The following is a 230686-nucleotide window of genomic DNA, read 5'->3' as shown; positions in this document are numbered from 1 at the left end:
GCGCTCGGCAAGGCGCTGTCCGATCCGGCGCTGAAGGGCTCGACCTTCGTGGTCGCCGGCCACACCGACGCGGTCGGTGGTGAAGAGTACAATCAAGGCCTCTCCGAGCGCCGCGCCGACACCATCAAGAAGTATCTGGTGCAGAACTACGGCCTCAACGGCACCGATCTCGTCACCGTCGGCTACGGCAAGACCAAGCTGAAGGATGCCGCCCACGGCGCCGACCCGGTCAACCGCCGCGTCCAGGTCGTGAACATGGACACCAAGACCGCGTCGAAATGATCTCGATTTGATCGCGACAGAAGGCTCGCCGCCTGCCGCCCCGGCAGGCGGCGATGTCATATCCAGCTCTGGAACAGCATCAGCCGGCTAAAGCTCCGCATCGACGTGCCGATGAAGGCCGCAGAGATCGGCAGCATGACCGCAAAGCCGATCGCGGCGACACCGACATAGGCCCACAGCAGCCAGCGCGGCAGGCCGTCCCGGCGCAGCACATAGACCAGCGCGAGCGACGCCGCGGTGGCGGCCGGCAGATAGTAGTAGATGAACCCGAGCGTGCGCGGCAGCAATGCCCAGGCGAGCCAGGGACCGAAATAGAACGCCGCGATCAGGAACGCATCCCAGCGGCGCAGCACGATGAAATCGCGCAGCACGAGCGCGAGTGCGAGCAGAGCCGGCCACAACACCAGCGGATTGCCGAGGAAGACGATTGCGGAGACGTTGTCCTCCGCGCTCTTGTCGAACAGGAACCACACCGGGCGCGCGAGCAGCGGCCAGGATGGCCACGCGCTCATATAAGTGTGTCCGGCGATCGCGGTCGTGGTGTTGTCGGCGAAGATCCGGCGCTGCGCCTCGATCAGATCCGGCAACGACACGCCGTAGAGCGGAACGAAAGCCGCAAGATACGTCATCGCCGGGAGGATGGCGAAGCAGAGCGCGACATGATGCAGCCTCAGGCCGGGCCACAGGTCCGGCCGGTACCAGTCGTCCGGCTTCGCGTCGGCGAACAGCGTGCGCCAGCCCTGCATCAGGCGGATCACCGCGACGATGACGATGCAGACGCCGAGTGGAAACAGGCCACTCCATTTGCAGGAAGCGGCCAGGCCGAACAGGCTGCCGGCGAGCGCGAACAGCGCCTGCGGCCGCTCCCGTCGAAAACCATGCATGAAGGCGGCGGTCGCGAGCAGACCGAAGCCGAGCGCAAAGATGTCGAGCATGGCGATGCGCGCCTGCACGTAGAGCATCTGGTTCAAGGCGGCGATCAGCGCCGCGGCGATCGCCGGCCCTTGCGCGGAGAACAGCGCGAGCCCGCACAGATAGATCGCGACGATCGCCAATGCGCCGAACAATGTTGCGGGATAACGCCAGCCGAACGCGTTGTCGCCGAAGGCCGCGATCGAGGCCGCGATCAGCTCCTTGGCGAGCGGCGGATGCATCGGATTGAGCATCGGCTGCGACATCGCCGGTGCCAACATCTGCCGCGCCGCCGGCACGTAGTGCACCTCGTCAAAGACGAACTTCTCCGGCGTCGCGAGGCCGATCAGCAGCGCGAGATGGGCAGCTAGGAAAATAGCGACAGCTACCACTGCGCTTCGCGACAATCTCGGAACTGCGGACCGTTCAAGCAGCTGCTGTGGGGATGTTTTGCGTGGCAAATTTGCGTCACCGCGGACAAAAATAGAGATCGCTGCTTTCATTGAACGCATTCCGCCGCGGCTGTCACTAAGCATAACGCACGTACCGCTCCGCTTGTGATAATTTCGCCACATCAGAAGCGCGCGCGATCCGGTACGATCAGGGACACATCGATCGGTTGCGAAATGAATTTCCGTTTCTGGCTTTTCCCCATCCTGTCGTCGGCCGCATTGTGCGCGGCGCCTGCTGCGCAGGCGCAGACGCGCGTCGGCGAAGCGGTCGTGATCCAGAACGAAGTGGTGCGCGTGGCCGCGGCCACCACGCCGATCAGTGTCGGCGACAGCATGCTGCGCGACGAGACCGTGCGCACCGGCTCCGACAGTGCCGCGCGCTTCGTGATGGCCGACAGCACCAATTTGTCGCTCGGCCCCAGCGCCACGCTCAAGCTCGACCGCACCGTCTTCAACGACGAGCACAGCTATCGCGACGTCGCGATCCGCATGACTACCGGCGCATTCCGTTTCGTCACCGGCCATTCCGAGAAGACCGCCTACAAGATCACGACGCCGCTTGCGACCATCGGTGTGCGCGGCACCACGCTCGACATCCTCTCGCAGCGCGGTCGCTCCGTCGTGGTGCTTCAGGACGGCGCGGCCAGCGTCTGCACGACGAGCTCACAATGCGTGCAGCTCACCCAGCCGGGCGACACCGCCATCATCACATCGACCGGCGGCAAGGTCTCGATCACCAAGACCAACACGCCGCCCTGGACCTTCGCCGCCAACTGCGCCGCAAGTGCCGGCCTGTGCGCGGTGAACCAATATGCCGGCGCCTCGCCGACCATCACGCCGGCCGTCCAGGACGACGGCATGCTGTGCGGACGCTGACGATGGCGAAATTCAACTTTCGGCTCTTCGCCCTCACCGGCCTGCTGACCGCGGCCGCTGCGCTGGCGTTTGTCGCGCTCGACATTCGTCCCGCCGCAGCTCAAGCGACCTGCGAAATCGGATGCGGCGAGCCGACGCCCTACCCGACCTATTCACCGTCTCCGACGCCGACATATTCTCCGTCGCCCTCACCCTCCCCTTCGCCGAGCCCCTATCCTTCCCCGTCGCCGAGTCCATATCCGTCGCCGAGCCCGACACCGACCGGGGCCGATTCCAGCGGCAATTCGATCGGCGGCCTCGCGGGCCAGCGCTTCAACCAGATGATCACCAACCGGGTGCTCGGCACGGTCCTGCTCGGCGTCAACGAGCAGGTCAATTGCAGCGACTGCATCAGCGCGTTCGGCTCGGCCGGCTCGTTCTCGGCCGGCATCCACGGCCGCAAGGAGCTCACCAACAATCTGTCGCTGCTCGCCGGCATCGCCTACACGCACTACAACGAGGGCGGCTACAAGATCACCGGCGCGCCGATCGGCGCCTTTGCCCTCCGCTACGACTTCACCGACTGGGGATCGTCACGTCTGTTCTTCGACGTCGGAACGATCCTGACGCCGTGGGAGAAGGCGCGCTACACCCGCAGCTACAATACCAGCCTCGGTCCTGTGAGCGTGACGAACTCGACGAACGCTTCGAACTACGCGGTCTACGGCCGCGCCGGCTGGATGAGCCGCGTCTCGCCGCGCGACGAGGTCGCAGCTTCGATCGAAGTCTGGCAGCTCTGGCAGCGCGTGTCCGGCTACAGCGACAATGCCGTGGCCTTCAACCCGTTCGACGCCACCATCGCGACCGGCACCGACCGTACCAGCCTGGTCAAGATCGGCGGCCAGTGGACGCATCTGTTCGGCAGCAACGTCGAGACCAACATCAATGGCGGCTGGGTGCAGTCGTTTGCGAGCCACAGCGGCATCGTCGCCACCGTGACCGGCGATGGCGTGGTGGTGCCGACCATGGGCAACCAGGGCTGGTTCGAATATGGCGGGCGGCTCGGCTTCCGCGTGCAGAAGGGCTGGGTCGTGGATCTCTTCGCCAACGGCACGCTGGGCCCGCAGCCCGTCGGCAACACCATCCACGGCGGCGTGGGCTTACGGATAAATTACTGAGGCAGCTTCGTAGGGTGGGCAAAGCGAACGCGTGCCCACCACTTCTCTCCACCGGAGTCGGATCGTGGGCACGGCGCAAGAGCACCTTTGCCCCCTACGGCACCCGTGTCGTCGTCACGCCGCCGACTTGCCCTCGAACGCGCGGCGCAGCACGTCGACATCCAGCTTCACCATCTTCATCATCGCCTGCATCGCGCGCGCGGCCGCTGCCCTGTCCGGGCTCGACAGGAATTCGAACATCACCTTCGGCACCACCTGCCAGGCCGCGCCCCAGCGATCCCGGAGCCAGCCGCATTGCTCTTCCTTGCCGCCATGGGCGAGGAACGCATTCCAGACGCTGTCGACCTGGGCCTGATCATCACAATGGATCATCAGCGAAATGGCATGGGTATATTCCATCTTCATCCCGCCGTTGAGCGCGACCAGCGGCTGACCGGCGACCGTGAACTCGACGACGAGCACGGAGCCTTCCTTGCCGGAGGGGCCGTCCGAAACATTGCGCTGAACGTGCGTGATCGCCGAGTTCGGCACGAGCGAGACATAGAACTTCGCGGCTTCCTCGGCATCGCCGTTGAACCACATGCAGGGTACGACCTTGGACATCGTGAATGCTCCTCGTTGGTTTAGCGTTCGACGGACTGGGATCAGGCATTCGCCATAGCGGGCTGCGGAGGGACAGCCGCCATGTCCAGCCAGTTCACACCCCACATGTGGCCATCCGGATCCTCGAAGCTGCGGCCGTACATGAAGCTGTATTCGTCCTTCGGGCTGGGATCGGCCACCCCGCCTGCCGCCTCTGCCTTGCCGACAATCGCGTCGACCTCGTTGCGGGTGTCGGCGGACAGGCAGAACAGCGCCTGATTCGAGGTCCTGGCATCTGCGATCGGCTTCGGCGTGAACTGGCGGAATTTGTCGTGGGTCGCCAGCATCACGTAGATGGCCTCGGAAAAGACCATGCAGCTCGCCGTGTCGTCGCTGAATTGCGGGTTCCGGGTCGCGCCGACCGCCTCATAGAAGGCGGTCGCACGTTTGAGGTCGGTCACGGGAAGATTGAGGAAAATCATCCTGGGCATCGGAAGCTCCTTGGGCGGGTTCTGCCCAAGGACGGATCGCCAGGGGGCCACCCGACACGGTTTCCGAATATTTTTTCACCCCCGGAGACGATCGCGCCTCCCACCGCGGGGCGGTCTTACTTCTTCTCGTTCGGATCCCGGTGGATGGGGTCGACCCACAGCACTGTCTCGGGCTTCTCGACCGGCTCGATGTCGAGGTTGATCGCCACTGCCTCGCCGTCGCTGCGCACCAGCACGCATTCCAGCACCTCGTCGGGACTGGCGTTGATCTCCTGGTGCGGCACGTAAGGCGGGACGAAGATGAAATCGCCGGGGCCGGCCTCCGCGGTGAATTGCAGGCTCTCGCCCCAGCGCATCCGCGCCTTGCCCTTCACCACGTAGATGACGCTTTCGAGATGGCCGTGATGGTGTGCGCCGGTCTTGGCATCCGGCTTGATGCTGACGGTGCCGGCCCACAATTTCTGGGCGCCGACGCGCGCGAAATTGATCGCGGCCGCGCGGTCCATGCCCGCCGTCGACGGCACGTTGGTATCGAGCTGGTTGCCGGGAATGACGCGCACGCCGTCATGTTTCCAGCGATCGTCGTGATCGTGGTCATGGTGGGAATGCGAATGGTCATGGCCGGTCATGGACTTGCTTTCTGTTGGTTCCGTGCGCGGCAAACTAACCCGAAGCCGCACCCGCGAGCCATACCAAAATCGGAACCCTCGTAGCTGCGGGACGTTGCCTTTGCGAGCAAAATGGAAGGAGAGTCTCATGGGTAGCACGACCGACAAGATCAAGGGTAACGCCAACGAGGCGATCGGCAAGGCCAAGCAGGGCATCGGTGAAGCCACCGGTTCCGAACGCATGAAGGGCGAAGGCGTGGTCCAGGAAGTGAAGGGCAAGGGCCAGCAGGCCATGGGCGATGCCAAGGACGCCGCAAAGGACGCGATCGATCGCGCAGCGGCAGGAGCAAAGCGCGCGACGGAATGACGCGCGGCATCTAAAAGCGAAAAGACCGGCCGAAAGGCCGGTCTTTTTTGTGTCTTGCTCTGTATCTCCGCGATGGCCGGGTCTCGTCCCGGCGATCCATCTTCGCCACGCGGAACGAAGAACGTGGATGCTCCGGGACGAGCCCGGGCATGACGTGGAGACGTCAGTTATTTCACCGCGAGCAATTCCACGTCGAACATCAGCGTCGCGTTCGGCGGGATCACGCCGCCGGCGCCGCGGGCACCGTAGCCGAGCTGCGGCGGGATGATCAGCGTGCGCTTGCCGCCGACCTTCATCGAGGCGACGCCCTCGTCCCAGCCGCCGATGACACGGCCCTTGCCGATCGGGAATTCGAACGGCTCCTTGCGATCGACGGAGCTATCGAATTTCTTGCCCTTCTGGCCGTTCTCATAGAGCCAGCCGGTATAGTGCATCACGCAGATCTGGCCGGGCTGCGGCGAGGCACCGGTGCCGACGGTGGAGTCGATGATCTGCAAGCCTGAAGCTGTGGTCATGGTCTTTCCTGCGGTCTGGGCCGAGGCCGTGGTGGAAACGAAATGCGACACGCCTGCGATCACCGTGATCGCGAGTGCCGACATCAGGGTGAGGAGCGCGCGCTGGAAACGCTGCATAAGGCACCTTCGGTTTGAGGCGGAAGGTGTCTAGCGCAACGCGGGTGCGGTTTCCACCCCTCACACCTCGATATTTTCCAGCCGGACCGGGAGCTTGCGGATGCGCTGACCGGTGGCGTGGCGGATCGCGTTGCAGATCGCGGCATTGGTGCCGACATTGGCGAGCTCGCCGAGGCCCTTCACGCCGACGGGATTGATGCGGTCATCCTGCTCGGAGAGCAAGATGACCTCGACTCCGGCGACGTCCGCATTCACGGGCACGAGGTAGTCGGCAAGATTGTCGTTGACGTAGCGCGCATTGCGCTCGTCGATTTCGGTGGCCTCCAGCAGTGCCGACGACATGCCCCAGATCAGTCCGCCCATCAGCTGGCTGCGCGCCGTGCGCGGATTCATGATCCTGCCCGCCGCAAACGCACCGACGAGGCGAGGACAGCGGATTTCGTGGGTGAAGCGATTGACACGGACCTCGACGAACTCGGCGCCGAATGCGTAGGCGATCTGGTCTTTCATGGCATGACCGCCGACGAGCCGCACCTGCCCGTTGTGCATGGCGCGGAAGGAATCCAGCGGCGCGCCTTCCGGCTTCCACTCGCCATATTCCTCGACGACGCCGACACCGAGCGCATCGAAGGCCTTCTCGATGTCGAGTGGACGATCGCCCTTCGCCGCCTGCGTGGCCGGTGTCTGGCCGAGACCAACGGTCTCCTTGGCCCGGTCGGTCAGGCTTTGAGCCGGCATCGCGGCCTTGAACAGGCGCTGGCGAATCTGGTCGCACACCATCATCACCGCCGAGCAGGTGCTCGCGGTCGAGTTCGAGCCGCCGGCAACCGGCGCCGGTGGCAGATCGCTGTCACCCATGAAGACCGCAACTTTCTCGAGGGGCACGCCGAGGCGCTCGGCCGCGGTCTGGGCGATGACCGTATAGGCACCGGTGCCGATCTCGTGGCCGGCGATCTCGACCCGGGTCCGGCCGTCGCGCTGCAGGCGCACGCGCGCGGCCGACGGCCCCATCTGCGTCGGATAGCAGGTCGCGGCACAGCCATAGCCGATCAGCCAGTCGCCGTCCGACATCGATTTCGGCTGCGGCGAGCGCTGCGCCCAGCCGAAGGCCTTGGCGGCCTCGTCGAAGCACGCCATCAGCGAGCGCGAGGTGTAGGGCTTGCCACCGATCGGCTCGTTGGTGGTGTCGTTGATGCGCCGAAGCTCGACCGGATCCATGTTCAGCTTAACCGCGAGCTCGTCCATCGCGCTCTCCAGCGCAAACAGATACGGCACCTCCGGCGGCGAGCGCATGAAGCCCGGCGTGTTGCGGTCGGCACGCACGATCGACACCAAGCTGTCGACGTTCGGGCAGGCATAGAGCCGCGTCGTCGTCTTGGTGCCGCCGACGCAATAGGCATCGGCGCGCGAGGAGACCTCGGCGCCCTCATGCCTCAAAGCCAGCAGCTTGCCGTCCCGGTTTGCGCCAAGCTTGATCTCCTGGCGCGTCTCGGCACGGTGGGTCGTAATGGTGAAACCCTGATCGCGGGTCGGGACCAGCTTGATCGGGCGGCCCAGGCGCTTGGCAATGCCGGCGATGATGGCGGTCCGCGGCGTCATCGAACCGCGCGAACCAAAGCCGCCGCCGACATAGGGATTGACCACGCGCACCTTGTCGGCGTCGATGCCGAGCTGCTCGGCGACGCCGTGCTTCAAGCCATAGACGAATTGACTGCCTTCGTAGATGACGAGATTGTCGCCCATCCAGGCGCAGCTCGTCGAAAACAGCTCCATCGGATTGTGATGCTGCGTCGGCGTGTCGTAGGCGGCGGTGAGCTTGACCTCGGCCGCATCGAATGCCTTGGCGAAATCGCCGACCGCGGGGTCTTCCTTGAACTGCGCGTTCTGGCCCTTTGCGGCAGCCGTGGTTGTTCCCGGCGAATCGAAGCTCGCGCTGGGCGCGGTGGCGGTGTAGCTGACCTTGACACGATTGGCGGCCTCGCGCGCGGCCTCGTAACTCTCCGCGACAACGACAGCGATAATCTGGCCGTCATGGGCGATCTCGGCCGACTTCAGCGGCTGGATCGTGGTTCCGGCATAGCCGCCATTGCTGAATAGCTTCGACTCCCTCAGCTTCGGGGCGTTCTCGTGGGTGACGATCTCGATTACGCCGCGGACACCCTTGGCCTCATCGAGATCGAAACGGTCGATGCGGCCCTTGGCAATCGCACTGGTGACCAGGAATGCATAGGCCGGATTATCCAGCGGCATGTCGGAGGCGTAGGTCGCCCGCCCCGTGACCTTTGCAGCCGCATCATAGCGCGGCACGGGCTGGCCCATATTCGCCTTGGGCGAGGGAGCTGCAGCGGTCATGATCAGATCTCCATCGTTACGGCCTGCTGGAGCGCGCGCGCCACCACGCGCTTGCCGAGCGCGATCTTGAAGCTGTTGTGCCGGCGGCCGCGGGCGTCTGCAAAAGCAGCATCAGCGACGCGTTGCGCCAGAGCTTCGTCGAACTTTTGTCCCTTCAGCAGCGCCTCCGCCTCGCGCGCCCGCCAGGGCATGGTGGCGACGCCGCCGAGCCCGACGCGCGCATCCCGGATCGTGCCCTCTTGCACGTCGAGCGCGATCGCAGCCGAGGACAGTGCGAACTCGTAGGATTGCCGGTCGCGCGCCTTGAGATACACCGAGCGAGGCCAGCGGCCCCGGATCGAAAAGGCCGAAATCAGCTCGCCGGGCTGAAGCGTTGTCTCGATGTCGGGGGAGTTCCCCGGCGCCTTGTGCAGCTCTGCGAACGGCATCGTGCGCGTGCCGGCCCTGCCCGTGATCTCGACCACGGCATCGAGGGCGATCAACGCCTGCGCGAAATCGCCGGGATAGGTCGCAATGCACTGATCTGACGTGCCGAGCACGGCATGCATGCGGTTGACGCCGTCCATGGCGGCGCAGCCTGAGCCGGGATTGCGCTTGTTGCAATTCTCGTAGGAGACGTCGCGGAAATAACTGCAGCGCGTCCGCTGCATCACGTTGCCGCCGAGCGTCGCCATGTTGCGCAACTGGGCGCTGGCGGCGAGCTTCAGGGAATTGGCGATCACCGGATAATTGCGCTGGATCTCGGCATGGGCGGCCACATCGGACATCTTTGCGAGTGCGCCGAGCCGCAAGCTGTCGCTGCCGGGCTCGATCGCCGACCAGGCGTGCGCGAGCGGATTGATATCGACGATCGCGGCGGGCCGCATCACGTCGAGCTTCATCAGATCGATCAGCGTGGTGCCGCCCGCAAGCGGCTGGGCTGTCGCCTGCGTCAACGGATTGCTGGCTGCCGCCGCGGCAGCGCTCAGCGCCTGCACGGCCATGTCGGGGTCTGTTGCCCGCTGATACGAAAAAGGTCGCATGCGCCTAGCCTTTCATGATCTCGGGCGCGGCCTGCTTCACGGCCGCGACGATGTTGGGATAGGCCGCGCAACGGCAGATGTTGCCGCTCATGTATTCGCGGATGTCGGCTTCGCTCCCGGCATGTCCCTCCTTGACGCAAGCCACGGCGGACATGATCTGGCCAGGCGTGCAATAGCCGCATTGGAACGCATCGTTGTCGACGAAAGCCTGCTGCATCGGGTGCAGGCGATCGTCGGTCGCCAGCCCCTCGATCGTCGTGATCTCCTGCCCTTCCGCCGCGAGCGCGAGCGTCAGGCACGACACCACCCGCCGATCGTCGATCAGCACCGTGCAGGCGCCGCACTGGCCGTGGTCGCAGCCTTTCTTGCTGCCGGTGAGCTTGAGGTGGTCGCGCAGCGCATCGAGCACCGTGGTGCGCGCGTCGATGCGCAGGCGCTTGTCCTTGCCGTTGACCCGCAGCGTGACGTCGACGGGAAGTGAGGGGTCCTGTGCAGCTGGGGCTTTGGCTTCCTCTGTGGCCGCGCGCGCGGTGATCGGGACGAGCGCACTGCCAGCTGCGCCGGCCATGAAGGCGCGCCGATCGAATGCTGATTGTTTGGAACTTGATGTGTCGGACATCGACGCCTCCGCCGCTTATCTGCAAAGCAGCGCACGCCTGCACCGCCCATCGCCCCTTAACCGGAAGCAATGAACTCTGTTCCGAACGAGAAAGGGCGACGCAGCAAATGCCGCGCCGCCCTTCGTCAACTTTTCCTGATCTTGCGCGCGGAACCGCGCGCGGCAGCACTCAATAGCCGAGCGCGCAGCCGTCCTTGCGCGGATCGGAGCCGCCGGTGAGCGTGCCCTTCTCCCAGTCGATCCAGATCGCCTGCGCACCACCGAGCGGGCCGACCACGCTGGTGGTCTTGTGGCCGAGCTTCTTCAGGCCCTCGACGATGTCAGCCGGCACGCTGTCCTCGAGCTGATACTGGCCCTCGTAATGCAGGCCGCGCGGCATGTCGATCGCCTCCTGCACATCGCAGCCATAGTCGAGGATGTTGGTCACGACGCGGGTCTGGCCGACCGGCTGGTACTGCCCGCCCATCACCGCGAACGGCATCACGGAGCGGCCGCCCTTGGTGAGCAGGCTCGGCATGATCGTGTGCAGCGGCCGCTTGCCGCCGGCGATGCAGTTGGGATGGCCGGGCTGGATGCGGAAGCCGCCGGCGCGGTTCTGGAACAGGACTCCGGTCTTGTTCGAGACGATCGCCGAGCCGAAGGAATGCGCGATCGAATTGATGAACGAGCAGACGTTGCGGTCCTTGTCCACGACGGTGATGTAGATCGTCGACGGATTCATCGGCGGTGCGACGTTCGGCAGGTCGAGCATGCCGTCCATGCGGATCTTGGCGATGTGCTCGTCGCAGAATTCCTTGGCGAGGATCCTGGCGACCTCGACCTGCATGTGGTCGGGATCGGCGACGTGCAGCTCGCGGTGCATGTACGCGATGCGCGCGGCCTCAGCTTCGAGATGGAAACGCTCGATGCTGAGCGGCGCGTATTTCGTCAGGTCGAACCGCGACAGGATATTCAGCATCAGCAGCATGGTGAGGCCGGGTCCGTTCGGCGGGCACTGCCAGACGTCGTAGCCCTTGTACACGGTGCCGATCGGCGTCGTCGTCTCGGTGGTGTGCGCGGCGAAATCGTCGAGCGTGTGCAGGCCGCCGATGCCCCTGAGGGTCTCGACCATGTCTTCGGCAATCGGGCCCTTGTAGAAGGCGTCGCGGCCGTCCTTGGCGATCGCGCGCAGGGTCTTGCCGAGCTCGGCCTGGCGGATGACGTCGCCGGCCACCGGCGGCTTGCCGCCCGGCAACAGGTAACGCACGGTGTTGGTACCGCCCTTCAGCTTCTCGAACTGGTTCTTCCAGTCGAAGGCGATGCGGGGGGCGACGACGTAGCCTTCCTCGGCTGCCTTGATCGCGGGCTGGAGCAGCCGGTCGAAGCCGAACTTGCCATGGTCGCGCAAGACGGTCGCGAAGGCATCGACCACGCCGGGGATCGAGACCGCATGCGCCGAGGTCAGCGGCACCGAGTTGATCTTGCGCTCCAGGTACCAGTCGGCGTTCGCCGCCTTCGGGGCACGGCCGGAGCCATTATAGGCGATGATCTTGCCCTCGCCGCGCGGCTGGATCAGCGCAAAGCAGTCGCCGCCGATGCCGGTCGATTGCGGCTCGATCACGCCAAGCAGGGCCGAACCCGCTACCGCCGCGTCCACCGCGGTGCCCCCTTCGCGCAACACCTCGATCGCGGCGAGCGAGGCCTGCGGATGCGAGGTCGCCACCATCGCGTTGGTGGCGTGGACCGTGGACCTGCCTGGGAAATGAAAGTTTCTCATCGAATTCTTGCTCTCTTGGGCCCGTGGCGCGGATGGCGCGCCATCTCGGAAAAAACCGGGGTTACATGACACATTCCGGCCCGCCGGGGCAATGCTGGCATACCAGGGAAATGGCAGCCATCCGCTGAGCGAATAGACCTTTCGAGGCCGGCGGCCATGCGGGTTTTCCGGACGGCGGCCGCCTGCTAAACGAGCCGCCATGTCTAATCCGGATTCGATCAAGGTCGCCGCCTTCTACCAATTCGCCGCACTCCCGGATTACCGCGAGCTGCGCGAACCCCTGCGCGCGTTCTGCGCCGGCCTTAAGCTGAAGGGCAGCGTGCTGCTGGCGCATGAGGGCATCAACGGCACGCTCGCCGGTGCGCCGGAGGCAATCGACGCCCTCGCCTGCGAGCTCACGCACGGCGACATGTTCGGCGGCAGGCTGAACAATCTCGAATTGAAATTCTCGGCCGCCGAAGCGATGCCGTTCAGGCGGCTCAAGGTGCGGCTGAAGAAGGAGATTGTCACGCTTGGCGATGAGGCTGCCGATCCGACCCGCCAGGTCGGCACCTATGTCGATGCGAGCGAATGGAACGCCCTGATCTCGGCGCCCGACATGCTGCTGCTCGACACCCGCAACGCCTTCGAGGTGGCGATGGGAACGTTCGAAGGCGCCGTCGATCCCGGCATCAGGAGCTTTGGCCAGTTCAAGGATTTTGCCGCCGTCGGGCTTGATCCAGCTAAGCACCGCAGGATCGCGATGTTCTGCACCGGCGGCATCCGCTGCGAAAAGGCGAGCGCGCATCTGCTCGCGCGCGGCTTTGCCGAGGTCTATCACCTCAAGGGCGGCATTCTCAAATATCTGGAAGAGGTGCCGGAGGCGCAGAGCCGCTGGCGCGGCGAATGCTTCGTGTTCGATGAGCGCGTCGCGCTCGGCCATGGCCTGCAAGAATCCGGCCTGCAAGAATCCGGTTTGCGCGAACGAAACAAGGATGCGACGCGTGACGAATGAGATCAAGACGCTGAGCGAGCGCATCGACACACTGGAAACGCGCCTCGCCTACCAGGACGACACGATCGAGACGTTGAACCAGACCATCACCGCGCAGTGGAAGCAGATCGATCTGCTGACGCGGAAGATCGCAGAACTCGGCGAGCGGCTGCAGGAAGCCGAGGCCAATGCGCCTGGACCAGCCAACGAACCTCCGCCGCATTATTGAGCCGTCTTACTGGCCGGAGGCCTTGGGCATCAAATTCATGAGCTCGCCGGACATCACCAGGCGGTCGCGGCCTGCATCCTTGGCGGCGTAGAGCGCCCGGTCGGCAGCCTCAACCAGCGAGGCCACGCCCGCCGTGCGTTCCAGCGCCGGCCGACAGGTCGCACCGCCGACCGAGGCGGTGACGCATCCGGATTCCATATTGGTGGCATGAACGAGGCCGGCCTTGTGGATGGCGCTGCGGATCCGTTCGCCGAAAAGAGCGCAGCCGGCGGCATCGGTGTTCGGCAGCAGCATGGCGAATTCCTCGCCGCCATAGCGCGCCGCCAGATCGCCGGCGCGCTGCGTCTCGGCCGCAATGATCTTTGCGACCAGACGCAGGCAGGCATCGCCCGCGGGATGGCCGTATTCGTCGTTATAGGCCTTGAAGTGATCCACATCGATCATCAGCAAAGCAAGGCTCGAGCGGTCGCGATAGGCGCGCGCCCATTCCTCTTTCAGCCGCTCGTCGAAGCGGCGGCGATTGGCAAGGCCGGTGAGGCTGTCCTCGATCGCGAGCGTCTCGAGCCTGGTTTCCAGCTTCTTGTGCTCGGTGATGTCGCGGGAGATCGCGACCACGCCGTCGACGCGGCCATTGTCCTTGCGCGTCACCCGCATGGTCGATTCCAGCCAGACTTCGCCGTTCTGCCGGTGCGAGTTGCGATAAGTGAGGCGCGCCTCCTCCCGCTCGCCACGCTTCATGGCGTCGACGATCGCCTGGACCTCCGGCAGATCCTCCGGATTGATGCCCGCGAGCGCCGGCGTGCCGATCAATTGATTGGCGCGCCAGCCGACGACCCGCGCGGACGAGGGCGAGACATAGCGCAGCCGCTCGTCGAGCCCGATGCGCGTCACCATGTCGCTGGAGCCTTCGGCGAGCAGGCGGAAATGCGCCTCTTTCTCGACCAGGGCCGCGGCCATGCGCTGGCCGCGCTGCAACTGTCGCACCAGCACGGCGCCGATGACCGCAATCAGCATCACCAGCGCGACGACGTAGAGCATGCGGGAGATTGCCGCGGCGCGCCAGGGCGCGAGCAACTCGTCCTTGTCGACTGTGGCAAGCAAAAGGAGCGGGAAACGGCTGCTGCGCTTGAAGAAGCTGACGCGCTCGGCGCCGTCCAGGGGGGACTTGAAATAGTAGGCCCCACTCGGCCGTTGCAGGCTCGCGTCGCGGAATAACGGCTTGTCGGAAACGCTGCGTCCGACGAATGTCTCGTTGCTGGGGTTGCGCGCGATGATCAGGCCATCGCCATGCGTGAGCGAAACCGAGCTGTTGCGGCCGATCTCGAACTGCTCGTAGAAATGCGAAAGATATTTTGAGCTGATGGTCGCGAGCACGACCCCGCCGAAGCTGCCGTCGGGCTTGTTGAAGCGGCGCGACAGGGTGACGACCCATTGGCCGTCGAGGAGGCTCTTTACGGGACGGCCGACATAGGGCTCTCGTTTCGGGGAGAGCTGATGATAGCGGAAAAACGCGTCGTCGCTGAGCGTTGAGCCGATCGTCCCGGGCGAGGTCAGCCAGTTGCCCTGGTCGTCGATGATGGCGAGGCTGTGAACGCGCTCGATGGCCTTCTTGCGTACTTCCAGCAGGGTGCGCAGTTTGGCGATCGTGGCCGGTGCAGTGCCGTCCATCTCGAGCCGGCTGACGACGCCGACGACGCCGGAATCCAGCAGATCGAGGCTGTCCTCGGCATGCTGGGTCAGCGAGCGGGCAACGTTCGCCATCTCGGTCTCGGCGCCCCTGAGCACCGCGTCGCGCGCAGCCCATTCCCGCCAGCCGCTGACGCCGAGGATGGTCGCGCAGGTCAGCACAACGAACGCCGCCGCGCGCAGCGGCAGACGGCTCCATCCAGCTCGTTGGGTCGCAAGGCTCATGCGGCAGAATTCTCCGATCGTCGGAAACTCTGCCGCTTCTATTATTGAACTCTGAAATCACTACTGGAATACGTAGCCATCTACACGGTTTCCAGTAGTCCTACGGACGCCGCGATAAGCACATCGCTAACAAGGTATTAGCAAGCCGATCGGAATCCCGGCGTCGCCTTCCCCTAGCTGAAGATCGCCTTCACCTTGTCCCAGAGCGAGGGACTGTCGGCTTCCGCATCGGCCTTCGAGGGCGTCGGCTGGGTGGCGCTTACGGGATCAGATGCTGGGAAGCTGTCCCTGAGCCCGGCGTCGAGCTTGGATTGCCGGTCGGCGACGAGCGCCTCACGCAGATCGTCGGCGTGCTTGTCATGCGGCGCGGGATTGAATGTCTCAGCCATGATGTCCTCCATCGGCTGGTCAACGCGGCCCGATTGCGCTGGTTCCCCTGTTCCGCTGAGGGCCGGAGCGGTGTATCAGAGGCCATAACCTTTCTCAGGACCATTCGTGCCCCAATCTGCGACGAAACCTTTCATCGACGTGCTCTCCGGCCAGCGCCAGAGCATCCCGCCCATGTGGATGATGCGGCAGGCCGGCCGCTATCTGCCGGAATATCGCGAGGTCCGCGCCAAGGCCGGCGGCTTCCTCGATCTGTGCTTCAACCCGGAGCTTGCGGCCGAGGTGACGCTGCAACCGATCCGCAGATTCGGCTTCGATGCGGCGATCATCTTCTCCGACATCCTGGTGATCCCCTATGCGCTCGGGCGCTCGGTGCGGTTCGAGGTCGGCGAGGGCCCGCGGCTGGATCCGCTGGATGATCCGGCGAAGGTCGCAACGCTCGCCGCGCGCGCCGACTTCGGCATGCTCGAGGCGGTGTTCGAGGCGCTCAAGCTCGTCCGCGGCGCGCTCGATCCAAAGACCGCGCTGATCGGCTTCTGCGGCGCGCCGTGGACGGTTGCGACCTACATGGTCGCCGGCCAGGGCACGCCGGATCAGGCGCCGGCGCGGATGATGGCCTACCGGCATCCGGAGGCGTTCTCGAAAATCATCGACGTGCTGGTCGAGAACTCGATTCAATATCTGCTGTTGCAGCTCGCCGCCGGCGCCAATGCCTTGCAGATCTTCGACACCTGGGCGGGCGTGCTGCCGCCGGCCGAGTTCGCGCGCTGGTCGGTCGAGCCGACCCGCCGCATCGTCGAGGGCGTGCGGGCCAAGGTGCCGGATGCGAAGATCATCGGCTTCCCCCGCGGTGCCGGTGCGCAATTGCCTGGCTATGTCGAGGCGACCGGCGTCAATGCGGTCAGCATCGACTGGACCGCGGAGCCGGGCTTCATTCGCGAACGCGTGCAAAGCAAGGTCGCCGTGCAGGGCAATCTCGATCCGCTGGTGTTGATCACGGGCGGCGCGGCGCTCGACCGCGCGGTCGACAACGTGCTGGCCAATTTTGCCCAAGGGCGGCTGATCTTCAATCTCGGCCACGGCATCCAGCCGGAAACGCCGATCGCCCATGTCGAGCAGATGATCAAACGCGTGCGGGGCTAATTCGCCCGCTCCTAACGGGCGCGGAAACAAAACGCGAAAACAACCTCATGCACAGTAGACAAGTCATTGAAAACTCTGGGCCGGCACGCGCGGCTCAGAGGCGCGTTTGACACGTCGGGCAAATCAGGCGCGGAATCATAAGATGGCCGGTTGCGCTTTCGCGGGAAGGCTTAGCGCGGCCGGCTGCGCTCGATGATCTCGGCGGCGCCCTTTGTCAGCAGATCCAGACCCACGGCACGGCCGAGCTCACGCGGCCGATTGGCGGGGCCTTCGCGCGAGGCTTCGATGATGGTGTTGCCGGAGAGGTCGAGCACGGAGGCCGTCAGCGACATCTGATCGCCGGCAATGGTCGAGAAACCCGCCACCGGCGAATTGCAGTGGCCGTTAAGCACCCACAAGACCTCGCGCTCGGCGTCCGCGCTGGCATGCGCGGCGGGATCGTCGATTGACGACAGGATCTGCCGCGTCTGCCAGTCCTGCGCCGCGCATTCGACTGCAACGATGCCCTGCCCCGCCGCGGGCAGCATCTCGGCTGCGGTGAATTCGTACGCGATGCGGCCGGCAAGGCCGACGCGGTCGAGGCCCGAACGCGCCATGATCAGCGCATCGGCCGGCCCCACCGTGCCGCCGTCCGGCAGGCGCTGCTTCTCGCCATTGTCGAGCTTTCGGACGCGCGTGTCGGCGGCACCGCGGAAGTGGATCACCTCGACATCCGGCAACAGGCGTCGCGCGTACGCGGCCCGGCGGACCGCATTGGTGCCGATCTTAAAACCCTTGCCGCGGGACTGGCGCAGCGCCTCCAGCGTCACGCCGTCGCGCAGCACCAGCGCGTCGTTCGGCGGATCGCGCGACAAGGTGGCGCCGATGACGAGGCCGGGCGTGTCCTCATTGCCCGGCATGTCCTTCAGCGAGTGCATCGCCGCCTGCAATTCGCCCGACAGCACCGCGGCGCGGATCTGCGCCACGAAGGCGCCGCCCTTGCCGCCATGCGGCAGCAGCTTGCTGGTCTGGTCGAGATCGCCCGTGGTGTCGAACTTGACGATCTCGACGTCGAGACCGGGCACGGCGGCGGTCAGGCGGCGCGCGATCTCTTCCGTCTGTGCCAGCGCCATCGCGCTCTTGCGTGTGCCGATCTTGAATCGCGTAGCCAAGTCCAAACCCTCTCAAGCAGCGAAATTACCGCGCATCCTCCAATATCATGTCGGAGGCCTTTTCGGCGATCATGATGATCGGGGCGTTGGTGTTCCCCGACACGAGGTCCGGCATGACCGAGCCGTCGACGACGCGAAGGCCTTCGAGCCCCCTCACCTTCAGCCGCTGGTCGACCACCGCGAGCGCGTCATTGCCCATACGACAGGTCGAGGTCGGATGGTAGATGGTGCTGCCGCGCTCGCGGCAATAATCGAGCAACTCGGCGTCCGTGGATACCTTCGCACCGGGATCGTACTCACCAGCCACGAACGGCTTCAGCGCCGGCGCATTCAAGATCTTGCGCAGGATCTTCAGACCTTCGACGTTGGTCGTGCGGTCGGTCTCGGTCGACATGTAGTTGATGCGGATCTCCGGCGGCACCGTCGGATCGGCGCTCTTGATGCGCAGGGAGCCGCGGCTCTCAGGACGGAGCTGGCACACAGAGGCGGTAAAGCCGGAGAAATCATGCAGCTTCTCGCCCATCTTGTCGGTCGAGAACGGCAGGAAGTGAACCTGGATGTCGGGCGAGGCCAGCCGCGGGCTGGTCTTGAAGAACGCGCCCGCCGTGCCCGCCGCAATCGTCAGCCACCCCTTGCGGAACAGCGCATAGCGCGCGCCGGCCATGGTGCGGCGGAGCGGATGATTGACGGTGTCGTTCAGCGTGATCTTCTGCGAGCAGCGCATCACGATGCGGACCTGCATGTGGTCCTGGAGGTCGTGACCGACGCCCGGCGCATCCAGCACGACATCGATGCCATGCTTGCGCAGGAGGTCGCCGGGCCCGACGCCGGAGAGCTGCAGCAGCTGCGGCGAGTTGTAGGCGCCGCTCGACAGCACGATCTCCTTGCGCGCGCGGGCACGTCGGATTTGCGAGCCTTGCCGATATTCGACGCCGACGGCGCGGCGGCCCTCGAACAGCACGCGCTGGCCGAGCGCGGAGGTTTCGACCTTGAGATTGCCGCGGGCCTTCGCCGGCCCGAGATAGGCCACCGAGGTCGAGGCGCGCCGACCGTTGCGCGTCGTGGTCTGGAACAGGCCGACGCCTTCCTGCGTGGCGCCGTTGAAATCGGGGTTGTAGGGCAGACCGGTCTCGACCGCGGCGTCGATGAAGGCCTTTGACAGCGGATCGGTCACGACCATGTTGGAAACCGGCAGCGGGCCGCCGCTGCCGTGATACTGGTCGGCCCCGCGCGACTGGTTCTCGGCCTTCTTGAAGTAGGGCAGCACGTCGTCATAGCCCCAGCCGGTGTTGCCGAGCTGACGCCAGCGGTCGTAGTCCTCGTGCTGGCCGCGGACATAGAGCAGACCGTTGATCGAGCTCGATCCGCCCAGCGTCTTGCCGCGCGGCTGGAACACCTGACGTCCCTTCAGCTCAGGCTCCGGCTCGGTCTGGTACATCCAGTTGACCGTCTTCTCCTTGAACAGTTTGCCGTAGCCGAGCGGCACGTGGATCCAGATGTTGGAATCCTTTGGCCCGGCCTCGAGCAGCAGCACGCTGTGCTTGCCGCTTGCCGATAGACGGTTGGCGAGCACGCAGCCGGCGGAGCCGGCGCCGACGATGATGTAGTCGAATTCGGGATCGGTGGATGCGAGAGAGGAATTTGCGTTCATGCGCTAGTCTTCTTGTTGTGTGGGCGTTTCTGGTTCGTCACTAGCACAATCATGCGCGATGGCGCAGCGCCTCGACCAGCGACTTGAACGCACGGGCATATTCCGCACCCGCCCTTGCGATATCGGCGCGCCCGGCGCAGGCGACCGCAGCCTCCGTCACCGCGCCGAGCAGCAGCCGCGCCAGCGGCTCGACCGGCTGCTTTGCGATGAGGCCGGTCTCCATCGCCACCGAGAGCGCACGTGGCAGCTTGCCGCCGAAATGCCGTGCGTCGATCTCGCGCCACCTCTCCCAGCCGAGCACGGCCGGCCCGTCCCGCAGGATGATCTGGCCGGTCGGGCCCTTGGCGGTCGCCGCGAAATAATGCTGCGTGCCGGCGACCATCGCCGCGAGCACATCCTTCTCGGCGCGGGCGGCGCTGTCGATCTCGACGACGAGATCCCGCGAGACCCGGTCGAACACGGCTTCGAACACTGCCTCCTTGGTCTTGAAGTGATGATAGACCGCTCCCTTGGCGACAGAGGCCGCCTCCGCGATCTCGTCCATGGTGGTGGCGGCAAAGCCTTGCGTCCCGAACAGGCGGCGCGCCGCCGTCAGGATCGCCTCCGATGTCGCCGCCCGCCGCTCCGCCTGTTTTGCCATGGGTCTCGTCTAATCGAATTCGGCAGAAGCAGCCAGTTGACTTTTCGACCACCGGTCGGTATTTACCGACTATCAGTCGGTTTTAATTGCGGGGTTTGATATGCCGAGCCGTGACGTCGTCGAAGCTTTTGCGCAGCGGCTGGAGGCCGGGGATTTCATCGGTGCGATCGAGCAGTTCTGCACGCCCGACGCCGCGACCTATGAGAACAACGGCGCTCCGACGATCGGCCGTGACAAGCTAGTCGCCAAGGAGCGTGCCGTGCTGGCGGCCTCGAAAGAGGTCAGGGCCGTCCGCATCGGACCGAGCCTGATCGACGGCGACCATGTCGCGACGCGCTGGACGTTCAGCTTCACCAACGCAGAGGGTGTCGCACGAACGCTGGACGAGATCGCGTGGCAAACCTGGCGCGGCGACAAGCTGATCGAGGAGCGGTTCTATTACGACCCCAAGCAGCTCGGGCGGTGACAAGCCGCCCTTTCGCAATCGATTTCAAGCTGACTCGCCCGGTGCCATCATGGCGTCGGCGAGCTTGCGCATCAGGCGCACCAGATCCTCCACATCCTGATCGTCCCAGGTCGCAAACATCCCCCCGACAATCCGTTCGCGTGCCCTGTCCACCGCGTCCGTCATGGCCTTGCCGCTGGGCGTGATGGTGGCTTCACTGACGCGGCGATCCGCTTCGCTGGCGTGGCGCTTGATCAAGCCGAGATTTTCCAGTTTCGCGACCTGCCGGCTGACCGTGGTGTAGTCCCGCCCCATGCGATCCGCGAGGTCGACGACTCCGATCGGGCCGCGCCGCTCGATGCCGACGAGCAGCGGAAACAGCGCGCGATCCAGCGAGATGCCCGCCTCGCGGATCATCATGTCGTCGCCCTGCCGGCGGTTCATGACACTGACGATGTCGATCAACGCTTCGTGAAGCGAGCGCACCTGCTTTTTAATATGTGTATTTTGCACCCTTCTTGACATCCCGATGACCCTCTGCCTAATGTGTGCATATTACACATATTGAGGATGCCATGACAAAGCAATTCACGGCGGACGTTCTGATCTGCGGAGCAGGTGCGGCCGGCCTTACGCTCGCCATCGACCTCGCGCGGCGAGGCGTGTCCTTTCGGCTGATCGAGAAGCAAGCCGGCCCGTTCCATGGGTCTCGCGGCAAGGGAATCCAGCCTCGAACCCTTGAGATCTTCGAGGATCTCGGCATCATCGACCGCATCGTTGCCGCCGGAGGTCTCTACCCGCCGCAGCGCAAATACCGCGATGACGGCAGCTTCATCGAGTCAGGGATCGCAGAGCTCGCCGTCCCCACCCCCGCCGAGCCCTACAACATGGCGCTGATGATCCCGCAATTCCTGACCGAGGGCGTGATGCGCGAACGGCTGCTCGAACTCGGCGGGCGGGTGGAATTTGGCTGCGAATTGGTCGGCCTGGAACAGGATGAGGACGGTGTTACTGCGCGCCTTTCAGGCCGGGACGGCGAAGAGACGGTGCGCGTGCGTTACCTCGTCGGTGCCGACGGCGGCCGCAGCTTCGTGCGTCACGCACTCGGCATTGGTTTTCAAGGCAAGACGCTCGGCTTACGAGCCGTGGTGGCCGATGTCGTGCTGACGGGCCTGGACCGCCTGGCGTGGCACCGCTTCCACGATGGCGCGATGGACCGCCAGATTTCGCTGTGCCCACTGGCCGGAACGGAGCTGTTTCAGTTGCAGGCACCCGTTCCGCTCGATGGCGAGATCGATCTGTCCGCCGAAGGACTTTCGGCCATGGTCGCCGGGCGCACGGGACGCAACGATATCCGCATCCAGTCCGTGCTTTGGGCGTCGGCCTATCAGATGAATGCGAGACTCGCCGATCGCTACCGGGATAGCCGTGCATTTCTGATCGGCGATGCGGCTCACATCCATCCTCCGACGGGTGGACAAGGTCTCAATACCAGCGTGCAGGATGCCTACAATCTCGGCTGGAAGCTGGCGGCCGTTATCGGCGGCGCGTCCGCAACTCTGCTCGACAGTTACGAGGCAGAACGACGCCCCGTCGCTGCAAATGTGCTCGGCCTTTCCACCGACTTGCTGGAAGCGGCCAAGCGCGGCGACATGAGGCGCGGCCGCGAGGTGCAGCAACTCGACATCGGCTATCCGGGATCACCCTTGGCACTGGAAAAACCAGGGCGCATGGCAGGCCCGTCCGCGGGAGCCCGCGCGCCGGATGCGCCGCTACGCGGAGCCGCCGGACAACCCATACGCTTGTTCGCGTTGCTCAAGGGGACTCATTGGACGCTGCTTGGCTATCAGGTGAAACGCGAGACCGTATCGGCGTGCACTGGACTGCACATCCACCGTATCGGCCCGGAGCCGAGCTCGTCGACGACAGCGAGCACTTTCGCGACGCATACGCCGTGTCGCCCGGGGATTGGGTGCTGGTGCGTCCTGACGGTTACATAGGCGCATTCGTGGGCTCGCGGCAGATCGATGGGCTCACGCATTTCCTGGCCGAACAGGGCCTCCAGCCGGCTCCGTAAGTGTCGAAGTCCGCATTTGTATCGATTTGTTATCGATATCGCGTCACGAACACGCAGAAGTGGTCGCGGCGAAGGCCGCAGTCAGGGATAATTCATAGTTCGTCAAAGGTTTGCGGCGAATTCTCCCTGAAGGAGCCGACCAACGGCCCGTCCTGCTAGGCTCTGAAATGCGGACTCAAACGACCAGCTATGTCGCGCGGCTGTTCGCGGGCGATTTGTCGGCCTTTGGCGGTCCCGCAACCGACGAGGCCGTGGCCGGCCATATCCGCGCCGAACAGATGTCGCTGGTGCTCGGCTATTCGGTCGGCATCATGCTCGCCAATGCCTGCAACGCCATCGTGCTCGCCATCGCACTGTGGCAATCGCCGGACAGGATTCTTGCGTTGATCTGGGCCGCCGCCGTCGCCAGCGCCGCGATCGCATTCGGTCTGCAATCCCGCGCCGCGCGCCGCATCACCAAGCCGCAATTCGTCTCGCGCCGCGCCATGCACCGGCTGGTGCAAAATGCCTTCGTCCTCGGCACCGCCTGGGGCATCGTCCCCGTCGCCTTCTTCAATAGTGCTTCGACCGGCGGCCAGCTCGTCATCACCTGCCTGTGCTCGGGCATGCTGGCCGGCGGCGCGCTCGCCTTCGCCACGATCCCGATCGCAGCGATCGCCTTCACGGCCCCGATCTTCGTCGGTATCGCGATCTGCCTCGGCAGCAATGGCGATCTGGCCTTTCTGCTGATCGCCTTCCTCGTCGTGGTCTACGGCAGCGTGCTGCTGCGCGGCGTGTTCGTCAATTCGTTCTCGTTCGCGCGGCGCGTGATGCGGCAGATCGAGGCGGAGCGCACCGTGCGGCTCGATCCTCTGACCCACCTGCCCAACCGCGTCGCCTTCAACGAGACGCTCGAGGCCGCGCTCAAGCGACTGGCATTGTCCGGCGAGGAGTTTGCGGTGCTCCTGCTCGATCTCGATCGCTTCAAGGAGGTCAACGACAAGTTCGGCCATCCCGCCGGCGACGAATTCCTGGTCCAGGTCGCAAGCCGCCTGCGACGCTGCACGCGCGCCGCCGAGCATGTCGCGCGCATCGGCGGCGACGAGTTCGCGCTGGTGATGGCCAATCTGGCGCGTCCCGAGGATGCACTCGAGATCGCCGAACGCTTCGTCGCGGCCTTCACTGAACCGTTCCGCATCGAGGGCCGCCAGATCGTGGGCGCGACCAGCGTCGGCATCGTGCTGGCGCCGCGCGACGGCACCACGGCGCTCGACGTCATGAAGAATGCCGATGCCGCGCTCTACCGCGCCAAGAAGGCGGGCCCCGGCACGATCCGCTTCTTCGAGACCAGCGACGACAGGGTGTCACGCGATCGCAAGGCGCTGCAATCCGACCTCGAGGGCGCGATCGCGCGAAACGAGCTGTTCCTCGTGTTCCAGCCGTTCCTCGATCTCGACCAAAGCCGGATCACTGGTTTCGAAGCGCTGCTGCGCTGGCAACATCCTGAGCGCGGACTGGTACCGCCGAGCGAATTCATTCCGATCGCGGAAGAGACCGGGATGATCCACGAGATCGGCGAATGGGTCGTCCGCCGCGCCTGCGCGACGGTTGCCGAGTGGCCGGACGACATCAGGGTCGCCGTGAACTTCTCGGCCGCGCAGTTTCACAACGCCGGCATCCTCCAGATCATCGTACAGGCGCTCGCGGAGGCGAAGATCGCCCCGCACCGGCTCGAGATCGAGATCACGGAATCGATGCTGCTGTCGAAATACGGCTCGGCCGAGCCGGTTCTGAACGCGCTGCTGCAGCTCGGCGTCACCGTGGCGCTGGACGATTTCGGGACCGGCTTCTCCTCCCTCACCTATTTGCGCAAGCTGCCGTTCAGCCGCATCAAGATCGACCAGTCCTTCATCCGCGACATGCTGGTGCAGCCCGACTGTGCCGCCATCGTCAAATCGGTGATCTCGCTCGCGCGCGACCTGCGCATCGCCGTCGTCGCCGAGGGCGTCGAGACCGCCGACCAGCTCGACTATCTCAGGCAGATCAGTTGCGACGAGGTGCAGGGCTATCTGATCAGCCGGCCGGTGTCGGTGGACGGCGTGCTGGCGCTGCTGGATACGAAGAAGCTTCGGGCGACGTTTGCGGCGTAGGTGGAACTTAGATTTGAGCTAGTGACGACCACGACGGCGGTAAGCCCCCTCGCCCGCTTGCGGGAGAGGTTGAGGAGAGGGTGTCTCCGCAACGGGACACTCCCTCAGAGGAGAGAGCCCTCACCCGGCGCTTCGGCGCGACCTCTCCCGCAAGCGGGAGAGGTGGAGCCCGCGGCGCCGTCCATTCCTTCTTAATGGAGTCCAGCTCAAGGCTCGCTCAAACCGCGTCCGCGCGCAGCAGCGTGTCCACGGTGATGGTGCCACGGGCCCGCGAGACGCAGGCGCAGATCTTCTGGTTGCTTTGCTTCTGATGGTCACTGAAGAAGACGTCGCGGTGGTCGATCTCGCCGTCGACCTCGACCACGTCGATGGCGCAGAGGCCGCATTCGCCGCGCTTGCAATCGTACATCACGTCGTGACCGCTGGCGTTGAGCACGTCCAGCATGGAGCGCTCGCGCGGGATTTCGAGCTCGACATCAGAGCCCTTCAGGCGCACGCGAAACGTCTCGGTCGGCAGCGTGCCGCTGGAGCCGAAGGTCTCGTAGCGGAGATCGGGCAACGGATGGCCCGCGCCGATCCAGGCGTGGCGCGCGGCATCCAGCATCCGCATCGGGCCGCAGAACAGCGACAGCGCGCCTTGCGGCAATGACGCGAACACCGCATCGAGGTCGAGTTGTCTGCCTTCATCGCTGGCATGAACGACCAGGCGATCGCCGAGCATCGCGGCGAGATCGTCGAGATAGGCGGCCTCGGCGCGCGAGCGCACCGCATAGTGCAGCGTGACATCCACGCCGCGCCGCGCCAGCGCCTGCGCGGCACCGAGGATCGGCGTGATGCCGATGCCGCCGGCGATCAGACAATAGCTTTCGCGAGCCCAGTCGACCGCGAGCAGCGAAGCGGGCTGGGTGATGTCGAGCCGCGCGCCCGGCGCGAGCTGCCACATGTAGCGGGAGCCGCCGCGGGAATCCTCGGCACGGCGCACCGCGATCTTGAAGCCGGCCGAGGTGGCTTCGCCGACCAGCGAATAGGACCGCGTCTCCGGCAGGCCGTCGATGGTCACGCTGATATTGATGTGGCTGCCGACCGGATAGGCGGCGGCGTCGAACCGATCAGGCCGGATCAGGAATTCACGGATGCCGGGAGCGAGATCGCGCGTCGAGACGAGCGTTGCCGGAATCCAGGTTTCGATGAAGCGCATGGCACTGCCCTCAATCGGCTGCGGTCTTGATCAGCGCCAGCGCCGGCAAGAGGTCGAGATGGGTCCGGTTGCGCAGCGCGAGCCTCAAGTTTCGTACCGCGAGCCGCGCATGCTCGCGCATGATGGCTTCGGCGCGCGCGCCTTCGCGGTTCTCGATGGCGTCGATCACGACACGGTGGTGCTCCTGCCCGATGATCAGGATCTGCTGCGCTTCCGGCAGCGCCGACTGCGCCATCACGAAGCCGCTCGGGGATGCGAACGGCAGCGCCGAGGCGCGGTCGATCTGGCGGACCAAGGGTGGGCTGCGCGACAATTCCGTGAGCAGGGCGTGGAAGCGCGCGTTCAGCGTGACATAGGACGAGAACGCTTCGATCGAGATCGGCACCTGGCGCAGCAATTCGTCGATCGCGGCAAGGCACTCCTTGAGCGGCTCGAGCTCGCGCGCGGAGACACCGCGCTCGGCGGCGAAGCGCGCGGCGAGCCCTTCCAGCGTGCCGCGCAGCTCGATGGAATCGGAGATGTCGCGTTCCGAAAACGCCTTCACCATGAAGCCGCCGGACGGGATCGCCTCCAGCAGGCCCTCCTCCTCCAGCCGCACCAGTGCCATGCGCACCGGGGTGCGCGAGGCGCCGGTGGTCTCCACCGCCTGGAGCTCGGAGATGCGCTCGCCCGGCCGCAGAGAGCCGGACAGGATCTGGTCGCGCAGCGCAAGCTGCGCCTTCACGGTCTGCGAGACGGAGCGGTCGACCTCACGTTCGGGGGCTGCTGCTTTCACCTGGCCTACTCCGCCGCCTGAAGGTGCTGCGGCCCGTTTTCCTTCGCTACCATCCGGTCGATCAGCTTGCGCGTCCACATCGCGCCGGCGTCGATGTTGAGGTTGTAGAAGATGCGATCGGGGTTTTCGTCCATCGCGCGCTGCTGCGCTTCCAGGATCAGCTCGTCCTCGTGGAAGATGCCGGAGACGCCCTCGCGGATCTCGGTGGTGATGCGCTGCTCGCCGAGCTGGTAGTTGCGCACGAAGGCCCAGAAATAATGGCAGGTCTTCTCGGTCTCGGGCGTGATGGTGTTGAGCACGAAGCCGTTGACGCCCTGCGAGCGATCACCTTCCGGCGCACCGGTGCCTGTCGGCGCCACGCCGACGTCGATGGCGATGGTGCATGGCGCCTCAAAGCGGATGATCTGCCAGCGATCGACCAGGCCGGTCTTGCCGAGCTGTTTCGCCCAGAACGGCGGTGGCTCGATGTTCCGCATCCAGCGCGTTACCGTGACAGTCTTCTCGCCATGAGTGACGTCGAACGGCGCCTCCGCCACCGCGTCGTTGCCGATGGAGGAGCCGTGCACGAAGGTCTCATGGGTGAGGTCCATGAGATTGTCGAGCACGAGGCGGTAGTCGCAATTGACGTGGATGGTCTTGCCGTCGCCGGCCCAGGCCGGATCGTGATTCCAGTGCATGTCCGGCACGAGCGCGGGATCGGCCAGCGCGGGATCGCCCATCCAGAGCCAGATGTAGCGATGGCGCTCGACCACGGGATAGGCGCGGACGCAGGCCGACGGGTTGATGGTCTCCTGCGAGGGCATGAAGGTGCAGCGCCCCTGCGCGTTGTATTTCAGGCCGTGATAGCCGCAGACGACGGTGTCGCCTTCGAGCCGGCCCTTGGACAGCGGCACCAGACGGTGCCAGCAGGCATCCTCCAGCGCGGCGACCGCACCGTCGGCCTTCCGGTACATCACGACATGCTTGCCGCAGATGGTTCGCGGCAGCAGCGCAGCTTTCACGTCCGCGTCCCAGGCCGCGGCGTACCAGGCATTCATGGGGAAGGGCTTTGTCATTGGGTCTCACTCCCACGGCTTATGTATGCGTTATGTATACAATAGCTGAGGGCTGGAATTATTCAAGGCCGAAATTGACGTACTCAGATACCTATAGCTTCATGAATGTATACATATCAGCAGAAGCGATTCGGAGGCGGGGAATCCAGGACTCCGCAGGGACATCGGTTCAGACAATTTCTGCCCGGATCGCCCGCCCCTGTGCGCAATTGCGCACCAGGCGGGCGATGACACCGTGTGATGCGGCGAGGCCTACCCTTGGTCGAAGAAGGCGATACGGCGATTTGGTCCGGCGCTTTACGCCCCGAACACCTTCGCCAGTCCTGCCTTGGCCTCCTCCTGAATCCGCGTCAGGTGCTCGGTGCTGCGGAAGCTCTCGGCGTAGATCTTGTAGACGTCCTCGGTCCCTGACGGCCGCGCGGCGAACCAGCCGAAATCGGTCTCGACCTTGATGCCGCCGAACGGCTGGCCGTTACCGGGCGCCTTGCTGAGCGTTGCGCGGACGGGGTCGCCGGCGAGATCCTTCAGACCGAGCTGCTCAGGCGTGACGGATTTGAGGATGTTCTTTTGCGGTCCGGTCGCGGCGACGTCGATGCGCGCGTAATGCGGCACGCCGAACTCGGCGGTCAGATCATTGAACAGCTGGCTGGGGTCGCGGCCGGTCTTGGCCATGATCTCGGCGGCGAGCAGGCCAAGGATGACGCCGTCCTTGTCGGTCGTCCACACCCCGCCGTCACGGCGCAGGAACGAGGCGCCCGCACTCTCCTCGCCGCCGAATCCGAAGCCGCCCGTGAGGAGACCGTCGACGAACCATTTGAAGCCGACCGGCGTCTCGACCAGCTTGCGCCCGAGCTTCTTGGCGACGCGGTCGATGATCGAGCTCGACACCACGGTCTTGCCGATCGCGGCGTCCCTGCCCCAGTTCGGACGATGCGCGAACAGATAGGAGATCGCGGTCGCCAGATAATGGTTCGGATTCATCAGGCCGCCGGAGCGCGTGACGATGCCGTGGCGATCGGCATCGGTGTCGTTGGCAAAGGCGACGTCGAAGCGGTCGCGCATCGCGATCAGGCTCGCCATCGCGTAGGGCGAGGAGCAGTCCATGCGGATCTTGCCGTCCCAGTCCACCGTCATGAAGCGGAAGGTTGGGTCGATCGCCTCGTTCACCACGGTGGCCTTCAGGCCGTAGCGCTCGATGATCGGATGCCAGTAGTGTACGGCGGCGCCGCCGAGCGGATCGATGCCGATCTTGATGCCGGCGGATTTGACGAGGTCGAGATCGACGACATTGCCGAGATCGGCGACGTAAGGCGTGACGAAGTCGGTGGCATGGACGTTCGAAGACTTCAGCGCCTTGGCATAGTCGATGCGCTTCACGCCCTTGAGGCCGTCGGCGAGATAGGCGTTGGCGCGCTTCTCGACGACGCCCGTAACGTCCGTGTCGGCCGGGCCGCCATGCGGCGGATTATATTTGTAGCCGCCATCCTCCGGCGGATTGTGCGAGGGCGTGATGACGACGCCGTCAGCGAGACCCGATGTGCGGCCCTTGTTGTAGGTGAGGATCGCGTGCGAGATCACCGGCGTCGGCGTGTAGCCGCCGTCCTTGTCGATCATGATGTCGACGCCGTTGGCGGCGAACACCTCGACGGCGCTGACCAGTGCCGGCTCGGCCAGCGCGTGAGTGTCGATGCCGATGAACAGCGGTCCGGTCAGCCCCTTTTCCCGTCTGTGGTCGCAAATGGCCTGCGTCGTCGCGAGGATATGGCCTTCGTTGAAAGTGTTCTTGAACGAGGTGCCGCGATGGCCGGAGGTGCCGAACGCCACGCGCTGCGCGGGATCCGCGACGTCGGGCTTGCCGGCGAAATAGGCCGTCACCAGCCGCGGAATATTGGTGAGCGCGTCCGGCGAAGCCTGCTTGCCCGCCCCGGGATGAACATCAGCCACTGAAATATCCTCGTCCTGTCGTACTGAGATAGCGCGACACCATAGCATCGGCCGGGTCCCCGCCAAGGGGCACAACACCCGCGGTGGGGAAGGCGTTCCCTGGGTAGGTGGCTGCAGCGAAAGTCCGCGCCCCCCAGAGAACCGTCATACCCGCGCAACCGCGAAGCGGAGGCTCGCCTTGCGACGGTCATGAATCTGAGCCTGCATCATCGATGTTGAGATCTTCAATGAGGACATGCCTTCGCAGCCTCGCGGCTTGATTCGCCCGAGCTTTGGTTCGTCGCTCCACCCTCTAATCCAAGAGGGCGCAGGGAAGGCCGGGTGCTGGCTCGCACCCGCGGTCCGCTGCGCGAAATGCACACGCAGAAAGAACCGCACAGCAGCATACAGGTGGCGCCGATCACTCGGCCTTCCCTGCGCAGTGGTTGGACGGCTTATGCCGTGATCTCCCGGGAGCCGACCATTCCTTCTGGCCTCCCTCGCCCCGCGAATTGATGATGCAGTCTGCCCGGTTGGGCTCGCTCGCATCTCCGCGAAAGGCTTGACCGTAGCAACGACGGCCAGGACCACACGGTTTTGCCGTACGCACGGCCCGCCATTTCGCCGCAGTTTTTCCTGGCCCTGTCGACGAAGCCGGAAACTTACAGACGAGACGAAGCCTAGCAGCGCCGCTCGTCCGCACGAAGCCTCGGGCTCACAGGGACTACCCGCCCTGCCCGCGCCTCTCGTGCCGACGCTGCCGCGTCCACCGCAAACCCGGCTCGCGATGCGTGACGACACATGATCGCCCCTCTTGGTGAGCTGGGATGGACGACACATACGCCGAAACCGAATTTCGGTAAAGTGGAATATTTTTGTGGAGATGGGTTGACAGAGGGCGACACAGGCCGGCGCCCGTCCCGTCATCCTGAGGACGACGGCGATAGCTGCGAGGTCACGGTTCAAGTAAGGAGATCATGCTATGCTTCCGGCCATCGAGGCCCTCCGAATCGCCCAATGGCTCTTTCACGCAAGCTGCTTCTGCTGATCGCCGGCCTCGTCGTGGCCGGTGCGCCGGCGCGTGCTGCGGAGTTCTACACCGAGGATCTCCGTATCCCCATGGCGGAGGCCGGGCCACAGGGGCTGGAGGCCTTCCTGGTGCGCCCGGCCGGGACGAAGCGCTATCCGCTGGCGCTGCTCAGCCACGGCTCGCCGCGCAGCTTCGACGACCGCGCGACGATGTCCGCGCATAAATATTACGGCATTGCGCTCGAATACGCCCGGCGCGGCTTTGCCGCGCTGATCGTGATGCGGCGCGGCTACGGCACCTCGCCTGGCGGTCGCGTCGACAGCGTCGGCGGCTGCGCGAAAGCCGCTTACCTGCCTGCAGCCGCGGTCGCGGTTGCCGACTTGCGCGCCGCGATCGATGCGATGGCGCGCCGGACCGACATCACAACAACAGGCATGATCGCGGCCGGTCATTCCGCCGGCGGGCTCGCCACCGTCGCACTGACCGCGCAGGCACCGGCCGGTCTCGTCGCCGCGATCAACTTCGCGGGCGGCCGCGGCTCGCGCGACGACGACGACGTCTGCAATCCCGATGGGCTGGCGCAGGCCTTCGCCACCTTCGGCAAGACCTCGCGCGCGCCGATGCTGTGGGTCTATGCGACCAACGATTCATATTTCGGCCCCGACCTCGCGCGCCGCCTCCATGACGGATTTCGCACCAGTGGTGGCAACGCAAAATTCATCGCGGCGCCGCCGTTCGGTGACGACGGCCACTACCTCTATGCGGTGGCGAGCGGTGCGCAATGGACGCCCTATGTCGACGCCTTCCTGCGCGAGCGCGGCCTCCTCAGTCGCGATATCCTGAGCCCGCCCGACCCGCTGCCGCCGCCGCGCCAGCTCAACGAGGCCGCGCGGGCCGAGTTCGCGCGCTATCTCGCCAGCATGCTGCCGCACAAGGCTTTCGCGGTGTCGCCGAACGGCGGCTACGGCTGGCGTTCGGGACACATCACGGCCGACGACGCCCGGCGCGATTCGCTAGCGGCCTGCATGAAATGGTCGCCCACCTGCACGCTCTATGCGATCGACGACCGGCTGGCTGAACCTGCGCAAGCGACGTCCACCGATCAGAGCGCCCGCGCGCGCTAGTCGCCGCAGCGGAGGCCGGTTTGTTAACTCCGGGGCTCTATGACGGACCGATGCTGTGGGATCGGGCATACTCCAATCTCGGCGCGACGTGGAGACACGTGGCGGTCGTCCTGCTGTTGTCGGCCCCGATCTGCGCACAGGCTGGAGACGGCGATCTGGGCCGGCCGGACACGACGTCGGCGATCTCCAGGACGGAGCTCGGTGCCGGCGAAACGCCGTCATCCCGGTCCATGATCCGGAAGATCATCGAGCGAGAAACCGCAAACACCAATTTGCCGGCCGATATCGCCGAAGCGGTCGTCTTCGTCGAAAGCGGCTACAATTCGGCCGTCATCGGCAGCGTCGGTGAGATCGGCCTGATGCAGGTGCGGCCCGAGACGGCCGCGATGCTGGGCTTCAAGGGCAGCGAGGCGGAACTCGCCGAACCCGACATCAACATCCATTATGGGGTGCTTTATCTCAGCCAGGCGTGGCGGCTGGCTGGCGGGGACATGTGCCGCGCGCTCATGAAGTATCGAGCAGGCCATGGCGAGGAAGCGATGACCGCGCGGTCGCAGGTCTATTGCAACCGCGCCCGTAACCGTCTTTCCGCCATGAATTCGAAGGCTCTTGAGACCGACGTTGCGGCCGCTCCGGATCCGGCGCCCCGGCCGCCCACTTCCGCAGCACCTGCAGCAGCTCCGGCAAAACCCGCGGGCCGCCCGAAGATGGCGGCGCAGCCCAAAGCCGTCTATGCCCGCTATCGCCAAGGCACCGCAGCCGCCAGCCGCGCCTATTGGGCCGCGCACGAGGCCAGGGTCAGCCAGATCAAGGCTCGCATCGCAGCGCGATGGAAGCGCGTCGCATCGCGCTGACGACAAGTGCCTATAGCCGCTCGCTAAGCGCGAGCTTGTAGCCGACGCCGGTGACGGTCGCGATCACGGGCGTACCGCTGCCGACGAGCTTGCGGCGCAGTCGTGCTACCAGCGCGTCGACCGTGCGGATGTCGACCTCGGCCTGGCGGTTGCTGACGACCTCGATCAGATAGTCGCGGCTGAGCGGCCGTCCGTCGGCGCCGACGAGCGCCGCGAGCAGGTCGAATTCGGCGCGCGTCAGCGCCACAGGCTTGCCGTCGCTGCCGAGCAATTCACGCCGGGTGAGGTCGATGATCCAGTCGCCGAAGGCGATCGAATTGTGGTTGCGCGCCGCCTTGCGGTCGAGCGAGCGTCGCCGCAGCACGCTGCGTGCGCGCGCCAGCAGGTCGCGCAGATTGATCGGCTTGGTGACGTAGTGGTCACCGGCGATCTCGAGGCCGAGGATGCGATCGACGTCGGTGTCGCGGCGCGTCACGAAGATGATGCCCGCGTTGCTGGTCGCCTGGATCTCCTTGGCGAGCTCGAAGCCGTCGCCATCGGGCAGTTGCACGTCCAGGAAGATGAGATCGGTTCGGGCGCGCAACGCCTGGCGGCACTCAGCGCAGGAACTGGCGCCGACCACGTCGAAATTGTTCTCGCTGAAATAGCCGACCAGCATGGTCCGCGTCACCGGATCGTCCTCGACGACGATCAGCCGCTCGCGGCCGGCGGGACGCAACTCCTTAAGTGCGGAATCAACCACGGTCTTGGGTGTCCTGTGTGCCTGGGACCCGACCTGGAAATTCAAGTCACCGCGCAATGCGCTGTCATGTGAACGGACATTCACGACTTGTTCGAGCCCCCGAAATTGCCTGCCGGAATATTAGGCGCGTTGCGACGCGCAAACAATATTGCTCATGGTCTCCAGGGATTAAGTATGAATTGGCCCACAATTCTCATTCCGCGCATCATAGCGCAGGGCGGCCCCCCGCAGGGGCCTTGCGCCGGCCCGTGCCCGCCGATCCCTCACATTCGGCTTCGGACTCAACCGCCGGTTAACGTAAAAATGGCCTTCGGCTTCGGAAGGCCCACCTGCGCCTCTATTGTCCCGCCCGCACAATGTGAAACCACGGAGCAGACGTGATGCAGGGGCAGGCCCGGTTGGCTGCCGGTCGAACCGAGCAAGGCACGGCGCCGTTCGGCCGTTCGCACACGCTCGATGTCCTGCGCGGCCTCGCCATCGCCGGCGTGATGGCCATCCACGTCTCGCAGTCGTTTCCATCAAATATCCACGCCGTCGACTACGCCTTCATGTGCGGCTGGACCGGCGTCAACGTGTTCTACTTCGTCAGCGCCATGACGATGTGCCTGATGTGGACGCAGCGCGTCGAAACCAGTCCGACGCGGAAGTTCTATATCCGCCGCTTCCTGCGCATCGCGCCACTGTTCTGGCTCGCGATCCCGATCTACCTCGTCATCAACGGCACCGGGCCGAGCGACAACGCGCCTGGCGGCATCGGGCCAGCTCAAGTGATCCTCACCGCGACGTTCCTGCACGGCTTCTGGCCGGACAGCGTCAACAGCGTCGTGCCCGGCGACTGGTCGATCGCGGCCGAGATGACCTTCTATCTTGTCTTCCCGCTTCTGATCACCGCGTTCGGCTCGCGCCGCCATCTCTATCTCGCGCTGGCGATCGTGCTGCATCTCGTCAATGTCTGCCTGTTCAAGCCGTGGGCCTTCGCGCTGTTCTCCGCCTATTACGGTCCCGGTCACGAAGCGTTCGTCTGGACCACGCTGCACATCAGCTTCCTGAACCAGCTTCCGGTCTTCCTGGTCGGATGCGCGCTGTTCTTCGCGCTACGCGACGGGTTTGCCCGGTCGGACGCAGCGATCTACGCGGTCTTCATCGCGCTGTCCTTCGTCGCCAACCGCATAACCGGCTCGCACGAATTCAACTATCTCATGATCAACCTCGTGCTCGGCGCACTGGTTGCCGGCTGCATCAAGCTTGCGATCCGCTTCCAGCCGCTCGAGGCGGTCGGCCGCAATTCCTATTCGATGTACCTGTCGCACTTCGCGGTGATCTACGGCCTGCATCAGCTCTGGCCATTCGCCGATGGACTGGTCTCGCTGCTCATCGCCTATGTCGTCACCGCCGCGCTGAGCTATCTCGTCGCGCGCGCGACCTGGCATCTGGTCGAACGGCGCGCGCAGGATTTGGCGCACCGTCTGACATCGGCGGGATCGGACCGATCAATCCTCCCGCCGACCATCGCCGCCACTGCGGCCGGCACGCGCTGAACGCCCCCGCTCCGTCCCTGCCGGCCCGATGCGGCTTGCTTCATTGCCGCCTTAAACTCTACTGTGGAGACACTTCACGCTGGAGTAGGCACCATGCAGGTCATACTGCTCGGCACCGGCGGCCCGCGGCCGGACCCGCGCCGCATGGCGACGACCACCCTGATCAGGCTCGGCGACGAGAATATCCTGTTCGACGCAGGCCGCGGCGTTGTGGTGCAGCTCAGCAAGGCCGGCGTTCCGCTCGGCGCGATCAACACGGTTTTTCTCACGCATCATCACTTCGACCACATCGGCGACCTCTACGATGTGATGCTGAATTCATGGATGCACGGACGCAAGGACGAGCTGCGCGTCTATGGACCGCCGGATACCGAGCGGCTCGTCGACACGCTGATCACGCAGGTCTACGACAAGGACATCACCTGGCGCGATAAGGGCGAGCCGGCCTTCGGCGGCTGGAAACCCGTGGTCGCGACGGACATCATACCAGGGCCCGTTCTCGACACCGGGCGCTGGAAGATCAGCGCCGACCTGGTGTCGCATGGCGACGGCCTCGACATGCCGCCGGCCTTTCTCGCGCGATGGATGTGTCTCGGCTACCGCTTCGAAGCGGAGGGCAAGGTCATTGCAATTTCGGGCGACACGGTCCCCTGCCCCGGGCTCGAGCGGCTGGCTGAGGGAGCCGATTTGCTCGTCCAGTGCTGTTTTCTCGCAACGCCGGAGATCAACAACGAGCACCTCCGCCGCCTTGCGAAATTCACGATCGCCTGCGGCGACACCGTCGGCAAGGTTGCGGCCAAGGCCGGCGTCAAGAAGCTCGCGCTGACCCATCACCGGCCGCGCGCCGACGATGTCATGCTGAACGCGCTGCTTGCGGATGTCCGGCGGGATTATGTGGGGCCGGTCGTGCTCGGCGAGGATCTCACGCGCATCGAGGTCTGAGGGCCGACGATCGGTTCGCCCTTCGGCCTCAAGACGATCCGACCTCGATCCGGAACGACAAGCGCTCTTCCGCACCCGGCGCGATATGCATCAGGCCCGGCTTGTCCGTGAATTCGCCGTCAAAGCCGGCGGGACTGGCATAGCCGCGCCAGGGCTCGATACAGAGGAACGGCGCGCCCGACGGTTTCGACCAGACGCCGAGCTCGCGAAAGCCGCGCCAGGACATTTTCAGCCAGGGGCTGGAGGACGCAGCATAGCGGACCGCGTTGCTGTCGATCCGGTCGAAGATGATGGCGTCATCGACGAACAGGGATTCGGACAAGGCGAGCTGATTACCCTTGACGGGACCAGGCTCCTCGGCCGCGCGCAGCAGCCCGCCATCAAGACGGCGGATGGGAGACGATTCCACCTTCGCAAAGGTCAGCGCGTAGTCCTCTTTCGCGCTCTCGGGCCGGAGGGGCCAATTGAAGGCGGGATGGCCGCCGATCGAAGCCGGCAATGTCTCCTTGCCGGTGTTGGCGATCGAAAGTGTCAGATCGAGGCCGGCGGCGTCGAGCGCATAGATTGCGGTCAGACGGAACGCGAACGGATAGAGCGCGCGGGTCGTCTCGCTGTCTTCGAGCACCAGCGTGCAGCGGCTTTCGCCGCACTCCGCCCATGCAAAGCGGCTGTCGCGCGCAAAGCCGTGCTGGGTCATCCGGTATGTCTTGCCCCGGTGCCGCAATTCGTCCCCGGCAAGGCGCCCCACGATCGGAAACAGCAGCGGCGCATGGCGCGGCCATTCCGGCCTGGCCTGCCAGACGAACTCGGTGACATCGTCCTTCAACGAGCACAACTCGGCGCCGTGCGCCTTGACGGTCGCGGTCAACCCTCCGCTGCGGAGGGAGTGGGTATCGTCACTCATGGCGGACATCTACACCGCGACCTCGCACGCAGCAAGGCAGCGCCAGCCATGCAGGCAGAGCGCCTCCACTGTGCGAGGCTGCGTCATATTTCTGTACCTAACGGTTGCTCCTTTGCGGCTCGTCCTCCGCCTTGCTTCGCCGCAAGGTCGGCCCGGACTCCGATCAACCAATGTGGTAGCCAATTGAAATTCTTCATCAACGGCCGCTTTCTGTCGCAAAAGCTCACCGGCGTTCAGCGCTATGCCGCCGAGATCGTCAAGGCGATCGACGTGCTTCTGGCGTCGGAGCAAACTCCCGCCGCGCTGCGGAACGCAGACTGGCAGTTGCTGACGCCCGTGGATGCAAGCGAGCAGCTCCAGCTGGAGCGAATCAAGATTCGCGCCGTCGGCCGGTTGCGCGGGCACGCCTGGGACCAAATCGACCTGGCGCGCGCCGCTGCGGGAGGCCGCTTGATCAGTCTCGCCAATTCCGGCCCCGTGTTCCATCGCGACCACATTGTGGTGATCCACGACGCACAGGTCTTTCGCCGGCCCGACTTCTTCAACTGGCGCTATCTTGCAGTTCACCGAACCATGGGCCGGCTGCTCGCCCGGCACGCAAGCATCGCAACCGTATCGGCCTTTTCGCGCAAAGAGCTTGCCGAGGTGCTGAATCTGTCAGCAACGGCGATCCCGGTTTTCCCCAATAGCGCCGAACACTTCGCCAGGACGAACCCTGATCCCGACATCATTGCCCGGCTCGGCGTTCGGCCGCAGAAGTTCTTTCTTTATGTGGGCTCCAGAACCAAGAACAAGAATCTTTCGGTCGCGATCCGTGCCATCCAGCTGCTCGACCGGACTGACGTTCCTCTGGTCATCGTCGGCGGCGACAACAGCAAGGTCTTTCAGGACAATTCGGGCGAGGGCGCTGCCGGCCTGCTGCTCGCCGGGCGTCTGACGGACAGCGAGATCGCAGCGCTCTACGCGCATGCATCGGCATTTGTGTTTCCCTCGCTGTACGAGGGCTTCGGCGTGCCGCCGCTCGAAGCGATGATCTTCGGTTGCCCGGTCATCGCCTCGACGGCCGATGCCGTCGTGGAGACGTGTGCCGACGCCGCTGCGTATTTTGACGCCAATGATGCCGAATCGTTGAAGCAACTGATGCTCGAAAGATTGGCAATCGGCGCCATCTCCGATCAGGAGCGCCGGCGGCAGCAGGAACGCGTTGCGTTCTTTTCGTGGCAAAAGTCGGCGAAGTCGTTGCTCGATCATCTCACACCATCGGCAAACGTTGCCAGCGCTGCTTGAAGTTCGATGCACTTCGCTTATCGCGCGCATCGGTTTTCGCACAAACAATTTGCAACTGGCTGCAACTCGCGCACGTGCGCATGGTTCCACGAGAAGTTTTCGTTCTTCCCATGACAATCATGCGCACAAAGAGCTTGGCGCAACATCACCACATCGCTGCCCCAATATCGCTACGTATTCGAGGAACTGTCTCTCGCACTAGCGAACTCAGAACAGGGATACAGGATGTCCGGCTCTCCAACGCGGCCCTACGGAAGGCAAACGATGAAAGTGCTGCACATCGCCGAGACGATCCGGGGCGGGATTGCCAGCTACCTGAACGAGTTGCACCCACAGCAACAGGCGAGCTTCGGCGCCGGGAACGTGCACTACGTCGTGCCGTCGGATCATCGCCGCGATCTTCCGGCGATCGATGACAACCAGATTACGACGTTCGAACGATCCGGCCGCGGCATCGCCGGGCTATTCCAGATGTTGCGCGCAAGCATGCAAGCGCTGGATGCCTTTCGTCCTGATGTCGTCCACCTGCATTCCTCGTTTGCGGGCCTCGTGCTGCGCCCGGCGCTGGCGGCCCGCTCCGACGGTCCGCGCGTCGTCTATTGCCCGCACGGCTGGGCGTTTTCACGCGAGACCGGCCGCCTCAGTCATCTCGTGACGAAAGCGGCGGAGAACCTCCTTGCACGCACCTCGGACCGAATCATCTGCATCTCCAGCGACGAGTTCAACGAAGCCGTCCGCGCCGGAATTCCCGCCGAGCGCCTCACCCTCGTCCATAACGGCATCTCGAAGAGCCGCACGCCGCAGCCCGTCGCGGCCGACTGGACGTCCAAGAAGGTCAAGGTGCTGTTCATCGGACGGCTGGACCGCCAGAAGGGCTTTGATCTCCTGATCGAGGCGGCACGCTCGCTCGAGGATGTGCTGGAAATCCGCATGATCGGCGCCTCCGTCGTCAATAAGTACGAAGGCCCTAGCGTCCCGTCCAACGTGTCCCTGCTGGGCTGGCTCGATCGCCCGACCATCGAGACCCAGCTCGAGGCCGCCGACCTCGTCGTGATCCCGTCACGATGGGAAGCCTTCGGCCTCGTTGCCCTGGAAGCGATGCGCGCGGCCAAACCCATCCTGGCGTTCCGTAGCGGAGCATTGCCCGAGATCGTCGTCGATGGCGTGACCGGCGTGCTTTGCGAGCCCGTCGCGGTCCAGCCGCTCGTCGACGGTTTCCGGCGAGCACTCGATCTCGACCTCAAGGTGCTGGGACAACGCGGCTACGACCGGTTCAAGCAGTTTTATGACGTTCAGAAGACGCATGGGCAATTGCAGCAGGTCTATGCCGAGCTGCTCCACGACGACGACCGGACACCGATCGACGCGAAGGCGGGGCTGCGGTCGGACCTCTCCAAGAATTTCTGATGGCTCGACGTTCACACTTGCCGTCGCAGATACAGGAGATCGCGATGGCGATGTCATGGACCGGACTGGGTGTCAGCGCGAACGCAGCACGCGCGAGCATGAACTAGCCGATGATATTCTCACGCACCTTGGCTCGCGGCAGCTTCCGCCTCGCGGGCCTCATGGCATCGATTTTTCTGCCGGTCTCCGTCTGCGCACAGCAGGCGCAACCGCTCGATGCTCGATTCCTGCTGGGCGTCGGCACGCATCAGGGGCTGGGTGGCCCGGTGAGCGCGCGCGGATACGTTCCTTCGGAAAACGTCGCGCAGATCAAGCAACTCGGCCTCAACGCCTTCCGCGATGATTTTCCCTGGTCCGATTTCGAGGTGGGGGGCCGCCGGATGGGCTTCACGCCCAGGCTCGGCAGGCTCGAAGCGCAGGTCAGGTCCGGGGTCGCGCGCCCTCTCCTGATCCTCGCCTTCGGCCATCATCTGGTTCCGAATTCCTCGCCGCCGACCACCGATGAGGCCCGGCAGCGGTTCGCCGATTATGCTGCAGCGGCGGCCCAATCGGTCGTGGCGCAGCATCCGGTCTTCGAGCTCTGGAACGAATGGAATCTGGCGGCGAAGAAGGATCCGGCGTTCTCGCCGGAGAACTATCTGGCGCTCGCGCAAGTCGCGCGGCCGGCAGTGAAGCGCGTAGCACCGCATGCGCCTTTCCTGGTCGGAGCGCTCGGCGACGATCCGGGCTGGACATGGACGGAGAAGATGCTGCGGACCGGCATTCTTCAGCATGCGGACGGTGCTTCGATCCATCTCTACAATTTCTGCATGGGCCCGAGCAAACGCACGTCGGCCGAGATCATCGACCGGCTCACGGCGTTTCACCGTATGGTCGGCCAGGCCAGCGGAAATCCTGACTTCCCGATCTATGTCACCGAGACGGGCTGGACCACGGCCACCAACAAATGCGGCGTCAGCGAGCAGGCCCAGGCCGACAATACCGCGCAGCTGATCCTGTGGGCGTCGACCGCGACACGCTGGCTCAAGGGCATGTGGCTCTACGAACTCAAGGACAGTGGAAAGAACCCGTCGGAGCTGGAGGATAATTTCGGACTCTATCGTTTCGATAATTCGCCAAAGCCGGTTGCCTGCGCGGCCCAGGGGGCCTGGGCCTTCATTCGCCCCAGCCTGAGTGCCGAGCGCCGCGAGCTCGCCAGCGGCGTCGTGTCGATCAATGCATCGACGACTTCCGGCGGCAGAGTTGCGGTCTGGTCCGAGGCCCCGGACCGACGTTACGAGATCCGGCTCAAGGGCGATCAACAGGGCGCGAGCTTTGCGATGCCGTGCGACCAGGCGGCAAGGCCTGCGTCCGGGGTCTGGATCCCCGTTTCGAGCACACCGGTTCTGATTGCAGCCAATGACAGTGCCGTTCCCGCCCTGGAGATCAGGCCGGCGCGGTAGACACGATTTTGCAGACATGAGGTTGACGCGATGAAAGTTCTTTTGACGTCCACGCTTTATCCAACGCCTCAGGCCCCAAAGATCGTCGGCGGCGCGGAGATCTTCGCCCGGCGCTTCGCCGAAGGCCTGGTGCAACGCGGTGACGAGGTGGAAGTGATCCGGGCCGCATCTACGCCTCATCAGGCTCCGGAAACCTGCGACGGCATTAACGTCTATTCCGCGCCGGTGCGAAACGTGTATCTGCCCTTCACGGAGCAGAAGAACGTCGCGCTGCGTAGCATCTGGCACGCGGTCGACGACTGGCAGATGCAGGCCCCCCTGATTGCGGAACGCATCCGGGCCTTCAAGCCGGACGTGCTGCACTCCAACAATCTGTCGGGGCTCACCACCGCGGTCTGGCGCGTTGCCGCCCAGCTCGGGGTCCCCGTGCTCCATACGCTTCATGACTATTATCTGACCTGCCCGCGCTGCTCCCGCTTCGAGAACGGACGGTCCTGCGAGCACACCTGCACGAGCTGCGGAATTCTGAGCTTTCATCGCAAGCGCGCCACGCATTGGCTCAGCGCCGTGGTCGGCGTGAGCGAGCGCGTCCTGTCCATTCATACCGACATGGGCATGTTCTCGGAGACGCCCATCCGCACAGTGATCCGCAACGCCTCGACCGAGCCGCCGCGCGAGCCCTACCCTCGGCCGGTCTGCACCACGGAAGTGACGTTCGGGTTTATCGGCCGCCTCACCGAGGAAAAGGGCATCGACAATTTGATGCAGGCCCTTGCTCAGCTGCCCCGCGATCGCATCCGCATGATGATCGCCGGACGGGTCAGCGAGGAGGAGCAACGGCGCCTCAGGGCGCTCGCGCCTGATGCGCGGATCGAGTTCATGGGCTTCGTGGCGCCGGACGATTTCTACAAGCAGGTCGACGTGGTGGTCGCGCCCTCCATCTGGCACGACCCCGGTCCGCTGGTCGTCGCAGATGCCAAGGCGGCGGGGAGGCCGCTGCTCGGAACGCGCTTCGGCGGCATGCCCGAGGTCATCGAGCACGGGGTGACCGGCTGGCTGACCGAAGCCGATCCACAATCCCTGGCCAGGAGCATGCTCGCGGTCGCAGCCGATCCGCACAAGATCGACGAGATCAGCCGGCGCCTGATCGCGGATACCAACAAATGGATATTCTCCGACGTGCTGTCTTCATACAAGAACCTGTATGAACAATTGCGCGAGCAGCGGATGTCGCACGTGCGCGCAGCAACGGCCGAAGCGTCGCAGGGGCCGTCGATCGTCGGCAAGGAGCGCCTCATTCCGCGATGACACGCCTCCTCGCGATGGCGGGCTATGTCTACCAGAGCGCCGCGGCGATCATCCTGATCTTCGCGATCAGCCATCTGTTGCCCGCCGCCGACTACACCAACTTTTCCCTCGCGCTGGCCTCGAGCCAATTGCTCTGCGTCCTGATGTTCGAGTGGCTGCAGCTGGCCGGGTTGCGGTTTCTGGCGGCAGCCAAAGAAAACGAGGCGGCGCGGCTGAGGTGGTCGCTGTTTGCAGCAGGCCTGTCGAGCGCAGCCGCGCTCGTCGTGGTCGGGAGTTGCGCGTCTCTGGCCAGCGTGCTCCCGACGCGGATCGTCGCCTTGGGTCTCGGCATATCCGTGCTACAGGGCTTGACGGATCTCTACTTCCTGTCGGTCCGCCTGTCCGACCGGCTGGGCATCGCATCCTTTCTGCTTGCGTTGCGTGCCACCGCCCTCCTGATCGGAGCCGCCGCGGGGGCAATGATCTCGGGAACGGCGGAAGCGGCGCTGCTCGGTATTGCCTCGGGTCACGCCCTCGGCCTGCTCGCCGGCCTTGTCGCCTATCGCACGCCGATGGAGCCCGTCCCGCTGCAGACGATGCTGGCCGACTGGAAGGATTTCTCCCGCTACGGCATGCTTGCGGCAGGCGCGTCGGTCATCCATCTGTCGGTGCCGGTGCTGCTCCGTGTCATCGTCGTCGGCCAGCTGGGTGCGACCGGAGCCGGGGCGGGCTTTTCGATTGCGCTTGACCTCCTGCAGCGTCCCTTCTGGGTCCTCAATGCAGCGATCCACACCGTGAGCTATCCGGAAGTGGTCAACGACTTCGAACACGGAGGCAGCGCAAAATCGGTGCAGTCGGCGCGGCGGATGTTCGAATTCATGATCTGCACGACCCTCGTGCTGCTCGGTGGTCTGATTGGATTTATTCCAGATGCAGCCCGTATCCTGGTGCCGCAGGCCAGCCTGGATGGCTTTCTGGAGACGGCCCCAACGGTCGCCGCCTTTTATTTCCTGCACACCCATCTGCAGGCGACGATCGCGGTCGTTCCCCACCTCGAGAAGCTGGCGACCAGGCTCGTCGTCGTCGCGGCCGGCCAGCTCGCCCTCGTCGTGTCGTTCGCCGCGGTCGCGGTATCGGCCGGCCTGTCGCCGCGAGCGGCAGTCAGCTGTGCTTCGCTCGCCACGCTCGCGACCATACTGGTCGCACTCGGCCCCACGCTGCGGTTTGAGGCGCTCCCGCGCTGGCCGTTGGTCATGCAGGCGGGGGTGGCCGCAATCCTGATCGGATCGCTCGGTTCGATACCGACGGAGCCCGCGGCATGGCTGGCCGGCAAGATCGCGATCGCCGCGATTGCAACGGCGGTCATCGGATGGCGCGGAGATTTTCTAATGCTGGCCCGCCGCGGCTGATTGGCCGCACCAGCGTTATGCGAAGCGGATCTGGTTCCGATACGGAACCGGGTCTTCATCAGCAGTTTCCGCGGCGAACGCTGCACTATCCCTGAGCAACCACAACCCTTGCGAGCAAATTGATTGGTTTAACCGCCCATGGAAGCGGCATCTGCGAACTTCCCGTGCAGGAAAGCGCGAGCTGCGAAGGAATGAGACGAAGATACTTCGATTGACGGCCAGCGAGAAAATGTCTTGCTGCGCGCCGCGAGCGCGCCGACCGCTCGCTCAGATCTGTCATATAAAATCCAATTCGCGCGGCCTGCGCATACATTCAGCAGCGCAAATCGCGAAAATCTTGAAAGCGCCTTCCTCACGCCATGCTGCCCGGGCATCGCATCAATATTCTGCTGCAACACAGAGCAAGTCTGTTCCTGCACAAGGAACCTCGTTTCGCTCGCGATTTGTAGCTTCCATTTTTATCTGAAATTCACACTCGACAGAGAAGCTTGAACGCAATCCCTGCGAGCAATTTCGTTCGCGCTGAAACTCGAGTGTGCAATGTCCGATCAAACCATCCTGTCCGCCAGCGGCTTCATCGACTCCATCGGCGTCAACACGCACGCCGGCTTCGGCTGGACCGGCTACAACAATCTCGCGCTCATGGTCGATGACCTCGAGTATCTCGGCGTCACCCATCTCCGCGACGCGATGGGGACCAGCCCGGCCGCGCAACCCGTTGTCGAGGGTCTGGCCGCTGCCGGCTACAAGTTCGACTTCCTGGTGTCATCGGCGCTGCCCCAGACGGGCACAACCGGGCTGCAGAACTACATCGCCTCGCTCCAGAAGTTCGCGGCAAGCCACCCGGGCAGCATCAGCGCGATCGAAGGGCTCAACGAGGCCAATCACCAGCCCTTCAGCTACAACGGCAGTTCGAGCCTTACCGCCGCAGCTCAGTTCCAGAGCGCGCTCTATCAGGCCGTCAACGCCAACGCCGCGCTCGGCAGCATCCCGGTCTACAATCTGTCACTGGCCTACAACGATCCGCAAGGCTACAGCCAGCTCGGCGACATGTCGGGCTCGGTCGACTACGCCAACGCCCACGCCTATGTCAGCACCAGCCTGACGACCGGCAGCTCGATTTCGGCAACGCTGAGCGCAGTGATGGCCGCGGCCCCGGGAAAGCCGGTCGTCATCACCGAGACCGGCTACACCACGCAAGCCAACACCCAATATCTCGGTGTCAACGAGACGGTGCAGGCCAAATCGATCCTGAACACCCTGGTCGATGCCTACAAGGCCGGCGTCAGCGAGACTTATCTCTACGAGCTGTTCGACCGCGACTCCTCCGCCGGCAATACCAATCCCGAAGCCAATTTCGGACTGTTCAATTCCGACGGGACGCCGAAGCTCGCCGCCACCGCCATTCACAACCTGACCACCATTCTGGCCGACGACGGCAAGGGCGGCCTGCAGCCGACTGATCCGTTGAACTACACCCTGAGCAACATGCCAGCCACAGGCAACAGCATGGTGCTCGGCAAGAGCAACGGCGCCTACGAGCTCGTCGTGTGGGCGGAGCCGAAGCTCTGGAAGGATGCCAACGACACCGAGATTTCCAATCCGACCGAGACCGTCACGGTGAATCTCGGCGGCGTGCATCATTCGGTGAAGGTGTACGACACGCTGACGGGGACCACGGCGATCGCCAGCTACACCGACGTCAGCACGATCACCATCCCGGTCAGCGATCACCCGCTGATCATCGAGATCGACGCGCCTCCAACGACCACGACTCCGCCGGATACAAGGACCACTGTCAGCGGCACGGCCGCCGAGATCGTGCCGCAACTGTCCGACCTCAGCGACTCCACGGCCCTGCAGACCATCACACTGACCGACTCGCACGTCCTGCCGGTCGCCTCGAAGGCGACCATGGACTACATGATCGCCCATTACGGCAGCGCCCTCTCCAAGATCCAGGGCGGCTACTCGTTCTCGGTGACGAACTCGGCTGCGACCTGGAGCAGCACGAAGACCTATAATTCCAGCGGATCGCTTGTGTCGAAGTCGGACACCGGCCTGAACTCAAGCGGACAGCCGACCTCGACCACCGTCGCCTACACCGATGGTTCCAAGGACCTGATCAGCTACACCGGCGGCGTGAAGACGAAATTCGTTCATGTCGACACCGACGCAACCAGGACCACCGACACCTACAACACGGCCGGAACCCTTCTGAGCGAAGTCGTCCAGAAGTCCGACGGCTATTACTCCACCACGCTCTACACGAGCGGTGTGAAGACGGCCGCCTACGTCAAGAATGCCGATGGCTCGCAAGACAATTACACCTACGGCATCACGGGCAAGAGCTTCACCACCCAGGTGCAGCATCTCGATGCATCCGGAAAGGTCACCTCGGTGACCCGCAGCCATGCCGACGGCTCGCTGGACTCGACGCAGGTCTACAACGCCGACGGCAGCAGCGTGATCACCACCTATAGCGCCACCGGCGTCAAGCTGGTCGAGACCGCCTATCATGCCGACCACAGCAAGGATGTCTGGACCTACAACATCACGGGCCAGAACTACACGACCGAGCACGATGTCTACAATTCGACCGGCTTTCTCACCAGCCTGACGCGGCTGCACACCGACGGCAGCCTCGCCTTCAAGCTCACTCAGACGACCGACGGCACCAAGACGACCGATTGGTACAATGCCGCCGGCAGCCTCACCAGCGAGGTGATCCAGAAGGCCGACGGCTTCTCCTCGACCACGCTCTACAGCAACGGGGTCAAGACCAACGCCTACGTGAAGAATGCCGACGGCAGCCAGGACAATTATGCCTACGGCATCACCGGCCAGAGCTACACCACGCTGATCCAGCACGTCGATCCCACGAGCAAGGTCACCGCCGTCACCCGAAAGCATGCCGACGGCACGCTCGACTATACCCAGGTGATCAACGGCGACGGCAGCAGCGTCGTCACCAATTATGATGCCGCGGGAACGCGGACCAAGGAAACCGACTATCACGCCGACGGCAGCAAGGACGTTTTCCTCTTCAACATCACCGGCCAGACCTACACGACTGAACACGACATCTACGATGCGACCGGCTTCCTCACCACGCTGATTCGCAAGCACGCCGACGGCAGCATGGCGTTCAAGCTGGTGCAGAGCGCCGATGGGGCCAAGACCACGGACTGGTACGATGCCAGCGGCGTGCTGACCAGCGAGGTGGTCCAGAAGTCGAGCGGTTACAGCTCGACCACGGTGTACACCAATGGCGTGAAGACCGCGGCATACATCACCAACGCGGACATGAGTCACGACAATTACAGCTACAACATCACCGGGCAGAGCTATACCACGCAGTACCAGCACCTCGATCCATCCGGCCAGACCACCGAGGTGACCCGCTGGCATGCCGACAACTCGCTCGACTATACCCAGGTCGTCAACAGCGACGGCAGCAGCGTGGTGACCAACTACGATGCATCAGGGGTCAAGAAGACGGAAACCGACTACCACGCCGACGGGTCGAAGGACGTCTTCCAGTTCAACGTCGTCGGCCAGAACTACACGAACGAGCACGACAGTTACGATTCCACCGGCTTCCTCACCGATATTGTTCGCACCCACGCGGACAACAGCCTGGCCTTCACGCTGGAGCAGAGCGCCGACGGCACCAAGACCTCCGACTGGTACGATGCCAACGGCGTCATCACCAGTGAGGTAACGACCAAGAGCGACGGTTACAGCTCCACGACCGTCTATGCCGGCGGCGTGAAGAGCGCTGCCTACATCAAGAACGCCGACGGCACATCCGACAACTGGAACTACAACATCACCGGGCAGTCCTATACGACCCAGCATCAGCACCTCGATGCCTCGGGCAAGATGGTCGAGCTCACCCGGACGCACGCCGACGGCACCCTGGACTATACCCAGGTCATCCATGACGACGGCAGCAAGCTGACCGACATCTACAACAGCGCCGGCACCAAGACCCAGGAGATCGCCAACAACACCGACGGCTCGAAGGACGTCTTCCTGTTCAACTTCAACGGACAGACCGGGACGACGCAGCACGAGAATTACAACTCCGCCAGCGCGCTGCAATTCTTCGACCAGACCAAGGCCGACGGCACCCACAATGTCACAGCCGTCGCCGGCGGCGTGACGATCCAGGGCGGGGCGGGCAATGACGTGTTCTCGGCCGCGCCAAACTCGACAACCGTTGCCTACGATCACGGCCAGGACCAGATCCTCAACTTCCAGGCCGGTGACGGCACAACCCACGACGTGGTCCAGATCTCGAAGCTCCTGGCCGCTGACTACAGTCACCTGCAGATGACGCAGTCCGGCACGAATGCGCTGATCACGTTCTCGGCCAATGATTCGATCCTGCTGAAGAACGTCTATGTCAGCAGCCTGACGAGCCACGATTTCTTGTTCGTCTGAGCACGGCGCACTGACGACAGGACGCATAAATGTTGACACGGGCCGGGACCAGCCAAGGTCCCGGCTCGCTCATTAGGCGCCTGCCTCATCAAGAGGCAGAATTGGGACGATGAAGTCGTTCCCTTCCCGGACAAGATGGTCTCGAGGAACTCGAGGCCGACCGATCCGCGATCACGCCACCTTCCCCGCTCCATCCAGCGAACTTGCGTCACAATTCGTCTCTAGAAGCGAGACGAACCGCGCAAGGACTCCGAGGCCCGATGGAAGCAAGTGAAGCAAGACGTTTTGTCGTTCTCGACTTCTACCGCTTCGTCGCTGCGCTCGGGGTCTTCATCTTCCACCTGAAGCTGATCGACACGGGCATTTCGCCGGCCTGGAACGGGTCCTACGGCCTGTTCGTGGACATGTTCTTCATCCTGTCCGGCTTCGTGATCTCCTATTCCTACCCGTCCGATGCACGTGGCGTGGCGGCCTATTCCCGCTTCATGATCCGGCGTATTGCACGGATCTATCCGCTGCATCTGCTGAGCTTGCTCATCTTCGTGGTGCTCATCGGCGTCGGCCTGGAGCGCACGGCCCGCTCGACCCCGCTGGACTTCCTGTACAACCTTCTGCTGCTCCAGGCGTGGGGCGTCACCGACCATCTCAGCTTCAACTCGCCGTCCTGGTCGATCAGCGCGGAGTTCTTCTGCTATCTGATCTTTCCACTGCTGATGCTGCTTGCACGCAAGATGCAACCGATCGTGCTCGGCGCGATCGTGGCCGCGCTCTATCTGGTCCTTGCCCACGGCCATTTGCCGATCTGGCAGGAACGGTCGCAAATGTATGGCGCCAATTTCGATTACGGGATGCTCCGCGCACTGCCGAGCTTTCTGAACGGTATCCTGCTCGCCATTCTATTCCGGATGTCGCATCCCTACCGGCACAAGCGGATGATCTTCGCCGGCATCGGCACGTTCGGCCTCTCCGTGCTCGTCCTCAACGTCTTCGCCAAGCCGGACCTCGCCATCCTGCTGTTCTCCTGCGCCATCCTGCTCACTGCGGTCGGCGAAAGCGCCTTCAAGGAGTTTCCGGGCGCCCGCCTGCTCGGAAGGCTCGGCAACACCTCATATGCGATCTACATGCTGCACGATGCCATCCTCATTGCCGTGTTCAAGCCGTTGTGGATCTGGCTCGGACTGCGTCCCGATCAGTTCGGCCTCTTCGCCCTGGCGTGCTGTGCGGTCCTGACCATCGCCGCGGACCGCACCTACGCCTATTTCGAGAATCCGGCGCGGCGCTTCATCAACCGCTGGGCCGACATTGGTGCCACGTCCTCGCGCAAGCCGGCCGCAGCCGACACCCCCGTGCGCTTTGAAAACACCGAGCGGGCGGTCAACTGACGTCTGCCGGCGACATAAGGGCGTTCAGGCGACCTTGCCGCCGGCCTCCTGCACCGTCCGCATCGCGCTCTCGCCCAGTAGCGGTGCGATGTTGGCGCGGGACAGCTCCATGACATCCGGCAGCATCTGACGTACCTTCTCACCGACGGCTTCGTGCGCGCCAAGGAACTGCAGCACAAACTTCTCAAAACTGTCGTCGACCAGGAATTGGGCCGGCGACAGCAACAGCGATTCGCTGACGCCAAAGTGCGCAAACAGGCCCTGGAACTTGTCCTGATAGGTAATCGCTGCGACGGGCGTTCCCTGCCCCAGCGCCGCGATCGCCAGATGCATGCGGCCGGTGATCACGCCGTCGACCAGACCGACAACGGCCTTGATCTCGCCCGCCGACAGCGCCTGATCGACATGATGCACGTGATCGCCGAGCGTGGGCTTCAGGCGGTCCGCCAGCGGCCGTAGGCAATTGTCGTCGGCGATCTCGGGGCGGTAGTCGTGAGCGAGCAACAACCAGCTTGCATTGTGCTCGCGAGACAGCCGCTCCATGGCGCCCGCGGCGAGCTCTATCATTTGCCGCAGCTTGGCCGGCTCCGGCTTCCTGAACAACATCGGATGAATGTTGAAGACGAAGACCTTGCGACCCTGCTCGCGCTGTCGCGCGATCGTCGCCGCGATCTGCTTCACCGCGGCCGTATCCGCCCGCGGCGTCAGCATGAACGCCGCATCGGCGACCAGATGGGCGCGTTTCCGGGCAAAATCGTCGAAACGCTGGAGAGATATTGTATCGCGCAGATTCAGGACCACGCCCGGGTCCAGCAGCCGGAACACCTCGCGCAGCGCCTTCGCGGGCCGGGAGTTGAAACTGAAGCCGAGCACGCTGACCTTGGCGCCGAACGCAGCCATCAAGTCTGCAACGAGCAGCATGCGCGCGGCATCCACCGGCGAATAGTAGCCGTCGAGCACGTCGGCCCCCAGAACCAATCCGAAATCCGGCCTGGTGAGCGACAGCTCCTGCGCCACGGTCTCGTATGAGAACGGCTGTCGCCAGAGTTCGAGCGGCTTGAAACCCATCGCGCGCACGTCCGCACTGGCCGTTGGCGTCGCGGTGACGATGTAGATCTCGAGGTTCGGATAGGTCCGCTTCACCTCCCCGGTGGCCGCTTCGATCATCGCCTCATCGCCCCGCGACTGACGAACGCTCCAGGGATCGGAAGGCAGCACGACGAGCCGGCGCGGATCGTTGCGCGGCGCGACGTTGACGCCGACGTCTCTCCGGGCGATCTGCCACCTGCGCAGTTCGAGCAGATCGAGTGCCAACGGCGTATTCTTCGCGCTGTTGAGCCAGCCTCGGAGCTGCCTGCGTACGGGCACCGGGATCAATTGCTTCACGACGTCCTCCTCGTCTTCATCAGGCGGTCGCACCGCGCTTCACGACGAAATCAATCAGGGAAAGGAGCTGCTTCCGCCAGAACAGCAGAATGCCCGTCAAATAGGTCGCGCCAAAACAGGACGCCAGCAGTCCAATCCGCAAATAGGGATTCATGCCCGGCGTCGCCTCCCGGCACAGCACGACCGCGCCGTAAGCCAGAACGATGGCGCAAAGGCATCCCGCAATGGGGCGCAGAAACTGGCTCCAGCTCAAGCCCAGCAGCCGGAGCGCCAGCGCAAACGTGACGGGGGTCACCACGAGCTGCGAGAATGCGAAGATCGTGGCCAGTTGACCAATGTCGCGTGAGGGCAGCAGGAACATTGCCGGCACGACCGTACAGAATTTGAGAATGTTGAGCAGAAAGACGTAGTTCGGTTTGCCCAGAGCGCCAAAATAGGCGCTGTTGACGAACTGCACCGTCTGGACCGCGCCAATCAGCATCAGCGGCCGCATCACCGCTTCGCTGCCACCCCACTTCGCACCGAACAGCAGCAGGGAGAACTCCGGCGCGATCGCCGCGAGGAGCACGAAGACCGGAGATCCGATCAGTGCGCCGAGACTGACGCTGCGCAAATAGGCGCCCGCGATGCGGTCCCGCTCGTGCGCGATTTTGGACAAGGCGCTCAGCGCCACGTCCATGACCGCCTGGGTGAGCAACTGCATCAGGATGATGTAGACCCTCGCGCCGACCGTGTAGATGCCGAGGGCGGCGACGCCATAGAGCGACAGGATGATCATGTCGATCGTCCGAACGATGGCGAAGTCCAGCAGCCTGTTCAGCATGACGTGGATGCTGTAGCCGGAGAGCTCGCGAAAGCTCTTCAGATCGTAGCCGCGCATCGGCAACCATCGCGGCTGGCTCCAGAGCCACAAGCCGCTGATCGCGCTCTGAACGACCACCTGGATCACGAGGCTGAGGGCGCCAAACCCTGCATAGGCACAGGCGATTCCCACGACGCCGGAGATGGCTGTCGCCACCATGGTCCTGACTGCGAGCACCCGAAAATCCATCTGGCGCTTGTAGAGCGCCTCCTGGAACAGGGTCGCGGTGCCGATCGGAAGCGAGAGACTGGCGGCCGTCAGCAGCGGCGCGAGCCCCTTCACGTCGAACCAATGCTCGATATGCGTCGCGAGCAATGCGATCAGAACGGCCAGGAGCACTGAGGCTGCAAACGAGCAGAAGAACGGCAGCGTCACATCGGCGGGCTCGAGCGTCCGCCGCTGGATCAATGCATCACCGAAGCCGAATTCCGCGATGGAGCTCAAAAGCAGCAGGATGAAGGCGACCAGCGCCGCAAGTCCGAAATCCGCGGGATCGAGCAGCCGCGCCAATACCAGGAACAGCACGAACGACAATGCGCGGCCGCCCCAATTCTGCGCGAGCGACCAAAACAGCGCCACCACGACCTGATGTTGCCTGCCTCGAGTGACGTTCATCAACAATTCGACCCAATTCCGATCCAGACGACGCGGCAATGATGATGACACGCCACCGCTTGTCGCCGCTCACAACGGCGACTGATTGCTCGCTACAATACGACGGAGTGATGGCAATCAGATGAGCGCCATCACGATTCCGATTTAGAGTGGAAGTGAGTTCAAATCGTGGACTACACTCCAATCGCTCTCTGCGATGTGATGCAAAATGGATGCCTTGATGAATTCGCCGGCCCCGCGTTCTCTCCGTAGCTCCAAACGCTTGCGCGTGGCGATTTACGCCCCGCATTTTGCGGAATATTCCTATCGGCTCGCTTCGGGATTGGCTCACCATTGCGACGTCAGGCTCGTGCTCAACCGCAAGGACGCCAACCAGCAATGGGAACTGGCCGACATCGCCGTGGCGGCTCCCTTCGAGACCCGGGTTCGCGATTTGAGCCTGCGCCGCGGTGGCGTGATTGGCATCCCGGCTTCTTTCCTCGACATAATTTCGTTTCGTCCGGACGTCGTTCATTGTCACGAAGTTCCGGAGATCTATACGTCCAAGCTGATTCAGTTCCTTCGACCCCTCGGCATTCCCCTGGTGCTGACAGTTCACGATGCTATCCCGCATTCGGAAGGCGGCTCCGGCACCTCGCCGCGTGAAGACGCCTGGCGCGGGCACATGCGTGCCGCCGCGTCGATCGTCACGACGCATGGCGAGAGCTGTATTGCGGATTTTCGTCGCGCCTCGCCCGACTTCAAGGGCGGAACGGTCTCAAGCATGCACGGCGTGCTCATGGTTCCACCGGCCCGAGATGCGGTCACCGCGCCCGAAGCCGCTCGCATCCTGTTTTTTGGACGAATGTGGGCCTACAAGGGCCTCGACGTCTTCATCGACGCGATAGACATGTTGGCCCGGCGCGGTGTGGCGCATGAGGCGATCGTCGCCGGGCGCGGCCCCGAGATGACACGGCTCGGCGCGCGGATGGAAGCGATGCCGACGGTCAAGACCATCAACGCCTACATTTCACCCGCGGACACCGGACAGCTGTTTCAATCCGCCACCGTGGTCGCCTTGCCCTACAAGGATGCAACACAGAGCGGTGTGCTTGCCTCCGCTTACGGCAATTCTCGTCCCGTCGTTGCCAGCGCCACCGGCGGCATTCCCGACGTCGTCACCGACGGAGTCAACGGGCTGCTGGTTCCTCCAGGGGATGCCGCTGCATTGGCCGATGCACTCGAACGCGTGCTGACCTCCAAGCCGCTTGCCGCGACATTGACGGATGGCGCACGGCAAACCGCGGCCGGCATCCTGAACTGGGACCACATCGCCGAACAGCTGCTGGGGTCCTATCACAAGCTCGCAGGCCGTACCGTGAGCTGACCGCGACGGGCACGCGGTCGCTCAAACCGATTGCCCGACCTTCAGCGGTCGAAAGAACATGCCGCGGATCGCGCCGTCCAGCAGGCGCCTCAACCTGACCTCGATCAGCTCATAACTGATCGCGCTTGCAACCAATGACATCACCAGCCCAAGCACGATGAAGGCTGCCCACAGCAGCCAGCGATCGACGCCGGCGGCGACCAGCTTCAGGCCGATCACCTGCAGGGGAAAGAGCACGAAGGGATGCACGAGATAGAGGCTGTAGCTGATCTTGCCGACATATTGCAGTGCCGGGGCACTCAGAGCCCTGCCCAGGCCCGACTCCGGAGCAAGCACCATGCCGAACAGCAGGAATCCGGGAAGGAGTCCCACGAACGGGTGAAACAGCACCAAGCTCGCATACAGGGCGGCTGCGCAGGCGAGGCCCGCGAGCAGGCCGACCCGTCCGGGAATGGAGATGCGAAACCCGGTGGCGCTGAACAGCATGCCGATGCAGAAGAACGCCGTGATCGGCCAGTGCATCAGGCAAGCCAGACCCAGCAGGATCAGGGGCGCCGCCAGCAGCTTCCCCCCGCCGCGCCACATCGAGAATGTCAGCGCAAACCAGATGTAGAACGCCCACTCGTAGGTCAGTGTCCAGGCATTCTGCTGGGCAATGGGCAAGCCAAGCGCGTCCTGCACGAAGAAAAGATTGGCCGTGAAAATCCCGAGATAGCTGGTCAGATCGATGCCACGGAAGAACTTGTAGCCGACGATCGGACCTATCGCGAACAGCGCAAGATGCAGGACCACGAACACCGGCATGATGCGCAGGACGCGATCGAAGAAGAACCGCGGCAGCGAGCCGTGCCGCACCAGGCTCGCCGGGATCAGGAAGCCGCTGATCATGAAGAACAGCTCGACGCCATGCCCGCCGACATTGATGACCGATTGCAGCCAGAGCCAGAGCGGCGGCAGGAAGCCGGGATCCGGGATGTCGTACATGCCTCCCTTCGGCATGTCGTAGAAATGATCCATCAGCACGCTCAGCGCGGCAATCCCCCGAAGCCCCTGGACCGAGGGAACGAACGATCCGTCGTAGGCGGCGCCCGGCTGGTGCAGCGCGCTACTCACTCTGCAGCACCCTGGGTACTGAGGACGGGCTCAAGAACGACCTTTTTTCGCCGTGCTGATCGGAACCTTTGTCCGAAGGCGATGCTGGGCTTCTCGACGAATGTAAACGTCATCCAGCTGACGAGGATCGACAACGCCAGGATCAGGGTCATGAAGATCGACCATCCGAGCGGCCCGTCGCCGAACCAGACGAGGCGATGGATGAAGACGAGCACGAACGGCGACATCAGGTAGACCGAATAGCTGATCACGCCGACGAATGCCATCGGCCGCCACGCCATTCTCTCACCGAACACGGCAAAGCCGATGAAGACGAGCGCCGCGCAGACATAGGCCGATGCGATCGAATAGCTGTAGAAGAAGTTCTCGTGGTACACGCCTCCGAACCGCCGGTCGGCCAGCGTGATGGCGAAGATCGCATACAGGAGCGTGCAGACCGCCACGTGGGACCATCGCAGCTTTCCGCCGATGACGGTGTCGCGGATGATCTTGCCCAGGAACATCGCCGACAGATTTAGCCCGACCTCCATCACCGAGGAAACCGCCCTGTTCTCCACCAGGAGCGCAGCGGTGGTTCCGACCAGCGCGGCCGCAACGACGATCGTCACCGCCGTGAAGCGCCGGTTCAGCAGCCCCATCGCAAACAGAATGGTGCATCCGACATAGAACAGCAGCTCGATCGCCAGCGTCCAATAGAACACCCAGAGGTTCGGGACGTTCACGAAGGTCTGCAACATCGTCACGTTCGCGGCGATCTGCCCGAGCGGATAGATCTTCGAATCCATCAGCTGCATCGTCACGAGCCCGACCACGAGCGAGGTCCAGTAGGCCGGGTAGAGCCGGAAGAAGCGGCTGATCGAAAAATCCCGCACGGGTGTGGCGCTGTCCGGGAAGCTGAACGGAATGACGAAGCCGCTGACGAAGAAGAACAACACCACGCCGAACCGGCCAAAGTTCATGTAGTAGCCGAACAAATCGTGGATGGGCCAGTAATAGGCGCCCGTCGGGTGCTTCTCGACGATCACCTCGAACACATGCTGGACCAGGACCGACAACACGGCAATGCCGCGCAGCGTGTCGATAAATGCGAGCCGTTTATGCATCGTTCGTTCTCACCTGCTTCCGCTCGCCGCCGGTATGTCCGGGCGGAAGCCTTCCAAAGACGGCATCGGCGGCCGCATGACGATCGGCACGGCGTCGCCCGCCCGTGCGGAGGCCGCGCGGCGCGAAAACACGTCGCTGAAGCTCAATGCGATGATCAGGAGGCCGGACGCCGGGCCGTAGTTCAACACCGTGATCGTGAACAGGTTGACGACGAAGATCAGCGTCAGCTTGTACACGTCGGTCGCGCCGAATGTCGCCCTGAACACCATCACCATGAACGCGACGAACGGCAGACCGAACATCAGGTAGGTCCCGATGTAGAAATTGTCGACGGGCACCCAGAAATGCGCGAGCGGCGAGAACAGCTTCTGCGGATAGTTGAAGCAGCCCGCGCCGCAGCCCGTCACCAGACCGATCGGCATGAGCTGGTTCATGTAGACGAACGGCAACTGCCAGCTGTTGTTGATGCGATCGACGATGCTGAACAGGGTCGAGTGCGGGACGGCGGCGGTGCCGGAAGCGATCACGATCATGAAGAACGGAACGAAGATCGCGGCAAAGGACCATTGCGCGATGCCCCTGATTGCGGGAAAGCGCGACTTCTCCGGCAGCATACGCACGAACACGAGCAGGATCAGATAGAGCACGAGGACGATCATCGTCGTCTTGCTCGTGGTCAGCTTGATGACATAGACCGCGAGCGAGCCGAACAGAAGGCACCACGTCGTGCTCTTGCGAATCGAGGTGATCGCGAACGACACGAGAATGAAGAAGGCGGCCATGGTGTTGTCGGCCGCAAAACCCATGAGCCGCTGGTCGTCGCCGCCATAGGCCCACCACAGCCGGCCCGCCTCCCGAACCGCGCCAAAGGACTCATATTTATACCCGACCCAGGGCATGAGGTAGAACTTCGTCAGCAACACCCCGATGACCGAGAGGTAGAAGGTCACGGCGATGACCGACAGCAGCTTCTTGTACGAGCCGAGACTCGCATCACAGAAGCAGAAGCCGACGAACACCGGCAGCATCATCTTGAAGGACGAGATCGCTGCGTTTGCCGTTCCCATCATGAAATAGCCAAGCACGAGCGACAGCATGATCTGGACCAACACCAACAGGGCCAGGGTGCTGCGATTGCGCAGGATGCAATGCACGATGAACTGGATCAGACACGCAAGCGCGACCGCATCGGGCAGATACCAGAGCGCATCCATGTGATAGATGCTGGTGTAATAGCGGATCACGCCACCAAAGGCGTCGCGGACCAGATAGACCCCGAGCGCGATCGCCTCGATGCTGAGGCTGATCAGGATCAGTCGCGGCCGTTGCAGTGCGAGGATGCTCATGACCGACTCAGTTCGTCAGCCGCGCCGACGGCGCGGGGGATCGCGCGAAATCCCGACGGCTTCCGAGCACATTTCGCATGAACCTGCCGCCGGGAATTTCGATGTAGAGATAGGTGAAGTGCGAGACCGCTAGCACAGCAGCCAGTGAGACGACGAGATTCAGCGTGGCCGGCAGGCCTGCCCAGACCGAATCCAGCGCGGCGATCCGCCCCGCCCCCACTGCCCGCACGAAATATTCAGCGAGCAGCACCACGAGCGCGTGCACCATATAGATGGAGTAGGAACGTTTCCCGAGCCAGACCAGCGGCCCGGCCACCAGCATCCGCGGCACCAGCAGCGCATCCGGAAAGGCCAGCAAGCTGCCGAGGAAGATCGCGAACGTCACCGGCGCGAGGAAGGTCGCCGCAGGATTGGTCTCCGCCAGGGACACCAGAGCGATGCTGGCGATCATGGCGGCGAACTGCAGCACGCCCTGCACGGCAGGGCCCGGCTTGACCGGCAGGCGATCGACGATCCTCACCGTCAGCACGCCCAGGAAGAAGCTCACGAAGCAGCGCAGGATGCCGAAGTCGGTCTGAAGCCCGAGGCTCCTCTTGTCCAGCACGAAGATGATGAAGACCAGACTGCTAATCGCAAGGGCTCCACAGAGGACGTAGAACCAGAGCAGGGAACGCATGCGCTGGGCCAGCAGCACGATCAGGCCAAACACCAGATATGTGTAGAACTCGACGCTGATGCTCCAGCTCGGCGCATTCCAGCTGAGATAATCGATGAACCCCATCGAATGCAGCAGCAGGACGTTGAGACCGAAGGAATAGGCATTGTTCACTTCGAACGCCGCCGGCGCGGCCACCACGACACCGGCCATGACCAGACCGATCCGCAGGAGGCGAAACAGAAGATTTGCCATCAGCATGACGATATGCAGCGGATAGACCCGCGCCAGGCGCCGCGCCATGAACTCACGCAGCGAGAAGCGCCCGAAGTCGCTCTCGACGTAGCTGAGCGACATGACGATCCCGCTGAGAACAAAGAACAAGTCGACCAGCAGCCAGGAGCTTCTGAAGAACGAGCAATTGATCCACGCATTGTGCGGGAACGCCGCGAGGAAAGTCGGCATCAGCAGGAGATGGTGAATCACCACCGACGTCGCGGCGATCCCCCGAATGCTATCGAGCGGCAGGACATGCGCCTTCTCACGATGAACCATCTCCGTCACATCAACATTCCGTAGCTATTGCACCGCAGCAGTGTGTATCAGGTCTTGCGCGTGTTCAATCTCTGCGATCGCGGACTCGCATTCGACGCATGAGGGTCGACGATAATTTCAACGCTCGCAGATCATTCGGACATGCGAGCGCCAAGTTCACGCCACTTTTTGCTTGAGATCGACATGCGTCGGCGCGCAAATCAATTCGGTCGTGATGATTGCGAGTATTTGCGTGCAAAGTGTGCGCGAAATTCGGCGCTGTTGCGATCAAGCCGACCGCGAAGACGTTGATCTCTCCGCAAGCACGATGCCCACATATCGCACTGATAATTTTTCGCAAGCGGGGAACAATGAGTCGCGTGACGACTTGTGTCGGTTTTGCGACGCATGCTCGCGACCCTTCGACTTTCAACGCCTCTTATGTTTTCAGTTTGCAACATTCCTAGGCGCCAGCGTGCCGATCTCGCAGGCATTGCAGATCTTCATTTTTGCAACCGACCGAAACAGGCAATGCACGCGTTGTCTCACCGAGCACGCGCACGCTGCTTTTGCGTCGCACAAAAATTGACACAGTTGCCTGCCAAGTTTCACGTGTTCTCCTATTGCAACAGGGAGCAAGGGACACAGATGGGTTGCGGACTAACACGTCGTCTTGCGAGATCGCGATGGCTACCGATCATCTTGGCAGCTTCTGCCTTGATGGTGGCGAGCATCGATGCTTGCCGCGCCCAGTGTGTCGAATTTACGGATCGTGCCTCGCAGCTCCAACTCGACACGTTCGTAAAATCGCCCTCCTCGCTTCTGGAACAGCTGCGCAATGACAAGGAGAAGCTGAGATATCGGCTCGCCACCTTTATCGCCACGAACCCGTCGGTGTTGCCGTCCGTGCAGGCCCTCATCTCGGCGTCGAGTTCAACCGACCGTTCAGCCATTGGCGCCGCGTTGAGGATCGCCGAAGGGCGGTGCACGTCGACGAAGCCGGACGCTGCGCGCAAGATCAGGGATTTCACGCAGCGGATCGGCGATCTCAACGTGCAAGCAGGCTATGCCGCCGCCGGCGAGGACGCCTCCGGCGCCCAGGCCCAATCCCAAGACAAGGGCCGTGCGCAACCGCCCCGAGGCGGGGCGCTGCTCGACGGCGAGTGGAAGACCAAGCTGGCCAACCCGTTCAAGCCCGTCCCCCTTCCGAATTGATCAGCGATCGTCAAAAGGCAGCGAATTAACAAATGTATCAGCCTAGAGAACATTTTCCGTCGGGTCACAGATTCGGCATCGAATTCGGCGGAGCAGTCCTCAGCTTCGAACGCGTGGCCGATGTCCTGCGCCGGCAATGGCCGATCATCGCGGTGTGCACCGGCGCTTCGCTGGCGCTGGTGATCGTCTATCTGATCATGGCGCAACCCATGTACACGGCGAATGCCCGCATCATGATGGATACCCGTCAGGCGCAGGTGCTGGACAAGGACAGCAACGCCAACAGCGCCCTCATCGATACCGGATACGTCGACAGCCAGGTCGAGGTCATCAACTCGGACGACCTGATCCTCTCGGTGGTCCGTCGCCTGAAACTGACGGACGATCCGGAGTTCAATGGCTCCAATCCGGGTTTACTTTCCATCGTCCTCGGCAAGTTCATGTCGTTGTTCGGCACCGGAGAACCGGCGTCGCAGGAGCGACTCGAGCATGCCGTGGTCGAGCAGGTTCAGAAGAACCTGAGGACGGAACGTGTCCTGACGACCTATGTCTTGTCGCTGAACTATCGCTCGCGAAGCCCTGACAAGGCCGCCAAGATCGTCAACGCCGTCGCCAGCGCCTACCTTGTCGGCGCCCTGGAAGCCAAATATCAGTCGACCAAGCGGGCGACCGAATGGCTTCAGCAGCGCAGCATCGAGCTGAGCGAGCAGGCAACCGCCAGCGACCGTGCCGTGCAGACCTTCAAGGCCGAAAACAACATCGTCGGAACCAGCCGCGGCCTGATGTCCGAACAGCAATTGTCGGACCTCAACACCCAGCTGGTTCAAGCGCGGGCGTCGACGGCCGAAGCCAAGGCCCGGCTCGACCGGATCACCGCGATTTCGGACCAGGACGTCGCACAATCGACGGTGACCGATGCTCTCAACAACTCGGTCATCACCCGCCTGCGCGCGCAATATCTGGACCTCCAGGCCCAGTATGCCGACTGGTCCCGGCGCTATGGCAAGCAACATCTTGCTGCGGTCAATCTGGCCAACAAGATGGAGGAGCTGCGCAAGAACATCGCCGACGAGCTGCATCGGATCGGCGACGCCTATCGCAGCGACTATGAGATCGCAAAGAGCCGGGAAGCCTCGCTCGAGAAGAACGTAAAGGAACTCGTCGCCCAGGCCGGCGATACCGGCCAGGCCGCAGTCAAGCTGCGCGATCTCGAAAGCGCCGCGGACACCTACCGCAACCTCTACAACAACTTCCTCGAGAAGCTGCAGAGCGCCACGCAGAACCAGAGCTTTCCGCTCAGCGAGGCGCGCCTCATCAGCACCGCCGCCAAGCCGGATCGCAAGAGCTCGCCGCGCACGGTGCTGGCGCTGGTGGGAGGCCTGGTGGGTGGCCTCTGCCTCGGCTTCGGCGCCGCCTTTGCCCGTGAACTGCTCAGCGACGTGTTGCGGACCCCCGGCGAGGTCGAGGACGAGCTCGGCGTGAAGTGCCTCGGGGTCCTGCCGGACATTCGTCCGCCGACGAAGACCGGCGCGTTGCTATCCACGTCCGGGAAGACCGGTCCACCCGATCTGTCCCGCTACGTCGTCGACCATCCATTCTCGCGATTTGCCGAGACGTTGCGCAATATCAAGGTGTCGATCGACGTTGCGCGCCTGACCCGCGAGATCAAGGTGATTGGCATCGTCTCGTCCCTTCCCAAGGAAGGAAAGACGACGGTGGCGGCCAACTTCGCCCAGTTGATCGCCCTCACCGGGCATCGCACGGTCCTGATCGACGGCGATCTGCACACGCGCTCGCTCACGCGGGAGCTCGCGCCGAACGCCAAGAGCGGACTGGTAGAGGCGCTCAGCGATCCGGCCAGCCTCGGCTACCATGTGCAGCGAAGCAAGGAAACAGGCCTGGATTTCCTGCCGTCCGTCGTGGCCTCCCGCATGGTCAATTCGGCCGACGTCATTGGATCGAAGGCGATGGCCGATCTGCTCAAGGTGCTGAAGGAGCACTATGAGTACATCGTGATCGATCTTGCCCCGGTGATGCCGGTGGCGGATTCAAAGGCCGTCAGCTTCCTGATCGATGCCATGGTTTATGTGATCGAGTGGGGGCAAACGACACGAAGCGCCCTTCAGGAGTCGGTTTCCGGGTCGGAAGTCCTGCAGAAGAAATTGCTCGGCGCCGTGCTCAACCGCGCCAACCCGAAGATGCTCAAGCGCATCGAGGCGTACAAGGGCAAGCACCACAACAGCTACTACGTCGAGCATGCCTAGGCGGAGGCGCGGCAGGCCGCGCCCAGCCGATTTCTAAAGACGACGGGCCCGCTGCCATTTGGCAGCGGGCCAATTTTTTGCGTTCTTCGAAACTAGCGCCTGAAGAGCAGCGAGTGCGCCTTCGCACACACGAACGGAGGATTGCGCCGAGCCCACCTCGGACTGCCGAGGCCTCCGTATTCGCCCGGAATCCACAACTTGCAGTTATTGCTCTAGCCAAAAGCAAGGATTGACGAAGGCTGCGATGGCTAGGACAGTGCGCCAATTGGCAACCATTCATCGGCAAGACGAGACAATCCGGTCCTCGACGCTTCAAAATGCTGAAACTTTGGGCATCTTTCTTTCTGGGTTCCCTGAGGCTAACCTCGGCTGATATTTGTCGTTCATTTCCGGCGGGCTCGGAATGCTGATCGTCCTGACGATTTTGACTATTTGGGTTCTGCTCAACATCCTGTTCGTGTTGATCGTGGTTCCCCCACGCAAGCCGCGTCCGCAGCCAATGGCGACGACGCTCTCACCCGCGCCCATCGACCCGAGTCAAAGGGAAATCGAGCAGGACGAACCCTTCTCGATCCGCCATGTCATCGTTTCCGTTGCGATGGGGGCTTTCTTCGTGCTGGTGCCGCCGTTGCTTGCCTTGCGCGACGCGATCATGCGGCTCTTCAGCAGGTCGTCGAGAGACGGAACCTGATCCCTTAAGCTGGCAGGTTCCGGACAGTGAAGAAATCAAACGACTAGTAAGCTTCCTGGAACATCACTGCGGACGCCGTCCGGGCCATAATCTTCAGGTCGAGCCAGATACTCCAGTTGCTAACGTACCAGACGTCATATTCGACCCGCTTCTCCATCAGATCGATCGTCGGCGTTTCCCCCCTGAAGCCGTTCACCTGGGCCCAGCCGGTCAGGCCCGGCTTCATGTGATGGCGGTAGACATACTTGCTGATGATCTCGTCATAGTAATTGTCATGGGCCAGCGCGTGCGGACGCGGTCCAACCAGCGACATGTCCCCGCGCAGCACGTTCCAGAGCTGCGGCAGTTCGTCGATGCTCGTCATACGAAGGAAGCGCCCGATCTTGGTGACCCGAGCATCCCGCTTGGTCGCCTGGGCAATCGTTTCGCCGTTCTCGCAGACGGTCATGCTCCGGAACTTCCAGATCTCGAACGGCCTGCCATTGAAGCCGCGGCGCGACTGGCGGAATATGACGGCTCCCGGGGAATCCAGCTTGATCAGCACGGCAACGGTGAGCAGCAGCGGCGTCAAGATTACGAGCGCGAACAGGGCCACGCCGACGTCGAGACAGCGCTTTTGCAGCCGTTCGAGAATGGTGAGAGGCGGCCGCTGGATTTCGACCGCTACGGTTCCGCTGACCGGCAGGAAGGGACGAGCCACCAGATCGGCGACCGGATCGTCCGGCAGCAGGCGTATCGGCTGGGGGACGGCGCGCAGATATGGCCCGAGCTTGCGGAGCATCGGCAATTCGTTCCAGTCGATCGCAAGCAGGTATTCATCGACGTCGGCCGAGCGCGACTGACGGATCACGTCGCGAATCTGCCGCTCCCAATGGCCATCATCCCGGTCGTCGCCGAGCACGAAATGGCGCGTGACGTCGAAGCCATTCCGCCGCAGGTCCTTGAAGCGGCTGGAGGTGAAGTCGAGCGGCTTGAGGCTGAGCAGGATCACCTTGCGATCGACCAACCGGCTTCGCGCAAAGCTCGTGCCGAACACCGCCTGCCAGACGAAGCGCAGGCTGACCAAACCAAGTCCGCCGATCACGGCGAACACGATGACGGTGCCGCGGGACAGATTGTCGGTCGATTTCAGCAGGAACGCCGCAACAGCAAGGATCGTCAGCGACGTCAGCCAGATTAACACGGCCTTTCGAAGCTGCCAGACGATGTTGAGCAGCCGGTGCGTGGCATAGACGTCCCGGAAATAGGCGACTGCGACGAACACCACGCCGACAAACAACCCCGCTCCCACCGAAGCGCCGTCGGTGGGCGAAGCGACGGCGGCGCCGTACAGCGAAGCCCCGGCGGCATAGCTCAACAAGATCAGCAGAAAGTCAGCCGCCATGACGACGATCTGAAATGGCCTCTGAAGAGCGCCACCTCGCGTCGACGACAGCGCGTGAGCGTTTTCAGAACCATAAGTTGCAACAGCCATTCGAACCTCTGCCTATCGAGAGTGTGCCTGACGCTCATCGTGATGCTGAAGACTCGTCACTGCCCCGCACGGAAAGTGTTGAGTGATCGCAGCGACATTGTGGCGTTGCACGCAAAACTTTTGCGGCGCACGGATCATGCGTCGTGTTGAAATGCGCAGCGAAATTCGACGCGCTGAAAATGTCGTCACAGTGATGACATACGAGCGAACGCGTTGCCCTATTTTGAATCAAGTTCCACGTCCATCGCGATGCTTGGCCATCGCGCGAGCGCCTCTTCGCTCATCTTTCAGGCGATGCGATCCTTCGACGAAGCACAATGAGTCATTTGCGAGAATTTCGATGATTTTCTATCTGGGCGTGCGACGCGAAATTGCGCCCAGGCATGCATCTTTGCTGCACGCTCGCCTTCAGCGATGCAATTCCCGCGGGCCGCGCCATTCGCGCTGCCGATTGCCGAACAAGGTCGGCAAAAAATGCCGCCCTTCTTTTGGCGTGATCGAGCCGGAGAACAAGGACGCTCCTTCACCGAATTCACGTCGTTCGTGTTAGATGGAAGCTCTCCGGTGCCGGCGACTTGGGGAAATTTTTCAACCACCCGATCGATTGAGCGCCATGATATCTCTCGCCCGACCACGCCCGCCTATTCCCAAACCGCAATTGCCGGAGGGAGTCCGCATCTATGCGATCTCGGACATTCACGGCTGTGCACATTTGCTCCAGCCGATGTTGCGGGTGATCGACGCCGACGTCGCCTGCAGCCGGCCGCGCTACGCGGTCGAGGTCTTCATGGGCGATTACATCGATCGCGGCCCGGATACGCGCTCCACCCTCGACGTCCTGATCGAACGGAGCCGCCGGGGCAACGCAGTCTTCCTCAAAGGGAATCACGAGGCATTTCTGGTGAGGGTGTTCGAAGATCCCTCATTATTCGAGGATTGGATTGCCGTCGGCGGGACCCAGACACTGATGTCCTACGGGCTTGCGCCGCCGGACCTGAAGCGCGACGAGCCGGCATCGATCATGCGCGATCTGATTCGGGCGATGCCCACCGAGCATCTGGAATTCCTCGACAATCTGCGGCTGAGCTTCAGTTGCGGGGACTTCTTCTTCGTTCACGCCGGCGTTCGCCCGGGCGTTCCGCTGGCCGAGCAGACGGAGCGCGATCTGCTCTGGATTCGCGAAGAGTTCCTGCGCAGCGAGGAGCAATTCGGCAAGTATATCGTGCATGGCCATACGCCGGTCCGTAGTGCCGAATTCATGGCGAACCGCGTCAACATCGACACCGGTGCCTATGCGACCGGTAACCTCACCCTGATGAGCATCCAGGGCAGCCGCATGCTCGCGGTATGACGTGCAGCCTTGGTTCGCGACGGCTCGCCTATCGGACCATGGGCATCGACCTCGAGCGGATCTAGTTGAGCAAGCGGGGCTTTTCCAGCCGCGCACGTGTTTCAGCCATCCAATCGTTCCAGGCTCGCTCGTGCTTGACGTAAAGCTCCAGCCAGCGCTCCCCATGTCTGTCCTGGCGGACACGGCGCGCCTCGACAAGCAAATCGGCGCCGGGGCGGGAGTTCGGATTATCCAGCGCTTCGAATTCGACCGTCTCCGAGATCGTCAGCCCGACAAGCACGCGTTGTCCGGCGCCATCGACGATGTAACGCCGCGGCGCATCCTTCTTGGGTTCGCTCATCTCGTCATGCCCCATTCGTACCAGTGAGATCCCGCCAGCGAATCGGACGTTGCCTAAAAGGCTCGTCGGGCGTGGCCGAACGTCGAGGTGGGAGTCGGTCCGGTCATTCGGCGCGAGGCGCCGCGGGATGAGCTCGCAGGGCTTCGTTGCACGCGCCAAGCGCGTAGCGCGTATCCCAAGGTGAGGCCAGCGCCGAAAATGAAAGCGGAGAGGAATGCAGAAGTCATAGGAGTCGCCCTAGATAGTCCGGGACTCATCAAGAGCGAGCAGTGTGTCGACATCATGGTTCTTGCCGACTTCGGGCGCCGAAAGATTGTTCATGCCTGACCTCTTACGTGCATGCGGCATAACCTCCCGTGCATCAAACTCTGCGATCAAGATCGCTCTATTAGAGTCACTCTATATAGAGAGATGCCTTCGCGATCCCGACCTGTCCAAAGGCTGCTGCCGTCGAACGGACCTGGCACGCCTTCCCACGAACAGGAAATTTCGGGCCAACCGGCCAATCCATGCCCTTGCAACCATTCGGGACCCGTCGCATTATTTCGCATCTCATATTACGAGGGATTCAATCCAATGACCGTCCGCGCTCTTATTCCATCCATTGCCCTGTCCGCTCTCGGCCTCGTTTTGACAGCATCCGTAGCGCCGGCCGCCGAGCTCGCGCTTGCGCCGGCACATCAGCGGGCGGCCTACGCCCAAACCGGGGTCGTGCTGTGGGATGACGTCTATCCGCCCGCGATCTACGGCCCGCAGCTTCGCTCCGTCGAGGAAGTCGCCGCCATGAAGGCGCAGGCGCGTCCAGTGTCCCAACGCTGGTGGGGCTATTGGTACGTTCGGTGAGCGCGGGAACGCTTGGCTAAGAGCCTCCTGAGAGGCCAGCCACCTTCGACCCAGCGACCTTCGACTATAGACCGCCGATCCACCGGATAGCCGGTGGCGGCGGTTTTTGCTTGGGGTCGCGCGGCGATTGCCAGGACGGTGGCTCCCGGAGACAGGCCGGCAGGCGGCCAACGCCTTTTCCGAAGCCGGTTCTCTCTCAGGCCAACAGGAAGTTGCCGTTGTGCAGCGTGCCCGTGACATTTTGCAGGCTCACGTCCATATCGCTCGTTCCGTCGCCGTCGATATCGATCTGAAGATAGTCGTTACCCGGCCCGGAATTCTGCAGGTGAGCCGAAGCCTGGTTGGCACCGAGCAGCGCCGCATTCTCCACGTACTCGATGTGACCGCCAGCGACGCTAATGCCCGAGAACGTAAAGCTGTCATTATCGGCGTCGAAATTGTGAATGGTATCGGCAGCGCCGGCGGCGGAATCCGCGGTGCTGGCGAAGCGGAAGTTGTCATGGCCCGCGCTGGCGAAGATCTCATCCGCACCCGCGCCGGCAGTGATCGTCGTGTTACCTGACGCGTTGCCGATCGTGATCCTGTCGAAGTTCGCGGCGGCATTGACGGTTTCGACGTTGGTCACCGTGATGTCGTAGACATTCGCGCTGAAGTTCAGAGTGTCGTTGCCGCCGCCGAGATCGATCACGTTCGCCGGGCTGCCCTGCAACGTCAGAATGTCGTCCGACGAGCTGCCGTTGAGCAGATTCACGTTCCACAGATTGTCGAACGAATTGCTGCCTGCGGCGAGATTCAGGACGTTGGTCCCTTCGCCGAGATTGACCGACACCCCGGACACGGTATTCAGAAGCGTGACCGTATCGTCCGACGGGTTGAGATTGCCGGTGAAATCACTGCCGTTGAGGTTTTCGACGCCACTGATGCTGACCGAATTCACTCCATTGGCGAGCGACACCAGATCGTTTCCACCGCCCATGTCGATGACGATGCCATCGACATTGTTCGTCAAGCTGAGCGAATTGTCGCCCGAATTGCCGTTGATGTGCTCGACGCCGGTCGCGGCGAATGCAGCGAAGTTTCCGTTGAGGGCGATCGTATCCTCGCCGCCGCCAAGGTCGATCGCGACGCCGTTGACCGCTGCGATCGCACCGGTGACAGTCAAGGTGTCGTCGTTCGCGGTTCCGTTCACGTGATTGACGTCGTAGATGTTCACGAACGAGTTCGCGCCGGCAGCGAGGTTCATCGTATTGTCGCCGTTGCCGAGGCTGATGTTCAGGCCCGTCACCGTCGTCGACAAGGTGAGTACGTCGTTGACGCCGGGCGTCGCACCGAAATCGGATCCGCCGACCCCCTCGACGCCGATCAGGCTAAGCGTGTTGGCGCCGCCCGCGAGATTGAGCTGATCATTGCCACCCCCGAGGTCGACGACCAGTCCGTTGGCGGTCGTCGTGAGGTTGACGAACTCGTCGTTGCCGCTGCCGACCAGGTTTTCGACACCCGAGAGATTGAGCGTGTAGCCGTTACCAAAGGTGCCGTTGAGCAGGACGGTATCCCCCGTCCCGGCTCCCAGATTGATCCCGTGTCCGAAGATATTGGCTCCGACGCGAAGATAATCATCGCCAGCCGTTCCGCTCACGGGTGCCGTGTTAGAGAACTGTTGCGTCGAGAGATCGATCGGACTCGCCAACGAGCCCGATGACAGCAACACGATGGCGTCGCTGAACTGCAGCACTTCGACATTGGTCAGACCGTCGGTGCCGTCACGGTTCACGACATTGTCCTGAACCTGGATCGTTCCAGCCGTCGTGACGGTGTATTGCGATTGCGTACCCGAGAAGATCACCATGTCGGTGCCGGCGTCGCCGTCGATCGTATCGTTGCCGCCCTGGCCGGTGATGCCGTCGTTCCCGCCACCTGCGTTGATCGTGTCGCCACTGCCGCCGCCGAAGAAGAATTCGTTATTCGAGCTGCCGAACAGCGTGTCGGCCTGGTTCGAACCCTGGACGCTGTTGACGCCTCCCGTGATGAAGTCGGCGCCGGCCGCACCGCTCACAAGTCCCGTCGAAAGGTCGACGGAAACTCCGCCCCCGCTCGCCTGGGAATACGAGACCCGCGTATTGCCGTTACCGGTGATGGTATCGTTGCCGAGCAGGCCTTCGAACAGGTTGAAGGTACCGAACGATCCTGCCGAGGTGACGCCGGTGAAGCCCGTGGCATTGTAGGTGTCGTTCAGGTTGCTGCCGGTCGCACTGTTGACGCCTACATAGGTGTCAGTGCCGATCGAGCCGCCACCGGTCGCAGTCCCCGCCTGCAGGTTGATGGTCACGGCATCGGTGGCGCTGGAATAGATGATCCGGGTGTTACCGTTGCCGGTGATCGTGTCGTTGCCGGCCAGGCCTTCGAACTGGTTGAAGTTGCCGTTGTTGCCGACGTTGTTGGTTGCACCGTTCTGGAAACCGACGGCGCCGAAATTCGTGGCCGTGAAGACGTCGTTGAAAGTGGTGCCCTGGGCGCCCTCGATCCCGCGAAACGTATCATTGCCGATCGAGCCGTCACCGGTCGCGGTGCCCGCCGTGAAGTTGATCGTCACCGCGCCGGTGGAGAAGTAGATGTTGTTGTAGCTGATGATGTCGAAGCCGCCGCGGCCGTCGATGAAGTCGTCGCCGGCAAGGCCGGTGAACGTTTCCGTCGCCGTGGTGGTGTTGCTACCGCTGATGGTGTCGTTGAACATCGAGGCCATCACGGCGTTGACGCCGCTGAACGTATCGTTGCCCGTGGACAAGTCACCGCTTGCGGTACCTGCCAGCAGATCGACCGTCACCGCGCCGGTGGCGTTGGTGAATGCAACGCGCGTGTTGCCGTTACCGGTGATGCTGTCGTTGCCGCCCATGCCGATGAATTCATTGAACGTCCCGTTGGAACCGGCATTCTGGCTGCTTCCGGTGAAACCAGCGGCGTTGAAGACGTCCGCAGCGTTCGAGCCGCGCACGGACTCGACCGATCGCAGCGTGTCGGTGCCGACCGTCGCGGCGTCACCCGTCACGGTTCCCAAGGCCAGTTGAACGTCGATCCCGCCCACCGCGGCCGGATCGAGCGCGTAGTCCGCCCGGTCGAAACCAGCCCGGCCGTCGATGAAGTCATCGCCGGCGCGGCCTTCGAACGTTTCCACGGTTCCTGGGCCATTGGCACTGCCGAGCAGTTGGTCGCCAGATCCGGAGCCGACAACACCCGCAAAGCCCGAACCCACCAAGGTATCGGTACCGACCGAGGCATCTCCCGCCGCCGAGTGGGCCGTCAGATCGACGGTCACGCTGCCCGTTGCATTGGCATACGAGATGCGCGTCAGGAGCGCACCCAGGCTGTTCATCGCTCCCGTGATGCTGTCGTCCCCGCCGCGGCCTTCGAACTCGTTGAAGCCCACATTGGTGCCGGCAATGCCGGTATCGCCCGCAAAGCCGGTCGCGTTGAACGTGTCGGCATAGTCGCTGCCCACGATCCCCTCGACGTTCGCCAGCGTGTCCGTGCCGACCCCTGGACCTGTCACGGAGCCTGCCGCGAGATTTGCGGTAATGCCGCCCGTTGCCGCGACATAGTCGGCGCGGTCGAAGCCGAGGCCGCCGTCGAGCAGATCATTGCCGTCGAGGCCCTTGAGGCGATCGTTGCCCGCAAGGCCACTCAGATTGTCGGCGTAGGCGGTGCCGATAAGCGTATTTGCACCGGCGTCGCCGGTGAGGTGCACGCCCTGCCCCAGGATGAAGTCGGCAGCCGTGAGGTTCGACAGCGTCACGTTCAGCAGCGTGAGGGTGTCGCCATTGCCAAAGTTGATGACCGTGTTCGGCCCCTGTTGGGTGGCAAGCGCCTGAACGTCGGCAAGGGTCGAGACACCAGGGATTCCCGTGAGGTCGATCTTGTCGGCGTCCGCCTGCAGGAAGTCGCCGATGGTGTCCGCGCCGCCGCCGGCAGCGTAGACAAAGGTGTCTGCACCGATGCCGCCGTTCAGGCCGTCGTTGCCGGCACCACCGCTGAGCAGATCGTTGCCGCCGTTGCCGAACAGCTGGTCGTTGGCGTTGGAGCCGGTGATCGTGTCGTTGAAGTTCGAGCCCGCAACGTTGGTCACCCCTCCCAAAATGGTGTCATGACCTACCGAACTATCGCCGTCCACAGTACCGTTTGCGAGGTTAACGGTCACGCCGCCGGCCGCGTTGGCGAACAGCAGCTGCGTGCTGCCGTTGCCGGTGATGAGGTCGTTGCCGGCAAGACCCTGGAAGGAATTGAAACCGATGAAGCCTGACGCGTCGTACGTGTCGGCGAAATTGCTGCCATAGACGCTGTTGACGCCCGTGAAGGTGTCGTGCCCGACCGATACGTCACCCGTGACCGAGCCGGCGTTCAGGTTGACGGTGACGCCGCCGGTGGCATTCGTGTAGAGCAGCCGTGTGTTGCCGTTCCCGGTGATGGCATCATCGCCGCCGAGGCCCTCGAACTGGTTGAAGGTGCCGTTGTTGCCGATATTGAGCGCAGCGGGCTGGCCATAGCCCGTCGCCACATAGGTGTCGGCGTAGCCCGTGCCCTGAATGCCCTCGATCGAACGCAGCGTATCGGTCCCGATCGACGCATCACCGGTCGCCGTGCCTGCCGCCATGTCGATCGCGACGCCGCCCGTGACCGTGCTGAGGCTGTTGTAGATGGCCACGTCGAAGCCGGCGCGGCCGTCGATGTAGTCGTCGCCGCCAAGACCGGTGAAGTTGTTGTTGAAGCTGCTTCCGAGCAGCGTGTCGGCGAAGGTCGAGCCCTGCACCGCGTTGACGCCGGTGAAGCTGTCGGTGCCCTCGGTCGCACCTGTGGCGCTGCCGGCAACCGTGACGGCATTCGTGGTCCCGACGACGCTGGTCTCGAGGTCGACGCTGACGCTCGACGCGGCGATCTGGTAGTTCAGGCGGGTGGAGCCGTTGCCGATGATGGTGTCGTTGCCGCCGGCGCCGGCGAAGTCGTTGAAGGTCCCGGAGGAACCGACATTGGTCGCCCCGACCTGGCCGAATCCGGTCGCGTCGAACGTGTCGTCGAAATTGGTACCACGCGCGGCCTCGACGTTGCGTATGGTGTCGGTGCCGACCGTGGCGTCGCCATTCACGGTGCCCGCGGCAAGGTGAACATAGATGCCCGACGTGGTCGTCGTGTCCGAATTGTAGGTGACCTGATCGTAGCCGCCGCGGCCGTCGATATAGTCGTCGCCGCCGCGACCTTCATAGGTCTCGTAGGTGAAGGCCGCATTGTCGCTGCCGTAGAACGTGTCGTTGGAGGCCGAGCCCCAGATCGTCGAGACGTTGGAAAAGGTGTCGTGGCCCACCGAAGCGTCGCCATCCGCGATCCCGGCCCCGATGTCGACGATGACCGCGCTGCTCGCGCTCAGATAGGACACTCGCGTCACTGCCTGTCCCAGGGCGTTGAGATCGCCGACGACGCTATCGTCGCCGCCGCGCCCTTCAAACTCGCTCTGGCCGGCGGCTACGCCGGGCAGACCGGTCGATCCGGTGAACCCGGCCGCATTGAACGTGTCGGCATAATTGCTGCCGAGGATCCCCTCGACATTCGCCAGCGTATCTGTGCCGACGCCCGGGCCGGTCACGGAGCCGGCCGCAAGATTGGCGGTGATGGCTCCCGTTGCATCGCCGTAATCGGCGCGGTCGAAGCCCTGGCCGCCATCGAGCTGGTCGTTGCCGCCGAGGCCTTGCAGGACGTCGTTGCCGCCGAGGCCGCTCAAATTGTCGGCATAGACTGTGCCGACCAGCGTGTTCGGATTGGCGTCGCCGATCAGGTGAACGCCCGGCGCGAAGATGAAATCCGCAGCAGTCAGGTTCGATAGAGTCACGTTCTGCAGCGTCAGGCTATCGCCATTGCCGAAATTGATGAACGTGTTCGGTCCCTGCTGCGAGGCGATCGCCTGCACATCAGCGAGGTTGTAGATACCTGCGCCCGAAAGGTCGATCTTGTCGGCTTGCGCATGCGAGAAGTCGCCGATGAAATCGGCACCACCGCCGCTCACATACACGAAGGTGTCGGCGCCGCCGTTGCCGAGCAGATTGTCGGCGCCGCTGCCCCCCTTCAGCGTATCGTTGAAGCCCGATCCCGACACGCCGTTGACGCCACCGGTGATGGTGTCATGCCCGACCGAGGCATCCCCATTGACGGTGCCGCTGGCGAGATCGACAACAACGCCGCCGGTCGCGTTGGCGAACAGCAGCTGCGTGCTGCCGTTGCCGGTGATGAGGTCGTTGCCGGCAAGACCCTGGAAGGAATTGAAACCGATGAAGCCTGACGCGTCGTAAGTGTCGGCGAAATTGCCGCCATAAACGCTGTTGACGCCCGTGAAGGTGTCGTGCCCGACCGATACGTCACCCGTGACCGAGCCGGCGTTCAGGTTGACGGTGACGCCGCCGGTGGCATTCGTGTAGAGCAGCCGTGTGTTGCCGTTGCCGGTGATGGCATCATCGCCGCCGAGGCCCTCGAACTGGTTGAAGGTGCCGTTATTGCCGATATTGAGCGCACCGGGCTGGCCATAGCCCGTCGCCACATAGGTGTCGGCGTAGCCCGTGCCCTGAATGCCCTCGATCGAACGCAGCGTATCGGTCCCGATCGACCCGTCACCGGTCGCCGTGCCTGCCGCCATGTCGATCGCGACGCCGCCCGTGACCGTGCTGAGGCTGTTGTAGATGGCAACGTCGAAGCCGCCGCGGCCGTCGATGTAGTCGTCGCCGCCAAGACCGGTGAAGTTGTTGTTGAAGCTGCTTCCCAGCAGCGTGTCGGCGAAGGTCGAGCCCTGCACCGCGTTGACGCCGGTGAAGGTGTCGGTGCCCTCGGTCGCACCTGTCGCGCTGCCGGCAACCGTGACGGCATTCGTGGTCCCGACGACGCTGGTCTCGAGGTCGACGCTGACGCTCGAGGCCGCGATCTGGTAGTTCAGGCGGGTGGAGCCGTTGCCGATGATGGTGTCGTTGCCGCCGGCGCCGGCGAAGTCGTTGAAGGTCCCGGAGGAACCGACATTGGTCGCCCCGACCTGGCCGAAGCCGGTCGCGTCGAACGTGTCGTCGAAATTGGTACCACGCGCGGCCTCGACGCTGCGTATGGTGTCGGTGCCGACCGTGGCGTCGCCATTCACGATGCCCGCGGCAAGGTGAACGTAGATGCCCGACGTGGTCGTCGTGTCCGAATTGTAGGTGACCTGGTCGTAGCCGCCGCGGCCGTCGATATAGTCGTCGCCGCCGCGACCTTCATAGGTCTCGTAGGTGAAGGACGCATTGTCGCTGCCGTAGAACGTGTCGTTGGAGGCCGAGCCCCAGATCGTCGAGACGTTGGAGAAGGTGTCGTGGCCCACCGAAGCGTCGCCATCCGCGGTCCCGGCCCCGATGTCGACGGTGACCGCGCTGCTCGCGCTCAGATAGGACAGTCGCGTCACTGCCTGCCCCAGGGCGTTGAGATCGCCGATCACGCTATCGTTGCCGCCGCGCCCTTCAAACTCGCTCTGGCCGGCGGCTACGCCGGGCAGACCGGTCGATCCGGTAAACCCGGCCGCATTGAACGTATCGGCATAATCGCTGCCGACCACACCCTCGATGCCGATCAGCGTGTCTGTCCCGACGCCAGCTCCCGAGGCCGTCCCGGCCGCGAGGTTGACGGCGATGCCGCCGGTCGCGTCGGTATAGATGGCGCGATCGAAGCCCGCACCGCCATCCAGAAGGTCGCTGCCGCCGAGGCCCTGAAGGCGGTCGTTGCCACCGAGACCGCTGATGGATTCGGCATTGGCGGTGCCGACGAGGTCGTTCGCGTTTCCGTCGCCGACGATCGGCGCGCCGAACAGGAAATCGCTCGCCGTGAGGCTGCTCAGATTGACGTTCTGAAGCGTGAGGCCGTCACCCGAGCTGAAGGTAATGACCGTGTTGGGGCCGCTCTGCACCGCATGTGCTTGCAGGTCAGAGAGGCTGAAGATGCCGTAGACCCCGGTCAGATCGAGCTTGTCCTGGCCATGGACGAAGTCCTGGATGAAGTCGAAGCCGCCGCCGCTCGCATAGACAAAGGTGTCCACGCCGGCGCCGCCACTGAGGAAGTCGTTGCCGGCACGACCATCCAGGATGTCGTTGCCGACGTTGCCGGAGAGACTGTCGTTGCTGGCGCTGCCGATGATGGTGTCGTTGAAATTGGACCCCAGGACATTGAACACGCCGCCCGTGATGGTGTCGTGGCCGACCGAGCCGTCGCCGTCGGCGGTGCCCGCAGTGAGGTTGACGGTCACGCCGGCAGTGGCGTTGTTGTACTGAATCTGCGTCGCGCCGTTGCCGGTGATCTGGTCGTTGCCGCCCTGCCCCTGGAACGAGGTCCCGCTCGGACCAGAGAATCCCGTTGCGTCGAAGATGTCGGCAAAGTTGCTGCCCAGGGCGCTGTTGACGCCGGTGAACGTGTCGTGACCGGTCGAGCCGTCGCCGGTGGCGGTGCCGCCCGCGAGATTGATGGTCACCCCGCCGGTCGCGTTGGCGAAGATCAGGCGCGTGTTGCCGTTACCGGTGATGACGTCGTCACCGCTCAGCCCTTCGAACTGGTTGAAGGTCCCGTTGTTGCCGACATTCGCGCCGGCCACCCCGTAACCGGTCGCATCGTAGGTATCGTCGAAGTTGGTGCCCTGAATGCCCTCGATCGAACGAAGCGTATCCGTGCCGTTCGAGGCGTCTCCGGTGACGATGCCGGCCGCCATATTGACGGTGATGCTTCCCGTGATGAAGAAGATGTTGTTGTAGGACGAGACGTCGAAGCCGCCGCGGCCGTCGATATAGTCGTTGCCGGCGAGGCCGGTGAAGGTGTCGTTGGTCGCCCCGCCCAGCAGCGTGTCGTCGAACATCGAGGCCTGGACGGCGTTGACGCCGGTGAAATGATCGGTGCCGACGGATGAATCGCCGGTGGCGGTGCCGGTGACGAAGTCAACCTGGACTCCGGCCGTCGCGTTGTTGAAACCGAGCCGCGTGAAGCCGTTGCCGGTGATGGTGTCGTCACCGCCATTGCCGGTGAACTCGTTGAACGTCCCGTTCGAGCCGGCGTTGACGCTGCCCGAGCCGAAACCGGTGGCATTGTAGGTATCGGCGAAGTTGGTGCCGCGGATCGCCTCGATCCCGCGCAACGTATCCGTGCCGACGGTCGAATCGCCGGTGACGGATCCGGCGGCGAGATTGACCGTAATTCCCGTCGTGGTGTTCGGATCGACGTTGTAGTCCACACGGTCGTAGCCACCGCGGCCGTCGATGTAGTCGTTGCCCGCAAAGCCCGAATACACCTCTGCGGTGAACATCGGATTGTTGCTGCCCAGAATCGTGTCGTTATGCGCGGAGCCCCAGACGCCGTTGAAGCCGGACCCGACGAGGGTGTCGTGGCCCACCGATGCATCACCTTGGGCATAGCCGGCGGCGAGATCCACCGTCACCGCGCCGGTGGCGCTGACATAGGAGACGCGCGTCAGCTCCGCACCCTGACTGTTGGTGTTGCTGATGATGGTGTCGTCGCCGCCTCTGCCTTCGAACTCGTTGTAGCCGACAGGGCTACCCGGGACATGGGCGTCGCCGGTGAAGCCAGCCGCGTTGAATGTATCGGCAAAGTCGCTGCCGACGGCAGCTTCGATGTTGACGAGGGTGTCCGTCCCCACGCCGGCGCCGGACGCCGTTCCGGCCGCCAGATCGATCGTGACGCCGCCGGTTGCGTCGGTATAGACGGCGCGGTCGAAGCCCGGGCCACCGTCGAGAATATCGTCGCCGGAGCCGCCGCCGAGATAGTCCTTGCCAGCTCCCCCGAAGAGGATGTCGTTTCCATCGCCACCGCTGATGCGATCGTTGCCGTCCTGGCCGTCGATCAAATCGTTGCCACCTCCGCCCGAAAGCACGTCATCGCCGAGCGAGCCGAACAAGGCGTTCCCGACCGGGGTCAGCACGGCATTCGAAACCTCCGTGTCCAGATTTTCGACAAAGCGGTCTGTGAGCTGATCAATCGATTGTTGATCCGAAAAATTCGTCGCAGCCAGCTGGTCGGCGGCCGCACCTTGAGCGACCTGACCGGCCTGCGCCAGCTCGGTGACGTTCGTGGCCCCCTGAATGCTGTCGTTCGCGGCAGCAACGACCTCGATAACCGTCGCGGCGGCCGCCGCGTCGACGCCGGAGGACGTGACGACGCTCTGAACCGTTTCCGAAGACGCCAGATCGAAGACGGGCGCGCCGGGGCCGCTCAGAGACGCCGTAATAGCGCTTGCAATGGCTGTAATGACCGCGCCCGTCTCCACGCCGACGGCCGACACCTGAGCGACGGTGCTTTGGACCTGGATGGCTGCCGCGAGCACCGCGGTCGCGGTGGCATCGTTGTTTACCGCATCGGGCACCGGGTCGAACGACCTCAGGTCGACACCTCCGGTGAGATCGAGGTTGAAAGCCGCCGCCACGGCGCTCATGGCCTGGTCCGCCGTCAGTGGGTGCTCATCGTTTGCCGTGCTGTCGACCAGTGCGGCGATCAGCGTCGTCAGCGGAGTGATGACGGTGGAGCCCTCCGGCGCCCTCAGCACGCCGGCGACCTGCAATCCCGTCGAGATATCGACGCCGCCGATACTCACGAGCGGACCGGAGCCGCCCGCCAACGTAAAACTGCCGTCAGCCCGTGTCGTCGTGTGCGCCTCGCCTGCGTCGAGTATTCCGTTGTTGTTGGCGTCAGCAAATACGGTTGCGCCGCCGATATAGCCGTCGATATCCAGCGCGTTGATCTCGTTGGCACCGGACGTCACGATCAGCGAGAGCTCGGCCGAGCTCACCGCCTGATGAACGCCGTCGTCGGAGATGGCGGTGACTTGCAGGGTGAACGGATCCGCGCTGCCGACGGCATGGTTCGGGATCAGAACGACGTTCTGAATGGAGTCGCCCGTCACGAGCCAGGCGCCGTCCCCGATCGCTGCGCCGTTCTGTACCGTAAAGCTCGACGGCACCCCCTCGATCTTCACCGACAAGGTGCTGCCCAGATCGACCTTGTCGGCCGCTATGTGAAGCGTGATGTTTCCGTCGGCGGCGCCCGACGAGTCCTGTACGCTCAGATTCGGTGCGTCTTGCGTGCCATGGATATCGAAGCTGATATTCTTGGTCGTGCCGTCGACGGACGTGACCGTGAAGGTCTCCGTCTTGGTGTCGTTGGCGCCGAGATACTGAATAGCGGCGTTGTCGACCGAATAGGTGTAGTGGCCGTCGGCCAGCAGCGTCACCGTGCCGAGGTTGCCTTGTGCCGTGATCGTGCCGGCCTGGAACGCGGCCTGGTTCTGGTCGGCATCGACGATGGACAGCTGCCCGGACGCCGCCAGTTCGCCGTCCTCGGCGACATCGTGATCCCCGACATTGCCAATGGTCGCGCCGTCATTCTCGCCGTGGATCGTGAACGTGACGTCCTTGGAGGTGCCATCCTGAGAGGTGACCCGGAACGTATCGATCTTGGTTTCGCCGGCTCCGAGATATTGCACGGCGTTGTTGGCGACAGCGTAGGTGTAGCCGCCGTTGGCCGAGAGGTTCAGCGTGCCGAGATTGCCCGGCCCTGTGAGCACGCCGGCCTGGAATGACGACTGGCCCGCATCCGGATCGCTGACCGAGATGCTGCCCACCGCGGTCAGATTCCCGGCGTTGTTCGCCGCAAGGTCTTCCGTCACGTCGGCAATGGTGGGATCGCCGATCGTCGCCGCGTGATTGCCGCCGGCCGGGCCATGAACGGTGAAGCTGACCTGCTTGGTGGTGCCATCGACAGCGGTCACGGTGAAGGTGTCGACCTTGACGGCGCCGGCCGCCAGATTGTGCGCAGCACTTTCGGCCACGACGTAGACATAGCTGCCGTCGCCCGACAGCAGCAGGAAGCCCAGATTGCCGGCAGCGGAGCCAACGGCCGGCTTGAACGCCGCCTCGCCCTGATCAACATCCGTGATGCCGATGCTGCCGGACGCGGTGAGCACGAGCGCCGACGGATTGTCGTAGACGTCGTGAACCGTGGGTGTGCCGATCACCGCTGCGTCATTGACGCCCTTGATGACGAAAGAGACCTGCTTGGCCGTGCCGTCGAACGACTTGACGGTGAAGGTTTCGACCTTGGTGTCGCCCGCACCGAGATATTGCACGGAGCTGTTGGCGACCGAATAGCTGTAGGTGCCGTTGGCATTCAGCGTCAGTGCGCCCAGATTGCCCTGCCCCGTGATCACGCCGGCCTGGAACGTGGACTGGTTCTGGTCGGCATCCGAGATCGAGATCGTGCCTGACACCGACAGCGTCGGCGCGCTGGCGTCTTCGGTGACGGTGGTGAAGGCGGGCGCACCGATCACGGCGGCGTCGTTGGTGCCGTGAACCGTGAAGGAGACCTGCTTGGCCGTGCCGTCCAGCGCGCTGACCGTAAACGTCTCGACCCTGGTCTCGCCAGCGCCGAGATATTGAACGGCACTGTTGGCGATCGAATAGGTGTAGCTGCCGTCGGCCTTCAGGGACAGGGTGCCGAAATTGCCCAAGGCGGATACCACGGTGGTCTTGAACGCCGATTCGCCCTGATCGACATCGGAGATCGCGATCGTCCCAGTGAGCTTCAGGGTCGGATTGCGGGAATCCTCGGTGACATCGGCAGCCGAGGGTGTGCCGATGATTGCGGCATCGTTGGCGCCCTGGATCGTGACGGTCGCCGTCGCCGTCGATGTCAGGCCGGCGCTGTTGGTTACGGTATAGGTGAAAGTCTCGGTCGCGGACTGGCCGGCGCGCAGCGACTGGAACGCAGAACCCGGGGTATAGGCGATGTTGTGGCCGTCGGCGGCGATGCTGACCGTCCCCAAAATTCCCTGTGTATTGACGGAGGTGACGCGCAGCGTCCCGCCCGCGGGGTTGGTGTCATTGGCGAGCACGTTGATCGCGGTGGCGCCGGCATCCTCGCCGATCGTGACCGCATCGGCACTGGCGACCGGTTTTTGCACGAGCGAAACCTGGAAGACGGCGTCGTTGTAGTCGGCGTCGCCCGGCGCGGTGTAGCTGCCGTTGGACCTGCGCGTCGCGGCGGTATCCTCCCAGGCGATGGTGCCGGTCGCGCCGTCGGCAGTGTCGCCGGCGAGCTTGGCTGCCGTCTGCTGGCTGCCCGTGACCGACGAGGCATAATCGACGCCGCCCGCGTTCTTGGAGGTCTCGGTAAACAACGCATTGGCGCCGGCGCCCGTGAGCAGATCGGGCTTGCCGGCAACGTAGATGACGTTGCCGTTGGCATCGACATCGGCGACCGCCCAGGTGCCGTCCGAAAGCTTGATGACCTTGATGGCGCCGGTGAGATCGTCGGCATCGTTGCGGCCCTGCGCCGCACCATCCGGAATGAGGAAGAACTGGATCTTGCCGAGATCGGCGGTGTTCACCGCGAAGTCGACATGGGAGACACCGGGGGTGAGGGCGCCAGCCCCTTGCGAATCCGCATTTGCAAACAGGATTCCGCCGAGCCCCGTTGAGCTGTTGTACCAACCAAAGGTGTTGCGAAAGGCCGCGGACTCCGAGACAAAACTGGCGCGCAAAATCGTCTGGTCGCTCATGGCGAGCCCCCCCTTTAACATTCTGATGCTCAAAGTTCGCCGTCAGCCCAACGGCGCGAGTTGGAAATGAAATGGTCTTGTTATGGTTGTATTGGGTATCGATTCGACGAGGCGTCGTTGCCTGACGGCGAACGGCGAAGTCCTGTCACGGAGCGACGAAGGACTTCTGATAATTGCAAATTGTTTCCATTGTTGCGTGACTGCGTCAAGGCAGCACAGCTGCTAACCTTAAGCGCGGCGTGAATTGAACAGCGCAGCCGGGAGAGCGTGTGTCCCGGCTTTGCGATTGCGCCCGAATTGGGCAGACCATGGGATCGAAGCTTTGCCGAACTGCAGCACAATACGGGATGGAATGAAGCGATCGCCTTGCCTCCCCGGCTGGCCTTGACCAGATCGCTTAAGCTGCCGAGAAAATGGATTGCGACCGTTGATAGCGCGGCTGAACAATTCGCGCCGCGCCTGGCGACACGAACTGCGACATTCTGACGCGCCCAGATATCCCTGCTGCAGTTCGATATCGGGAGCCGAAAGCCGACGCCGAAATCCGACTGACTCAAGCAAAGCAATGTCATCTCAATTCCTGGTGCAGCAAATATTCCTCGTCCATGGAATAGCGCCGGCACATCTGGACGCATGACCCGAATGGGTCATTCCGGTCCGGGCGCCGCCGCCTTCCGCAGCCATCCGCTAGACTTTCGTCAAGTGCGATTTTTCAGGAAAAGCAGGCAAGGGGGGGCTTGCTTCGAGCCGCCTCCTCACGAAGCATCGCCGGTCGGGGAAACGCGTTGGAGGGCCTCAGATGTCGGGGACTTTCTGCCCGGCATGCAGCAAGAATGCATGCCGGGCTGCAACGAAATGCGCGGGGCTGGGCGAAGGGGACCGCGCTTGAAAGCCGACAAAATCGACGGTGCAGGACTGTCGAGGGTCCTCAATCGACTTGGCGAGGCCGCCGTGAATCCGGAAGCATGGCGCGACATCATGGATGACATCTGCAGGGCGGTGGGCGCGTCGGCGGCCATACTCCTTCAAAGTGACGTCAGGACTCCCGACGTTCCACGCACGGCATCGATCGCCGAGGCCACCGATCTCTACTTCAGGAACAACTGGCACTTAAGAGACCCGCGCGCCAAGGCTTTTCCGCGCATGATGGCGGGCGAGGTCGTGACCGACCTCGATATGATGACCCCGGAGCAGATTCGCGCCGATCCCATGTACAACGAGGTGCTGTTCCCGTTCGGATACCGGTGGTTCGCCGGCATCGGCTTCTGGGCCGACAGCGCAGCGTGGGCATTGACGATCCAGCGAACCGGCCACGAAGGCGCATTCGAGGCACCCGACAAGCAACTGCTTGCCCAATTGGCGCCACGCCTGACCGAGACCGCCACGCTCGCGACGGTGATGGGAAGGGTCGCGCTCACCTCGATGACCGATGTGCTCGACAGGGTCCAACAGCCCGCATTGATCCTCAATCGGGAAGGAATGGTCCTGCGCACCAACACGGCAGCCGAAACTGGATTCGACAACGAGATCCGCATCAGGGAGCGGCGCCTCGTTGTTCACGACAAGCAGGCGATGACAAGGCTCGATCAGCTGATCAGCATGATCCGATCGACGCCGGATGCCGCGGCCATGCCCGCCTCTCCGATCCTTGTCCGCCGGACGGCAAAGCCACCGGTCGTGTTGCGGATCCTGCCGGTGGACGGCGCGGCGCGCTCCGTCTTCCTCGGCGCTCGCGCCATGCTGATCCTGTCCAACCTCATCCCGCGCGCGGCGCCGGACCCGGCGCTGATCGGCCAGGCCTTCGACCTCACGCCGGCGGAATCGCGACTGGCCGCGCTGCTTGCAACCGGCACATCGCTCGCCAGCGCGTCCGAGCACCTGCGCATCTCGCGCGAAACCGCCCGCAACCACCTCAAGTCGATCTTCTCGAAGACGGGCGCGCACCGCCAGTCGGAGCTGGTCAGTCTGGTTTCGCAGTTGGGGTGAGCGACTTATCGCTGGGCAGCCGCGGCTCCGATAACAGGGAAGTCGCCCGACGCTCTCATAGACGAAGATGGCGGCTTCCATGTCTCCAGGGCGGTGGATACTGCCGAGAGTCGACGAGGGCAGGCTGCGCATGACGGTCTTCGTCCGGCTGGGATCGAGCACGCGCACTGCTCCACGATTGGGCATGAACTGCCTCACAATTGTCATAGCGCTTCCACTGCGTCGCAATATAATTCGACTAGCAATCAGGAATGATCAGGCGAACTTCAATGATCAGACATGCGATGCGCATGCTGGCCATCATGTATTGCGTTTGCGGCCAGCCCGCCTTTTCAAACTACGAATCTCAAGCGGTGACACCACCGCTATCATTCTCTCAATTCTGCATTCAGTATCCTGAGGATTGCCAGCGCCATGATGATCGCAGGATCCGAGACTTCCGCTCCTCAATTCAGCGTTGGCGAGAACTCGCCCGGATCAACTCGACGGTGAACTTTGGCATAGCGCCAAAGGACCCGACCGCAAGCCGACGTGACGCGGAATGGCAGATATTCCCTGACGAAGGCAATTGCGGCGACTATGCCGTCACCAAGCGCCATCTGCTGTTGCGATCCGGCTGGCCCAGCTCGGGCCTCCTCCTCGCAGAGGTCGTTATCCGAGCAACCGGCGAGCACCATCTTGTATTGCTGGTGCGCGAGGGAAAAGCGGTCCTCGTACTCGACAATCTGAGTCCAGTGGTCACGCCGCTGGTCGACGCTTTGGATCGGTACGTCATCATGCGCGCGGAGTCTGGCACCGAGCCACGAGAGTGGACACGACACGTCACCACCTTCTAGCTGGTCTCGCTAGTCCGGCTACTGCCAAACACGGTACGGACGCACTGAAGGTCATTCCACCTCGTGTGCGCGTCTGGTCGGAGGATCCTAGGCGCACTCGCTGGAGCCAGACCCTGTTAATCTAAGCTTGATTTTCGTTGGGTTTCACCCTCCCTAACGAATTCAATTTCGTGTAAGCACAAATTTCAATTTTGGGACTGATATGACAAAGAAACGAGCACTTATTACCGGGGTCACCGGCCAGGACGGCGCCTATTTGGCCGAATTGCTGCTGCAGAAGGGATACGAGGTTCACGGCATCAAGCGCCGGACCTCGCTGTTCAACACCGATCGCATTGATCATCTCTATCTCGATCCGCACGAGCCCGATCCGCCCTTCCGGCTCCACTATGGCGATCTGACGGATTCCTCGAGCCTGATCCGGATCGTCGGCCAAGTGCAACCGGACGAGATCTACAATCTCGCGGCGCAGAGTCACGTTGCCGTCTCGTTCGAGGAGCCGGAATATACTGCGAATTCCGACGCCCTTGGCGCGTTGCGCATCCTTGAAGCTATGCGCATTACAGGCCTGGAGAAGAAGGCCCGCTTCTATCAGGCCTCGACCTCTGAGCTCTACGGCTTGGTCCAGGAGATCCCCCAAAAGGAAACCACGCCGTTCTATCCCCGCTCGCCGTACGCCGTCGCCAAGCTCTACGCCTACTGGATCACGGTCAATTACCGTGAAGCCTACGACATGTACGCCTGCAACGGCATTCTCTTTAACCACGAGTCTCCGGTGCGGGGCGAAACCTTCGTCACTCGAAAGATCACCCGGGCCTTAGCGCGCATTCATCTCGGCTTGCAGGATCGCCTTTATCTCGGCAATCTGGACGCCCTGCGCGATTGGGGGCACGCGCGCGACTATGTCGAAATGCAATGGCTGATGCTGCAGCAGGACAAGCCAGAGGATTTCGTGATCGCTACCGGCGTGCAGCACTCTGTCCGAGATTTCGTGAATGTCGCTGCAAACGAAGTGGGCATGACCGTTCGCTGGGAAGGAAGCGGCGTCGAAGAAAAGGGATATGACGCCAAGACCGGAAAGTGTGTCGTCTCGGTCGATCCGCGCTATTTCCGCCCTACCGAAGTCGCGACGCTTCTTGGGGATCCGTCAAAGGCAAAGCAAAAACTCGGCTGGGAGCCCAAGACGTCGTTCGAAAGCCTGGTCCGAGAGATGATGAAGGAAGATCTCGAATCCGCAAAGCGCGACGAACTCATCAAGCAGCACGGCTTCAGATATTATCCGCGACACGAGTAGTCCCTGTCGATCGGCCAACAAGGCGAGCGAGCCAAGAAAATGAGCGCCGATTGCGGCGCTCATTTTTTTGGATGCACTAGGCTACCCAATGGAGATTGCGCGCCTCAAGACGACCGAACGGCGTCCTCCACCGGAAGCGCAAACTCGCCAGCAGCGCCTTCGATGTGCGGATCCTTTTGCGCTGTCGCATTGCCCTGCCCTGCCATGGCCTCCGACCACCGGTGCACAATAGCGCCTCGGTCCCAACGATCCAGGGCGCGCCTTCTTCCTTCTTCCCCGTAGTGTTCACGGAGAGCCGGCGCCTCGCTGAGTTGGCAGATAGCAAGTGCAAGAGCGACCGCATCTCCGGGCGGGATCACAAGGCCCGCATCCGTGACTTCCGCCGCGAGACCAGTGCCTTCTTCAGCCATCGCGATGACCGGCCGAGCGGACGCGAAGATTGCGCCGAGTTTCGAGGGCAATACCAGGTCGGCGGCTTCAGCCTTCTGCGGAATCAAATGAAAATCGGCGGTAGCCATCAATTGATTGAAGCTATCGACGGGCTGAAGTCCAAGAAAATGGATGTTGCGATGCCCGCTGGCGAGTTGCTCTAGCTTGGCTTTATGCGGCCCTTCGCCCGCAAGGATGAAGTGGATATGCGGATGGCTCGCCTCTAGCGCGATCGCGGCCTCGATCACGAACTCGAGGCCTTGCTTGTTGGACATCGTCCCAGAGTAGAGTGCAACGATATCCATCTGGTCGAGCATCAGATCGCGACGGTATTTGGTCATTCGCGAACCCGGGCAGATCGTGTTGGTGTCGATCCAGTTTCTCACCTCGATTGTTCTATCAGGATCCAACCCCTTGATTCGCAGCCGCTCCACCATCGCTCGAGAGATGGTCGAAACGCGATCGAACGATTTGAGGATTCCCGTTTCGGCCCGAAGCATCCACTTTCGCAGAGAAGGATTGCGCAGCAGACCAAGGTCGAACGCCGCGTCCACCTCGAAATCCTGCACGTGAAGCCATGATTTGGCGCCGACGCGGCGAGCGACAAACGAGACAAATGCAGCCGACATCAGCGACGGCGCGACAGCAATCATGACGTCAGGTCGCCAGGACAGTGCGTCAAGGAGGACTGACGGAGCGCTCGTGAGCGCGAATGAAGCGTGATGGACTAGCCGCTTGGCGCCCGTGGGATGACCGGGGACATAAATCGGCGTCCGTGTTACCCGAACCCCCTCAATAGCTACAGACCTGAAGTACGACGATTTGAACGCGGGGGGGATCTTCCAGGCCGGATAATAGGGAGGCGCCGTAATCACTCTGACTTCATGACCTTCGGCTACCAGACTTTCGCAAAGCTCGGCATTGTATTTCGCCACACCGATCAGATCGGGGGCATAATTGATGCCGACCAAGAGAATGCGCATAAAGCCCCGCCCCAATTCAAACTTCAGAATAAAAAAGGTCTTGCAATCTAAGTAGTCTACTCAGCGCGTCGCGCCGACTTCCAGATGACGTCCGTGGCCTTGGAGATAATCTGCGTAGGCCGCTGCGAGGCCGGCCCGCAGAGCAACTTTCGGCTGCCAACCAAGCCCTCGGATTCTCGAGCTATCCAGCAACTTGCGTGGTGTTCCGTCAGGCTTGGATGTATCGAATGCGAGCTTGCCTCCGTAGCCCACGACCTCCGCGACTGCTGTCGCGAACTCGGCAATAGACAATTCGTCGCCACTGCCAACATTGATCGGCAGGTCACTCGAATAGTTCTTCAGAAGGAAAACGCAGGCATCTGCAAAATCCTCGACGTTGAGAAATTCGCGGAGCGGCGTGCCCGTGCCCCACACAGTGACTGTCGAGGCCTTGGCAAGCTTGGCTTCGTGGAAGCGCCGGATCAGCGCCGCCGGAACGTGGCTATGATCGGGATGATAATTGTCGCCGCGGCCGTAGAGATTGGTGGGCATGACCGAGATGAAATCATCGCCATATTGCCGACGAAAGGCCTGGCACATCTTGAGGCCGGCGATCTTCGCGATTGCGTACCACTCGTTGGTCGGCTCCAGCGGACCGGTCAGCAATTCGCTTTCGGCCATCGGCTGCTTGGCGTGCTTGGGATAGATGCAGGACGAGCCGAGGAACAACAGGCGTTGCACGCCGATCGCGTGGCTCGCGCGAATGACGTTCAGCTCCACTGCAAGGTTGTCGCAGAGAAAGTCGACCGGAAAATTATTGTTGGCTGCGATACCGCCGACCTTTGCCGCCGCGTGAACCACGACCTCAGGACGATTGGCCTCGAGCCATTTCAGCGTCGGCTCTTCCTTGGTGAGATCAAGCTCACGCCGATCGGCAACCAGCACGGTGCAATTCTCTGACGCAAGCCTTCGGACGACAGCCGATCCGACCATGCCGCGGTGACCCGCGACAAAGACACGTTTGCCCGTGAGATCGTAGGTTGAAACCCCTGTCATCGTATCCTCTACCGGCGTTAGATTTGCCGGATCGTCACTTCCGTGAGATCCGGCTACCGCCGCATTACGCAATCACGCTGCCGATGCAGCCCCGCCAAACTGGTAACACAATCTTCACCATGCAACAGCCTATCCCGGCCCGACAAAGATATTCATGGTGAACCCGTGCTGCGCGCACAAAAGAGCAGCACACGGCGAAACAAAAATGAGCAAGGCAGCCGCATGAGCTGTGCGGCTGCCTTATGAATCTCTTCTAAAAAGCGGCGCTCGCCGCTCAGGTCAGCCGAAGCTCAATATGCCCGACGCAGGACAGGGCCGACGGGCGCGCAGACGCGGTCCATATACCAGCCATAGGGCGTCTCGACCCGCACCAAGGGGCAATGGCGCGACGGCACATACCTATATGGGTAGGGCTGCGCCCAGAACGTGACAGGCGTCGCCTGGCTTGCACCCGTCAGGAGGGCCGCCGGCGCCGGCATTTGCATCGCCGCGCTTGCTCCGCTCGCTGCGCAGAAGGAAACGGTGGCGGCCAAAAGGCCTGCTCGCATCATGGTCTTAAACATCCCAAAAAAGCTCCTCGCCCCTGCGGATTTGGTCCATTCCCCGCGCCCCACCAGGCCGCAACCCGAGGACCATCGCGAACCAGCCTAAATAGTAAAGCCTAGATTACCAAGGCTAGGGCCAAAAAGGCAACCGACGGCGCAGCTTGAGGAGGGCCTTTATAGCGATATGGCGGGCAACTGTGGCTTCTTGGTCCTATTTTTCCTCGCTCCAGGCGCCCGGGGCAGCAAGGTCGGGTGAACGTCGGTACACATCTCGGAGGAACTGGTAGTTGACGGTCTGGGCCAGCGGCACGTCCTCTTCGCCAAGCTTGGCGAAGAGGAGAATGTCCCGAAGCGTCCGCCAACGGCTTTCGTCGTAATCGCCGATGCGCCCCCCTGTCGGCAACACCAGCGGACGTTGCTGCTGCAGTTCGAATTTCAGCCGCTCGGGATTCAAACTGGCCGGTCCGGTCCCAGCCAGAACGGGCACGCTCCGTGCATAGTCCGCGTAGGTGAATTGCCATCCTCTGATGAGGCCCTGAAGGACATCGGCAATCATGGATGGCTGTTCATGGACGAGAGCGTTACTCGCGAAGTAGACCAAGCCAGGAACATGGATGCCGTAGTCTTGCGGTTTGATGACATTCAGCTTCGTGAACGTCGAACTGGATGGATCCGGTTGCTCGTCGATTGCGGCGATGATGGCATCCACCTGCCCGCCCCGCAGAGCTTCGAAGCTGTCGCGGTCTGGGACCTTGGTAATCTGGCTGCGGGGAAGCCCGAGCTGCGCCATCATGGCGTCGAAAACGACGTCGCCCTCACTTGCCCTGCGGTATCCGACCCGCTTTCCGATCAGGTCGGCCGGACGCCGCAATCCCGAGCTTTCGAGCGTGAAAATCGCGACGGAGGTATCGAGGAAGCTCGCGGCGAAGGCGGTCACGGGCGCGCCGCGCCAGCTCGCCAGCAGGAACTTCTGGCCGGTCGTCACGCCGATGGCATGTTGGCGTGCAATCGTCTGGACGAACTCAGGGTCTTCGGGCTGGGCCGCCATTTCAATGCGGGAGGAGAAGTACCCCTGCCTCGATGCAGAGAGTTCGCCGGCAAACCGCGCGCCATACGGCCCGTCGAGGAGGAGCTTGACCGCGACGGCCGCGGACGCCGTCGGAGTTCGTACGGGGGCCGCATCGGGGCGAAGAAGCAGAAGCGCGGTCCCCACCAAGGCCGCCGCAGCGAGGCCAATGGCAAGGTAACGCCTCCCTTTCGGCCGGGTCCGCCGCCGGGACTGGGTTCGGGGCAACGAGAACTTCCTAACGGGTTGTGAAATTTAGCATATCAGTCGAGGCGAGATGGGCTACAATGAAGCTTCTGGGGTAAGGTTAATTTTCCCTTCGCCTTGTTTTAAAAGCGATTTTGACCGATAGCACGGCGCGTTCGGATAATGAATTTTGCGTCAATGGGCTTGGCAAGATGACAATTCTTTCCACTCGACCAGTGCCCGTCCCTGATTCTGCGACGGAAATTGGTACGGTCGAGCAATCTCCGGCAACAGCGACAGGCTATGCGCCGAGCTGGCTGCGTCCCGTGGTTGTCGAGCGGTTGATGGCCGTGGTCGATGCGGCGCTGATCGTGGTCAGCGGGATCGGGTGCGCGGTCGGCTATCACATCGCGACCGCGGGCACGCTCGGCAAGGCGGACGTCTATGCGGCGGCGAGCGTCCTGGTCGCAATCAATTTCATCCTCCTGACCATCGTGCAGCACGGCTATCGCCTGAAAGCCATCACCGACTTGGCCCGCACGTTCCGGATGACGCTGACGACGTGGACCGGCCTGTTCGGCGCGCTGCTGGCGATCGCCTTCACGATGAAGGTCAGCGACGAGTTCTCCCGCGGCACCACCATCTCGTTCTATCTGGTCGGCCTCGCCGTTCTGCTCGCCTGGAAGACCGCGGCCGCGCGCTGGACCGCGCATGGCCTGCGCACCGGCGCTTTCGCCAACGGCCGCGCCATCATGATCGCCGAGTTCGGCCTTGCCACCTCGTCCAACGCGGTCGATGACCTCGGCCAGCACGGCTACCGCCTGATGCGGGTCATGGAAATCCCCGCCAAGGAGCTCGCCTCGCCGCTGCTGCTCTCCTCGCAGGCGCCGCGCTTCGAGGAGCTGATCACTTATGCGCGCGAGAACCGGATCGAACACGTCTTCCTGCTGATGAACTGGAGCCGGCAGCACGCGATCGACAGCATCCTGGACGCGCTGAAGATCCTCCCCGTCCCGGTGCATCTGGTGCCGGACGCCAACACGGCGCGCTTCCTGCGCTATCCGCTTGAAGGCACCGGCAACACCTTCACCGCCGAGCTGCGCCGCGCTCCGCTGACCTTTCGCGAACGTGCGCTGAAGCGGGCGCTGGATCTCGTCGGGGCGAGCTTTGCGCTGCTGGTGTTCGCACCCGTGATGCTGGTGACCGCGATCCTGATCAAGCTGACCTCGAAGGGCCCGGTGTTCTTCCGTCAGACCCGCCACGGCTTTGGCGGGCGCGCGTTCAAGATCTTCAAATTCCGCACCATGCGCGTGCTGGAGGACGGCCCGACCATCATCCAGGCGCAGAAGAACGACCCGCGCGTCACGCCAATCGGCAAATGGCTGCGCAAGACCTCGATCGACGAGCTGCCGCAGCTTCTCAACGTGCTCAAGGGCGACATGTCGCTGGTCGGCCCCCGCCCGCACGCGGCCGCCCACAACACCGAATATGAGCAGATCATCGGCAACTACGCCTTCCGCCACCACGTCAAGCCCGGCATCACCGGCTGGGCCCAGGTTAATGGTTACCGCGGAGAAACCCGCACGCTAGAGCTGATGCAGAAGCGCGTGGAGTATGATTTGTGGTACATCAATAATTGGAGCTTGTGGTTGGACGTGAGGATTCTGCTTCGAACTGCCGTCGCAGTCATTCCCCAAAAATCGACTTGGTAACGTGTGATGAGTGCGGTATCTCGCCCCATCCACGGGTTATTCTTTGCGATGTTAGGGCCGCTCGCGCGCCGCATGAGGTTCGGATCTGACCACGCTGGCAAAAGGCTGAAAAAGCTATCCTTCACCGCCGCCTCATCTGTAATAGCGAGATTCGTGTCGGTTGGTGGCAACCTCCTCCTAACGCCAATTCTCTTGCATTACCTAGGCGTCGAGCAGTTCGGACTTTGGACGACAATTACCTCACTGGTCATATTTTTGTCGTTTGCCGATCTCGGTATCGGAAACGGGATCGTCGGGCAGATCGCCTCCGCCAATGGCAGGGAAGACATACTGGGTATTCGAGCAGCAATTACGAATGGCTACCTGATCCTTATCGGAACAGCTATACTGTTTCTGCTAGCAGGGGCGTTAGCGTTAGCGCTCGATGCTCCCAGTTCGGCAATACCCGCGAGCGATCCAAACGTACAGTTGCATGTTCAGCGGTCTATCATTGCTTTTGCAGTGCTTTTCATCCTTAACATCCCCGCCTCGCTCATTCAAAAAGTCCAGACGGGACTGCAAGAGGGACTTTCGACGAACCTTTGGCAGGTTGCCTCAAATCTACTCACCCTGGGCACTCTTCTTTATTGCGTGGCAGCGAAAGCACCACTAGAAGGCCTAGTTTTTGTTTTCATGGCAGCTCCACTCTGCGTGAATATTGCAAACTCCGTCGCCTTTTTCAGGGGCCCTGGTGCAACGATCAGGCCTCACCTCAAGCTGGCGGATCTGCGGCTGTCCGGCGATCTCCTAAAAGTTGGCGCAATGTTTTTCCTCATGCAGACAATGTTTGCATTCGTTTACAATTCCGATGCGATTCTGATTTCGCACATATTAGGGGCCTCATCTGTTCCGACTTACGTGTTGCCTGAACGGATTATGAGCTTACCCGTGATGGTACTCTCAATGGGTCTCATCCCGTTGTGGCCAGCAATTGGCGAAGCGATTGCACGCAGAGACTTCGGTTGGGCAAAGTCGGCTCTTACGAAGGGCCTGTTGGTAAGCATCGGAGCGGCTGCCTCGACGGGACTCGCGTTAACTCTCTTGATGCCTACCGTTCTCAACTTGTGGGTGGGAGATGAGATATCCGCGCCTAGCGCGCTGATCATCGGACTTGCTTTTTGGAAGGTCATTGAAGCTTCGTCATATGCTTGCAATGCATATTTGAATGGGGCACGATTCTACGCTTTTCAAACGACTATCGCGATCGTGTTTACGTTTCTCGCATTTCCGGCAAAGGTCGCTTCATATTCGTATTTTGGGATAACTGGCGGCGTATGGGCTCAGATAGGATGCTATGTCATCTGCATGGCTATTCCCATGTTTCTCAAACTTCGAAGTGCACTTGCAGCGCAAGATCGATCATGACCATTGATAACAAGCCGTACATTGCTGTCCTCATGACATGCCACAACCGCAAAGACCTGACGCTGGCGAGTATGCGATCAGTCACCCACGCGGTCGGCTCAACCGCTCGTTATCGATTCTATCTTGTTGATGATGGATCCACTGACGGCACCGCAGACGCAGTAATCCGCGAGTTTCCTGATGCCCAGGTTATTCAGGGAGATGGAAATCTTTACTGGAATCGTGGCATGAGGCTCAGCTGGCAAGCGGCTCAGGCGTCCGGACCGGATTTCTTTCTCTGGTTAAACGACGACACCCTCTTGCGGCGAAGCGCGCTTACAGATCTTCTCTCGCTATACTTGCAGACTGAAAACCCAAAAACGATTGTAGTTGGCTGTACAGCTGATCCGCAGACTGGTGAAATCACCTACGGCGGATATCGACGCGCTCGCAAGCTTTCGCGCTTGAGCCTGAGGCGACTTCGGGTCGATGAGACCGAGTGCGACACGATGAATGGCAACTGCGTTCTCTTTCCTGCTCGCGTTGTCGCTGACATAGGCATCAACTCCCGGCATTACACTCATGCGTTCGGCGATAACGACTACGGCCACAGAGCGAGAAAGGCCGGATATCGCATCGTGGAGTTGAAAGAACCCGTCGCGCTTCAGAGCCGCAACCGCAAGTACGAAGAGGCGAGCAGCAGATTGACCTTTCAAAATTGGCGCTTCATCTTGCGTCATCCGAAAGGCGTTCCGGTCGCAGAGTGGTGGGCATTCTGCCGCGAACACGGCGGCCTATTGTGGCCCATCAACTTCCTGATGCGATATTTGAAGATACTACAGCTTCGCCGATCCTGAGCGCATCAATGCGCCCAGATACTTGCAATCATTCTTTTCTCCGGCATGCGGCTTCGAACCAGAATCTGTCCTCGCTCCCCTTTAACAAAATGCAGTAAATCTGTACCGCCGAGCAATGCACTTTGGCCAGCGCGTGCAGGATTTCGATCAAACGAAACGAGATAGATCGCCGCCTCCGATCCCTGTCGCACTGATGCAAAGATGACTGCCGCCGCCCTTGGGCCGGCTATTCGACCAAGCTTCTCCTCCAGTTCTACGGAGGAATTCGGCTCGAGTTCGAATGATACTAGGGTCAGCCCGTAAGACCCAGCAGGCTCGCTCCAAGTGCTTAAGGAGTTTGCGATGAGGTTATCCTTGATCGAATGAAAGTTGTTGGGAAAAGCAACATCGGAGGCGTAAGTGAAGCGACCCGTGAATTCATTCCCTATCGCCAACTTATCGCAGACCACTTGTTGCGCATCGATTTGGCAATTCGCCCCCTTGACGAAGGCAGGAATGCGGACTTTTGGTCCGAGGAATGGATCTACAAAGGAGACGCCGATCGGGCCAGTTCTCCTGACGTTGTCTTGGTACCCACATCTTTCCAGATAAATTACTTCCGCCGTACATGCTATCGCCGCTTCAATCCATAGAGCAGCACGATGAGCGTACGCATGGCTTATTAGCCGAAATGTGTTCGCATTGTTCGGCCGTCCGTACCGGGACATCAGATACACGGCGCGCCCGCAAAGACCGAGGTAGCGAAAGCTCCGCACAATCGAGCGCCCCCGCGCCGGAGGCCCGAGCCTCATTGTTTCATTCTGAGTCTTGTAGAATACGCGATCAAAATACTGATCGATAGCGGCCTCGGCTTCCCCCATGACGCGCTGATAAATGTTATGAATCACTCCGAAGTAAGTCTTGTCCGAGAAACCTCCCCCTTCGTTATATTCATCCGATCGCGAACACCATTGCCCTCCAATGGCTACTACGCACCCGGTACCCTGCGCCGACAGAGCATCCAGATAGCATCGCTCAAATCCGCGCGAATAAATGCCAATTGCACAGTCCTCAAACCGGAGAGACGTGAACTTCGCAAACAGGAGATTTGTAGCTGGGGCGGCGAACGCGAAGAAATAGTTTCGAAACGTAATTTGTTCGATACCAATATCCTGCACGACTGGCGACGCATGAGTCGCTAAGCACGCAATTTCATCCGCACTCGCAGCTCCGAAAGTATAAGAGCCCTGAAATACAGTTCCAAACTCGCCAACGAGACGGACCTTGTCTCTCAGACAAATGGCAAACGCTTGACGATCAATTGGCTCAGGGGCGAGCCGACGCGCTTCATCGTGCCCCAGTACACCATCATCATGCGCGCCAATATCCGTGTAGCCACTCCGAGCAGCGATGTTGTATCGTCCAGCGGCAACGCGGACCGTCCCCCCTTCAGGAGACTGAGCCACGTAGTCTATTGCAAGTTGCAACGCAATTGTATCGTCCGCATTCCCCAATACGCCAAACCATCCGGCCCAAACTTCATTCGAAGCTGGAGCCAAATTCCACCAGTTTCCCGAGGCATCGCGTACAGCGAGAGGCCCGTCCTTATTTCCTCGGACGTATAGAGCGCCGGCCCCACGATCGCCGGGCGATGAAAATCCTGACAGGATCAAACTAGTAAGTGTCTCCAGGCCGATGGAGTCTTTGAGGTTAGCCCGGGTAACTCCGGAGAGTTGATCTCCGATCGAAGAACCGGCCGCCCCCTGTAGAAATTCGCGACGCGTGACCACGACCTTCTCCTGCGATACCGGCTGCATCCTGTCTCACTGCTGCCAATCCTGCGGCAAATGCAAGCATCAGGAAGTATTGCTCGAACATATTTTGCGTGACAAGTCCCAAAGCTAAAACGAGCAGGATGATCGTGGCTTGTCGGCAGATCAGCGGCCTGAGCAGGAAGAATAAGCCCATCCAGAAAACAAACGAACCAAATAGTCCGAACTGGAAAAACGTCGTGAGGATCGTGTTATCAATCAGAATATTCCATTTCACTGAGGTCGCATTGATATGCAGCGCATCCGCTAGACCCTGAGCGGTATTTGTCCCTACACCAATTCCTCGACCAAATAAGATGTCAACCGAGTCACCCCGTCCGATTTCATCAATCACAACCTGAAGGTTAGATATCCGCCCCCCTTCGGAGAGTTGTTGCTCTAGGATGTCGCCTCGACCGGTGAAGCCAATCAATGCAATTGCCGCGACAATTAGCAAAGGAGCGACCACGCCTAGACCAAGATATGTACGAAAGGTTGGACGCAGCAACGATTTCTCAGCCCCGAGATAGAGCGCCGCCATCAGAGCCAAATTTGCAATAATAGCAAACCGCGTTCCAGATGCGGCACCGATTGCTAAGCTCAACATCATCAACATCGTCCGTGGTGCAATGCCCGACTTTTTCGCTGAATACGCGACCACGGATGTAGCAATTGCGAAATACCCTGCGGTGCCTGCATTGCTAAACATACCAGGCAAGCGAAGGACAGTTACATTGGCAAGTCCGGCCCCTAGAAGCTGCGAAGCTAAGGGAATCAAGTCTAGCAAGCACACGGAGATCAGAAGGAGCAAAGCGAGTCGCTGGCTTGCAGCCGACGACCGCAGCACAAAAACCATTAGGCCGACTCCCACGCTGGCGTGGAGGAGCAGCAACCATCTAAGGCCCGCTGTGAGGAATGGCAGGAAGCCGTCCCCAAAGACATACGATATCGTGCCCAAAAACAGCACGAGCATCAACCAAAGCGTGTATAACTGAAAGAAGCTGCGTAGATTGCGCCCTTCCCTCCCGATGGAAAGGCGGACGGGCCAATAAATACCGAAGGTCAGAAGGGCGGCATCCTTGACGTAGCGCAGCATTCCCGAGTCATCGAGCGCGCGGCTCTCGAACCGCCAATAGGCAACGCCAGCTCCGGCTTCGGAAAACGCGACGGAGGCATATTGGAGCGCACCTGCTAAGAACAAGAGCCCAAGGCAGATGAATGCTGATCGAGAGTGCCGATTGCGGGCGAGTAGAAGCTGCCGAACTCGCGTCGTATTGGCAAGACCCTGACGGTCAGATAACATGGGCTCCTCGCGTTTACTAAATTGATACGATGCAATGGCGTCGTACAGAGATTTAGCCTATTTGATGAAGCTTATTTTCATGTAGCAGTTGTTTTTCAATCGTGCTATTCGGTCGATCGAAAAAAGAGAGTTTAGAACAGCCGTCTGGGGCTGCTCAGAAGCGCGTCTTGAGAATTCTTCACATTATTGCTACGGCCGATCCACGAAGCGGCGGCCCCATCGAGGGCATCATTCGCTCGTCGAAGGCGCTTGAGAAATTCGGTCATTTTCGCGAGGTTGCTACTCTTGATCATCCCGATGATCCATGGGTGAGGGATTTCCCGCTTCGTATTTTCCCGCTTGGATCTGTCCCGATGGAGGAGAGACGGCGTCGAGACCGACTGCCGTGGATCCACTATGGGTTTGCCCCGAAGCTGGTGCCATGGCTCAGGCGCTACGCGCCAGACTATGATATCGTCATCGTCAATGGACTCTGGAATTACTCCTCAACTGGCGCGAGCAGAGTGTTGCCCGGCCTAAGCGTTCCCTATTTCGTCTTTACACATGGCATGCTCGATCCATGGTTTCGGAAGGAATATCCGATAAAGACCGCATTTAAGCAGCTCTCCTGGTGGTTTAATGAAGGGCCATTACTTCGCAACGCCAATGGAGTGCTCTTTACCTGTGAAGAAGAGCGATTACTTGCTCGTAATGCGTTTTGGCCCTACCGCGTTCGAGAATTTGTGGTTGGCTATGGCACGAGTGATGTAGCCGGCTCCCCCCACATTCAGGTTGCCGCCTTTCGCGACGGCCTCCCTGCCCTAGGGAGTCGCAAATTCTTACTGTTTCTGAGTCGTATTCATCCGAAGAAGGGTTGTGATTTGCTCATCGACGCTTTCGCAAAGATTGCGTCCTCTGCGCCTGATCTCGACTTGGTCATAGCTGGCCCGGGTCATTCCGACTGGGTAAATCGACTGAAGCAGCAAGCCGATTCCGCTGGCGTTGCGGATCGGATTCACTGGCCTGGCATGCTTGAGGGTGATCAGAAGTGGGGCGGGTTTCACGGGTGCGAGGCATTCGTTCTCCCCTCACACCAAGAGAATTTCGGTATCGTGGTGGCCGAGGCACTCGCCTGCGCAAAGCCAGTCCTCATCACGGACAAGGTGAACATCTGGAGAGAGATCAAGGAAGATGGCGCGGGACTTATCGCAGCGGATGATCAGGCCGGGGTTCTTTCCCTATTGCAAGGCTATCTGAGCTTGAGCTTGGAAGAGCGGCAGAGCATGGCTGGAAACGCACGAGAGACGTTTCTCAGGCGGTTTAATGTCGAGCAAAGCGTCGTGACCTTGCTTGATGTGTTTCACAAGGGAATTTCGGATGGACGTCCTTGACGCCAGTAGCGTGAGACCAACGGAAGGCGGTCCCAGCTTCACGTTCGAAAACCGCCTACTACGTTTTGTTTGGAATGCTGTGTGGCGGCTGCTGGCTTCATGGACTCCCCCTTTCCTTAATCCGTGGCGACGCTTCTTGCTGCGTTGCTTTGGCGCCAAGGTTGCTGCAACAGCGGTGGTATACGGCAGTGCGAGGGTCTGGTATCCTCCTCACTTGGAAATCGGGCATCACGCCTGTATCGGACCTCGAGTCAACGTCTATTGTATGGCGAGGATCAGATTCGGAGATTATTCATTAGCTTCCCAAGGAAGCCATCTCTGTGCAGGCACCCACGATATTGATGATATCAACTTTCAGCTGAAGACAAAACCGATCGAGATCGGTGCGCGGGCTTGGATTGCTGCCGAAGCTTTTGTGGGACCAGGCGTCAACATTGGAGACGGAGCTGTTCTCGGAGCTCGCGCCTGTACCTTCCGGGACCTACAACCTTGGGTCGTATATTCAGGCAACCCGGCGCAACCACTTCGGCAGCGCAAGCGTCTTTTGGACGATCCACAAGCACACCTTAGGTGACCCCGAGATTTTCCAATGGCCGATCTAGCCGTAGTCATACTAACCCACAATGAATCGATCCACCTTGCGCGAGCGATAAGGCACATCAAGGATGTTGCTAACGAAATATTTGTGGTCGATTCCTTTTCGACTGACGACACCGTGGAGATTGCTAAAGCGCATGGCGCCACGGTCCTTCAGAACCGATTTGTGAACTACGCAAAGCAATTCCAGTGGGCACTGCAGAATGCGCCGATCACATCAAACTGGATTATGCGACTCGACGCTGACGAGATCATAGAACCGGATCTTGCAAATGAAATTGCAAGCAAATTGCCGTCATTACCCTCCGACGTCACTGGGATAAATTTGCGCCGCAAACTTGTTTTCATGAACCGCACCATCAACTACGGCGGCCGTGGAATTCTCGTGCTTTTGCGAATTTGGCGACGCGGCCTCGCTGAAATAGAAGACAGGTGGATGGACGAGCACATGATCGTTCGTGAGGGAAGAACCGTGACCTTCGTGGGAGGTTTTTCCGATCACAATCTGAATAATTTGACGTTCTTCACTGACAAGCACAACAAATATGCCACGCGTGAGGCTGTCGACGCTCTGAATCAGCGACTCCACTTCATGCCCACACCGGAAAGCATGTCGGTCGAAAAAAGCTCACTTCAGGCCGCTGCAAAGCGCTACGTAAAGGAACAAGTCTACAACAAAATCCCATTCCAAATCAGCACGCTCGCCTATTTTCTCTATCGATATTTTGCCAGAGTTGGCTTTCTCGACGGAAGAGAGGGGCTAATTTATCACGTGTTACAGGGATTTTGGTACCGCTTCCTCGTCGGCGCAAAAATCACCGAGCTTCAGGTTGCGACTTCTCATCTGACCAGGCCTGAAGATATCAAAGCAGAACTTCAGCGGATTACCGGGCTTGATCTTGAAACAGCGCCACCGTCGAATCCGGGGATTGTTATTTCTGGCTGAGTGAGTATCGAAACGTCGTTATTTTTGTCATCGTCCCGAGTATCGTATCCACTCGTTTGAATCCCTGAACATCGAACGAGTTGCATCTGTCCGAGTTCAAATAACAGACTTTCACCTTGATGGTTTTTGCACAATCATTCTTAACGCTTACGACGTGATCGAGAACATCACGGTTGACGGCGTGGGCTCTTGCAGCTGCCTCTACATCCAAGCACTGACGTCCTAGCGCATCCCGTATAACTGCTGTACCCGATCGTTCCGCAGCACCTTGCATTGTAAGTCTAGGAACGTTCGGAGCGCTCGATTGTCCGTACGCAGGCTGCAGAGCCGGCCAGATAGCGAGCGTAAACCCTGCTCGGATCAAGCTCTTGATCATCAACGCCATAGTCTCTCATTCATTTCGATACCTGGCACACTAACCTTGAGGCCCTCTCGCGACAATCTCTTCGCAAGGGCTTCTCGCGGAGCCATATCAGTGTTCGCAAGACTCGCAAGAAGGCGATGTCTCTGCTCCCAGCCAACCTCCACTAGGTTGATTGCGGCAGCTTCCACAAAGCCGCTGTCTACGAGCGTCGCAAATTCCGCTAACACCTTCGCACGCAGAGCCTCGTCCAAACTCGAAAATGCCGCGAGGGCTGGCCTATTACGGTGTAGCGCAATCCAGCCCTCTAGCGGACCAGCAGCGTAGGACTGATTGAGAAAATCAACCGTCCTGGCGTCGAAGCCATTGCGTCTAATTTCTAGGAAATAGAGCATCAGCCATAGAAAGGAATCGGCCGGATCGAGGGCCAAGGCAAACTTTAGCCGATCAGCCGCTGCGGCTGCTTCGCGGTCAGCCTCACCCAGCGCCATTCGTCCCACCGCTTCTTCGGCGATCCGAAGCCGCATTAGCGCTTCCGCGCGCCGCACGTCACCGCGCTGGATGACCGGCTCGGAAGCGGCCTGCATTGATGCCAGCACGTCGCTAATGGCTCCCGATTTGAAGCGGTCTCCGACCTGGATGCGCGCCGCCACGTCTTTCGCTGGCACCGCTGCCCAGAATATCGGCAGAGTATTTGCAGTCCAGATCACGCCCGAAAGGCCGAGAAATAGCAGTAACCCTCGAAGCCATACTTCGAGACGCTTGCTTGCCAAGCTCCTCAGCATAACGGAACCTGACTGCTATTCCACGTAGCCATAACGGGCGTAATATTTCTGGTAGTAGTATCGTCCGTGATAGGACTCGTAGCGCGATAACAGCTTTGTGTCGGCCTTGTTCAGCACCACGCCCAAAAGTTTGTCGTGGATCTCTGGTGCGCCGCGCAGATTGTGGCGAACGACGTCGATCTTGGTCTTGCCCCACTCCACCACGAACACGAAGGAGTCGACGAAGGGCGAGGTCACGCGCACGTCCACCACCGGCGCCATCGGCGGCATGTCGAGCACCACATAATCATATTTCGCACGCAGCAGCGCCACGAGGTCGCGCATCGGCTTGGACGCCAGCACCTCGTTGGTGTGCAGCAGCTTCGACGTGGTGCCGGCTGGCAGGATCGCGAGCTTGGTCTGCGGATCGATGCTGACGACATCATCGAGTTGCGCCTTGTGCGCGACGACATCGACAAGGCCGGCTTTCGCATCGGGCAGCAAGGCACGGGACAGCGAGGGATTGCGCAAATCGGCGTCCACCAGGATCACTCGCGCACCGCCATGGGCGATGAGCTGCGCAAGGTTGGTCGAGAGCGTGCTCTTGCCCTCGTTGGGCAGGGTCGAGGTCACCGCCAGCACGCGGTTCTCGCGCACGATGGAGTTGAGGTCGATCGCCACCTTCAACGAGCGCACCGCCTCCGAGAAGCGCGAGAGCGGATTGTCGACGACGTACCGGAGCAGATCCGGCTCAGGGTTATTCTTCTTGCGGCCGAGCTTGCCGGGAAACGCTGTGGCGGACGCGGGTACGCCGAGGGCCGGCAGGATGGCGACGCAATTGCTGCCGAGTTGCTCTTCGACCTGGCCGGTGGTGCGGAACACCTTGTCGGAGAACTCGCGCGCCAAGGCAGCACCGAGGCCCAGCATCAGGCCGCCGAGCAGCGCACCGGCCAAGATGACCAGCGTCTTCGGAGCGCTCTTGACCAGCGGCGCGGTCGCGGCGCTGATCACGCGCGCCTCGGTGATCGGGAACGATTGCTGCTGGACGCTTTCCATGTAGCGCTGGAGGAAATTGTCGTACATCGCCTGATAGGACTGCGCGGTGCTCTCGAGCTCGCGGAGCTGGATCTGCGCCTGGTTGGTGAGCTGCGATTCCGAGACGACGTTGGCAAGGCTCGACTTGATCGCCTCTTCGCGGGTCTGCGCGATGTCGTAGTCGCTCTTGTAGGATTCCTGGATGCGCCTGAGCTCGTCCTGGATGTTCTTCTTGATCTCCGCCATCTGAGTGCGCAGATTCACCGCGGCAAGATGATCGCGGCCGTATTTGGCTGACCAGATCGATTCCTTGGAGGCCATGTCGACATATTGCCCGCGCAGCTTGACGATGGTGTCATTCTTCAGCGCGTCGGTGACGTTGGCGTCCGGAACGTCCTGCTTGAGGATATCGTTGATGCGATCCATCCGCGCCTTGGCTTCAGCAGTGGATGCATGCGCCATCACCAGCTGGCTGTTGACCTCGGCGAGCTGCTGCTCGTTCATCAACCTGCCGCCGCTGTCGACGATGTTGTTGGCGATCTTGAAGTCCACCACAGCCTTCTGTGCGGCGGAAGCCTGGGTGCGCAGCTCCTTGATGCGGTCCTGCAGCCACACGCTGGCACGACGGGTGGCCTGGTACTTCGCCTCGAGCTGGTCGACGATGTAGGCGTCCGCGATGGCGTTGGCGATGCGCGCGGCCTTCTGGGGGTCACGCGATGTGAAGCCGATCTCCATCACATAGGTGAGGCCGAGACGCTTGATGGTACGGCTCTTCTCGAACACGCCCAGGGCCTTGCGCGTCAGCTCGAACTCCGACGGCGCGCGGCCGGAGGAGAACAGGCCGGAGACCGAGCCCATGATCGCGCCGAGGAGGCCAGTGCCGCTGCCGGTGAACTCCGGGTCCTCCGTGAGATGCAGATCGCGGATTACCGCGAGGCTGATGTTCTCGGATTTCAGGATCTCCACCTGGGTTTCCACCGTCGCAGAATCGACCGCGATATCGCCGAGCACGGATTGCTGCTGGAATAGCTGCACCTTGCGGGTGTCGATCACCATCGACGCCGTGGAGGTGAACAGCGGCGCGGCGGTGAAGAGATAGAGCAGCGCCAGGATCACGCAGGCCGAGACGATCGCGACCATGGTCGGGAACTGGCGCCTGATGATGTCGAGATAGGAGGTCAGCGTCTGCGACGGGGAGCCGTCGGCCTCGGCGAAATCACGGTTGATCTCCGAGGTCGGCTTGTTCACCTGCAACATCTAGCAATTCCTGAAAATGGATCGATGTGTGTTCTTGGGATTAATGTTCGCCAACAGCCCAGCTGCGTCCGGGGCAAATCTGATGCCAAAGCCCGCGCTGGGCGAACCACTAGCACAATCCTGCCTGCAATTGAACGCGGTCGATGCAGTGCACAGCGCGTCTTACGCGACATTTTGCAGGAAGCTTAACGGCGCAAAAGCAAAGCGGCGCCCGCGGGCGCCGCTGCCGTGAAATGTCATGGGTCGGCCGAGAGGGCCGGTTCCGGTCAGCGTGGGCTGACGGGGCCGTTGGTGGTACCGCCGACGCCGCCACCGGGGTTGTTAGGCGGATTGTTGGAGTGGCTGTTGTTGCCGAACGGGGCGCCACCGCCGCCGCCATTGCCGCCGCCGGGGAAGGCGTTGCCGGTCGGCCCACCTGCGCCGGAGCCACCGCCGCCCGCGCCGCCGCCGGTCGCGGCGATCGCGACGTCGCCGGTCGCGGCCTGGTAGGCGGCGATCACGTCGGCGTTGCCGGTGTTGGCGATCGCGGCCTGGATCTCATTGGCGAAGGCCTGGTCGGACTGTGCGGCCATGCGGGCGATTTGGGCGAGGCCGCCGACGATCGCGCGCATCTGGTCCTTGGTGGTCGCGGGATCCTTCAACAGCGCGATCAGGCCGGGAAGCGTGGTCGGATCGGAGGCGCCGAGGTCGCGCACGCGCGAGATCAGCTGCGGGCCGCCTGTCGGATATTGCTGCAGCAGGCTGTTGGGGGAAGCCTTGAAGTCGGAAATGACGGTGGCCGGCAGCTGGCGCTGCGGCGGGTAGACGGCGGCGCTGGCGGCCGACGAGATCGTCGCGGCGAGGGCCGCGGCGGCAGCCATGCGAAGCGCAATCCTGATAACGCTCATAAATCAACCTCCAAAAAATCAGCTGCCCCGATGTGCTTCCTCGGCCCGGGCAAATGGCTGTGCAGTGCGGAACCTAACCGAAGAGAAAACAGCTGTCCACTTATTCTAAAGACTTCGTAAACGACGCAACTGCTTCAAATCTAGACACTTTTATGAAGCTGAGGCACCGGGCTCGGGGCTGCGTCAGCGGTTGTCGGACGGCCGTCGCCTCGCCGCCTGGTGGCGCCCGCCTCCGCCATCGCCCGGCCCTCCTTGGTGCGGAAGGATTGCGCCAGGCCGGCGCCGAAAAGCGCAAAGAATGGAATGCTGTAGCCGGGCACCTGCAGCGTGAAGTCGAGGCACGAATGCAGCAGCGACAGCGTCGCGGTCGCCACCGCCGCCAGCGGGATGATGGCATCGCGCCGGCGTCCGAACACGCCCCTGGCCAGGACGAGCAGCATGATGGCCCAGCCGAGCGCCACCAGCAGCGCCATCGGAATGCCCACCTCGGAGGCAAGCTCCAGCGGCGTCGAATGCGCGGCGTCCCAGACGCCGCGAATCGAGATGTTGGGGCTTCGATACGGCGGAAAGGCCCATTGGAAGGTGCCCATGCCTGTGCCGAACCACGGGTTGTCGCCGATGATCCGCAGCGTCGATTTCCAGGCCTCGATGCGGCCTTCGTCGACCAGGCCCTGGCTGTCGAAGCGGCTGGAGACGCGTCCGCCGAGCAGCTGCAAGAGGCCGAGCGCGACGGCGAGGCCCGAGCCCAGCGAGATCCAGATGCCGGTGCGCGGCGGCAGGTCTTTTCGGAGGAAGAGCGTGAACGAGACGATCATCGCGAGCAGCGACAGGCCGACGCCGGCACGCGAGGTCGTCATGAACATCGCCATCAGGCAGATCAGCAGGCAGCCAAGCTGCGGCAGGATCTCTTTTGGCGGGATCGTCCGCACATCGAGCGACAGGCGTTTCCACTCGATGTGCCGCTCAGGAAGCCGGCGGCGCACATCCTCCAGGATCAGCAGCATCCAGATCACTGCGCAGGAGCCGAAATAGGCCGCCGCCGTGTTGCGGTTGATGAAGGTGCCGGTGACGCTGCCGAGATAGGCCGTCTTGTCCCGCCACAGGATCATGGTGGGCTCGATCAGGAACGAGAGCACGCCGTAGAGGGCGTAGAGTGCGCCTGAGATCGCGATCACCCAGAGCAGGCGGCGTGCGCGGTCGCGATCGGCCCCGACGGTGATGCCAAGCATGATGGCGAGGATGTTGGCGAGCGGCGCGCCGAGCGCGAAGAACGCCTCGTTCTTGACGATGGAAGCAGACGGGGCGATCGGCACGCCCAGCAGCTCCGCGGCCTGCTTCCAGATCGGCTGGAATGTCGCAATCCAGGGATGGTCGGAGAGCTGCTCGTGCAGCACGAAGGCGTAAGCCGCAACGATCACGCCGATGCCGGCGAGTAGCCACAGATGCGGTGCCCGCAGATCGCGCGTCGGCGCGACGATCACCGCTACCCCGAGGCACAGGCACCAGAATGCGATCGACAGATCATTGGTCGAGCCGAACGGAAACGGCGCGCCGGCCACCACAAAGAACAGGATGAAGGTCGCGGGCAGGCTCCATGACCAACGAATCCTGAACCAGCTGATATTGGGAGGCCAAAGGCGCATCGTGCTTTCTTGAGGCGAGCCTTGCTCTTGGGCTTAGAGGAAGCAATCGATCGGATAGATCTTCAGATCCACATTGAGGCGGCTGTTCCGGGTCTGCGCCCGGAATGCCAAGAATACTCCAAAGCTATCACTGCCCGGATCGAGTTTTATTCCAGGGGTCAATTCGTCGGGCGGGACCAGGACGCCGATATGCCGGTTGATGGCCGAAATCTCGATCCGCCCCTCCCCCTCGCCGAAATGCCCGCCGAGCTGCGTCACCGTGACTTTAGGCAGGCCGCGGCGCTGATGGCAGACCTCCTCCTCCCATAGCTTGGTCTGCTGGACCAGCGGCTTTCCCGCACCATCGGGGACAACGATATCCGGGAAGGACGGGCGCAGCATTCCGAAGAACTTGCTCTCCTTGGAGTTCGCCGACAGCCGGACCGTGAACGACAGCTCGCCCTTGGCTCCCTTGAGGCGCGACAAGACAGGAGCGTCAGGCTCCGCGGAGACCATCACGTCGATGCGGTGGCGGACGCCCAGCTCTGCAGCAGCGCCGAGAGCCTGCCCGAGCGGTGCAAGCCCGAAGCCGACGGGGACGAGAGCCAAAAGACGGCAAAGTGTCCAAAAGCGCATGAAGCCCCTTGCAACAGTGCGGGGTGCCCGATGACCGGCGCCCTGCCCAGTGGCGCCTTGATCTTTCCCGAACTCGTAGCCGCAGCAGAACCGCTTCGATCTAAACGAAAATGGCACCGGGACAAAGCCCCGGTGCCATCGGTTTCGCTGGATCAAGTCGGCGTCTTACGGCGCCAGCTTGACGTTGTTGCGGAAGATCAGGGCGTCGTTGGAGAGATTCACCGCATCCGAGCCGGTGGCCATGATCACGCGCAGGAACTGCAGGAATTTCGTAACTTCGACGTTGCGGGAGTTCGAGACGTAGATCACGTCGCCGTTCTTCATCATGACCTTGGTGGTAAGGAAGAAGCCGCCGGGATCGCGGAGGTTCACGTTGAAGATGACCGGAACGGTCTCGGAAGTGTACTTGCTCACGTCGATACCGAGCTGGGCCGCAACCTCGCGCGGCTCGCGGCGATACATGTACACGGCGGCCGGATCGGCTTGGCCATCGAGAAGACCGCCAGCCTTGCCCATGGCTTCGCCGAGGTTGATGCGCCAGGCATCGAAGTTGAACTCGCCACTCTGGCCGCTGGCGCCGAACGCCAGGAACTTCTGCTGCTCGCGATAGACGTAGATGCTGTCGTCGGGGCGAACATAGACGTTGTTCTCGGGCGCCATCACGAGATTTTCGAACGGCACGGTGGCCCGCCGTCCGCCACGCTCCAGCATGACCCAGGTCTCGAAGCCCTGGCCCTTGATACCGCCGGCGCGGGTGATCGCATCGAGCACCTTGTCCTTTGCGCCCGCCGCGCTCGCGGGATAACGCGCCGGCGAATTGACTTCGCCGAGCACGCTGATGAGCTGGGTGCGCTGCGAGGACATCGCGACGACCGCCTGCGGCTCGATGGCGCGGTTGCCGATCTTGTCGATGATCGCGCGCTGGATTTGCACCGCCGTAAGCCCCGCGGCCTTGATCTGGCCGGCATAGGGCACCGTGATGAAGCCGTCATTGTCGACCGACTGATCCGGGATCGTCACATAGTTGCCCGGGCGGACGCCGGCTTCCGCCGGAATGAACAGACCGCCTGCCGCGGCTTCGAAGATGGTGACGCTGACGACGTCGCCGATGCCGAATACGATGCTGGCCGGCGGCCGCTTGTCCGTGAACGCCCCCGCGAGCCCCTTGGGCTCATGGGTGTGCAGGATCTTCACCGTGGCCGGATTGAGCGGCACCAGCTCGTAAGCGGGAGCGTTTTCAGTCTGAATCTTGTTGTTGACGTCGTCCGTCAGCGGACCCGAGCCGGGATTGGTCGAGCACGCTCCGAGCGCCAAAGCGGCCATCAGGAGCGCTGGCTTGAATAAATAAGACTTGGCAAAGGAATGCATGAATCGCGCGCCCCAAGAGACCCCAATTAGCCCTGATTGGTACGGCCTAGGGGGTGGTGCGACAAGGGTTCCCGGTGGTTAATGGAGCGATCGGTCGGCTACTGTTGCGTGCGGGCCACTCTTTGGGGCTTGGTTTAACCCTTTGTGACCATTTGTTGTATTTCGTGTGCCCGGTCGGCGAGCAAACCGCCCAACTCAAGGGCTCCGTGTGTCGAGCGCGAGGCTTCTTGACCTCTCGCCGCTCTGCTAAGTCCGGGCCGTTAAGGATAGGAACTCCCATTGTCTGGCCTCCTTCTTGTCCCGCTGTTGGCAGGCTCCCTCCTTGGCGCGGCTGATCGCCCCTGGGGCTCTGCTACCTCCTGCGCTGGCAGCGCGCGGTCGTCGTGCCAGGGCGCACCCATTGTCGAGGTGGCCGCCCCCGCCCCCTCCTCCGTCTGGAAGTTCAGCCGCACGCAAGGGGGCAAGGATGGCGAAAGCTTCGCGGCCATCACGAAGACCGCGGATACCACCCAATCCGACGCGGACTTTGCCGGCCTCATCGTCCGCTGTGCGCCAAAGGGCAAGATCGACGTGCTGGTGGCCCTGATCCGGCCCTTCCCGCCGCGGAGCCACCCCAAGGTCACCATCGCCGCGAGCGGCGGCGGTACCCTGACCTTTAACGCCAGCATGGCGGCCGCAGGCGCCGCGGTGCTGCTGCCCGACGAGGTTTCGGCCTTTGCCGCCGGCAAGTGGCAGACGACGGCCTCGCTGTCGGTGGTGGTCAGGGAAAGCGACAGCGAGATCAAGGGCGTGGTGGCCCTGAACGGCTTGCGGGAGGCCTATCATTCGCTGCTGGCAAATTGCAGCCAATAGGCCAAATTTAGCCATACAGCTTAAGGGTCTTTTTAGGGTGGGGAACCTAGGGTCCGAAGCACGGAGAGTGTTTCGGATGACCGCGCTTTTGATTTTCAGCTTTCTCGTAGGTGCCGTACTGGGCCAACGCTTTCGCGTCTTGGTCCTGCTGCCGTTGACCTTCGTCATGGTGCTCACCGCCGTCCCGGTCGGCTTGATGCTCGATCTCACGTTGCTCGAGAGCCTCAAAGGCGTGGCACTCGCGGCCATCGCCCTTCAGGGCGGCTATCTCTTCGGCTCGGCGGCGCGCTTTGGCCTTGCCGCCGCACGTGCCGCCCGCGTCTTCGGCCGTCCGATCAAGGCCACCCGCTGATCTCGCCGATCAACGCCGCGACGAGCCCGCGCGCAAATGGCCCAAGGTTCACGGTTTAAGGTTTAAGCGTTGGACCGAGGCAGGCCTCTGTTTGAAAACCACCCGCTCGCTTGTATGGTGACCTGACCGTTTCAGGATTCCCTTCGAGCGCGCCGTTTGTCCCTCGCTTATTTTGCCCTCATCGTTTCCATCGTCTCCGCTTCCGCTCTCGAAATCGCCGGCGCCAAGTTCGGTGCGCAGCTCGGGACGATGGCCGCCGCGCTAAGCTTGTTGGCGGCCACCGCGAGCGCGCGAAAAGCTGATTACGACCACTATGTCCGCGCGACCTCCTGGGGCCGCTGGATCCCGATCGCCATTCCGCTGTTCATCGCGGCCCAACTCACCCCTCTTCCACTGAGCTTTGCCCATCCGATCTGGGCCAGCACGCACGATGCCCTAGGTGGCCTGCCGTTCGGACCGATCACGGCCGATATCGGCCTGACCGTCAGCGCGCTGCTGCTGGCGCTTGCGGCGATCTCGTTGCTCGGCGTCACCATCCTGGTGGTCCGCAACCGCAGCCGTGCGGAGCTGGTTCTCTTTGTGCTGAGCGGCGTAACTGCGGTCTCCGCCTTGATGTTGGACCTGCATCGGCTGTCGCCGGCGCTTGCGGGGGCCGCGCCCTCGGATTTCACGACGACTTTGGCCGGCCTCGGTCTCATGCTCAATCTGGCGGTGATGCAGCTTGCGGCCGAACGGGCCGAGACGCATCACTCGGTCCTTCGCTCGGTGGCGATCGGCCTTTGCGGTCTTGTGGGCGCGCTGACAAGCGCGCTTGCGGTGTTCGGCCTGTCGGGCACGAACAGCGCGATCGCAGCAAGCTTTGGCATTGTGCTGATCCTGCTGATCCTCGTCATTCGCAGGCTCGATCTATCGCCATTGGCCGCGGGCGCCTTGTCGGCCGCCGCCTTGATCGGCGGGGCGATCGTGCTGTCGTTCCTGTTCGAAAAGGGCTCCGGACCGGTCCTGCTGCGGCTCGTCCAGGATATGGGGGCCGAAACGCGGGCCGCATTGGAGCGCATGTTGACCGACACGCGCTGGTTCGGCGCGGGCGCCGGGACCTTTGCTGCGGTGGGCCGTATCTATCAGAGCGACGTCGGAGCCGCTTTGACGGCGCCGTCGACAGCCACGGCGGTCTTTGCCGGCATGGGATGGATTGGCCAGGCTGCCGCGCTGGCGGTGAGTCTGATCGCGCTGGTGCGCCTGTTCTTCGGCGCCTTGCAGCGCGGACGCGACTCGTTCTTCCCTGCGGCCGCCGCGGCCTGTGTTTTGTTTGCGCTGGTTCAGAGCTTGGCCGGTCCCGGGCTGCTGCGCCCGGCGGCCATCCTGTGCCTTGCAGTGATCGTGGGACTGGGGCTGTCGCAGAGCGTCAGCCAATCCGGATCACGATAGAGCGCGGGTGATCAGACCGCGCGATCGCCGAGTGAGGCCCAATAGTTCGGGTTCTTGGGCGACTGAATGCGGACCCAGCGATAGGGCTTCTTCGACCACGGCAGAATGTGGCCGGAGAGATTGTCCAGCACGAGATCGCCGGCGAAGGTGCGAACCACGACCACGAGATGATGCTCGCCCCAGGTGGTCACGACCTCGCTGAGCAGCACCGAGCGCGCCGGAAAGCCCTTGGCGATCAGTTCGTGGCGTTTTGTCACAGCGTAATCGTTGCAGTCGCCGCTGGTCGGATGCAGCAGCCATTTCTCGCCGCGCAGCCCTTCCAGATTGGCCTCGGGACGGATGGCGGTATTGACCTTCTGGTTGACCTCTTGCATCTGCGCCAGCCGCTCCGCCGTAAGCTTCAGGCGCCCACCCCTGAACACGATGTGCTGCGGCCGCGGCTTGCACTCGTCCTTGTACTTCAGGCAAAACAGCGTGAACGCCATCGGCGCCAGCGTCGGCTGGTCGAACTTGATGTACTGGATGGCCCCGCGCAGCGCCAAAGGCGCACCGACGAATGCGGCTTGAGCGCGCTGCTGCACCCCCGCAGCAACGACGATGGCGGCCACGGCCGCCAGGAACTTTACAACTTTGCGCATGTCGCGCTCCCCGTTCTTGTTGGGGAGACGCTACGCGGGACGTCTTGAAATACGGCTCAAAAGCCGCGCGATCCTTTAATCAAAATGCGGGCGCCTTGGTCGGAAACAATTAAGAATACCGATGTGTGACTTGTTCTGCTAAGAGCCATCGCGACGTTCCGCTCGTGACGCTGGAAGCGATTCGACCGACCTGATGGGCCTTTCCTCACGCTTTCGAAAGAAGACCAAGCCTCGGCTTCCCGACGGCGTGCGCGTCTATGCCATCGGCGACGTGCACGGCCGCGCCGATTTGCTTCAATCGCTGTTAACCGTCATCGACGTCGATCTGGCCCGCTCGGCCCCCGAACGGGCCATCCAGGTCTTTCTCGGCGACTACGTCGACCGCGGCCCGGACTCGCGCGCCGTTCTTGATCTGTTGATCGAACGCTCGAAAACACACGAGACGGTTTGCCTCAAGGGCAACCACGAAATCTTCCTGCTCGAGGTCCTCAAGGATCCGGCCCGCCTGCAGGAGTGGCGCCACTATGGCGGCCTGCTGACGCTGGTCTCCTACGGCATCACGCCGACCATGAATCCGTCCGCGGAGCAGCAGGTCGAACTGATCGAAGGACTGAGGCGCGCACTACCGCCCGAGCACCTGGCGTTCCTGCAGCAATTGCCCTCGTCCTTCACCTGCGGCGACTTCTTCTTCGTCCATGCCGGCGTCAAGCCTGGCGTCCCGCTCGAGCGCCAGAAGGATGAGGACCTGCTCTGGATCCGCGAGGAATTCCTGGCGTCCGAGGAGCGCTTCGGCAAATATATCGTCCACGGTCACACGCCGGTCAGCGTGCCCGATATTCGCCCGAACCGCATCAACATCGACACCGGCGCCTATGCGACCGGAAACTTGACGCTGCTGACGATCCAAGGTGATAGTCTGCTCGCAATTTAAGAGCCCTGCTCTCGTTTCAATCCCGTGCTCGCTTCGCCCTCACAGGCCTCATCGATTTCACCATGAACCGCATGTTCCTGCTTCGCGTCATCGGCATCTGCACCGCGATCGTGCTGGCGCTTCATGCCGGCATGGAATTCTACGGCGATCTCGTCCGACCGAACTTTCGCGCGAGTGATTTGTTCTCGGGCGAGATTCCGCCCGAGAAGGCCAAGCTGGCCGCCGGCGGTGTCTTGGCATCGGTTTCGCTGGATGGGGACCTGCTCGCGAACTACGCGGCGGCACTGGCCGCTGACGTTCTTCACCGTCCTTCAACCGATGCGGCCGGGCGGGCCAGCGAGAACAAGGCCGCCCAAAGCGCCGTCGTCGCTGCCTTGAAAGTATCACCAATCAGGCCCGCGCTCTGGCTCACGCTCGGCACGCTGCAGGCGCAAGCTGGCGAAGCGGCGACGCCGGCTGTGAAGATGTCCTACTTGACCGGATCGGTGCCGATCGACGTCGCCTTCGCTCGCGTCCGGACCGTGACCTCGGGCGCGGCTGCAACGGACGAGGAGATCAAGCTGCTGGCGCAATCCGACATCCGCGCAGCGCTTGCCAATCGCTCGCGTTACGAGCCGCTGCTGATCGCGGCCTATGTGCAGGCAACTCCGCAAGGCAAGGCGCTGCTGCTCGACACCACGAAAGTGACCGATCCCAAATTCAACGAGATCTTGCGGCGGTACTGAATTTCAGCGCACCGATTTCGGGTTGACCGGCACGAAGTCCTGATCGCGGCGCGGTTGGTCGGATCGCCCCTGATAGACGAACATGCCCTTCTTGGTCGTGACGATATCGCCTCGCTGCAGGCTATCGTCGCGGAGAAGGCGTTCGGTCGCGACAAGGTCCGGATCTTCCGGAATCGGCTTGTAGAGCTCGGGATGCTCCCGCCGCTCGCGCGAAGCTTCCTTGGCTCGGCGCCGTGCGTCCTCGATCCGCTGCCGCCATTCGTCGCGCGTCACTTCCGGCTCGCTTGGTGGAAGATAGTCGTTGATGGATGGCTCCGGCTCAGTCTGAGCACGACATGAGAGCGGGTAGGCAGAGAGGGCGAATCCGACAGCGGCAGCCACGGCCGCCTGAACCGGCGCGCGCCCGGATATCCAGCGATCCGATGTGGACTTGCGGCGAATGTATCGCACTCCGATGACTCCCAAGCGGGCCGAGCAGCATCCAGCGGCCCCCTCAACTTCAGCTCATGCGGCTGCCAATTGCAAGATTTTAGGAACGCTGCGCCGTCCCATCAAAAGTCGAAAACAACCCCATGCACAGTAGCCGGCGCCAACCATTTCAATCAGTTACGCCTTTCCCGAAATCCGATTTGATCCGTCGGGCAAAACAGAGGTAGGATGGCAGGATCTGGAGAGAGCCGACCGGATGATCGCGCTTTCCGAGATCCACGTGTGATGAGCGACTCAAAGGCAAACAGCTGCGTTCCAAGACCACGTTAAATCGTCGCCGTTAGATTTCGGCATAAGCTGGTGGAGTTGCCGAGAATGCGTACAAGGCCGGTATTGCTGTCAGGTGTTGTCCTCGCGGCGTCCGCCATGTCTGGCCTCGCGGCGCAGGCGAGCCCCATCTGCATCAAGGAACGGACGCCGTTCGCGTTGTCGCACGATACGGTGAAATGGACGATGTCGATCGCGCCTGGCGCGGAGTGCATCCAGGGCCTGCGCTGGTCGTACATGCAGATCTTCAAGGTATCGGTCGTGAGCGGGCCATCACGGGGACAATTGGCGGTGGTTGGGTCCGGCTTCCGCTATTCGGCAGAAGCCGGGGCGCCCGGCAGCGACAAGTTCACGCTGCTGATCTCGGGCAAGAACCGTCAGGTTGCGGGGACATCGACACTGGAGGTCGAGGTCAATCCGCAATAGCCGGCCCTGCGTCTTGGCGGTGTTCAGCGCGACTAACGGCGGCTCGAGCCACTGCCCCGGGTTCTATTCCCGTGATAGGGTCGGGCGTATCCGCCGCCCCTCGTCACGGGGGGCTCGATCCGGCTCGGGATGTTACGCGTCGCGTTGGGCGGCGCGGGCTGCGACGGATTGACAATGGTCACGTTGCGGTTGGGCGTCGAAGGGTCGTTGACGCCCTGGGCCCAGGCAGCGGCGGGCACAAGCAACGCAATGGCGATCAGAACTGGTCGTTTCATACGATATCTCCCGAGCATGAACGTCAGGGAGGCGATCACCGTTCCTTCACGGTTCGTTGGGTGAACCTTAGCGGGGGACGGCAACCAGCTGGCCGGCTCGCCAGACACCCTGGGCCGACTTTCCAGCAGGCAGCCTGCCTGAAAGGTTCCGAACGGCGGTCGGCCGCGAGGCAGCCTGATTGGTCTGCGCCTTTTTCGTGGGGGTCGTGATGATGCTCGAGCTCGTGGTGTTGGCCTGATCCTTGGTCCCTTGCGCAACGGCAGGCGAAACCACGAAGGTCAAAACCGTGAGGACTGCTAGAACGCCGCGCATGGTCGAACACCAAAAAGGAGAGGAGCTTGGCGAAATGTCACAGGTTCTCGCCCAAAAGCAAGCACCTTCGAACAACGCGCGAGGCCTTTGCGGACCCGCCAATCGAAGCCAAACCGGCTCAACTCGAGACGTTTGAAGCGGAAAGACCTAGCGAAATAGCCCTATCCGGGCTACTTGATCGGCCTTGATGACCGACTCCGGTGAAACTGCAGCCAACGCTCCCTCGGCGCAACAGATCACAGCCGGGTTTATCCGTCTCCTGTCGAGCCGCATCCGCGCCGTATCCGACGATCCCCGGCAGATGCGGGAGATTGTCTATGAGCTGGCGCGCGTCAAGCTTCTGGAGCAATTTACGCATGCCGACGCGCGGGAATCGCGCGAGTTTCAGCAAGTCCTCGAACGTGCCATCAAGGAGGTCGAGCGTTCCTTCGAGCGTAGCGCCGCGTCTGAGCCGCAAAAAATTGCGGCAACCGCAGCTCCGGTTCCCCCGTCCGTCCAGACCCCCGCTCCCCCGCCTATTCCGATATCGTTACCCGTTTCCGCTTCGCCGCCTGCTGCGAAGGACGCGGAAGCCGCGCGCCGTCCCGTGGCTTCGCCGCGATCGCCGGATCGGCCCAAGCGGAGCGGCGCCTTCACTTTCCTGGTTCGACTGGCCGGCATTCTCCTGCTCATGGCCAGCGCCAGCAGCGCGGTGATCTATTGGCCGCGTTTGAGGACGCACGTGGCCGCACTGTCACAATTGGTGCTGCCATCCGAGCGCGCGCCGGGCAACCCCGAGCCCCGGCCGGCCACCGCCCCGCCCCCGTCGGAGAGCGCGAGTGTCGAACGATCGCCCGACAGCGCAAAGGAGCCGGCGCCACCTGCACACCCCTCCATGCCTTTGCCGACGACCTTCGGCGTCTACGCGCTGAACGAGGGGCAACTCCAGGAACTGAAGCCGGTCCCCGGGAAGATTCCAGACCGCCGCGTTGCGATCTCGGCGGCCATCAACACGCCGAGTGCAACGACCCTGACAAGCGGAGATGTCAACTTCATCGTGTTCAGGCCGGACGGAAGCATTGAGGCAAGCGTGACCGAGGTTCGAGTCGTCGCGAAGGTGTCCCGGTCAATGGGCGTCGATGCCTCCGGCAAGGCCGCCATAGTCAGCGCGGGCGATTCCTGGGTCATTCGCAGCATGTCCTACCCCTACAAAGTGGGGCCGGTCGAGGATCAGCAGGGGATGCTGTTGCTGCAACCGGAGCAGGACGGCTTCACGCTTTCGCCGGGCCGCTACATCGTCGTCGTCAAAGGCATCGGCTACGATTTCACCGTGGCCGGGACGATCACCGATCCCAACCAATGCGTCGAACGCATCAACGCGGCGAACGGCGCGTTCTATTCTCCCTGCCCGCCGCCGCGTTAGATCGACGGCCGCTACTTACTAGGCTTGCCGTCCTTGGCCGCCTCCGCCGGCGCGTCGTCGACCTTACCGTTGTTCGCGACGCATTTTTGGAAGTATGCGCGCTGATCCTTGGCCGTTCCCTTGGCACTCCCGGCCGCCGGGTTGCCGATTTGCCTGGGCGGAAAGGCCTTGGCCACCGCCGCTTCGCATGCGCGCGCCACTTCGGCAGTGATGGCCGACGCCGTCGCCGGCGCAGCCAACGTCAACACGCATGCCAATCCAACCAACCTTCGCATATTCCTGACCGGCACCTTGCTGCTCCCTCGAAGCGTGAATGCTTGCCGGGACCATAGCAAAAAGGATCGACGCGCCAAACGGCAAAGCGGCGCCGAATTGTCACGCGGTCTGCCCTGGGCGTCTCGAAGGATGGCCGAGCGCGCGCAGCAAGAGCTCCAATACTAGCTGTTGAGCTGCGGCGGCTTGAAATTCGGAAAACGCGTGAGCATTGCGGTCTTGACGAACTTCAAGTGAGCAATGGTGCTTGCCAGCTCCTTGAGCCGCCGCTGGCCATTGGAGATGTCCGCCGCGAAGAGATCCTGGTGATGATTGTCGAGCGCCTCCCGCTCGAGGTACTCGTCGGTGCCGTTTCCAAAGGTGACGGATGCTCGCGCCAGCGCGTCATCGACACGTCGACTAAGGCCGACCTGCTCCCTCTCCGCATCTCGTAGCGCGGTGTCGATGGCGACCATAACGGCGTCGACCCTCGCGCGGTCTGTCTCCGCATCACGCTCGGCGGAGCGGGCTTTGAAGCCCTTGTCCTCACGGCGGGAGCCGAGGAGGCTGTGCGCGCGTGCTCTCAGGAACAGCTGAAACATGTGGGCCATCCCCATTTTCGAGATCTAAGCTGCTACCATCGGTCAGGCATAGTTAACAAAGCCTAAATCCTGCGTCCGCCCCGCCTGGCTTTGTGCGATCCAGGCCCGCCAGGCTCCTTCGTGCTTGGAATAGAGCTCGAGCCACCGAACGTCGTCAACCGCGGCCGCTCCCGTGCCTGCGCGGGCTTCGGCCACGATTTGCACCGTTTCCTTCGGTGCAAGATCCAGCGCCTCGAATTCCGCCGTCTCCTCCAGCGACAGGCCTATCAGAACACGATGCCCTTGCGCGTCAACAAAATATCTGCGCGGCGCGTTCTGCCGTTGATCAATCATTTGAATGACCCTCGCTCATGATCCAAGGACCTGGAAGATCTCTCAGATGCCGGCCATAGCTACAAACAAACGCAATCAAAATAAGAGCGCAAGTCGTCGCGCCCAGCAACGCAATCAGCCACGTCATCTACGCCTGCCCGCGCGCCCTCCGGAAATAGAGGACTCGAATTCGCAATGAACTGATCCGTCTTAGGTTGCCTTTCCTGGGCCCTCAAGGACGGCGACAGATTAACCTAACCGCACATGGTTATTTCTACTTCGCCACGACCATGGGGCAATACGCGCGCAGTCCCGCGGTTACGATGGCCGCTGGGTACGACCGGCTTCCATCGAGGCGGGGGTATAGGGTGCGTAAAGACGATATCGTGCCGATCGCTTCCGCGAACGCCACGCCCGTGCCCCATAGCCGCAACCAAAGCCCGCGGCGAAAATCGAAATCAAAACCAAGGCAGCTAACATTGGAATGTTCCCACGTTTGCCGGAACGTTCCTCCCGCGCTCATTTTCATCTTTTCGTTGTGTCGACTTCAAGATCGTCACCGCTGAAACTTTTGTCAGACGAAGATGAAGTTTGTGCAACGTGATGCTTGAAGATTGGTCGGCACGCGAGGGCACAGAGCGCGGAGAAGGGGCTCAGTTCTTTTTACCAGAACTCGACAGGCCGACACCATGAACCCTCGTTCATTTGGCGCTTCAAACGTTGGACCGGCGCGGCTGAAAGCGACCGTCGGAAGGCGCGCATCGGATTCGCCAGCGAAACACCGTGGTTATACGGAGCGTCGCGCGTCGATTTCATCGCGGTAAGGTTGAGCAGTTAGCTTAATCCGCGTTGTTTGTTGCGAAGTCTCACCGATCGCATATCCATCTTCGCACCGGGCTCCCCCAAGCCCGGCCCCACCCAAGCAAAGCCGTCGAGCGAACATGGGTCGCTTGGCGGCTTTGTCGTTGTGTCGACAAGAGGATGATTTCGGTTATGGCGCGCAAGCCCTGGTCGTTCAAAGAAGACCGCCGGCTCATGGAGCTGGCCAAGTCTTCGGCTTCGCTGGAAGAGGCGGCGAAGGTTCTCGGACGCTCGCCTGATGCGATCAAGCGCATGGCATTGCGGCTTGGTCTTTCGCTGAAGCCGAAGACCGGGAAGAAGGGCTAGTCTTGGAAACAGTTCGTCGAGGATCCGTCCAGCTTTTCACAGTGCAGGACGGAACCAACGCAATCACTGGGTGTTATCCAGACTTCGCAGTGAGGTCTGGCAGTGGTCCATTTTGCCATTTCCGCAATGTTGATTTGGCTGGCGATTAACATCGCTTTTGTGGTGCTTCGGCTGCGGGTCGCCAGTGATCCCGCCGCGCCCCACACCGACAGGTCAGGCAGAGCTTATCCAGAGGCCGTCTCCGCCCGCCCCCGATGAGCGCGACCAACCGTCCTGCCTTCAGTCCGCCCGGCCTATTCAGACCTAGTTGCGCGTCTTCTTCTGGGAACCCATCCCGGGGCTGGTGCCGTAGTTGGGTGTCCCCGTCCCCTTGAAAGCACCACCCATGCTGTCCGAACCGGAATTCGTCGCCGTGCCGCTGCGGGTAGTGGGCTGATTGCCCGATGGCTGGTCTTTGGTTCCCTGCGCCCAAGCCACGGTGATTCCGACGACCAACGACAGGAGGAGGAGGCTTAACGTCCTGATCATACTGCTCAACTTTCAATGCTCGGGCCGCGCGACCATCAGTCAGGCAACCACTCGGTAGCCCTTCCGGACCGGTCCGCCCGTTAAACCCTATCTTAGCCCCCGCTGGCTAGAATCAATTCCCAAAATCAATTCCCAAGATCAGTCACGAAGCCTCTCCTGATTTCCGCCTGGACCGGATGAGATTACAGCGGCCGAACCTCTCGTTTGCGGCGCTCGTTATTGCGAGCACGATGGCGTTCGGGCTGGCGGGCCATTTTGCGGCGGACGGCGTCATTCGCCACCAGCAGGCGCACCAGTTGAGCGAGCTGACCGAGGTCGTTCTGCGCCGCTCCGAATTTGCGGTCGATTTCGCCGCGGCCAGCCTTGACGAACTCGCCAAGCGTGATCTTGCCAGCTGCGCACCGGCAGCGCTGCAAGCCATCCGGCTCCACGTCTATCAGCGCTCGGCGATCAAGGACGTCCGTCTCGTCAACCCGGACGGATCGGTGATCTGCTCGGCCTATTCCGAGACGCTGGAGTTCGACAAGGGATGGGCGGATCGCCGCGACATGCTGCCCTCGCACGACAAGACGCTCTCGCTATTCCGCGTGGAGCAGTTCGGCGGCGACGCATTGGGCGTGCTCAGGGACGTCAATCGCAGCTCCGCGCTGGTCGCCATCGTCGGCATCAACGCCGGCCTGTTCGATCTCATGCCCGCCGAGCTGCGCGCACACAGCGAGGTGATCCTCGCCTTGAGCAATGGCGAGAAGCTCGGCGAATTCCGGCTCGACGCCGACAGGCCCCTGTCAGAGCCGATCAGCTTCGACAGGCATTCCACGCGCTTCCCGCTTCACGCCACGATCCGGCTCGAGCACGCCGTGCTTTCGAGCTGGAACAGCGAGGCCTATTGGCCGGCGCTCGCGGTGGCCCTTGGGCTTGGCGCACTGTTCGGCATCCTGCTGGCGCGCAGCCGCCGGATGGAAGGACCGGTCGCCGATCTCGATCGCGGCCTCGCGGCCGGCGAATTCAAGCCTTACTACCAACCCATCTTCGACCTCAGGACCGGCCGGATCACGGGCTGCGAGATTCTGGCGCGCTGGGTTCGTCGGGACGGCTCGGTGGTGCCGCCGATGAACTTCATTCCGCTGGCCGAATCCAGCGGGCGCATCCAGGTGATGACCTGGCAGATCCTGAAATCGGCACTCGCCGAACTGCAGGGCGTGCTGAAGGCGGACAAGACCTTCAAGATGTCCGTGAATGCCGTGCCCAAGCACCTGTTGAGTGCCGGCTTCGTCGAGACGCTGCGTCGCACGGTCCTGGCGGCGAGAATCTCCGCACGCCAGATCGTGGTTGAAGTCACCGAACGCGACGAGCTCGACGATCTCGCGCACGCCGCGACCGTCGTGGCCGAATTGCGCGACCACGGCTTCCGCGTCGCAATCGACGACGTCGGCGTGGGTCACAGCGGTCTGTCGCGGCTGAAGGGGCTCGGCGCCAACACGATCAAGATCGACAAGTTCTTCGTCGACACCATCACCGTGGATGCATCGACCACGACGATCGTCGAGATGTTGGTCGCGCTGGCCAAGGACTTCCGCATGACGGTCGTAGCAGAAGGAATCGAGACCGAGGAGCAGCGCCGCGCCCTGATCGCCTCCGGCGTCGAGGAAGGACAGGGCTATCTCGTCGCCGCACCGCTGCCCTATGCGAAATTCAGCGAGTTGGTCGATTCACGCCGCCACTCCGCATCCGCAGCGCCGGCCGGCGGCGTCCTGGTGGCCTGACCATCTTCGCTGCACGGCCTCCCGGCCGGCGATGGCGGCCAGCTTTTGGGCAGTCCTTGCCCCGGAAGAACGACGAGGCGCTTTAACGATATTCTCGTCTTTCGAAGCGGAATGGCCCTCGAGCCGCTATGGTGGGCCATGCGTCGAAATCACCTCATCGCAGCCGCGGGAATCTGCCTTGCCCTCATCGCCTATGCCACCTTGGCAAGGCTGGCGGGGCGGCCGGCGCTGATGGGGCATCACGAGGCCTACTGGATCGTCGTCATCGAGCGCTTCAGCGCCTATGGCCTGTTGGGCTTCCTGCTGGCCTTCCTGTTGCCCGGCCGGCTCGCTTTGGCCTGCTCGCTCGTCATCGCAGTCGCAATGGGACTGGAAGTCCTGCAAACGCTCACCCCCGATCGTGATCCGGGTTTCCTGGACGTGCTGCAGAAGGCGGCAGGAGGCACCGTCGGCGTCATCCTCGCCCAGACGATCCTGGCCTTCTTACCTCGGCCGCCAGCCTGAGGCCCACGGCGCTGACAAATTCGTCAGCGCCAAAGCATGATCCGGAAAAGTGCGCAGCGGTTTTCCGAAAGATCATGCTTAAGCAACAACCTAAAGCGTGATGACGATCCATCCTAATCGCATCGCGCTTTAGGGCGACATCCCCCTACTTCATCATCTGCCCGCGCAATTCGCCGCCTGGGTTCGCGGCCGTATGAATGTTCGCGTACCATTTGCCGGCCAACAGGTCCGCCGCCTGTGCATCCGTGAGCGTGGCGCTGCCCTGGATAGGACTTTGGACCGTCTTGAAGGGCAAAGCGATGCCGGCGTTCTTGCCCGCATCACTGGGGCCATGAAAATGGGCGCCCATCGCCGGACCAGTCAGATTGGCAAACGTAATCGTATAGGTCAGAACTTTGGTCTGGGTGTCGAACGCGGCCTCGGCCTTGCCCGAACCGGACGAGCCGTTCGGAGGCACTTCATTGCTGCCCTTGAGGTCGGCCTGCAGCTTGACGACCTCCGCACGTGACGGCGCGGTTGTGACGATCAGCAACCCACCGAGCATCACCGTTCCCAACAGCGTCACGCCGACCCGATACTTGGCTTTCCTCATGGCATTCTCCTACAGGCTCTACGGCCCGATGCGGTTGAAACCCCGGCCCCGGCTTGAAATTCCGGAGACGAGTCTATGCCTGATTCGCCAAAGGCTATCGGAGATACCACCGGGGTCGCTGTCGCCGCCGGTCCGAGGATATCGCGCGAAGCGGGCTACGCTGCCCCGCGCTCGCGGAACCCGGTCGGGGCCAGGAGTTCGGCCATCTGCCTGTGCGTGCTCTGGAGCGCGGCGATGGCGCCGTCCAGATCGAAATCCGCCTCGCGAACGGACGCGAAGAACCTGGCCGTCAGCGCGAGGTCAAGCTTGACGCGCGTTGCGCCGTCGCGGCTCTTGCGACGGTCGAGCGACAGATGGATGGCCCGCATTCTGGCTTCTGCCGGCGTACAGCCGCTGAGTGTCGCCAGTTCGTCGTATGTCATCCAGATCTGAGGCATGGTCTCGTCCGTCCCTGATTGCCGCCTCATCCTAGATCTCTGCGCCTAAATGCACCGTTGCCGCGCCGCGGTCGCAGCCCGCTTCGCTGCGATAGCGTCAACGCAAGACTAAGATGCGGGAGGCCTGGAAGGCGCGGGAAATTGGCGCGGCCGCGAACGGCTGTCGAGGCCCTTGGGCAATTTGTCATTGAGCTTCACGACGGCGCCTCGAGCCTCCGTCACCGGCGCATCTTCCTGGCTGTAGATCAGCGTCACCTCGAACATCACGTCGGGCGCTTCCCTGGCCGTTCCGGAGCAGGTCGCCATCGCACCGGTGCACACGCCGGCGAGGCGGACCTCGACCTCGTCCAGACCGAACACGGTCGGCGGCCCCTCGGCATAGCGCCGCGTGGTCAGGACGGCCGTGAAGCGCTGGTCGTCACCGAACTGATAGGAGCCGCCATAGGTGAAGAAGCTGTCGCTGCCGGAGATCCGTCCGTCCGCCAGATGCACGATGCCCGTGCCCTGGCCGCGCGGGGTCCTGAACCAGGCCGCATATTTTCCGTCTCGCATCATCGAAATGTCCGCCGTAGAATTCACTGGTATTTGCAACCAACTCTGGGGCGCGACAATGACCGACGCGGCGAGTATTCCGCGACGGTTAACGCCCTGCAAAGCCAACCCGTCAAATTGACGCCGCAGCACGCGGCGACGCCGTCAGAACAATTCTATGCCGTCATCCGCGGTCTCGACCGCCTCGACGCGGCGCGTCGCGGCGATCGACTTAAGTCCTACCGCTTGCAGGAATTCACGATGAACGTCCCGCTCACGCTCCATCGTGTAGCGCGCGAAGAGATCGTCGAGGATCGCCTGATCCTGCAGCTCTGGCTGTAGCCGCTGCGCGCCTGCGCTCGCAGTCTCGAGCCGCGTGGCGACCGCAGGCAAGGCTGCGGAGCTTTCGCCGAGTCTCGTCATCAGACCCTGAGCCGAATTCATCAGCCTCTCGAACTCCGCGCCTTCGTCGACGAGCCGGCTCATCAGCTTGCCGAGCCGTTCATTGCCGGCCTCGACCTCGCGCAGCGCCTGAAGGATTTGCGGCTCGAGCTTGGCAAGCTGGGTGGGATCACCCTGCACGCGGAGCTCCTTCAGCTCATTGGCCGAGCGCTCGATACCATCGAGCACGGGCCTCAGGCGCCCCGCCCCCGCGGAGACCTGGTCGGCGGTCGCCTTGAGCTCGTTGGCGATGACGACGAAGGCGCTGCCGCGGCTGCCGAGATGGCTCGCCTTGAGGCCGGCATTCATTCCGATCAGCGTGATGTCGACGGTCGCTTCGGCAAGCCCGGCGATCGCCTGGCGAAATTTCGTCAGCGTGTCCTCGACGATCGCGAGCGCCTCGTCGACCGAGCGGCCGGCACTCTCGCAGGTGGCGATCAGGGTCGATGCGTGTGCCAGCGTCTGCTTGATGCGCGTCAGGAACGACGACGAGCCGCCCTCCTCGCCGCCGAACAGCGTGCGGCCGTGGCCGACGACGCCAGCATCGTGCAGGATCGCCGTCAGTGCGCCGACGATCTGACCGACGTCACCGCCGAACTCGCGCTGGGCATCCCTGAGCTGGGCCGCCTGCAACCGGCAAATCGCACCCACGCCGTCATCGCTCGGTACCGTTTCAGGAACGAGGCTCGAGGCGGATTCCGACGCAAGGCCGAGGCCATGGGACACGTGCTCGAGACGCTGACGCGTGCTGTCGCCCGCCTGCAGCGAGATGATCGCGCTGCCGACCGCCTCGGCGATCTTCCTGGTGCTGGCACTGGCGCGGTCGGCCAAATGGCTGCTCTTGCTGCGCTGGTCGCGTAACCCCGAATAGGCCGCGCCGAGCTTGGCGCTTTCCGACACCAATTGGGCCCGATACCGGCTCTCGAACTCCTTCTGCCGGCCGGAGGCGGTGGCAACCGCTTCGGACAGGCGCTGCTGGTCCCGCGCGCAGCCTTCGATCGAGCGCTGCACGGCCCTGCCGAGATCGTAGGCTTCCTGGGTGAAGGCGAGAAAGCCCTCGCGGTCGCCGTCGAGCGAGGCCGCCTCGATCCGCGCGCTGCGCGCGATGATGGTGATCATCCCGATGTGCTTGAACAGCGGCTTGAGCAGCGAGGACGCCTCTGCCGTGCTCTTGCCGATCGTCTCCAGCAGCGCGCTCTCCGCCGGCAGCGCCTGCGCCAACTCGCTCAGCCGCGCCGCGATCTCCTGCAGCGCCGTTCCGGCGCCCTCGATCTCGGCGCCGGAAAGCTCACCCGAGAGCGTAGCTAAGCCCTGGTTCAGCTCCTTGAAGATGAGGTGGCCGCGTCCGAGTTCCTGACCGACGCGCGCAAAGACGTCCTCGATGCGCGAGGAGACGTCCTCGATCGCGGTGGTTGCCTCGGTGAGTGTGTTGGCCGGAACGGGCGACATGGCCATCAACCTGCCACCGCGGCGTGCCCGGCCTGATACCAGAGCATGATCTCCCGCGGGATGTGATGCAGCGAAACGACCTTTTCGACGCCGCCATGGGCGATGGCTTCCTTGGGCATGCCGAACACCACGCAGCTCTCTTCGTCCTGCGCCCGCGTTGAGGCGCCGAGCTTGCGCATCTCCAGCATCCCGCGCGCGCCGTCGTCGCCCATCCCGGTCATGATGACGCCGAGCGCGTTGGCGCCGGCATGCTGGGCCGCCGAGCGGAACAACACGTCGACTGAGGGGCGATGCCGCGACACCGGCGGGCCGTCCTTGATCGCGATCTGGTAGCGCAGACCGATGCGCTGGAGCAGCATGTGGCGGGCGCCGGGCGCGATATAGGCGCAGCCCGGCAACACCGGCTCACCGTCCTCGGCTTCCTTGACCTTGATCTGGCAGACGCCGTCGAGACGCTTGGCAAAGGCCGCGGTGAAGCCTGCCGGCATGTGCTGGACGATGAGAAGCGGCGGACAGTGCGCCGGCAGCATCTCGAGGACGTCGTTGAGCGCCTCGGTCCCGCCGGTCGACGCACCGATACAGACGATGCGCTCCGTCGTCGGCCGGACCCTGCCCTGCACCGGCGGCGGGATGATCGCGTCGGCGGTCAGCTTCTTCTCGATGGACCGGCGTTCCGCACGCGGGCGCACCCGCGCGCGCGCAGCCGACTTCACCGCCTCGCGCAGCCGTGTCGAGCATTCGAGCAGCGCCTGCCGCGTATCGATCTTCGGCTTCGGCACGATGTCGACCGCGCCCGCCTCGAACGCCTCGAACATCACGTTCGAGCCCTCTTCGGTCAGCGAGGAGCAGATGATCACCGGGATCGGGCGCTGCGCCATGATCTTGCGCAGGAACGTCATGCCGTCCATGCGCGGCATTTCCAGGTCGAGGATCATCACGTCGGGGATCTCGTTCTGGAGGCGCTTCGCCGCCACGAAAGGATCGGAGGCCGCTCCCATCACCTCGATATCGGGATCGTCGTTGAGAATCGTCTGCAGGATTTGGCGCACCGACGCCGAATCGTCCACGATCAGTACGCGAACCTTCTCCCTCGGCATCTTGGTTGCGCTCCGGCTAGACCTGAAAAATGGTTGGCTGAACCTGCTTCAGCCCGGGCACGGCACTGTGAATCATCGATTCCGAATGTCCGACCAGCAAATAGCCGCCCGGACGCAAATGGCTGCACAATTGCTCGACCACCTTGCGCTGGGTCTCGCGCTCGAAATAGATCAGGACGTTGCGGCAGAAGATGATGTCGACATCGCGATCGACCGGATAGGACTTGTCCATGAGGTTCATCCTCATGAAATGTGTCGCGCGCCGCAGCTCGGGTACGACCCGCACCTCACCGCGCGACTTGTCCCGCGACGTCGAAAAATATCGTTTCACGAATTGCTCCGGCACCGGGCCGAGCACGTCGCGCGTGTAGATCGCCGTCTTGGCGAGGCGCAGCACCGCGGTCGAGATGTCGGTCCCGAGAATGCGGTACTGGAAGCGCGATCCGTTCCGCGTCATGTCGTCCAGCACCATCGCGGTGGTGTAGGCCTCCATGCCGGTGGAGCTCGCCGAGCTCCAGATCTTCAGGTTCGCGTTCTTGCGTCCATGCGACTTGAGCAGGCCGGGAATCGCGACGTCGCGCATGAAGGTGAAGTGCTGCGGCTCGCGGAAGAAGTCGGTCTTGTTGGTCGTCACCACATCGATGAGATGGGTGAGCTCGGTATCGAAATGATCGGCCTCAAACAGGTTCTCGACATATTCGTTGAGACCGGTGAAGTTGAGCGCGCGCACGCGCTTGTGCAGCCGCCCCTCCAGCATCAGCCGCTTGCCCTGCGGCAGCTTGATGCCGACCTGGCCCTCGATCAGTTCGGCGATGGTGCGGAAGTGGCGGTCCGATAGATGCACGGCCGTATCCTGTACGGCGGGCATCATGGCCGCCGGTCCCGGTCCGCGACGGCCACCTGCACTGAATGTCGGGCCGTACGGGCCATCTCGAATCCTACGCGTTTAAACAACCGCTGAAAGAAGACCGGTCCACCGTCCCGGGGCAGACCGGCCCGCAAAAGTCCTAGCGCTGGAAATCGGCGTCCCGATCGTCCTCGCCGTCATGCATGTCGAAGGCAAAACCGCCGCCACCGGCAACCTTCACGGCGCGGGCCGGCCTGGCCTGCACGACCTTTTTCGCCGGACGCTCGGCAGCCGCCATGGTGGCCGCCTTGGCGCGCAGCTGGCTCACAGCCCGGTCGATCGGCGCCGGTGCCTGGCTCTTCACGCCGTGCTCGATGCGGAAATAGGCGATGGTGGACTGAAGCTGTTCGGCCTGCGAAGCGAGCTCCTCAGAGGTCGACGACACCTGCTCGGACGCGCTGGCGTTCTGCTGGCCGACCTTGTCGAGCTGCTGGATCGCCTGGTTGATCTGAGCCGATCCGACGTCCTGCTCGCGACAGGCCGCGGTGATCTCCTCAACGAGCTCGGCGGTCTTCTTGATGTCAGGGACCAGCTTGGAGAGCATGGAGCCCGCCTCCTGCGCCACCTTGACGGTGTCGGCCGAGAGCGTGCCGATCTCGGCCGCGGCGGCCTGGCTGCGCTCGGCGAGCTTGCGCACTTCGGAGGCGACCACCGCAAAGCCCTTGCCGTGCTCGCCGGCGCGCGCGGCCTCGACCGCGGCGTTGAGCGCGAGCAGATCGGTCTGGCGTGCGATCTCCTGCACGATCGTGATCTTCTCGGCGATGGTCTGCATCGCGTTGACGGCGCGGCCAACGGCAGCGCCGCTGGCCTCCGCGTCCTTGGCGGATTGCGCGGCGATCTTCTCGGTCTGGTTGGCGTTATCGGCATTCTGCTTCACGTTGGAGGCCATCTCCTCCATCGAGGAGGACGCTTCCTCGGCGGACGAGGCCTGCTCGGTCGCGCCCTGCGACAGCTGCTCGGCGCTCGCCGAGAGCTCCTGGCTGCCGGCCGAGACGTTCTGCGCCGCGGTCAGCGCTTCGGACACGATCTGGCGAAGCTTCTCCACCATGCGCTCGAGCGCAAGGCCCAGCGTGTCCTGGTCCGACAGCGGCTTGGCTTCGATGGTGAGGTTGCCCTGCGCGATCTCGTTGGCGACGGCCGCGGTGGCGTTCAGATTGGCGGTCATCGCGTTCAGGGATTTCACGAGATCGCCGATCTCGTCGTTGCTGGACGTATCGATCTTGTGGCTGAGATCGCCAATCGCGACGGCATCCGCCAGCCCGACGGCCTTGGCGAGGGACCGGCTGATATTGAGCGAGATCCAGACTGCGCCGATCGCGGCAACGATGAGCGAGACGATGACGAGGACGATCAGAACCAACTGGGCGCGACGGCTGTCTTCGTTGGACTGCACGGCCTGCTCGGCCATCTGCCTCTTCGTATTGGCGACATAGGCTCCCATCGCCTCCGTCGCATCTGCAACCACCTTGCGCCCGTCACCCATCGAGCGCTCGGTTGCCTTGGTCTTATCGGTCTTTGCCAGCCTGATCGTCTCTTCCTGATAGACGTTCATTCTGGCGTAGGCGCTGGCGAAGTTGTCGAGCAGCTTCCTGCCGCCTTCGCTGGCGAGGGCATGGACCTCGTCCCTGATCTTCATGGCCTCATCGCGGAGCTTGGCCGCGTTCGCCGCGAATTCCTCGGCCTCGCCTGCCGTTCCCAGAATTGCGTTCTTTTCCGCCCTGACCTGCTGCCAGATGATCTTCTCGACCTCGGCTGCTTTCTCCATCCGCTTGGCGCGAAGCACCATGGAATCTGCGGTCGCGGCCATGTCGGACAACTTCATGTAGCTCACGGCGCCTGCTACCATGAACAGAAGAATGACGACGCCAAACGCGCTGGCGAGCTTGGCTTTGACGGTGAATCTCATTTTCAGTCTCGTTGGTTCGAATTGGGGTGATTACGCGTGACCACGCTTCACTCTTGCAAACTCAGGCGGCGCGAGGCGCATCTGTAGCCGTGTCGCGGCCTTCCGGAACTTCGTCATTGGCCATCAGCTTGGCGAGATCGAAAATCACGACGAACTTCTCGCCCTTACGGCCGATGCCGGCGGCATAGTCCGATTGCCATTTCCCGCCGACCTCTGGCACGGGCTCGATCGCCTGCTCGTCGATGTCGGTGACCTCGAACACGCAATCGGCGACGAAGCCGACGCCGACGAGGCGGTCCTTCATCGGCACGTCGAGGATGATGATGCGGGTCGCTTCGGTGGCGGCCACGCTGGGCAGGCCGAGCTTGTTCCTGAGATCGACGATCGGATAGCCGCTGCCGCGCACGTCGATCATGCCGAGCAGAAAGTTCGGCGCGTGCGGGAGCCGCGAGATCGGCCGCATGTCGAGAATCTCCCGGACGTTGCGGATGCTGATGCCGAACGTCTCGCCGGCGAGCCCGAGCGTCAGATATTGCGAGGTTGCGGCCATGATGCAGTCCAGGATTCCAGATTGGGAATGGGCACAGTCCGGCATAAGGCCGGACCGGTTGATCAGCGTTGGAACTCGGCGTCGCGATCGTCTTCGCCGTCATTCATGTCGAAGGCGAAGCCACCGCCACCGGCGACTTTCATCGCACGTGCCGGCTTGCGGGCAGGCACCGGCTTCTTCATGCCGCGATCGGCGGCCGCCATGTGAGCAGCCTTGGCCCGGAGCTGACCGACGGCGCGGTCGATCGGCTCGGCTGCCGCTTTCTCTCGGCGCGCAGCTTGCTCGATCCGGAAGAACGAGATGGTGGACTGCAGCTGCTCGGCTTGCGAGGCGAGCTCTTCCGAGGTCGACGACACCTGCTCGGAGGCGCTGGCGTTCTGCTGGCCGACCTTGTCGAGCTGCTGGATCGCCTGGTTGATCTGGGCCGAGCCGACGTCCTGCTCGCGGCAGGCCGCGGTGATCTCCTGCACCAGCTCAGCGGTCTTCTTGATGTCGGGCACGAGCTTGGACAGCATCTGGCCGGCTTCCTGGGCGACCTTCACGCTCTCCGTGGACAGCGTCCCGATGTCGGCTGCGGCGGCCTGGCTGCGCTCGGCAAGCTTACGCACTTCGGAGGCGACCACCGCAAAGCCCTTGCCGTGCTCGCCTGCGCGCGCGGCTTCCACGGCCGCGTTGAGCGCGAGCAGGTCGGTCTGGCGTGCGATCTCCTGCACGATCGTGATCTTCTCGGCGATGGTCTGCATCGCCTCGACGGCACGGCCCACGGCGACACCGCTGGCTTCGGCGTCCTTGGCCGACTGCCCCGCAATCTTCTCGGTCTGGTTGGCGTTGTCGGCATTCTGCTTCACGTTCGAGGCCATCTCCTCCATCGAGGAGGAGGCTTCCTCGGCGGACGAAGCCTGCTCGGTCGCGCCTTGCGAGAGCTGCTCGGCGCTGGCAGACAGCTCCTGGCTCCCGGCGGAGACGTTCTGCGCCGCAGTGATTGCCTCGGCGACGATCTGCCGGAGCTTTTCGACCATCCCATTCAGCGACTTGATGAGATCTCCGATCTCGTCGTTGCTCGCCGAGGGAATGGTCTGGCTGAGATCGCCCTCAGCGACCGCACCTGCAAGGCCAACGGCCCTTCCGAGCGAACGGCTGATCGAGATGGAAATCCAGAGTGCAGCCCCGATCGCGACCGCCAGCGAGATGCCGATCAGCGTCATCAGCAGGAACTGGGCCTGGTGCCCCTCCGCCTTGGACTGGACGGCCTGCTCGGCCATCTGCTTCTTCGTATTGGCGACATAGGCGCCCATGGATTCCATCGCGTCTGCGACGACCTTGCGGCCGTCACCCATCGAGCGCTCCATGGCCTTCGTCTTGTCGGTCTTCGCCAGCCGGATCGTTTCTTCCTGGTAGGTATTCATCTTCGCGTATGTGGCTGCAAAGCTGTCGAGCAGCTTCCTGCCGCCCTCGCTCGCCAGCGCGTAGACTTCGTCCCTGGTCTTCATCGCTTCCTCGCGAAGCCTGGCGGCCTCGGCGGCAAACTGTTCGGCCTGAGCCTCCGTGCCGAGCACCGAGTTCTTCTCGGCGCGCAGCTGAAGCAGGATGTCCTTTTCGATCTGCGTCGCCTTTTCCATGCGGTTTGCGCGTAGAACCATGCTGTCGGCGGTCGCCATCATGTCGCCGAGCTTCATGTAAGCCACGCCGCCCGCGATCCCGGACAGGACGATGATCACGCCGAACGCACTGGCAAGCTTTGCCTTGACGGTAAATCTCATTTCCAGCCCCTACCCCGGTCTCGCCCGAGACCTCATCTCAATTTAGAATGCGTTCCATGTTCGGAACGATGACGAACTCTTCACGCCACTTGGCAATGAAGCGAATGAACTCCGGCTTCCAGTGCATGCCGACGCGCGGTGTTTGCTGCACGTCGGTCTGGGAGATCTCCGTGACCTCGTAGACCTTGTCGGCGGTGACGCCGACCAGGACCGGCTCGCCGTCGAGCTCGAGCTCGATGACCACGATGCGCGTATCGGCGGAATCATCGAGCTGCGGCATGCCGAAGCGGATGCGCAGGTCGGCGAGCGGAATGACGTTGCCGCGCACGTTGATCACGCTGGGAACGAAGGCGCGCGCGCCTGCCACCTTGGTCACGGGGACGGGATCGATGATCTCGCGCACGAGGCCGGCGTCGAGCGCGAACTTCTCCTCGCCAAGGCCGATCATCACGACTTGCATCGCGTCAGCCTGCCGTTCGCCAGCCAAACCATCGTTCATCACGCCGCCTCGCTGATATGCTGCTTCTCGACCTTCGACTGCGCCAACGCGACGAGCTGCGCGACGTCGAGGATCAATGCCGCCGTGCCATCGCCCAGGATGGTCGCGCCCGAGAACATCGTGACATCCGAATGCAGCTTTGAGAGCGACTTGATCACGGTCTGGTGGTTGCCGATGATCTGGTCGGCGACGAGGCCGACGTGAGTCTCACCGGTCGAGATGATGATCGTCTTCTGATGACGGTCGGGCGTGCCCGATGCCGTCATGATCTCGCGCAGCCGGAGGAAGGGCACGAGATTGCCGCGCACGTTGAGGAAATTTCGACCGCGCGAGCGCTCGTCCTCGGCGGTCAGCTCGATGCATTCCTCGACCGCGGACAGCGGAATGATGTAACGGCCTTCGCCGACGCGGATCAGAAGACCTTCGATGATTGCCAGCGTCAGCGGCAGGCGCAGCGTCACCGTGGTGCCCTGGCCTGGCCGGGTCGACAGGTCGATCGAGCCACGCATGTTCTCGATGGTACGCTTGACCACGTCCATGCCGACGCCACGGCCCGACAGCGCCGAGATAGTCTGCGCGGTCGAGAAGCCGGGATGGAACAGGAACTGATGGATCTCATGATCGGTGAGCACGGCGCCAGTCGCAATCAGCCCCTGCTCTTCGGCTTTGGCACGGATGCGCGCGGTGTTGAGGCCGCCGCCATTGTCCTTCACAGTGACGAGCACCTGTGCGCCGGAATGGACGGCCGCGAGCTCGATCCGGCCCTGCTCGGTCTTGCCATTGGCGGCGCGCGTGGCGGTGTCTTCGATACCGTGGTCGACGGCATTGCGGATCAGATGCACCAGCGGATCTGCCAGGCACTCGATCATGGTCTTGTCGAGCTCGGTATCTTCTCCCGAGGTGACGAATTCGACGGGCTTGGACAGATCGCGCGACAGATCATGCACGAGGCGGCGGAAACGGCCGAACAGCGAGCCGATCGGCACCATGCGCGCACCCATCGTGGTATCGCGCAGTGAGGAGGCCAGGCGCTCGATCTCCTCGGCGATCATCTTGATCGAGAGGTCGGAGCCGGAAGCGGCGAGCTGGGTCAGCCGCGCCTGGGCGATGACGAGCTCGCCAACGCGGTCCATCAGCTCGTCGAGGCGCTCGGCTTGGACGCGAACGGTGGCGATGCCGCGATCGTCGCGCTTGGCCTCGAGCTTCGGTTCAGGCTTTGATTCCGATTTCGGCTCCGCCTTTGCGACGAGATGCTCGGCGACCGGCGCGGCAGCAGCCTCGACCGGCGGCGCAGGCATTTCGACTACCGGAGCCAGCTCCTCGTCGAGCAGCTGGAACAGCGGTGCCGGCGCAGGCGCTTCGACATGCTCCAGGGGCGACAGCGTCAGCTTCATCTCGTCCTGGACGAACATGAAGACGTCGTCGATCGCATCCTTGTCGCAGGCCGCGTGCAGCTTGACGTCCCACTTCAGATAGCAGTCTTCCGGCTCCATCTCGTCGAGGAACGGGACGCCGTCGGTGACAGGCACGACGAAGCAGGGGCCGAGCTTGCAGAGGTCTTCCAGCAGGTCGAGCGGATTCGAGCCGTTGCGCAGGATATGGGTTTCGAATTCCAGATAGAGGTGCCAGCCGGCCTGGTTGCTTCCGGCGGGGGCCAGCAGCGGGGCTTCGGCAATCTCCATCACCGCTGCACCCGGCTGGTCGGCCGAGACGAAGCGCTTGAGGTCGTCGAGGATGGCCTCGCCGATGATGTCGTCGGTCGACTGGGGATCTTCGATCAACGCGCGGATGTAGTCCTTGGCGGCGAGCGCAACCGAGATCAGCTCCTGGGTCGGCTTGATCTCGCCCTTGCGGACGCGGTCGAAGGCGGTCTCGAATTCGTGGGTGAAAGAGGCGACCTTGTCGAAGCCGAACATGGCGCCCGAGCCCTTGATCGTATGCAGGGCGCGGAAGGCGGAATCGACCAGTTCGCGGTCGTCGGGACGCTGGCCGAGATCGAGCAGGGCCCCTTCAAGAACTTCGAAGAGCTCGCTGGCTTCCTGACGAAAGACCTCGGTCGGGTCCATTGCGCTCATGCGCGCACCAGCTTGCCGACCACGGCGAGCAACTGCTCAGGCTTGAACGGTTTGGTGATCCAGCCGGTGGCGCCGGCGCTCTTGGCTTCCTGCTTCACCGTGTCGTTGGATTCGGTCGTCAGGAACACGATGGGCATGCCGACCGCGCTCGGCAGCTTGCGCAGCGCCCGGATCAGCTCCAGCCCGTTCATGACGGGCATGTTGAGGTCGGTGATTACGAGATCGAGCTTGCCGGCCTGCGCCTTGGCGAGCCCTTGCGCGCCATCGCCGGCCTCGATCACGCTGTGACCGGCCGGCTCGAGCACCACCTTGATCATTTGCCGGATGCTGGGGGAATCGTCGACGGTCAGAATCGTGGCCATTAGGTGCCATCTTTCTTTTGCGGGAAATGCTGATCGATCATCGCCTCGCTGGTGAAGCCGGCGCGGCGAAGGGTGTTGCGAAGAGACTGTGAGAAGGAGGTCAGCACCACCGGACGGCCCTGGGCCTGCCCCGTCTTGGCTGTCGACAGCAGAAGCTGGATCGAGGTCACGTCGGCCTTGTCGACGCTCGAACAGTCGATCTCGAGCCGCTCCTGGCGGCCGAACGCCTCGCGAATGAGCTCATAGACATTGCGAATGGCCGCGATGCTGCAATCGGCGGGCAACCGCAACGACCACTTCGGCTCCGTGGGATTGAGCGCCATCGCTGCCCCGCCTTTGCTAAAATTCCACTACTCGTTTGACGCGAATCCGGTGAGCAAACCCCTAACACGGGCATCCGTACAACTACGGGTCACATTGTCGCGGAATTCGCGCAACTGTATGCAGGCGTGCACAGCCTCCTGAAATCTTTCATGCGCGGCGCGCATATCCGCGGCGCGGGTGCTCCCGTACGGCGCATTTGCTTCGCGTTAAATTCGCTCGGGTTATGGCGTGGGTTCGTGTCTTTGCCAGCGAAGAGAGCCCCGGCCGCCGATGCTGACCCAAGCGCTTCTGGTTGACGACAGCCGTTCCGTCCTCAACTTCCTGAAACGTCACATCGAGGCCGAAGGCCTGGTCGAGGCCACCACCTTCCTCGATCCCGTGGAAGCTCTGACTTGCGCGCGCGAACGCGGCTTCGATCTCGTGCTGGTCGACTACGAGATGCCGCACATGGATGGCATCAGCTTCATCCGCACCTTCCGTGCCCTGCCCGGCTGCGCCGACATCCCGATCGCGATGATCACGTCGCGACAGACCGATGACGTCAAGATGGAAGCGCTGCAGGCCGGTGCAACCGATTTCCTGCCCAAGCAGCCGCAGAGCGTCGAGATGACGGTGCGCCTGCGGAATTTAATTCAGCTTGGTGCAGCCGTACGCAAACTCAACGACCGTGCGGCGCATCTGGCCAGCGAAGTCGCAGCCGCGACACGAAAGCTCGGCGAACGCGAGGAGGAGATCATCCTGCGGCTCGCGCTCGCGGTGGAATACCGTGACAACGACACCGGCGAGCACACGCTGCGGGTTGCCAGGTACAGCCGCATCATCGCCGAGCAGCTCGGACTGCCGCCCCGGCTTTGCCGCGACATTTATCTGGCTGCGCCCCTGCATGACGTCGGCAAGGTCGCTATTCCCGACAACATTCTGCTCAAGCCCGGCAGGCTGACCGACGACGAGATGGCGGTGATCCGCACCCATGCAACCATCGGCGAGCGGATCCTGGCGGACTCCGGTTGCGAGCTGATCCAGCTCGGTGCGCAAATTGCCGCAGGACATCACGAACGCTGGGACGGTGCGGGCTATCCAAACGGTCTGAAGGCAGACGAGATTCCGGTCGCCGCGCGCGTGGTCGCGGTGGCCGACGTCTTCGACGCGCTGACGACACGACGACCATATAAAGAGCCGATGCCGATCGAGGTGGCCCGGGGCTATTTGGTCGAGAACAAGGGGCGGCAGTTCGATCCGGCCTGCGTCGAGGCCTTCTTGTCGCGCTGGGACGAGGTGGTCGAGATCGCCGGTGAGCGGGCGACGCCGTTTCACAAGGCCGAGGCTCCGCTCACTCCGATCATGGCGTCTCCGGCCGAGGGCCGTTCGCCCGAGGCTGTCACGGCCACCTGATTTCGCCGTCCGGCCAACAGCTTGGCCCCCTCCTTTGGCGGCGATGGCCGGCTTGAACCACTTCCTGCTAGAGTGCACCAATAATCAAAGAGTGATTCTGGTCACACTTGCCTGGGCGCCTCCGATGCTAAAAATCGGACCGGGACGGGGACCAGCAAAGTATCGGTCGAATTGAATGAGAATAGTCATGAGAAGCCTGATCGGCGCTGTTGTCGGCGCGTTCTGTACTGCGGCCCCTGCCTTGGCAGAGACGCCGGCCGCGATCGTCGAGGATGTGCAAGGCAAGGTCGATGGCGTCGAGTTCATGGACTATGTCGCCGCGGGCAAGATCATCAAGCTCGGGCCCAAGGCCAGCATTACGCTCAGCTATCTCAAATCCTGCCTGCGCGAGACCATCAGCGAGGGCGTCGTGCTGGTCGGCGCCGAGCAGAGCACCGTGCAGCTCGGCGACGTGCAGCGCGCCAAGGTGCCCTGTGACACCAAGGCGGCGCAGCTCTCCGAACGCGAGGCGAACCAGAGTGCGGCGACCACGTTCCGGACCATGCGGTCCGACGCCAAGAGCGCTCCGTCCAAGCTGCCGACGATCTATGGCGTCGCGCCCCTGATCCAGGCCAAGAGCGGCAGCACGCTGGTGATCGAGCGTACCGACGGCAAGGAACCCACGATCAGCGTGCCGCTGAAGAACGACATCATGATCCGCGGCAAATTCTATGACTTTGCCAAGGCCGGGAAGTCGCTGACCCCGGGCGGCAGCTATCTCGCGAGCCTCGGGGCCAAGCGTTACACCTTCCAGGTCGATGCCAGCGCTACCTCGGCGCCGACCCCGATCATCGGCCGCCTGCTGCGGCTCGAATAAGCAGCCTGCGACCGGGCGATGCGGCGGATCGGGGGACGGGACATCGTTGCGGCGACCCTGATTGCGCTCCTCACGGGCGCGATCTTCACCTCGCCGCCGCTTCAGACCCTGCAAGGCCTTTCGCTCGACATCCTCACGGCGATGCGCGGGAGGCTTCTCGGCGACAGCCGCAACACCGCGACATCGCCGGTCGTCGTCGTGGCGATCGACAGTGAAACCTACGACACACCACCGTTCAAGGGTTCGCCGACGCAGACCTGGACGCGCGAGATCGGCCGGGTGCTCGGCAGCATCACCGAGGGCGGCGCCAAGGTGATCGGCTTCGACGTCATCTTTCCGAGCTCAATCGAGCAATCGGAGATTCCTTTTGACGACACCGCCGTTGGCGGCCGCATGAAGGGATTCGATCGGGATTACCTGATCGCGCTTCGGCAAATCTCCGACAGCGGCAAATTGGTGCTCGGCGAAATCCTGAGCAATGACCATCCGGAAGTGCCCTATCGCGCCCAGCAAGTCGCCGTGCGCAACACCGTGCGGGCGCTCAATGTCCACACCGACCACGACGACGTCATCCGACGGATGCCGCTGAGCTTTGCCATCGAGGGGCGGCCGGTCCCCGCGATGGCGGTCGAGCTCGCTGCGCGCGCGGCGGGCGCAAAGCCCGAGATTGCGTCCTCTGGCGCGACCGAATTGTCCGGCTACGCGATCCCGAGTGCCGTGCCGAATACAATGGCGCTCAACTTCCGGGGGCTGGGACGCGACATCCCGACCTACTCTTTCGTCGATCTGCGCGCCTGCGTCGAAAAGGGTGACCGCGACTTTTTTCGCCGCGCTTTCGACGGCAAGGTCGTGCTGCTTGGTACGGTCCTGAATTTCGAGGACCGCAAGCTCACCTCGATGCGCCTGGCCGGCGGGTATGACGGCACGCCGGCGGCGCGATGTGCCCTGCCCGCGCCGGCAATCACTGTGCAAAAGTCCCGGAGCGACATCGCCGGTGTGTTCGTGCACGCCACCGCGGTCCGAAATCTGATCGAGCGCGATGCCGTGACCGAGCTCGGCTTCCCGATGCGGACCATTCTCACGATCGCGTTCGCGGCGATCATCGCCTGCGCAGCCTGCCTGCTCGCACCGAGTGGCGCGCTGCTCACGTGGTCCGCCCTCACCCTCGTTTATGCAGCCGTAGCCGTCAGCGCGTTCGTCCATGCCTTGGCGCTGCCGCTGACGGAGCCGGCACTCGCCAGCCTTGCCGCGCTCGCGATCATGATCGGCTACCGATTCATGCTGGCCGATCGCGACGAGCGCTTCCTGCGCAAGAGCTTTGCCTTCTATCTCGCGCCCGAGGTCATCGAGACCATGGTCACCTCCGGCAAGATGCCGGCGCTCGGTGGCGAGATGCGCAACGTCACCATGTTCTTCTCAGACCTCAGCGGCTTCTCGTCCATTGCCGAGACCATGACGCCGGGAGCACTGGTGACGCTGATGAACGAATATCTGTCCGCCATGACGGATATCATCGAAGGCCATGGCGGTTACGTCGACAAATACATCGGCGATTCCATCGTCGCGATGTTCGGTGCACCGGCCGACGATCCCGCACACGCCGCCAACGCCGTTCGCGCCGCGCTGAAGTGCCATGAGAAGCTGTCGGAGCTCAATGCGAGCAATCCCGCCTTCGCCGGTCACGGCCTGTCGCATCGCATCGGGCTGAACAGCGGCGAAGCCGTGGTCGGCAATATCGGCTCGCGCCGCCGCTTCAATTACACCGTGATAAGCGACACCGTGAACGTCGCCTCGCGGCTCGAGGGCGCCAACAAATATTACGGCACCGCGATCATGGCCTCGGAGACGACGATGACGCAGAGCGGCGACGCCTTCGCCTGGCGCGAGCTGGACGCGATCAGGGTGCTGGGCCGCGGCGAGGCCATCAAGGTGTTCGAGCCGCTGGCGGAGAGGGACGTGGAGAGTGCCGAACAGGCGAAGGTGACCGCAGCTTATGCGGAAGGACTGGCGTGCTGGCGTGCAAGGGAGTTTGCGAAGGCGGCCGATGCGTTCGGGCAGACGGCAAAGACCGATCCGGCGTCGGCGCTGTTTGCAAAACGCGCCCAGGCATTCACCGCCAATCCGCCGCCTGCGGATTGGACTCCGGTGAATACGCTGGAAGGGAAGTAGCGGCCGCCTTAAAACGGCAGGCCCACGTAATTCTCAGCGAGCAGGCGCTGCGCCGTCTCGGATGAGAGAAGATAATCCAGCTCGGTCTGCTGAAGCCGATCCTCGTATTCGAGCCGGTCGGGAAAGCGATGCAGCAGCATCGTCATCCACCAGGAGAAGCGCTGCGCCTTCCAGATCCGCGCGAGTGCCTTGGCGGAATAGCCTGCAAGGCCGGAATCATCACCGCTCTGATAATGCGCGAGCAAGGCGTGGTAGAGATAATAGATGTCGGACGCCGCGCTGTTCAGCCCGCGCGCCCCTGTCGGTGGCACGATGTGAGCGGCATCGCCGGCGAGGAACAGCCGGCCATAGCTCATCGGCTCGGCGACGAAGCTGCGCAGAGGCGCGATGCTCTTCTCGATCGACGGCCCCGTGATCAACTTGCCGGCGACCTCACCCGGCAGGCGGCGCTTCAGCTCGGCCCAGAACGCATCGTCGCTCCAATCCTCGACCTTGTCGGTCAGCGGCACCTGGATGTAATAGCGGCTCAGCACCTGCGAGCGCAGCGAACAGAGCGCAAAGCCGCGCTCGTGCTTCACGTAGATCAGCTCGGGCGACACCGGCTTGGTGCGCGACAGTACCCCCAGCCAGCCGAACGGATAGACCTTCTCATATTCGCGCAGCACATCCCTCGGGATCGACTTGCGGCTGACGCCGTGAAAGCCGTCGGCTCCGACGATATAGTCGCAATCGACGCGGACAGTCTCGCCGTTCGCTCGATAGGTCACGTAGGGCCGGGCCGACGTCAGATCATGCGGCGTCACGTCCTGCGCATTGTGGACGACCTTGCCGCCGAGCCGGTCCCGCGCCTCATAGAGATCGCGCGTCAGCTCGGTCTGGCCGTAGACCAGCACCGAACTGCCGCCGGAATGCTTGTGCAGATCGATCTTGGACAGCACGCCGTCATGGGCGATCTCGAAACCGGTGTGGATCTCGCCCTCGCGGTCCATCCGCTCGCCGCACTGCGCCTCGCGCATCAACTCGGCGAAGCCGTGCTCGAGCACGCCGGCGCGGATGCGGGCGAGCACATGGTCGCGGCTGTATTTCTCCAGCACGACCGCGTCGATGCCCTTCAGGTGCAGCAGCTGGGACAACAACAGCCCGGACGGCCCGCCGCCGATGATACAGACCTGAACCTTCATTCTTGCGTCCTCCGTCGGCACTTTTTTGCAGATTTGGCGGCGCAGACCGATGGAGGGTTTCGCCATTGTCTTGTACTATTCGAACATGAGAAGCGCGCTCCCTGCCCCGGCGATCCGGGTCTACAATTTGTTCGGCGAGTCCGGCGATCTGCCTGACGTCGTGCATTGCGAGACCATCGCGTCCCGCTCGGTGCTGCACGACTGGACCCTGGCCGTGCACCGCCATGCCCGGCTGCACCAGGTGCTGCTGATCGAGCGCGGCGGCGGCGAGGCGACGCTCGATGGGCGGGTGGTGCCCTTGAAGCCGGCGCAGATCGTCAACGTGCCGGTCGGTCATGTCCACGGCTTCCGCTTCGTGCCTGATACGCAAGGGTGGGTGCTGACCATCGCCGCCGAAATTCTGGACGAGGCGCTGCTCGCCGCCGAGGGCCTGCGCGGTGCGCTGGCGCGCTCGGCCGTGGTGCGCGGAACGCCGCAGATCCGCGCCACCATGAAGCAGATCTTCGCCGAACATGCCGCGCGCGATTTCGGCCGCGCGCATGTGCTGCGGGCGTTGTCGTCGGCCATGATCGGGCTGGTGGCCCGCGCACTCACGAGCGAGAGCGGCGGCAACGGCACGGTCGAGTCCAGCCTGTTCCGCCGCTTCGAGGCGTTGCTGGAGCAGCATCACCTGGAACGCTGGAGCGTCGCGGACTATGCCGAGGCGCTGGCGGTGACGCCGACACATCTCAACCGGATCACGCGGGCGGCGACCGGTGATACCGCCTCGCACCTCATCCTCAACCGGCTGATCCGCGAGGCGCGACGCAACCTCGTCTATACCAATTTGCCGATCTCGACGATTGCCTACACGCTCGGCTTCGAGGACCCCGCCTATTTCAGCCGGGTCTATGCCGCGGCCACGGGGGTGTCACCGCGCGCCTTTCGCACCCAGCTGCATGGTGATGAAATTTGACACGTCGGACGAAAGACCGAGCGCGCCCATGGTTGAAGGCGACATTGCCGCAATGGCCCTTGTTGCCGGCGCAGCCACTTACCTTCGTATATCGGGTCCTATCCTTTGCATAGAAGCCCCTTACCTCAGTACAATTGAGCAGGGCCTGCTCGCGCCTTAGCGTGGCTGCATTCGGCGCCCTGGCGCTGGTGGCATGGAACCTCCCTTACCTTGGCGCAAGACGGCCACCCCTGTCCGGTCGTCTGCGCCGCTTTTTCAGTAAGTCATCGGCGCCTTCAGTATTTTCCGGCCGACATACCGTACTCTGACAGCTGATCGGCCAGCTTTCGTGTGGACTGGAGATTTGAGCACAATGTCTTCGATTGAGAAGATCGCACTCTTTATCGACGGCTCCAATCTACATGCCACCTCCAAGGCGCTCGGCTTCGACATCGATTACAGGCGTCTGCTCGGCGAATTCCAAAGCCGGGGTGTGCTGTTGCGGGCGTTCTACTACACGACCCTCATCGAGAATCAGGAGTATTCGTCGATCCGCCCGTTGATCGATTGGCTCGGCTATAACGGATACACCGTCGTCACCAAGCTTACCAAGGAGTTCGTCGACGCCACCACGGGCCGCCGCAAGGTGAAGGGCAGCATGGATGTCGATCTCGCCGTAAGTGCGATGGAGCTCGCCAAGCACGTCGATCAGATCGTGCTGTTCTCGGGCGACGGGGATTTTCGTTCGCTGGTGGAAGCCCTGCAACGCCGCGGCGTCCGCGTGACGGTCGTCTCCACACTCTCCACTCAGCCACCCATGGTCGCCGACGACCTGCGCCGTCAGGCCGACATATTCATCGACCTGGCAGAACTGAGACAAAGGGTCGGGCGCGATCCGGCCGATCGGCCGGGATCGCGCGAAATGCGTCAGTCGCCGCAATTCCTCGCCCGCGGAGCGATCAATCGCGGCGATCCGGTGGAGTGATCCTGCCGGACGGCGGCCGGATCCTCACACGTCGAAGAACACTGTCTCCTCCGGCCCCTGCAGATGGATCGTGAAGGAATACACGACCTTGCCGGCGCGCTCGCTGCGCTTTGCGATCAGCGTCAAACGCCGGGCCGTCTGTTCGATCAGGTTGAGCACGGGGTCGGCGGCGTTGGCAGCCTCTTCATCCGAGAAATAGAGCCGCGTGTTGAGGCCGATGTTGATGCCGCGCGCGACGATCCAGACATTGATGTGCGGCGCGCATTTCCGGCCCGCCTTGTCGACGATCGCGCCCGGCTTGATGGTCTCGAAGGTGACGAGACCGCTCTCGAAGTCGGAGCCGGCGCGGCCCCAGCCGCGAAACTCCTGCTCCAGCGCGCCGGCCGTACGGTCGGCCGGATGGTTGTAGCGGCCGGCCGCATTGGCCTGCCAGATCTCCAGCAGCACGTCGCGCAGCGGCGTACCGGTGCCATCGAGCACCTTGCCTTCCAGCGTGATGCGCTCGCCTTCCGTATTCGGCGTCGTCAGGACATTCGAGAAGTTCTTCTCGAAGATGTCGAAGCCCGCCATCGCCGGGATCAAGCCGATATGGACGTAGGGCCCGGCCGTCTGCGAGGCGGTTTCCTTGAGATAGTTGAGCGGCTGCGGCATGGCTCAGTTCCCCGCGGTGCGGTTTTCAAAATAGGTGGAGCGCTGGCCGCGCAGGACGATGTCGAAGCGGTAGGCCAGCGAGTCGAACGGCGTCGAGGCGTTGAGGTCAAGCGGCGCCACGAGACGGTCGAGCGCATCCTTGTCCGGGATCGTCGTCAGGATCGGACAAACCGGGATCAGGGGATCGCCCTCGAAATACATCTGCGTGATCAGCCGCTGCGCAAAGCCCGAACCGAACACGGAGAAATGGATGTGGGCGGGACGCCAGCTGTTGACGTAGTTGCGCCAGGGATAGGGGCCCGGCTTCACGGTGCGGAAATAGTAGTAGCCGGTGTCGTCGGTCAGCGCGCGGCCGCAGCCGCCGAAATTCGGGTCGATCGGCGCCAGATAGGTGTCCTTCTTGTGCCGGTAGCGGCCGCCGGCATTGGCCTGCCAGAACTCGACCAGCGTGTTCGGAACGCCCCGGCCGGTCTCGTCCAGCACGCGGCCGTGGACGATGATGCGCTCGCCGACGGGATCGCCGTCCTTGGCGTAGTTGCGGATCAGATCATTGTCGAGCGGGCCGAGATCGTTGTGGCCGAACACCGGCCCGGTAATCTCGGAGACCGAGTTCTCCAGCGACAACAGCGACTGGCGCGGCGAGCGCAGCACCGAGGATTTGTAGCCCGGCGCATGCGCCGGCGGATGAATCGAACGATCCCGCTGGAAGAAGCCCCCGTCGCCGAGCGGCGGCGTCAAGGGCTCGGGGCGGTTGAGGCGGGGATCCCGCAAGACTGGCGCCTGGGCATTCATCGTGTCTCTCCCTGGGGCGCCCGGGTCCGGACGCGCGGCTTATCGGGAGATCATGGGCCGGTCTATTCCACAGATAAATAGATCGATTATAATATATTGCATGAAGGAAATCGATCATTTGGCGCTCGACGGCCACGCCCTCGAACTGTTCCTCGCCGTGCTGGAGGAAGGCTCGGTCACGGCGGCCGCCACCCGGCTCGGCCTGACCCAGTCCGCCGTCAGCCACGCCCTGAACAAGCTGCGGCGGATCGCGGGCGATCCACTGTTCGCCAAATCCGGCCGTGGCATCGTCGCAACTGCGCATGCGCAAGCGTTGGCCGCGAAGGCGCGCGCACTGATCGACGAGATGCGGAGCTTTGCCGGCGGCGTCAGCTTCGAGCCGCCACGCGCGCAGCTCTCGCTGACGGTCGCCGCCAATGACTTCCAGCGCGATCTGCTGCTGCCCCGGTTCTTCGACCATGTCGCCGGCCAGGTGAAGAGCCTGAACCTGCGCGTGATCCCCTCGCAATCGCCTTCGTCCGCGATGCTGCGCGAGAACCGCTGCGATCTCCTGATCACGCCGCTGCCGCCGTCCGGCATCGACATCGTGCAGAAGCGCCTGCTCCAGGACCATTACGTCTGTTACTTCGATGGGAAGGCACGCACCGCGCCGGCCAGCCGCAGCGCCTATCTCGCCGCGCGCCACATCACCGTCGTCTATACCGACAATGAGCGGCTCGACTTCGACCGCCGGCTGGCGGCCAACGGTCTTCACCGCGACATCGCGATCTCGGTGCCGAGCTTTTCCGGCGTGCCGTCCTTCTTGCGCGGCTCGCAGATGCTGGCGAGCATGCCGAGCCTGCTCGCATCCGGCGTGATGCGCGGCTTCGCGCAAACGCGCATACCGCTGGCGTCCCGCACGCGGACGCTGGCCGAGCTGCCGATGTTCATGGTCTGGCACCAGCGCTATCAGAAAGATCCGGCTCATCGTTGGGTCAGGAGCCAGCTCGAGACGGTCGCAGCGACGGCTGCCAAGGCCTGATCGCCGTTACCGCCTTTCGGAAGACCACCCCTCGCCAAACCCACTGGTTGCGCGCGGGCCGCCGCGCTAAAATCCCCCCATGACAGTGACCGATATTGCGAGCCGGACCTACAATCACAGCTGGCGGCTGGACCCCATCATCCGCAGCCTGCTTGATACCGACTTCTACAAGCTATTGATGTTGCAAATGATTCGGGAGTCCTACCCGAACCAGCAGGTGACCTTCTCGGTCATCAACCGCTCGCGCCACGTGCGGCTCGCCGAGATCATCGACGAGGGCGAGCTGCGGGCCCAGCTCGACCATGCCCGCACCATCCGCTTCACCAAGAAGGAGGTGATCTGGCTGGCCGGTAACACCTTCTACGGCAAGACCCACATGTTTTCGGCGGACTTCATCCGCTGGCTGGCTGAATTCCGCCTCCCCGAGTATGAGCTGCGCAAGGTCGAGGGCCAGTACGAATTGCATTTCCACGGACCGTGGACCCACACCACGATGTGGGAGATCCCGGCGCTCGCGATTCTCAACGAGCTGCGCTCGCGCGCTGCGATGAAGGGCCGCGGCCGCTTCGAGCTCGACGTGCTCTATGCCCGCGCCAAGGCCAAGCTGTGGACGAAGGTGGAGCGGCTGCGCAAGCTGGAGAATCTGCGTCTGTCCGACTTCGGCACACGTCGCCGTCACGGCTTCCTCTGGCAGCGCTGGTGCGTGGAGGCGGTGAAGGAAGGCCTCGGTCCGTCCTTCATCGGAACCTCCAATGTGCTGCTCGCGATGGATAATGATCTCGAAGCCATCGGCACCAACGCGCATGAGCTGCCGATGGTCGCCGCGGCACTTGCCAGGGACGACGAGGAGTTGCGCTGGGCGCCCTATCGCATTCTCGACCAGTGGCGCCAGACTTATGGCGGCAATTTGCTGATCGCGCTGCCCGACGCCTTCGGCACCAAGGCCTTCCTGCGCGACGCGCCGGAATGGGTCGCGGACTGGACCGGCTTCCGCCCCGACAGCGCGCCGCCGATCCAGGCCGGCGAGGAGATCGTCGCCTGGTGGGAAAAGAAGGGGCGCAATCCCAAGGACAAGCTGCTCGTCTTTTCGGATGCCATGGATGTCGGCTCGATCGAGGAGACCTATCACCACTTCGCCGGCCGGGTGCGGCTCTCCTTCGGCTGGGGCACCAACCTCACCAACGACTTCGTCGGCTGCCCGCCGGACGGCTCGTTCAATCTCGATCCGATCTCGCTGGTCTGCAAGGTGTCGTCGGTCGATGGCCAGCCGGCCGTCAAGCTCTCCGACAATCCGGAAAAGGCGACCGGCATGCCCTCGGAGATCGAGCGTTATCTGCGCGTGTTCGGCGACGCCGGCCGCGTCCGCAAGCCGGTGCTGGTCTAACGGCGCCATCGAGACTCTCTCGATCGGGTAAACTGCGCACGACGAATGCGAGGCATTGCTTCGTCGATGCCCCGCTTTGTCCGATTTACCGGCATTTGAAGCGATCTGCGCATATCGGCTTCACAGCGCTTTCACCCTGCGATGCAGTCTCCCCCGCCTTTCAGGCCGAGTTAAGCAACCATATCCTCTACTTCGCGTTGCAGGCGCAGCGCTCCGCTGGGGGTCATTGCGCGATTTGGGGAACGCAGGGTGTTTCGCAGAACAGCGACGTCGACGAAGGGACACAGCTTCCTTCATGTCATCAAGCTCGTCTCGCCTTTCGTGATGGTCGTCGTGCTCCAGGCGGCGATCGCGGGATTCAGTCTCGAGGTGATGTCGTCGGTCCGCGCCTATGTCGCGGGCGAAGCGATGTGGTCGCGCTCGCAGAAGAACGCCGTCTATTTCCTCAATCTCTATTTGCATTCGGGCGATGCCAGCCAGTTCACGCAATACCAAGCCTCGCTTGCCGTTCCCATCGGTGACGAGTTCGCGCGCTGGGCGCTCGAGCGCGATCCGATCGACGTCGAGGCCGCCCGCATCGGCTTCCTGCAAGGCGGCAACCATCCCGATGACGTCCCGGGATTGATCTGGCTGTTTCGCTACTTCAATCGCGTCAGTTTCCTTCAGGAAGCGATCCGCGAGTGGGCCGCCACCGACCCCATGCTGCTCGAACTAAGCGTCTTCGGCGAAGTCATCCGGTCCGAATGGGAGAACGGTCCTGTTCAAGACGCAAGCCGGCTGCAATTCCTGTCGTCGCGGCTCTCCGAGCTCAACACCCAGTTCACGGTGCATGCCAACCGGTTCTCCACCGTGCTTGGCGAAGGCTCCCGCGCCATCAAGCTGACGCTGACCGGCCTCAACATCGTCACCGCCGTGACGCTGATCCTGCTCCTGATCTGGCACACCAGGCGATTGGTACTGCAGCGGCAGGCCTTCGAAGACGCCCTGCATGCCGAGAAGGAACGCCTGGCGTGGCAGGCATCGCACGACTGGCTGACCGGCCTGTCCAACCGCCGCGCCTTCGAGGCGCGCCTGCAAAGCGAGCTGGACGTTGCCGCGGCGGGATCGCTGGGCCTGATCCTGCTCGACCTCGACCAATTCAAGAACGTCAACGACAACTGCGGGCACCTTGCCGGCGACAGCCTGCTTTGCCAGGTCTCCCGCCTCCTGCAACAGGATCGGCATCCGCGTGACCTGGTGGCCCGGCTGGGCGGCGACGAATTCGGCCTGATCCTGCCACAGTGCTCGCCTGCGAACGCGGTCGACATTGCCGAACGGCTGCGGCGATCGTTTGAGCTGTTCAGCTTCGCCTGGGACGATCGCTACTTTGCGGTGACCGCCAGCATCGGCGTCACCTGCATCGCCGACGCCAGCACCACGCTCGAAGGCGCGATGCGGCGCGCGGACGCCGCCTGCTATCGCGCCAAGGAAAAGGGACGCAACCGCGTTCAGGTCGACGGCGGAAGACCTGATGTCATCGTCGTTGCAGCCCGACCGCGCGAGGTCGCGCGCGCCTGACGCTCTCCGTCATCACCGCGGCGACACGATCCCGAGACCCACCAGATGCGCATCGATGAATTGTTCGACCTGCTGACGCAGCATCTGCGGCGGCACGGCCACCATGCGCTCCTCGAGACCGAGCGAGATGATGCCATGCACGGCAGAAAACAAGGTGCGCGACAACAGCGCGATCTTCACGTCATCCGCATCCGGTAGCAGCCGCACCAGGGGCGGATGCATCAGCGCAAAAGCGTCCATCACCATCTGCAGGATGTCGTCGGGATAAGGACGGTCGTCCTCCATCCGATGCTCGAACAGCGAGCGCAGCAGATTGGCGTGCTCCGCGAAGAATTCCAGATAGGTCTCGGCGAGCCCGTAGAGCTGGCGCGCGGGGTCATCAGCCGGAACCCCGCGAAGCCGGGCCGTGAGGGCCTGAACGGTCTCCCGATTGACGGTCAGGATGACCCCGTCGAAGTCGCCGAACTCGTTGTAGACGCTGCCAACGGAGCAGCCGGCGGCCTCGGCAACGTCCCGAACCTTCAACGATCTCAATCCTTTAGTTGCGATAATCCCCCGGGCAATCTCCAGGATCTGGAGCCGTCGCCGATTTTTTTTCTGATCCCGCAGCGATTCTTCTTGAACATTGTTCATTTTCGAGCTACTCATGTGAACATTGTTCAAATTAACCTGGAGACGACCAAAATGCAAACCCTCGCTGTTGATATCGCCGCCACCTTCGTCGACGACGCCACCGCCCTGGTGACTGGCCTTGGCCGCGCCCTGCTGCGGTTCGCCATGACGCCGATCGATCGCATCGCAAATGCCTGCGACATTGCCGGCGTGCTTGCCGAACGCCGCGCGACCTTCCGGATGTGGCGGGCCAGCCGCACGCGCGCCCGTCAAGAGGGCCGCCGATTCAGCCTGCTCCGCCGCCTCTCGCCCTTTCGTCACCTCGCCCATCTCACCTGAGGCGCACGCGACCTGCACACGCGGGCCGGCTCGAATGCAAGAACTGGTTGCAAGGAAGGACTTACCATGTCCCGATGTTCGCGGCCGATCTCGCCAGACTTCAGTGACGCGGTTCAGCTTTTCCTCATCGCTCGGCGCATACCCGGTAAGGCGCGCCCAGATATTTTGCGAACCTAACGACACCGCTTGGAGACCAACAGGATCAGAGGGATCGAGGGGAAGGCAGGCGGCGATCAGCGCCCGCAATCGTTCGTCCCCTCCCCTTCCGGTCGTGACGCTCAAAGACAACGTAACGAACCTCATTCTGCCTTCCCAAAACAGGACTAGTCATGATCAGGGAATTGATGTCGTCACGCCGCTTTGCCCCACTGTTCTGGGCGCAATTCTTCTCGGCACTCAATGACAACGTGCTCAAGAACGCGCTCGTCATCATCCTGCTTTACAGTGCCGCAACCGGCCACGGCGACGCGCTGGTGACGGTGGCAGGCGCCGTCTTCATCTTCCCCTATTTCATCCTGTCCGGGCTCGGCGGCCAACTCGCCGACAAATACGTCAAATCCGTCGTCGCAAGGCGGCTCAAATTCGCCGAGATCTTCGCCGCGGCCTTTGCCGCCGCCGGTTTCTTTCTGCACTCGGTGCCGCTGCTGTTCGCGGCGCTCGCCCTGTTCGGCATCATCGCCGCGCTGTTCGGACCCGTGAAATATTCCATGCTGCCGGATCAGCTCGAGCTCGGCGAGCTCGCGACCGGCAACGCGCTCGTCGAAGGCGCGACCTTCATGGCGATCCTGCTCGGCACCGTCGCCGGCGGCCAGTTCGTGGCGGGATCCGCGCATATGGGCTGGGTCGCATCCGCCGTGGTCGTGCTGGCCTTGTTGTCATGGGCCTTCGCCTCACGCATTCCGCAGACGACGCCCTCTGCGCCTGACCTGCCCGTCGATGCCAATCCCTGGACCTCGACGGTGGGCCTTCTCAAGACCCTGCATGCCGACCATCGGCTGTGGGACGGCACGGTGATCGTCTCCTGGTTCTGGCTGGTCGGCGCGATCGTGCTGTCGCTGCTGCCGGCGCTGGTCAAGGATGTCGTTGGCGGCACCGAGGGCGTGGTGACGCTGTGCCTTGCGATCTTCGCGATCGGCATCGCCATCGGATCGCTGTTTGCCGCGAGCCTCAGCCACGTTCGCCCGAATCTCGCGCTGGTGCCGATCGGCGCCATCATCATGGGGTTTGCCGGCCTCGATCTCGCCTGGGCCATCGGCGTGACCGCCAAGGGCCAGGACATCACCGCGGCCGGTTTCGCGACCTCGTTCGCAGGCCTGCGTATGCTCGTCGACTTCGTCGCCTTCGCATTCGGCGGCGGCCTGTTCGTCGTTCCCTCCTTCGCCGCGGTCCAGGCCTGGTCGGCACCATCCGAGCGCGCCCGCATCATCGCCGCCGGCAACGTACTGCAGGCCGCCTTCATGGTGGTCGGCTCGCTGTTCGTCGCGCTGCTGCAGGCGGCCGGCCTCCACATCGGCTGGATCTTCTTCGGGCTCGGCGTCGCGAGCTTCGGCGCGGTGTGGTTCGTGCTGACGAAATGGGGCAAGGAAGGCGTGCGCGATTTCGGCGGGCTGCTGTTCCGCGCACTGTTCCGCACTGAGGTTCGCGGCCTCGAGAACCTGCCGCCTGCCGGCACGCGCATGCTGATCGCGCCCAACCATGTCAGCCTGATCGATGGCCCGCTGCTCCACGCCGTGCTGCCGATCGACGCGAGCTTCGCGGTGGATACCGGCATCGCCAAGGCCTGGTGGGCCAAGCCGTTCCTGCGCGTCGTCAAGCACTACACCATGGATCCGAGCAAGCCGCTGGCTGCGCGCGACCTGATCAAGCTGGTCGCCGGCGGCGAGCCGGTGGTGATCTTTCCGGAAGGACGTATCACTGTCTCGGGCTCGCTGATGAAGGTCTATGACGGCACCGCGATGATCGCGGACAAGGCCGATGCGGTGGTCGTGCCGGTTCGCATCGAAGGCGCGCAGCGCTCGCATCTCAGCTACCTCAACTCCAGCCAGATCAAGCGCTCGTGGTTTCCGCGGGTGACGGTCACTATCCTGCCGCCCGTCAAGCTTCCGGTCGATCCGGCGCTGAAGGGCAAGGCACGCCGCAATGCCGCCGGCGCCGCGCTTCAGGACGTGATGATCGACGCTCTCGTCAAGAACGCCATGCTCGATCACTCGCTGTTCGAGGCGCTCGGACACGCCTATCGCGATCGCGACACCGGCAAGGTCATCATCGAGGACGCGCTCGGCACCAAGCTGACCTATCGCAAGCTGATCCTTGGCGCTCAGGTCTTGAGCCGGAAGCTGGAGACCGGTACCGCCGTGGGCGAGAATGTCGGCGTGTTGCTGCCGAATTCGGCAGGCGTCGCCGTCGTCTTCATGGCGCTGCAGAACATCGGCCGGGTCCCGGCGATGCTCAACTTCTCGGCCGGCCCGGTCAACGTCCTCGCCGCCATGAAGGCCGCAGAGGTCAAGACCGTGCTGACATCGAAGGCCTTCATCGAGAAGGGCAAGCTCGACAAGCTGATGGCTGCGATCTCCGCGGAAGCCCGGGTCGTCTATCTGGAGGACGTCCGCGCCTCGATCGGGACGGCCGACAAGATCAAGGGCCTGCTCGCCGGCACCGCGCCGCGCGTCGCCCGCCAGGCAACCGACCCCGCCGTCGTGCTGTTCACGTCGGGTTCGGAAGGAACGCCCAAGGGCGTGGTGCTGTCTCACCGCAACATCCTCGCCAACGCGGCGCAGGCGCTGGCGCGGGTCGATGCCAACGCCAATGACAAGGTGTTCAACGTGCTGCCGGTGTTCCACTCGTTCGGGCTGACCGGCGGGATGATGATGCCGATGCTCGCGGGCATTCCGATCTACATGTACCCCTCGCCGCTGCACTACCGGATCGTGCCCGAGCTGATCTACCAGACCGGCGCCACGATCCTGTTCGGCACCGATACGTTCCTCACCGGCTATGCCCGCTCGGCGCATGCCTACGACTTCCGCACCCTGCGCCTCGTGATCGCCGGCGCCGAGGCGGTCAAGGACCGCACGCGGCAGGTGTTCATGGAGCGCTATGGCATCCGCATCCTCGAAGGCTACGGCGTCACCGAGACGGCGCCGGTGCTGGCGATGAACACGCCGATGGCCAACCGCCCCGGTACGGTCGGCCGCCTCTCGCCGCTGATGGAAAGCCGTCTCGACCCGGTCCCCGGCATCGAGGAAGGTGGACGGCTCTCGGTGCGCGGGCCGAACGTGATGCTCGGTTACTTGCGGGCCGAGAATCCCGGCGTGCTCGAAGTACTTCCCGAAGGCTGGCACGACACCGGCGACATCGTCGCGATCGACGCGGCCGGCTTCATCACCATCAAGGGCCGTGCCAAGCGCTTTGCCAAGATCGCGGGCGAAATGGTGTCGCTGTCGGCGGTCGAGAGCATCGCGACGACGCTGTGGCCGCAAGCTGCATCAGTTGCCGTGTCGATCCCCGACCAGCGCAAGGGCGAGCGCATCGTGCTGCTGACGACGGAGAAGAACGCCGAGCGCAGCGCGATGCAGGGCCAGGCCAAGGCAATCGGCGCATCCGAGCTGACCGTTCCTGCGGCGATCATGGTGGTCGACAAGGTGCCGCTGCTCGGCACCGGCAAGACCGACTACGTCACCGCAACCACGATGGCCCGCGAGCAGGCGTCCTCGCCGGAGCGCGAGGTAGCGTAAGACAGATGCGAGGCGCCTCAATCAGGCGACGCGCGATGCCCGGGAGTGGTTCTGCTTCACGGCATCGCGCGCACCTCGGCATCCCTGAGGAAGCTGGAACGGGCACTCCAGGCGAGCGGCTTTGCGACGCTCAACATCGACTATCCCAGCCGCAAGAAGGCGATCGCGGCCCTTGCAGACGACATTCACCCCGCGATCTCCGGTTTCGCCGAACGCGACGCGCCGCTGCATTTCGTCGCGCATTCGATGGGCGGCCTCGTCGCGCGCGCCTATATCGCAAAACACCGGCCGACCCGGCTTGGCCGCGTCGTGATGCTGGGCACGCCGAACAGCGGCAGCGAGGTCGCCGATCTCCTCAGCGGATCCCGCCTCTACCGCACGTTCTACGGCCCGGCTGGACTTGAACTTACGACTGCGATCCGCGCCCTGCCCACCGTGGACTACCCCGTTGGCGTGATCGCCGGAAACCGCTTCATCGATTCCGTCGCCGGCCTCCTTGTTCTGCCGAAACCGAATGACGGGCGGGTGTCGGTGCAGAGCGCGATGCTGGCTGGCATGACCGACCATGTCGTCGTGAAGGCGTCTCATACCGGGCTTCCGCGTCACGCCGCCGCAATCGAGCAGACCATCGCCTTCCTGCGCGATGGGCGTTTCCGCACCGCGCCGCTCACCTGAGCAAGAGATACCGAACCGGGTTGTCATCGCACTGTCCCGCTCCACATTCGAGCACGGTGGACAGGAGATTTGCGGCAACCAGCAACGCAAAGATCGCGAAGACCGCGTTCGACGCCGGTCCGCTCGGGGGCGCATTCCCGTCTCGCTTGCCGGTCACATCCTTCAAGACGAAGACGAGCGCGACATAGCATATGACGCCGACGGCCGCGATCAGCGCCCAGGTGTAGAAATGCAAGCCCAACAGCGCCGAGCCGTATCCAGGATCGCCAGGCGCCAGATGCAGCGACACCTGCCGCATCGAGATGAAGCCGGTGACGAGGCTGGCCACGAGGATCATCGCGTAGTGGGATGGACGTTCACCGAGGCGCATGTTGAACAGGAATCCCATGCCAATCGCGATGAACCCGGCCCGCTGCAGCAAGCACAGCGGACAGGGTAGCTCACCGAGCGCAAGCTGATAGAAGAATGCGACGGTCAAGATCAGCGAGATCCCGAGCAACCCAAGCATGTTCAGGATCGCGCCGACCGGCTGTTGCTCGCTCGTCTCTACAGGATTCATCTCGACACCATCAGAACGAGAATTTCAGCGGGTCGGTCGCGTGGTGGAAGAACCATGCGACGGTGACGAGGATCGTTGCACTCCAGAGCGCATAGCTCAGCCCCGCGCGCGAGCGCCAGACGCTGGCGCAGCCTGCGAGCGCCAGCAGAAAAGGCAGGAACATGTACATGAGCACGGGCTCCCCAAGCGATTCGCGCAGCGCGCGAACGGCCAAGAGATACGTCAGCCCTGCACGCCCCTCAAGAGCCGGCTTCGCCGCGACGCTCCTGCGCATAGCGCACCAGCGCGGCGAAGCGATAGATGCCGTGCACGAACTTGCCGTAGGGCATGGTGACGAAAAGCGCGAACACCGCGCCGAGGTGCAGCGCCAGCAGCGGCCCCATCGCGGCGGTCTCACGCAGGACCAGAAGCGCCATGCCGGTGAGGCCGGTCAGGAACAGCATGGCGATGAAGCCGACATCCATGCCGTAGCGGTTCTCGTCGAGCAGCGCCGGATCGCGTCGCATCCTGGCCGTGAACAGACCGACCGGGCCGATGATCAGACCGATTCCGCCGAGCGCGCCCAGCACCACGGGCAGGTCCCACCATGGATACGGCGCCTCGCGGCCGAGCAGATAGTGATACAGCGTGGCCACCGACGTCGCCGCAAAGCACAGCAGGAAGCCGTAGAAGGTCAGGTGGTGATACAGCTTGCGCCGGTCGGTCGGCTTGTCGTCCTCGTTGTAGCAGCCGACACCGCCGCCATGGAGATAGCGCAGCTCGCCCGCATCGCGGATCGCCTGGAAGATCGAGCCCCCATCGGCGCGGCCGCGGATCGGTCCACCGATGTCGCGCCAGAAAGCGCGCACGCTCATCACGAGCGCGAGGATCGCATAGAGGAACGCGACGCTGAACAGCGATGCCATCGTGTTGTGTGGCATCAGTCTGTAGAACGCGCCGGGACCGCTGTGCACGCCGAAAAGCACGCTGCCGTCGTTCAGGGCGGCGAAGCCGAGGATGAAGGCCGCCATGCTGAGCGCAGCGACGATGCTGATGACCAGACCGTTGCGGGCGAAAGCGCCGGACAGCGCGCCCGGCCAGGCATAGGCGGCATAGGACTCGGCCCGCGCGATCGCGAGCGTTCCGGGAACGTTGACGTTGAACTCATGCGGCGGCGAGAACTGGCAATCGACGTAGCAGGCGCCGCAGGAATGGCAGAGATTGGCGAGATAGTTGAGGTCGCCGTCGGAGAAGGCGCGGCGCATTTCCATGGCGGGAAATACCGCGCACAGCCCCTCGCAGTAGCGGCAGGAATTGCAGACCGTCATCAGACGGTCGGCCTCGTCCAGGATTCTGGTTCCGTGCATGGCTTTACTTCGTTAGGCCCTTTGTCTCGAGCCATCTCTGAATCAGGCCCGCGACCTCGAGGTTGTTCTTGTCCATCATCACCATATGCGAATTGCCCTTGATGCCCGCCTGCGGGAGATCGACGATATCGACGCTGCCGCCGGCAGCCTTGATGGCGTCGGCAAAGGCGATGCCGTTGGCGCGGATCTTGGGCCAGCGTGAATCGCGCTCGATATAATCGCCATAGATGATGAGCGTCGGGATGTTCTTCAGCACATCCGCCTTGGCGGGATCGCCAATGCCGGCCGGCTCGATCGCGATCAGCGCCTTGACCTTGTCAGGCCGAGCTTGTGCGACCTTGAAGCCGAAGCTGCCGGCCTGGCTGTGGAACAAGATCACGGACGGGCCGACGCGATCGATCTCGGCGATATAGGCAGCGACGATCGCATCATCCGTCGTGGTCCAGCGCGGCACGTTCTGCTTGACGAAATTCTCGTAGCCCTCGACGGGAAACTGGTTGCCCGGCAGCAGCTTTCGCTTGGCGGGATCGGCATCGTAGGAGTTTGGCCCTTCGCCGATGCGGAAACGTTCGAACGGATTGGCGGTGGTGAGGAAGACCGGCTCGCTCTTGAATATGTCGGGGTATTGCGCCCAGCCAGCGCGCCCGCGCTCCACCGCGTCGGAATTATAGACCGCCCACCCCTTGCGCAGGAAATAGTTCAGCCAGCCTTCGCGTCCGTCGGGTGTGGTCTCGTAGGTGACGCCGGTCAGTCCGCCGCCATGCCACATCAACAGCGGATAGGCACCCTTCTCGTTCGCGGGCAGGAAATACTGCACGTACATCTGCTCGACCTGATACGTGCCGTTGGGATCGACCTTGGCCGGCACGCCGCCGGGCGTGAACACGACCTCCTTCACCGGCTTGCCGGAGATTTCGACGAGACGCCCGCCGACGTGGAACGAACCCATGTCGCGCAGGGTGATCGGCTCGGCGGCGTAGGCGTGCCCGACGGTCAGCAGCGCCGTGATCGAAGCAATGGCAATGCGCGACATGGTTCCTCCCGTTTCTTTTCTTCGTCTAGTTCTTGGCGTGGCGCGCCGCTTCCCGTCCCGCGATCCGTCCGAACACGCTGCCGATGGTCATGCCCATGCCGGCTGCATAGCCCTTGCCGAGCACGTTGCCGGCCATGATCTCGCCGGCCGCGAACATGTTGCCTGAAGGCTGGCCATCAGCCATCAGCATGCGCGCCTCTTTGTTCACGCGGGTGCCGAGATAGGTGAAGGTGATGCCGGGCCGCACCGGATAAGCGAGATAAGGCGGCGTCTCGATCTTGCGCGCCCAGTGCGTCTTGGGCGGCGTGATGCCCTCGGTCACGCAGTCATCCAGAATCGTGTGGTCGAAGGTGCCGGGGCGCACCGCGGCGTTGAACTCGGCGACGGTCTTTTCCAGCGCCGCCGGGTCGAGCTCCAGCTTGCCGGCGAGTTCGGCCACCGTCTGTCCGGTGATCGGCGGAAACAGCGTCGGCATGAAGCTGGTGACCACGGTGGAGTCGAAGATGATGTAGGCGATCTGGTCGGGCTGCGCCGCGACCAGCCGGCCCCAGATGGCGTAGCGCTTCGGCCAGATATCCTCGCCCTCGTCGTAGAAGCGCTGCGCGTGCTTGTTCACGACGATGCCGAACACGACGGAGTCGTGGCGGGTGATGATGCCGCCGTCGAATTTCGGCGCGCGGGCGTCGATCGCGACCGCATGACACTGGGTGGGGTCGCCGACCTCCTGCACGCCCTTGTCGAGCAGCATCTTCAGGATCGAGCCGCGATTATAGGGCGTGCCGCGGATCAGAAAATTGTCGGCAGCCTCGCCCCAATATTGCTTCAGCCATTCGATGTTGGCCTCGAACCCGCCGGCCGCGGCGACCAGCGAGGTCGCCCGGATCTCGGTCTCGCCCCTGATCGGCCGCTTGAGGCGTGCAGCCAGGAACATGCCATCCTCGATCACGAGGTCGGTGACCTCGGCATCGTATTCGACGTCGACACCGAGCCGCTCGGCAGTGAGATAGAGCGCATTCAACATCGCGCGGCCCCCACCGAGGAAGAACGAATTGGTACGGCCGAGGCTCAGCGTGCCGCCGAGCGAGGGTTGCCAGCGCACGCCCTGCTCCACGATCCAGTTCAGGATATCCTTGGACTCTCGGATCATGTGGCGCGCGAGCACTTCATCCGTTTGCCCGCCGGTGACACGCAGCAGGTCTTCCCAGAATTCCTCTTCGGTATAGGGGCCGGTCAGGATTTCGGTTGCCGCATCATGAGCGCAACGCATGTTGCGGGTGTGGCGGGTATTGCCGCCGCGATAGAATTTCGGCGCGCCTTCGAGCACCAGCACCGAGGCACCGCCGCGCCGCGCCGCGATCGCCGCGCACAGCGCCGCATTGCCGCCGCCGATCACCAGCACGTCGTATTTGCTGCTCATGCCGTCCGCCCGATGCGACGAAGTTGAGACATTCTATCCGCGAGCGGCCTCGGTCAACCGGCACCGCCATTGCGTACTTTTGTATACGAAGATATACAGAGACCCTGCAAGCGTCATCTCTGCATGGGCAGGATGCGCCTTGCTACGAGGGAACATGGCGAGGCGTCCGGCAAAGACAGGCGGATCGATCGCGCGCGGCGGCGGCGTTGCCCTTGGCGAAGCTGTATTCCGCTCGCTGTGCGAGGCGCTCCAGGCCGGCAGCTACCGCGCCGGCGACCGCCTGCGCGAGGAAGAGGTCGCGCAGCGGCTCAAGGTCAGCCGCACCCCGGTGCGCGAAGCGCTCGGCCGGCTCGCCGCGCGCGGTTTCGTCGAACCCGCCGGCGGCCGCGGGCTGATCGTGCGCAATCTCGACATCTCGGAAGTGCTCGAGCTCTACGCCATGCGCGAGATCATGGAAGGTGCCGCGGCGCGCCTCGCCGCCGAACACGCTTCGGCGCCCGAGGTCGATGCGCTCCACGACATCGAGCAGGCTTTTGTCGAAACTCCCGCAGCAGACGCGGCCGAGATGGCAAGACTCAATCGCAGCTTCCACGAGGCCATCTGCCGGGCGGCGCGCAACCGCTATCTCGACAACGCTTCGCGGGAATTGCAGGACTGGATCGCCCTGCTCGGCCCGACCACCTTCACCGTAACCGGCCGCCCCTCGTCCAGCCACGGCGAGCACCAGGCCATCATCGACGCCATCGCCGCCCGCAACGGCGACAAGGCCGAGCAGCTTGCGCGCGCGCACATCCGCGAGGCGCTGCGCTGCCGGCTGAAGCTGTTGCAGAAGCAGTAAGCGCGTGACGCTCAGGCCACGACGTCGACAACGACCGCCTTCAACGCGTCCCGCACATCGGCCGGCCTCAGCCGCACCTGCAAGCCGCGCTGGCCGCCGTTGAGATAGACCTGATCATGCCCGAGCGCGCTCTGTTCGATCACGGTGCGCACGGGCTTGCGCTGACCGAACGGGCTGATACCGCCAACCTTGTAGCCGGTGACGCGCTCGGCCTCGGGCGGCTTCATCATCTGCGCCGACTTGCCGCCGGCAGCGGCAGCAAGCTTCTTCATCGAGATCTCCTGGTCGGACGGCACGATCACGCAGACCGGCTTGCCGTCCACCAGCGCCATCAGCGTCTTCAGGACGCGCGCGGGGTTCTCACCGAGCGCGGCGGCCGCCTGAAGGCCGATGCTCTCGGCGTCAGGATCGTAGTCGTAGGCGTGGACGGTGAAGGCAACACCGGCGGCTTCAAGCGCACGGGTGGCTGGGGTGGCTTTGGACATGGGCGATGTGTAGCACCGGTGCGGCGGAGAACGAAGTCGAACTCCACGCTCTCAGCCGTCGTCCTGGCGAAAGCCAGGACCCATTACCCCAGGGAGGAATTTGGCGAAGATTAGTGGTGCGCGGTACTGCGACCGTCTGCAATCGATAGATGACGCGGTACGGGTCCCCGCATTCGCGAGGACGACAGCGGAATTTGGAGGCGCTATGCCGCCAAACCCCGCTGGGAGGAGGTCTTCCCTACTCCGCCGCGTCCCGCATCTCCGCGCGTTCGGCTCTGGCCGCGCAGAACTTGAATTCCGGGATCTTGCCGAACGGATCGAGCGCCGGGTTGGTCAACAGGTTCGCCGCCGCCTCTGCGTAGCAGAACGGCATGAACACCATGTTCTCCGGCACGTCGCGGTCGGAGCGGACCTTGACCTCGACGGCGCCGCGGCGGGTCTCCAGGCGAATGAAATCGCCCGGCACCAGCTTCTTCTTGTGCATGTCCTTCGGCGACATGAACGCGACCGCCTCGGGCTCGATCTGGTCCAGCACCTGCGCGCGGCGGGTCATCGAGCCGGTGTGCCAGTGCTCCAGCACGCGGCCGGTCGACAGCACCATCGGATATTCGGCGTCCGGGATCTCGTCGGGCGGAATGACCTTGGCCGGCACGATCTTGCCGCGGCCGCTCGCGGTCGGGAAGCCCGTGGTGAAGATGATCTCGTTGCCGGGCTGGTCCGGAGCGTCGACCGGATAGGTCACCGCGCCTTCGCGCACCAGCCGCTCCCAGGTGATGTTCTTCAGCGACGGCATCAGCTCTGCCATCTCGGTGAAGACCTCGCCGGGACCGGCATAATTCCACGGCAGGCCCATGCGCTTGCCGATCTCCTGGATGATCCAGAGATCCTGCCGCGCATCGCCCGGCGGCTTGATCACCTGACGCGCGAGTTGCACGCGGCGATCGGTGTTGGTGAAGGAGCCGTCCTTCTCGGCGAAGGCCGAGGCCGGCAGGATGACGTCGGCATGGAATGCGGTCTCGGTGACGAAGAGGTCCTGCACCACGAGATGGTCGAGCATCGCGAGCGCCTGGCGCGCATGCTGCAGATCCGGGTCGGACATCGCGGGATTCTCGCCCTCGATATACATGCCCGTGATCTCGCCAGCGTGGATCGCATTCATGATCTCGACCACGGTCAGGCCGCGGACGGGATCGAGATCCTGCTGCCAAAGCTTTTCGAAGCTGCCGCGCAGATCGTCGCGGCCGACCGGCTGATAGTCCGGCAGGAACATCGGGATCAGGCCGGCGTCGGATGCGCCCTGCACGTTGTTCTGGCCGCGCAGCGGATGCAGTCCCGTGCCGGGACGGCCGACCTGGCCGGTGATCAGCGCCAGTGCTATCAGGCAGCGCGCATTGTCGGTGCCGTGGACGTGCTGGCTGATGCCCATGCCCCAGAAAATGATCGACGATTTTGCCCGCGCATAGGTTCGCGCCACCTCGCGCAGGGTCTGCGCCGGGATGCCGCAGATCGCCTCCATCTTCTCCGGCGTGAACTCCTTGATCTTCTCCTTGAGGTCCTCGAACCCCTCGGTGTAGCCGGCGATGTACTGGTCGTCGGTCAGCCCCTCGGTGATGATCGTGTTGATCATCGCGTTCAGCATGGCGACGTCGGAGCCGGGCTTGAACTGCAGATGCTTGGTCGCGTGGCGCGACAGCGTCTGCCGGCGGGGATCCATCACAAACAGCTTTGCGCCGTTCTGCTTGACTGCGTTCTTGATGAAGGTCGCGGCGACCGGATGGTTCACGGTCGGGTTGGCGCCGATCACGATGATGACCTCGGCGTCCATCGCGGCGGAGAAAGGCGCCGACACCGCGCCGGAGCTCAGGCCTTCGAACAGCGCCGCCACCGACGAGGCGTGACACAGACGGGTGCAATGGTCGACGTTGTTCGAGCCGAAGCCGGTACGCACCAGCTTCTGAAACAGATAAGCCTCTTCGTTCGAGCCCTTGGCCGAGCCGAAGCCGGCCAGCGCCTTCACGCCCTTCTCGTCGCGGATCTTGACGAGACCCTTGGCGGCGATGTCGAGCGCTTCCTCCCAGCTCGCTTCACGGAAATGCGTGAAGGGATTGGCGGGATCGACCTGGTCGTTGGAATCCTTCTTCGCGTTCGGCAGCCGCACCAGCGGCTTGGTCAGGCGATGCGGGTGGTGGATGTAGTCGAAGCCGAAGCGGCCCTTGACGCAGAGACGGTTGCGATTGGCGGGGCCGTCGCGGCCCTCCGCATAGATCACCTTCTCGTCCTTGACCTCGTAAGTCACCTGGCAGCCGACGCCGCAGAACGGGCAGAGCGAATCCACCTTCTTGTCGGCGTAGGTGACACGGGTCTGCTTGTCGTCGAGCATCACGGCCGGCATCAACGCGCCGGTCGGGCAGGCCTGCACGCATTCGCCGCAGGCGACGCAGGTGGACTCGCCCATGGGATCGTCGAAGTCGAACACGATCTTCGAGCCATGGTTGCGGTAGGCCATGCCGATGACGTCGTTGACCTGGACCTCACGGCAGGCGCGTACGCACAGGCCGCACTGGATGCAGGCATCGAGGTTGACGCGCATCGCCGGATGGCTGGCGTCGGTTTCCCAGCGCTCGGCGGCGGGGAAGCGGCTCTCGGTGACGCCTGTCGTCTCGGCCCAGTGCCAGAATTTCGAATCCGGATCGTGGCTGGTCTCGCGCGCCGGCTGGTCGGCGACGAGCAGCTCCATCACCATCTTCTGCGCCGACACCGCGCGCGCGGATTCGGACTTCACCTTCATGCCGACCGACGGCGTGCGCTTGCAGGATGCAGCGAGCACGCGCTCGCCCTCGATCTCGACCATGCAGGCACGGCAATTGCCGTCAGGCCGATAATCGGGCGCCGGTGAATAGCACAGATGCGGGATCTCGCGGCCCTGGCGTTTTGCGACTTGCCAGATCGTCTCGCCGGGATTGGCTTCGACCTGCTTGCCGTCGAGCTCGAAGGTAATCTTGGTCATTCGGCCGCTTCCTTGAACTCGTCAGGGAAATATTTGATCACGGTGGCCAGCGGATTCGATGCCGCCTGTCCAAGCCCGCAGATCGAGGCATCGCGCATCGCCTGGCTCAATTCTTCCAGAAGAGCGCGGTTCCAGACCGGCTTCTGCATCAGCAGCGCCGCCTTCTGGGTTCCGACGCGGCACGGCGTGCACTGGCCGCAGCTCTCGTCCTCGAAGAACTTCATCAGGTTCAATGCGGCCGCACGCACGCTGTCCTTTTGCGACAGGATCACGATCGCGGCCGACCCGATGAAGCAGCCGTATTTTTCCAGCGTGCCGAAATCGAGCGGGATGTCGTCCATCGACGCCGGCAGGATGCCGCCGGACGCGCCGCCCGGCAGGTACGCATAGAATTGATGGCCATCGGCCATGCCGCCGCAATATTCGTCGATCAACTCGCGCACGGTGATGCCCGCAGGCGCCAGCTTCATGCCGGGATTCTTGACGCGGCCCGAGACCGAGAAGCTGCGCAGGCCATGACGCTCGTGGCGACCATGGCCCTTCCACCAGTCGGCGCCCTTCTCGACGATGTCGCGCACCCACCACAGCGTCTCGATGTTGTTGATCAGCGTCGGCAGGCCGAACAGGCCGACCTGGAACGGGTAAGGCGGCTTGTGCCGGGGCAGGCCGCGCTTGCCCTCGATGCTCTCCAGCAGCGAGGATTCCTCGCCACAGATATAGGCGCCGGCACCGCGGCGCATGTGCAGCGTCGGGCCACCCGGCGGGAGCTTTGCGATCTCGCGCTCCAGAATCTCGCGCGAGGCCGGATATTCGTCGCGCAGATAGATGTAGACATCGGAGGCCTGCACCACATGCGCGCCGATCAGCATGCCCTCGATGAAGCGATGCGGATCGCTTTCGAGATAGACGCGGTCCTTGAACGTGCCGGGTTCGCCCTCGTCGCCGTTGATCGCCATCAGCCGCGGACCGGGCTCGCCGAGCACGGCGCGCCATTTGCGTCCCGTCGGGAAGCCGGCGCCGCCAAGGCCACGCAGCGAGGCGTCGTCGAGCCCCTTCAAGAGATCGTCCTTGGACAACTCGCCGGAGCGCACGCGATTGAGCAGCTTGTAGCCGCCACCCGTGACATAAGCGTCGTAGTCGACATATTTGGGCAGATGCGCGTGGGTGTCGCCGGCCTTCGCGGCCGCCATCACATTGGCGACGGTCGCATGATCGACGAAGTTGTGGCCGACTTCCGCGGCTGGCGCGGTGTCGCAGCGGCCGACGCAGGGCGCGCGGACGACGCGGATACCAGGACCCGATGAGCTCTGCAAATCCTCGAGCAGCTTCTCGGCCCCGAGCATCGCGCAGGTGATAGAATCGCAGACGCGGATCGTCAGCGGGGCGATATCCGGCTCGCCTTCCTTCACCACGTCGAAATGCGCGTAGAACGTCGCGGTCTCGAACACCTCGGCGAAGGCGAGCTTCATCTCGTCGGCGAGCGCGGCCAGATGCGCGGCCGAGATCTGATGATATCTGTCCTGGATCAGGTGCAGATATTCGATCAGGAGATCACGCCGCCGCGGCCTGTCGCCGAGCAGCTGCTCGATCTCGTGCGCGGCGGTGGGATCGACCTGCCGCCCCTTGGGCGTGGCCTTGGCTCGCTTGCGTCCCTCACCGGGATGCTCGAACGGGCGGACCTTGTGCACGTCGTCGTGGCTCATCGATTCGTCTCGATCTCGTCTTTTAGAACGGCTCCAGTCTTAGCCCCTGGCATGCCAGATGCCAAGCAAATTATCATGCTCGCGGAAGCGGTTAAGCGCAGCCCAAGAGCAGCCTTGGGATCGCTGCCCGGACACGACCTTGCGTTGGTCCAACGCGCCAATCGATAGAACGAAGCCTGAATTGGTCTGGAGATCAATAAAGGCTTCCCATGCTGCGATAGCGAAATCGTATCGAGCTCCCGCTCCGGGACCACGGGTAACCCCTCAACGCCCCGATGCTGACGGGTCAGCTTTTGCCCATGCACTCCTCGATATAGAACCAGCGCTCGTCGCCCGCGAGGCCCTTGGCCTTCACGTCCTTGCGGCACTCCCTGAGCTTCGACTTGTTGGCGCTCCACTTGGCCTTCATGTCCTTGAGCTTCTGCGCGGTCAGCTTGATCTTGCCGGGCTTGGCCTCGGTCGCGGCGGGCGGCGTTGCAGCCGGTGGCGCGGCAGTCTGTGCGGATGCGGATTGCAGGGCGCCGGCGACGAGCAGCACGGCGGCTGCACAAACGAGCTTACGAACCATCGAATTCCCCCAGGGGTAGTTTTGAAACAATCGAAATGAGCGGCGGGAGCGCGCATGGTGCGCTCCCGCCGCGATGAACGTGCGATCAGAAGATCTTGACCGCGCTCTCCAGCGTCTTCCAGACGCCCCAAGCGAGCGGCACGCCAACAAAGGCCCAGAACAGCGCCGCATTGGCATCCAGACCGCCCTTGCCGATGCCGAACGAGCCGTGCTGGACCGACGCCTCGCTCTTCGCACTGGCCGCCTGCAGGCGGGCCACCTCCTCGTGGCTCATGTTCCATTTCGGATCGACCGGCTTGATCAGGTAGTTGCAGATCAAACCGGCGATCAGCATGGCACACAGGATGTACATCGTCGTGTTGTAGAGCTGATCACGCGGCACACCGGCCGCGAGCTGGAACTCGCGGATGTAGTTGACCACGACCGGACCGATGATGCCGGCAGTCGACCATGCCGTCAGCAACCGGCCATGGATGGCGCCGACGAACTGGGTTCCGAACATGTCGGCAAGATAGGCCGGCACCGTCGCGAAGCCGCCGCCGTACATCGACAGGATGATGCCGAACCCGAGCACGAACAGCAGTTTCGAGCCCATCGCCGCGAAGGTGGGCGCCAGCGCGTAGAGCACGATGCCGAGGATGAAAAACGTGTAGTAGGTGTTCTTGCGCCCCATGAGGTCCGACATCGACGCCCAGAAGAACCGGCCGCCGATATTGAACAGCGACAGCAGGCCGGCGAAGCCGGCGGCGATCGCCGCGATCGATGCCTTCTGTTCGACCGAAAGCTGGCTGAACGTCAGCTCCGGATGCCCGATCAACTTGCCGGCGAAGATTTCCTGGAGCATGGGCGAGGCCATGCCGATCACACCGATACCCGCCGAGACGTTCAAGCAGAGCACCCACCAGATCAGCCAGAATTGCGGCGTCTTGTGTGCGTTGTTGAGGTGCACATGGTGCTCGGTGATCATCGACTTCTTCTCGCTCGGCGGGGTCCAACCGTCAGGCTGCCAGCCGGGCGGCGTCACCCGATATGAAAAGGCACCGATCGTCATGAAGATGAAATAGATCACGCCCATCACGACGAAGGTCTGCCAGACGCCGACATCCGTTGCAGTCTTGAAGTAGTTGATCAGCAGATTGGCGAGCGGCGCACCGATCATCGCACCACCGCCAAAACCCATGATGGCCATGCCCGTCGCCATGCCGCGGCGATCGGGGAACCATTTGATCAGCGTCGACACCGGCGAGATATAGCCGAGGCCGAGCCCGACGCCGCCGATGACGCCGGCTCCGAGCCACATGATCCAGAGTTGATGGACGTAGACGCCGAAGGCGCCGATCAAGAGGCCGCCGCCCCAGCAAAGCGCGGCAACGAAACCTGCCTTGCGCGGGCCGGCACGCTCGAGCCAGCCGCCCCAAATCGCGGCAGAGACGCCGAGCAGGACGAAGAACAGCGTGTACATCCAGCCGAGGCTTGCGACCTTCCAGTCGCACGTCGTGGTGAACAGCTCCTGCCACAACGAGATGTCGGGGCAAGCCTTGCTCTGCGTGATGCCGATCGAGCGCGACAGCGGCAGCCAGAACACCGAGAAGCCGTAGGCCATGCCGATGCAGAGATGGATGCACAGCGCGGCCGGCGGCACCAGCCAGCGATTGAACCCGGCCTTCGCGATCGTGCGTTCACGATCGAGGAAGCCGGAAGCACCAACCGGTGCAAGAACGGTATCGGCAGTCGTCATAAGCATTCCCTCCCAAGCGCGGCCTTGCCGGCACATCGGTTTGAGACCGGTCGTGTGCGTGCTTGTCAGCCGCGCATGACAGGTCGGACTTCATTCATGCCGAAGTGGAATCGTCTGGTGCGCATCCGTCTTGCGCGCCGAGCAAGCAACTGATCGCGGGCGATGTCCCTTCGCCTCGCAAGCAGCGTTGCCGTGACGGCTATCGCGCCCTCATCCCCCTCAACACCCTGTCTTGAGAGGAGCAACGCGCGTGCCAGAAGTCGCATCGTGACGATTCAACGACTTCCCGCAGCGCAACGTGCCGTGCCGGACAGAATGTCCCGAATCCAAGGACAAAATGTCCAATCAGGTCGCTTCGGGCAGCCACATCGTGAAGGTGCTCCCGGAACCGAGGTGGCTTTCGGCCGTGATCTGTCCGCCCTGACGCTTGATCAGCGTCTGGCTGATGGAGAGGCCCAGTCCGGTGCCTTGCCGCCGTTTCGTGGTGTAGAAGGGGTCGAAAATCTTTGCGATTACGTCTGCGCTCATGCCGATGCCGGTATCAGTGACCTCGATGGCGACGCCTTGATGGCCGTCGCGCTCGGCATCGAAGGAGCGGAGCGTCAGGGTTCCGCCGTCCGGCATGGCGTGGATCGCGTTGACGATGAGATTGACCAGGACCTGCTGCAGCTCGTTCCGGTTCATCAGCACGAGCCGGCTGGCGCGGTCGTCCCTGACCACGGCGATCTCGGTCTTGTTCAGAAGATGCTGCACCAGCGGCAGGCAGTCGGAGATGACGCTTGTCGGCGCATGGCGATCGACATAGCCGGCATATTCCTCCGGCCTTGCAAACTGCAGCAGCTTGGTCACGATCTGGCTGATGCGGTGAATCTGCTCGTCGAGCAGGCGAAACTCGACCTTCGCCTTGTCGGCATCGGCCCCGAATACGCTGCGGATGACGTCGAGATTGCCCTGCATCACCGCGATCGGATTGTTGATTTCGTGCGCAACGCCGGCGGTGATCTCGCCGATCGCAGCCAGCTTCTCGGACATGATGAGCTGCTTGGTGGTTGCCTCGAGCTTGAGATTGGCGTGCTCGAGATCCCGGGTGCGCTCCAGCACCCGGACGTTCAGTTCCTCATTCCATTCCCGGAGCTGCCGGTCGCGTTCCTGGATCTGGTCGAGCAGGCTGTCGAGATGAACCGCGACGCGGCCGATCTCGTCACCCAACACCGGCATCTTGGTGCGGGCGGAGAGGTTCCCGCGCTCCACCTCGCCGATCGTCGCTGTGACGCGCTCCAGCGGCATGAAGATGGAGGTCGCCCAGCGCAGGAAGATCGGTACGGTCGCGGCGGTGATCGCGATGAACGCTGCGATGATGATCACCAACGTCTGGTATTTGGCTTCGCTGAACGGCTTCTCCAGAAAGCCGACATAGAGCATGCCGACCCGCTTGCCATAACTGTCGACCAGCGGCTCGTAAGCGGAGATGTACCAGTCATTGACCACGAAAGCACTGTCGAGCCAGGTGTGCCCCTCGCCCAGCACGGCCGAGCGCACCGCCGCCGACACGCGCGTGCCGAGCGCGCGCCGTCCCTCGAACAGACGGACATTGGTCGATATCCGCACGTCGTCCAGGAACAGCGTCGCGGTGCCCTGGCTGCCCTCCGGCAGGCTCGCCGCGCGGTAGACGAGATCGTTGATCGTGTCGATGAATTCGAGATTCTGGTTGAGCAGCGTGCCGCCGACCAGCGCAGCGGCACCCCCGTCAGGCAGCATCGCCCGGCTCGCCGCGTGCACGACCATGCCGCGCGTCTCCGTGCTGCGGTCGGTCGGCACCGCATTCGGGGTCGGCACGAGATCCAATCGCGCGCGCTCGGCCAGGGCCGGCGAAATTGCGGCGAGCTCGTCATTGCCGAAAATATCGACGCCCGTCGCGGGGACCTGACCCGACAGCGCCGACATGATGATCGGCCAGTCGCCTCTCGGTTGATGCTGCAGCGGGGGCGATGAGGCCAGAACGTCGCCGCGATCGTTGGTCAGATACAGGAAATCGAGACCGATCTCCTTGCGGGTCTCGTCGAGTAGGTCCCGCAGCGAGCCGCGCGCATCCGGCGCCAGCACCTCCTGGAAGCGGGCCGACAGGCCGAGCGCCCGGATCTGGACGCCGGTCTTTTCCAGGATGCGGGCGAGATATTGATGGGCGATGGTGAGATCGCCGTTCACCTTGGAGATCAGGGCCGCGTCGAATTTCGCGTTCCAGCGATAGATCGCAACGCCGAGCAGGAGCGGCAGGATGACCAGCATCGGCAGCAGAGCGATCGCGAGCAACCGGAATCGGACGGAGCGTCCCCGCACGAGCTCACCGCTGCGGCGGCCACCATCAGACATCCCATAACGCGCATTTGCGGTCGATGGTCTTGCGCGAGATACCGAGACGCCGCGCCGCCTCCTCGCGATTGCCGTTGGCCTCCTTCAGCACACCGAGAATGTGACGGCGCTCGAGCTCGGCGAGACTGTCGGCAGGTGCCGACTGACCGTCGTTGCGGGGACCGGCGAAATCGTCGGGGAAGGCGCCGAGGATCAGCGTGCGTTCGATCAAATTGCGCAGCTCGCGCACATTGCCCGGCCAGTCATAGCTTGCGAGCGCCGCCCGCACCGAGGCGTCGATCGGCACCGGCGGCATGCCGAGCTGAGCCGACAGCTTGCTCATGAAGATGGCGGCAAGCTCCTGCACGTCATCGCCGCGATCCTTCAGGAGCGGCAGGTGTATCTGCATCACGTTGAGCCGGTAGAACAGATCGGCTCGGAAACGGCCCTTCTCGACCTCTTTCTGAAGCTCGGCATTGGTTGCGAAGATGAAACGCAGGTCGACCGGAACTTCACGCTCGGAGCCCACCGGACGGACGCGGCGGTCTTCGAGCACGCGAAGCAGCTTGCTCTGCATCGGCAGCGGCAGCTCCCCGATCTCGTCGAGGAACAGCGTGCCGCCATGCGCGTACAGGAACAAGCCCTCACGCCCCGAATCGGCGCCGGTGAAGGCGCCCTTGATGTGTCCGAACAGCTCCGCCTCGATCATCTCGGGCGGGATCGCCGCGCAATTGACGGGCACGAAGGGCTTATCGGCGCGATCGGACAACGAATGGATCGAGCGTGCTGCCACTTCCTTGCCGGTGCCGGATGCGCCGGTGAGGAGAACCGAGGTCGGCAGGCGTGCGACGCGCGCGATGGTCTCACGCACGCGCAGCGTCGCTGCCGATTGTCCGATCAGATTGTCGCGCAGAAAGGTGCGGTCGGACGAGGCACGCAGGGCATAGCGCAGGACATAGTTCTCGCGCTGGAGGCGGACACGGTCGAGGCATCGTGCCACCGCGTTGAGGATCTGGTTGGAGCGGAACGGCTTGAGCACGAAATCGGCGGCACCAGCGCGCAGGGCCTGGATCGCGGTGTCGAGGTCGGCATAAGCGGTGATCAGGATGGCGTCGGCGAAAAAGCCGACGGCGCGCTGCTCGGCGAGCCAATCGACGCCGTTCTTGCCTGGCATGATGTTGTCGAGAATGACGACGTCGTAGCGGTTGGAATCGAGCTTGCGCGAGGCCTGGTCGGTATCGGCCGCCTCGTCCACCAGCTTGCAGCGCGGTCCAAGCGTGCGCACCAGGAAATTGCGCATGCCCGGCTCGTCGTCGACGATCAGGATCGAGGCCTGCGCCAGCGCGCCGAACTCCGGCCCTGCAGCCGTCTTGCCGGGCCTGACGGCAGGCTCGCGGCCCGCCGCGGGACCTGCGGCAGCGCTTGCCCTCGATGTTGAGAAAGTCATGCCCGACGTCTTTGAGAGTCTTGGGTTTGAGGGTCTTGGGATTGAGGGTCTTGGGTTTGAGAGTCTTGGGTTTGAGAGTCTTGAGTTTGAGCTCATGCACGGCACCAATCGGCGCCTTTCGCATTGCAGCGAAGTTCCGGCCGTGTCCCGCGCAGGCAACATAGTCAAACGTCGCCGCCGTGAATATTCGCCTTTCTACGGGGCGTCGCTCTTTTCGACCAGGAACACGATGCGCGCCTCGTTGCGCTCGGTGATCTCGACCTTGTCGCCGGTCTCGCGGATCAGGTTCGGAATGTCAATCACCGACAAGGGATCGGTGCAGTGGACCTCGAGCTGATCGCCCGGCTGCAACGGCTTGAGCGCCTTGCGCGTCTTCAGGGCGGGCAGCGGGCATTTCAGTCCGGTGAGATCGAGCGTCGTTCTGGTCATGGGCGCAACATGGCGGGACCGATCGATGGCGTCAACGCAAGGCCGCTAGAGCAGATCGGCGTAGGACAAAAAGCCTACGTCCTGCCCTGGCTCGACGCCCGTGACGCTCTCACCGAGCTCGACGAGGCCGTCGGTCTCGACCAGCGAGGACAACAGCCCGGCTCCTTCGCGCGGGAACTTCACCGCCTCCAGCGTGCCGTCCTGCGCCCGCCGCAAGGAGACGCGAACATATTCGCGCCGGCCCGCCTTCTTCTTGTAGGTGAAAGCCGCCCGCATCGGGATCGGCAGAAGCGGCTCCGGCAGGCCGCCGGCGAGCGCCAGCACCGTCGGGCGCACGACATGGACGAAGGTCACGAAGCTCGCGACGGGATTGCCGGGCAATCCGATCAGCGGCGTGCCGTCGATAATGCCCATCGCCACGGGACGGCCAGGCTTGATCGCCATCCGCCACAGCACCAGCGAGCCGATGCTCTCGACCGCCGCCTTGACGTGGTCCTCCTCGCCGGTCGAGACGCCGCCGGTCGTGAGGATCAGGTCATGATCACCGGCCACCTGCTTCAAGCCATTCGCGAGCGAAGTCCGCTCGTCGCGCAAGATTCCGAGATCGCTGACCTCGCAGCCGAGCCGGCGCAGCATCGCCATCAGCATGAAGCGGTTGGAATCGAACAGTTGCGAGGCCGCGCGCGGCTCGCCGGGCGAGGCCAACTCGTCGCCGGTCGAGAACACCGCAACGCGAATGCGCCTGATGACGTCGAGACCGACAAGTCCGAACGCGGCAGCGAGCGCGACATGCTGCGGCCGCAAGCGCTGGCCGGCGCGCAGCGCGATGTGGCCCTCAGGGATGTCCTCGCCCGCGGGGCGGACATTGGCGCCGGGCTTCAGCCCCGGCGGCAGCACGATCTTGCCGTCATCGTCGATGCGAACGTCCTCCTGCATGAAGACGGTTTCTGCATCCGGCGGCATCGGCGCGCCCGTGAAAATGCGTGCGGTATGGCCGGGCTTGATCGGCGCCTGTGCGAGGCCGCCGGCCTGGATGCGGCCATCGAGCGGGAACGCCCGCTCCGCGGCTTCAGGAATGTCGGCGTTGCGCACGGCGTAGCCGTCGACCGCCGAGTTGGTGAAGGGCGGCAGCGGCAGAGGCGCTGCGACATCGCGCGCCAGCACGCGCCCGTCCGCGTCGACCAGGGCCACCGTCTCCAGATCGGCGATCGCGTTGACGCGCGTCGTGATGAGACCGACGGCCTCGTCGACCGACATCATCGGGCCGCCGAAGGCAAAGCAATCGTCCGACAGTTGCGCCATGGTGCCTCGTCAGCGTATCGCGGCGCTTTTCGCCACCGCTTCTTCGACCGGCATCGCGGCGCGCAGCAGCAACGCCGCAGCTGCCGCGACATCGTCGAGATGGACAGTGGGCAGCCCCGTGTCAATGGCGGTGTCGGCCGCGATCCCGGCGATCCCGGGATCGTCGGGAAACAGCAACGGCTTGCCGTTCGCCGCGCGATGCACCTCGATCTTGCGATGCGGCTCGCGCTTGAAGCCCTCGACCACGACGAGATCGACCGCGGAAAGCTTGCTCAGGAGCTCGGGCAGCCGCGGCTCCGCCGCCCCGCGCAGTTCGTGCATCAGGGCCCAGCGGTTTGACGAAGCAACCAGCACCTCGGCCGCGCCGGCCTCGCGATGGCGCCAGGAATCCTTGCCGGGGACATCGACGTCGAACTGGTGATGCGCATGCTTGATGACCGAGACGCGCAACCCTTGCGCGTTGAAATGCGGGATCAGCCGCGTCAACAGCGTGGTCTTGCCCGCACCGCTCCAGCCTGCAAGGCCGATGACTTTCATTCCAGCTCCGTGTCCGCGAGCGACTTGGTTTTGGTGGAACCGCTATCCCTCCCCGTCATTGCGAGCGAAGCGAGGCAATCCAAACTGCTTCCACGGTGGCACTCTGGATTGCTCCGTCGCTTCGCTCCTCGCAATGACGAACGGAGGCATTTCGTTTTCCGTCAGCATGCTTATATCGGCTTGACCCGAATGTCATGCTAACCTCGCCGCCATGATGAAGATCGACAAAGCCCCCGTGCCCCTGATCGTCCCTGACACGGCCGACCCGCGCCTGACCCAGAGCGTGGCCGGGACCGACCAGACCGGCGCCAGGGTCGAGATCAAGGTGCCGATGGAGCGGCCGCTGACGCTCTACCTGAATTCCCAGGAGATCGTCACCATGATGACGATCGGCGATTACCCCGAATATCTGGCGCTCGGCTACCTGCTGAACCAGAACATGCTGAAATATAATGACGCGGTCACGGAGGTCGAATACGACGACGACCTTCAGGTGGTCGTGGTGCGCACCACGCACCACACCAATTTCGAGGCCAAGCTGAAGAAGCGCACGCAGACCTCGGGCTGTGCGCAGGGCACCGCCTTCGGCGATCTGCTCGAGGCGGTCGAAAGCGTCGCACTGCCGAAGGCCGAGCTACGCACCTCCTGGCTTTACCAGATGACGCAGACCATCAACACGATGCCCTCGCTCTATCTGGAGGCCGGGGCGATCCACGGCTGTGTGCTGTGCAAGGAAGGCACCCCGCTTTGCTACACCGAAGACGTCGGCCGCCACAACGCCGTCGACAAGATCGCGGGCTGGATGTACCGCCACGGTGTCGATGCTAGCGACAAGATCCTCTACACCACGGGGCGGCTCACCTCGGAGATGGTGATCAAGACGGTCCGCATGGGAATTCCGATCCTGGTGTCGCGCTCCGGCTTCACCGCCTGGGGCGTCGATCTCGCAAGACAGGTCGGGCTGACGCTGGTCGGACGCACCCGCGGCAAACGCTTCATCGTCCTCGCGGGCGAGCAACGCATCGTCTACGACCAGGACCTCGCTTACGTCGAGGAAGAGTCGGCGAAGCACAAGCGCAAGGGTGAAGCTGGTGACGACTGAGAGTTTGCCGACGCAAGGCGTGCTGCTCGCCGGCGGCCTGGCGCGGCGCATGGGCGGTGGCGATAAGCCGATGCGCACGATCGGCGGCCGCACCATCCTGGCGCGCGTGATCGCGCGCCTTTCGCCGCAATGTAGCGGATTGATCCTCAACGCTAATGGCGATCCCGCGCGCTTCGCCGCGTTCGGCCTGCAAGTCGTCGCCGACGACGTGCCCGGCTTCCCCGGTCCGCTCGCCGGCATCCTCGCCGCGCTCGACTGGACCGCGGCGAACCGGCCGGGCGTCGAATGGGTGCTCAGCGCCGCCGGCGACTGCCCGTTCCTGCCGCGCGATCTGGTCGCGCGCCTGCATGAAGCGCGAAAACGGGAGAACGCTCAGCTCGCGGTCGCGGCATCAGGCGAGCAGTCCCATCCCGTGATCGGCCTGTGGCGCGTCGGCTTGCGCGACGAGCTCAGGCACGCACTGGTCGTCGAGGACCTCCGAAAGATCGACCGTTGGACCGCGCGCTATCCGCTCGCGACGGTGACGTGGCCAACCGAGCCGCTAGATCCGTTCTTCAACGCCAATACGGTCGAGGATATCGCCGACGCCGAACGGCTGGCGGCGCTGGATGATGCATCCTAATGCGTTGCCTGTTCATGGCCTTGAGCTCCTGGCTATGAACCGGACCTAAGAAGCGAACGACCAATGATTGGGACGTTGCCCCGGATGAGCCATGGCCGACTCGCTCTTGGAAGTCATTTTCGATGTTGTCGATATCGCGTTCGATGTTTCGGACGCAATCGATCGCACGAAGCAGCTGGGCGAGCCTGACACCGTGGAAGTCCCGCCGGACCCGAAACCGTTGTCGGCCGCCGCCCAGCGTGCGCTCGCCGAGGAACGGGAGCGCAAACGCGGTCAGTCCGATCAAGCCGCCAGCAGCACCGACCAGGCATCGTAGCTGCAGACCCAGCCGGTATCAGTCCGCTCCATCAGCCCGGATATTTGATGCGCGAGGTCTTCTGCACCGTCGCTACGCAGGCCGGAATCCCGCCCGCTCCAGCGCGGCGTGCGCCTCATTCGAGCCAAGCGCATCGAGAAACGCCTGCACCGCCGGCCGGTCCTTGCGCGCCGTGACCAGCGCGAAGTCATAATGCTCTTCCGCGAACGGAATGAAACCGAGGCCGGCCGCTTGGGCGACCGGCGCAATGGTCATGCCCCAGTCGGCACGGTGCTGCGCAACAGCTGCCGCAACTGCATTGTGCGACCGCGGCTGGTTCCAGTAGCCTTCCGGGCGCGCACCGCCGAGCAGCCGGTCGATCAGGATGCGCGTGCCGGCGCCCTGGTTGCGGTTGACCATGATGCAGGCGGGATCAGCGAGCGCCGCCGCGACAGCCTCCTTCGCGCCCAGGCCCTCGAAACGCCTGTCGTCCTTGCGGAAGACGATGCCCTGCATCCGACGCCAGCCCGGTACGAGCTCGAGCCCCTCGACGAGATAGGGCGAGTTGTAGGTCTCGCTCTTGTCATCGAACAGATGGATCGGCGCCAAATCGCATTCACCGCGCTTTGCGGCCGCGAGTCCACCGAGGCTGCCGACGGCAATCGAGCGCACGGCCAGGCCGGCATGCGCGAGCTGGGCGGTGACGAGATCGAGGCCGGTGCAATGGCTGCCGACGATGACGAGATCGGGCACGCGCACATGCGGCGTGAACAGCGTCACCTCGGTTTCAGTTCCGGCCGGCATCTGGTCGGCGAGCGCATCAATGCGCAAAAAGCCATCAGCCTGCGCGAAGGACGTGACCGCACCAGACCCTTTGCCGGAGGGGTAGGCGATCAGACCGTCCCTGCCCTCGACCAGCGACACCATGACGAACTCGGTGCGGCCGAGCTCGGACGCAATGCGCACCGGCACGGTCGCGTTCACCTTGGCATCCGAGCGCGGCGGCAAGCCAGCCAGCTTGCGCAGCACCGGCACGACCATGTCGTGGAAGGTAAACATCGCCGAGGTCGGAAAGCCCGGCAGGATCACCACCGGCTTGCCGTCGCACACCGCAAGGCACAACGGCTTGCCGGGCTTGAGCGCAACGCCATGCGCGATGATGCCGGGCTGGCCGAGCCGGCCGATGATGCGATGCGACAAGTCGCCCGCGCCTTTCGAGGTGCCGCCCGACAGGACCAGCATGTCGGATTCGGCGAGCGCGCGGCGCATGGCGGATTCGAGTTTCGCCTCATCGTCCGGAATGGCGCCGAGGAAGACCGCCTCGCCGCCATTCTCGTCGATCGCAGCCGCGACGATCGCGCCGTTGGTGTCGTAGATCGCGGCGGGCGGAAGAGCCCCGCCGGGTTGGACCAGCTCGTCACCGGTGGAGATCACGGCGACACGCGGCCTCCGCGCGACGGTCACCCCGGCGACGCCGCACGCGGCCAGCATGCCGATCTCGCGCGAGCCGATGATCGTGCCGGCACGCAGCAGCGCCTCGCCGCGTGCAATATCGGATCCGGCGTACGACACGAATTGCCCGGGCGAGACCGCCCGACGCACGTCGATCGCATCAAGGCCAACCGGCTGGGTGTGCTCGACCATGACGACCGCGTCGGCGCCACGCGGCAACGGACCGCCGGTGGCGATCGGCGTTGCGGTTCCCGCCGCCACTTGCATCCTTGGCGCGGTGCCGCAATGGATGGTCTCGCCGTTCAGCGTGAGGCGCCGAGGAGCGCCTTCACCAGCCGCCGCAAGGTCTGCCGAGCGCACGGCAAAACCGTCGACATTGGAGCGATCGAAAGGGGGAACGTCGATCGGCGCAGTGATGTCTTCAGCGAGCGCCACGCCGAGCGCTTCGCCGAGCTTACGCATTTCGCTCGGAACGGCGCGCGGGAACAACGCAGCCTCGAAGCGCGCCAGGGCCTCCTCGCGCGAGAGGATCTTGAGGAACTGCTCCTGTTCGAGCGCGCTGCGGATTTGCGATTGCGGGTTCATCGACATGCCAAAACCCATATCATTCCCACATTAGATAGGCATCGACCGGCACGCCTGCCGCAAATCCCTCGTGGCTGTCAGGAATGAGCAGCCATGCATCCGCACCGGCAATGGCCTGGAGCGGCCATTCGCCCACGGCGAGCGGCGTCCAGCCGTGATGTTCCCTGGCCAGCAAAGCGATCTCGGCGATGCCGACGCTGGACGCGATTTTTCGCGCAAGCGGCAGGCTCACCTGCCGGCGCGGCCGGCGCAGCGATAATCGGTCGATGAGCGGAAGCACGAGCGCGAGCCACACCGCCAGCGCATGATCCGGCGAGCCCGGCAAGGCGACGACGGGAACCTTTCCGAGCTTCGCGACCGCGGCGGTACGCCCGGGCTGAAGCGCAAGACCGTGGGCGATCACATGACCACGCTGAGCCAGCGCGGCGACGGCCGCATCGCCGCGGCCAACTCCGCTGCCGCCGACCGTCAGGATCAGATCGCAAGAGGATATATCCAGCGCATCGGCAATCGACACCGCATCACGCGCGCCGGCCTCATACGTCTTCACATCCACTCCCGCAGCGCCCGCGATCGCGGCGATCATATGCATCGTTGCCGTTGCACCCGGCACGTTGACGATGCTCAGCCGGGGCCGACGCACGCCGAGCTTGTCCAAGCCGGCAACGCGCGCGAGCAGCAGATCGGCTGCGACGACCGGTTGGCCCTCGGCGCCGGCCGGCGTGCGCGCCGCGATGTCGCTGCCGCCACGCCTGACGCCGTGCCCCGGCACGCCCTCCGCCAGCACCTGCACGAGTGGCCCCGATGGATCGATCGCGTCGGCATCGAGCACACAGTCGCAGCCGTCGGGCATCGGGTCACCGGCCTCGACCCACGCGGGTGCTCGGGTCAAAGGCAGCGGCGAATAAGAGGACGCGCCGACGAGATCGTTGGCGCAGAGCGCCCAGCCGTCCGCGGCGGCGATGTCGTGATACGGATGGGCCGCAAGCAGCGGCGTGCCCGCCGCGATGCAGCCGGCCGCTTCGCTCAGCGGCAACTCCACCGGTGCGAGCGGTTCAAGCCCGCTCAGCAACGCGGCCAGCGCGGTGTCGAGCGGGGTCAGCGATGGCGGCAGGCGCTGGGTCATGCGCCATGGTGGACCATGCATCGCCCGGTTTGGCAACCACCGGCGATACCGCCGTCAACCGCCCGACCTGTCCGCATTGGGGAAGAATAGCTGCTGCCCGTCGACCTTGTAGCCTGCGATCGCCGTCTGCCCCTCCGGCGAGGTCAGCCAATCGATGAAGGTCTGCGCGAGATCCTTCTTCACGTTCGGAAACTTCTCGGGGTTCACCAGCATCACGCCGTACTGATTGAGCAACCGCCGGTCGCCTTCGACGACGATATCGAGATCGCCGCGATCCCCGAAGGCGATCCAACTGCCGCGATCCGACAGCACATAAGCACTGGCGGCGCGCGCGGCGTCGAGCGCCGAGGCCATGCCCTGCCCGGCCTCGCGATACCAGGGGCCCTTGGCCCCGGCGATGTCGATGCCGGCGACGATCCAGAGCGCCAGCTCCGCAGCATGCGTGCCCGACCGATCGCCGCGCGTCACGAACGGCGCACCCTTGGCCTCGATCGCCTTCAGCGCCGTCGCGATATCCTTGCCCTTGACGCCGGCGGGATCGCTCTTCGGTCCGATCAGCACATAGTCGTTGTACATCACGTTAAAACGCTTCACGCCAAACCCGTCGGCGACGAATTTCTCCTCCTGCGGTCGCGCATGCATCAGCACGACGTCCGCCTCGCCTCTTCGCGGCCCGTCGAGCACCTCGTCGGCGCGCCGCGCGATCACCGTCACGTCGACGCCGGTCTTGTCGCGGAAGATCGGAAGCAGATAGTCGAGCAGACCGGACTCCTGCGTCGATGCGGTCGAGGCCAGCACGATTGCGCGGTCTTCCGCGGACGAGGCCGCAACGCCCGCGGTGAGGCCGCAGAAGAGCGCGAATGCAGCGGACAGGCGGCCCATGATCAGGTTCCCATTGGCTATGACGCGATCATGATGATGATCGATTGCGCCGCACTCGTGACGTGTTTGCGCGCTGCGACGCCCCATGCGAACAACAACAGATAGAATTTAAATCAAGCCACTACCGGCGGCAGGGCTTGGACCTAAGGCGGCAATCGCGCCGTTCGGGAAATTTCGGCAACGCAGATCGGCATGCCGATTGCCATCGCAGGATCGTTCACCAAAGCAAAAGACGCGCGTGAGGATGTGTTGCAAAGCAGCGAGATGATCAGGCATGGTCCCGGCGGACGAGAACTTGAAATGCAGAATTCCACCTGCGTCGAACGTCAAAAAGAAGCAAGAATTTGCATAGGAATGCAGGATGGAATTCCTGACGACCAGCGAAGCCGCCGACTATCTTCGGCTCGGCGAACGCAAGCTCTACGAACTCGTCACCACCGGCGCGATCCCCTGCACCAAGGTGACCGGGAAGTGGCTCTTCCCGCGCCACGAACTCGATCTCTGGGTGCTCTCTGGCCTCGCGCGTCCGGCCGGCATGCTGATCGCGGAGCCGCCGCCGGTCGTGGGCGGCAGCCAGGACGAGCTGCTGGATTGGAGCCTGCGCGAATCCGGCTCGGGCCTGGGATCGATGAGCGAGGGTAGCGTGCGCGGGCTCGAGCGCTTGCAGCGCAACGAGGTGATGGCGGCGGCGATACATTTCCACGGCCTGGATGCTTCCGACGATCTCACTGGGGATGCCAGTGTCGAAGCGCTGCGGGCCGCTCCGGATTTGCATGATGCGGTGCTGGTCGCGTTCGTGCGCCGCGAACAGGGTCTCGTGCTGCCGCAAGGCAATCCCAAGCATCTGCACGGCCTGACCGACGTGCTCACGCTCGGCGCCCGGATGGCGATGCGGCAACAGGGCACGGGCGCGCAGATGCTGCTCGACGTGCTGCTGAAGCGCGCGGGCGCCACGACGCGGGATTTGCGCCGGGTCGAGACGCCGGCCCTCACCGGACCGGATCTCGCGGAACTGGTCCGCGCCGGCCAGGCCGATTGCGGCATCGCCACGCGCGCCGCCGCGCGTTCGGCCGGCCTCGATTTCGTGCCGCTGGTCTGGGAGAATTTTGACCTCGCGATGCGGCAGCGCACCTATTTCCGCCCCGCCATGCAGGCCTTGATCGGATTTCTGAACGAGCGGCGGCTGCGCCAGCGCGCCGAGGAGCTGACCGGCTACGATCCCTCACCCGCAGGACAGATCCGCTTCGCAGCCTGACATTGACGCCCGCCCCAAAATAGTTGCAAAAGAAACCAATTCAGCCGGGAATACCCGGGGCAACACCGGCCAACGTGCCGGACAGGGGAGGACAAGCATGAATCCAATCAGATTTGGACTGCCGGTCGCGGCCGCCTTGACGGCGGCGCTGCTGTCCGGTGCGGCATCGGCGCAGGTTTCCGACAACGTCGTCAAGATCGGCGTGCTCACCGACATGAACGGCCCGGCCTCTGCGCCGACCGGCCAGGGCTCGGTGACGGCGGCGCAGATGGCGATCGACGATTTCGGCGGCACCGTGCTCGGCAAGCCGATCAGCGTCGTGGTCGGCGACCATCAGCTCAAGGCCGACATCGGCGCCTCGCTCGCGCGGCGCTGGTTCGACGTCGAGCAGGTCGACCTGATCGTCGACGTGCCGGTCTCGGCGGTCGGCCTCGCGGTGCAGAACATCGCCAACGAGAAGAAGCGGCTGTTCATCACCCACTCCACCGGCACCGCCGATTTCCACGGCAAGTTCTGCTCGCCTTACGCGATCCAGTGGGTGTTCGACACCCGCGCGCTCGCGGTCGGCACCGCGGACGCCGTGGTCAAGCGCGGCGGCGACAGCTGGTTCTTCATCACCGACGATTACGCCTTCGGCCATTCGCTGGAGCGCGACGCTTCCGCGGTGGTCACCGCCAATGGCGGCAAGGTGCTTGGCTCGGTGCGGCCACCGCTGGCGACGCCTGACCTCTCCTCCTTCGTGCTGCAGGCGCAGGCCTCAAAGGCCAAGATCATCGGCATCGCGGCCGGACCGCCCAACAACATGAACGAGATCAAGACCGGCTCGGAGTTCGGCGTGTTCAAGGGCGGCCAGCAGATGGCGGCGCTGCTGGCGCTGATCACCGACATCCACGGCCTCGGCCTGCAGGCGGCTCAAGGCCTGCTGCTGACCACGTCGTTCTACTGGGACATGGATGACAAGACCCGCGAATGGTCGAAGCGGTATTTCGCCAAGATGAACAAGATGCCGTCGATGTGGCAGGCCGGCGTCTATTCATCCGTGATGCACTATCTCAACGCCATCAAGGAAGCGGGCACCGACGATCCGCTCAAGGTCGCAGCCAAGATGCGCGAGAAGCCGATCGAGGATTTCTTCTCCCGCAACGGCAAGCTGCGGGAGGACAATCTGATGGTCCACGACCTCTGGCTGGTGCAGGTGAAGACGCCGGAGGAGAGCAAATATCCGTGGGACTATTACAAGATCCTCACGACCATCTCGGGCGACAAGGCGTTCGGTCCGCCGGACCCGGCATGTGCGATGGTGAAGAAGTGACCGGCAACGCAAGCTAGCTGCAACGTCATGGCCGGGCTTGTCCCGGCCATCTACGTCTAGCCGCACAGACAGAAGAACGTGGATGCCCGGGACAAGCCCGGGCATGACGAGCGCGGGTGTGGTCGCGAGCTACTTCATAACTCCAATCTCGCGGAAGTACTTTGCGACTCCCGGATGAATTAGCTCCGGCCTCGGCGCTGCGGCAACCGTGTTCGACGCCGTGGTCTCGCAGGCCTGCGCGAGCTTCTTGCAGAAATTCGTCTCGACGCCGTGCAGCGTCTTCGCCAGGCGATAGGCAATTTCCTCGGGCAGATCCTCGCGCGTCAGCACAAAGCTCCAGGACCCGAGCGAGGCGATCGGCGCGGACTGGTTCGGATAGCTATTGGCCGGCACCAGCAACGGCTTCAGGAAGGAATGCTTGGCGCGGATGCGCGTCATCTCTTCAACATCAGGCGCGATGAAGCGCGCGCCTGACGCGCTCGATGCGACCGCGGCAAAGCCGGGCCAGCCGATGCCGGCGCCCCAGAGCGCGGCGACGCGGCCGTCCTCGACCATCGCGGGACCGTCGCCGGCGCGATCGAGATAGATGGCCTTGAAGTCCTCATCCTGCCTCAGCCCGAGGCCATCCAGCACATAGCGCGCCAGGATCGGCAGGCCCGAGCCCTTGGCGCCGAACGCCACGGGCTGACCGACGAGATCGCGGATCGTCTTGTAGGGACTGTCCGCGCGCACCACGAACATGCCGGGGTTGGAATAGATCGCCGTGAGTATCTTCAGCCGAACCGGCGCACGCCCGATGCCGGCAAAGGCCTCATAGGCCGGCTCGCCTGCGACCAGCGCGAGATCGAGCTCGCCCTTCTCCAGCAGCGGAATGTTCTCGTTGCTGCCCTTGGTGTTGCGCGGGGCGATGGAGATTTGCGGATCGGCCGCGTTCATCACTTCGGCAAAAGCATTGCCATAGAGCGGGAAGCCGCCGCCGGGCGTCGCGGTGCCCAAGCTGATCGTCGTGGTCGGAATGGCCGTGCCTCCGGTTTGAGCAGCAGCGGGGCTGGCGAGCAGCACTGCAGCAAGAGCGATCATCGCGAATCTCATGGTCATTCCCGGCGAGCCTGCGTCAACACCGACTTGCGGCGATGTAGGCAGGGAGCGGATTTTGTGAAAGCATATCGCCCAACGACAATAGAACAATGGGAGACGTCATGTTGCGAATTTTGCGGTGCGTTTTTTTTGGGCTCGCGGTCCTCACAGGTCTTTTCAGCGTCACGCCTCCCGCCTCCGCCGCCTATCCCGACCGCCCCGTGCACTGGCTGATTGGATTTGCCGCCGGCGGCCCGGTCGACATCGTGGCGCGGATCATGGCGCAGTGGCTGTCGGACCGCCTCGGCCAGCAATTCATCGTCGAGAACCGCACGGGGTCCGGCGGCAACATCGCTGCCGCCGCCGCGATCAACTCGCCGGCCGACGGCTACACGTTGCTGTTCGTCGCGCCCAACAACGCGATCTCGACCTCGCTCTACAAGAAGCTGCCGTTCGACTTCATCCGCGACACCGTGCCGGTGGCCAGCATCATGCAGCTCACCAACATGCTGGTCGTCTCCAACGCGTTTCCGGCGAAGACGGTTCAGGAGTTCGTCGACTACTGCAAGGCCAATCCCGGCAAGATCTCCTTTGCCTCGTCCGGCAACGGCACCTCGGTGCACATGTCGGCCGAGCTGTTCAAGGTGCTGACCAAGTGCGACATGGTGCACGTGCCCTATCGCGGCTCCGCCATCGCCTTCCCCGACATCATCTCCAACAAGGTGCAGCTGATCTTCGACAATCTGCCTTCGGCCATGGAGCAGGTGAAGGGCGGCAATGTCCGCGCGCTGGGCGTGACCTCGCCGCAGCGCTGGCCGAGCGTGCCCGACGTACCCGCGATCGCCGAGACCGTGCCGGGCTTCGAATCGGTCGGCTTCTACGGCATCTCCGCGCCGAAGGGCACGCCGAGCGAAGTGATCGACACCCTCAACAAGGCCGTCGGCGAAGCGCTGAAGGACCCGAAGCTGATCGCCCGCCTCACTGAAGTCGGCGGCATCCCCAAGCCAATGACGCCGGCCGAGTTCGGCAAGCTGGTCACCGACGAGACCGAGAAGTGGCGCAAGGTGGTGGAGTTCGCCGGGGTCTCGGTGGATTAGCGGCGCGCTCAACGGCGAGCCGGCAGGACATCGGAGGGGACCCCGGAAGCCCCCTCCATCAAATATCGCAAAACAACCCCATGCACAGTAGACGAGCCTAATAATTTCAATGGGTTACGGGGGACAAAAAGCGGCCCGCCGCGGGGCGTTTGCTCCGTCGGGCAAAACAGGGGATATACAGACATCGTCGTCAAATTCGGTTATCCGAAACTGCGCGCCGGCGTTCTCGCGAGCCAGAGCCAGCATTGCACCCCCGCCCCCATCCCTGTAAACGAACCGCGCACCGTTGCCGGCCGCGCGTTCCCGCGAGCCGTCTCGCGGCGGGGCCTGTAGCTCAATGGTTAGAGCCGGCCGCTCATAACGGTCTGGTTGCAGGTTCGAGTCCTGCCGGGCCCACCACGCTTCGCCCTGCGGGCTACGCGCGGCACAGCCACGCAACGACCGAAGGGCGAACGGTCCGGCGTAGCTGGAGCAAAGCGGACGCGAAGACGGACTTCGGCCGCGAGCTTCGGCCCGGCAAGCCAGCGCCACACATCAAGAGCGAAGCGAGTGAAGGCTGCCGCGCGGCCGGCTGATCAGAGATAGCCCTACTCGGCAGCCATTGCTGTTCGCAACTCCGGTTTGTCCGTCGCGCTCACAGGGATCTCATCCGCAGTCGGCTTGATGCGGAACCAGGCGGCATACAGCGCAGGAAGGAAGAGCAGGATCAACACCGTGCCGACTGCCGTGCCGCCGATCAAGGTATAGGCCATCGATCCCCAGAAGACGGAGTGTGTGAGGGGGATGAACGCGAGTACGGCCGCAAGTGCGGTCAGGATCACGGGCCTCGTGCGTTGCACCGTGGCTTCGATGACGGCGTGGTAGTCGTCGAGGCCCGCCGCGCGGTTCTCCTTGATCTGTTCGGTCAGGATCAGGGTATTGCGCATCAGTATCCCGGCCAGTCCGATCAGTCCCAGAATCGCGTTGAATCCGAAGGGCTGGTTGAAGATCAGCAACGCAGGCACGACGCCGACGAGACCAAGCGGTGCGGTCAGCATGACGAGGGCCATCATCGAGAATGATCTGACCTGAAGCATGATGACGATCAGCGTTGCGGCGATCATGGCGGGAAAGACGGTCGCGAGCGCGTCATTGGCCTTCGTGGCCTCCTCGATCGAGCCGCCGGTCTCGATGCGATAGCCGGCCGGAAGCGATGCGATCAGCGGCTGGAGGGCTTTCACGATGTCCTTGGAGACCTCGGGAGGCTGCGTCGCCTCATTGATGTCCGAACGAATCGTGACGACCGGCGTGCGATCGCGGCGCTTCAGGATCGGCTCTTCGAGCTGGACTTCCGAATGGCCGATCTGGTCGAGCGGAATCAGACGGCCGTCTCGGCTCGTCAGTGAGAAGTCGGCCAACCGTGTCGGATCCAGCCGCTCACCGCCGGCGCTGCGCGCCACGATCGGGACATTGCGAATGTCCTCGCGGACCTGCGTGACGGCGATGCCAGTGAGGAGGAACTGGAGCTGCCGCCCGACTTCCGCCGGCGAGAGGCCGATGAGGTTCAGCCGATCCTGATCTGGAATGAAGCGGAGCACGGGTGTGCGATTGCCCCAATCCCGATTGGCTTGTCGCACGTCGGGAACGCCCCGCATGACCTCGACGGCTTTTTCAGAGAGCGCGTACAATTTCGCGGGATCGGGGCCCATCACCCGAAACTCCACCGGGAACGGCGTGTAGGGTCCGAAGACGAGCTGGGTGACGCGCACACGCGCTTCCCGGGCAAGGCCGTGTGATACCGCCTGCCGGAGCCGCTGCTTCAAAGCCTCGCGCGCCTCGGCGTCTGGCGTCAGCACGACGATCTTGGCAAAGGCCGGATCGGGGAGCTCCGGCGCCATCGCGAAGAAGAAGCGGGGCGCGCCCTGACCGACATAGCTGGTCACGATCTTCGCCTCGGGTTGATCATGCAGCCAGCGTTCGAGCTTCTCGACGGCGGCGGTCGTCGTCTCGATGCTGGTGCCTTCCGGCAGGCGAACCTCCACGAGAACCTCGGGGCGATCCGACGTCGGGAAAAACTGCTGCTTGACCGCGCTCATGCCGAGGCCGGACAGCGCGAAAGCGATCACGACGAGGCTGCAGGTCAGGAACTTGTGGCGCACGGCCAGGGTGATGACGCGCCGCAAGCGCCGGTAGTTCGGCGTGTCGTAGATCGCGTGGTGGCCGCCCTCGATAGGCTTGATCGCGGGCAGCATCTTGACACCAAGGTAAGGCGTGAAGATCACCGCGACGATCCAGGAGACGATGAGAGCGAACCCGCCGACCCAGAAGATGTTGCCGGCATATTCGCCGGCGGTCGAGCGCGCGAACCCCACCGGCAGGAACCCCGCGATCGTCACGAGTGTGCCCGAGAGCATCGGCGCCGCAGTGTGGCTCCATGCGTAGGCCGCCGCACTGAGGCGGTCCATCCCCTCTTCCATTTTCACCACCATCACCTCGATGGCGATGATGGCATCGTCCACGAGCAGGCCAAGCGCGAGGATGAGAGCACCGAGCGTGATGCGATCGAAGAATCGGCCCGTTTCCAGCATGATGAGAAACACGACGGCCAGCGTCAGAGGGACTGCGGCGGCCACGACGATTCCCACGCGCCAGCCGAGGCTGAGCAGGCTGACCAGCAGCACCACAGCGAGCGCCATTGCGAATTTGATCATGAACTCGTCGACCGCGGAGGTGATGTTCACGGCCTGATCGGTCACCTTGTCGAGCGTCATCCCGAGCGGCAGTGTCCGCGCCAGGGCTGCGGACCTCTCTTCCAACGCCTTGCCGAGCGCCAGACCGTTCCAGCCCTCCTGCATCACTGCCGCGAGCATGATCGTGGGCTCGCCCTGGTGCCGGATGATGTAGGTGGGAGGATCCTCGTAGCCGCGACGAACCTCGGCGATGTCGGACAGCTTCAAGGTTCGTCCCGCAGCGACGATCGGCGTGTCGGCGATCGCCTGCACGCTGTCGTAACCGCCGTCGACCCGGATGAAGACCTGTGGCCCGCTCGTGTCGATCGAACCTGCCGGGGTCACCGTATTCTGCCGCTGCAAGGCGGCAACGATATCCTGTGCCGACACGCCGAGCGTTGCCAGCTTGGGATAGGAAAACTCCACGAAGATCTGCTCGGGACGTTCGCCGAAGATATTGATCTTCTTGACGCCGGGCACATGCAGCAGGTCCTGGCGGATCACCTCCGCCTTCCTGGCGAGCTCACGCATCGGCATGCCCTTCGCCTTGAGGGCGTAGAGCGCGAAGCTCACGTCCGAATATTCATCGTTGACGAAGGGGCCGAGCACGCCGGCCGGCAGCTTGCGGGCTTCATCTCCGAGCTTCTTGCGAGCCTGATAAAACTCTTCCTGGACGCTCGATGGCGGCGTGCTGTCCTTCAGCGTCACCGTCATGTACGCATAACCCGGCCGCGTGGTCGTCTCGACCCGGTCGTACCAGGTCAGCTCCTGAATCCGCTTCTCCAGGGGTTCGGCGACCTGGTCCTGCATCTCGCGTGCCGTCGCACCGGGCCATACCGTCGTGACCGTCAGGGTCTTGATGGTGAAGGACGGATCCTCGGCCCGTCCGAGCATGAAGAAGGCGTAGGCGCCTGCTGCCGCCAGCAGAATGATAAAGAACAGGGTGACGGCCCGCTCGCGAACGGCGACCGCGGAGAGATTGAAGCTCATCATTTGCTCCCGCCGTCGGAGGCGGTCCTGACGCGAGCGCCCTCGTGCAGGAGGTGAGCGCCGAGCGAAACAATGGGATCAGCTGAGCTTGATCCAGAGATAATGGCCGCTTCGCTGGTCACGCGCAGAAGCTTGATGGGGCGAAAGTGTACGGTCGAGCTGCCGCTGTCGAACACCCAGACGCCCGTTGTCCTGCCGTCATCGAGCACGGCGCCCAGCGGCACCTGGACTTCCGGCTGACTGTCCTGGCTTGCGAGCCGAATGGTGACTGTCGCGCCGAGCGGTGCTGCCGCCGCCTCGCCGCCGAGCACGTAGCGGGCCTCGTAAGTCCGGGTCTGCGCGTCGGCAGAGTTCGACAATTGGCGCAGATGCGCCGCGTAACGGCGTCCATCGCTGCCATACAGGCTGGCCTCGGCGAGCGAGCCGATCGCCGGCCGGATCGTTTCGGGAAGCGCCACCACGGCTTCGCGAGGCCCGGACTGCGCAAGCCGAACGACCGTCTGGCCGGCCGAGACCACTTGGCCGGGCTCGCCAAGCGTTTGCGTGACCGTGCCGTCCGCGTCTGCCACCAGGATGGAATAGGTCGCCTGGTTCTCGGCGACCCCTGCCTCGGCTTCGGCCGCGGCGAGCTGCGCCTTGGCTGTATCCGAGGCGGCCTTCGCCTGCTCGTAGCGCTGTTTGGACGTCCATCCGTCGTTGACCAGGTTGGCATATCGCCGCTCATCGGCATCCGTCTGCACGACTACCGCGCGAGCCGCGGCTACGGCGTTACGCTTCGCCGCAAGCGCAAGGCGGAGGTCGGTCTCGTCGATCCGCATGAGAGGCTGCCCGGCTTTGACCTGCTCGCCGACATTCACCAGCCGCTCGACGATCTTGCCGGCGACGCGAAAGCCGAGATTGCTCTCCACCCGCGCGCCGATGGTGCCTGTGAACCCGCGCTCGGAGCCGTTCACCCGCGCGGCCGTCGCCAGGCTGACCATTGGCGGTTCCTGTCTCGGATCGCTCACGGCAGAGGCCTTTGGGGTGAAAATGCCGAGACTGACGAATGTGGCCACCCCCGCCGGGATCAAAATACCGGCCAAAACGGCAATTCCCCTCTTCATGACGGTCTCCTCTGGAATTTAGATTTCGTTTGAACTCTATATTGACTTAGCGCTCGATCGCAATCTAAATTTGCGTCCTGACGGAAACGTGATTTCAGGAAGCCACGACGCCGTTCGAGGGCAACTTGATAGATGTCGTTCGAAATCTATATTATGTATAGATTTCGACTGAAATCCAAATGGAGGAGCACGATGCGCGTCAGTCGCGTTCAAGCCGCGGAGAACCGCCAAACCGTGATCAATGTGGCAAGTCGCCTCTTCAGGGAGCGCGGCTTTGACGGCATTGGCCTCAAGGATCTGATGGAGGGGGCCGGGCTCACCCAGGGCGCCTTCTACAAGCAGTTCGCGTCCAAGGAGGACTTGGCGGTCGAGGCATCCAAGCGCGCGTTGGAGAGCGCTTCCGGCCGATGGTCGGACGCGGCCGCGCGCAATCCTGACGATCCGCTCAGCGCAGTGATCGGATTCTATCTCAGTGCAGATCATCGCGAAGAGAGAATGGACGGCTGTCCGATCGTGGCCCTCGGCGCGGACGCCGCCCGGCAGGGTCCCGACGTCAAGGCCGAGTTCGAAGCGGGCATCAAGGCCCATCTCGACGTGCTCGGCCGCTTCATCGCCAAGGACGGCGACCAGGGGTCCAGAGACAAGGCCATGGCCATTCTCGCGACGATGGTCGGCGCCGTGACGCTGGCGCGCGCGGTCAACGACACCGACCTCGCACGAGCCCTTCTGGATGCCGCAGCCGCGCTGGTCCGTGAAGCCGCCGCCGCCGCTTGAACGACCGCCCCCTCGAAACTTGGAGAGATCGGATGCTTGACGTGAGCGAAGCCGGGCCGAGTTTGCTCAAATTATCGGAGAGGCTCAGTGTGCGTTTTCACAAGACCGGCAGCGGGCCTCCGCTACTCCTCGTCCATACGATCCGGACGCAGCTCGAGTATTTCCGCAGCCTCGCGCCTCTCCTCGCCCGGTCGCACACGGTGTACGCCATCGATCTGCCCGGCCACGGACACTCACCGATCGATCCGGGCGCGAGCTTCAACGAGCCCTATTTCAGGCAGGCGGTCATCCGCTTCATCGAGGCGCTAGACCTCTCGGATATAACGCTCGTCGGCGAGTCGATCGGGGGCGCATTGGTCCTCACGGTGGCGGCCTCCCTCCCACACCGCGTAAAGCGGGTCTATGCAATCAACCCCTACGACTACGAAACTCGCTATGGGGACGGAATTCGACGGGGCAATTGGCTCGCGAACTTCATTATCGGAAGTCTGCAGATCCCGGTGCTCGGGGCGATCAACGCGTCGCTCGAAAACAAGATCGTTCTCGGCAAGATCATGGGTGGTGGATACCACGACCCGCGCAAGCTGCCGGCCGATCTGCTCGCCGAGTTCGACAAGGTGGCCCACCGCCCGGGATACAAGCGGGCCGCACGCAAGGTGTTGGCGGGCTGGCGATCCTGGAGCACGGCCCGCGACTACTATCGGCAGATCTCGGCGCCGGTGACGCTCATCTATGGCGACAGCGATTGGTCTCGGCCCGACGAGCGCGAGCGCACACGGTCTCTCATTCCCAACTCGCAGGTGGTGACGCTCAGGAATACCGGCCACTTCTCGGCTGTCGAGAATCCGTCGGAGCTGGCTCGGGCGATATTGGCCGCGGAATGAGTGCATGATCAAGCAGAGCATGCTCCTCCGACAGAAGGAGGCGAAGTGCGGCCAATATGCTATCCTCCCCGCGAGGCCACCAACGGAGACAACCCAATGCCAACCAGCGTCAAGCAAATGCTCGAGGCCGCCAACGCCGCAGTCCCCAAGATCACGTCGGACGAGGCCGCCGAGATGATCAGAAGCGGCAACACGCTGGTCGTCGACGTGCGCGATGCGCCCGAGGTGGCGGCCAGTGGCAAGATCGCAGGGGCCGTGAATGTCTCGCGGGGGATGCTGGAGTTTCGCGCGGATCCGGAGCTGCCTTCCCACGACAAGGCGTTCGACAAGGGCAAGAGCGTCATTCTCTACTGCGCGTCCGGCGGCCGGTCGGCGCTGGCCGGCAAGTTGCTGAAGGATTTGGGCTACGAGAAGGTCTACAACCTCGGCGGCTTCAAGGACTGGACGGGCGCCGTCGAGAAATAGGACGCGCGGGCCGGTCTGCAGGGGCTCGTTGCCGCCGAACGTCATCGCCGGCGGCTCGGCGCGCGATCCCCGCTCTAGTCGATCGACGTCATCTGCCGCCGGCGCAGCTCGGACGGGCTGTGGCCGAACTTCCGGCGAAACACCGTGCTGAAGTGCGACGAGCTGCTGAAGCCGAGGCGATAGGCGATCTCGGTCACCGACAGCGCGCGCAGCTCCGGGCGCATCAGCGCGTCGTAGCAACGCTGCAGGCGGCGGTTCAGGATCCATTCGGACACCGACATCTCGGTCGAACGAAACAGGTAATGCAGATGCCGGAGCGAGACGCCGTTGTTCCTGGCAATCTTCTCCAGCGACAGATCCGGATCGGTCAGATGCTCCTCGATCCAGCCCTTGACCGAGCGCAGGCGCGCGTTCCGCGCCGTCGCGTCTTCCGAGAACTCGTCCTTGTCGCCGATGTCCAGCGCGAGCGCCAGCACGTCCATCAGCTCATGACCAAGCCGGGTTCGCGCCGTCTCCTCCAGGCTCGAGGCCTCCGATGCCAGCAGCGCGCAGAATTCGGCGGCGATCCGGCCCAGACCCCGCCCCGTCGCAATTGTCGCCGCCGACGGCATCTTTCCTTCGGCGAAGCGCGATGAAAATTCCTTGCGCGGGATCTCCAGATACAACGACCGGAATTGGTTCGAGCATTCGAGATCGTAGGCGTCGGAGGCCGAGAAGATCGCACCAACGCCCGGGCTGGTCACCAGGGTCTGGCCGGCCTGGAGCACGTCCATGCTGCCCTGTTGCAGAAACTGGACGTAGTAACAATCCTTGTCGAGCTTTGCGATGTGCCGGTCGCGCCGCGATATCCGCTGCTCCGACAGGAAGACGTCGCTCATCGTGACCGAGCCAAATTGCGCCTCGCGGATAAAGCCCTGGTAGTCGGCCGGCTTCACCGCGTTCACGTCGACATGAACATAGTGGTCGCAGATCGCATCTTGCCAGGCTGCGAAGCGCTTGGCGGGGTCTAGCTCCTCGGTCGTAAACACGAGATCCATGGTGGCCCGTTGCAGCGAGGTCTGGCTGTGCAGCGCACAAAAGCTGCCGGCCGATCTTAGGTTTCTGTCAGCTTCGCGCAAGACTCTTTGCGCGCCAACGCAAAAGGTTTGCGCGTTCAAGCAAGCCGCCTTGAGGCTCCTCGCTTATCAAGCGCAAAACAAATCTTGGGACGGGGGGAGGCAAGCGCGCGCCGAGACGGCGATCCCGCACGCGCGATGCCGATCCCAGGGATGGCAAGCGATGAAGCGCGTTCGGATCAGCCAACAGGAGATCGTGTTTGCGGTCTTCGCCGCACTTTTCCTGACCTTCTCGGTCTTCCTCAGCGGCTTTCTCTCCGCAGACAACATGCTGACATTGCTGCAGAACGTGGCGGTGCTCGGCATCCTTGGCCTCGCCATGGCAATCGTCGTGATCGGCCGCGGCATCGACCTGTCGCTGATCGCCGCACTCGCGGTCCCCGGCGGCCTCGTGCTGCAGATGGTGCAGAATGGGCATTCGCTGCCGGCCTCGCTGCTCGCCGCCGGCCTGCTGTCGATCGCGATCGGGCTCGTCAACGGCTGGCTCATCGCCTATGCGGAAGTGCCGCCCTTGTTCGCGACGCTGGCGACCGGCCTGTTCGTCGCTGGTCTCGGCCAGGCCGCCCTCTTCCAGCTCGACGTCGTGCAATGGAGCGACGGCATGGCCGGGTTCGAGCGGCTCGGCCAGGGCAGCATCCTCGGCATCCCCACCTCGATCGTCATGTTCGCGATCGCCTGCGTCGTGGTTTTCATCCTGCTGCGCAAGACGCGCTGGGGCGCCTACATCTACGCGATCGGCGACAACCCGTTCGCCGCGCGCGTGACCGGCATCCCGTCGCGGCCCATCATCGTGCTGCAATACGTCCTTGCGGCGCTGATCGGCTGCTTTGCCGGCCTCGTGCTGGCGGCGTCCGTCAACTCCATGCCGACCCGGATCTTCAATTCGACGCTGATCTACGACGTCATCCTCGTCGTCGTGCTCGGCGGCATCGGCCTGTCGGGCGGGCGCGGCGGGGTCGTCAACGTCATCATCGGCACGCTCCTGATCGGGACGATGCTGAACGGAATGACGATCCTCAACATCCCCTATGCGGGCCAGAACCTCATCAAGGGCCTCGTGCTTCTGATCGCGGTGATCACGGACACGCTGCTCAATCCACGAAACGAAGAAACGGCCCAACAGGGCGACATCTGATCTGCCTGAAAAAAACGCGTATCCAACAAGGAGGAAGACAATGGCCTGCGTTCATAAATTCGCGCTTGGAAGCATCGCCGCATTGGCGCTTTCAGCCGGCGCCGCTCCGGCCCTTGCCCAGCAGGGCCTCGACGAGCCGTTTCAAAAGCCATTCCGGGAAGCGCTCGCCGGCAAGACGGTCGCCTACGTGCCGGTGGCGATGAACTTCGACCTGACGGAAGGCTGGTACGCCGGCCTCAAGAAGGAGCTTGAGCCGTTCGGCGTCAAGTTCGTGATTCGCGATCCCAACTGGAATACGAACGCCGGCGCGCAAGCCGTCACCTCGCTGATCTCGGAGAAGCCGGCGGTGATGGTGATCCACAATCCCGACGTCCAGACCTACGCCAAGCTGCTGCAGCGTGCCGAGAACGAAGGCATCTACGTCATCCAGATCAACATGGGCTCGGCCTATCGCAGCTCGGCCTTCGTCGGTGCCAACTGGATCGAGATCGGCGAGCGCCAGACCGAAGGCGTCGTGAAGGCCTGCCAGGGCAAATCGAACAAGATCGCCATCATCCAGGGCGCGCTCTCGGCGGCGGCCAGCGCCTACACGCTCAAGGGCGTCGAGAACATCCTCGCCAAGCATCCCGAGATCAAGGTCGTCTCCAGCCAGGCCGCCGATTGGGATGCCGCCAAGGCCAAGGCGATCACCCAGACGGTGCTGAAGCAGAATCCCGATCTCTGCGGCATCGTCGGCTTCTGGGACGGCATGGACATCGGCACCGCCGCCGCGATCAAGGAAGCCGGCCTGACCGGCAAGGTGTTCCTGGCGACCTCGGGCGGCGGCGAGCGCAAGGGCGCGTGCGAACTGGTGAAGAACGGCTCGTTCGATCTCAACATGAGCTACGACGTGCCGACGCAGGCCGCGCAGATGGCCGGCACGATCAAATGGCTGTTGTCGTCGGGCGCCAAGCCGGGTTCGGTCAAGGGCTCCGAATACACGACGCTGATCCCGATCACGAAAGAAAACGCCGACACCCAGACGGCGTGCTGGAATCTCTCCGATCTCAAGAAGTGATCGCACACTAAAGCTGCGCGTTCCGTCGCTCCCGGGTGCGGAACGCGCAACCTTGCTCATGGAATCAGCGGAAGGCAGATGCGCGAGACACTGACGAGGCTCCGATATCGCTACTGGCCGGACCATCTCCTCGGCGAGATCCTGTCCAAACGCTGGACCGAAACCGCCATCCCGGTGATCCTGCTGCTGATCGTCGGCTTCGCGCTCAGCCGCTCGCTCGAGCATTTCCTGTCCCCATCGAGCCTCGCCGACACGGCGCGGCAGGCCGGCGAAATCGGCTTCATCGGTCTCGGCATGGCGCTGGTCGTCATCGTCGGCGGCATTGATCTCTCGGTCGGCTCGATCTTCGCCCTGACGGATTTCTGCGCGCTCTACCTGCTCGACGTGCTCAACTGGCCGGTCCCCGCCGTGGTGGTCGTCACCATGATCGTCGGCGGGCTGCTCGGCGCCGTCAACGGCGTGCTGATCGGCTATCTCAGGCTGCGCGCCTTCATCACCACGCTGATCACGCTGATCATCTATCGCTCGGCCTACGATCTGCTGATCCAGCGCTGTTCCAACGCCATCGCGTCGGCTTTCCCGGACATTCCGTCCTGGGATTTCATCGGCGGCGGCAGCGTTTTCGGCATTCCCAGCGTCGCGCTGGTCTACATCGTCATCGCGATCTTCGGCCACGTCTTCCTGACGCGGCTGCGGCCGGGCTGGCACATCACCGCGATCGGCGGCTCGCGGCGCTCGGCCTACAATTCCGGCATTCCGGTCCGCCGCACAATCGCGCTCTGCTACGTCGCGAGCGGCGTGCTGACCAGCATCGGCGCGCTGTTCTTCGCGGCCCGGCTCGGCACGGTCGGCGGCGATATCGGCGTCGGCCTCGAGGTGATCGTGCTGACGGCAACCGTGCTCGGCGGCATCACGCTCGGCGGCGGCAAGGGGTCGGTCGTCAAATCGATGGTCGGCGTGCTCGTCGTCCTGCTCGTCACCAACGGCCTGACCGCCATGAATGCGCGCGGCGGCGTCAACCGCATGGCGCTGGCGACGATCCTGCTGGCGGCGGCGATGGTCGACATCCGTTGGCAGAAGAATCGCACCCGCATCATCAGCAAGGTCTATGTCGCCCCGACCTATCACGCGCTGCCGCCACCGCCGCCGACCGAGATCGGCAGCGGTGGGCCGTTCGAGCAGAACGACAAGCTGCGTGACGTCTCGCTGATCGGGCTCGGCCGGATCGAGGCGCCAGAGGACGTCATTCTCGACCGCAACGACGTGCTCTACGCGGGATCGCGGCACGGCGACATCATCCGCTTCTTTCCGCCCGACTACGAGCGGATGGAGGTGTTCGCGCATATCGGCGGCCAACCGCTCGGCATGGCGTTCGACAAAGAGGACAACCTCTATGTCTGCATCGGCGGCATGGGCCTGTATCGCATCAAGCCGGACGGCACCGTGGAGAAAGCCACCGACGAGACCAACCGCAGCATCTACTCCGTGAACGACGACAGCCGTCTCCGGCTTGCCGATGATCTCGACATCACAGACGACGGGTTGATCTTCTTCTCCGAAGCCACCGTCCGCTACGAGATGGACGAATGGCCAGTCGACGGGCTGGAAGCGCGCGGCAACGGCCGCATCATCTGCTACGACACCAAGACCGGCACCACCCACACCGCGCTACGCGGCCTCAAATTCCCGAACGGTGTCGCGGTCGCCAGCGACGGGCAATCCATCCTGTTCGCGGAGACGTTCGGCTGCTCGATCAAGCGCTATTGGTTCGCAGGTCCCAAGAAGGGCGATGTCGAGATTGTCATGGACAATCTGCCGGGCTATCCCGACAACATCAACCTTGCCTCGGACGGCAATTACTGGCTGGCGCTGGTCGGCATGCGCAGTCCGTCACTGGATCTCGCCTGGAAGATGCCGGGCTTCCGCCGGCGCATGGCCAAGCGCGTCCCGGTCGACGAATGGCTGTTTCCGAACATCAACACCGGCTGCGTCGTCAAGTTCAACGAGCAGGGCAAGATCCTGGAATCGTTCTGGGACCTCAAGGGCCTCAACCACCCCATGATCACCTCGATGCGGGAGCATCGCGGCTATCTCTATCTCGGCGGCATCGCCAACAACCGGATCGGCCGCTTCAAGCTCGACAATGCCGATCCCGACTTCGTTCAGTACGACAAGCGCTGGGGGAAGCCGTCGTGATCGTCGCTATCAGAGAATTCGCCAATCGCTTCCTCGGCCGTGGCGAGGCGGCTATCACCGTGCCGTCGTTCGACGGGGCGTTGAAGCCCAACCAGGCGCTCGAGCAGGCGGAGATCCTGCTCGAATGCGACGCGCCGGAGGATCTCGCCCCGGACGGCACCTCGCTGCTCATCGCCGATGGCGCGCGGCTGACGCGTTTGACCGGAAACTCTACAACGACGGTTCGCACCTTCGAGCGGCCGATCTCCGCGCTGGCGTCCTTGCCCGGTGGTGGCCTTGCCGTCGCGCTCGGCGGCATGGAGGTCCGGCTCTACGACAACGCCACGGCCGAGACACCCAGGGCCGCCTTTACGCAGGGGCTGCACGCCGTCAATGCGCTGGCGCCCGCGGCCGACGGGACGTTGATCGCAACCGATGGATCGTCGTTGCACGATGTCGGCGACTGGGCGCGCGATCTGATGGAGCTCGGCAGGACCGGCCGGCTGCTGCGGCTCGATCCGAAGACGGGCGCGATCAGCGAGCTTGCCGGCGGATTGGGCTACGCTTTCGGCGCCATCACAAGCAACGGCGCCGTACTCGTCAGCGAAAGCTGGCGGCATCGCCTGGTCTCGATCGCACCGGACGGAAGCTGCAAGGATCTGCTGCGGCACCTCCCCGTCTACCCATCCCGGCTTTCTCCAGCGAGCGGCGGCGGCTTCTGGCTCACCGCGTTCACGGCGCGCACCCAACTGGTCGAGTTCGTGCTGCGCGAGCCCGCCTATCGCCGCCGCATGATCGCGGAGATCGACCCGGAGTTCTGGGTGGCGCCGCGTCTGCGCTCGGGCCACTCCTTCAAGGAGCCGCTGCAGGGCGCCCACATCAAGACCATGGGCGTGATGAAGCCCTGGGCGCCGCCGCGGTCGTATGGTCTCGTCATCCGGCTCGGAGCCGACGGCTTTCCACGCTACTCGCTCCACAGCCGGGCCGACGGCGTCAACCACGGCATCGTGTCCGCCGTCGAAGTCGGCAACGACCTCGTGATGATTGCCAAGGGCCCCGGGCGCGTCATCAAGCTGCCGCTGGCATCCCTCGGCGAGGAGGCCCGCGCATGAACGACCTCGTCCTGTCGCTGTCGAAGGCGACCAAGCTCTACGCCGGCGTGCCCGCCATCGACGGCGTCGATTTCGAGCTTCGGCGCGGCGAAATCCACGCCCTCGTCGGCGAAAACGGCGCGGGAAAATCGACGCTGACCAAGGTCATGGCCGGCGTCGTGACGCTGACGTCCGGCGGCATGATTGTCGACGGCGTCGACGTCACTCCGAGGACTCCGCTGGAGGCGCGCAACCTCGGCATCGCCATGGTGTTCCAGGAGAACAGCCTGGTGCCGACGATGACGGTGGCGCAGAACCTGTTTCTCGGTCAGGAGAAGTTCTACAATCGCCTGCGCGGCATCTACATCGCGGCCCAGCAATTCCTGCAATCGCTCAACTTCGACGTGACGCCCACCGCGACGGTCGGCGGATTAGGAGCGGCCAAGAAGCAGATGGTCGAGATCGCACGTGCGGTCCTGCACAAGGCCAAGGTGATCATCTTCGACGAGCCGACAGCGACGCTAACGCCGGAGGAGAAGAAGTACTTCTTCGACCTGGTCAAGGACCTGAAGAAGCGCGGGGTCTCCATCATCTTCATCTCGCACGCCCTCGAAGAGGCGCTGCTGCTCGCCGACCGCATCACGGTGCTGCGCGACGGCAGGCATGTCGTGACCGACGACGCCTCCCGCTTCGACCGGGCGCGCATCGTCCAGGCGATGGTGGGGCGGGATCTCTCCAACACGCTCTATGGCGCGCGCAAGGCGACGGTCCGCGCCTCGGGCAAGCGGGTGCTGACGGTGCAGAACCTGAAGATGGCGCCGATGGTGAAGAATAATTCGCTGTCGGTGTTTGCAGGCCAGATCACCGGCGTCTTCGGTCTTGTCGGCGCGGGACGCACCGAGACGTTCAAGATCGTCGCAGGCATCATGAAGCGCGACTTCTTCCACGGCGGCGAGGTGATCCTCGAGGACAAGCCGGTACGCTACCGCGTCCCCGCGCCGGCGGTGCAGGCCGGCATCGCCTACGTGACGGAAGACCGTAAGGTCGAAGGATTTTTCGAGACCGCATCCATTGCGCGCAACATCTATCTCGGCCTGCTCGCCAAGTTTCCCAAGGGACGCGCCTGGCTGTCACGACGCGAAAGCACGGCGACCGGAAAGTCCTGGATCGAACGGCTCAAGGTGCGCGCCATCGGCGACGAGGCCAAGGTCGTCGAATTGTCCGGCGGCAACCAGCAGAAGGTCGTGATCGCCAAATCGCTGATTCAGGATCCGGACCTGATCATATTCGACGAACCGACGCGGGGCGTCGATGTCGGAGCCATCGTCGAGATTCACGAGCTGATCAATTCGCTGGCCGACAAGGGCAAGGCGGTGGTCGTGATCTCCTCCTACCTGCCCGAGATCATGGCGCTGTCGGACCGCATCCTGGTTTGCAGGCAAGGCAAGGTCGTCGAGGAGTTTTCCGCGCTGGAGGCGACCGAGGAATCCATCATGTACGCGGCGATCCATTGACGGTTGCCCTTCCGCCACGTCGCTGCACGATCAACGCGGACGGATCAGGCGGAACGCGACATCGAGGCGGGCTGCGCGCTTCGCTCGCCCAGCAGCTTGCCGGTGGTGCTGTTGACGAAGTGCAGCGACATGCAGGCCGGGCACCTCACGGACACATAGCTGTCCGCCGGCTCGGAACTCTCGGGCCGCTCGTCATCGATCCGATGCTGGACGTTTATGCCGGTGCGCGGGCACCTGAAGAGAATCTGGCGCTGCATGTCGTTATTCATGCGCCCGAACCGCGGCCGGCGAAATTGCGGATGATTCCTTAGGGGGCCTCCCTGTGTTTGAGATGGGTCAATGCAAAGGGCATGCTCACGCCTATGCTTTGCATGACATCGGCCGCGCTCCTGCTCCGGTGCCGAACGAAGCGGAGCCCGGACTCCTAGGCACTCCGGGCACCGCTTCGCAAGACGGGGACTGACCGACCGCGACCAGGAGCCGGCTCCGGACGAGCGGCTTCGCCGACGGGTTCGATGGAACCAGGGCAAAAGCCGCGGGTTGCAAAAGCCGCGGGTTGAATGCAGCCCTGGACGAACACGCGATCGGCCTCGGTGCTTCCAAGGAAGCCGGGGCGGATTGACGTCGCCCTTGTCGCCTGACCGGACCGACACGGCCGTACGGTACCCCCGCCGCCGGAAACAGGCCACCATCGGGACCGCCACGATCAGGAGAGCAGCCATGATATCCGCCAACGTCGACGATCTGACCGCAGTGGTACGCTACGCGCTCGAAACCACCCGTGCGACCACGGTCTGCCCTTTCCACGATGAGGTGATCGTTCGCGTCGGCGACGACGCCGCCGAGAGCCACGCCTACGAACGCGCCAAGCGAATCCTCAGGAGCGACGGCACGGCCTTCGAGGCAGACGCTCTCAGGGAAGAGATCGGCCACCAACTCGCCGCCGCCGCGGACGGACGATGCCCCAAATGCGACCGGACCGATCCGAACAGATAGGCCTCAATCCCTTCAATCCTCCACCCGAAACAGCCGCCACCGCTCCGGCACGCCCTTGAGCTGATGCACGCCGTGATCCCTGAAGCGGATCTCCGACTGCGCCATCAGGTCCTTGACCGCGCTCGAGACCAGGACTTCGCCGGCGCGCGCTTTGGCGGCGACGCGCGTGCCGATGTGAAACGCGAGACCGACCATCTCGCCCCCGCTCACACTGTACTCGCCCGCATGCAGCCCGACCCTGATGTCGAGCCCCAGCGTGCGCACGGCCTTTTTAATCGCGGTCGCGCAGCGGACGCCGGAAGCCGGCGCCTTGAATGTCGCCAGCACGCCGTCGCCGGTCGTCACCACTTCCTTGCCACGCGTACTCTTCAGCTCCTTGCGCACGGCCGCGTAATAGTGGCCCATGACCTTGGTCCAACGCGCATCACCGAGCTTTGCCGCCTTTTCGGTGGAGCGGACGATATCGACGATCAGGATGGTGGCGAGTGCCTGCTTGAGTTCCGCGCTCCGCTCGGCGGATCGGCGCCGGAGCGCGATCGGTCCGGCCAGCGGCTCGTAGCGGTGGCTGCGGCGCCGGGCGATGGCGGCTTTGGCGTAGTCCTGGGCGCGCTGCGTCGTGCCGCAGCGAACTGTCTTCTCCTGCGGCAATCGCGTCCAGTAGACCCTTCGTCCATCACCGGCGCCCTGCACCTCAACGGCACCCCACTTCAGGAACACCGCCGAGCCGACGCGCCGAACGCACCACGCCTTCGACGTGTAGCCGGATACGTTGGACTGCAGGACTCCGATGCGAAGGAATTTGGGCATGAACGTGCGGCCGATTTGAAGGACCGTTTGGGCGTCTTCGGGGCGGAAGCCTATTCGTACAATCCTGCATCGGCAATAGGGGCTTCCCAAGACTGTCGGCGGCACCTGACACCGGGATCGTGCTGACAGTGCCCAAACGCGAGCCGCCCGTCCATTCGTCGGTCGAGAGTTTTCACTCGTCCAAGCAACGATCAGCCTTCAGACGTGTTCTTCCGACATCAGACACGGTGAGGCGCCATGAGCAAGGATGACGGACTGAAGCCTGACGACTTCCCGATCGAGGCCGACAAGGACAAGCTCAGGACACGCAAGGGCGAGCCCGTCGCCTCGGCGGAGTCGGAGCAGATTGCGGACCAGATCGCCGAACGTCTGAACGAGCACGCGCACCAGCAAGAGCAGGATCGTTGGTCCGCGTAGGCGTTACGGGGGTGCCACCCCAGGGCCTGGGCCTGCACCGGGTCTCACAGTTCCGGCGAATGGCGGCCTCGGCTCGACCTCCGCCCCCCTGGACGAACCGCAAATAGATGCCGCCGCTGGGAATTCGTCCCGGGCGAGGCAGTCGCCCTACCCGTGATACGCGAACAGCTCGATCGGATCGCTGAAGCCGCGCACCTCGTGCTTGCCGACGTGCTCCAGCTCGAACTTCCGCTCCACCAGCTCCGCAAAGTCGCGTGACAGCAGCACCGTTCGACCGAGCTGCTTGGTAAGGGCTTCGAGGCGGGAGGCCATGTTGACGGCGGGACCGATCACCGTGAAGTCGAGCCGGCTGGTCGAGCCGATATTGCCGTACATGACATCGCCGACATGGACGCCAATACCGTAATTCAACGGCGCGCGGCTGGTCGCATTGTTCCGCTCGTTCAGCGCGGTCATGGCCTGACGAGCCTCGGTCACGGCGTGGAGCAGGTTCGCGCAGGCATCGGGCTCTTGAAGCGGGAAGATGGCGAGCAGGCCGTCGCCGATGAACTTCAGGATCTCGCCGCCGTGCCGCGCGATCGGCTCGGACATCGCGTCGAAATAATCGTTGAGCAGATCGATGACGTCGTCGCGCGGCCAATTGTCGGAGATCTTGGTGAAATCCCTGAGGTCACAGATCATGATCGCGGCGCGCACCGTCGTGCCGCTGCCGCGCCTGGTGGCGCCGGCGAGGATCAGCTGGCCGGCATGGGAGCCGACATAGGTCTCCAGCAGCGTGCGCGCCAGCCGGTTCTTGATGCGGATCTCACTGACCAGCGCCAGCACCGGCAGGAGCTTCTTGAGCGCGGCGATATGCGAATCCTCGAAGCCGCCCGGACGGTCGGTCGCGAAGGTGATGAGATGCCGCTTGCCGAGCGTGTGGTAGAGCGGCCAGGCCACATAGTCGGTCAGGCCCTTTTCGCGCATCTCGTCGTACAGGGCGTGCTTGCGGCCGAGCGAGGGATCGCGTTCGAGATTCTCGCGCACCTCGCTCGCGCCGTCCTGCATTTCATTGGCGGGGCTGCCGATGAATTCCGACCGCTCCCGGACGTCATAATCCACCCGCGCGATCTCCGCCTCGCGCATGCCGTCGGACCACATGAACCGGGCGCCAAGCCATTGCGGATGGTGGATCAGGACATGGAGCGTCGACCGCTTCAGCGGAATGCCCGCCTGCTGCAGACGGATGCACATGTCGGCGAAGATATTGTCGATGAAGCGCTCATCGCGCGTGCCGTTGGTCAGCCAGTCGACGACACCGTCGGCCTGCGTGGCGGGGGCGTGATTGTCTTGCGCGGTCATATCCTGCCCTTCACGGCGGTCTGCATCAGGGCAGATATCGTGCCCCGGCTCCGCCGCGTCAACCTAGCCAGTTGCATGGATTGTGCGCATCGGGCTGTCGGGGCTGTCGCCCCCTTAACCTACGATCCGGATCGACCCCAGCACCACCGGACCCGAAACGAGCGCGAGCCTCGATGTCTCGGTCAATTCGATCCTGAGCGTGCCGTTGCCGGGGATGGCAAGATCCTCTCCATCGAGGCGAATGCGGCAATCGCCGTGCGGCGCGTAAACCAGATGCGTGCCGGCATGCAACGGTCGATCGCCGGCTTCCCTGAGCGCTTCGAGCTCGATCTCCACCGCACCGCGCCGCGCCATCAGGTTAACGACCTCGACCGGCCCGGCCTGAAGCTCCGTCACGATCTCGAGCTCGCCGGTGAACCGCACGGTCGTAAAAGGTTCACGCTCGTCGAATTCCTGGCCGGGGGCCTTGAGCACCAGCCCGCGCCCACTAACCACCATCTGCAAGCGGTCGATGCCCGGCATATGGGAGAAGGGACCGGGCGCCACGATCGGCGTGCTCGCAAAGCGCCAGAGCAGACTGCTCCAATCCTTCACCCCAGCGTCAGCGCGATGTGCGTCCGCGATATCGGTGAAGATGCCGCCGCCGTTCTTCCAGGGCGAGCGGGTGTAGTCTTCAGGTCTGAGCAATGTCGTCTTCATGGGGATCCTCGATGCGATGAGGGTGCAGGGAAGCGCGTTCGTGTGCGTCCAGGAACGGCTCGGCCTCCTTGCGCACCACGTCCAGGTGCGTGAACAGCGCCACGTGGCCGCCGTCGGGGAGCGCCAGCAGCTTTGCCTGCGGGATCGCCCGGCAGACGTTCTCGGCATGCGAGAACGGCACGACATTGTCGGCGCGGCCGTGAACGATGAGCGCGGGTGTCGAGATCGATCCCTCGGGCAACTCCCCCAGCGCGGCAAACTGCGCGATGTCGTTGACGGTACCCGGAAGCCGGGCGTGCAGATGCTCGAACACCGTCGACTGCAAGGCGCGGAACAGCGGCCCTGCCTCCGGATGTCGCAAGGTCCGTTCGCGCATGGCGTCATCGGGAATCGCGCGGCGCGCGGCAGCCTGCGGATTCCGTTCACTTCGCCACTTCAGGATGCGGGGCAATCCGGGAAGACGCGCAAGGTGGCGCATCATGCGCAGGCGCGCGGTGATCTCCGGCGGCGTTTGCAGTTTCCCCGTGCAGGCCGATACCAGCACGAGCGAGCGGCAGCGCGAGGGATGCCGTGCGGCGAATTGCAGTGCGGAGGGACCGCCGGCGGAGACCGCGACGACCGCCACGGTCGAAATCCCGAGCGCATCGAGCAGCGCGCCATAGACGTCAGCCTGTTCGTCGGGCGACGCGCCAAGCTCGAGGCGCGTGCCGAGATAGCCCGGGCGGGACACGGCCACCACCCGCTTGTCCCTGAGCGTCGCGGCGAGGGCGCGCGCCAGCAGCCACGACTGGTCGTGGCCGCCCATGCCGCCATGGATGGCCATGATAGCGGGCCCCTCACCCGCGATTGCGCATTGGACTGTCCCGCGGGAGGTCCGCACCGAGACCGGAGCGGGCCCGGCGAGCGGCAATGCGTCCGGATTTGCGATCATGTCGCGGCTTCCGGTCGTCCGGATGCGCTGGCCTTGAGGTGGCGCAGAAGCGCTGCCGCCTCCGTCGGCGGCCGACGCTCGATCCTGCGATACGCGCGTCCGTCGGCCGTGCGGGAGACCAGGCCGTGATCGCACAGCGCGCGGCGGAGCAAGGCATCATCGGCGAAAGCGTGCTGACGGCTCAACAACGTCTTCACTTGCGCCTCGGCCAGACTGCACCGCGGCGGGAAGCCGGCCCACAACACCCAGAGGCTCAACTGCTGCAGGCTGTGGCGGGCCGGCCAGCGAAGCAGCCTGCCGTGGTCGTCGAAATGGCGCGCGGCGCGCTGCACGCGCTTCAGATCGACCGCATCGACTTGTGGTGCCGGCGTGCCGCGATCGTCCACGGCGGTGCCGACCGCACGCGCGCGGAAATGCTGATAGTTCCTGTGCCCCGTCGCACGTGCAAGAATGTTGAGGAGCTCGACGTGACCGGGCGGCGACGTACGCTCCAGAAGCTGGGCGCGCAGGGATTTCGCGAGCGCGGAAATGTCGCCCGCAACGAATTCAATGGGGGTTCTGGTCATGACCAATCCTCGATGTGCCGTTCCACAGATGGATTGTCGGAGGTCACCGGCTTACGACGCGGCACGAGGTTTGGTGTCGATTCGATTGAGCCTTGCAGATTTAGCTTCCCTCGCGGGACGGTGACGCCTGGGTGAACTGCAGACCCGGCCGAACCCTTACTATAGACGCCCGGCAAGCTCAAGAGCCCCGCCCACCGGATGGGGCGCGGGTGCACGTGGTGCGCAGCGCAATCCGGACTACGTATCCGCTCTCACATTCCGCTCAGGCCGCTATCGACCGCGAGCGTCTGCGCGGTGACATAGACGCTTTCGTCCGACAGGAAGAACAGCACCGCATAGGCGATCTCCCACGCCGTGGCCTGGCGGCCGAACGGGACGTGGCCCTTGCCGCGATTGGGACGGCCGGCGCCGGCTTCGCGGCCGTTCGGGGTGTCGACGAGGCCGGGATAGACGACGTTGGCGCGGACGCCACGGCGCGAGCCGAGATGAGCGATGTTGCGCATGAGGCCGCCGAGTGCGGCTTTCGATGAATCATACACCGCCATCTGCGATCCCGCCTTCAGCGCGGCGATCGAGGAGATGAAGACGACCGAGCCGCCATCGTCGAATTTCGGCAGCGCGGCGCGGCAGCACAGCATGGGACCGCGGACGTTGACGTCGTAGATCCTGTTCCACTCCTCGGGGCTGACGTTATCGAGGCCGGTCTTGCCGAAGGTGCCGATGTTCAGCACCATGCCGTCAAGGCCGCCCATCGCACGGTGGGCTTCCTCGATCATGCGCTGGACGTCAGCCTCGGACGTCACGTCGGCCGCGATGGCAAAGGCCTCGCCGCCTTCATCAGTGATGTGCTTGACGGTCTGCTGAGCCGAGGCATGGTTGAGGTCAGCCACTGCAACCTTCGCGCCCTCCCGCGCGCATAAAATGCTCATGGCGCGGCCGTTGCCGATCGGATCGGTGGCGGCATCGAACACGCGCTGGCCGCCGCCGACGATCAGGATGCGGCGGCCCTTTAGCCGTCCCCTGCCCGGCGCCTCACCGAGCGATTCCGCGCTCGGCGGACGAACATAGCGCTCCGGCTTGCTGTCGGTTTCCGTCATCGCGATCGCCTACTTCTTGCCGCCGTCATAGACCGTCATGCCGGCTGCGGGATCGAGATCGGTTTCGGTCGCCTCGGTCAGGCGCGCCATCATCATGTAGAAGCCGAGCGCGACGATGGATTCCACGATCTCCTGGTCGCTGAAATGCTTGCGGGCAGCAGCAAAGGTCGCCTCGGGCACGCGGACGTTCTCGACCACCTCGCGCCCGAAGTTCAGCAGCGCGCGTTCGGCCTCGCTCAAGGCAGCCGCGCCGTAGTCGGAACGTTCGACCGCGTCGACCTGCGCTTGCGTGCAGCCGACGCCGAGCGCGATCGGAACATGCTGACGCCACTCATAGGCGCCGCCCTCTAACTGGGCAGCTTGAAGGATCAGGAGCTCGCGGTTGACCGCGCTGAGCTTCTGCTTGTGCAGGATCGAATTGCCGAGCCGCATCGCCGGGATCATGTTGGCCTCGGCATGGGCCATCATGCGAAAGATATTGAGTTTGACCGGCATGCGGTCGAACGAGGCGCGGATATCGCCGCTCGTGGTCTCCGGATCAATCAGGGGCAGCCTTGCCACGCGTTTCTCCCTTAGGCTTTCGTTTCTTGTCGGTGTCCTCGCCTGCCGCGATCAGCGACAGGAAGAAGGCGAGATAGCGGTCGATCGCCTCGATCACCTTCTGCCGCGGCGAGGGCGCGGCGCCCATCACGTAGTGCTCGAGGCGGATGTAGATCAGGCCGGCCGCGAACAGCCGCGCGGTCTCGCGCGGGTCCGGCGACTTGACCAGGCCGGCGAGCGCAAAGCCGCGGAAATAATCCGTCATCATGCTCTGCTCGCGCGCATAGAAATGATCGGCGAACTTGGCGCGGATGCCGGGTACGCGGTTACGCTCGGCGGTGATGACCTTCTGAAACTGGTGCTCGCGCGGATCGGACCATTGCTCGACGAGGTCGAGCGCAAACTGGCGGCAGAACGCGGCGGGCTGGCGCGCGAGCTGCTTGTAGCGCGGCTCCTCCAGCCGGCTCGCCGAGCTTGCCGGACCGTGCTCGCTGACGATCGCCTCCAGGATCGCCGCCTTGCCGGAGAAATGATTGTAGAGGCTGCTCTCGCGGATGCCGACGCGGCGCGCGAGCTCCCGCATCGAGGCGCCGCCATAGCCGCTCTGCGCGAACAGGTCGAGCGCTTCGGTGAGGATGCGCTCACGGGTCGTGGGCGCAGCCGCTTCCGTCGCGCTTGTGGTGTGGAGAGCCATGCGACTTGACTAACGAACGATCGTTCGCTAGTCAACCGTACGAACGATCGTTCGTCTCGCCCACTCTGGCGGCAACGCTCGCGGCCCGCAAGCCTGCTTCGGGCGCTGTTCTCGCGTTTCAACTCCGCTCGATCGAGAGGCGGAGAGCAATTTTTGGGAGACGACCCATGGCGCGCTTCGCCCGCCCTCGCCTCACTGCGGCCTGCATCCTGTTGCCGCTGCTCGCGGCCAGTATCGCCTCAGCCCAAACCGCAAAATACGATCCCGGCGCCGACGACAAGACCATCAAGATCGGCACCACCGCGCCGCTGAGCGGCCCGGTCTCGGCCTTCGCGCAGATTGCGAAATCGGCCGAAGCCTATTTCCGGAAAGTGAACGACGACGGCGGCGTCAACGGACGTCGCATCCAGATGATCATCGCCGACGATGCCTATAGCCCGCCCAAGACGGTGGAGCAGACCCGGCGCCTGGTCGAGAGCGAGGAGGTGCTGCTGATCTTCGGCGGCGTCGGCACGCCGACCAACAGCGCCGTGCACAAATATCTCAACGACCGCAAGGTGCCGCAGCTCTTTTTGGGCTCGGGCGCGGCGAAGTGGGACGATCCCAAGAATTTCCCGTGGACCGTCGGCTGGCAGCCGACCTATCGCGACGAAGCGATCGCCTATGCAAAATACATCAAGGCGAGCCGCGCCAATGCGAAGATCGGTGTGCTCTACCAGAACGACGATCTCGGCAAGGATTACCTGAAGGCGCTGGAGGAAGGCCTCGGCAGCGGCGAAGCGATCGTCGCGCGCGCGGCCTATGAGACCTCGGCCCCGACCGTCGACACCCAGATTTTGCAGTTGAAGACCGCGGGTGCCGATGTCGTGCTGGTCGCGGCGACGCCGAAGTTCGCGGCTCAGGCGATCCGCAAGATTGGCGAGATCGGCTGGAAGCCGACGACCATCATCTCCAACGTTTCGGCCTCGATCAGCGGCGTGCTGGAGCCGGCCGGCAAGGACAATTCCACCGGTGTCATCTCCAGCCAATATCTGAAGGACGCAACCGATCCCGCCAACAAGGATGACCCCGGCTACAAGGAATGGCTGGCGTTCATGGACAAGTACATGCCTGATACCAACAAGAGCGACTGGCTCAACGTCTACGGCTACACCATCGCGCAGACGCTGGTGACGGTGCTGAAGGCCTCCGGCAACGACCTCACCCGTGCCAATGTGATGAAGCAGGCGACCACGATGAAGGACGTGAAGCTGCCGATGCTGATCAACGGCACCGCGGTGAGCAACTCGCCCGAGCGCTTTACGCCGATGACGAGCCTCCAGCTGATCCGTTTCGACGGCACGCGCTGGGTGCCGTTCGGCGATCTCCTGAAGAACTGACCGATGCGGCAGGTGACGATCGGCAGCATGCGGGTCGATCTCGTCAGCGAGATCCCTTCGCTTGCCTTCGACAAGAGCTGGCTGTTCGCCAACGTCACCGACGAGGTGATCGCGGAAAACCGGAGCTGGCTCGATCACCGCTACATCGAGCCGGAGACCGGCCGCTTCATCCTCAGCCACCACTCCTATCTCGTGCGCACGCCGCGCTGGACCGCCATCGTCGACACCTGCTGCGGCAACCACAAGAGGCGGCCGCGCGTGCCGGCGTGGAACAACCTCGACCAGCCTTATCTCGAGAACTTGCAGGCGCTGGGCGTTACGCCCGAACAGGTCGACTTCGTGATGTGCACGCATCTGCATGTCGATCATGTCGGCTGGAACACGCGGCTGATCGACGGTCGTTGGGTGCCGACCTTCCCCAATGCGCGCTATCTGATGGGCCGCGCCGAATATCGCCACTTCGAGGCCGCGCACAATGCGGCGCCGAGGAGCCCGGTGAACCACGGCTCGTTCGAGGATTCCGTGCTGCCGGTGGTGGCGGCCGGCCTTGCCGAGTTCGTCGAGACCGATCATCACCTGTTTAGCGATCGCGACGCTGCCTTGCGCTTTGCGCCGGCACCTGGGCACACCGCCGGCAACATGCAGATCCACCTCACCGGCGGCCACGATCACGCGGTGATGTCGGGCGACGTCATTCATCATCCGATCCAGTGCGCTGCGCCGTGGCTATCGAACGCTGCCGACGTCGATCCGGCCGCGGCGCTCGCAACGCGCATGGCGCTGCTGGAAGAGCTCGCGGATACCCCGAGCTATCTCCTCACCGGCCATTTTCCGGCCCCGACCGCGGGACACGTGGTTCGGCACGGCGACGCCTACAGATTTCGTTTCGAAGATTAGGGAATGCCATCATGATGCTGCGCACCGTCACGCTTTCGTTTCTCGCATTGCTGTCGGCGGCACTGCCGTCACACGCCGAAGAACCCGCCGCCTATCCCACGCACAAGATCAAGATGCTGCTCCCCTACGCGGCCGGCGGCGGCGGTGACGTGGTCGGCCGGCTGCTCGCCGACAAGATGGGCAAGACGCTGGGGCAGAGCATCTATATCGAGAACCACACCGGTGCGGCCGGCACGCTCGGCACGCAGATGGTCGCGACATCGCCAAACGACGGCTACACCATCACCGTCGGCGGCATGACCACGCATGTGCTGGCCCCCGCGATCTATCCAAAACTGCCCTACGATCCGATCAAGGATTTCACGACCATCGGCCGCGTCGGCACCTCCTCGATCATGCTGGTTGCGACCAAGAATTTTGCCGCCCACGACATCAAGGGCCTGGTCGCTCTGGCCAGGAAGGGCGAGCCGATCCAGTACGGCAGTTGGGGCGTCGGCTCGACCGGCCAATTCTGCGCGGAGATCCTGATGCAGCAGACCGGTATCAAGATGGACCACGTGCCGTTCAACGGCATCGCAAAACTCGCCGGCGACCTGCTCGGGGGACACATTTCGCTGGCCACACTCGACGTGGCCACCGCAACGCCGTTGGTGAAAGATGGTTCGATCAAGGCGCTGGCCGCCTGCGGCGAGCGCTCGCCGAGCCTGCCCGATGTCGCCAGCTACGGGGAGCAGGGCGTGCCGTTCGATCGTAGCCTGTCCTGGGCGATGTATGCGCCGGCGGGCCTCGCTCCGCCGATCGCACAGAAGCTCTCGGGGGCCCTGAAGGACGGGCTCGATGACGAGGTGGTGAAGCAGAAGCTGCTGGCACTCGGCATCACCCCGCAATTCCTCCCCGGCGACGAGCAGCGCGATCTCAACGCGCGCGACATCGCGGCCTGGAAGCAGGTTGCCAAGGACGCCGGCATTGAGGTCAAGTGAGCAGGAACGTGGCGGGCAGCTCGCGTGCACCATCCTTCGAGACGCCCGCCGGCGGCGGGCCCTCAGGATGAGGTCCCGTCGTGAATAGGCAGAGAACAGGAGCGCGGGCATGAGCCGCATCTTCGGCGCGGTGCGCCAGAACGGATATGTGGTGCGGGACATCCAGGCCGCGATGAAGCACTGGATCGAGGTGATGGGTGTCGGCCCCTGGTACTACATGGACCGCGTCAAGACCGACTGGTTTCGTCACCGCGGCGAGGACTCCGCCGTGGAGATGAGCATCGCGCTGGCAAATTCCGGCGACCTCCAGATCGAGCTGATCCAGCAGCGCAACGACGCGCCCTCGCTGTACAAGGAGTTTCTCGATGCCGGGCACGAAGGCCTCCAGCACATGTCCTACTGGAGCCACGACTATCAGGCCCTCTACGACAAGGCGATCGGGCTCGGCTACAGGATCGGCCATGAGGGCCAGATCGGCGGCGACAAGGGGCGCTTTGCCTATTTCGACACGCAGGACCATCCGGGCACGGTGATCGAGATCTCGGACATCAGCGGCACCAAGGGGCCGTTCTTCGAGAAGGTCCGGCAAGCCGCGATGAGCTGGGACGGCACGCGGCCGATCCGCGAGGTCGGTGGGGCAAAATCATAGCCGGCAAGGCCGGTGCATCACTTGCACGCCTGTGTGGTAGGGTCCGCTGATTGAAACCGCGTTGGCCGGAGGTCCGCTCGACGGGGATATCATCAGGGGCGCAAGATGAGCCGAGACCAGGTCTTTGGGTTGCTCCGCAATCTCAAATGGTTCGTCGTCCTCAGCCTGGTCTTTTCTGCGATCCTGTCGCTGCCGGCGCAGATCGTCGAGCTTTATCGCATCAGCTACGCCGACCTGAAGTTCCTGAGCCTCGTCCTGCTGTGGCTGACGCTCCTTCTCGTCGGCAGCCTGATATGGTTCGGCTCCGCCATGGTGGTTCTGGAGAGCCGGGCCCGGCTCTCCGGCAAACCGACGAGGATGTTCAACTGGACTGCCAGATTCGCACCGATCGTGCTGGGAGCGCTCCCGCTGATCGCGGGTGCGGCCGGGCACTTCGGCGCAATTCCGCTGCGGCTCGGCGAAGCCGACGCCAAGCTGAACGAGATCTACAACGCCCCCGGAAGCGCCTTCGACAAGTTCGACGCCTCGCTCGCCATCTCGGTCGGGCAGTCGCTGCACCGAAGCGGCTACGCAGTCCTGTTTCTCACACTTCTTGCGGCCTGCCTCTGGTACGCTGTGGGAAAGGGGCACGCGGCCGACCCATCCTACGTTCAGCGCTTTCGCAGCCGATCGTTCCTGCTCGGCACGATTGGGCTTATCCTTGCCACCACCGCGATCTTCGCCGTCGGGCCGACGGGGTTTGCCGGCGCGCTCGGGCCCTTCGTCGTCCTCGCGCTCTTCGCCGTTTGCATCACCGCGTTCTGTACCTATGCGAGCCTCATTACCGTCCGTTCGCGCATGCCGTGGTTGCCGCTGTTTCTCGGCCTGGCGGTCGTCCTGTCCTGGATCGACTGCAACGACAACCACGGCATCCGGACACTGGACGGTCCGGCACCGGCGTCGGGCCTTGATTCGGCGACATCCGAATTCACACGATGGCTCTCACTCCGCCCCGACCGCGATCAGTTCAGCAAGGACTATCCCGTCTATGTCGTCGCCGCCCGCGGCGGCGGCATTTACGCCGCCTATCAGAGCGCGATCTTCCTGGCCCGGCTGCAGGATCTTTGTCCGGCCTTTCGCCATCACCTGTTCGCAATCAGCGGCGTATCCGGCGGGAGCATCGGCGCTTCGGTGTTCTCGTCGGCGCTTGCGACCGTTGCGCAGAAGGAGGCCGGCGAGACGGCATGCCCCAAGATCGCCAGCTATCTCGAACGGCAGTCTCCGCTGGACGCGGCGATCGAAACGCCGGGACCGAACGAGCGGTACGTTCGACAGGCGCTTTCCGCCGACCTGCTCTCGCCGCTCATCGCCTCGACGCTGTTCGGCGACTTTCTCCAGCGCTTCATCTTCCGTCCGGTCGGACCGCTCGACCGGGCCCGCGCGCTCGAATATTCGCTCGAAAGCGCGACGAGATCCGGCGCGACGGCCGGGCCGCTGGAGCAGCCGTTCATGGCGCACTGGCTGGCGGATGGCAGCAGGCCGGCGCTGCTGCTCAACGCAACCGATGCGGCGAGCGGACGGCGCGTGATATTTTCACCGTTCACGTTCGGGAGGGAGGCGAACGGAGACAATGTCGATTCGCTGTCGTTCTTCCAATCCCTCAAGCCGCCGGACGGCGGGCCACCCAACTCCGGTCCCATCAACGTTCCCCTGAGCACCGCCGCGTTCGTCAGCGCGCGATTTCCATGGGTCTCGCCCGCAGCCAGCGTGACGGCGAAGGACCCTTCGTCGCCCGGCATCGACAAGATGCGGCTGGTCGACGGCGGCTATTTCGAGAATTCCGGTGTCGATACGGCCATGGATCTGATCGACTCGCTGCGGGGAACCATCGCGGAGATCAACAAGTCCGCCGATGATGCGCCTGATGGTGCAGCGAAGCCGAGCCCCCGTGTCTCGATCAAACTGATCGTGCTCGGAGGCGGCAGCTATCCCGAGCGCACCTCGTTCAGTTTCGGGGAGATGCTCGAACCGATCAAGGCGCTGCTGAACACACGCGACTCCCGGGCCTACATCGCGATCAACCGTGCGGCGCGGGCGCTGTCGGCTCAGTCTTTCGTGATCGACGTCCATGGGACGCAGGAGACCAGCATCGTCAGGAATCTGCGTCTCGCTTCGCTGAGCAACCCGTACTACCCGCTCCCGCTCGGATGGACCATGTCGGACAAGACCCGCGAGATCATCGAAAAGCAGAGCGGCCGTTTTTGGGATTGTGAAGCCGGGCGAGACTTCACCCAGAGCGATCGCAGCGGCGCGACAGCGGATTGCATTCAGGTCCTGCTCGCGCACGAGCTGGATGAGACGGTCGACTTGGCCGCCCACGAGATCGCCATCGAGAACCACTATCGAGAGCTCGGCGATGCTCGTCAGGACGTTCCGTCGCGGCTCGACATCAGGGCGATCAGCCGATGCTACGCCGACGGATCGGGACTTCCGGTGAAGTCGTTCCAGGTCCATGCGCTGCAGGCGCTGCTCAGGGAATGGGACCACCATCCAGAGCTGACTGACCTGCGGCAGCTCGCCTATGTTCTCGCCACCGCGGCCTACGAAAGCTGGGATTTCAGGATGTTGTCCGAAAATCTCGTCTACAGGAACGCGACAAGGCTGACGTCCGTATTTCGTATCCCCCAGGACGAAGCGCCACGGTTCGTCAACAATCCCGAGGGTCTGGCAAACAGGATTTACAGCGGCAAGATGGGAAACACGGAGCCGGCCGACGGCTGGCACTATCGCGGCCGAGGCATGATCCAGTTGACCGGCCGCGGCAACTATCAAAAATATGCGGCACTGATTGGCGAACCGCTCGAAGAGGAGCCGGACCTGCTGTTCAATGCCAGCGTCGCCTCCCGCGTGACCTTTGCGCTCTTTTTCGGTGGTGGCGTCAACAAGCTGACACCTTATTTCAACGACGCGCAGGACGACTGGGAAGGCGCGCGCGCCGTGGTCGCGGGACGAGCTCCGGCCCAAATACTTCGCCAACAGGCAAAACCCATCCTGACGACCGGCAAGCGATTGCTTGCCTGCCTCAGAGCTGCGCAGCCGCAGGAGACGCCGGCCAAGCTCAAATAGAGTTTGTCTTGCGGCCCCGGCCGGCTATTCTCGCAAATATTGCAGATCCCGGCTTGGGAGCCGTGATGAAGTTCTTTTTCTCTTTCTTTTTCAGCGGGCTGACGTGGCCTGCGTGCCCGCTGGCGCGTTTGCCGACCAGCGCATGGCGCTGGTGATGGGAAATTCGCATGTGCCCGTGTCCGAACCTTCAGCGAGGCAATCATGTCCGACACTGACAAGGTTTTCGCCGGCTCGATTCCGAAAATCTACGACGAGTATCTCGTTCCGATGATCTTCTCTGTCTATGCGGAGGACATCGCAAGACGCATCGCCGCCCGCTCGCCCTCCGTGCTGCTCGAGATCGCCGCGGGCACAGGCGCAGTGACGCGCGCCGTGGCGGCGGCGCTGCCGCGCGGCATCCGTTACGTGGCAACCGATCTCAACGAGCCCATGCTCGCGGTCGCCGCGCAGCGCCAGAAGGACGATGACCGCATCAGCTGGCGCCAGGCGGATGCATCGGCCCTGCCCTTCGGTGATACCGAGTTCGACGCGGTCTGCTGCCAGTTCGGCGCCATGTTCTTTCCGGACCGCACCAAGGCTTACGCGGAAGTGAAGCGCGTCCTGAAGCCGGACGGCACGTTCGTGTTCAACGTCTGGGATCGGATCGAGGACAATGTGCTGACGCATGAAGCGACGGTCGCGCTCGGCAAACTGTTTCCCGACGACCCGCCGCGCTTCATGGTCCGCACGCCCCACGGCTATCACGACAGAGACGTCATCAGAGCCGACCTCGAACGTGCCGGCTTCCGCGATATCTCGATCGAGACGCGAGCTGAAACAAGCCGCGCGCCATCGCCCGAATATGTCGCGCTCGCCCTTTGCCAGGGCACGCCGCTGCGCGGCGAGATCGAGGCGAGGGATGCCAGCACGCTTCAGGCCGCGACCGACATCGTCGCCGAGGCGATCCGGACGCGTCATGGCGCCGGACCGGTGGAGGGCAAGATTCAGGCCGTGGTGATCGAAGCGCGTCCGTAACTGCAGGTCGTCCGGGCGGCTATCCCGCGTCCTACCACCAGCTTCCCTGCATCGGCTGCGTCGACTGATAATATTGGTACTGGCCGCGCTGCCGGCGCGGATTGGCCGGCTGTACGTAGGGGTCACGCTGGTAGAAGAAGCCGAAGCCGTTACCGCCGTTGTCCCAGCCGTCATCGCTGGCGATCATGGCAGGTGCGGTCGGCTTACGCGTGATGAAGCCGCCTTGCGGCTGGTCGCTTAACACCGCGACGAATTCGGTCCGGTAATTGGTTTCGCTGCTCAGCGGCTCGTCCGAGACGATGATTGAAGAGCGCGGCAATGCGGTCGGCCCGATGCGATCCCACACCTCCTGCGGGATGGTGATGCGGTCGAGCGCATTCCTCGCCTCGTCGCCGTTTTCGATCGTGACCACGCTCCAGCGCAGGCCCGTAGCGGACTTCGCCATCGCCGTGAAGATATGCGTGCCGATCGGCTGCTCGGGATTGCGGATCGTGACGGGGACTTCGATGCTGGTGTCGAACACCTCACCGCCGCCATCGGGTGCTGGCTTATGCGTGTTTCGCCGCACGTAGAGCTTTTGCGTCGAGCGGCTGATGTAGACCGAAACCGGCTCACCGGCGAGCTTTGCGTCGGTCGCTGCCTTCACCGCGTCGGCCTTCCTGGCCGCGGTGGCCTTCGCGGCCTCCTTCGTCGCGGTCACGGCATCGCGCTTCGGCTGCGCGGCGGCCTTGGCGGCGTCGAGCTGCGTCGCCGCGTCGGCGGCCTTGGTCGCCGCCTTCTGCTTCAATTCCTCGGCCTTGGCGCGGGCCTGATCGTTCTTGGCATTCGCGAGCGTCTTGTCGGCGAAGGCGAGTTCGGCGTCAGCGCGGGCCTTCTGCTGTTCCAGCTTGCGCAGAACGGCAGGAAGCGAAGCAGCTTCCTTCGCGGCAGCGGAGGCAGCCTTCTTGGCCTCGTCGGCAGCCCTTGTGGCCTCGTCGGCTTCGACGGAGAGCTTGTCGGCCTGCCTGGGCGCTGCCGCGATCGCTTCCGGCTTCGGTACGAACAGCGAGGGGTGAGAGATATCGGTCGGGACCGTATCGTGCGGCGAGATGATCACCCGCATCCCGATATACGTCTTGTCGAACAGGTTCTCGGCAAAGCCGAAGGGCATGCGCACGCAGCCGTGCGAGGCGGCATAGCCGGGCAGCGGTCCGCCATGCAGCGCGATGCCGTTCCAGGTGATGCGCTGCATGTTCGGCATCCAGGCATCGTCATACATGGTCGAGCGGTGGTCCTTGTCCTTCTCGATGATGGCGAAGACGCCGGCCGGCGTCTCGCGTCCCGTTGTGCCGGTCGACACTGGCGCGCGCAGGATCCAGCCCTCGGCATCGTAGAACGTGACCTGCTGGCTCTTGATCGACACGATCGCCATGATGGGGTCGCCGGCCTGGCGCTGGGCCACCGCCTCGGCCGGCTGGCGCGCCTGCTTGGCCGCGCTCGCCGGCGCCACCGCCGCCAGGACCGCCATTGCCGCCAATGTCACGATTCCGGGAGGCACCCGACGCCGCATCGCCTTGGTGGGTTGCGCCGTCGTCAGTCGGTTTTTCATGCCATCCTCGGTCGAAATGCCGGCCCGCTCGTGCCGATCATGTATCAGATTGCGGTCATTCAATTAAGAAATCGCAGCCGCCATACGTTCCGTCTGTGGCGATATTCGGCCCGGTCCGGCGACAAATCCCTCATATACGACGGCCTGAGCCGGCGGAAGGTCGGTTGCAGCCGCGAACCAGGTGCAGTCACTGCGGCAGAATGTCCGGCTGTGCCGGCGAGGACACGCCCGTCAGACGCCCAGAGCCTTACGGTTGAAGCCTCGCAGGAAGCGCAGCGACAGCGTCCGGACATTGGCGACGTTGAGCAGCCAGGCCGCTCCGACATAGGCAAGGCCGCCGGCGAGGCTGACGATGACGAGCGCCACGAAGCCGGTGCCGCCCGCTTGCGACCGCGCAGCCAGGATCGCAGCCGCCATCGCCGCAGCGGAGGCCGCAATACCGGCGAGGCGGCCGAGGTCGAACGGGACCGGGTGGGCGCGATGCATCAGGACGACGGCAACGAGGAAGCCGAGCGCCTCGGTCGCAAGCGTCGCCAGCGCCGCGCCGTAAAGGCCGTAGCCGGCGACCAGCGCGAACATCAGGACCACGCTGACCACCAGCGTGAGGAAAGATTGCGCCGCCAGCATGAACGGCCGCTCGGCCAGCTGGAAGCTGATCTGCACGTAGAACTGATTGGCGATACCGAAGAAGCGGGCAAGCACCAGGGTCGGCAGCAGCGCCGACACGCCGGCGCGGAAGTCGACGCCGACGAGCGTGCCGGCGACCTGATCCGCTGCCAGCGCGAGCCAGATCGCAACGGGCGTGACGACGACGAGCAGCAGCTCGAGACTTTCAGTCAGCCGCTCCCGCGTCGTCTCCTTGCTGTTCTCGGACAATGACCGGAACACAAGCGGCACGGTGGCCGCGGCGACGCTGGAGGCGATCATGACCATGAACTGGCGCGGCAGGTCGGCGGCAACGCCGAAGATGCCGGCGGCGTCCTTGCCGAGCAGATAGGCGACAATCAGCCGGTCGCAGGCCGAATAAACTGCGACGGAAAGCCCGGCGAGCGTCAGCGGCAAGCCGTAGCGCGCGAGCTGCATGAACTGGCTGCGCTGGAAGCGGGCAATCTTCGTGCGGTCGCCGACCAGGTTCAGGATGATGCCGGCGAGCGACCCCAGACCGAACGCGGCAAGCAGCCCCAACCCACCCCAGCCGAGCCAGATGCCGAGAAGGCCGAAGCCGACGCTCGACACGCTGCGGACGATCGAGATCGCGGCAAACCGGTAGGGCCGCAACTTGGCGCGTTCGAACTCCTGGCCGACATCGACCGCGTTGGCCATGATCGCGACGAACATGCTGGCGAGCAGCAGCTCGACACTGAGGTCGCTGCGGAACAGGAAGACCAGCGGGGTCGTGGCGCAGAGCACCGCGACGGTGAGCCCGAAAGCCACCATCGCCGTGCCGCGAAAATCCACCTCCGCCGACATCGCCTGATAGCGCGACACCGACAGCTTGATCCAGGCGAAGAAGATCGCACCCAGAATGCCGGCGAGGCTGATGCCGACGACATAGACGCCGTACTCCGCCGGCGTCAGCAGCCGCGTATAGGCCGTGACCGCGAAGAAGCCCACCGCCGCAGGCAGGATGTAGGCGACGAGATAAATCGAGAAATGGCGGTTCAGCATGCGAGCATGGGACCGGCAACGGTCTTGCGAGTGTGGCGGCCGTTCATCAATGGGGCCTTGAATGGGGCCTTAAATGGGACCTTGGCGGGGCGAGCGAATGCGCCGCAGCATCGCTCAAGAGTGTCACATAAGTCTGCAGATCGGGCGGCGAATGAAGCCTTGAAGCCGCTTTCGCGCGTTAGCGTTAAATTTGCCCTTCCTCGAATGGCAAGGCGCGATCACGAAAAGGAACCGACTTCCAAGCGGCAGAGGTTAACCCAACAAGCCGAAACCCCGGCGTCGCGAGGCGCCGCTTGGTACGATGGTGCGTTGGTTCGAAAAGGACTGAAGTGACCAGGCTCGACAGACGCGAATTTCTCCTCGGCAGCGCCGCAGCACTCGCGGCGGGCGCATCCGCGTCGGCGGCGCCGGCGTCGAAACTGGCGCAGCGCCGTCCGGGGTTCGGCGCAGCGGCCACGCTCTGGGACCTGCAAGCCGATCCCAGGCTCGGCGAAGCCATCAGCACCTATTGCACCCAGGTCGTCCCGGTGCTCGAGTTGAAATGGCCGATGCTGCGGCCGAATGCGCACACGTTCAATTTCGAGCGCGCCGACGCGATTCTGGATTTTGCGCGGGACAACGATCTGACGATGCGCGGCCACGCGCTGGCCTGGTATCACGACATTCCGGACTGGGCCAAGCAGATCAAGGACACCCGCGGCGTCGAGCGCGCCTATGTCGACCACATCGGCACCGTCGTCTCCTACTACAAGGACAAGCTGACCTCGTGGGACGTCGTCAACGAGCCGATCCCGGACAATCCCCGCAGCCCAAAGGACCGGCGCGACACGTTCTGGACGCAGCATCTCGGTCAAGGCTGGATTCCGCTGGCCTTCCGCACGGCGGCTGCGGCAGATCCGTTCGTCAAGCTCGCGATCAACGAATATGACATCGAGTCGGCCAAGGACTCCTTCATTGCCAAGCGCGCGGCTTACCGCAATCTGATCATGGACCTGCTCGACCAGGGCGTTCCGCTGCACGCCGTCGGACTGCAATCGCATCTGCATGCCGAGCTCGAGATTGACACCCATGGGCTCGCCGAATTCGTCACCGAGCTGCGCTCGTGGGGACTTGAGGTGTATGTCACCGAGCTCGACGTCGACGACCAGAAGCTGACCGGAAGCCCGGCGGAGCGCGACGCCATCGTCGCCAAGCGCGTCAACGACCTGCTGACGGCGATTTCGACCAGCGGCCCGGTGCGCTCGATCCTGACCTGGGGCCTCTCGGACCGCTACAGCTGGATCAACGGCGTCTTCGCCCGCGCGGACAAGCAGCCGAACCGGCCCCTGCCGCTCGACGGCGAGTTCAAGCCGAAGCCGTTCATGGACGTGATCAGCAAGTTCACGAAGGATGCCTGAACGCGCGAGCTTAGCCGCGCGTCTTCACCTCGAACTCGGCCGCCTCTCCCATATCTTCGGGCGACAGGCTCGGAGCCCGGCGATCTCGCGAGCTGAGGCGGAACACATCGCGGATGTCCTCGACCGAGGTCGACGAATAGGACTGGATGCAGAGCGCGACCTGCTCGGGCGAGGCGGCACGCATCAGCGCTTCGATAGCCGGGCGGTCGAGCGGCGTGTCGTCCCAATGCGAGACCGCGACGCTGTCTTCGGTGACCCGATGGGCGGCAAGATGCCCGGGCGAGTTCGCGACGAAATGGCCGTACATCAGATATTCCGAGAACTTCTTCTTCCGGCACAGCGCCAGAACCCAGTTCAAGCCGGTCGCCGACTTGATTTGCGCAGTCATCGCGCGCGCGGTGTCCTTGTCCCAGACCAACGCATTGCCGACATAATCGTCGGCGGGGAAGGAGCGGTTCTTGATGCCGAGCAGCTGATCGACGGTGCGCAGCCACAGCCCATGCAACGGGTGGTCAGCACCGATGTCCTTCGGCGTGACGAACAGCGGCGTCTTCTCAGCCCCGGCATATTGCCCGACGTCGAATTCGCGGAAGAACAGATTGTCCGAATCCAGGATGCAGATGCGCTGCTCGGGCGCGTTGAGGACGCCGGCAATCTTCAGGATCTGCTGGATGTGCCAGCCGTGCACCGGCGAGGACAGCAGCGACAGCCAGACGCGGCGCTTGCTGATGAACTGAAGCGCCGGCGGCAGCGCAAACAACCATTTCGGCAAGTAGCGCGAAGCCGGAACGATGACCCGCTTGTCGGAGGCGAAGCGCTCGAACAACGGCACGTCTTCATCGTTAACGAGAACATAATGCCGCGTGTATCCCGTGAGCCAGGTATCGATGCTCTCGCTGAGCAGCGAAAAGCGTTCGATATCCTTGGCATAGCTGGCGGTCAGCAGGGCAACGGAATGCATGGAGCGCGCTCAAATGGCCATCAGGCCGTACTCATAGCGGCGTCGGGGTGCGTTGGATACTTCCATTCGCAATCAAGGTAAAATGAAACGAAGCGTTAGCCATCCGACGGCAGTCCCTGCTCGATCCCGCGAAAGCGCAGCGGCGCCAGAGCTGAGGCGCGCTGCCACCAGTCGGCGACGCGGTCGTCGAGCGCGGTCGTGCCGCGGCCGTGGCCGGGGAAGATCCGGATCTGCTGCACCGCCTCGGCTTCGTACCCCCTGCCCTTGCGCGTGATCTTGAGGGCGGCGCCTTCACGGTCCCGCTGGGTCAGCGGCACCAACAGGCGGCCGCGCGGCCGAAGTGCCTCGAGCCAGAGCGGATGCGGATGTGAGAAGCCGGCGTGGATGATGATCACGTCAGCGGGCTCGCGGATCTCCTCACATCCATCGCCATGAAACACGATGACGTTGCGATAGGGGCGAAGATAGTTCGCAGCACGGAACGCCAGGCGCTGGTCGCAATCGACCGCCATCACGCGCCCTTTCGGACCGACCATCTTCGACAGGATCGCAGTGAAATAGCCGAGCCCGCAGCCGATCTGGACCACGCGGTCCTTCTCCTTGATGTCGAGCACGTCGATAAGATGGGCCCACAGGCTCGGCAGCCCGGTGTCGAGCTTGCGGCGCGCGTCGATCGCCACCAGCACGTTGTCATAGAGATGAACCGGATCCGCATCGGGCGTCAGCCGGTAGCTGCGCGCCGCCTCGCTCTTGATGCGCCAGCGGCCCCTCGGCAGAAAGTCTTCGCGCGGGACGGCGGCGAGCGCTTCGAGCAGGCGCTTTGAGGCAATCCGCTCGCGCTTTGCAATCAGCTCGACGTAACGCGCTCGCGCGGCGGCAAGATCACTCATGTCAGGGATCGGCGCGTTCGCGGACCGGTGCGTCCGCACCGAGCTCCTTGACGAGCTGCACCGCCTGCTTCAGGTCCGGCGTGTAAAAGCCCTCGCTGAACTTGCCGACAACGGGCACGAGCAGCAGACTCGCGTGCTCGCGCCTGCCGGCCTGATGCGACAGGCGCGCGAGGCTGACGGCGGAGCGAAGCTCCCAGGACAGCGCGCCCTGCTTGCGCGCGGTCTCCAGCGACAGCGCGAACAGATCGCCGGCCTCCTGGGCCGAGGCCGGGTCGCCGTCCGACAGCGTGATCTCGCCTTGCAGGCGATAGACTTCGGCGAGATAGGAGTGATCGCCGGTCCGCCGCGCTGTCGCGAGCGCACCGTCAAGCGCGCGCAAGGCGGCCTCGCGCATCCCGACCTTGGCGTAGGCTTCCGCAAGCAGGCAGCGGAACCAGCAGCCGGCGAGCCAGGAATCCATCGCCTCGTACTCGTCGAGGCCGAAGCGCATCTGGCTGAGGCCTTCATCGGCCTCGCCGAGTTGCGTCAGCGCCCAGCCGCGCAGGATCGCCGCCTGCTGCTTCCAATGCAGGAAATTATGTTCGGTGGCGATGATCATGGCGCGGTTGGCATGATCGCGCGTGCCCTCGACGTCGCGCAAATGCTGGCAGAGATACGCACCGAACACGAGCGCGAAGGCGAGCGTGAAGGGATGGCGGATCTTCTCGGCATTCGCGATCGCCTGCTCGCTGTGCTGGCGCGCCGCGTCGGGCCGGCCGAGGAACCACAGCAGGTAGCCGAGATAGGACAACGAGACGACGCCGGGATCGGTGCCGTGCCGCTCCATCAGATCGGAGTGCAGATCGGGGCTGTAGAGATTGATGCAGCGGTGCAGATGATGCTGGGAAGCTGCAAAACGGCCGCGATAGAGCATGGTCATCGCGATCGAGCGGTGCGCCTCGATCAGATAGCCGGTCTGCTGCGCCGGCTGCGTCCGCTCGTTGAGCCGCTCGCGCTTGGCGAATTTCAACAGCTCGACGCTGAGATCGTGCGCGCGGGTGAGATCGGCGCGGATGAAGTGGCAGACCCACAGGCCGCGGGTGGCGGCAAAGATCTTTTCGTCGTCGTCGAGCTGCTGGCCGAGCTCGAGCGCGCGGATGTAGTTCTCCTCGACCTCCTGGACCGCGTAGCCCTTGGCGGCGATCAGCGCGTTGCCGAGCGCGATGCGCAGCTCGAGCTCCATCTCGTCCGCGCCCTGCATCCGCGCATTGGCCTGCACGACGCTGAGACCGCGGCGCAGATGGCCGATCGCCTCCAGATTGGCACCGCTCTTGGCCGCCTGCTTGCCGGCCTTGAGCCAGAAGCTCGCGGCGCCCTCGCTCTGGCCGGATTCGGTCATGTGATGGGCGAGCAGCTCCGGTTCGCGCTCGGTCTTCTCCGGATACATCTCGGCAAGCACCTGGGCGATCCGCGAATGCAGCTTGCGCCGCTCGCTGTGCAGCAGGCTCGCATGCGCGGCGTTCTGGATCATGACGTGCTTGAAGGAGTAGAGCGCATCGGGCGGAAGACCGCGGCGCATGATCAGCCCGGCCTGCTCCAGATGATTGAGCGCCGCCTCGATCTGTTCGGCCGGCGTGTTGGCGACGGCATGCAGCGTCTCGTAGGAGAACTCGCGGCCGATGGTGGCGCCGATCTGCGCGATGCGCTTGAACGGCCCCATCCGGTCCAGCCGCGCCATCAGCGAGTCGGTCAGGGTTGCCGGGATCGCGAGCTGCCGCCACGGGCCCGACAGTACGTAGCGCCCATGCCGCTCGGTCAGCAGGTTGGATTCGAGGACCGTCTTGGTCAGCTCCTCCAGGAACAGCGGCACGCCGTCGGTCTTGACGATGATCTCCTCGACGACCTCCTTAGGCAGCTCTCTGCCGGCGACGCGCTCCACCAGCGTGGTGCGCAGCTGCCGGCTCAGGCGGTTCAGCACCAGCGTCGTGATGTGCGAATGCGCGTTCCAGCTCGGCTGGAATTCGGACCGCGCTGTGATGATGGCCAGGATCGGCCGGTTCTGCACCCGGTCGACCAGGAGATCGATCACCTCGCGGGAGGTCGGGTCGATCCAGTGCAGATCCTCGAACGCGATCACCAGCGGCATCTCGCGCGCAAGGCCGAGGAAATGATTGACCAGCGCCCCGACGGTCGCATCCTTCTGCTGCTGCGGCGACAGATCGAGCCGCGGATAGCGGTCGCCGGTCGGTATCGACAACAGCGCGGCAAACAGCGGCGTGACCTGCTCGATGTCGCCATGAGCGGCGGCAATCGCGCTCTCCAGGCTCGCCAGTGACAGCGCGGAGGCATCCTCGCGGTCGAGGCCAAGGGAGAATTTGAGCTGCTCGGCGAACGGATAGAATGCAGTGGACGTGTAATAGGGCGAGCACTGGAACGAGACCTATCCATGCCGGTCGCCCGATATCCGCTCGAATATCTCCTGGATGATGCGCGACTTGCCGATGCCGGGCTCGCCGAACTTGACCACGACCTGACCGTCACCATCCTTGGCCTGCTCCCAGCGGCCCATCAACAGCGCGATCTCCTCCTCACGGTTGACGAGCGGCGTCAGTCGCGTGCCCATGGCGGCGGCGAATCGGGTCTCCACCCGCGAGGCGCGCACAACGTGCCAGGCCTGCGTCTTCTCGGATATCCCCTTCAAGGCGTGGACCCCGAGATTGCGGTAGTCGAACTTCCCCTTCAGCAGCGACTGGGTCGATGAGGAAATCACCACGCCATTGGGCGGCGCGAGGCCCTGCAGGCGCGCGGCGAGATTGACGGTTTCTCCGACCGCGGAGTCGCGCTCTTCGGTACCCTGTCCGACGAGGTCGCCGACCACGACGAGGCCGGTCGCGATCCCGATGCGGACGGCGGGTGCGTGGCTGAGCCCGCCGCGCAGCTCGGTCGCGCGTGCGGTCGATAGCAATCGCACGATATCGAGCCCGGCGCGCACCGCGCGCTCGGCATCGTCCTCATGTGCGGTCGGATAGCCGAAATAGACGAGGATACCGTCGCCGACGAAACGGGCGGCAAAGCCTTCGTAATGCTTGACCACGCGGACGCAGGTCTCGCGAAAGCTCGCGATCATGTCGCGGACGTCTTCCGGATCGAACTGCACGGACAGCGAGGTGGAATCCACCATGTCACAGAACATGGTGGTGAGCTGACGCCGTTCAGCGCCGACCTCGGTGCGGGTTTGCGGCACCATTGTCGCGGGTGCCTCGGCCGTTTCCGCCTGGAACAGCGCTGCCATCGCCCGTTGCAGCCGCTTGCGATCGCCAAGCGGCAATCCGAGCTCGACCAGATCGGACTCGGTCAGGTCGCCAATGACGTCGAGATCGAGACGGTGCTGTGCGAAGAGATCGGTGTAATGGCCGAGGCCGACGCCCTCGAGCCAGCGCTTCAGCCCGCCATCCGTTCCCGTGTCCGGCTCATTCTCCAGCATGGTGATTTCCGCCCGACCATAATTCCGTCGAAGGGCTTAGGGCCCCTCAACCACAGATTTTGCGGCCAAAACTTCACCTCAGACTGGACGCGTTCCCTGACTTCTTGGAAGAATAGCTCAATCGGATCAAAAGGGAACGGAATTGTCGGACGTCACACTCCCAGCCCCGGAGGAATCAAGCGGCACGGCAGCCGAAACCAAGACATTCGCCCATATCGGCGGCGTTCTCGATTTCTACGCCCGCAAGACGCCAGCGGCACCCGCCCTCCTCGCCCCGGGTCGGCCCGTCCTCAACTACGGCGCGCTTGGCGAGGTGACGCAAAATCTTGTCGGCACGCTGCGCCGGCTCGGCATCACCACTGCCGACCGGATTGCGGTTGCATTGCCGCGCGGCGCCGACAGCGCGCTGGCGCTGATCGCGGTTGCCTCGAGCGGCGCCTGCGTCCCCGTCAATCCCGATCTGACCGCGGACGAGCTGCAGCGCTATTTCAGCGAACTGAAGCTGACCGCGCTCTTGACCCGGGCCGACATGAACTCGGCGAGCCGCGACGTCGCCAAGGCGCTGGATATCGCGGTGATCGATTTCGTGCCGGGACCGCAAGACGATCTGGGCGGCTGCAAATTCATCGGTCCGACGGTCGGGCCGGTGGCGGCCGGGGGCGCCTCGCGCGGCGACGACGATGCGTTCATCCTGTTGACGTCGGGCACGGCAGCGCGGCCGAAGATGGTGCCGCTGACGCATCGCAATGTATGCCTGTCCGCCGCCAATGCCGGCCGCGTGCTGTCGCTCACCTCTCACGATCGCCTGCTCAACGTCCTGCCGCTGTTTCACGCCCATGGCTTGATCTCCGGCCTTCTGACGGCGTTGGCCGCAGGCTCCAGCGTGATCTGCACCGACGGTTTCGATGCACCGTCCTTCTTCGGCTGGATGCGGGAGCTGCAACCGACCTGGTACACCGCCGTGCCGACCATTCACCGCGCGCTGCTGACGGCGGCGGAATCCGACCCGGACCGCGCCCGATCGTCGTCGCTGCGCGTGATCCGCTCGGCCTCGGCCTCGCTCGCGCCAACGATTCTCGAAGGGCTGGAGGCGACGTTCGGCGTTCCCGTGCTCGAGACCTACGGCATGACCGAAGCGGCCTCGCAGATCGCAGCCAACCCGTTCGAGCTGCGCAAGGTCGGATCGGTCGGGCGCGCCGCCGGCCCCGAGATCGCCATCATGGACGAGACGGGCCGTGCACTTGCGGGCGGCGAGCGTGGCGAGATCATGCTGCGCGGACCGAACATGAGCCGCGGCTATTACAACGACGAGGCGGCGACACAGGCCGCCTTCCGCAACGGCTGGTTCCGGACCGGCGATCTCGGCTATCTCGACGCTGACGGCTATCTCTTCATCGTCGGCCGCATCAAGGACGTCATCAACCGCGGCGGGCAGAAGATCTCGCCGCTCGAAGTGGAAGAGGTCCTGCTCAGCCATCCGGCCGTGCTGGAGGCTGGCGTGTTCGCGGTGCCGCACGAAAAGCTCGGCGAAAACGTCGCCGCCGTCGTGGTGCTGCGACCGGATGCCGAGGCGACCTCGGATCACCTGCGCCAGTTCGCGCGCAAGCGGCTCGCTGCCTACAAGGTGCCGAGCTTGATCCGCAGCGTGGCAGCCCTGCCGAAAGGCGGCAGCGGCAAGGTCAAGCGCAACGCGCTGGCCGAGCTGATCGCCGAGCCGGAGGACGGCGACGAGGCGCGGCTGCCCCGCACCGCGCTGGAGACACAACTCGCCGCGATCTGGGCCGGCCTGTTGGAGCTGCCGCAGGTCGGCGTCGATCAGGACGTCTTCGCGCTTGGCGCGGATTCGCTCGCAGTGACGCAGATGCGCTCTCGTCTGCGCGAACGCTTCAACATCGACTTCTCGTTCGAGGACATCTTCGATTGCGCCACGGTCGCCGCGCTTGCAGCCCGGATCGACACCGCCGCAAGCCGTCGTGGGGCGGCACTGCCGGCCTGGCGGCAGGTGACGGAAGCAGACGCGCCGCTCTCGTTCCAGCAGCAGCGGATGTACGTGCTCTCGCGGCTCGATCCGACCCGCTACAATTACAACGTCGTCGAAGTCGCCGTGCTCAAGGGCCAGATCGACGTCGCCGCACTTCAGGCAAGCCTTGCGGCGATCTGCGCACGCCACGAGGCGCTGCGCTCGGTCTTCATCGAGCGGCAGGGCGAACCGGCGCAGCTCGTGCTGCAATCGCCGCCGCGGTTCGAGCGGATCAAGCTCAAGCCGTGTCCTGCCGACAAGCGGGCCGCAGTGATCAGGCGCGAGGCGCTCAAGCTCGCGCAATACAAGTTCGACCTGGCGCGCGAGCCGCCGCTGAAAGTCACCCTGCTGTCGTTCGATAGGACGAGCCATGCGCTGGTGGTCAATGTCCATCACCTCGTCACCGACGGCTGGTCGCAACGCCTGTTCTGGGAGGAGCTTGCCGCCCACTATGCCGCCGCACACAAGAAGAGCGTGGCGGCCCTGCCCGCGCCAGCTTTTCAATATCGCGACTTCGCGCTCTGGCAGCAGAGCTGGGCACAGACGCCGGCAGCCAAGGACCAGCTCGACTATTGGCGAGGCCAGCTCGACGGCGTCACCACGCTGCCGCTTCGGACCGACCGGCCAAGGCCGGAGGCCTGGAGCGGTCACGGCGCTCGCCACTATTTCGAGTTCTCCAAGGCTCTCTCGGGCGATGTCCGCGCATTGAGCCAGGATCAGGGCGTCACGCCCTTCATGACGCTGCTCGCGGTCTTCCAGTGCCTGCTGTTCCGCCACACCGGGCATGAGGACGTCGCGACGGGATCGCTGATCGCCAATCGCAACCAGATCGAGAGCGAGCGCCTGATCGGGTTGTTTGCCAACACGCTGATCCTGCGCAACGATTTTGGCGGCGACCCGAGCTTCGGCGAGATGTTGCGGCGGGTCCGGCAGGTCACGCTCGATGCCTACCGCAACCAGGACCTTGCGATCGAGGAGGTGTTGCGCGCATTGCAGATCGCACGCCGCAGTGACGGCAATCCGCTGTTCCGGATCATGTTCATCCTCCAGAACGCCTCGATCGAAGCGGCACGCTTTCCCGGCCTCTCGACGCGGCGGCTGGAGATCGATCCGGAAGTGGCGCGCTTCGACATCACGCTCGAGCTGGTCGAGGCCGACGGCCACTTCACCGGCTTCTTCGAATACGCCACCGACCTGTTCGACGCCGCGACGATCGACGGCATGGCGGCCCAGTTCAAGTCTCTGCTGAAGGCCGTCATCGCCGATCCGGAGCAGCGCATCTCGCGCCTGCCGCTCCTCAACGAGGCCGAACGCCGGCAATTGCTGGCGACAGGCCGGGGCGTGCCGGCCAATTTCACCACCCGCGGCAATGTGAGCGAACGCTTCGACCGCCAGGCCAGGACGACGCCGACCGCAATCGCGGTAACGGACGGACACACCTGCCTGAGCTATCGCGAGCTGGCGCGCCGCAGCCGGTCGGTTGCGCGCTGGCTGGTGCGCGAAGGGATCGGTGCCGAGAGCGTGGTGGCCTTGCTTGCGGATCGCGGCCCCGACTTGCTCGCCGCGATGATCGGGGTGCAGCGCGCGGGCGCGGCCTTTCTCAATCTCGATCCCGATCTTCCACCGGCGCGGCTCACGACCATTCTCGGATCGAGCTGCGCCCGCATGCTGCTGACCGGCCGCGCGCAGTCACCCATGGTCGGCGCGCTGCTCGAACCGCTGGTCGAGCGCATCCCGGTGGCCGAACTCGAAGATACGATCGCCCCGGGATCGACCAAGCCGGCCCGTGCGGTACGGCGCGCAGCCTCCGGCCTCGCCTATCTCATCTATACGTCCGGCTCCTCCGGCGCGCCGAAGGGCGTCATGATCGAGCAGCGCGGCCTGTCGAACCATCTGGCCTCGCTGATTGCCGAGCTCGGCCTCTCCGCCAGGGACGTCATCGCGCAGTCCGCGCCGCAGAGCTTTGTCATCTCGGTCTGGCAGTTCCTGGCGGGGCCGATGGTCGGCGCGCGCGTACATGTCTGCGACAATGCGATCGTGCAGGACCCGATCCTGCTGGCGCGGGAGATCGAACGCGAAGGCATCACGGTGCTCGAGATCGTCCCATCGCTCTTGCGCGTCATCGTCGAACGGATGAACGAGGCGCAGGTCCAGCGCGCCTTTGCGAGATTGCGCCTCCTGATCTCGACCGGCGAGCCGCTGCCCGTCGAACTCTGCCGGGCCTGGTTCGCCCGCTGCCCGAAAGTGCCGCTGATCAACGCCTATGGCGCGTCGGAATGTTCCGACGACGTCTCCCTGCACCGCTTGACCAAAGCGCCGGCGACCGCGACGGGCAACGTTCCGGTCGGCGCGCCGCTGCCGAACACCCAGCTCTACGTGCTCGACGCCAACCTGCAGCCGCAGCCGGTCGGCGTGATCGGCGAGCTCTGCATCGGCGGCGCCGGAATCGGCCGCTTCTATGTCAACGATCCCGCGCAGAGCCGGCAGCGCTTCCTGCCCGATCCGTTCTCGCGCCAGCCAGGCGGTCGGCTTTACCGCACCGGCGATCTTGCCCGTCGCCGCGCCGACGGGACGATCGAATGCCTCGGCCGCGCCGACCATCAGGTCAAGGTCCGCGGCTACCGTATCGAGCTCAAGGAGATCGAGAACGCGCTGGCCGACCATCCGGGCGTGCGGGCCGGCATCGTCGAGCCGCGCCGCGAGGCGAGCGGCGACGTCAGGCTGATCGCCCATATCGTCGCAAAGCCCGACAGCCGGATCAGTGCCAGCGAGCTGCGCGAATTCCTGAAGAGCCGGTTGCCGGGCCACGCCATCCCGTCCGCATTCCTGTTCCTGGATCACGTACCGCTCAATGCCCATGGCAAGATCGACCGGTCCGCACTGCTGGCGCCGACGCAGCACGAGGCGCCCGGACCGGACGCGCCCGTGCCGGCGCGGCGCTTTACTGAAAAGGTGCTGTCCGACATCTGGATCGACCTGCTCAAGGTGGAAAGCCTCGGCGTCACCGACAATTTCTTCGACCTCGGTGGCCATTCGCTGCTGGCGGGGCAGGCGATGGCGCGCATCGCCCGCGCGCTCGGCGTGTCGCTGCCGATCAAGACCATCTTCGAGGCACCGACGATCGAGGAGCTTGCCCGGCGGGTCGACCAGGCCATGGCGGCGACGCCGCGCAAGCCTGTCCCAAGCGTGACGAGCCTGGCTGAAGCGAGCCGGACCGACAGCGGCGGGCCAACGCTCTCGATCGCACAGGACCAGATGTTGCGGATCGAGCAGAACCTCCCGGGGCTGCCGCTGTTCAACCTACCTTTCGCCTTCCGTCTTCAGGGTCCGCTCGATGCGGCCGCCCTGGCACAGGCGATCGAGGACGTCGTGTGCCGGCACGAATCGCTGCGGACCGCGTTCGGCTGGAACGGCGTGGAGCCGGTCAGCCATATCGCCGCACCCGGATCCGTCGACCGTGTCCTGACCATCGAGACGATCGGCGACGGTCACGCTCACTATAACAAGCGGCGCAAGGCCCTGGAGCTCCGGAAGATCGATCTTCTGATCCAACAGGAGGCCTTTTCGCCGATCGACACGACGCGCGCGCCGCTGCTCCGCGCCCGGCTGTTACGGCTCGACGACGACGATCACGTGCTGCTGCTGACGCTGCATCACGCCATTGTCGACGGCTGGTCGATCGGCGTGCTGTTCGAGGAATTGTCGAGCCGCTATGCGGCGCTGGCCGGATATCCGTCGGTACCGCTGCCGAAGCCGCCCCCGGCCTTTTCGGACGTCGCACGCTGGCAGCGCTGGTGGTGCGGCACGGACGCCGCCCGCCGGCAGGCGGCGGACTGGACGGAGAATTTGCGCGGCGCGGTCCCTGTCTTCGACGGCGAATCAAGCCCGGGCGCGTCCACCGGGCATCATCCGGTCAATCTGGATCGTGAGCTGATCAGCCGGCTCACCGCGTTCGCCGGCCGGCACAATGGCACGCTGTTCATGTGCCTGCTCACCGGTCTGAAGGCCCTGCTGCTGGCCCGGACGGGTCGCACCGACATCTCTATCGCCACCGCCATGGCCAATCGCGCCCAGCCGGACACCGACCGAATCGTCGGCCCGTTCGAAAACACGGTGATCGTCCGCACCCAAATCACGCCGGAGCTGTCGTTCACGCAGGCGCTGGCGCGGGTACGCCGGAGCGTGCTCGACGCGCATGCGCGCCAAGAGCTGCCCTTCAACATCCTGGCTGACCATCTGGAGCGGGAGGGCATCGATCCGGCCTCGCTGCTCCAGGTCTATTTCACGCTGCAAAATCCGCTGCGCCAGCCGCTCGATCTCCCGGACCTCGCGACAGGATCGATCGGCAACATCGCACGCGAGGGCCAGCCGGTGCTGCCGATCGACCAGACCTGGCTGTCGCTGATGCTCAAGGAGCGCCCGACCGGCATCACCGGCTCGTGCAATTACAAGCACGAGCTGCTCGACGGCCGTCGCATCGGCGCGTGGATGGAGGATCTCGTTGCGCTGCTGGGGGCCGCGGTCGCCCAGCCCAACACGCCGCTCGACGGATTACTCGCGCGCAACGCGGCGTGAGCGGATGACATCACGGACGAATACGGGTTCACTCGTCAAAGCTGTGCATGACCAAGTTGCATCTTGATTATTTGGCGTCGTCGCGCAAGATTATTCCGGCGTTTTGATTTGGACGATTATTTTCAACCGGGGGAGTGTTATGGGTTTCATCAAATTTACCAAGGGTACCTCGTTGAGCGACAAGGACCGCAAGGCCCTCCAGAAGCTGCTCGGTGCCGAGAAGAAGAAACTCCAGTCCGCGCTGAAGGACGTCGACGCCAGCCTTTCGGTGCTTGGCGGCTCGAAGAAAGCCAAGAAGAAGAAGAGGTAAGATTCGTCGGCCGGGACGCCGTACGAATCTTCAAGCTTCGCTTTTCGGGGATGGGCCGCTCGCGTGTCGAGTTAAGGTCTCGCACAAGCTTGCGCCTGTAAACCGGCCTGCAAATCGACAAGAATTCGCCCGGGTGGACCGCTAGAAGCGGTCCGCTTGATTGATTCTTGCTCAGTTGTTTCTTCCGTCGGGACCGGGGATCTGCCCTCGGCCTGACGCAAAAGGCCCAATTGATGGCGGACGACAGAATTGAACTCTTTGTCGGACTGATCGAGTCCATCGACGCACCGGGCGCGGTCGAGGCGTGCCGACGGCTGCTCTCGGTCGACGAACGCGTCCGGGCCGATCGCTTCATGTTCGAGCGGCACCGACGGCAATATATTTTCGCGCATGCGATGCTGCGCCTGGCGCTGTCGCAGATCGCCTCCAACGTCGCGCCGTCCGACTGGTCCTTTGCAGCCGGCCGCTATGGGCGGCCGTTTGTCGCAGCACCCGCGACCTCGAGCGCGCTGCATTTCAGCCTGTCTCACGCCGACGGCTGCGTCGCCTGCGTCGTGTCGAAGCATGAGTCCGTCGGCGTCGACGTCGAAACCGTGTCGCGGCGGGTGGCGCCGCTGTCCACCGCACTTCGCTTCTTTGCGCCGGAGGAGGTCGAAACGCTGCGCGGACTGCCGGAGCCCGCGGCGACCGAGCGCTTCTTCGACTATTGGACGCTCAAGGAGGCCTATCTGAAGGCCAGGGGCTTTGGGCTCAATCTGCCGCTCGACGCTTTCGCGATGCAGGTCTCGCGCGAGGCCATCGAGATCAGCTTCAAGCCCGATATCGCCGACGATCCCGACGGCTGGCGCTTCTCGCTGTGCTCGCCCTCGCCCTCGCATCGCCTCGCGATTGCCGACGGCTCCCGCGCGAACGGCGGCCTTCCCATCAGCCGCAATGCCTGGCCGCTCCAGGAAGCGGCTGAATGACGCCGCCGCGGCTGCGCGTCTTTCCCGCGATTTCGCGCAACCGCGACCCCCAGAAATATATCGGCGAGCTGATGCGGGTGGCTGAGTTCGCCGACCGCAACGGCTTCGAAGGCATTTTGCTGTTCGAAGGCAACGACGTGTTCGTCGAGCCCTGGGCGATGGCCCAGCACATCATGGCTGCGACGACGCGCTCTTCGCCGCTGATCGCCGTCAATCCGGTCTACATGCACCCGTTCACCGCGGCGAAATTCGTCTCCTCCCTGGCGCAGCTTCACGGCCGCAAGGTCTATCTCAACATGATCACGGGGACGGCGGTCAGCGACTTGCAGGGGCTCGGCGACGACCAGTCGCATGCCGACCGCTATATCAGGCTCGGAGAATTCGTGGGGCTGATGCGGCAGTTGCTGGCGAGCCCGCGACCGGTGAATTTCGCGGGCCGCTTCTACCGTGCGCGCCATCTGCAGCTTCGCCCGCGCCTGCCGCCGGAGCTGATGCCCGAATTCCTGATCGCGGGGCAATCCGAGGCGGCCCAGCGCGTGGCGAAGGAGACCGGCTGCATCAAGATGCAGATGCTGCCGCCGGATCTCGATCGCGGCCTTGACGCGCCCGGCATGAATTTCGGCATCTTCGCCCGCGAGGGACGCGAGGAGGCGCGGCAGGCCGCAAAACTGCGTTTCCGCGACAACCCTGACGATCGCGAGCTTCTCGTGCTCACCATGGAGAACACCGATTCCGTGTGGAAGCGGCATCTCTATGCCGGCCAGAGCGGCGAGCTCGGGGACAATGGCTATTGGCTACTGCCGTTCCTGACCTTCCAGGCCGACTGTCCCTATCTCGTCGGCAGCTACCAGGAGATCGGCGCGAAGCTGAAGGACTTTGCGGCCAAGGGTCTGACCACTATTATGCTCGACATGGTCGCCGACGAGACCGAGATGCAGCACGTCTGCAAGGCGCTCGCGGCGAGCGGGATGTTTTAGATCACTCTCGCCGTCATGGCCGGGCTTGTCCCGCCATCCACGCCTTGCTCCACGCTCGAAGAACGTGGATGCCCGGGACAAGTGTTTAGCCCGGACAGATCACTGACGGGTGTTCGGAGACATAGCTGACACATCAACATTGGCTGGATTGGTCC

At 63.6% G+C, this 230686-nt stretch carries 181 protein-coding genes, 1 tRNA gene and 2 pseudogenes (1 of these 184 cut by a window edge); 84 read left to right on the top strand and 100 right to left on the bottom strand.

Translation table 11 applies throughout. The features are described 5' to 3' along the window. Positions 1 to 282, top strand: partial view of an OmpA family protein gene (locus tag XI03_RS34285; protein WP_271594574.1) — the end only. 360 nt of this gene lie to the left of the window's left edge; 282 of the gene's 642 nt are visible here — the last part of the coding sequence; the start codon falls outside the window, past its left edge; its stop codon occupies positions 280 to 282. A 56-nt stretch (positions 283 to 338) separates the two neighbouring features. Here XI03_RS34285 and XI03_RS34280 read toward each other — a convergent pair whose 3' ends face one another. Continuing rightward, positions 339 to 1769 (bottom strand): phospholipid carrier-dependent glycosyltransferase, encoded by a 1431-nt coding sequence (locus XI03_RS34280; RefSeq protein WP_271594573.1) that lies wholly within the window; start codon positions 1767 to 1769, stop codon positions 339 to 341. 51 nt (positions 1770 to 1820) lie between these two features. On the opposite strand from XI03_RS34280, the gene XI03_RS34275 reads away from it, so the two are divergent. After that, positions 1821 to 2522, top strand: a complete 702-nt coding sequence (locus tag XI03_RS34275) for a FecR family protein (protein ID WP_271594572.1) — start codon at positions 1821 to 1823, stop codon at positions 2520 to 2522. A gap of 2 nt (positions 2523 to 2524) precedes the next feature. Continuing rightward, on the top strand, positions 2525 to 3679 hold the full coding sequence (locus XI03_RS34270; protein ID WP_271594571.1) for a hypothetical protein: 1155 nt from the start codon (positions 2525 to 2527) through the stop codon (positions 3677 to 3679). Positions 3680 to 3793: 114 nt separating this feature from the next. On the opposite strand, the gene XI03_RS34265 is transcribed toward XI03_RS34270, so the two are convergent. The 3 genes from XI03_RS34265 to XI03_RS34255 form a co-directional block, all read right to left on the bottom strand. Further along, entirely contained in the window at positions 3794 to 4282 is a 489-nt protein-coding gene (locus XI03_RS34265) for a VOC family protein (RefSeq protein ID WP_271594570.1), read from the bottom strand. A 41-nt stretch (positions 4283 to 4323) separates the two neighbouring features. After that, positions 4324 to 4752: a VOC family protein gene (locus XI03_RS34260; RefSeq protein ID WP_091956138.1), complete on the bottom strand. Its 429-nt coding sequence runs from the start codon at positions 4750 to 4752 to the stop codon at positions 4324 to 4326. 116 nt (positions 4753 to 4868) lie between these two features. Further along, positions 4869 to 5381: a cupin domain-containing protein gene (locus XI03_RS34255; protein WP_007606929.1), complete on the bottom strand. Its 513-nt coding sequence runs from the start codon at positions 5379 to 5381 to the stop codon at positions 4869 to 4871. Positions 5382 to 5508: 127 nt separating this feature from the next. Here XI03_RS34255 and XI03_RS34250 point away from each other — a divergent pair, with 127 nt between their 5' ends. Then, entirely contained in the window at positions 5509 to 5727 is a 219-nt protein-coding gene (locus XI03_RS34250) for a CsbD family protein (RefSeq protein ID WP_026202894.1), read from the top strand. Between the two features lie 167 nt (positions 5728 to 5894). Here the strand turns inward: XI03_RS34250 and XI03_RS34245 are convergent, their stop codons facing one another. The 5 genes from XI03_RS34245 to ggt form a co-directional block, all read right to left on the bottom strand. After that, on the bottom strand, positions 5895 to 6359 hold the full coding sequence (locus XI03_RS34245) for an FKBP-type peptidyl-prolyl cis-trans isomerase (protein ID WP_028141767.1): 465 nt from the start codon (positions 6357 to 6359) through the stop codon (positions 5895 to 5897). Positions 6360 to 6419: 60 nt separating this feature from the next. Beyond that, positions 6420 to 8711: a xanthine dehydrogenase family protein molybdopterin-binding subunit gene (locus tag XI03_RS34240; protein ID WP_271594569.1), complete on the bottom strand. Its 2292-nt coding sequence runs from the start codon at positions 8709 to 8711 to the stop codon at positions 6420 to 6422. 2 nt (positions 8712 to 8713) lie between these two features. Next, a complete protein-coding gene (locus tag XI03_RS34235; RefSeq protein WP_271594568.1) occupies positions 8714 to 9733 on the bottom strand; it encodes an FAD binding domain-containing protein in 1020 nt (339 codons plus the stop codon). Positions 9734 to 9737: 4 nt separating this feature from the next. Then, positions 9738 to 10352: a (2Fe-2S)-binding protein gene (locus XI03_RS34230; protein ID WP_028141770.1), complete on the bottom strand. Its 615-nt coding sequence runs from the start codon at positions 10350 to 10352 to the stop codon at positions 9738 to 9740. Positions 10353 to 10521: 169 nt separating this feature from the next. Continuing rightward, positions 10522 to 12108, bottom strand: coding sequence for a gamma-glutamyltransferase (gene ggt, locus XI03_RS34225; protein ID WP_271594567.1), 1587 nt, complete (start codon positions 12106 to 12108; stop codon positions 10522 to 10524). Positions 12109 to 12307: 199 nt separating this feature from the next. On the opposite strand from ggt, the gene trhO reads away from it, so the two are divergent. Together trhO and XI03_RS34215 are read left to right on the top strand one after the other, a co-directional pair. Beyond that, on the top strand, positions 12308 to 13102 hold the full coding sequence (trhO, locus tag XI03_RS34220) for an oxygen-dependent tRNA uridine(34) hydroxylase TrhO (RefSeq protein ID WP_271594566.1): 795 nt from the start codon (positions 12308 to 12310) through the stop codon (positions 13100 to 13102). Next, the gene (locus XI03_RS34215) at positions 13092 to 13310 is read left to right on the top strand and encodes a SlyX family protein (RefSeq protein WP_028141773.1); all 219 of its coding nucleotides are present in this window, start codon (positions 13092 to 13094) and stop codon (positions 13308 to 13310) included. Before trhO ends, XI03_RS34215 begins: the two co-directional genes overlap by 11 nt. Positions 13311 to 13316: 6 nt before the next feature. Here XI03_RS34215 and XI03_RS34210 read toward each other — a convergent pair whose 3' ends face one another. Both XI03_RS34210 and XI03_RS34205 read right to left on the bottom strand, forming a co-directional pair. Next, complete coding sequence (locus tag XI03_RS34210; RefSeq protein WP_271594565.1) at positions 13317 to 15221, bottom strand: sensor domain-containing diguanylate cyclase; 1905 nt, start codon at positions 15219 to 15221, stop codon at positions 13317 to 13319. Positions 15222 to 15394: 173 nt separating this feature from the next. Then, positions 15395 to 15610: a hypothetical protein gene (locus tag XI03_RS34205; protein WP_028141775.1), complete on the bottom strand. Its 216-nt coding sequence runs from the start codon at positions 15608 to 15610 to the stop codon at positions 15395 to 15397. 106 nt (positions 15611 to 15716) lie between these two features. Here XI03_RS34205 and hemE point away from each other — a divergent pair, with 106 nt between their 5' ends. Further along, positions 15717 to 16751, top strand: coding sequence for a uroporphyrinogen decarboxylase (gene hemE, locus XI03_RS34200; protein WP_271594564.1), 1035 nt, complete (start codon positions 15717 to 15719; stop codon positions 16749 to 16751). Positions 16752 to 16921: 170 nt separating this feature from the next. Here the strand turns inward: hemE and hemC are convergent, their stop codons facing one another. The 3 genes from hemC to XI03_RS34185 are packed head-to-tail and all read right to left on the bottom strand — an operon-like array spanning position 16922 to position 20193. Beyond that, positions 16922 to 17902, bottom strand: coding sequence for a hydroxymethylbilane synthase (gene hemC / locus XI03_RS34195; RefSeq protein WP_028141777.1), 981 nt, complete (start codon positions 17900 to 17902; stop codon positions 16922 to 16924). A 25-nt stretch (positions 17903 to 17927) separates the two neighbouring features. After that, positions 17928 to 19553, bottom strand: a complete 1626-nt coding sequence (locus XI03_RS34190) for a GMC family oxidoreductase (protein ID WP_038972584.1) — start codon at positions 19551 to 19553, stop codon at positions 17928 to 17930. A 49-nt stretch (positions 19554 to 19602) separates the two neighbouring features. Next, positions 19603 to 20193, bottom strand: coding sequence for a TetR/AcrR family transcriptional regulator (locus XI03_RS34185; RefSeq protein ID WP_271594563.1), 591 nt, complete (start codon positions 20191 to 20193; stop codon positions 19603 to 19605). A gap of 100 nt (positions 20194 to 20293) precedes the next feature. Here XI03_RS34185 and XI03_RS34180 point away from each other — a divergent pair, with 100 nt between their 5' ends. Continuing rightward, positions 20294 to 20659, top strand: coding sequence for a nuclear transport factor 2 family protein (locus XI03_RS34180; RefSeq protein WP_028141780.1), 366 nt, complete (start codon positions 20294 to 20296; stop codon positions 20657 to 20659). A gap of 24 nt (positions 20660 to 20683) precedes the next feature. Here XI03_RS34180 and XI03_RS34175 read toward each other — a convergent pair whose 3' ends face one another. Continuing rightward, positions 20684 to 21163 (bottom strand): MarR family winged helix-turn-helix transcriptional regulator, encoded by a 480-nt coding sequence (locus XI03_RS34175; RefSeq protein ID WP_038972582.1) that lies wholly within the window; start codon positions 21161 to 21163, stop codon positions 20684 to 20686. Positions 21164 to 21213: 50 nt separating this feature from the next. On the opposite strand from XI03_RS34175, the pseudogene XI03_RS34170 reads away from it, so the two are divergent. Next, a pseudogene (locus XI03_RS34170) lies at positions 21214 to 22715 on the top strand (FAD-dependent oxidoreductase). Positions 22716 to 22882: 167 nt separating this feature from the next. After that, positions 22883 to 24844 (top strand): putative bifunctional diguanylate cyclase/phosphodiesterase, encoded by a 1962-nt coding sequence (locus XI03_RS34165; RefSeq protein ID WP_271594562.1) that lies wholly within the window; start codon positions 22883 to 22885, stop codon positions 24842 to 24844. Positions 24845 to 25061: 217 nt separating this feature from the next. Here XI03_RS34165 and XI03_RS34160 read toward each other — a convergent pair whose 3' ends face one another. The 4 genes from XI03_RS34160 to pgm all read right to left on the bottom strand — a co-directional run bounded on the left by XI03_RS34160 (position 25062) and on the right by pgm (position 29864). Next, on the bottom strand, positions 25062 to 26042 hold the full coding sequence (locus XI03_RS34160; protein ID WP_271594561.1) for a PDR/VanB family oxidoreductase: 981 nt from the start codon (positions 26040 to 26042) through the stop codon (positions 25062 to 25064). A 10-nt stretch (positions 26043 to 26052) separates the two neighbouring features. Continuing rightward, a complete protein-coding gene (locus XI03_RS34155) occupies positions 26053 to 26817 on the bottom strand; it encodes a GntR family transcriptional regulator (protein WP_271594560.1) in 765 nt (254 codons plus the stop codon). 5 nt (positions 26818 to 26822) lie between these two features. Beyond that, positions 26823 to 27872: an aromatic ring-hydroxylating dioxygenase subunit alpha gene (locus XI03_RS34150; RefSeq protein ID WP_038948371.1), complete on the bottom strand. Its 1050-nt coding sequence runs from the start codon at positions 27870 to 27872 to the stop codon at positions 26823 to 26825. A gap of 297 nt (positions 27873 to 28169) precedes the next feature. Beyond that, a complete protein-coding gene (gene pgm / locus XI03_RS34145; protein WP_442869772.1) occupies positions 28170 to 29864 on the bottom strand; it encodes a phosphoglucomutase (alpha-D-glucose-1,6-bisphosphate-dependent) in 1695 nt (564 codons plus the stop codon). Positions 29865 to 30812: 948 nt separating this feature from the next. On the opposite strand from pgm, the gene XI03_RS34140 reads away from it, so the two are divergent. Together XI03_RS34140 and XI03_RS34135 are read left to right on the top strand one after the other, a co-directional pair. Further along, on the top strand, positions 30813 to 31949 hold the full coding sequence (locus XI03_RS34140; protein ID WP_271594558.1) for an alpha/beta hydrolase family protein: 1137 nt from the start codon (positions 30813 to 30815) through the stop codon (positions 31947 to 31949). A 98-nt stretch (positions 31950 to 32047) separates the two neighbouring features. Further along, a complete protein-coding gene (locus XI03_RS34135; protein ID WP_333936652.1) occupies positions 32048 to 32803 on the top strand; it encodes a transglycosylase SLT domain-containing protein in 756 nt (251 codons plus the stop codon). 10 nt (positions 32804 to 32813) lie between these two features. Here the strand turns inward: XI03_RS34135 and XI03_RS34130 are convergent, their stop codons facing one another. Continuing rightward, positions 32814 to 33629, bottom strand: coding sequence for a response regulator transcription factor (locus XI03_RS34130; protein WP_038972568.1), 816 nt, complete (start codon positions 33627 to 33629; stop codon positions 32814 to 32816). Between the two features lie 296 nt (positions 33630 to 33925). Here XI03_RS34130 and XI03_RS34125 point away from each other — a divergent pair, with 296 nt between their 5' ends. Then, on the top strand, positions 33926 to 35083 hold the full coding sequence (locus XI03_RS34125) for an acyltransferase family protein (protein WP_038972567.1): 1158 nt from the start codon (positions 33926 to 33928) through the stop codon (positions 35081 to 35083). Between the two features lie 93 nt (positions 35084 to 35176). Then, complete coding sequence (locus XI03_RS34120) at positions 35177 to 36025, top strand: MBL fold metallo-hydrolase (protein ID WP_271594557.1); 849 nt, start codon at positions 35177 to 35179, stop codon at positions 36023 to 36025. Positions 36026 to 36053: 28 nt separating this feature from the next. Here XI03_RS34120 and XI03_RS34115 read toward each other — a convergent pair whose 3' ends face one another. Further along, on the bottom strand, positions 36054 to 36929 hold the full coding sequence (locus XI03_RS34115; protein WP_271594556.1) for an aldose 1-epimerase family protein: 876 nt from the start codon (positions 36927 to 36929) through the stop codon (positions 36054 to 36056). 183 nt (positions 36930 to 37112) lie between these two features. Between XI03_RS34115 and XI03_RS34110 the strand changes: the two genes are divergently transcribed. The 7 genes from XI03_RS34110 to XI03_RS34080 all read left to right on the top strand — a co-directional run bounded on the left by XI03_RS34110 (position 37113) and on the right by XI03_RS34080 (position 49592). Next, positions 37113 to 38216, top strand: a complete 1104-nt coding sequence (locus tag XI03_RS34110; RefSeq protein WP_038951063.1) for a glycosyltransferase family 4 protein — start codon at positions 37113 to 37115, stop codon at positions 38214 to 38216. 264 nt (positions 38217 to 38480) lie between these two features. Beyond that, positions 38481 to 39623 (top strand): glycosyltransferase, encoded by a 1143-nt coding sequence (locus XI03_RS34105; protein WP_271594555.1) that lies wholly within the window; start codon positions 38481 to 38483, stop codon positions 39621 to 39623. 161 nt (positions 39624 to 39784) lie between these two features. After that, on the top strand, positions 39785 to 41065 hold the full coding sequence (locus XI03_RS34100) for a hypothetical protein (RefSeq protein ID WP_271594554.1): 1281 nt from the start codon (positions 39785 to 39787) through the stop codon (positions 41063 to 41065). 30 nt (positions 41066 to 41095) lie between these two features. After that, positions 41096 to 42373 carry a glycosyltransferase family 4 protein gene (locus tag XI03_RS34095; protein ID WP_271594553.1) on the top strand — a complete coding sequence of 426 codons (1278 nt, stop codon included), beginning with the start codon at positions 41096 to 41098 and terminating at the stop codon, positions 42371 to 42373. Continuing rightward, a complete protein-coding gene (locus XI03_RS34090) occupies positions 42370 to 43761 on the top strand; it encodes a hypothetical protein (protein ID WP_028141797.1) in 1392 nt (463 codons plus the stop codon). The genes XI03_RS34095 and XI03_RS34090 overlap by 4 nt, the downstream gene beginning before the upstream one ends. A 540-nt stretch (positions 43762 to 44301) precedes the next feature. Continuing rightward, complete coding sequence (locus XI03_RS34085; protein WP_271594552.1) at positions 44302 to 48210, top strand: RHS repeat protein; 3909 nt, start codon at positions 44302 to 44304, stop codon at positions 48208 to 48210. A 260-nt stretch (positions 48211 to 48470) separates the two neighbouring features. Then, positions 48471 to 49592: an acyltransferase family protein gene (locus XI03_RS34080; protein WP_038972560.1), complete on the top strand. Its 1122-nt coding sequence runs from the start codon at positions 48471 to 48473 to the stop codon at positions 49590 to 49592. Between the two features lie 24 nt (positions 49593 to 49616). Here the strand turns inward: XI03_RS34080 and XI03_RS34075 are convergent, their stop codons facing one another. Both XI03_RS34075 and XI03_RS34070 read right to left on the bottom strand, forming a co-directional pair. Continuing rightward, positions 49617 to 50978, bottom strand: a complete 1362-nt coding sequence (locus XI03_RS34075) for a polysaccharide pyruvyl transferase family protein (protein WP_271594551.1) — start codon at positions 50976 to 50978, stop codon at positions 49617 to 49619. Between the two features lie 19 nt (positions 50979 to 50997). Next, positions 50998 to 52455, bottom strand: a complete 1458-nt coding sequence (locus XI03_RS34070) for a lipopolysaccharide biosynthesis protein (protein WP_038972558.1) — start codon at positions 52453 to 52455, stop codon at positions 50998 to 51000. Positions 52456 to 52663: 208 nt separating this feature from the next. Here XI03_RS34070 and XI03_RS34065 point away from each other — a divergent pair, with 208 nt between their 5' ends. Further along, positions 52664 to 53821: a glycosyltransferase family 4 protein gene (locus tag XI03_RS34065; protein WP_271594550.1), complete on the top strand. Its 1158-nt coding sequence runs from the start codon at positions 52664 to 52666 to the stop codon at positions 53819 to 53821. A 21-nt stretch (positions 53822 to 53842) separates the two neighbouring features. On the opposite strand, the gene XI03_RS34060 is transcribed toward XI03_RS34065, so the two are convergent. The 4 genes from XI03_RS34060 to XI03_RS34045 are packed head-to-tail and all read right to left on the bottom strand — an operon-like array spanning position 53843 to position 58594. Further along, entirely contained in the window at positions 53843 to 54934 is a 1092-nt protein-coding gene (locus tag XI03_RS34060; protein ID WP_271594549.1) for an acyltransferase family protein, read from the bottom strand. Continuing rightward, the gene (locus XI03_RS34055; RefSeq protein WP_028141804.1) at positions 54931 to 56037 is read right to left on the bottom strand and encodes an acyltransferase family protein; all 1107 of its coding nucleotides are present in this window, start codon (positions 56035 to 56037) and stop codon (positions 54931 to 54933) included. Before XI03_RS34055 ends, XI03_RS34060 begins: the two co-directional genes overlap by 4 nt. Before the next feature lie 9 nt (positions 56038 to 56046). Then, complete coding sequence (locus XI03_RS34050) at positions 56047 to 57384, bottom strand: hypothetical protein (RefSeq protein ID WP_028141805.1); 1338 nt, start codon at positions 57382 to 57384, stop codon at positions 56047 to 56049. Positions 57385 to 57391: 7 nt separating this feature from the next. Then, the gene (locus tag XI03_RS34045) at positions 57392 to 58594 is read right to left on the bottom strand and encodes an acyltransferase family protein (protein WP_271594620.1); all 1203 of its coding nucleotides are present in this window, start codon (positions 58592 to 58594) and stop codon (positions 57392 to 57394) included. 699 nt (positions 58595 to 59293) lie between these two features. Here XI03_RS34045 and XI03_RS34040 point away from each other — a divergent pair. The 3 genes from XI03_RS34040 to XI03_RS34030 all read left to right on the top strand — a co-directional run bounded on the left by XI03_RS34040 (position 59294) and on the right by XI03_RS34030 (position 62743). Then, positions 59294 to 59788, top strand: coding sequence for a hypothetical protein (locus XI03_RS34040; protein WP_271594619.1), 495 nt, complete (start codon positions 59294 to 59296; stop codon positions 59786 to 59788). A 32-nt stretch (positions 59789 to 59820) separates the two neighbouring features. Beyond that, positions 59821 to 62052 carry a Wzz/FepE/Etk N-terminal domain-containing protein gene (locus tag XI03_RS34035; RefSeq protein WP_028141808.1) on the top strand — a complete coding sequence of 744 codons (2232 nt, stop codon included), beginning with the start codon at positions 59821 to 59823 and terminating at the stop codon, positions 62050 to 62052. A 403-nt stretch (positions 62053 to 62455) separates the two neighbouring features. Continuing rightward, on the top strand, positions 62456 to 62743 hold the full coding sequence (locus tag XI03_RS34030) for a hypothetical protein (protein WP_028141809.1): 288 nt from the start codon (positions 62456 to 62458) through the stop codon (positions 62741 to 62743). A gap of 43 nt (positions 62744 to 62786) precedes the next feature. On the opposite strand, the gene XI03_RS34025 is transcribed toward XI03_RS34030, so the two are convergent. Then, a complete protein-coding gene (locus XI03_RS34025) occupies positions 62787 to 64217 on the bottom strand; it encodes an undecaprenyl-phosphate glucose phosphotransferase (RefSeq protein ID WP_038951074.1) in 1431 nt (476 codons plus the stop codon). Between the two features lie 613 nt (positions 64218 to 64830). Here XI03_RS34025 and XI03_RS34020 point away from each other — a divergent pair. Beyond that, positions 64831 to 65568 carry a metallophosphoesterase family protein gene (locus tag XI03_RS34020; RefSeq protein WP_050995698.1) on the top strand — a complete coding sequence of 246 codons (738 nt, stop codon included), beginning with the start codon at positions 64831 to 64833 and terminating at the stop codon, positions 65566 to 65568. A 61-nt stretch (positions 65569 to 65629) separates the two neighbouring features. On the opposite strand, the gene XI03_RS34015 is transcribed toward XI03_RS34020, so the two are convergent. After that, positions 65630 to 65908 (bottom strand): hypothetical protein, encoded by a 279-nt coding sequence (locus XI03_RS34015; RefSeq protein WP_271594548.1) that lies wholly within the window; start codon positions 65906 to 65908, stop codon positions 65630 to 65632. Positions 65909 to 66484: 576 nt separating this feature from the next. On the opposite strand from XI03_RS34015, the gene XI03_RS34010 reads away from it, so the two are divergent. Further along, positions 66485 to 66751: a hypothetical protein gene (locus XI03_RS34010; protein ID WP_028141813.1), complete on the top strand. Its 267-nt coding sequence runs from the start codon at positions 66485 to 66487 to the stop codon at positions 66749 to 66751. Between the two features lie 196 nt (positions 66752 to 66947). On the opposite strand, the gene XI03_RS34005 is transcribed toward XI03_RS34010, so the two are convergent. Further along, complete coding sequence (locus XI03_RS34005) at positions 66948 to 80345, bottom strand: VCBS domain-containing protein (protein ID WP_271594547.1); 13398 nt, start codon at positions 80343 to 80345, stop codon at positions 66948 to 66950. A gap of 885 nt (positions 80346 to 81230) precedes the next feature. Here XI03_RS34005 and XI03_RS34000 point away from each other — a divergent pair. The 3 genes from XI03_RS34000 (at position 81231) to gmd (ending at position 84461) form a co-directional block, all read left to right on the top strand. Next, positions 81231 to 82331 carry a helix-turn-helix transcriptional regulator gene (locus XI03_RS34000; protein WP_038951180.1) on the top strand — a complete coding sequence of 367 codons (1101 nt, stop codon included), beginning with the start codon at positions 81231 to 81233 and terminating at the stop codon, positions 82329 to 82331. A gap of 269 nt (positions 82332 to 82600) precedes the next feature. Then, positions 82601 to 83167, top strand: a complete 567-nt coding sequence (locus XI03_RS33995) for a transglutaminase-like cysteine peptidase (RefSeq protein ID WP_271594546.1) — start codon at positions 82601 to 82603, stop codon at positions 83165 to 83167. Between the two features lie 202 nt (positions 83168 to 83369). Further along, positions 83370 to 84461 carry a GDP-mannose 4,6-dehydratase gene (gene gmd / locus XI03_RS33990; RefSeq protein WP_271594545.1) on the top strand — a complete coding sequence of 364 codons (1092 nt, stop codon included), beginning with the start codon at positions 83370 to 83372 and terminating at the stop codon, positions 84459 to 84461. 104 nt (positions 84462 to 84565) lie between these two features. On the opposite strand, the gene XI03_RS33985 is transcribed toward gmd, so the two are convergent. The 3 genes from XI03_RS33985 to XI03_RS33975 form a co-directional block, all read right to left on the bottom strand. Continuing rightward, the gene (locus tag XI03_RS33985; protein ID WP_271594544.1) at positions 84566 to 85873 is read right to left on the bottom strand and encodes a WcaI family glycosyltransferase; all 1308 of its coding nucleotides are present in this window, start codon (positions 85871 to 85873) and stop codon (positions 84566 to 84568) included. A gap of 60 nt (positions 85874 to 85933) precedes the next feature. After that, complete coding sequence (locus XI03_RS33980; protein WP_271594618.1) at positions 85934 to 86908, bottom strand: GDP-L-fucose synthase family protein; 975 nt, start codon at positions 86906 to 86908, stop codon at positions 85934 to 85936. A 756-nt stretch (positions 86909 to 87664) separates the two neighbouring features. Further along, the gene (locus XI03_RS33975; protein WP_271594543.1) at positions 87665 to 88666 is read right to left on the bottom strand and encodes an ABC transporter substrate-binding protein; all 1002 of its coding nucleotides are present in this window, start codon (positions 88664 to 88666) and stop codon (positions 87665 to 87667) included. Between the two features lie 383 nt (positions 88667 to 89049). Here XI03_RS33975 and XI03_RS33970 point away from each other — a divergent pair, with 383 nt between their 5' ends. Genes XI03_RS33970 through XI03_RS33960 form a run of 3 tightly spaced genes read left to right on the top strand, consistent with a single transcriptional unit; the run spans position 89050 to position 92657 of the window. Continuing rightward, entirely contained in the window at positions 89050 to 90417 is a 1368-nt protein-coding gene (locus XI03_RS33970; RefSeq protein ID WP_271594542.1) for an undecaprenyl-phosphate glucose phosphotransferase, read from the top strand. 6 nt (positions 90418 to 90423) lie between these two features. Then, on the top strand, positions 90424 to 91821 hold the full coding sequence (locus tag XI03_RS33965; protein ID WP_271594541.1) for a lipopolysaccharide biosynthesis protein: 1398 nt from the start codon (positions 90424 to 90426) through the stop codon (positions 91819 to 91821). After that, positions 91818 to 92657, top strand: coding sequence for a glycosyltransferase family 2 protein (locus XI03_RS33960; protein ID WP_271594540.1), 840 nt, complete (start codon positions 91818 to 91820; stop codon positions 92655 to 92657). Before XI03_RS33965 ends, XI03_RS33960 begins: the two co-directional genes overlap by 4 nt. A 5-nt stretch (positions 92658 to 92662) precedes the next feature. Here XI03_RS33960 and XI03_RS33955 read toward each other — a convergent pair whose 3' ends face one another. Both XI03_RS33955 and XI03_RS33950 read right to left on the bottom strand, forming a co-directional pair. After that, positions 92663 to 94426, bottom strand: a complete 1764-nt coding sequence (locus tag XI03_RS33955; RefSeq protein WP_271594539.1) for a hypothetical protein — start codon at positions 94424 to 94426, stop codon at positions 92663 to 92665. Then, complete coding sequence (locus tag XI03_RS33950; RefSeq protein WP_271594538.1) at positions 94347 to 95543, bottom strand: hypothetical protein; 1197 nt, start codon at positions 95541 to 95543, stop codon at positions 94347 to 94349. Before XI03_RS33950 ends, XI03_RS33955 begins: the two co-directional genes overlap by 80 nt. A 374-nt stretch (positions 95544 to 95917) precedes the next feature. Here XI03_RS33950 and XI03_RS33945 point away from each other — a divergent pair, with 374 nt between their 5' ends. Together XI03_RS33945 and XI03_RS33935 are read left to right on the top strand one after the other, a co-directional pair. Next, positions 95918 to 97120 carry a glycosyltransferase gene (locus XI03_RS33945; protein ID WP_271594537.1) on the top strand — a complete coding sequence of 401 codons (1203 nt, stop codon included), beginning with the start codon at positions 95918 to 95920 and terminating at the stop codon, positions 97118 to 97120. A gap of 589 nt (positions 97121 to 97709) precedes the next feature. Further along, positions 97710 to 98663, top strand: a complete 954-nt coding sequence (locus XI03_RS33935) for a glycosyltransferase family 2 protein (RefSeq protein ID WP_271594535.1) — start codon at positions 97710 to 97712, stop codon at positions 98661 to 98663. 375 nt (positions 98664 to 99038) lie between these two features. Here XI03_RS33935 and XI03_RS33930 read toward each other — a convergent pair whose 3' ends face one another. The 6 genes from XI03_RS33930 to XI03_RS33905 form a co-directional block, all read right to left on the bottom strand. Continuing rightward, complete coding sequence (locus tag XI03_RS33930; RefSeq protein ID WP_271594534.1) at positions 99039 to 99797, bottom strand: hypothetical protein; 759 nt, start codon at positions 99795 to 99797, stop codon at positions 99039 to 99041. A gap of 27 nt (positions 99798 to 99824) precedes the next feature. Beyond that, positions 99825 to 102080, bottom strand: coding sequence for a polysaccharide biosynthesis tyrosine autokinase (locus XI03_RS33925; protein ID WP_271594533.1), 2256 nt, complete (start codon positions 102078 to 102080; stop codon positions 99825 to 99827). A 266-nt stretch (positions 102081 to 102346) separates the two neighbouring features. Next, positions 102347 to 102967 carry a hypothetical protein gene (locus tag XI03_RS33920; protein WP_271594532.1) on the bottom strand — a complete coding sequence of 207 codons (621 nt, stop codon included), beginning with the start codon at positions 102965 to 102967 and terminating at the stop codon, positions 102347 to 102349. Positions 102968 to 103107: 140 nt separating this feature from the next. After that, positions 103108 to 104610 (bottom strand): O-antigen ligase family protein, encoded by a 1503-nt coding sequence (locus XI03_RS33915; RefSeq protein WP_271594531.1) that lies wholly within the window; start codon positions 104608 to 104610, stop codon positions 103108 to 103110. Positions 104611 to 104643: 33 nt separating this feature from the next. Further along, positions 104644 to 105381: a hypothetical protein gene (locus tag XI03_RS33910; protein ID WP_271594530.1), complete on the bottom strand. Its 738-nt coding sequence runs from the start codon at positions 105379 to 105381 to the stop codon at positions 104644 to 104646. Between the two features lie 9 nt (positions 105382 to 105390). Next, a complete protein-coding gene (locus XI03_RS33905; protein ID WP_028142326.1) occupies positions 105391 to 106593 on the bottom strand; it encodes a polysaccharide biosynthesis/export family protein in 1203 nt (400 codons plus the stop codon). 408 nt (positions 106594 to 107001) lie between these two features. On the opposite strand from XI03_RS33905, the gene XI03_RS33900 reads away from it, so the two are divergent. The 3 genes from XI03_RS33900 (at position 107002) to XI03_RS33890 (ending at position 109225) form a co-directional block, all read left to right on the top strand. Then, entirely contained in the window at positions 107002 to 107445 is a 444-nt protein-coding gene (locus tag XI03_RS33900) for a hypothetical protein (protein WP_271594529.1), read from the top strand. 76 nt (positions 107446 to 107521) lie between these two features. Next, positions 107522 to 107797 carry a hypothetical protein gene (locus XI03_RS33895; protein ID WP_038949593.1) on the top strand — a complete coding sequence of 92 codons (276 nt, stop codon included), beginning with the start codon at positions 107522 to 107524 and terminating at the stop codon, positions 107795 to 107797. A 156-nt stretch (positions 107798 to 107953) separates the two neighbouring features. Continuing rightward, entirely contained in the window at positions 107954 to 109225 is a 1272-nt protein-coding gene (locus XI03_RS33890; RefSeq protein ID WP_271594528.1) for a hypothetical protein, read from the top strand. A gap of 11 nt (positions 109226 to 109236) precedes the next feature. Here XI03_RS33890 and XI03_RS33885 read toward each other — a convergent pair whose 3' ends face one another. Continuing rightward, positions 109237 to 109863, bottom strand: coding sequence for a transglutaminase-like cysteine peptidase (locus XI03_RS33885; protein WP_271594527.1), 627 nt, complete (start codon positions 109861 to 109863; stop codon positions 109237 to 109239). A 193-nt stretch (positions 109864 to 110056) separates the two neighbouring features. Here XI03_RS33885 and XI03_RS33880 point away from each other — a divergent pair, with 193 nt between their 5' ends. Together XI03_RS33880 and XI03_RS33875 are read left to right on the top strand one after the other, a co-directional pair. Next, a complete protein-coding gene (locus XI03_RS33880; protein WP_028142321.1) occupies positions 110057 to 110794 on the top strand; it encodes a metallophosphoesterase family protein in 738 nt (245 codons plus the stop codon). A gap of 62 nt (positions 110795 to 110856) precedes the next feature. After that, entirely contained in the window at positions 110857 to 111519 is a 663-nt protein-coding gene (locus tag XI03_RS33875) for a hypothetical protein (protein WP_038973343.1), read from the top strand. 3 nt (positions 111520 to 111522) lie between these two features. Here the strand turns inward: XI03_RS33875 and XI03_RS33870 are convergent, their stop codons facing one another. Then, a complete protein-coding gene (locus XI03_RS33870; protein ID WP_244439147.1) occupies positions 111523 to 111969 on the bottom strand; it encodes a hypothetical protein in 447 nt (148 codons plus the stop codon). A 405-nt stretch (positions 111970 to 112374) separates the two neighbouring features. On the opposite strand from XI03_RS33870, the gene XI03_RS33865 reads away from it, so the two are divergent. Beyond that, complete coding sequence (locus XI03_RS33865) at positions 112375 to 112701, top strand: Ig-like domain-containing protein (RefSeq protein WP_244625840.1); 327 nt, start codon at positions 112375 to 112377, stop codon at positions 112699 to 112701. 775 nt (positions 112702 to 113476) lie between these two features. Further along, complete coding sequence (locus tag XI03_RS33860) at positions 113477 to 114691, top strand: hypothetical protein (protein ID WP_271594526.1); 1215 nt, start codon at positions 113477 to 113479, stop codon at positions 114689 to 114691. An 11-nt stretch (positions 114692 to 114702) separates the two neighbouring features. Here XI03_RS33860 and XI03_RS33855 read toward each other — a convergent pair whose 3' ends face one another. From XI03_RS33855 to XI03_RS33845, 3 genes are all read right to left on the bottom strand, one after another. Continuing rightward, positions 114703 to 114939: a hypothetical protein gene (locus tag XI03_RS33855; RefSeq protein ID WP_245323214.1), complete on the bottom strand. Its 237-nt coding sequence runs from the start codon at positions 114937 to 114939 to the stop codon at positions 114703 to 114705. Between the two features lie 189 nt (positions 114940 to 115128). Then, positions 115129 to 115545 (bottom strand): hypothetical protein, encoded by a 417-nt coding sequence (locus XI03_RS33850; protein WP_271594525.1) that lies wholly within the window; start codon positions 115543 to 115545, stop codon positions 115129 to 115131. 42 nt (positions 115546 to 115587) lie between these two features. Then, positions 115588 to 115878 carry a hypothetical protein gene (locus tag XI03_RS33845; protein ID WP_028142313.1) on the bottom strand — a complete coding sequence of 97 codons (291 nt, stop codon included), beginning with the start codon at positions 115876 to 115878 and terminating at the stop codon, positions 115588 to 115590. 960 nt (positions 115879 to 116838) lie between these two features. Here XI03_RS33845 and XI03_RS33840 point away from each other — a divergent pair. The 3 genes from XI03_RS33840 (at position 116839) to XI03_RS33830 (ending at position 119819) form a co-directional block, all read left to right on the top strand. Next, positions 116839 to 117024 carry a hypothetical protein gene (locus tag XI03_RS33840; protein WP_129590830.1) on the top strand — a complete coding sequence of 62 codons (186 nt, stop codon included), beginning with the start codon at positions 116839 to 116841 and terminating at the stop codon, positions 117022 to 117024. 704 nt (positions 117025 to 117728) lie between these two features. Beyond that, positions 117729 to 119315: an EAL domain-containing protein gene (locus XI03_RS33835; RefSeq protein WP_271594524.1), complete on the top strand. Its 1587-nt coding sequence runs from the start codon at positions 117729 to 117731 to the stop codon at positions 119313 to 119315. A gap of 138 nt (positions 119316 to 119453) precedes the next feature. Next, positions 119454 to 119819 carry an antibiotic resistance protein VanZ gene (locus tag XI03_RS33830; protein ID WP_018317055.1) on the top strand — a complete coding sequence of 122 codons (366 nt, stop codon included), beginning with the start codon at positions 119454 to 119456 and terminating at the stop codon, positions 119817 to 119819. A 145-nt stretch (positions 119820 to 119964) separates the two neighbouring features. On the opposite strand, the gene XI03_RS33825 is transcribed toward XI03_RS33830, so the two are convergent. The 13 genes from XI03_RS33825 to XI03_RS33765 all read right to left on the bottom strand — a co-directional run bounded on the left by XI03_RS33825 (position 119965) and on the right by XI03_RS33765 (position 132748). After that, positions 119965 to 120411 (bottom strand): CHRD domain-containing protein, encoded by a 447-nt coding sequence (locus XI03_RS33825; protein ID WP_038949582.1) that lies wholly within the window; start codon positions 120409 to 120411, stop codon positions 119965 to 119967. A gap of 155 nt (positions 120412 to 120566) precedes the next feature. Beyond that, entirely contained in the window at positions 120567 to 120848 is a 282-nt protein-coding gene (locus tag XI03_RS33820; RefSeq protein WP_028142309.1) for a hypothetical protein, read from the bottom strand. A 108-nt stretch (positions 120849 to 120956) separates the two neighbouring features. Then, positions 120957 to 121403 (bottom strand): hypothetical protein, encoded by a 447-nt coding sequence (locus XI03_RS33815; RefSeq protein ID WP_271594523.1) that lies wholly within the window; start codon positions 121401 to 121403, stop codon positions 120957 to 120959. A gap of 141 nt (positions 121404 to 121544) precedes the next feature. Continuing rightward, the gene (locus XI03_RS33810; RefSeq protein WP_271594522.1) at positions 121545 to 123269 is read right to left on the bottom strand and encodes a chemotaxis protein; all 1725 of its coding nucleotides are present in this window, start codon (positions 123267 to 123269) and stop codon (positions 121545 to 121547) included. Positions 123270 to 123274: 5 nt separating this feature from the next. After that, the gene (locus XI03_RS33805; RefSeq protein WP_038973733.1) at positions 123275 to 124366 is read right to left on the bottom strand and encodes a protein-glutamate methylesterase/protein-glutamine glutaminase; all 1092 of its coding nucleotides are present in this window, start codon (positions 124364 to 124366) and stop codon (positions 123275 to 123277) included. Between the two features lie 16 nt (positions 124367 to 124382). Beyond that, positions 124383 to 125237, bottom strand: a complete 855-nt coding sequence (locus XI03_RS33800; RefSeq protein ID WP_028142306.1) for a CheR family methyltransferase — start codon at positions 125235 to 125237, stop codon at positions 124383 to 124385. A 136-nt stretch (positions 125238 to 125373) separates the two neighbouring features. Further along, entirely contained in the window at positions 125374 to 127179 is a 1806-nt protein-coding gene (locus XI03_RS33795) for a methyl-accepting chemotaxis protein (protein WP_271594521.1), read from the bottom strand. 61 nt (positions 127180 to 127240) lie between these two features. Beyond that, complete coding sequence (locus XI03_RS33790) at positions 127241 to 127729, bottom strand: chemotaxis protein CheW (protein ID WP_038949575.1); 489 nt, start codon at positions 127727 to 127729, stop codon at positions 127241 to 127243. A gap of 62 nt (positions 127730 to 127791) precedes the next feature. Next, positions 127792 to 129489 (bottom strand): methyl-accepting chemotaxis protein, encoded by a 1698-nt coding sequence (locus XI03_RS33785; RefSeq protein WP_152103441.1) that lies wholly within the window; start codon positions 129487 to 129489, stop codon positions 127792 to 127794. Positions 129490 to 129526: 37 nt separating this feature from the next. After that, positions 129527 to 129988, bottom strand: coding sequence for a chemotaxis protein CheW (locus tag XI03_RS33780; protein WP_038949573.1), 462 nt, complete (start codon positions 129986 to 129988; stop codon positions 129527 to 129529). After that, positions 129988 to 132063 carry a chemotaxis protein CheA gene (locus tag XI03_RS33775; RefSeq protein WP_271594520.1) on the bottom strand — a complete coding sequence of 692 codons (2076 nt, stop codon included), beginning with the start codon at positions 132061 to 132063 and terminating at the stop codon, positions 129988 to 129990. The genes XI03_RS33780 and XI03_RS33775 overlap by 1 nt, the downstream gene beginning before the upstream one ends. Next, positions 132060 to 132425 (bottom strand): response regulator, encoded by a 366-nt coding sequence (locus XI03_RS33770; RefSeq protein WP_018317043.1) that lies wholly within the window; start codon positions 132423 to 132425, stop codon positions 132060 to 132062. Before XI03_RS33770 ends, XI03_RS33775 begins: the two co-directional genes overlap by 4 nt. After that, positions 132425 to 132748 (bottom strand): STAS domain-containing protein, encoded by a 324-nt coding sequence (locus tag XI03_RS33765; protein WP_018317042.1) that lies wholly within the window; start codon positions 132746 to 132748, stop codon positions 132425 to 132427. The genes XI03_RS33770 and XI03_RS33765 overlap by 1 nt, the downstream gene beginning before the upstream one ends. Positions 132749 to 133019: 271 nt before the next feature. Between XI03_RS33765 and XI03_RS33760 the strand changes: the two genes are divergently transcribed. From XI03_RS33760 to XI03_RS33750, 3 genes are all read left to right on the top strand, one after another. Then, complete coding sequence (locus tag XI03_RS33760; protein WP_028142300.1) at positions 133020 to 134141, top strand: HD domain-containing phosphohydrolase; 1122 nt, start codon at positions 133020 to 133022, stop codon at positions 134139 to 134141. Between the two features lie 187 nt (positions 134142 to 134328). Continuing rightward, entirely contained in the window at positions 134329 to 134997 is a 669-nt protein-coding gene (locus XI03_RS33755) for a hypothetical protein (RefSeq protein ID WP_038972013.1), read from the top strand. An 18-nt stretch (positions 134998 to 135015) separates the two neighbouring features. Beyond that, positions 135016 to 137166, top strand: coding sequence for an adenylate/guanylate cyclase domain-containing protein (locus XI03_RS33750; RefSeq protein WP_271594519.1), 2151 nt, complete (start codon positions 135016 to 135018; stop codon positions 137164 to 137166). 8 nt (positions 137167 to 137174) lie between these two features. Here XI03_RS33750 and pobA read toward each other — a convergent pair whose 3' ends face one another. After that, positions 137175 to 138347 carry a 4-hydroxybenzoate 3-monooxygenase gene (gene pobA, locus XI03_RS33745; protein ID WP_271594518.1) on the bottom strand — a complete coding sequence of 391 codons (1173 nt, stop codon included), beginning with the start codon at positions 138345 to 138347 and terminating at the stop codon, positions 137175 to 137177. 49 nt (positions 138348 to 138396) lie between these two features. Here pobA and XI03_RS33740 point away from each other — a divergent pair, with 49 nt between their 5' ends. Together XI03_RS33740 and XI03_RS33735 are read left to right on the top strand one after the other, a co-directional pair. Further along, entirely contained in the window at positions 138397 to 139302 is a 906-nt protein-coding gene (locus tag XI03_RS33740) for a helix-turn-helix domain-containing protein (RefSeq protein WP_038972017.1), read from the top strand. A 352-nt stretch (positions 139303 to 139654) separates the two neighbouring features. Continuing rightward, positions 139655 to 140266: a LabA-like NYN domain-containing protein gene (locus XI03_RS33735; protein ID WP_038949569.1), complete on the top strand. Its 612-nt coding sequence runs from the start codon at positions 139655 to 139657 to the stop codon at positions 140264 to 140266. A gap of 24 nt (positions 140267 to 140290) precedes the next feature. Here the strand turns inward: XI03_RS33735 and pcaG are convergent, their stop codons facing one another. Both pcaG and pcaH read right to left on the bottom strand, forming a co-directional pair. Next, positions 140291 to 140917: a protocatechuate 3,4-dioxygenase subunit alpha gene (gene pcaG, locus XI03_RS33730; RefSeq protein ID WP_271594517.1), complete on the bottom strand. Its 627-nt coding sequence runs from the start codon at positions 140915 to 140917 to the stop codon at positions 140291 to 140293. A gap of 3 nt (positions 140918 to 140920) precedes the next feature. Then, on the bottom strand, positions 140921 to 141709 hold the full coding sequence (gene pcaH, locus XI03_RS33725; protein ID WP_271594516.1) for a protocatechuate 3,4-dioxygenase subunit beta: 789 nt from the start codon (positions 141707 to 141709) through the stop codon (positions 140921 to 140923). 100 nt (positions 141710 to 141809) lie between these two features. Here pcaH and XI03_RS33720 point away from each other — a divergent pair, with 100 nt between their 5' ends. The 3 genes from XI03_RS33720 (at position 141810) to XI03_RS33710 (ending at position 145671) form a co-directional block, all read left to right on the top strand. Further along, the gene (locus XI03_RS33720; protein WP_271594515.1) at positions 141810 to 142730 is read left to right on the top strand and encodes a LysR family transcriptional regulator; all 921 of its coding nucleotides are present in this window, start codon (positions 141810 to 141812) and stop codon (positions 142728 to 142730) included. Between the two features lie 79 nt (positions 142731 to 142809). Beyond that, the gene (gene pncB / locus XI03_RS33715; protein WP_271594514.1) at positions 142810 to 144114 is read left to right on the top strand and encodes a nicotinate phosphoribosyltransferase; all 1305 of its coding nucleotides are present in this window, start codon (positions 142810 to 142812) and stop codon (positions 144112 to 144114) included. Between the two features lie 249 nt (positions 144115 to 144363). After that, positions 144364 to 145671: a GGDEF domain-containing protein gene (locus XI03_RS33710; RefSeq protein WP_271594513.1), complete on the top strand. Its 1308-nt coding sequence runs from the start codon at positions 144364 to 144366 to the stop codon at positions 145669 to 145671. 12 nt (positions 145672 to 145683) lie between these two features. Here the strand turns inward: XI03_RS33710 and XI03_RS33705 are convergent, their stop codons facing one another. Next, positions 145684 to 146304 (bottom strand): TetR/AcrR family transcriptional regulator, encoded by a 621-nt coding sequence (locus XI03_RS33705; RefSeq protein ID WP_271594617.1) that lies wholly within the window; start codon positions 146302 to 146304, stop codon positions 145684 to 145686. 647 nt (positions 146305 to 146951) lie between these two features. Between XI03_RS33705 and XI03_RS33700 the strand changes: the two genes are divergently transcribed. After that, positions 146952 to 150356: an acyl-[ACP]--phospholipid O-acyltransferase gene (locus XI03_RS33700; RefSeq protein WP_271594512.1), complete on the top strand. Its 3405-nt coding sequence runs from the start codon at positions 146952 to 146954 to the stop codon at positions 150354 to 150356. 45 nt (positions 150357 to 150401) lie between these two features. Next, positions 150402 to 151031 carry an alpha/beta fold hydrolase gene (locus XI03_RS33695; protein ID WP_271594511.1) on the top strand — a complete coding sequence of 210 codons (630 nt, stop codon included), beginning with the start codon at positions 150402 to 150404 and terminating at the stop codon, positions 151029 to 151031. On the opposite strand, the gene XI03_RS33690 is transcribed toward XI03_RS33695, so the two are convergent. The 5 genes from XI03_RS33690 to tcuA form a co-directional block, all read right to left on the bottom strand. After that, a complete protein-coding gene (locus XI03_RS33690) occupies positions 151024 to 151590 on the bottom strand; it encodes a disulfide bond formation protein B (protein ID WP_028142285.1) in 567 nt (188 codons plus the stop codon). The two genes, XI03_RS33695 and XI03_RS33690, sit on opposite strands and share 8 nt — an antisense overlap. A gap of 10 nt (positions 151591 to 151600) precedes the next feature. Continuing rightward, positions 151601 to 151759: a DUF5993 family protein gene (locus tag XI03_RS33685; protein WP_271594510.1), complete on the bottom strand. Its 159-nt coding sequence runs from the start codon at positions 151757 to 151759 to the stop codon at positions 151601 to 151603. A gap of 70 nt (positions 151760 to 151829) precedes the next feature. Beyond that, a complete protein-coding gene (gene tcuB / locus XI03_RS33680; RefSeq protein WP_271594509.1) occupies positions 151830 to 152936 on the bottom strand; it encodes a tricarballylate utilization 4Fe-4S protein TcuB in 1107 nt (368 codons plus the stop codon). Positions 152937 to 152940: 4 nt separating this feature from the next. Further along, positions 152941 to 153969: an esterase gene (locus tag XI03_RS33675; protein ID WP_271594508.1), complete on the bottom strand. Its 1029-nt coding sequence runs from the start codon at positions 153967 to 153969 to the stop codon at positions 152941 to 152943. 25 nt (positions 153970 to 153994) lie between these two features. Further along, positions 153995 to 155386 (bottom strand): FAD-dependent tricarballylate dehydrogenase TcuA, encoded by a 1392-nt coding sequence (gene tcuA / locus XI03_RS33670; RefSeq protein ID WP_028142281.1) that lies wholly within the window; start codon positions 155384 to 155386, stop codon positions 153995 to 153997. A 154-nt stretch (positions 155387 to 155540) separates the two neighbouring features. Between tcuA and XI03_RS33665 the strand changes: the two genes are divergently transcribed. Then, a complete protein-coding gene (locus tag XI03_RS33665; protein WP_271594507.1) occupies positions 155541 to 156224 on the top strand; it encodes a GntR family transcriptional regulator in 684 nt (227 codons plus the stop codon). An 11-nt stretch (positions 156225 to 156235) separates the two neighbouring features. Here XI03_RS33665 and ybaK read toward each other — a convergent pair whose 3' ends face one another. From ybaK to mobB, 10 genes are all read right to left on the bottom strand, one after another. After that, the gene (gene ybaK / locus XI03_RS33660) at positions 156236 to 156709 is read right to left on the bottom strand and encodes a Cys-tRNA(Pro) deacylase (RefSeq protein ID WP_038949556.1); all 474 of its coding nucleotides are present in this window, start codon (positions 156707 to 156709) and stop codon (positions 156236 to 156238) included. 238 nt (positions 156710 to 156947) lie between these two features. Continuing rightward, positions 156948 to 159716, bottom strand: coding sequence for a formate dehydrogenase subunit alpha (gene fdhF / locus XI03_RS33655; protein WP_038972026.1), 2769 nt, complete (start codon positions 159714 to 159716; stop codon positions 156948 to 156950). After that, positions 159713 to 161419: an NADH-ubiquinone oxidoreductase-F iron-sulfur binding region domain-containing protein gene (locus tag XI03_RS33650; protein ID WP_038949552.1), complete on the bottom strand. Its 1707-nt coding sequence runs from the start codon at positions 161417 to 161419 to the stop codon at positions 159713 to 159715. The genes fdhF and XI03_RS33650 overlap by 4 nt, the downstream gene beginning before the upstream one ends. Positions 161420 to 161705: 286 nt before the next feature. Next, positions 161706 to 161987 carry a hypothetical protein gene (locus tag XI03_RS33645; protein ID WP_038949551.1) on the bottom strand — a complete coding sequence of 94 codons (282 nt, stop codon included), beginning with the start codon at positions 161985 to 161987 and terminating at the stop codon, positions 161706 to 161708. A gap of 85 nt (positions 161988 to 162072) precedes the next feature. Further along, entirely contained in the window at positions 162073 to 163725 is a 1653-nt protein-coding gene (locus XI03_RS33640; protein WP_028142275.1) for an OFA family MFS transporter, read from the bottom strand. 345 nt (positions 163726 to 164070) lie between these two features. Further along, the gene (locus tag XI03_RS33635) at positions 164071 to 166095 is read right to left on the bottom strand and encodes a sensor histidine kinase (protein ID WP_271594506.1); all 2025 of its coding nucleotides are present in this window, start codon (positions 166093 to 166095) and stop codon (positions 164071 to 164073) included. Beyond that, a complete protein-coding gene (locus tag XI03_RS33630) occupies positions 166088 to 167521 on the bottom strand; it encodes a sigma-54-dependent transcriptional regulator (RefSeq protein ID WP_271594505.1) in 1434 nt (477 codons plus the stop codon). The genes XI03_RS33635 and XI03_RS33630 overlap by 8 nt, the downstream gene beginning before the upstream one ends. A 195-nt stretch (positions 167522 to 167716) precedes the next feature. Next, the gene (locus XI03_RS33625) at positions 167717 to 167950 is read right to left on the bottom strand and encodes a sulfurtransferase TusA family protein (RefSeq protein ID WP_028142272.1); all 234 of its coding nucleotides are present in this window, start codon (positions 167948 to 167950) and stop codon (positions 167717 to 167719) included. A gap of 45 nt (positions 167951 to 167995) precedes the next feature. After that, positions 167996 to 169252 (bottom strand): molybdopterin molybdotransferase MoeA, encoded by a 1257-nt coding sequence (locus tag XI03_RS33620; protein ID WP_271594504.1) that lies wholly within the window; start codon positions 169250 to 169252, stop codon positions 167996 to 167998. Between the two features lie 9 nt (positions 169253 to 169261). Beyond that, positions 169262 to 169789, bottom strand: a complete 528-nt coding sequence (gene mobB / locus XI03_RS33615) for a molybdopterin-guanine dinucleotide biosynthesis protein B (RefSeq protein ID WP_028142270.1) — start codon at positions 169787 to 169789, stop codon at positions 169262 to 169264. Between the two features lie 211 nt (positions 169790 to 170000). Between mobB and fdhD the strand changes: the two genes are divergently transcribed. The 3 genes from fdhD to XI03_RS33600 all read left to right on the top strand — a co-directional run bounded on the left by fdhD (position 170001) and on the right by XI03_RS33600 (position 171829). Beyond that, positions 170001 to 170891 carry a formate dehydrogenase accessory sulfurtransferase FdhD gene (fdhD, locus tag XI03_RS33610; RefSeq protein ID WP_271594503.1) on the top strand — a complete coding sequence of 297 codons (891 nt, stop codon included), beginning with the start codon at positions 170001 to 170003 and terminating at the stop codon, positions 170889 to 170891. Continuing rightward, positions 170872 to 171513 (top strand): molybdenum cofactor guanylyltransferase MobA, encoded by a 642-nt coding sequence (gene mobA / locus XI03_RS33605; RefSeq protein ID WP_212476398.1) that lies wholly within the window; start codon positions 170872 to 170874, stop codon positions 171511 to 171513. The genes fdhD and mobA overlap by 20 nt, the downstream gene beginning before the upstream one ends. A gap of 91 nt (positions 171514 to 171604) precedes the next feature. Then, a complete protein-coding gene (locus XI03_RS33600; RefSeq protein ID WP_271594502.1) occupies positions 171605 to 171829 on the top strand; it encodes a hypothetical protein in 225 nt (74 codons plus the stop codon). A gap of 72 nt (positions 171830 to 171901) precedes the next feature. Here the strand turns inward: XI03_RS33600 and XI03_RS33595 are convergent, their stop codons facing one another. Genes XI03_RS33595 through XI03_RS33585 form a run of 3 tightly spaced genes read right to left on the bottom strand, consistent with a single transcriptional unit; the run spans position 171902 to position 175853 of the window. Further along, a complete protein-coding gene (locus XI03_RS33595) occupies positions 171902 to 173851 on the bottom strand; it encodes a molybdopterin biosynthesis protein (RefSeq protein WP_271594501.1) in 1950 nt (649 codons plus the stop codon). Between the two features lie 13 nt (positions 173852 to 173864). Beyond that, on the bottom strand, positions 173865 to 174971 hold the full coding sequence (locus tag XI03_RS33590; RefSeq protein WP_271594500.1) for a molybdopterin-binding protein: 1107 nt from the start codon (positions 174969 to 174971) through the stop codon (positions 173865 to 173867). Between the two features lie 54 nt (positions 174972 to 175025). Next, positions 175026 to 175853, bottom strand: coding sequence for a substrate-binding domain-containing protein (locus tag XI03_RS33585; RefSeq protein ID WP_271594499.1), 828 nt, complete (start codon positions 175851 to 175853; stop codon positions 175026 to 175028). Between the two features lie 361 nt (positions 175854 to 176214). On the opposite strand from XI03_RS33585, the gene XI03_RS33580 reads away from it, so the two are divergent. Both XI03_RS33580 and XI03_RS33575 read left to right on the top strand, forming a co-directional pair. Then, positions 176215 to 177108 carry a helix-turn-helix transcriptional regulator gene (locus XI03_RS33580; RefSeq protein ID WP_271594498.1) on the top strand — a complete coding sequence of 298 codons (894 nt, stop codon included), beginning with the start codon at positions 176215 to 176217 and terminating at the stop codon, positions 177106 to 177108. A gap of 97 nt (positions 177109 to 177205) precedes the next feature. Beyond that, positions 177206 to 178420 (top strand): ABC transporter substrate-binding protein, encoded by a 1215-nt coding sequence (locus XI03_RS33575; protein WP_095424402.1) that lies wholly within the window; start codon positions 177206 to 177208, stop codon positions 178418 to 178420. Between the two features lie 129 nt (positions 178421 to 178549). Here XI03_RS33575 and XI03_RS33570 read toward each other — a convergent pair whose 3' ends face one another. Continuing rightward, entirely contained in the window at positions 178550 to 179512 is a 963-nt protein-coding gene (locus XI03_RS33570) for a TAXI family TRAP transporter solute-binding subunit (RefSeq protein ID WP_271594616.1), read from the bottom strand. A gap of 107 nt (positions 179513 to 179619) precedes the next feature. Between XI03_RS33570 and XI03_RS33565 the strand changes: the two genes are divergently transcribed. Next, entirely contained in the window at positions 179620 to 180594 is a 975-nt protein-coding gene (locus XI03_RS33565) for a Bug family tripartite tricarboxylate transporter substrate binding protein (protein WP_271594497.1), read from the top strand. 323 nt (positions 180595 to 180917) lie between these two features. Continuing rightward, positions 180918 to 180993: transfer RNA gene (locus XI03_RS33560), tRNA-Ile, on the top strand. 188 nt (positions 180994 to 181181) lie between these two features. Here the strand turns inward: XI03_RS33560 and XI03_RS33555 are convergent. Next, positions 181182 to 184292 carry an efflux RND transporter permease subunit gene (locus tag XI03_RS33555; protein WP_271594615.1) on the bottom strand — a complete coding sequence of 1037 codons (3111 nt, stop codon included), beginning with the start codon at positions 184290 to 184292 and terminating at the stop codon, positions 181182 to 181184. Further along, positions 184292 to 185395 (bottom strand): efflux RND transporter periplasmic adaptor subunit, encoded by a 1104-nt coding sequence (locus tag XI03_RS33550; protein ID WP_271594496.1) that lies wholly within the window; start codon positions 185393 to 185395, stop codon positions 184292 to 184294. Before XI03_RS33550 ends, XI03_RS33555 begins: the two co-directional genes overlap by 1 nt. Before the next feature lie 192 nt (positions 185396 to 185587). Between XI03_RS33550 and XI03_RS33545 the strand changes: the two genes are divergently transcribed. From XI03_RS33545 to XI03_RS33535, 3 genes are all read left to right on the top strand, one after another. After that, positions 185588 to 186169 carry a TetR/AcrR family transcriptional regulator gene (locus XI03_RS33545; RefSeq protein WP_271594495.1) on the top strand — a complete coding sequence of 194 codons (582 nt, stop codon included), beginning with the start codon at positions 185588 to 185590 and terminating at the stop codon, positions 186167 to 186169. A gap of 32 nt (positions 186170 to 186201) precedes the next feature. Further along, the gene (locus XI03_RS33540) at positions 186202 to 187053 is read left to right on the top strand and encodes an alpha/beta fold hydrolase (RefSeq protein WP_028142256.1); all 852 of its coding nucleotides are present in this window, start codon (positions 186202 to 186204) and stop codon (positions 187051 to 187053) included. Between the two features lie 96 nt (positions 187054 to 187149). After that, complete coding sequence (locus tag XI03_RS33535) at positions 187150 to 187518, top strand: rhodanese-like domain-containing protein (protein ID WP_271594494.1); 369 nt, start codon at positions 187150 to 187152, stop codon at positions 187516 to 187518. 74 nt (positions 187519 to 187592) lie between these two features. On the opposite strand, the gene XI03_RS33530 is transcribed toward XI03_RS33535, so the two are convergent. Beyond that, positions 187593 to 188555, bottom strand: coding sequence for a helix-turn-helix domain-containing protein (locus XI03_RS33530; protein ID WP_271594493.1), 963 nt, complete (start codon positions 188553 to 188555; stop codon positions 187593 to 187595). A gap of 241 nt (positions 188556 to 188796) precedes the next feature. Here XI03_RS33530 and XI03_RS33525 point away from each other — a divergent pair, with 241 nt between their 5' ends. From XI03_RS33525 to XI03_RS33505, 5 genes are all read left to right on the top strand, one after another. Then, positions 188797 to 189768 (top strand): ABC transporter permease, encoded by a 972-nt coding sequence (locus XI03_RS33525; protein WP_271594492.1) that lies wholly within the window; start codon positions 188797 to 188799, stop codon positions 189766 to 189768. Positions 189769 to 189808: 40 nt separating this feature from the next. After that, positions 189809 to 190825, top strand: a complete 1017-nt coding sequence (locus XI03_RS33520; protein ID WP_028142252.1) for a sugar ABC transporter substrate-binding protein — start codon at positions 189809 to 189811, stop codon at positions 190823 to 190825. Positions 190826 to 190903: 78 nt separating this feature from the next. Beyond that, positions 190904 to 193021 (top strand): ABC transporter permease, encoded by a 2118-nt coding sequence (locus XI03_RS33515; protein WP_271594491.1) that lies wholly within the window; start codon positions 190904 to 190906, stop codon positions 193019 to 193021. Continuing rightward, on the top strand, positions 193018 to 194112 hold the full coding sequence (locus tag XI03_RS33510) for a hypothetical protein (protein ID WP_271594490.1): 1095 nt from the start codon (positions 193018 to 193020) through the stop codon (positions 194110 to 194112). The genes XI03_RS33515 and XI03_RS33510 overlap by 4 nt, the downstream gene beginning before the upstream one ends. Further along, the gene (locus tag XI03_RS33505; RefSeq protein ID WP_038972041.1) at positions 194109 to 195605 is read left to right on the top strand and encodes a sugar ABC transporter ATP-binding protein; all 1497 of its coding nucleotides are present in this window, start codon (positions 194109 to 194111) and stop codon (positions 195603 to 195605) included. The genes XI03_RS33510 and XI03_RS33505 overlap by 4 nt, the downstream gene beginning before the upstream one ends. Positions 195606 to 195649: 44 nt before the next feature. On the opposite strand, the gene XI03_RS33500 is transcribed toward XI03_RS33505, so the two are convergent. Continuing rightward, on the bottom strand, positions 195650 to 195874 hold the full coding sequence (locus XI03_RS33500; protein ID WP_240536433.1) for a hypothetical protein: 225 nt from the start codon (positions 195872 to 195874) through the stop codon (positions 195650 to 195652). A 451-nt stretch (positions 195875 to 196325) separates the two neighbouring features. On the opposite strand from XI03_RS33500, the gene XI03_RS33495 reads away from it, so the two are divergent. Beyond that, complete coding sequence (locus XI03_RS33495; protein WP_028142247.1) at positions 196326 to 196601, top strand: hypothetical protein; 276 nt, start codon at positions 196326 to 196328, stop codon at positions 196599 to 196601. Between the two features lie 12 nt (positions 196602 to 196613). Here the strand turns inward: XI03_RS33495 and XI03_RS33490 are convergent, their stop codons facing one another. Then, positions 196614 to 197408, bottom strand: a complete 795-nt coding sequence (locus XI03_RS33490) for an adenylate/guanylate cyclase domain-containing protein (RefSeq protein WP_271594489.1) — start codon at positions 197406 to 197408, stop codon at positions 196614 to 196616. A gap of 237 nt (positions 197409 to 197645) precedes the next feature. Between XI03_RS33490 and XI03_RS33485 the strand changes: the two genes are divergently transcribed. After that, on the top strand, positions 197646 to 197825 hold the full coding sequence (locus XI03_RS33485; RefSeq protein ID WP_038949715.1) for a hypothetical protein: 180 nt from the start codon (positions 197646 to 197648) through the stop codon (positions 197823 to 197825). A gap of 147 nt (positions 197826 to 197972) precedes the next feature. On the opposite strand, the gene XI03_RS33480 is transcribed toward XI03_RS33485, so the two are convergent. The 7 genes from XI03_RS33480 to XI03_RS33450 all read right to left on the bottom strand — a co-directional run bounded on the left by XI03_RS33480 (position 197973) and on the right by XI03_RS33450 (position 203693). Continuing rightward, the gene (locus tag XI03_RS33480; RefSeq protein WP_271594488.1) at positions 197973 to 199166 is read right to left on the bottom strand and encodes an adenylate/guanylate cyclase domain-containing protein; all 1194 of its coding nucleotides are present in this window, start codon (positions 199164 to 199166) and stop codon (positions 197973 to 197975) included. 114 nt (positions 199167 to 199280) lie between these two features. Then, positions 199281 to 199865, bottom strand: coding sequence for a HutD/Ves family protein (locus XI03_RS33475; RefSeq protein WP_038949720.1), 585 nt, complete (start codon positions 199863 to 199865; stop codon positions 199281 to 199283). Beyond that, positions 199840 to 200688, bottom strand: a complete 849-nt coding sequence (locus tag XI03_RS33470; protein WP_271594487.1) for an alpha/beta fold hydrolase — start codon at positions 200686 to 200688, stop codon at positions 199840 to 199842. Before XI03_RS33470 ends, XI03_RS33475 begins: the two co-directional genes overlap by 26 nt. 104 nt (positions 200689 to 200792) lie before the next feature. Beyond that, the gene (locus XI03_RS33465; protein ID WP_028142242.1) at positions 200793 to 201362 is read right to left on the bottom strand and encodes a DUF2087 domain-containing protein; all 570 of its coding nucleotides are present in this window, start codon (positions 201360 to 201362) and stop codon (positions 200793 to 200795) included. 251 nt (positions 201363 to 201613) lie between these two features. Beyond that, a complete protein-coding gene (locus XI03_RS33460) occupies positions 201614 to 202459 on the bottom strand; it encodes an SDR family NAD(P)-dependent oxidoreductase (protein ID WP_271594486.1) in 846 nt (281 codons plus the stop codon). Between the two features lie 9 nt (positions 202460 to 202468). After that, positions 202469 to 203020 carry a carboxymuconolactone decarboxylase family protein gene (locus tag XI03_RS33455; protein ID WP_271594485.1) on the bottom strand — a complete coding sequence of 184 codons (552 nt, stop codon included), beginning with the start codon at positions 203018 to 203020 and terminating at the stop codon, positions 202469 to 202471. Continuing rightward, a complete protein-coding gene (locus XI03_RS33450) occupies positions 202998 to 203693 on the bottom strand; it encodes a TetR/AcrR family transcriptional regulator (RefSeq protein ID WP_271594484.1) in 696 nt (231 codons plus the stop codon). The genes XI03_RS33455 and XI03_RS33450 overlap by 23 nt, the downstream gene beginning before the upstream one ends. Positions 203694 to 203860: 167 nt before the next feature. Between XI03_RS33450 and XI03_RS33445 the strand changes: the two genes are divergently transcribed. The 5 genes from XI03_RS33445 to XI03_RS33425 all read left to right on the top strand — a co-directional run bounded on the left by XI03_RS33445 (position 203861) and on the right by XI03_RS33425 (position 210703). Then, positions 203861 to 205072: an ABC transporter substrate-binding protein gene (locus XI03_RS33445; RefSeq protein ID WP_271594483.1), complete on the top strand. Its 1212-nt coding sequence runs from the start codon at positions 203861 to 203863 to the stop codon at positions 205070 to 205072. Positions 205073 to 205075: 3 nt separating this feature from the next. After that, entirely contained in the window at positions 205076 to 205969 is an 894-nt protein-coding gene (locus tag XI03_RS33440) for an MBL fold metallo-hydrolase (RefSeq protein WP_271594482.1), read from the top strand. An 11-nt stretch (positions 205970 to 205980) separates the two neighbouring features. Next, the gene (locus XI03_RS33435) at positions 205981 to 206949 is read left to right on the top strand and encodes a Bug family tripartite tricarboxylate transporter substrate binding protein (protein WP_271594481.1); all 969 of its coding nucleotides are present in this window, start codon (positions 205981 to 205983) and stop codon (positions 206947 to 206949) included. Between the two features lie 109 nt (positions 206950 to 207058). Continuing rightward, complete coding sequence (locus XI03_RS33430) at positions 207059 to 207598, top strand: VOC family protein (RefSeq protein ID WP_028142235.1); 540 nt, start codon at positions 207059 to 207061, stop codon at positions 207596 to 207598. A 105-nt stretch (positions 207599 to 207703) separates the two neighbouring features. After that, entirely contained in the window at positions 207704 to 210703 is a 3000-nt protein-coding gene (locus tag XI03_RS33425) for a patatin-like phospholipase family protein (RefSeq protein ID WP_271594480.1), read from the top strand. On the opposite strand, the gene XI03_RS33420 is transcribed toward XI03_RS33425, so the two are convergent. Continuing rightward, entirely contained in the window at positions 210696 to 210872 is a 177-nt protein-coding gene (locus XI03_RS33420; RefSeq protein ID WP_271594479.1) for a hypothetical protein, read from the bottom strand. The two genes, XI03_RS33425 and XI03_RS33420, sit on opposite strands and share 8 nt — an antisense overlap. A 32-nt stretch (positions 210873 to 210904) precedes the next feature. Between XI03_RS33420 and XI03_RS33415 the strand changes: the two genes are divergently transcribed. After that, positions 210905 to 211717, top strand: a complete 813-nt coding sequence (locus XI03_RS33415; RefSeq protein WP_271594478.1) for a class I SAM-dependent methyltransferase — start codon at positions 210905 to 210907, stop codon at positions 211715 to 211717. A 31-nt stretch (positions 211718 to 211748) separates the two neighbouring features. Here the strand turns inward: XI03_RS33415 and XI03_RS33410 are convergent, their stop codons facing one another. Together XI03_RS33410 and XI03_RS33405 are read right to left on the bottom strand one after the other, a co-directional pair. Next, on the bottom strand, positions 211749 to 213305 hold the full coding sequence (locus XI03_RS33410) for a L,D-transpeptidase (protein ID WP_271594477.1): 1557 nt from the start codon (positions 213303 to 213305) through the stop codon (positions 211749 to 211751). A 231-nt stretch (positions 213306 to 213536) separates the two neighbouring features. Then, positions 213537 to 214973: a lipopolysaccharide biosynthesis protein gene (locus tag XI03_RS33405; protein WP_271594476.1), complete on the bottom strand. Its 1437-nt coding sequence runs from the start codon at positions 214971 to 214973 to the stop codon at positions 213537 to 213539. Positions 214974 to 215302: 329 nt separating this feature from the next. Between XI03_RS33405 and XI03_RS33400 the strand changes: the two genes are divergently transcribed. Next, complete coding sequence (locus XI03_RS33400) at positions 215303 to 216370, top strand: endo-1,4-beta-xylanase (RefSeq protein ID WP_271594475.1); 1068 nt, start codon at positions 215303 to 215305, stop codon at positions 216368 to 216370. A gap of 10 nt (positions 216371 to 216380) precedes the next feature. Here XI03_RS33400 and XI03_RS33395 read toward each other — a convergent pair whose 3' ends face one another. The 3 genes and pseudogenes from XI03_RS33395 to XI03_RS33385 form a co-directional block, all read right to left on the bottom strand. Continuing rightward, complete coding sequence (locus XI03_RS33395) at positions 216381 to 217331, bottom strand: DUF6492 family protein (protein ID WP_152103501.1); 951 nt, start codon at positions 217329 to 217331, stop codon at positions 216381 to 216383. Between the two features lie 95 nt (positions 217332 to 217426). Then, a complete protein-coding gene (locus XI03_RS33390; RefSeq protein WP_038949734.1) occupies positions 217427 to 218221 on the bottom strand; it encodes a protein-L-isoaspartate O-methyltransferase family protein in 795 nt (264 codons plus the stop codon). 1 nt (position 218222) lies between these two features. Beyond that, positions 218223 to 221684 (bottom strand): annotated as a pseudogene (locus tag XI03_RS33385) (AAA family ATPase). A gap of 142 nt (positions 221685 to 221826) precedes the next feature. Here XI03_RS33385 and XI03_RS33380 point away from each other — a divergent pair. From XI03_RS33380 to XI03_RS33365, 4 genes are all read left to right on the top strand, one after another. Beyond that, positions 221827 to 228279 carry a non-ribosomal peptide synthetase gene (locus XI03_RS33380; RefSeq protein WP_271594474.1) on the top strand — a complete coding sequence of 2151 codons (6453 nt, stop codon included), beginning with the start codon at positions 221827 to 221829 and terminating at the stop codon, positions 228277 to 228279. A 139-nt stretch (positions 228280 to 228418) separates the two neighbouring features. Further along, positions 228419 to 228589 (top strand): hypothetical protein, encoded by a 171-nt coding sequence (locus tag XI03_RS33375; protein ID WP_162832248.1) that lies wholly within the window; start codon positions 228419 to 228421, stop codon positions 228587 to 228589. 233 nt (positions 228590 to 228822) lie between these two features. Continuing rightward, positions 228823 to 229554 carry a 4'-phosphopantetheinyl transferase family protein gene (locus XI03_RS33370; protein ID WP_038949737.1) on the top strand — a complete coding sequence of 244 codons (732 nt, stop codon included), beginning with the start codon at positions 228823 to 228825 and terminating at the stop codon, positions 229552 to 229554. Next, entirely contained in the window at positions 229551 to 230531 is a 981-nt protein-coding gene (locus tag XI03_RS33365) for an LLM class flavin-dependent oxidoreductase (protein WP_271594473.1), read from the top strand. The genes XI03_RS33370 and XI03_RS33365 overlap by 4 nt, the downstream gene beginning before the upstream one ends. Positions 230532 to 230686 lie beyond the last annotated feature (155 nt).

Origin of the sequence: Bradyrhizobium sp. CCBAU 65884, from assembly GCF_028128835.1 — a bacterium.
In the GTDB taxonomy this organism is placed as follows: Bacteria; Pseudomonadota; Alphaproteobacteria; order Rhizobiales; family Xanthobacteraceae; genus Bradyrhizobium; species Bradyrhizobium ottawaense.
This window is presented reverse-complemented; position numbering and strand designations above follow the sequence as displayed.

Coding starts and splice junctions, on each gene's coding strand:
- XI03_RS34280 (WP_271594573.1), bottom strand. CDS start 1,769: ATGTGGCGAAATTATCACAAGCGGAGCGGTACGTGCGTTATGCTTAGT.
- XI03_RS34275 (WP_271594572.1), top strand. CDS start 1,821: ATGAATTTCCGTTTCTGGCTTTTCCCCATCCTGTCGTCGGCCGCATTG.
- XI03_RS34270 (WP_271594571.1), top strand. CDS start 2,525: ATGGCGAAATTCAACTTTCGGCTCTTCGCCCTCACCGGCCTGCTGACC.
- XI03_RS34265 (WP_271594570.1), bottom strand. CDS start 4,282: ATGTCCAAGGTCGTACCCTGCATGTGGTTCAACGGCGATGCCGAGGAA.
- XI03_RS34260 (WP_091956138.1), bottom strand. CDS start 4,752: ATGCCCAGGATGATTTTCCTCAATCTTCCCGTGACCGACCTCAAACGT.
- XI03_RS34255 (WP_007606929.1), bottom strand. CDS start 5,381: ATGACCGGCCATGACCATTCGCATTCCCACCATGACCACGATCACGAC.
- XI03_RS34250 (WP_026202894.1), top strand. CDS start 5,509: ATGGGTAGCACGACCGACAAGATCAAGGGTAACGCCAACGAGGCGATC.
- XI03_RS34245 (WP_028141767.1), bottom strand. CDS start 6,359: ATGCAGCGTTTCCAGCGCGCGCTCCTCACCCTGATGTCGGCACTCGCG.
- XI03_RS34240 (WP_271594569.1), bottom strand. CDS start 8,711: ATGACCGCTGCAGCTCCCTCGCCCAAGGCGAATATGGGCCAGCCCGTG.
- XI03_RS34235 (WP_271594568.1), bottom strand. CDS start 9,733: ATGCGACCTTTTTCGTATCAGCGGGCAACAGACCCCGACATGGCCGTG.
- XI03_RS34230 (WP_028141770.1), bottom strand. CDS start 10,352: ATGTCCGACACATCAAGTTCCAAACAATCAGCATTCGATCGGCGCGCC.
- ggt (WP_271594567.1), bottom strand. CDS start 12,108: ATGAGAAACTTTCATTTCCCAGGCAGGTCCACGGTCCACGCCACCAAC.
- trhO (WP_271594566.1), top strand. CDS start 12,308: ATGTCTAATCCGGATTCGATCAAGGTCGCCGCCTTCTACCAATTCGCC.
- XI03_RS34210 (WP_271594565.1), bottom strand. CDS start 15,221: ATGAGCCTTGCGACCCAACGAGCTGGATGGAGCCGTCTGCCGCTGCGC.
- XI03_RS34205 (WP_028141775.1), bottom strand. CDS start 15,610: ATGGCTGAGACATTCAATCCCGCGCCGCATGACAAGCACGCCGACGAT.
- XI03_RS34190 (WP_038972584.1), bottom strand. CDS start 19,553: ATGAACGCAAATTCCTCTCTCGCATCCACCGATCCCGAATTCGACTAC.
- XI03_RS34185 (WP_271594563.1), bottom strand. CDS start 20,193: ATGGCAAAACAGGCGGAGCGGCGGGCGGCGACATCGGAGGCGATCCTG.
- XI03_RS34180 (WP_028141780.1), top strand. CDS start 20,294: ATGCCGAGCCGTGACGTCGTCGAAGCTTTTGCGCAGCGGCTGGAGGCC.
- XI03_RS34175 (WP_038972582.1), bottom strand. CDS start 21,163: ATGTCAAGAAGGGTGCAAAATACACATATTAAAAAGCAGGTGCGCTCG.
- XI03_RS34165 (WP_271594562.1), top strand. CDS start 22,883: ATGCGGACTCAAACGACCAGCTATGTCGCGCGGCTGTTCGCGGGCGAT.
- XI03_RS34160 (WP_271594561.1), bottom strand. CDS start 26,042: ATGCGCTTCATCGAAACCTGGATTCCGGCAACGCTCGTCTCGACGCGC.
- XI03_RS34150 (WP_038948371.1), bottom strand. CDS start 27,872: ATGACAAAGCCCTTCCCCATGAATGCCTGGTACGCCGCGGCCTGGGAC.
- pgm (WP_442869772.1), bottom strand. CDS start 29,864: ATGCTATGGTGTCGCGCTATCTCAGTACGACAGGACGAGGATATTTCA.
- XI03_RS34140 (WP_271594558.1), top strand. CDS start 30,813: ATGGCTCTTTCACGCAAGCTGCTTCTGCTGATCGCCGGCCTCGTCGTG.
- XI03_RS34125 (WP_038972567.1), top strand. CDS start 33,926: ATGCAGGGGCAGGCCCGGTTGGCTGCCGGTCGAACCGAGCAAGGCACG.
- XI03_RS34120 (WP_271594557.1), top strand. CDS start 35,177: ATGCAGGTCATACTGCTCGGCACCGGCGGCCCGCGGCCGGACCCGCGC.
- XI03_RS34115 (WP_271594556.1), bottom strand. CDS start 36,929: ATGAGTGACGATACCCACTCCCTCCGCAGCGGAGGGTTGACCGCGACC.
- XI03_RS34105 (WP_271594555.1), top strand. CDS start 38,481: ATGAAAGTGCTGCACATCGCCGAGACGATCCGGGGCGGGATTGCCAGC.
- XI03_RS34100 (WP_271594554.1), top strand. CDS start 39,785: ATGGCATCGATTTTTCTGCCGGTCTCCGTCTGCGCACAGCAGGCGCAA.
- XI03_RS34095 (WP_271594553.1), top strand. CDS start 41,096: ATGAAAGTTCTTTTGACGTCCACGCTTTATCCAACGCCTCAGGCCCCA.
- XI03_RS34090 (WP_028141797.1), top strand. CDS start 42,370: ATGACACGCCTCCTCGCGATGGCGGGCTATGTCTACCAGAGCGCCGCG.
- XI03_RS34085 (WP_271594552.1), top strand. CDS start 44,302: ATGTCCGATCAAACCATCCTGTCCGCCAGCGGCTTCATCGACTCCATC.
- XI03_RS34080 (WP_038972560.1), top strand. CDS start 48,471: ATGGAAGCAAGTGAAGCAAGACGTTTTGTCGTTCTCGACTTCTACCGC.
- XI03_RS34070 (WP_038972558.1), bottom strand. CDS start 52,455: ATGAACGTCACTCGAGGCAGGCAACATCAGGTCGTGGTGGCGCTGTTT.
- XI03_RS34065 (WP_271594550.1), top strand. CDS start 52,664: ATGGATGCCTTGATGAATTCGCCGGCCCCGCGTTCTCTCCGTAGCTCC.
- XI03_RS34055 (WP_028141804.1), bottom strand. CDS start 56,037: ATGCATAAACGGCTCGCATTTATCGACACGCTGCGCGGCATTGCCGTG.
- XI03_RS34050 (WP_028141805.1), bottom strand. CDS start 57,384: ATGAGCATCCTCGCACTGCAACGGCCGCGACTGATCCTGATCAGCCTC.
- XI03_RS34045 (WP_271594620.1), bottom strand. CDS start 58,594: ATGGTTCATCGTGAGAAGGCGCATGTCCTGCCGCTCGATAGCATTCGG.
- XI03_RS34040 (WP_271594619.1), top strand. CDS start 59,294: ATGGTGGCGAGCATCGATGCTTGCCGCGCCCAGTGTGTCGAATTTACG.
- XI03_RS34035 (WP_028141808.1), top strand. CDS start 59,821: ATGTATCAGCCTAGAGAACATTTTCCGTCGGGTCACAGATTCGGCATC.
- XI03_RS34030 (WP_028141809.1), top strand. CDS start 62,456: ATGCTGATCGTCCTGACGATTTTGACTATTTGGGTTCTGCTCAACATC.
- XI03_RS34025 (WP_038951074.1), bottom strand. CDS start 64,217: ATGGCTGTTGCAACTTATGGTTCTGAAAACGCTCACGCGCTGTCGTCG.
- XI03_RS34020 (WP_050995698.1), top strand. CDS start 64,831: ATGATATCTCTCGCCCGACCACGCCCGCCTATTCCCAAACCGCAATTG.
- XI03_RS34015 (WP_271594548.1), bottom strand. CDS start 65,908: ATGAGCGAACCCAAGAAGGATGCGCCGCGGCGTTACATCGTCGATGGC.
- XI03_RS34010 (WP_028141813.1), top strand. CDS start 66,485: ATGACCGTCCGCGCTCTTATTCCATCCATTGCCCTGTCCGCTCTCGGC.
- XI03_RS34005 (WP_271594547.1), bottom strand. CDS start 80,345: ATGAGCGACCAGACGATTTTGCGCGCCAGTTTTGTCTCGGAGTCCGCG.
- XI03_RS33995 (WP_271594546.1), top strand. CDS start 82,601: ATGATCAGACATGCGATGCGCATGCTGGCCATCATGTATTGCGTTTGC.
- gmd (WP_271594545.1), top strand. CDS start 83,370: ATGACAAAGAAACGAGCACTTATTACCGGGGTCACCGGCCAGGACGGC.
- XI03_RS33985 (WP_271594544.1), bottom strand. CDS start 85,873: ATGCGCATTCTCTTGGTCGGCATCAATTATGCCCCCGATCTGATCGGT.
- XI03_RS33980 (WP_271594618.1), bottom strand. CDS start 86,908: ATGACAGGGGTTTCAACCTACGATCTCACGGGCAAACGTGTCTTTGTC.
- XI03_RS33970 (WP_271594542.1), top strand. CDS start 89,050: ATGGCCGTGGTCGATGCGGCGCTGATCGTGGTCAGCGGGATCGGGTGC.
- XI03_RS33965 (WP_271594541.1), top strand. CDS start 90,424: ATGAGTGCGGTATCTCGCCCCATCCACGGGTTATTCTTTGCGATGTTA.
- XI03_RS33960 (WP_271594540.1), top strand. CDS start 91,818: ATGACCATTGATAACAAGCCGTACATTGCTGTCCTCATGACATGCCAC.
- XI03_RS33950 (WP_271594538.1), bottom strand. CDS start 95,543: ATGCTGCGCTACGTCAAGGATGCCGCCCTTCTGACCTTCGGTATTTAT.
- XI03_RS33935 (WP_271594535.1), top strand. CDS start 97,710: ATGGCCGATCTAGCCGTAGTCATACTAACCCACAATGAATCGATCCAC.
- XI03_RS33925 (WP_271594533.1), bottom strand. CDS start 102,080: ATGTTGCAGGTGAACAAGCCGACCTCGGAGATCAACCGTGATTTCGCC.
- XI03_RS33920 (WP_271594532.1), bottom strand. CDS start 102,967: ATGAGCGTTATCAGGATTGCGCTTCGCATGGCTGCCGCCGCGGCCCTC.
- XI03_RS33915 (WP_271594531.1), bottom strand. CDS start 104,610: ATGCGCCTTTGGCCTCCCAATATCAGCTGGTTCAGGATTCGTTGGTCA.
- XI03_RS33905 (WP_028142326.1), bottom strand. CDS start 106,593: ATGCATTCCTTTGCCAAGTCTTATTTATTCAAGCCAGCGCTCCTGATG.
- XI03_RS33895 (WP_038949593.1), top strand. CDS start 107,522: ATGACCGCGCTTTTGATTTTCAGCTTTCTCGTAGGTGCCGTACTGGGC.
- XI03_RS33885 (WP_271594527.1), bottom strand. CDS start 109,863: ATGCGCAAAGTTGTAAAGTTCCTGGCGGCCGTGGCCGCCATCGTCGTT.
- XI03_RS33880 (WP_028142321.1), top strand. CDS start 110,057: ATGGGCCTTTCCTCACGCTTTCGAAAGAAGACCAAGCCTCGGCTTCCC.
- XI03_RS33875 (WP_038973343.1), top strand. CDS start 110,857: ATGAACCGCATGTTCCTGCTTCGCGTCATCGGCATCTGCACCGCGATC.
- XI03_RS33865 (WP_244625840.1), top strand. CDS start 112,375: ATGTCTGGCCTCGCGGCGCAGGCGAGCCCCATCTGCATCAAGGAACGG.
- XI03_RS33860 (WP_271594526.1), top strand. CDS start 113,477: ATGACCGACTCCGGTGAAACTGCAGCCAACGCTCCCTCGGCGCAACAG.
- XI03_RS33850 (WP_271594525.1), bottom strand. CDS start 115,545: ATGTTTCAGCTGTTCCTGAGAGCACGCGCGCACAGCCTCCTCGGCTCC.
- XI03_RS33845 (WP_028142313.1), bottom strand. CDS start 115,878: ATGATTGATCAACGGCAGAACGCGCCGCGCAGATATTTTGTTGACGCG.
- XI03_RS33840 (WP_129590830.1), top strand. CDS start 116,839: ATGATTTCGGTTATGGCGCGCAAGCCCTGGTCGTTCAAAGAAGACCGC.
- XI03_RS33835 (WP_271594524.1), top strand. CDS start 117,729: ATGAGATTACAGCGGCCGAACCTCTCGTTTGCGGCGCTCGTTATTGCG.
- XI03_RS33830 (WP_018317055.1), top strand. CDS start 119,454: ATGCGTCGAAATCACCTCATCGCAGCCGCGGGAATCTGCCTTGCCCTC.
- XI03_RS33825 (WP_038949582.1), bottom strand. CDS start 120,411: ATGAGGAAAGCCAAGTATCGGGTCGGCGTGACGCTGTTGGGAACGGTG.
- XI03_RS33820 (WP_028142309.1), bottom strand. CDS start 120,848: ATGCCTCAGATCTGGATGACATACGACGAACTGGCGACACTCAGCGGC.
- XI03_RS33815 (WP_271594523.1), bottom strand. CDS start 121,403: ATGATGCGAGACGGAAAATATGCGGCCTGGTTCAGGACCCCGCGCGGC.
- XI03_RS33810 (WP_271594522.1), bottom strand. CDS start 123,269: ATGTCGCCCGTTCCGGCCAACACACTCACCGAGGCAACCACCGCGATC.
- XI03_RS33805 (WP_038973733.1), bottom strand. CDS start 124,366: ATGCCGAGGGAGAAGGTTCGCGTACTGATCGTGGACGATTCGGCGTCG.
- XI03_RS33800 (WP_028142306.1), bottom strand. CDS start 125,237: ATGATGCCCGCCGTACAGGATACGGCCGTGCATCTATCGGACCGCCAC.
- XI03_RS33795 (WP_271594521.1), bottom strand. CDS start 127,179: ATGAGATTCACCGTCAAAGCCAAGCTCGCCAGCGCGTTTGGCGTCGTC.
- XI03_RS33790 (WP_038949575.1), bottom strand. CDS start 127,729: ATGGCCGCAACCTCGCAATATCTGACGCTCGGGCTCGCCGGCGAGACG.
- XI03_RS33785 (WP_152103441.1), bottom strand. CDS start 129,489: ATGAGATTTACCGTCAAGGCAAAGCTTGCCAGTGCGTTCGGCGTGATC.
- XI03_RS33780 (WP_038949573.1), bottom strand. CDS start 129,988: ATGAACGATGGTTTGGCTGGCGAACGGCAGGCTGACGCGATGCAAGTC.
- XI03_RS33775 (WP_271594520.1), bottom strand. CDS start 132,063: ATGAGCGCAATGGACCCGACCGAGGTCTTTCGTCAGGAAGCCAGCGAG.
- XI03_RS33770 (WP_018317043.1), bottom strand. CDS start 132,425: ATGGCCACGATTCTGACCGTCGACGATTCCCCCAGCATCCGGCAAATG.
- XI03_RS33765 (WP_018317042.1), bottom strand. CDS start 132,748: ATGGCGCTCAATCCCACGGAGCCGAAGTGGTCGTTGCGGTTGCCCGCC.
- XI03_RS33760 (WP_028142300.1), top strand. CDS start 133,020: ATGCTGACCCAAGCGCTTCTGGTTGACGACAGCCGTTCCGTCCTCAAC.
- XI03_RS33755 (WP_038972013.1), top strand. CDS start 134,329: ATGAGAAGCCTGATCGGCGCTGTTGTCGGCGCGTTCTGTACTGCGGCC.
- XI03_RS33750 (WP_271594519.1), top strand. CDS start 135,016: ATGCGGCGGATCGGGGGACGGGACATCGTTGCGGCGACCCTGATTGCG.
- pobA (WP_271594518.1), bottom strand. CDS start 138,347: ATGAAGGTTCAGGTCTGTATCATCGGCGGCGGGCCGTCCGGGCTGTTG.
- XI03_RS33740 (WP_038972017.1), top strand. CDS start 138,397: ATGGAGGGTTTCGCCATTGTCTTGTACTATTCGAACATGAGAAGCGCG.
- XI03_RS33735 (WP_038949569.1), top strand. CDS start 139,655: ATGTCTTCGATTGAGAAGATCGCACTCTTTATCGACGGCTCCAATCTA.
- pcaG (WP_271594517.1), bottom strand. CDS start 140,917: ATGCCGCAGCCGCTCAACTATCTCAAGGAAACCGCCTCGCAGACGGCC.
- pcaH (WP_271594516.1), bottom strand. CDS start 141,709: ATGAATGCCCAGGCGCCAGTCTTGCGGGATCCCCGCCTCAACCGCCCC.
- XI03_RS33720 (WP_271594515.1), top strand. CDS start 141,810: ATGAAGGAAATCGATCATTTGGCGCTCGACGGCCACGCCCTCGAACTG.
- pncB (WP_271594514.1), top strand. CDS start 142,810: ATGACAGTGACCGATATTGCGAGCCGGACCTACAATCACAGCTGGCGG.
- XI03_RS33705 (WP_271594617.1), bottom strand. CDS start 146,304: ATGAACAATGTTCAAGAAGAATCGCTGCGGGATCAGAAAAAAAATCGG.
- XI03_RS33700 (WP_271594512.1), top strand. CDS start 146,952: ATGATCAGGGAATTGATGTCGTCACGCCGCTTTGCCCCACTGTTCTGG.
- XI03_RS33690 (WP_028142285.1), bottom strand. CDS start 151,590: ATGAATCCTGTAGAGACGAGCGAGCAACAGCCGGTCGGCGCGATCCTG.
- XI03_RS33685 (WP_271594510.1), bottom strand. CDS start 151,759: ATGTACATGTTCCTGCCTTTTCTGCTGGCGCTCGCAGGCTGCGCCAGC.
- tcuB (WP_271594509.1), bottom strand. CDS start 152,936: ATGCACGGAACCAGAATCCTGGACGAGGCCGACCGTCTGATGACGGTC.
- XI03_RS33675 (WP_271594508.1), bottom strand. CDS start 153,969: ATGTCGCGCATTGCCATTGCTTCGATCACGGCGCTGCTGACCGTCGGG.
- tcuA (WP_028142281.1), bottom strand. CDS start 155,386: ATGAGCAGCAAATACGACGTGCTGGTGATCGGCGGCGGCAATGCGGCG.
- XI03_RS33665 (WP_271594507.1), top strand. CDS start 155,541: ATGGCGAGGCGTCCGGCAAAGACAGGCGGATCGATCGCGCGCGGCGGC.
- ybaK (WP_038949556.1), bottom strand. CDS start 156,709: ATGTCCAAAGCCACCCCAGCCACCCGTGCGCTTGAAGCCGCCGGTGTT.
- fdhF (WP_038972026.1), bottom strand. CDS start 159,716: ATGACCAAGATTACCTTCGAGCTCGACGGCAAGCAGGTCGAAGCCAAT.
- XI03_RS33650 (WP_038949552.1), bottom strand. CDS start 161,419: ATGAGCCACGACGACGTGCACAAGGTCCGCCCGTTCGAGCATCCCGGT.
- XI03_RS33645 (WP_038949551.1), bottom strand. CDS start 161,987: ATGGTTCGTAAGCTCGTTTGTGCAGCCGCCGTGCTGCTCGTCGCCGGC.
- XI03_RS33640 (WP_028142275.1), bottom strand. CDS start 163,725: ATGACGACTGCCGATACCGTTCTTGCACCGGTTGGTGCTTCCGGCTTC.
- XI03_RS33635 (WP_271594506.1), bottom strand. CDS start 166,095: ATGTCTGATGGTGGCCGCCGCAGCGGTGAGCTCGTGCGGGGACGCTCC.
- XI03_RS33630 (WP_271594505.1), bottom strand. CDS start 167,521: ATGACTTTCTCAACATCGAGGGCAAGCGCTGCCGCAGGTCCCGCGGCG.
- XI03_RS33625 (WP_028142272.1), bottom strand. CDS start 167,950: ATGACCAGAACGACGCTCGATCTCACCGGACTGAAATGCCCGCTGCCC.
- XI03_RS33620 (WP_271594504.1), bottom strand. CDS start 169,252: ATGGCGCAACTGTCGGACGATTGCTTTGCCTTCGGCGGCCCGATGATG.
- mobB (WP_028142270.1), bottom strand. CDS start 169,789: ATGAAAGTCATCGGCCTTGCAGGCTGGAGCGGTGCGGGCAAGACCACG.
- fdhD (WP_271594503.1), top strand. CDS start 170,001: ATGATGAAGATCGACAAAGCCCCCGTGCCCCTGATCGTCCCTGACACG.
- XI03_RS33600 (WP_271594502.1), top strand. CDS start 171,605: ATGGCCGACTCGCTCTTGGAAGTCATTTTCGATGTTGTCGATATCGCG.
- XI03_RS33595 (WP_271594501.1), bottom strand. CDS start 173,851: ATGTCGATGAACCCGCAATCGCAAATCCGCAGCGCGCTCGAACAGGAG.
- XI03_RS33590 (WP_271594500.1), bottom strand. CDS start 174,971: ATGACCCAGCGCCTGCCGCCATCGCTGACCCCGCTCGACACCGCGCTG.
- XI03_RS33585 (WP_271594499.1), bottom strand. CDS start 175,853: ATGGGCCGCCTGTCCGCTGCATTCGCGCTCTTCTGCGGCCTCACCGCG.
- XI03_RS33580 (WP_271594498.1), top strand. CDS start 176,215: ATGGAATTCCTGACGACCAGCGAAGCCGCCGACTATCTTCGGCTCGGC.
- XI03_RS33575 (WP_095424402.1), top strand. CDS start 177,206: ATGAATCCAATCAGATTTGGACTGCCGGTCGCGGCCGCCTTGACGGCG.
- XI03_RS33570 (WP_271594616.1), bottom strand. CDS start 179,512: ATGAGATTCGCGATGATCGCTCTTGCTGCAGTGCTGCTCGCCAGCCCC.
- XI03_RS33565 (WP_271594497.1), top strand. CDS start 179,620: ATGTTGCGAATTTTGCGGTGCGTTTTTTTTGGGCTCGCGGTCCTCACA.
- XI03_RS33555 (WP_271594615.1), bottom strand. CDS start 184,292: ATGAGCTTCAATCTCTCCGCGGTCGCCGTTCGCGAGCGGGCCGTCACC.
- XI03_RS33550 (WP_271594496.1), bottom strand. CDS start 185,395: ATGAAGAGGGGAATTGCCGTTTTGGCCGGTATTTTGATCCCGGCGGGG.
- XI03_RS33545 (WP_271594495.1), top strand. CDS start 185,588: ATGCGCGTCAGTCGCGTTCAAGCCGCGGAGAACCGCCAAACCGTGATC.
- XI03_RS33540 (WP_028142256.1), top strand. CDS start 186,202: ATGCTTGACGTGAGCGAAGCCGGGCCGAGTTTGCTCAAATTATCGGAG.
- XI03_RS33535 (WP_271594494.1), top strand. CDS start 187,150: ATGCCAACCAGCGTCAAGCAAATGCTCGAGGCCGCCAACGCCGCAGTC.
- XI03_RS33530 (WP_271594493.1), bottom strand. CDS start 188,555: ATGGATCTCGTGTTTACGACCGAGGAGCTAGACCCCGCCAAGCGCTTC.
- XI03_RS33525 (WP_271594492.1), top strand. CDS start 188,797: ATGAAGCGCGTTCGGATCAGCCAACAGGAGATCGTGTTTGCGGTCTTC.
- XI03_RS33520 (WP_028142252.1), top strand. CDS start 189,809: ATGGCCTGCGTTCATAAATTCGCGCTTGGAAGCATCGCCGCATTGGCG.
- XI03_RS33515 (WP_271594491.1), top strand. CDS start 190,904: ATGCGCGAGACACTGACGAGGCTCCGATATCGCTACTGGCCGGACCAT.
- XI03_RS33505 (WP_038972041.1), top strand. CDS start 194,109: ATGAACGACCTCGTCCTGTCGCTGTCGAAGGCGACCAAGCTCTACGCC.
- XI03_RS33500 (WP_240536433.1), bottom strand. CDS start 195,874: ATGAATAACGACATGCAGCGCCAGATTCTCTTCAGGTGCCCGCGCACC.
- XI03_RS33495 (WP_028142247.1), top strand. CDS start 196,326: ATGATATCCGCCAACGTCGACGATCTGACCGCAGTGGTACGCTACGCG.
- XI03_RS33490 (WP_271594489.1), bottom strand. CDS start 197,408: ATGCCCAAATTCCTTCGCATCGGAGTCCTGCAGTCCAACGTATCCGGC.
- XI03_RS33485 (WP_038949715.1), top strand. CDS start 197,646: ATGAGCAAGGATGACGGACTGAAGCCTGACGACTTCCCGATCGAGGCC.
- XI03_RS33480 (WP_271594488.1), bottom strand. CDS start 199,166: ATGACCGCGCAAGACAATCACGCCCCCGCCACGCAGGCCGACGGTGTC.
- XI03_RS33475 (WP_038949720.1), bottom strand. CDS start 199,865: ATGAAGACGACATTGCTCAGACCTGAAGACTACACCCGCTCGCCCTGG.
- XI03_RS33470 (WP_271594487.1), bottom strand. CDS start 200,688: ATGGCCATCCATGGCGGCATGGGCGGCCACGACCAGTCGTGGCTGCTG.
- XI03_RS33465 (WP_028142242.1), bottom strand. CDS start 201,362: ATGACCAGAACCCCCATTGAATTCGTTGCGGGCGACATTTCCGCGCTC.
- XI03_RS33460 (WP_271594486.1), bottom strand. CDS start 202,459: ATGACGGAAACCGACAGCAAGCCGGAGCGCTATGTTCGTCCGCCGAGC.
- XI03_RS33450 (WP_271594484.1), bottom strand. CDS start 203,693: ATGGCTCTCCACACCACAAGCGCGACGGAAGCGGCTGCGCCCACGACC.
- XI03_RS33445 (WP_271594483.1), top strand. CDS start 203,861: ATGGCGCGCTTCGCCCGCCCTCGCCTCACTGCGGCCTGCATCCTGTTG.
- XI03_RS33440 (WP_271594482.1), top strand. CDS start 205,076: ATGCGGCAGGTGACGATCGGCAGCATGCGGGTCGATCTCGTCAGCGAG.
- XI03_RS33435 (WP_271594481.1), top strand. CDS start 205,981: ATGATGCTGCGCACCGTCACGCTTTCGTTTCTCGCATTGCTGTCGGCG.
- XI03_RS33430 (WP_028142235.1), top strand. CDS start 207,059: ATGAGCCGCATCTTCGGCGCGGTGCGCCAGAACGGATATGTGGTGCGG.
- XI03_RS33425 (WP_271594480.1), top strand. CDS start 207,704: ATGAGCCGAGACCAGGTCTTTGGGTTGCTCCGCAATCTCAAATGGTTC.
- XI03_RS33420 (WP_271594479.1), bottom strand. CDS start 210,872: ATGCGAATTTCCCATCACCAGCGCCATGCGCTGGTCGGCAAACGCGCC.
- XI03_RS33415 (WP_271594478.1), top strand. CDS start 210,905: ATGTCCGACACTGACAAGGTTTTCGCCGGCTCGATTCCGAAAATCTAC.
- XI03_RS33410 (WP_271594477.1), bottom strand. CDS start 213,305: ATGAAAAACCGACTGACGACGGCGCAACCCACCAAGGCGATGCGGCGT.
- XI03_RS33405 (WP_271594476.1), bottom strand. CDS start 214,973: ATGCTGAACCGCCATTTCTCGATTTATCTCGTCGCCTACATCCTGCCT.
- XI03_RS33395 (WP_152103501.1), bottom strand. CDS start 217,331: ATGCATTCCGTTGCCCTGCTGACCGCCAGCTATGCCAAGGATATCGAA.
- XI03_RS33390 (WP_038949734.1), bottom strand. CDS start 218,221: ATGAGTGATCTTGCCGCCGCGCGAGCGCGTTACGTCGAGCTGATTGCA.
- XI03_RS33375 (WP_162832248.1), top strand. CDS start 228,419: ATGGGTTTCATCAAATTTACCAAGGGTACCTCGTTGAGCGACAAGGAC.
- XI03_RS33370 (WP_038949737.1), top strand. CDS start 228,823: ATGGCGGACGACAGAATTGAACTCTTTGTCGGACTGATCGAGTCCATC.
- XI03_RS33365 (WP_271594473.1), top strand. CDS start 229,551: ATGACGCCGCCGCGGCTGCGCGTCTTTCCCGCGATTTCGCGCAACCGC.